We start from the raw sequence: 228,654 nt of genomic DNA, 5'->3' as shown, positions 1-228,654 counted from the left end.
CTCATTTGTAACCTTTGGTCCCTCTGGGTAGTTAGGGTTGATTGGTTCACCCGGTGTACCAGGCTTATTTGGCTTGAAGGTAGTTGTACCGTGCTTCAAGACAACCGTGTAAGTTTGCGTAGTATTGTCATCATTGTCAAAGACTGCGCCGGCTGGGAAGCCGTTACTTACAAGAACGTAGCCTTGGTCTTCAAGCTGCTTAATCGTTGCCGCAGTACTGTAGTCGATTAGGCTGCCTGGTTTACCAGTTAAGTTACCAGAAGTTGCGATTTGCGCGTTGTTGTTATCTTGATCAACGTAGTTAACAACAGCGTTTTGGTCGTTAACAACTGGAGTGTAGTGAACCGGTGTATCCTTACCAGGATCAGTAGGAGTTACCGTTGGTACCTCTGGAACGAAGCCTGGAATTGATGGTACTGGTTCATCTGGCGTTACCTTAGCTGGGTTCTCTGGATCAGTTGGGTACTGTGGTGTTGGTACGTTTGGAATTGGCTTGCCCGTTGGGTCAACTGGCACGATCTTACCATTCTTAGCGTACTGAACAGTAACCGTGTAATTATCATTTTCGTGAGTAAGCGTTACGCTCTTAACATTGACGCCATCGCCGTCACGATCAACGTTAACTACGTGGTAGCCTTCAACAACTGGTGTCTTAACGCCAGCAACAGATTGACTGCCGCTCCAAGTCAATGGTGTTACCCATTGACCAGTTACCTTGTCAAGGACACCTTCAGCAGTGAAGTTAACAGTTTGTTCAACTGGATCACTGATCTTGTTGCCATTTTCATCAACGTATTGAACAGTCCGGGTAACATTCTTTGTTACTTGGTCGGAACCTTGTGGGTACTTAGGACCTTCCGGATCGTTAGGGTTGATTGGTTGACCTGGCTTACCTGGTTCATTAGGGTTAACTGGTTGTTGGCCATGCTTCATCGAAATGGTAAAGTGCTGGTCAGTAGCCCCATCATTATCAAATTCCATGCCGCTCTTAAAGTCAGAATTTACGTATACATATCCGAGATTTTCAAGTGCGGTTACAGCATCGTTAATACCATTAAAGGTAATTTGTTCTCCGCTGATACCATCTTTTGCGTTGAACTTCGTTGTTATACCATTAACAACAACCTGTTGGTTTCCATTGTCTTGATCAACAATTGTTAAGTCCGCTTTTTGAATTTGATTGTAAACAACTGGGGTATCCTTACCTGGATCAGTTGGTGTTACTGTTGGTTGGCTTGGAACCCATCCTGGAACATCAGGAACTGGCTCATTTGGTGTTACCTTCGTTGGGTCTGTTGGATCGTTAGGGTATTCCGGAGTTGGTACATTTGGAATTGGCTTTCCTGTTGGATCAACAGGGATAATCTTACCAACCTTCTTGTAAACAACTTCTGTTACAACGTTTGGATTATCAGTAGTTGCTGTTAATCCACCAGCAGTCTTAACTGTAGCAACGTAACCCTCAATTACTGGAACGTCAATTACGCCAAACTTGTGACTAGTTTCCTTCCATGATCCTTCAGTAATTGTCTTACCAGTGACAGCATCAACAACATCTGGAGTCCGAACAAATTCGCTCGTTTGAACATTGTTTTCACGAAGCGTGTTGCCACTTTCATCAACAAACTTAATTGTTTGTGATGCTGGAAGTTTTTGACCATTCTTTTCAACTGTACCGTTTTCTTCGTAGCTAACAGTAACAGTATAATTTTCATCTTCATGGCTCAATACCACACCTGCAACATTATCGCGGTCAGCATCACGACTGACAGATACAACATGCATTCCATCAACGACTGGTGATTGAACACCCTTCACGTCTTGAGCGGGAGTCCAAGTTAATTCCCCTGGACCAGTAATCTTACCGTTTTCAACAGTTACTAACTTGCCGGTTACTTTATCAACAGTTCCATTAGCTGTGAAACGAGCTGTTTGGTTAACTGGAACAGCAACCTGTTCACCGGTCTTGGCATTTACATAGTTAATCGTCCGCGTAACATCTTTTTGCAGATCGGTCTTATTGTAACCTGCACCTGGGTGGTCTGGGTTTACTGGAGCAGTCCCATGCTTCATAACGATCTTAAAGTGTTGGTCATTAGCGCCATCATTATCAAACGTCTGATTTACATCAAAATCAGAACTGACATATTCATAACCAAGCCCTTCAAGAGTGTTGATTGAATCGGCATAACCGTTAAAGGCAATCTTCGTATTTTCAATTCCATCAGCATTGAATTTAGTCGTAACACCCTTAACAACGATTTGCTTACCATCATTGTCCTGATCGACAATCGTTAAGTCCGCTTTTTGAATTTGGTTGTAAACAACTGGGGTATCCTTACCTGGATCAGTTGGCGTTACTGTTGGCTGGCTTGGAACCCATCCCGGAATATCAGGAACCGGTTCATTTGGCTTTACAGACGTAGGATCAGTCGGTTCCGTTGGGTATTGCGGAGTTGGTGCATTAGGAATTGGCTTACCTGTTGGGTCAACTGGCACAATCTTACCATTTGGAGCATAAGTAACTGTTGTTTCAATATCATCTTGCGTTACTGCCGTTGCTGGTACATTTGCCTTGTCAGCATGGAAACCTTCAATAACTGGTGTTGCTACTTGATCATACTCAGTCTTTTGACCAGGAACAATTGTCCAGTCAGTATCGTATTTACCATCTTTAACCAGTTCATGGGTTACGGCATCGAGTGTAACTGTCCGACTCCATTTTGAAGTTTGAACATTATCAGCAGGAGTCTTGGTATCGGCACCAACATAATGAACGGTTTCCTTAACGTCTTTAGCATAAACAGATGGGTCAACATTCTTATTTGGATGATCAGGGTTTACTGGTAATTGACCGTGATTAAAGTGAACTTCAAAGACATTTGAACCGTCTGCATACTTAGTGCCAGGCACAAAACCATCATGTACTAATGTATAGCCTTGACTTTCGTAATCGGTGATTGAATCTTTAGTAGAATAATCAATTTCATCACCAACGTAACCCTTCAAATCGTCAGCCTTTAATTGCTTACCTGTCACATCATCAATGTACTTAACTTGACCAGTAGCGTCCTTGGCATATTCAAAGGTTACAACATAATTGTATGGCGTAAATTGACCATGGTCGGCACCATAAGTCGTCCGTAAAGTGTAACCATCAAAGGTCTTCGGTGTAGCATGCCATTCACCAGCAGAATACCAGTTTTTAGCTTCGTTAATTCCATTATTAGTTTGATCTGGATTATTAACATTAAACGCAATTGTTTCGCTATCTGCTAACTGATTACCTTGTTCGTCCACAAACTTAACAGTGACCGGCTTGTTAGGAATCAGGTTAATTGCTGTTTGGGCTTCATTCCAGTTATAGTAATCAGTGTTTTTGTGGTAGTTAAAGGTACCCATGTAGGTATAACCCTGATTATTATACTTGGCGATAACGTGATTCATTTTGGCTTCAATGTCACCATTATCATGTTCATAAGTTAACCCTTGCACACCGGAAACAGTAAACATGTCGGCTGGATCAATCGTGCTCCATTCAGGTCCAAAGTATTCACCATATTGAGCACCTGAACCATTTTGACTGCCTTTCGGGTTAGGGTTGTCCATAATCTTCTTGTACTTAAAGGTATGAACTTGGTAATTATAGTTTCCTTTTGATTGGATATTATTAAAAGTATCGACAAAAGTTGCCTGATCGTCTAATTGATAACCAGGAATATCAATGGCCCGCAAAAGGAACTTTGAAGCTGAAATACTTGTCTTATCACCATGAAGATAAGCATAACTATCAGTTGATGAAGCATTTCCACCAACAGATGATGTTGAGAGTACTTCACCAGTATCTTCATCAACGTAACGAACAAGAATTGGTGAGATTGGTGCATATTCTAAGGTTAAGTTAACATCCTTATCCTTAATTTTAGCCATATTGCCAGCCATGGTGAAGTTTTCATCAAGGACCTCAGGATTTAGTAATTTATAACCCGTTGGCGCCATCCCAAATGAATAAAGGCTTGTCCCGGTTTTACCTTCATCAATAAATGTACCATTATGTCTAAAGTTGTAATTAAATACGGTTGAGTATGTTACCGGAGCCTTACCTGTCGTAACGTCCACTGCCTTTACATTAACCTTATAAACTTGGTTAACATTTTCATTTGTGGTTGCAGGTGCCTGTAGTTTAGAAGCCTCTAACCCTTGAACACTAATTGCATTTGAAGCGGCAGGCGTTGTAGTAGGGATAAATGTTTCTGTCTTAGGGGTTTGTGCAACATTTGAAGCAGCACTATTTTGCGATGCGCTTGGTGTAGCAGATGATGCAGCAGGTGTTTGCTGGCTAGTAGCTGCACCGGCATTAGAAGAAGCATCATTAATTGCAGCAGAGGCGGCACTTTTAACGGTTGCTTCATAGTCATTAGCGACTGGTGTTTTAACATTTCCAGCCGGGTTGACAACAGCAGCAGGGGCAGTTGATGCATTAGCCGCGGTTGCTTGTTTCATTGTAGCAGTGCTTGCAGAAGCAACCACTAAATTATGGTCTGTTTGTTCTGCTCCGGCACTACCAGAATTAGATGCTGAGTTTGCATCCGTGGTGTCGGCAGATGCAGTTCCAGCGAAAGTTACCCCTAATAAAACTGAGGCAACTCCTACACTTAGTTTCTTGATTGTGAACCGTTGCTTATTTGGTTCATTTTTCTTAATTTGTTCTTGTAAATTCCTGTGAGATAGCATTTTATTTATCCCCCTTAATCAATAGATAAGTATATATTACATTCCATTAAATAGCTCCCATAACTTATCATCATTATTAATGATAAAGGTTTTGCGTTAAATGTAAATAGCACTTTTAGCAAGTTTTGTTATCAGTTGATATTTAATCTCTATTAAAAGCTGATAAGTCAACGTTTGTAAAGGAATAATTTTTTGCTAATTTTCTCCAAAAAGCTAAGACGCATGAAAATATTTTCATTTATAGTTAGTTATATTTTTGTATTTCAGTTAACGGACTTTTTATTTTACCGTTCCCTCTTAAACCTATATAAAACGGCAATTAATAGCAATTAATATTTTTCAGTAAACGGAAATTCTCTTATTATCCCGCCCTTATTCTATTAATTTATAAAATAATCCATATTTTTATATTAAAGTACCAATAATCTATCTATTGAACTCAATCACTGAGAATTAAGCATTAAAATCATCATTTCTATAATATACAATTAAAAGTGTTCCAATATTATCAAACGATAAATATTGGAACAATCAAAAAAGCCCTACAGATTTCCTGTAGAGCTTTCTTGATTAATGCAACAAGCTGCTTGCAATGAATTTTCGTTAATCCACTTATATCCATGTTAAGTCATAGCAATTAACTCAACTTGTTGCATTGTTTAATTGTCCGAACATAAAATTATTAATCTTCTTTACGACGCTTCTTTCCTAAGCCGACAAGTCCGGTTAATCCAAGGGCAGCAAGACCAAGGACTGCTGCGCTATTATTTTCATCATTACCTGTTTGTGGCAATGTCTTAGCATCTGACTTAACAGCTGGCTTTTGGGCAGCAGCTTGCTTAGCAACAGGTGCTTGCGGTTCTGCAGAAGCTGCTGGAGTATTTTCAGCTGGCGTTGCAGGACTTTGTGGGGTCTGTGGAGTAACCTTCTTGCCTTCTTCATTACCATTATCACCAGGATTTGCTGGGGTATTTGGCGTTACCTTATTAGGTGTCTCGTTATCATCACCACCAGGGTTACCTGGAGTTTCTGGTTGTTCTGGAGTAACCGGCGTAGTTCCACGATCGTAAATAACTGGCGTATTCGTACCAGGATCAACTGGTGTTACTGTTTCTTGCTCTGGAGTGTAGCCAGGAACAGTTGGTACCGGTTCGTTTGGTGTTACCTTCGTTGGATCATTAGGGTCAGTTGGGTAAACAGGATGATCTGCACCTGGAATTGGCGTACCAGTTTGATCAACTGGAATAATATGACCATTTGGTGCGTAAGTAATCGTCTCAACACTATCCTTGTCTGGATCAGCTTGTGGAGCATTAGCCACAGCTTTATCAGCATGGTAGCCGTCAACAACCGGAGTATTAACATTGCTGTAGCTATCATCTGTAGTCCATGGAGTTGAGCTAATTACTTCACCAGTTACACCATCAACTGATACGTGACGGTGCCATTGAACTGTTTCAACGTGGTCTGCTGGGTTCTTTTCACCAGCGCCAACATAATGAACAGTAAAGGTCGTCTTCTTTTGGGTAGCATACTTACCACTTTCATCATCGCCACCATGAGGGTTTTGAGGAGTAAAGATTGTTTCAGCATGTTTCAAATGAACAACGAAACTATTTTCACCGTCAGTAAATGTTTCACTACCATCCTTAAAGTTGTTAGATACTAATTCGTATCCTTTGCCTTCAAGGTCACTGATCTTATCAGTAGTCGTGTAGGTAATCTTATCGCCGACTTTACCACTGAAGTTATCAGTCGTAATTGTCTTACCAGTAGTGTCATCAATGTAAGTTACCTTACCTTGAACCGTAGCTGGAGTTACTGGAGTGTAAACTACCGGTGTATCTTCGCCAGGGTTAGTAGGTGTTACAGACGGAACTTCTGGATTGTAACCAGGAATAGTTGGTACCGGTTCGTTTGGCGTTACCTTAGCAGGATCGCTAGGATCAGTTGGATATTGTGGAGTTGGTACGTCCGGAATTGGGTTACCGGTTGGATCAACTGGCACAATCTTACCATTTGGCGTGTAAGTTACAACAACCGTGTAATCACTGTCACCATGGTTTACTGTAACCTTAGCAACGTTATTGCCGTTACCGTCACGACTAACATTTGTTACATGGTAGCCGTCAACTACCGACGTGTTTTGACCATTCAAGTCACCGTTTCCAGTCCAGGTAATTGGTGTTACCCACTTACCAGTGACATTATCGATGACCCCGGTACCAGTAAAGTGAGCAGTTTGTTCAACTGGGTCGTGGAGCTTATTACCGTTGTTATCAACATAGGTAATTGTCCGCGTTACGTTCTTCGTTACCTGATCTGATCCATTTGGATATTGAGGACCAGTTGGATCATTAGGGTTAATTGGCTGACCCGGCTTACCAGGATTTTCAGGAGTAATCGGTGTTGTTGTGTGTTCAACGTAGATTACAATGTTCTGATCACCCTTCGTAATACCAGTTGGGATCGTTACATCTGGGTTAACAACCTTGTAGCCCTTATTAGTAAGTGAAGTAAACGTACCAGTCTTATCATAACTGAAACTGGTGCCGACATTTTGATTACCGCTTGTCTTACCATATTCAGGCAAGTCAGTGTTGTCAGTTACATCATGAACGGTAATCGTGATTGAACCCTTGTCTTGTGTTGGTGTTGGCTTAGTGTAAGGTACCTTGGTATCGCCAGTTGGTGTATCTGGAGTTACGTTTGGCACATTAGTTGTCCAGCCTGGAACGTCTGGCGTAGGTTCATTTGGCGTTACTTTCGTTGGATCAGTTGGGTCATTGTGGTATCCAGGTGTTGGTGCATTTGGAATTGGGTTACCAGTTGGATCGACTGGGATAATCTTACCGATCTTGTGGTAAACAATGGTAATCTCTTTATCAGCATCACCTGGAGTTGCAGTTTGACCTTCATAAGTCTTTTGTTCCGCAACGTAACCGTCAATTACTGGGGCATTAGCATTAGCATACTTATAACTATCAGCATTCCAAGTACCGGTCTTACCAGACTTCGTAAATACAAACATGTCATTAGTATTATCATCTAATAACTTAGCATTACTGTTGTCACCATCGACATAGTGAACAATTTGCTTACCAACAACTGTTTGGTCAGCTGGAGTTGGTGTTGGTGTTACTGGGTTCTTAGCGTAGTTAATGGTAATTGCAATATTGCCATTAGTATGGTTAATTGTCTTACCAGCAACCGTACCTGTGCTACTGTTAATGTCACTTAAGTCTTCATTTGAAGCAGCGATGTTAGTAATGTGGTAACCATCAGTCTGAGGCCCTGCTACTTCATCAAAGGAAGCTTCATCAGCATCCCCATCCTTAACTGTCCAAGTCATACCATTAGCATTGCCAGTAATCTTGCCGTCCTTATCAACAGTTACCCATTGACCAGTAACCTTATCAAGTACTCCATTAGCTACAAAAGTAAGACTCTTTTCAACTGATGGAATATTGAGGCCGTCACCAATATAATTAATCGTCCGTGTAATGGTCTTAGTTAATTGTTCTGGTTGTGTACCATCTGGATACTTAGGACCATCTGGGTTATCTGGATTAATTGGTGTATTAGGTGTCTTTGGACCTGGTTGATCTGGATTTACTGGAACAGTATCGTGAACAAGGTTAACTTCGTAAGTAACTGTACCATTCGTGTAAGTTACCGTACCTGTTGGATAACCATCATGTTCAAGTTTATAACCTTGGTTAGTGTATTTAGTGATCGTATCCTTCGTGCTGTAATCTACATTTGAACCTTCATTACCAGTTGAAGTTGCCGTTTCAAGGGTCTTGCCCGTTGTCTTATCAACATAGTTAACAATTACGGTACCCTTTTGAACTGGAGTAGGCGTTACTGGTTTCTTGGCTAACGTAATTACTACTGAACTGTTTTGACTAGTTGGCGTAATTGTTTCACCAGCTACAACCCCATTATTCATATCAACATTAGCAATGGTGTTGTTTTCACTCACTTTAACAATGTTGTATTGGGTTGTATCAATAGCTTTAGTTGCGTCAAAGTCATGGTTTTCAGCGTTCCAAGTAACATGACCTGCACCAGTAATCTTACCGTTTTCAACTGTTACTAATTGACCAGTTACAAGGTCGACCACACCATTACCAGTAAAGGTAAATGTTTGATGAACCGGTGTCTCTGCTTGACTACCATCTTCGTAAACGTATGTTACATCACGTGTTACGGTGTTAGTCAACGTTTGTGGAACAAAGTTAGCCGGAATCTTATGTGGATGTTCTGGATCATTTGAATTTGGAACTTCTTGGCCAGGCTGTCCTGGTTTTTCAGGAGTAATTGGCGTAGTTGCGTGAACAAAGTGAACTTCAAAGACGTTGCCATCCTTTGCGAAGGTTTCGTTACCATCATCAAAGTTGTTTGATACTAAGTTGTAACCTTGACTTACGTAATTAGCAATCTTATCAGCCGTAGTGTAGTTAATCTTTTGACCAACATTACCACCAAATGTTGCTGAGGCTAGAACGTTACCAGTTGTGTCATCGATGTAAGTAATTGAACCATTAGCGGGTACTGGAACGTCTGGGGTCTTAGTCAAAGTAATAACAATCGTACTATTCTGACTAGTTGGAGTTACTGTTTCACCAGCAACTGCCGTACCATCCACCTTAGCAGTAGTTCCATTTTCAGTGATGTTTGATACATAGTAACCATCATGATCAATTGCAGCTACATTAGCAAAGTCTTGTGAGTCATGGTTCCAAGTGATCTTACCACGTTGGTTAAGAATGTTACCATCCTTATCAACTGTGACAAGGTTACCAGTTACCAAGTCAATTGTTCCTTCACCAGTAAAGTTTACGGTTTGAACAACATCAGCATGCGCCTTTGTTCCGTCAGTGTATTGGTACTGAACAGTCCGTGTAATCGTCTTTTCAAGATCAGTCTTAGATAAGTTTGGATTACTTGGAGTTGGCGTTTGTGGATGTTGTGGATCAACAGGATCAGTTGGGTTAGCAGGATTTTCTGGAGTTACTGGACGAGTACCATGCTTAACATTAATCACTACCCGTTGATTGCCATCAGTGTATTCAGTTGGAATAGTTGGCAATTCACCGTCAAGGACATAACCATTGTCTTCAAGAGCTGGCAAGTCCTTAGCATTTGGATTGTAGCTAAAGGCTGTTCCTTGATCTTCCTTCGTTTGAGGTTGACCATAACCTGGAATATCAACATTATCTGTTGTGTCATGGTAGATAACTTCAATTGTACCCTGCTTTACAGGTGTTGGTGGTGTTACCTTTTTAGCCAACGTAATTACTACTGAGCTGTTTTGACTAGTTGGTGTAATTGTTTCGCTTGCTACCACACCATTAATACGGTCAACGTTAGCAGTAGTATTTGTCTTACTGATACCAACAATTTGGTAATTAGTAGTATCAATTGACTTAGTGGCATCAAAGTCATGATCATCAGTATCCCAGCTTGTCTTTTCAGCACCAGTTACACGGTCAGTTACTGTCTTACCGTTGAAAGTAAAGCTTTGGTTAACTGGCGTATCTGCTTGACTACCATCTTCGTAAACGTATGTTACATCACGCGTTACGGTCTTAGTAACATCCTTAGTAGTCGTATCGTGAGTTAAGTGAACTTCAAACTTGTTTTCACCATTCGTAAATGATTCATTACCATCTTTGAAGTTATTGGATACTAGCTTGTAACCTCGACCTTCGTAATTAGCAATTCGGTCAGCCGTAGTGTAATCAATCTTTTGACCAACACTACCACCGAAACTTGCACTTTCGAGCGTGTTACCAGTCGTATCATCGATGTAAACAATTGAACCATTAGCAGCTACTGGAACTTCTGGGGTCTTAGCGTAAACAACTTTAATCGTTGAGCTTGCAGTATTGCGATTTACAGTTTGTGCAGTAACCGCACCATTGGCATCGACAGTAAATCCTGAAATACCGTTGCCGCTCACAGAAATTACGTGGTAGCCATCAGCGGTCTTCGCAGCAATTGCATCAAAGTTGGCATCTGTATCTGGAGTCCAAGTCAATCCATCAGCAAGACCAGTAATCTTACCATTTTCAACAGTTACCCACTTACCAGTTACATTATCTAAGTAACCAGAACCTTGGAACTTAGCTTCTTGGTGTTCAGGAGTTAAGCCTGGCATTACATTACCTTGTTCGTCAACATAAGTTACATCACGTGTAATTGTACGATCAAGGTATTCCTTAGTGTAACCATCCTTGTCATCTGGATGATCTGGGTTTACCGGAGTTACACCATGGACTAAGTTGATTACCCACTTTTGACTGATGCCATTCTTATCATCAGTGTTGTCGTAGTTACCAAAATTAATTCCAGCATAGTTAGTAGCATCTAGGTTAGTACCGTTGTATGAAGCACCATCCCAAACGTAACCCTTGTTCAATAAGTTTTGAACAAATTCTTGAGCATTGCCAAAGCTGATTGCATCGCCTTCAAGACCAGGTTGAGTGTAACTACCTAAGTCTTGTTCTTGACCAGGAGTTGCATCGCGAATAGTCAATTGAGCATTTTGTTGCGTCTTAGCTGGAGTTACTGGAATATAGGTTACAGATACGTTTACGTTTGCACTGTTTTGATCAATTCCAGTGATTTCCTTAACGTTCTTGTTACCGTCATCATAACCATCTTGAACACTGGCAATATAACCATCAAGATATGGAGTTACAACAGTACTGAACTTATTACCATCTTGAGCAGTCCAAGTAATGTTTTGAGTTTGATCACTTAATTCCTTGCCATCCGCGTCAGTCCACTTCTTAGTTACTGAGTCGTAGTATGCTGTACCGTTAAAGTGAAGTGTTGCTGTTTTATCAGCTGGAGCTTGTGCATTTCCACCATTAACTACATAATGAACAGTTTCAGTTACAGTCTTTTGAAGATCATCTTGGTTCAAACCGTTACCTGGCTTATCTGGCGTTACAGGAACAATATTATGCTGTACATAAATTGTGTAACTGTGATCACCCTTAGTAACTTGAGTTGGAATTGTAACATCTGGGTTAAGTACCTTATACCCTTTACTTTCAAGATCGCTAATTGTAGTGGTCTTGTTAAACTCGAAGTTAGAACCAACATCTTGAGTACCAGTGTTCTTACCATATTCAGGTAAGTCTACATTATCAGTTACGTCATGAATAGTAACAATAATTGAACCTTGATCCTTAACTGGTTCAGCGTCCTTATCATAAGTTACAGTTACGTTTACGTTTGCACTATTTTGATCAATTCCTGGAATAGCCTTAACGTTGCCATTACCATCATTGTAGTTATCACTAACTTGAGTTACGTGGTAGCCAGGAACTACTGGTGAAATCACAGTATCAAATTGGTGACCATCTTGACCAGTCCAAGTAATGTTTTGGCTTTGATCCTTAAGTTCATTACCACTTGCGTCAGTCCACTTCTTAGTTACTGAATCGTAATATGCTGTACCGTTAAAGTGAAGTGTTGCTGTTTTATCAGCTGGAGCTTGCGCATTTCCACCGTTAACTACATAATGAACAGTTTCAGTTACAGTCTTTTGGAGATCATCTTGGTTCAAACCATTACCTGGCTTATCTGGCGTTACAGGAACTACAGTATGGTCAACGTAAATTACAAAACTTTGATCACCTTTAGAAATATGAGTTGGAATTGTAATATCTGGATTAAGCACCTTGTAACCTTCATTAGTTAACTTAGTAATGTTGCCTTGAGTGTCGTAAGTAAATGTAGTACCAACATTTTCAGTACCACTATTTGCTTCGTAGCCAGGAACATCTTGACCAGTCTTAACATCGTGAACAGTTACCTTAATTGAACCTTGTTCTGCAACTGGAGCTTGCTTAGTCAAGTAAATAGCAAATTGTTGATTACTATTATTTTCAGTAACAAAGTTACCAAAGTTCAATTCGCTGTATGACTTACCGCTCATTTCAACATTGTTAGTTACATCTTGGGCATGGTCAAATACATAACCATTGTTAATGTAAGCAGAAACAATATCAGAAGCACTACCGAAGTTAATTGCAGTACCCTTAGCACCAGTATCACTTGCTGTACCAACTTGCTTACCATCTGCGTAAATTGCCAATCCAGCTTTATGTGTTTCAACCGGGTTTGCCTTGTAGTAAACAGTAGCTTCTACATTACCATGGTCATAAGCAACATTTTGGATTTCTTGAATATCATTACCGTCAGCCAATTCACTTGGGGTAGTCTTAGCAGCATCAATTGTGTATCCTGCAATGGTTGGTGATACAACCTTAGCTAAGGTTGTTGGATTTGACCAAGCAAAGTCACTTAACTTAGCACTACTAATGTCAATTTGGTTAGCAATGTCATAATCATAAGTGATTACACCATTTTCAATGCTCTTAATCTTAAGCATCTTGCCAGTTACCTTGTCAACACGACCTTGGCCTTTGAAGGTAAGAGTATTGGTGTAGTCTGTGGCAACAGGCTTATTAGTATCTTCATCAACATAATGGACTGTTTCAGTAACAGTTTGTGTCAAATCAGTTCGACCATAAGCATTTTCTGGATTAATTGGAGCGTAATCATGTTCAAGATATACGTAGAATGATTGATCTACACCAGGCTTGTCATCAAATGTCCATTGACCTGCGGCATTCGCATAATCAGTACCGTATTTAGTTGGGTTATTTGGATCACTAGTTGCTTGAACAATGCTATTAACCTTGTAGCCAGCTTTAATTAAGCTATCGATAGTAACTTGAGCACCGTTGAAGTTAATTGCAGTGTTATCGTCACCGGACGTCTTGAAGTTAGCAAGTTCCTTTTGGTTATCACTAAGATCAATGATGTGTAAGTCGGCATTTTCGGCTTGTGGCTTTTCATCTGGAGCATAAGTTACCGTTACTGTGTAATCTGAACCAGTGTGATTAATAGGAGTTGAAGCTACATCATTGCCATTTGCATCCCGATCAACACTTACAACGTGGTAACCCGGAATCTTAGGAGTGGTTACCCCATTAAATGTTTGATCTGCTGACCAAGTTAATGGAGTAATCCATTCACCAGTTACCTTATCAAGGACACCCTTTGCCGTGAAGTGTACTGGTTGTTGAACATCATTTGGTGTGTATTCACCGGCACCTTCATAATGAACAATCCGCGTAATGTCCTTAGTAAGGTCAGTTTCGCTAGTACCATTTGGATACTTAGGTTGTTCATTTTGTGGACGTGGGTCATTAGGGTTGATTGGTTGATCTGGAGTACCTGGATTTTCTGGAGTTACTAGAACAGTATCGTGTACCAAGTGAACTTCAAAGGTGTTCTTAGAAGCATCCTTATTAAAGACTTCTTTACCGTCAGTGAAGTCTTTAGATACTAACTTGTAACCCATGTTGATGTAACTGTTGATCTTATCTTGAGTAGTGTAATCAATATTAGCATCAACATTACCGCTAAGCGAATCAGTCTTCAAAGTACTTCCTGTAGTATCGTCAATGTAAGTTACCTTACCAGTTGTGGTATCTGGTGTTGGTGCGGCATCCTTAGCATACTTAACTGTTACTGTGTAATCTGAACCAGTGTGGCTAATCTTAGCACTATCAACGTTTTGGTTGTCGTTTGTGTCCTTATCAACACTTACGACATGGTAACCCGGAATCTTAGGAGTGGTTACCCCATTGAATGTTTGATCTGCTGACCAAGTTAATGGAGCAGTCCATTCACCAGTTACCTTATCAAGGACACCCTTTGCCGTGAAGTGTACTGGTTGTTGAACATCATTTGGTGTGTATTGATCTGCACCTTCATAATGAACAGTCCGCGTAATGGTCTTATCAATTGAAGCTTTGTCCGTTCCCGATGGGTACTTAGGACCATCTGGATTATCAGGGTTGATTGGCTTATCTGGCGTACCCGGCTTATCTGGAGTTACAGGTTGAATACCATGCTTAAACGTTACGTAGAATGTTTGAGTATTGCCGTTAACATTGTCAAAGCTTGGTTTAGTACCATTTGCATCAAAGCCATTTGATACCAATACATAACCTTGCTTTTCGTATTCAGCAATCTTGTCGGCAGTACTGTAGTTAATTGCATCCCCTGCTAGACCAGTTAATTGATCACTTTGTCCTAAATCAACAGGATGAGCTGGGTCATTTACGTCTTGGTAAACAACTAACGCATTTTGTTGTTCAGGAGTTGGAGCATCCTTAGTGTAAACAACATTTACAACTTGGTTAACGCCACGTTCAGGAGTAGCAAATTTTACGGTCTTAGTACCTGGAGTGTAACCTGTTACTGCTGGTGAATCAACATCAGTAAAGGCACCCTTATCAGAAGACCAAGTACCTTCATTTACAACTGCACCCGTTACTTTGTCAACAGTGTTAGTCCGCGTCCAGTTAATAGTTTGCGTTGCACTATCATCTGGAGCCTTTGTACCATCTGCCATGATGTAGTGAACATGAGCAGTAGTTGTTGCAGTTTCAGTCTTGTCCCCAGTTGCGTGTTTCAAGTAAATCTTGAAGCTTTGGTTAGATTGAGAATCATTGTCAAAACTTGGGTAAGTGAAACCATTTTGGGCATCCCCACTCATACCTTGACCTTCAGATTTTTCAAATGTGTAACCATTGTTCAAGTAGTTTTGTAGTTGCGCGTTTGAACCGTCAAAACTAATTTGCTTACCTGATTCGCCACCAGCGGAGTAAGTTGCCAATACTCGTTGATTTTGTGGATCATTATCATCAATAATTTGTAAATCAGCAGCTTGAGCAGAACGGTTGTAAACAACAGTTACACGTTGGTTTACATTACGTTCTGGAGCGTTAAACTGAACTTTTTCAAGACTTGGGGTGTAACCATCCTTTGAAAGATCTGGGGATGTTACATCAGTAAATGCATTCTTGTCAGCTTGCCAAGTACCTTCCTTTACAGTAGCACCAGTTACTTTATCAATGGTATTGGTGCGGGTGTAAGTAACAGTTTGAAGATCACTATCTTTAGGAGCTTGTACCCCATTATCCGCAATAACATAGTGAACTTGAGCAGTTGCTGTAGCAGTTTCAGTCTTGTCTTCAGTATCGTGAACTAAGTAGATCTTGAAGTCTTGAGCATCGTTACCGTAAGTTGGGTAAGTGTAACCACTTTGAGCATCTCCACTAAGATTACCAGCAGTCTTTTGAACCTTGTAACCTTGACTCAAGTAACTTTGAAGGATCTCATTTGAGTTAGCAAAGTTAATTTGATCTTCACTCTTACCTTCGTTACTAAATGAAGCCAATTGCTTAGGTGAGTTAGCATCGTTGTTATCAATAATTTCAAGGGTTGCCTTTTGCGTAACTTCAGGTATCTTGTTCTTAGTGTAAGTTACAGTTACATCGTTAACCTTTTGACCTGGATAAACAGTTACGCCCCCAACAGTTGAAATGTCAACCTTGTCATAACCTACTTCACTAGGAGTCTTAGAAGCTACAGAATCCATGTTTTGGGTTGTTGGCGTCCAAGCACGATCCTTATCAGTAGTCGTTACATTAGTAGTGCCATCAGTACTGTAGCCTAAGATTTGACCAGTTACCTTATCAATCACGGCATTACGTTCAAAGGAAACCGTTTGAGTGTAAGTACTCTTACCATCTGGAGCCCCATTTACTGGAGTTGTGGTACCATCTTCATTTACACCAACATAGTTAATATGACGAGTTACTTCAGTAGTTAAAGCTTCCTTCGTCAAACCATCTGGGTAAACGGATGGAGTATTCCGTGGATCATTAGGGTTAATGTTGCCACCAGGATTATGTGGCTTCTTTGGTGTAATTACTTCAGTTTGGTGACCGTAGTAAACGTTAACCACTGCATCCTTGGTGTTGCTATTGACAGTTACATGATCAGCTTGGGCTAAGTCTGGAGCAGTGTAACCTGCGTTTGAAAGATCTGATGAAGTTACTTGAGCCCAGTCACCAGTGTTCCAACCATCATCAGTAGCAGCCTTAATAAAGGTCTTACTATCAGCACTAACAGTACCGTAACCCATATCTTGACCAGTTGATGATACAACGTGTGTCCGTGATAATGTCACGTTTTGGGTTGTTGGATTACCAGCAATCAAGTTAGTTGGAATCTTTTCACCAGTTACCCGGTCATAGTAGTTAATCGTCCGCGTTACAGTCTTAGTCTCAGTAGTACCAGTGTATGTCGGTGCTTCTGGAGTCTTAGGATTGTAAGTAACGACAGTTGTTGGGTTTTGGTTTGGATCTGGAGTTGGTGCTGGAACATTCGTCTTGTCTGGAGTGTATCCATCAAGGTTTGGTGTTGGTACATCAGTGTAGTTATCTGGAGTAGTCCAGTTACCAGTTGGGGTAGTTACCCCTGTGACCTTATCCTTAGTTCCTGGCCGAGTCCAAGTAATTGTTTGCGTGCTATCGGATGGTGGGTTAGTCTTGCCATCTGAAACAACATAGTGAACAGTTGAAGTAGTAGTCTTCTTGTCCGTTACGTTTTCAGTATCGTGAACTAAGTACAACTTAAAGTGTTGGTCACTAGCACTGTTGTTATCAAAGTTGCTGAAATTGATTTCACTGTATGAAGTTGGGTTAGAGGTTTGGTTTTGATCATTTACAAAACTATCGATCTTGTATCCCTTAGAGATTAAATCAGCAACGTAATTTGTGGAACCACTAAATGAAATTTGGGTACCAGTCTTACCACTATTATTGAAACTATTAAGTTCCTTGTTGTTATCGGTCTTATCGTAAATAACTAAGTCAGCTTTTTGTTCAACTTCTGGATTTGGATTATAAACAACAGTTACTACTTGATCACGATTTGGTTGTGGAGTAGTAAAGTTAGCGACAGCTTGATCTGGAGTGTAACCAGTTACAGTTGGTGAAGTTACACTAGTAAAGCTGCTCTTGTCTGGAGTCCAAGTTCCTTCAGTAGTTGCACCAGTAACCTTGTCAGTAGTGTTAGTACGAGTCCAATTGATTGTTTGAACCGGACTATCAGCTGGGGCAACTGGCTTGTTAGCTTCATTACCTGCCACAACATAATGAACGTGAGCATTAGTTGTTGCAGTTTCAGTCTTAGTATCAGTTCCATGAACCAAGTAAATGTTAAAGTTTTGAACATTACCGTCAATATTATCAAAGTTACCAAAGTTAATATTTGATGCAGTACCAATTGAGTTGCCATTGGCATCAGTTGCACTATCAAATACGTAACCTGAATTCAAGTAAGCTTGAAGGGTTTGTGGTTCACCATCAAAGCTAATTGCACTATCCTTTGTACCATTATTGTTCTCAAAAGCAGATAATTGCTTGTTGTTTTCAGTCTTATCGTAAATAGTAACCTTAGCTTTTTGTGGGGTATCTGGAGTCTTAGCATCTGGAGTGTAAACAATCGTGACATCAATATCACCAGATGTTGGAGTTACGTTAACTGCATTTGCACTACCATCAGCGTTAGCATTTACGTTACCAGTAATGTGGTATCCAGCTACTGGTTGACCAGCAACTTGAGTCAAAGTACCGTTAGCAGGAGTCCAAACAGTATCACCAGTCTTGCCAGTTACCAAGTCCTTGGTAGCAGTTCCGGTAAAGGTAACTTTTTGGTCTGCTTGTGGAGTCAAGTGACTTTCTGGCGTAGTGCCATCAGTAAAGATGTAGTGGAAACGACGCGTTACATCTTGGTTAGTTGTAACTTGTTGCGTTTGGTGACCATAGTAAACATTGTAAACAAGGTCTTGAGTAGTTGGTGTTACTTCATGAGCCGCCACAATATTTGCGCTAGTTCCATCTTGGAATTCTGGAGCGGTGTAGTTGTAAGCACTAAGATCAGTTGAACGCTTAGCATTAAATTGAGTGCTAGTTTCACCATCAGCAGTATGCCAATCTTGAGTTCTAAATGATTTACCATCACTGCCAACAGTACCGTAACCTACAACTTTACCATCTTGATCCAAGACCTGAGTACGAGTGAAAGTCACTTCATCAGTAACTGGATTTTGGCTAATTAAATCAGAAGGAATCTTTTCTCCAGTCACTTTGTCGTAGTAATTAATTGTACGATGAATTGTCTTAGATTCTTCAACACCTTGGTGGTAAGTAGTAGTTTGAACTGGGTTCTTAAAGTGAACAACGAATGCTTGAGTAGTGTTGTCATCGTTATCATAAACTGGGAAATCAACACTAGTAAAACTACCACTTGCTGAACCATTAGTTACACCATTACCAGTAGTACCGTTGTAAACATAACCTTGACCAATCAAGTTAGTAACAGTAGATGCAGCATTAGTGAAACTAATTTTGCTCCCTGCATCCCCACTAGCATCTTGTTGTGTACTCAAACTTGCACCAGTATCATCATTTACAAAAGTGATGTTAGCTTTTTGAGAATTGCTGATAGCTCTATAAAGAAATACTACATCTTGATTACCCGGCCGACGTCCATTAAAGAATGCCGATCTATCACCTTGTGCAGTAGCTGCTGCTGCATCTAATTTTGGATCTCCAGTGCCTGCTGTATACACTGAAGGCAAGCTTTGGGTAGTAATATTACCAGCTTGAACTAACGTAGCGGACATTGCGCCAGGTACAGCGTCATTAGGTTGAATGTCATAAGTATTTAATGTAACGGTTCCGCCATCATCAAGTTGCTGAGTTATGTACAATCTGCTTGGACCATAATCCGTAGTACTTATATTAATATTACCTTTACGTCCGCTTCCAATAGTTCCTTTAAGGGGAGTATTTAATACATCTCCTACGGTAATATCTACGCCAGAATTATTAGTTAAGACACTATTAAGAAGCGTCTTACTTAATTTCGAAGAATCGTAGCCATTTTCACCACGATCTACCTTAGTATATACCTTACCGTTATATGATACTTTTAAAGGTCCATCATCAGTAACATCATAAGTTTGACCGGAGATAAGTTTTTCGGAAGTCTTATGTGCCATTACTTCTCCAGTATCAGCATTTACATACCAGATAGTTTGCTGAACCTTTCCCGGAATCTCTCCACCAGCACCATTCCAATTTTGCTGAGCAATTGGAGAATCATTAACCGGATCTCCATTTCTATATACAACAGTTAAGTTAGCACTACCAAGAGTAAACGCACCTGTACTTGGGACTGCTACAGGGCTTTTACCATTTCTATCATATAAGTTAATCCGAGTATATCGATAACCTGTACCAGAAAGGTGGGCGTTGACTGCACGCGAATAAGTATAAGTACCACCCTTATATACATTACCATTGGTTTGAGTAATTGTTAGCGGTCCATTCCATGGTCTTGTATATGTATCTTTTCCAATAGTAGCTGCTAATTTATTACCTACATAAAAATAAATATTTTCTCCAGGATTATCCTTATCAGTAGCAGCAGTTAAAATGTTACCATTACTTTTATCACGCCATTGCGTAATACCAATCTGAGCAGCTGGAACGTAGCCACCAAAATAAGTATCATAATCACTGTTATTACTAATATTAAAATCTGGTGTAAACGTAGATAAATCTACTGGAGTATCATTGTTTGAATTAGTAGCAAGTAACGAAGTACCGAATAATTGAGCCAAGTTGGCGTTATTAAATGTTGATGTATCAAAACTTTGTGTATTGAAAGTTTGTGTACTAGCACTAGCAATTGTACTCTCTGGTGCTGCACCAGCATTGGCTTCAGCAGCTGATTGTGGAAGTGCCGACTGCTCGCTTACAGCACCTGCTTGGCTTGCCATAGTAGCGCTAATTGCAGCTTCATATTCATTTGCAACTGGAGTCTGTATGTCACCAGCTGGATTTTGTGCTGTCGCAGTAGATCCACTAGCTTGATTAGTAGCGGTAGCTTGTTGCAGTGTTTGATTACTTGCCGAATTTAAAACTAAATTATGATCCGTTTGTTCAGAATCAGCACTAGTATTATCATCAGCTGTGTCTACTGTATCAGCAGATACACCGTTAGCAAAAGAAATCCCCAAAAGAACAGAAGCTACACCAACAGATAATTTCTTGATGGTGTAACGTTGCTTTTTAGGTTCATACTTCTTAAATTGTTCCTGATGATTATTCCGTGATAACATCTAAATTCCCCCTTAGTATTTTTTATATCGCCAGCAATAAATATAATAAATAACTATAATACTTGTTTTAATTTAAAACACAACCATTCTTTTGCCGATTTTTAATGCAGAAAGTCGCAATCAAGGTTATCATTCGATAAAAGCTTGATATATTCGCACTTTCGCCTCCTTTAAAAAGCTAAAAAAGGTTTAAGTTTTTTTAAACAAATGATTTTTTTGTCATTTGTTAATCGTTAAGCATTTTACTTTCATTATATCATTTGATAAGGAACTAAAAATCTAACTCTGAGCTAAATTCATACTTTTTACATTAATAATTTATTTATTTTCCTTCTTAATTTCACCAAAATAAAAACAAAAGGCTGGGAGAAAAAGTTATTTTTCTCACCAGCCTTTTGTTAGTTCTTAACTATTATTATAAAGATAACATGCGAAATAACTACAGAGCTAGTGTCTAACTACGAACGCTAGCTGTGTCCGTTATCGTTCTAAGTTAGCCATAAGCCCTGTCGAGAAGGTTAATTCCTACTCACTTGTTTAGCTTGTTATCGCTCTTAGTTAAAATTAAAATACTATTTCTCACGCTTTTTCTTCTGCATCCCAGCTAAACCAAAGATACCTGCAAGGGTTGCAAAGGCAAAACCAAATAAAGAATTATTATTTTGATCATTACCAGTTTGGGGAAGAACATTAGCTTTTGATTTTCCTTTTATTGGAATCTGAACTAATCGACGTGAGGCAAAGTGTTGATTTGTAACATGTTGGATTACCTGTTCAACTGGTTTATTTTTCGGCTGATCATCAGTTACCTGCTTATCACCATTACTTGTTGGTGCTACTGATTTAGTAGGTACTGATGGTTCAGTCGATTGAATTGGAGTTAACGGTTGACTAGGATTAGTCGGTTGTTCAGGAGTAATTGGCATTACTGGTTTAATAGGTTCTGATGGTCGATTATCCTTGGCGTATTCAATTTCAATATTTTTGTTTTGATCACTAGGAACAACCATTTCAGTTGGCACAGTAGTCTGACTAGCTATATAACCATCAATTTCCGGCACAGAATATGTTGGCCATTCAGTACTACCATTAGCTTGCCAACCACTATAAGTTACCTTGCCAGTAACCGCATCAAATGTTGCAGTCCGTATAAATTTAACCGTTTGAGTAATTACCCGTCGTTGTCCATCAGGTAACTTAATAGTAATGATCCGTGTTACCTCTTTTGTTAGGGATTCCATCTTTTCATAAGTAGTTGATGGATTACCCGGAACTTTTCCTGTTGGCGCTTCTTCTCCTGGCTTAACAATGGTCACCTGATGCTCAATCAAAACGATAACATCGGGGATATCCTTATCATTTGCAATAACTGTTGTTGGGATTAATTGTCCCGGTACAAGTTGCCATCCTGCTGGCACAGCCAAATTCACCACAACCGTCTCACCAGTTTTACCCTGGAGAGCAGTTTGACTAATATCACTACCATTTTCATCCCGATAAATAATAAATCCAGTCTGTTCATCAGGCGTATAGGTAATATCAATTGTTTCATCTGTAGTTGTACCCGTGACGGTTTGAGCGGCAACAATACCTTGACTAGGGGTATAGCCAGCAACCGTTTCTGGTGTAAAGGCCACAAATTTACTATTTTCCCATTTAATGTCAATAACTTCTCCAGTAACGAGATTCTTTGTGCCAATTCCTGTTAAAACAACTTTCTGAACGGTTTGTTTATCACCACTCGGCAAATGCTCAATAATTATCCGCTTTACCACTTTACGCTCTTGAATCAGAGTAGTAGCTGGCTCAATAACAATAACAGTTGTCCCGCCAGTAATCTTCACTGACTGAGGAAGTTTTCCAACTACCTGCCAATTAGTCGGAACTTCTGGCTTGAAGGAAACATCACTGTTCTCTTCTCCAGTAATAGTCTGTGTATGAATTATTTGATCATTGGCATCTTGGTAACTAATAATCTCTTGTCCTTCCTGTGGGACCGGTACCTTATCATACGTGATGTTAACCGTTTCATTTGGCGTATCAGCATTTACCGTCATTGCTGAAACGATCTTTTGACTAGGTACATAGCCCGTAACAGTAACAGGTTGGTAATTAGCCCATTGTGAAGAACCTTGAGAACGCCATTCAGTGTACTTAATTTCACCTGTTACTTCATCAAAAATCGCTGTCCGAGTAAATGTAACTTTTTGTGGAATCGACTGTTCTTCGCCACTTGGATATTTAATATTGATTGTCCGTGTTGGTGTAACCGTTAGTTGTTCCATTGTTGGATAATTCTTGGATGGATTACCTGGAACTTTGCCTGTTGGAATATCAGTCGTAGGAGTTTCCGGAGTAACAATAGTTGTTCCATGCTTAACCTGGATTACTACAGTTGGAATACCCTTTGCTGTTGCTATGACAGTCTTTGGAACTTCTTGACTTGGAACTAGTTGCCAGCCTGCCGGAATTTCTGGTTTAACTGCTACTGCTTCTCCAGTCTTTCCGCTAAGCGGACTGGTACTTATTTCGTTGCCTTCTTTGTCTTGGTAAGAAATAATACCGCTTTGTTCATTCGCTGTGTAAGTAACCTCGATAATCTCATCTTTTTGACCATTCTTAACTTCAACTGCTGGAATTACTTCTTCACTTGCGGTGTAGCCCTTGACTTCTGCTGGAATAAATTCTTTCCAGCTTGCAGTTGACCATTCTCCATAAGCTACTTTGCCCGTTACATCATCGTAACTTGCGTCACGGTAGATCTTCGCAGTTTGAACTTCTGTACTCTTAGTTCCATCTGGGTTAATTACATTGATCGTCCGAGTAATTGCTTGGTTCAACTCATTTTCATGTGCTCCATCAATTTCTTTACCCGTTGGCGTCTTTTCCCCTGCTGGAACTGGATTATTATGGTCAACATTGGTTGTTCCATGCTTAATCATAATTAAAGTAGTCCCATTATCAACAATGATTTCAGTAGGTACATTACTTGGATCACTTGCTACCCAACCTACTAGAATTTCAGGAGTAAATGGAAGTTTTGTTCCCTTTATATGACCATCAATATTAACTGAACTAATTACATTATTATCAGCATCTACGTAGTTAATAGTTTGGCTACTATTTTCCAAAGTAAATATTGCTGTTGAACTAAAGTCAATATTGTAATTTGGATTTTCATGACGAATCTTATTGATTACATCTCCACTAAGCTCAACATCATAAGTCCCAGCTTCAGTTAATTGAGCTGGATGACCATCTTTACTGAATACAAAATCATTTACCGTTAATCCAGTAATATTTTGTTGTTGTCCATTTAACACCACAACAACTGAATAATTACGAGGATCAAGTTCTAAATCTTTAGTAGTTTGAGAACCACTTATTGTTGCATTCGTCTTAGCAGGAATAATTACTAATAATCCCTGACTGCCGTCATAGCTGTAGTTATAGTTACTATCAGCTGCTTTGATTGCATCAATTCCAGTTTGACTTAATTCAACTTGGTAAGTACCTACATTTACTGGATTTCCAACAACTTGAATATCTTTATCAGTTAAGTTATATGTTTGACCATTAGAAAGTTTAACTTCAAATTTATCAGGATCTAATGTCACTGCACTTCCTGTATAAGGAGTTTCTTGATTGCCATTAAAGCTAATTGTTGCATTCGCTTTACTAATTGTGACACTAGCTAAACCATTGAAACTCCAAATGTAATTATTGTTAGTAGCAATTTTACTTTGACTAGAGTCCTTAAGCTTTAAGTAATAAGTACCTACATTTATTGGTTTACCAATCACTTTACCAGTTTCATCAACCCACTCATAGTCATCGACAGATAAAGTAGGTGCCATAAGATTTACGCCATTGTTAGTTGCGATGTTATTAGTAATCTTATCAACATTAATTACAGGAGTTTGACCATTGTAAACCACTTCATATGAACCTGAAGTGGTTACATCAGCACTAGCTTTAGTAATGGTGTAAGTACCCGCAACAGGATTACTCCAATCATAATTTGGATAGTCTTGTTTAATCTTATCAAGAGCCTTTTGACTTAAAGTAACGTTATAACTGCCTGCATCTACTGGAGTTGAGTCAGCACTAAAGATTACATCACCAGCAGTAAGTGGAATATTAATAGTTTGATCATTATTAGTGGTGATTTCTAACTTGTAATTATCTACATTCAAGTTAGGTGATTCACCATTATAAGCCATACTATCTGAACCATTTGAAACAATCCGAATTCCAGCAGAAGCTTTTTTAATAATAAAGCTCCCATTACCTGTTGAAGTATAAGTGTAATTCTTTGTTCCAAAGTGCTTTTCAATATTCCGCAATCCTTGGTTAGAAAGGATAACCTCAAATGTGCCAATGCTAGTTGGAGTTCCATTTTCAAATTGGAAGTCACCGGCAGCAGGAGTATAGGATAAAGTCTTACCATCAGCTGTTTCAACACTAATCGTGTAATCATTTGGATTTAAAGTAGTAGCTTCACCGTAAATAATAGTCGGCACGGTAGTTTTATCACTTACAGTAATGGTTACAGGCATTTGAATTACATCAAACGGTGCTGTATTGGCATCATCTGAAAGTAACCAGTTGTAATCCAAACTATTTAATTTTCTAATGTTTTCCAGCGCTTGATTAGTTAACTTAACTTGATAATTACCAACTTCATTTGGCGTAGTTCCTACAAATTCAAGATCACCAGCTTGTAAAGTATAGCTATAGTTATCTTTATTTACTAATCCTGAAATTGAAACAGAGTACTTACTGTAATCAATTGGCTGATCCTCACCAGTGTAGCGAACACTTTCACTACCATTTAAAGAAATATAAGCATCAACTGGCGTAATTACATAGTTAGCCCCTTTTGTATGTTGCTTATCAACGTCTGTATTGTCGGAATCAGACGTAATATCTGAATTTTCGTTACTTATAGTGCCGTCAGTTGCAACAAATTCTTCTGATTTATTATCACCAAAATCATAATTTGGATAGTATTTTTTTAAAGCATCATAAAGTTTTTGAGTTGGCACTAACTCATAATTACCTACCTGCGTTGGTAAATTATTATCAGAATATTGGGTATCCTTAAATTGTAAATCACCTACTGATAATGGTGTTGGATAAAGAATATCTTTCCCATTCATAGTATCAGTTAAAGCAATTGTAAATTTAGTTGGATCAATTACCACTTGACGACCATATGGCGTGGTTTGAGTTCCACTTAAGGTAATGCGCCCTTTACGAGCATAAATAATGTATTGAGCCAAATCTTTAGTTGACTGAGTAATATCATAATTTGGATTCTCTTGGTTCAAACGGTTAATGGCTGCTGCACTCAACGTGATTGAATATTTACCAGTTTCAATCGCGTCAGCTCCACCATTAATTACTACATCTGACGGTTGAAGAGTAAATTTCACTCCGTCAGGCGCACTATCATAGCCACCCCAGCGAAGTTTTAGATTCTTTATTTGATCTTGATTAGTAATTTTAACTGGATTGCCATCGTATACACTTGAAGCAGTTCCCACAATTCCTACCGTTAATTCTGCAGGAGTAATGCTTAATAATGCTGGTGTATTAGTAAATGTCCAATCATAGTTACTATTAATAGCTTCTAAATTCTTTTTACCTTGGGCAGACAAGTATACATCATAATTAGTAGCATCAGTTGGAGTTGGAACAGTCGTCATTAAGTCACCAGCTTGTAAGCTGTAATTCAATGGTTGCCCATTGTTAGTAATAATTACAACTTGGAAATTACCAGTGCTTAAGTCCACTACCTTACCTGTATAAGTACTATTTTGAGTACCAATCACCCCAACTTCTGCTGTAGCTTTTTCAACTGTAAAGTCTACCGCATCATTATTGTAAGTATAGTTATAATGATTACTTTCAAGATTCCGAATTTGACCTAAAGCCGTATTAGTTAATTTTACCTTGTAACTGCCAGCATTAGTTGGCACCGCAACTTGATTACCTTGGCTATCTACAAATTCAAGATCCTCAGGCTTTAATGAGTAGGTTTGGCCATTTGATAATTTCACACTAATACCGTTAACAACTCCATTAGTATTTGAAATTACTACTGGATTGCCGGTATAAATTGTTGAGCCTGCACCTTCAAGAGTAATAGTTGCCGTTGCCTTTTCGATATGATAATTACCTTCACCTTGATAGTTCCAAGTGTAGTTGGTATTTCCAGTAATCGAATCTTGAACTTTTTGCCAGCCAGCTTGTGTTAAACGAACTTGGTAAGTTCCAATCTCACTTGGTGCAGAAATTACCTTCCCATCTTGTAAGAATTCGTAATCACTTGCAGTTAATTGCAAAGTACTTGGTAAAGTAATTGTCCCTTCATTTGGATTATTAGTGGTGATTTCTGGAATAAAGTCAGCTGGTTTAATGGTTGCTGGTTTACCTGTCCAAGTAATGGTTTGAGCACTAGTATTTGGTAAAGTAATTAAAGCATTCGCTGGTTTAATGGTATATGTACCACTACCAGTAACTTGAACATTTGACCAGTCTAAATTATTAGCATTTACTGCTTTAACTTTATTAATTCCAGTTTGTGTTAATTGAACTGTATAAGTACCTACGTCACTTGGCGCAGTGGTATAAGTTTTTCCATCCTTAACCCATTCAAAATCACCAGTGGTTAAAGTTAGTGAATTATTTCCAGGAGCTGTAATTGTAACTATTGGAGTATAACCATTTATTGGCGTTCCATCATAAATCTTTTCAGCCGTTCCTCTGAAGGATGCACTTGGAATAGCTTTAGTAATAGTTACTGTTCCAAAGCCAGCCTTACTAAAGTCATAGCCATAGTTATCAGCCTGAACTTTGGCAATATTTGCACGACCCTGGTCAGATAATTCAACCTCATAAGTGCCCACGTTGGTATTAGCACCTGCTGTAGTATTAACAAACTGTAAATCACCAGCTTGTAACTGATAAGTTAGACCGTTACCCAATTCAATCTTAAAGTTGACTGGATCAATCACAGCTGTAGAGCCAGTGTAAACAATATTTTCATTACCAGAAAGAGCTACTGAAACATTGGCATTTCTAGTAATTGACAAAGTACCAAAACCAGCCTTATTCCAATTATAATTGTCAGTTTGTGATTCAAATTTCTTCAAACCATTATCAGTTAAGGAAATCGTATAAGTGCCAATAGCAGTTGGTTGTGAAACTACTTCTCCTGCTGTATTAGTAATTACAATATCATCCGCACTTAAGTTTACATTTTCTGGAAGAGCGATAGTTACTCCATTATTAGTTGTAATAGATAATGGGAAATTCTTGTAGTCAATCGTGACAGGTTGACCATTATATTCATTACTTTGGCTACCAGAAATATTAAGAGTTGCCGTTACCTTATTAATTACATAAGTGAAGGCACCATTAATATCAGTAAAGTTATAATTTGGATTTTCTTTATTTAATTTATCAATATAATCCTTGTTCAAAATCAAGTAGTAAGTACCAACATTAACTGGTTGACCCTCAAATTTGACATATTGATCCCCACTCTTGGTGTACCAAGCATAATCATTAGCAGACAGATCATGATTTAAAGTGAAATCAACATCATTGGTTGTATCATGAGCAGTCCAGGTAATTTTTCCATAGACCGTTGTCCCCTGAATAACTTGACCATTATATGGGCGCTCGTAATTGCCACCAATTGTCGCAGTAGCTTGAGCCTTGTCAATATTGTAACTAGCACTCCCAGTAAAGGCATTATCCGCAAATACTACATTTGAAGTATTATTTTGACCATGGCCTGCTAAACTAAGAATGTACTTTTCAATATTAGAAATACCAGTAGGTGTCAACGTAATTGTGTAGGAGCCAACGTTACTTGGTGCCGAACCACTATTCCAAGTGTAGTCACCATCTTTAAGAATATAAGTCTCGTTAGCATCAGTAACACCTGGAAAGTTTACTGTTACTCTAATTTGACCATTACTATTTACTTCAGCAGTTGTAATAGTTTGACCGTTGTATAGACGTGAATTAGAGCCACCCAATACACCGCCTGCTTGAGCTTGAGTAATGGTATAAACAGCTAATCCCGTATTAGTTAAAGTGAAATTAGGATTATCTTTTTCTAAAGTAGCTAGTGCAGAATCTTTAAGTTTTACATAGTAAGTGCCGACATTTTCAGGATTACTGATCGGATTTCCGCTTGCATCTACCCACTCATAGCTATCACTAGTAAGTCCAGTCGTATTTAAAACAACTTCGCGATTGTCAAAGTAAGTAGTAAATTTGAATTTTGAAGCGTCAATACCAGTCGTAGGTTGACCATCATAAACCTTAGTGTAATTTCCCGTTGTCTGGTTGCTTAAAGTCGAGGTAGTTGGTGCGGGAGTAATAATATAAGTGGCAGTACCAGTAATAGTTGACTTACCGTTCTTTTCCCATTTAATACTGTTATTACCACATGTTTTTATAACGTTTTGTCTGCCTTGATCCGTCCAGCGTAACTCATAAGTACCAGCATTAGTTGGCATTTTAGTTGACCATGTTTTGCCATCGTCAGATGAAAATTCTACGTCGCCTGCTTGTAAGTTATAGACATTAGACACAGGTCCTGTAATAAGAACCAAAAGTGAATCATCACCATCTCCATTATTAAGGTCATTAACAGTAATTGGATTACCAGTATATATTGATTGGTTTGTGCCGGACAAAGTTGCCTTTGACGTTGCCGTAAAAGTTACGTTTATCACGGTCGGAAGAGTATCAATAGTAACTTTCTGGCTTGGAATAGGTCTAGGATAAATAATATTTAATGTAGTTTCAGTAGTCCTACCATCAGGATTAGTAACTATTTGTTTAATAATTCTCGTATAATCGTTTCCTAAGGATATAGTGTTATATCGTGGCCATTCACCTGTCGTCCAGCCGCTTCCAGAAAAGCCATCAAACACTACACCACTGTCATCAGCATTTACTTTCACAGGTCTAGTAATCTTAGCTGATTGTGTTGTGGTTTGAGTAATTGATGGGGTCCCTGGATTATTAGGCATCGTGATGTTAATTACACGATTGATGGTTTTTTCTACTAATAATTTAGGTACATAGTAAGTTGTTAATTTACTGCTGATATTAGCTGTCGTACCAAAGTTAGTAGTTAATTGCCCATCAGTTTGTGTATCAACTTTAACGTAACCAGCCGGAGCTTCCGGTGCATTCACAGTAACATCTGCATTACTATCTGTTGGCAAAATCCAAGATCCACTGGCCACTTGGAGACCATTAGTACCCTTACTTGTGTTTAATTTCCAATCGCCATAAGTGACTTTACCAATTACTAGATCTTTAGTAGCTTGGCGAATATAATAAACATCTAAAGTTGCTGAATCAAAAGGCGTATCTTCAGGAGTGCCATTTTCATTAATCTTAACGAAATCAGCTGTCACTGTTCGTGTTTCTTGTGCGTCTGGATCAGTATTTGTTATATCTTGAGTTCTATGAACTAAGTGAATTGTAATATTCGCATCAAATAATGAAGGAGCTGCCTCAGCATCCCACTTATAATTTGGCACAGCCCAATTACAACTTGGATCTGTAAACGGTACTTGATAACTACCATCAATAGTTACCCCAGCTGGCACCCCAGTTATACCAACAGATTGATATTTCCCTGTATCTACGCCTGCTGGAAACCTAAGATTATTACTATATCCACCATTGTCAGCATTTTGAATATCAAATTGTACAATTTCCTTATTGTCCGTATCATCCCAGTAAGTGATCGTAAACTGCATTTGTTGAGTAACAGTAACATTAGCAGTAGCGGGAGCAGTTACGGCAGTGTATTGCTGGCCATTCACAGAAACTGGATAAGTTGCAATAACTTTAACATTATATGTTCCTACTTGATTCCAATTTGGTTCACTATTATCAGCAAATTCAAATGTAGTATCTGCTGGAAAATCAGCAACATTAGCAACTAAATCTTTAGCTGTTAAAGTCGTACCTTTATAGACAGTTTTATCCTGAATCTGAATATCTTTCTTTTGATCTGCGGGAAGAGTAACAACTTGGTAGGTAGCAGTCGCATAGTTAACCAAGTGATTATTGTGACCTGTTACATCATCAACAGAGTCAGTTGAAACTCTCTTTAATACATAGTTATGTTCAGTAACATAATCTTCAAGCTTTTGATCAACCATATCTTTGTAACTATTAATGGCATCCGTCATGTTACTTGCGGCAGCTGCATCATAAATAACAGGGAACGAAATGGTTGTACTTTGCCCACTATCTGCATTATTAATAGTAATATTATGTGTATTATTGTTTTTATTGGATAAAAGAGTGTAGAGATTACCACTAGCTAAAATGATTGGCTGAGTAAAGCCACCATTGACAATACCCAAAGTGTTTAACTTATCAGCAGTAAGTGTGGAGTTATTACCGAGATAAACGACTGACTTAGTATTATTTATGACATTCGATGCACTCGTTACCTTACTAAAGTCCCAGTTAGAAAAATCAACATACTGAGCCGATGAACCAGCAAACAAAACCGACATATCGGTAACCTTGCTAGTGTCCCAGTTAGCAATCGCACTTGCATCAACCAATGATCCTTCATTGGCAAAAGTTGCTTCAAGATTAGTTACCTTACTGGTATTCCAGTTTTCCAAACCATGCAGGCTAGTTAGAGCCTGGTTAACATTAAATGCCCTATTCAGATCAGTCACACTGCTAGTATCCCAATTAGCTAAGGCACTAATGTCAATCAAATTAGCATCACTCATAAAAATGACGCCCATGTCAGTTACATGACTTACATCCCAATTTTCTAGACCTTGTAAGTTCGTAAAACTATTATTAGCAAATGCAGTGTTGAGGTTTTGTAAACTGCTAGTCTTCCAATTGCTTAAGGGAGAAAGATCTGTAACTTTGTTAACATTGTTGAAAATCCGATTCATATTCGTGACTTTTTAAACATCCCAGTTTTCCAAGCCAGTTAAGCTAGTCACGCCCGTCGCATTTTGGAATAAAAGGGACATATTAGTGACATTAGAAACATCCCAATCACTGACCCCACTCAAAGAGAATAGCTTAGAAGCATTATCAAAAGTTGATTGCATTGACGTAACGCTACTTGTGTCTAAACTATTGGCCTCAAAATTAGTCAAATTTGCGTCATTTTGGAATGTCTTATCTAAGTTAGTACTTGCAAGCTTAATCTTCTTATCTTTAGTCTTACTAAAAGCAATAGTAGCAGCATTTTGCCAGCTTTTAATTAAATCATTAGAAATAGATACTTGAAGACCATTAGTTGATGTACCAGCTGTCGTAAAATCTGCTTCGTTAGGCACAATAATATGGGCTGTATCACCCGTGTAGCCAGTTAATTGGTAATAATTACTTCCATTAAACGTTGTATTCTGTCCTGTCCACTTAGAAGTATCTAATGTCCCCCAAGTAGCAGAATCATATCCACCGTTAGTAGTAGTGGCAGCAGCTTGTGTTGTTGCAACCTGATTAGTATCTGCCGTAGTTTCTACATCGAGAGTAAGCAAAGCATTTTTATTTTCTTCATTATTAGTTTTACTTGTAGAAGAATTGGAATTTGAGCTTTCAGTATTCTGAGCAGTTGTAATCTTTTGTTCACTGGTTTTAGTAGTATCATCTACAACAGTTTTCTTCGTTTCATCCGCATTTTGGGCAGTCTCAGTCGCTGAACTTTGCGTTTGCGCCGGTTCAGCTGAAATTGAAGTGACAGAATTGCTACCTGCTTGAGTTGTTGTTGGGGTAGTCGTATCTGCTTGGACACTAGCATTTACTACTGCAGTTGCCCCAAAAGCCAACATAAATGTGGCACAAGCGGTAATCCACTGTTTCTTAGCCTTATATAACTTATAATTCTTATTTTTTGGAGTCATGCTCCGTAAAGGATTATTTTTACTCATAAGATCTCCCCCGTTTCTTAGTCATTTATCTTCTTATAATTATAGCCTAATCCCAATCCTTTTAAATTAGTTTTTTTATCATCCTATTAATTTAATAGGCAAACAAAATTTATACTTGACATTCTTAAGAGCAAAATTAATAAAAAAACGAATGGTCGCTTTACGCTTAATACCATCCGCTACCGCAATACATTAGTCATTGCTTTTCGTTGTTTCTTTCGGTTGCTTCTTTGCAAATAGGTGATACACAAGTCGGGCAACCAGTGCTTGTAAAACAACCGTGACTACGCTTTGTGCAAGTTTTCTTTCCCATTTCATAATTTTAGCTCCCTTATTCAAATCATGCCTTGTAGTTAAAACTAAGCTTCTATCATTATAATTATACTCGCTTTTTATTACTTTGTTTAATAGAATCTCCTATCTAAACATTGAATAAAATTATTAATTATCATAATAATCTTTAATTTGCCAATATAAGCACAAAAAAAGCCCCTTTTATTCGAAAGTTACGAATAAAAGGGGCTTTACATTACTAAAGCGTCCTCTTTTAGTTAATTATAAATTTATGATTAATTTTCTAGATAATTTAATGGCTTATCAACATTAACCTTTGTTCCTTGATACTTTTTAGCAATCCATTGTTGAATTTGCTTATTATGGTAAAGCTTGACTAACTTCTTATATTCTTTATTATCACGATTCTTCTTAGCAGTTGCTAAAACATTAATGTTATCCTTCGTGCTTTGATCAACTTTTTCGTGATAAATAGAATCTTTCAACACATTTAAATGACCAGTTAAAGCAATCGTATTACCGATTAATACTAAATCAGTTGACTTTAATACCCGTGGTCCGGTGGTATCATCAATTTCTTTAAATTGAAGGTTCTTTGGATTAGCCGCAATCTCATTGGTTCCACTGGTTGCCCCAAAGCCCGGCTTCAATTTTATCAAGCCTGCACTTTGTAAGAGCAATAGGCCACGCGCTGTATTTGCTGGGTTATTAGCGATCGCAACTGTGGCACCATCTGGAATATCTTTAACACTCTTATACTTATCTGAATATAAGCCCATTGGTTCTAAATAGGTAGTTCCAATCGCCGCTAATTGTGCTTTCTTATTTTCCTTATTATAAGCTTGCAGATATGACCATGATTGGAAAGCATTTACGTCAATTTCACCACTAGCAGTCGCCCGGTTTAAGGCTACGGGATCAGTAAAGCTCTTGACCTTAATCTTCAAGCCTTCACTTTTGGCCTGTTTACTATTTGCAATGTGTTGCCAAACTTGGACATCTGGGCCAATCGTTCCAACAGTAATCTCATCGTTGCGGGCAAACCCACCATTAGCGCCCACACTAAGTCCAGCCGCAACTAAAATCACTACTACAATACCAACAATCCACCAACCGGTATGCTTTTTCTTTCTCATCATAACTACCCCTTTACTTTTGTTTTCGCTATTCGTCATAACTAGTCGCAATAGCCAACGGGATTCGACATGTCGTTATTCTCGAGAAATCCTTAGTCAGCGTTTACCAAAATTATTATTATTCAACCACGTGCCGTTCAAATGGCTGATCTGAAATCCCTTCATCAAGAATCTTCTTTGACCATTCCTTAGCAGAGAACAATGAATGATCACGGTAGTTACCACAAGATTCAATCGTTGTTCCCTGAACATCTTCCCACTTAGTCTTGTAGGCAATTTCTTCAAGTGAAGACTTCAAGGCCTTGGCAACTTCAGTAGTTGAGTGTTCGCCCCACGTAATTAAGTGGAAACCAGTCCGGCAGCCAAATGGGGAACAATCAATTACACCATCCAAACGGTCACGAAGTAAGCCAGCAAGCAAGTGTTCAATTGTATGCAAACCAGCAGTTGGAATTGCATTTTCATTTGGTTGGACTAACCGTAAATCATAGTTACTAATCTTATCTCCCTTTGCCCCTTCTTCAACGGTAATTAAACGAACGTAAGGTGCCTTAACCTTTGTGTGATCTAATGTAAAACTTTCAACTTTGGCCATAATAAATCTCTCCTTTTCTGCCTGATGAGGATGAATCTTGGAACTAAAAAATCCCTAGGAACGGTAATTCAACCAATTCCTAGGGACGTTTAATTTTCATTAACGTGATACCACCCTAATTTAGTCTTATCTCACAATAAGGCCCGCAAGAAGTACATAAAAATACTCCAGCACGGTAACGGGTGCTAAGCGCGTGCTGCTAACGTTAACCGCTCACAGCATCAGTCTGCTCCAAGACCATCTTCATCATTATCCGCAATGCCGGTTCTCATCAATACCAGCTCTCTGTAAAAGCATTAAATGATTACTCATCTTTTCTAAGCATTTTCTAATTTAATTGTCATTATAATATCGTTATCCTTACAAAATGTCAACACCCATTTGTAATTTTTTTATTCAGCATAAAGCATTCGTAAGGTTTTAGCATCATTCTTAGTAATCCCCGTTTTAATATTTCGCGGAATCATGACGCTATGTTCATATTCTGGAGCATGAGCCAGTCCCAAAGCGTGTCCCAACTCATGCTGAGCAACTTCACTGCGAAACTCCGCGTTCGTATAGTCTAACTGGTTCGGATCGAGGGTCGAGGTAGCTTTATGAAGGGTATTAGTTGTTGGATCATACTCAGTCCGTGTTGACCCAAGCTCAGAAGTCGTATAGCCAACACCATTATTACCCGTCGTATTACGTGCTAAATCGCCATCGGCCGCAACGATATTAGCTTTCTCTTCGTCTTTTATCCAGCGAATATGAACAGCCTTAGTCTTATTCCATTTTTTGACTGCATCCCTAAAAGCCCATTTTAATTTTGGATCATCCGTCTCCATGTAAATAGTTACATTCTTTTTCTTCCACCGAATGCCCTCTAATGGTGTCGGCGTATTTTCAGGGATTGGCAACCGCTGCGCATTAGGCCGCTGCGATGGGTTAGAAAATTGAAAATCATTGCTATCGTTTGAATCCTGATTAAAAAATGAGGACTGAAACGGTTGTGAATTTACATCTGCATCAGCTATAACCTGGTGACCGCTCAAACCAACCATTCCCGCAACCAGCAATGCTAATAAGAAACGACGCATTTAATCACCCCCGTAATTAATCTTAGAAATGACAACGTGGTTCTAACCGTTCCTGCCAGAAACTCACTACCCGTCCTTGACCGATAAAGCCAATCAACGTCCCAAGGTTAAACGCATAAACTGTCCGATTCTTTATCGTGCATAACAAAATAATGATAACTGGCAAGATGATATTAAAATACTTTGTAAACTTCACATTAGCCCGCCGTTTTAAAAAGACTGTCAGCTTATCGTGCGGATGATAACAGCAATCGCACTGTTGATACAAAGCATAGCCAGCAAAGGCAATCACTAGCCCTAATAGGTCAAATGCAAACCGGATAAGTATATGCATGGTATCAATCCCGCAGCACCGCCATAAATCAGCAAATAGTTGCATAAAAACACTATAAGGGATTAAAAAAGTCAGCTCCCAAGCAAACTCTTTAGGAACAAATTCGCCAACTAATAAGATATTAAGGCCAATCACAAAAAGTCCTTCCGTAAAAATAGTTTCGGTCATGGTCCAATTCATCATGTGCATAATATTAACAATCGAGGCAGGCCAGGGCATGCTCCCCATATTAGTTACGATTGTCATTGAGTGCCCGATTGAATTTAAGATAATCGCCAGTGCCAAGAAGCTATACCGACGCATTTTTATCATCCCGCTTGTTCTATACTCTATCTTGGTATTTTATCACGCTTCAACTTTTTATGCCCTAATGTTACCCTGATTTTTTGTAAGTACAATAAAGACTCAGAGTACCATTCAATTAATACCCTGAGTCAAAAATTAAATTTATACTTAACTATTCACGTTCAAATCCGTTCATAATGATGTAGGACTTAATTGCTTCCCGCTTATCCATTGCTTCGTATGCTTCTTGAATTTGGTCAAGACTAAAGCTCTTTGTAAAGACTTTTCCTGGATTGATCTCGCCATCAAGAACCGCCTTTAACAATTCTGCCTTATCATAAGTCGTTACAGAAGCCGGGCCACCAGCAACAATCGTATTTTTGTAGAACGGCGCTGCCATATCCTGCTTTGGCGTGTGCGGTAAGCCGACCCGTCCAACAATTGCACCTGGGCGGCCGGCCTTCATTGCAGTATCAGTAGATTGTTCTGTCCCAACACATTCAAGCACTGCATCGGCACCTGCACCGTTAGTTAATTCCATAATCTTTTGAACTGCTTCATCACCACGTTCAGCGACATTGTCAGTTGCGCCAAATTCTTTAGCAAGGGCTTGACGATCAGCATGACGGCTAGTAGAAATAATCTTCTTGGCACCACGCATCTTAGCAGCAATAATTGCACAAAGGCCAACCGCACCGTCACCCATAACAACGACTGTGTCACCATCACTAACATTAGCAACACGGGCAGCATGGTAACCTGTTGCCATTACGTCAGCAAGCGTCAAGAGAGACTTAAGCATCCCTTCGCTGTAGTCGCTTGGCTTACCAGGTACTTTAACTAACGCCCATTGACCATGTTGGAAGCGGATGTATTGAGCCTGAACACCAGAGCTAAAGTTATCACTATGACTTTGGCAAGAACCATCAAAGCCTGCTCGGCAAGCGGCACAATGACCACAGCCATGAGTAAATGGTGCAATTACAAAATCACCTGGCTGTACAGTAGTGATATCATCACCAACTTCTTCAACAATTCCAATTGCTTCATGACCAGAATTTTCTGAATCTTTTTCAACCGGGTTAATTCCGCGGAAGTTCCATAAATCAGATCCACAAACACAAGTCCGGACAACCTTAATAATTACATCATCAGGCTGCTCAATTGTTGGACGGTCTACATCAACAATCTTCATTTGACCTGCTTTTTCAAAAATTGCTTTCTTCATTGAAACTGCCTCCTTATTTTAACTACTTCTATTCTAATGCTTAAACTTACTAAAAGTAAAATACTTGAAAGTTATTACTGACCATTCAAATTCTGAATAGGACCATTGTCAGCGCAACTGTAAAGCTACTAAAAAAGCGGCTCCTGCTTAAACGTTAGCCTAAACAAAAGCTGCTTCTTAGCATTAATCTTCTACTTTTTTAGCTTCTTCCATTGCCTTCATAATTGAAGGATTCTTGGAATGACAATCCTTAATCATTTGAATGTCTTCTGCGCTCAATTCAACTGTGTACTTAGCCATGATTTTTCCTCGCTTTACTAAAAAATTTACACTTTTACTATACCACATCATCACATTAGCGTCCGCTAGAATTAATATCGCATCCTATTTAGTAATTCCAATCATTACTCCACCAGCAACAACCAGAATTACTCCCGTGATGATAAACCGTACTTCTTTTGGGGTCTTTGCTTCATGCAGGATCCATAACCCGCCAAGCGTTGAAATAACGACATTTAATTGCGAGATTGTGTACCCGACAGCAACCCCGTTAATCTCATTTGAGAAAATAATACCGAGGTTAGCAATCGCAAAGCAGACCCCTGTTGCCATATTTTGCCACGTTTTTGCAGCAAACAGCTGACTGTCATGCTCAAATGAACATAAGATTAGCATCGTAATAAAAATCGCAACCGACTGTGGGAAAACCATGTCCCAGCCACCAAGATGAAAAGCCGTGGGGAACGAAGCATAGGCTACAAAACCTAGTGAGGAAATTAAAAGATAGATCATTCCTTTTTTGAAATTACTTCCCTGATCACTATCTTCTTGGTAGGCAGTTAACGCAATCCCAACAACAATTAGGATTAGCGCCCCAACTCCTAGAAGCCACTGGTTGACATTTGTCCATTCACGAAAACAAATCGCTCCTACCAATGCAGTCCCGACCAGCTGCTCACCAACAGAAATCGGCATTGTCATCGATACACCGACTAGTGAGAAACTTTTTACCTGCAAAATAATTCCGATACAAAAACCAATTCCGCTTAATGCAGCTCCCATCCAGAGTGCAGGTGTTAAGACCGGCTGTTTTATAAAATATACGCCAATCCCAACTAACAGGGTCACAATTGCCATCCCCATTACCTTATTGGTATACTTTCCACCAATCAATTGCATACAAATAACTTGAAAACCGAGACCTAGCGCAGGCACTAAGGCAATTAAAATATCAGTAACCGACATCACAAACCCCTCCCATAAAAATAACCAGCACTAATCTACTCTCAGAAAAGCGCTGGATAATAGTTCAATAGTTAACTAGGCTTAAACTCCTTGCTCTTCTCATAATCTCCTTATGTTAACTATATCACAATTTCAAGTTTTGTAAGCGTTTTAAATGGCTACAAATTAAGTTCAAACCCCATGTGCTTATTATCTATTTTATCCTCAATATAGATTGTTCCCCGTTTAACAAAGCCCAATTCTGCCCCAATCTTTTGGACGGGAATATTTTTATAGTGCGTATCATAACGGAAATTACGGATCCCCTGCAAGTAACCAACCGTGAGTAAGTTAGAGAATATAAAACGACCAAGGCTTTGTCCCCGCTTGGCAGGAAGCACGGCTACCCGGTGAATAATAGCGTACGGCTCATTGGGATACTTCCACTGACCATCTTCAATTTCATCATAATTTTGTTCCGGAGTTAATTGTAAAACAGCAGTACCAACGACTTCTTGGCCATCAATTAGGACCCAGCTGTGTTCACGGATAATGTCATTCTTAATTGTCGTTATAAAGGGGTGCCCATCCTGCCATTGCGGGTTGCCGTTCTTTTTTAACTGGACCCGTGCCTGTTCAATAATCATCATTACCTTATTAAAGTCATTTAAGACTGCTTGCCGTAAGTAAATTGCCATGATATTCCCTCCTTTTGCAAAAAAGCAGCTTGCTTCGTCTAATCATGAAACAAGCTGCTAGTGTGAACTACGTATCGTTATTTTAACATGGATTATGCTATAAAATGTCTGCGTTAAGATAAGCTTTAACTTTTTTACCTTCTCTTGTATTTTCTGACAAATAATCTTCGTGGCTTATTGAAATAATATTTTTATCAATCAATAGCGTTTACAACTCACGAGGTAATAACAATATGATCAATAAATACATCCTTACTCCTACCGGGGCAAAAAGCCATCAAGGTGTACTAACCAACGCGGAATTAGTCACCCTGGTTAAACCGAGCGAACATGAAATTAAACAGGTGTGTCAAAGCTTTGATTTAAGTCCATTTACATTTCAATACCGCTCATCTCCAGAAGAAGTATCAAGATTTCATCGAACAACCAGCGACGTCTTAACCAATCCGGCAATCCTAGTAATTTATGACTTCATCCCCGCATTCAAGAAGATTGAAAACCAATTATCACCATCACTAATTGTTTTTGACAACCATCACTTAATTATTTGTACTGACAGTCAAGATACGATTCAACAAGCACTGGCAAAACTTCCTACCACCCTCGCAGAGCTTCTAATTGATTACCTCATAGCCTGTCAGCATGTTTTAATGACGACTCTAAAAAGCTACAAAAAAGAAATTGATGAGTTAGATCAAAAAGCCCGAGTAGGTTTTAGCAATGATTCATTACGGGCATTAACAACTTTAACACGAAGACTTGTCTTTTTTGAGCATACGATGAACGATCAAGCAACAACAATAACTGCTTTTTTAGAAGATAAGCACTGCCAGCGTTTCCCAATTGAAAAACGGTTAGAGCTTGAAGTTCAACAGCGGCGGCTAACCAAAACTATTCATATTTTTCGTGACCTTCTCGCGTCGATTAGTGATCTTTTTACTGCCATGATGGATAACCACCTAAATAATCTAATGCAGTTTCTTGACTCAGCCGGTCTGATTATTGCAATCGCAGCTTTAGTTACCGGTTTTATGGGGATGAACGTCGGTGGAATGCCATGGAAAAATGATCTTCACGGTTTTTGGCTAATACTAGGGATTGCCCTAATCTTCGCACTTACCGCTGCTATTTTTCTTCGTCGCAAAAAATACACTAAATAACTTATTTAGCCCGAACAAGATAAAATGACCCCACGACTGCAATAAGGGCATAAATTGCGCCGACATAACCGATCTGGTTAATTTGAACAAAATTGATACTAATCGATGCGGTAAGGGCCCCAATTGAAACACCCACATTAGTACAAATCGGGTTCAATGATGACGCAAGGTTCATCGCTTCAGGATATTCCTGGTCGGCAACATTAAGGAACATTACTTGGAGGATTGAACCCGGCATTCCCAGAACAAAACAGACAACACACAGTAAAATAATTCCCAACCATGAAAGGTGGAACATGGCATTCATTAATAGTAAGCAAACAAGGACAGCGCCACTGATAACGGTAAGCTTGGTAATGCCAAACCGGTTTGCGATCACCCCTGCACACATATTACCAAGGATAAATGTAATCCCAACAAGGCCTAATAACCAAGTTAAATCAGTCGTACTAAAGCCAAGAACATTAGTAATAATCGGGCGGATATAAGTATAGAAAGTATATTCAGCGGACATCAAAGTAATCATTACTACCACGCCGAGAACGATTCGCCGGTCCTTAAAAAGCTGGATCTGGTTACCTAATGAAGCATTAGCTTGACGGCTGTTCCGCGGAGTCAACCAATATAAAAAGCCGCAAATAATCACTGTTAGAACTGATATCAAGGCAAAACTATCCCGCCAGGAAAATGCATTACTAATTGCTGTTCCAACCGGGACGCCGACAATTGTTGCAATACTAAATCCAGCAAAAGTGGAAGCGACTAGCATCGCCCGTTTTTCAATCGGTGCAATCATGGTAACAAACACGAGAATCAGTGAAATAATTGTTCCGGCAACCGCAGCAGTTATAATTCGTGAAACAAATAGCCAAAACAAATTAGGTGCGACCGCTGTCAACGTATTTCCTAATAAGAAGATCAGCATCAGTGCCATTAGAACCTTAAAGCGATCGAACTTACCCGTAAATGTAGTAATTAAGGGTGTACAAATAGCATAAATAATTGCAAAACTGGTAACTAGGAACCCAACTGTTGATAATGAAGCCTGATAGCTTTTGGCAATATCAGAAATAACCCCGACAACCATAAATTCATTACAACCCATTAAAAATGCAGTCAAAACAAAAACAATAGATTGCAGGCGAAATTTAGACATATACTTAACTCCTTTCTTATTTAACAAAAAAAGCTGGATAAAACACCGATCACATCGGTATTTTATCCAGCACCCTCACCTTTAAACGTACCTTCTGACAAACAGAAAGCATATTTAACATTGTTAGTATATCAAAAAGGCTGGCGGGTTGCAATCGCTTTTATAAGGCCAATAAACTTGATCACCTTATTGTGTCGATAAGGATTGCGCTAATTCTTCTGCTGATGGAATCTTCCCATGACGGAAGCCTTCATACACATTTTTTGCTAGTGCTGATCGCTGTTGAAATAATCGTGCCTGCTTTATCGCAAATGCCGTCAACGAATTATTCTGAATTTCATTTACTAAGCGGGCATTAGTCGTCAATGAAGGCTGGCAGGTAATGGTTTCAAATCGATCAAGCATATCATAGACACTCTGACTAGCCTGAATTATTGCTGCAAACTGTTTTAATTCCTTTAAGAAAGCAAGAATCACGTCTTGGTATCGACAATGCTCACTAGGAGATTCTAGTGCAACCTGCTCATTCATCTGGTTAAACTCTTGTAAATCATAGGCAGCTGATGGACTAGCTAAAAAGTAAGCAGCCATCAAACGTAACAAATTAACCGCATCACTACTAATGCCAATACTGGCCCAAGGATTAAGGTCCAGCATCCGCAATTCTAAATAAGCTGGTCCCGTTGTTGAAAGGTCCTTTATGCTACCGCTCTTGCGCAAGCGAACAGGCGAATGAAAATCATGCTCTGCCAAAAGTTTATTATCGCGAATACCTGCTAAAATTTGCTGCTGATAGTGTTCAATATCCGAAAAATCACCATCATATTTTGTACCAAAGCCATACGTACTTTGCCGAATGCTGCGGACTAGCTTTTGCGGCCCCTGATTATTTAAGAAGTAATTACGCTCAGCAAGCGGACTTGCCCCAAAGAAATAAGTTAGCATAAAGCGGTAACGTAAAAAGCCCTGTGCAAGTACAATGTATAGCTGATTCTTTTCTGCCACTGTTAATTCTTTAGTAAGCTGCGGATTCAAGCCCAAGTTAACGTGAATCCCACAAGGCGTTGCTTCTTGTAGTTCATGTGATTTTAACCATGTAAAAAAATAATTACGTTTTTCATCATTGGCATGAGCAACATCGACTCGGCTCCGGTCTAGAGGTAATTCTGGAGGCATCGATAATGGCCATAGGTACTCATTATCATGGAGATTTCTTCTTAAGACGTTACTTATTTTTTCAAGATATGATAATGAATCTTCGGGAGTTGCAGCTACAGGAGTTACTACCTCAGTCATCGTTTCCATAAAGTCATTAGTAATCCATGGATTGGTCTGCTGGTTACCAATGTTTTGAGGATAAGGAAATGAACTTATATGACCATGAGAATCGATCCGTTGGCGTTCAACTTCCAGACCGATTAAAAAGTTAACTAATACATTTTCGCGATTTTGATTAATAATCTTCTGTCCGAATTCACTCAACATATCCGCCTTACCTCCTATCTCATCTTACTAAATAATTTTTATCATTATACACTAATCGTTAGTTAATAATGATAAAAATTATAATCTTCAAACAAATATTAAATTTATAGTCAATAAAACGCCTTATTCAATATCATAAAAATAAATAGAATCAGGATCTTGAGTTGATTGAATGAATTCCTTGAAGAAAGGCAAAATATACTTAACATGGCCATACGAACCTGGCTGAATAAGATGGCGGGCAATTGCACGGCGACGATACTGGGATGCATACGAAGGGGTAACGTGTAGCTGTTGCGCAACCTCTTTTAATCTCTTATTGCCAAGAACAGCAATTAAATATTTTTGATCCATTTCAGATAAATCTGAAAAGATTTTATTATATGCATTATCAAATAAGTTCATTTTATAAATATCTATAACTTTTGATAGTTTTTCTGTTGAAAATTCACTTTTTGTTTCTGCCATTTCTTCAAATGCTAAATATCCTAACAGTTGAAAACCATATGAGTAACCTTTAACCATTTGCGTCATTTTCTGTGCTAGAGCAATATCACAATTAAATACTTTTTGATAAGCCAACGTCATATTACTATTTTGAAGCGGTGTCATTACTTCCTTTTCTGAACGTAATAAGAAAGTTAATTTTTTCTCGTTTTGAACATCCATAATTAAGTCGGGTAAGCCTGTCATAAGAACATAGATAGGAAAGCCATGGCGTTTTAATTCATTAAAGATTTGCGCGAAACTACGAATCGGCTGACTATTATCAACTTCATCAATTACTACTAAAACATACTGATTATTTTTTTGTATATTTTTCATCATCTTTTTTGCGACTTCAGCCGTCTTATTGCCATCTTGAATTTTCTGATTAAAGTTGAAACTCAAATCCTTAAAATTAATAGATTTTATACCTAACTCTTCTATTATATGTTGAATTTTAGTTTTGCTAGCTTTTCCTAATTGATCAATAAAACTACTTAATAAGCTTTCGTCATTAACTAAATCTATACAATGGCAATTTTTATCTTTGCTTAACTCATTTTCTACTTGAGTCATAAATGACGTTTTCCCTGATCCACGAACACCAGTTATAAAGAAAGAGCGTGCAAAGTCACTCTCCTTGATTGTAGTAACTAATTTAGCAGCACGTTCATTAGTATCTAAATAAATTTTAGGGACATCTCCAAAGGTAGGATTAAAAGGATTCTTAGACATATGCAATGCACTCCTTTGTTTTAGAACTTTTTAGAACTTTATTTTTATTTTAGAACTTTTTAGAACTTTTGCCAATAAACAAGACTAAAAAAGACACCCATTGGCGGGCATCTTTGATTTTGATCAGTCGCTTGTCAGATAATTATTTAACTTTCTATTTTAGATCAAACAATCTAAAAAACTAGTCCCGTATTTACCACTGGTTAAACTAAAGTTATCTAGCACTGTCGCACCCAAATCAGCAAAAGTTGGTCGTGTTCCTAGAGAACCGCTTGCTTGCATTGCGGGTGAATAGGCTAGTAGTGGTACGTTTTCACGAGTATGGTCGGTTCCCTGAAAGCCAGGGTCATTACCATGGTCAGCAGTAATAATTAATAAATCATCAGTTCGCAGGTTATCTAAAACCAGTCCTAAACAGCGGTCAAAATCCATTAATGCTTGACCAAACCCCTTCGGATCGCGCCGATGACCATACATCGTGTCGAAATCAACCAAATTAGTAAAACAAAAACCAGTAAAATCTTGGTTCATCACTTCATCAACATGGTTCATTCCGTCCATATTGCTTTCATTATGATAAGTCCGGGTAAAACCTCGTCCAGAAAAGATATCATTTGTTTTTCCGACAGCAATTGTTGTTAATCCAGCTTGGTGCATCCGATCAATAGCCGTTAAACTTGTTGGTTCTAAGCTAAAGTCACGGCGATTTGCAATCCGTGTAAAGTGGTCTTTATCCGGTCCAATGTACGGTCGCGCAATTACTCGTCCAACCGTATATTTAGGCCCGTTTAACAGAGTCCGCGCAAACTGACAAATCCTATAAAGTTCCCCTACAGAAATCACATCTTCATGGGCAGCAATCTGCATTACCGAGTCGCCAGACGTATAGATAATCAGTTCTCCTGTATCTAATTGGCGCTCGCCGTAATCATGAATCACCTTTGTACCAGAATATGGCTTGTTAACAATAACATCACGTCCTGCGAATTCCGCAATTTTATTAATGATCGATTGTGGAAAACCTGTTGGAAAAGTAGATAGCGGCTGTTGCACCGGTAGCCCCATCATTTCCCAGTGACCATCCATACTATCCTTACCAGCTGAAATTTCTGCCATTTTACCATAATACGCTAATGGCCGCTCAGCTTTTGGAACACCGAGGATCGCTTTTTCACGTAAATTGCTAATTCCTAAGCGCCCTAAGTTAGGCAATGACAACTTTCCCTGATAGGCAGCACCAACATGTCCAAGCGTATCTGCACCAACATCGCCATAATTAACCGCGTCTGCTGCGGCACCAGTACCGACCGAATCTAAAACGATTCCAAATATACGTTGATATTTTTTATAATCCGCCATTAATCTGCTGTTCCTCCCTCATTGTCAGCTTCACCGCTTGCCCAAACCTTAGTTGCATAAATAGAATTAAATAAGAGCGCAGCCTGCAAGGCAATTTGTGATAAATCACCGCCGAACGTCCCAATGTGGATTCCCATTTGAAAACGGACTGCTAGGATAATCCAATAAATAATATTTGCCGTATTTACCCAAATCCATAGTGACCAATTTTCTTGGTATTTAAGAATATAAAGTAATTGGGCAATAAAACTAACAACTAAGTTAAAGGAATCAAAATATGGAAGCTGACCATGAAAAAGACTGATAAAGTACCAACCAATAAAGTAGGCAACTACGACACCGGCGAATACCCACCGCCGAACTTGCGGACTGAATCGCTTAGTCGCATCATCATGACCCCACATAAACCAGCCGATTGGTTGCGAGATCACGTAGAAGATATCCATCACAAAAGTTCTCCAGGTATGACTTTGCCAAGCAACATAAGTCATCGCTACACACTGAATAAACCCAAAGATAAATGTTACTTTCCGTCCTTTCATCCCATAAACAAGGGCAAGCGTACCAAAGACCCCCGACATCATTCCAATCCAGCTATCAGGTGCAATCAGGTAAACACCAACTTGGAGTAAAAGCAAAATTGTAACATAAATTACTTCAAATTTTTTCCATTTACTGAAAAGCTGGGTAAAGAGCCAGCCATGATTATTAGTTGTATTTGTCATCTTAATTTTCCTCCAAACTATGATCACTTAGAATGTCCAATGCGAGTTTAAGCGAGGCAGTCTCAACTTTATCTACGAGGTCGTCCCCATTTACCAGATCATTAACTCCTGAAGAAAGGTCTCCCTCATAGAGAACGACATTATTCAAGATTGATAATGTTTCCATCCCTCGTTGGCGGCCAATAGTCATCAAAGCACCAGATTCCATGTCGGCACCAACGATTCCTAATTTTGACCAGAAAGCCTCAACTTCGGAATTATTATCCATATAAAAGCCGTCGTGGGAACGAATAATTCCATAAACCGCTTCAGGAGCATATTTGCGTGCTAACATCATCAACTTAAAGGATGGCACTGCAGGATAGATTTCTGGAACATATTTCTTCGTTAAGCCATCGTCGCGAACAGCACCTTCGCCAATGATCAGCTGTCCTAAGCTAATCCCAGCTTGCATCGCCCCTGCTGAGCCAACCCGAATCACATTTTTTACGTTAACTCGATTAAGCTCTTCAACCCCAATGCCAGCTGATGGTGCCCCGATCCCTGTCGACATAACTAAAATCTGTTTGCCTTGATAAGTACCAAGGACAGACTTATATTCGCGGTTAAAGGCCCACTTTCGGACATTGTCTAATAATTTGGCAGCTTTATCTACCCGTGCAGGATCACCGACAATTACTGCGCTATCAGTGTCGATCGCGGTAGTTAGCTGCGTGTGTGGTTGTGGTTCTTCTGTCATAATGATTAATCCTCCGTTTCCATAATCTTTTGTAAGGTCTGATAATCGGTGATTTTGATCGTTGAACGATTAATTTTAATTACATTGAGATCAGCTAATCGTTTCAACACGCGGTTAATATTACGATAAGAAGTATCAACTTCATAAGTGATTAGTTCGCGGGTAATCGGCACCTGTTCATCATCACATTGAAGCAAAAATAAGCCAATTTGCTGTAGTGCGGAATGCATACTATAACGCTCCATCCGATTTGTTAGATGGTAAATCTGCTCCGAAAGATTTTTAATTAGACGGTTTGCAAAACGATGATCCTTTTGTGACCACTCGACAAAATCACGATTACGAATGACTAGAACCGTTATCGGCGTAATATTAATAATCGATGCACTATAGGGCCGGTTAATAATCGCTTCTTGTTCGCCAAGAAACATTCCAGAATCATAAACGTCTAAAACAACTTGCTTACCACTTGGCGAATTTAAGAAAACTTTTACCCGCCCTTCAACCAAAATGTAAGTGTCCTGATAACTATTTCCTTGATAAAGGACAAATTGTTTCGTATCAAAATGCTTAACCTGCATTTGCTCAATAATATTTAGGGGCGCCGTTTTTACTAATTGTCGAACCTGCTCATTTGAATTAATTGCCTTATACACTCCATTAATATTCAAGAGTATCACCCTCACTCTTTATCATCATTATATCGGTTAGCGCTTACAATTTTCTATGTCACTTGTCCTTTAATATACATTAAAATTAACATTTTGCTATATCTTGGTGCAATTCTGGGGACATTTGTCTTTGCTTTGGATTTTTTGCCAAGAAGTACAAGAAAAAAAGACACCTATTACTAGGCATCTTTAAATTAAGTCGTGATGGAACAAGTTTATTATTTAGTTTTCTGGTTACCTAATTCCCAAAAAGCGAGTGCCGAGGCGGCTGCCACATTTAAAGAATCAACTCCCGCAGCCATCGGAATCTTAATCGTGAAATCACTCTCCGCAATTGTCTTTACTTTTAATCCAGGACCTTCCGAACCAAGAATGATGGCCAATTTATCTACTTTATCCAACTGCGGATCATTAATGCTAACAGTGTTGTGCCGTAATGCCATCGTTGCCGTTTGATAGCCTAGCTGGTGAAGAAGACTAATTCCCTCTGACTGCCAAACCTTCGCATCAACATAAGTCCACGGTACCTGAAAAACCGTGCCCATTGCTACCCGCGAGGCGCGGCGATAAAACGGATCAGCAGAGTCAGTCGTTACAACTACTCCATCTATTCCTAGTGCCGCTGCTGAACGAAAGATTGCTCCAACATTGGTAGGATTAACAACACTTTCCAATACTGCAATTCGGGGATGATCCTTCGGCATTGTTGTTAAAAAGTGGGATAGGTCTAAACGCCGGATTCGATACATTGCTGCGAGTGCTCCCCGTAAAAGATTATAACCGGACAGTTGGCTAAGTAATTCACTACTAACAACATAAATTGGTATTTGACCCAATCCTCCTGCAGGACCAATTGCCATTTCATGATCTAAGTCAGCTAGATCACGGTCCAATGCCTTTTCCTCCATCAAAATAGAGGCTGGCAGGTATCCCGCTTGTAAGGCACGCGCAATTACCTTAGGACTTTCTGCAATAAATAAGCCAGGATTTGGTTCCATGGAATGAAAAAGCTGGACTTCATTATATCGAACATAAGGATCCAACTCAGGATCTGTTAGGTCTTTAGGGAAAATTAAATTATGCATTTTGAATTTACCTTTTCTATTTCATTTAGATTCAAGTATTTTGGCGCTTGATACATTAATCATACCTGAATATATTTAATTTCGCCATGGTGGCTGGTAGAAATGGGTATTTACCTAATTAAATTGTTACTAGGACTTCATTCCAACTCCCCGATTAACCGCTGAATCATAAGTTAGTTTTACATAGGCAGCCATAATAATCGGTAGTACTGTTAATAAGATTATTAATCCAATAATAACGGCAATCGCTACCTGAATCAGAGTCATCACGCCAGATGGGATTAGTGCCGCAAAGGTTCCGCTTAAAATAACTATTGCCGACATCACAACTGCGCCAATTACTGTCGCCGCTTGCAAAATATGTTTAACCTGGTTCCCCGGAGCAACCAATTCTTCATCGCGATAACGCATCATTAAGAAAATACTATAGTCAACACCAAGTGCAATTAGCATGATAAAAGTGAAAAATGGTGTATTCCAAGTCAACATGCTTTCATGAAGCAATTGTCGCATAATTACTGCCGTCAAACCGATTGCTGTATAGTAAGTTCCAATCAAGGTTGTAATGATCACTATTGGTTGAAGAACCGAGCGGGTAAATATCAATAGAGCAATGCCGATTCCAACAATCATAATCATCGCGGTTCGCGAAAAGTCACTTTGCGATAGTTTTTCTAGATCGGCAATTTGCGATGTTTGTCCACCAACGGCAACCTGGGCCTTACTTAACGATGTGACCTTAACTTGAGCCTTGACATCTTGAGTTAACTGCTTGACTGCTTGTGTTGCTGCATGACTGCTTGGATCATCTTTCAAGGTAACTGATATTTGGGTGATATGCCGATTCTTAGACATATAGACGTTATAGGAATCGACTAATTGATGGTTTCCTAATTCATTCCGAGGAATATTTAATTGGTTCCCTGCTGGTGAGTTTTTCAGTTCTCCCAAATAAGCTTGAACTTGATTAATCCCTGCTTGAACTTTTGCGAGGCCATTAACTGCTTGGTTTAGGCCAGTTTCCAACTGACTGACCTGCCCAGCCATTCCCTGTAATTGTTGATTAAGTTGCTGAACACCACCATTCACCTGGCTAATGCCGCTCCCCAATTGCTGACTACTGCTTGCTAATGTACTGCCACCAGCATAAAGTTGTGAACCTGCCTGATCGAGTTGACTTCCTCCAGCAGCTAATTGATCGATCCCATTTTCTAACACTGGAACTTGCTGATTAATTGCCGTTAACGCACTTGTCAAGCGGCCTGTTCCTTGGCTTAATTGCATTGACATCGTTGCGTAGGAGCCACTTGTTTGGTTATTAATCAGCTGGTTTAATCGTTGGATTTGACTATTAACCGTAGCGACTTGTTGATTCAATTGCTGGCTTGCCGCCGTAACTTGCCCGATTCCAGTTGCAAACGGATTAACCCCAACTCTTAACTGACCAATCCCACTAGTAAGCTGGCTAGTTCCCTGAATATAGCGATTAGTTCCTGTAATGTATTGATTTAAACCGCCATTAAATTGACTATTAGCATTAGCTAACCGTTGACTACCATTGGCTAATTCTTGAACTTGCTTGACACTTTCCCGGATATTAGCTCGACCAATTTGATCACTGGCATCTTGTAGGCCACTGCGAATAGTAGTTAATCCACTCTGCGATTCATCTAATCCTCGCAAAACAGTTTTAAGTTGATCTTTAACATAAAGCTGCTTGATTGGCTTTCCTGTCGGCTGAGTAACCGAATTCACTGCTTTAACATTCGGATTTTTCTTAATTGTATTTGTAATTTGATCAATTGCCGCTAAGTCTTTTTGATTATCTAAAGGATGGTCTAGCTTAATATCAATAGTTGTCGGCGAAACTTTCCCCTTTGAAAAGTCACGTTGGGCAATTAGGTATCCCTGCTTGATTGAATTACTGTTTGGTACTTCATCAGCAGAATTATAATTTAATAAGTGTGGCGTGTTAATCATCGCTGTTACTGCAATTCCCGCTAAGATAACCATATAAAGCAACGGATGGTGTAGTCCTCTTTGCGCAAGAAAGTGCCATACCTTACTGGATTGCTGAATCTGGAAATTCTTTGCTGGCCAAAACATTTTTCGACCGAGAACTGCCATAAAGAAGTAATTCAAAGTTAGCAATACTGCCAATAGGACCAAAACGCCGACCGAACAGCTAACTGCCGATTGATAAAATGAGAACTTAGCAAAACTCAGCGCTGCAAAACCAATAAAGACAGATAATCCACTATAAATAATTGTCCGACCTGCTGATTGTTTAACGACATTAATTGCTTGATACTGGTTACCCTTGCCCAGTTCTTCCTTAAACTTATCGTAAAGCAAAATATTATAATCGGTACCAACCCCAAATAAAATAATTACCAGAAAGACTTGGGTAAAATCAGAAATTGGGAAATTAGCATATTTAGCAAGATTCATTACTAAACTAAGAGAAACGATCATTGCAATGCCAACGGTCAGTAACGAAACCAACGGGATAATGACCGAACGAAAAACTAATACTAAAACTACAAAGATAAAGATAATTGCGATGATTTCAGTTTTTTGAATTCCTTTTTCCGTTGTATTAGAGAATTCATCTGATAATAAGTCATCACTTGTCACATAGGTCTGCAAGCCTTTAACCTTTAATTGACGCTTTACCCGCTGTGCTTGGTGATCAAATTCCGCAGTATCCTTAATGTTAACAGTTACTAGTTCTGTTTGACGATTTTTTGAAATAAGCTGATTAGCAACTTCTTGACCATCTCGAGCACTAGTAATTCTTGTCACATTATACCGGTTACGATGCTCATCAAGAACCTTAACTTTGCGGTTAATTTGCTGCTGATCATCAGCATTTAATTTACCATCCTTATGGTAGACAACCACTATTGAATTCGTGTTTTTCTCCGTACTCATCTCCCGCGCTAGTCTATTAGCACGGGTACTTTCACTACTTGCAGGTAAGATAACATGTCCCTGTTGCCTAACTAATGTCGAAATATTAGGAAGGGTAACCACCGCGACAACTGCTAGTACTAGCCAAACAATAATTGCGGCAATGTGATTCTTCTTAAGCCAGCCCATGTTTAAACTCTCCTTTTTCGAACACCTGTTGATTATCTAACAACTGTATAGTATATTATTGGGCAATGAGCTGAACAATAATTAATCTTTGCAACAGTGTCAATTTTTGAACACATCATAATAATTTGTTGGAGGAAAGCTAAATGAGTGATCGTCGCGTAAATCGAACTAAACGTCAAATAAAAGAATCATTTATTAAACTGCTGAGTGAAAAAGAAATTTCTCGAATTACCGTTTCGGAAATAACCGAGCAAGCTGATATTGGTCGTGGTACCTTTTATACTCATTACCAAGACATTTATGACCTGTATCAGTCATTAATTAATGAACTAGCTCAAGAGTTATTAAAGATTTTTGATAAATACTACTCACCAGCCATAAAAGGAAATAATTTCATTCCACTGTTTCGGGCCTTGTCCGACTACGTTTCATCACAACAGCAGCTATTCTCTATCCTCATTAATAAGCGGAATAACAGGTTAACCATTAGCTACTTACAAGATCAGTTCAAACAAGAACTAATTAACTATAATGATTCGGAAGATCTTGAGTATATTATTGGGAATGTCTATGGTGTCTCAGGAATATTTGGTATCTTTATCGACTGGCTTCAGGGGAAAATAAAAGCCTCACCAGAACAACTTGGTGAAGCAATTGGTAAATTTGCGAATAAATATTGGTTTCCGAGATAATGTCAAATAGTTAATAATGAAATAACCCTTTATTTAGTGTTAAAAGCATCATGATGCGTTGCTTAACATCTTGTGAAATATGATTAGTCACACTGGCTAGTTTAGTAATTATCTCTGGACAGTCTTTTGAAGGCTTACAGATGTACTTTTGCTTTTTAATCGCCCAAATCGTTGGTTTATAGTGTAGGGAAGGGACTAAAATATAAACTTTCTTAAAACAATTTTTACTCATTGGCTTGCCACAATGCGGGCAAGTCATAGTGTAGGTTTGTATTAAGTGGACGATAATGCGGTCACCCTGGTCTTCAATTGTCTCGGCAAAACTATTGTCTAATTCGATGTGTGAGTCCTTGATTCCCAATGCAGTTCTGGTAGAATTATCCATGAAAGATGGTCCTTTCTTAAACGAAGACGGGAGTGCAGCCATCTTTCGTTTTTTATTTTAAATTTTAAACTAAAATAAGTACTGATGTTAAGTTCCATCAGTACTTAATATTGTAGAGCCTAAATAAATCGGAAACCGATATTGGTAAGGAATTAGGGGTTTCTGACTGGACAGTTAGACGCGTTATCACTAACTTAGATCAATCATTTAAGCCTAATTACCATTGGTTACCCCGCCATATTGCCTTTGATGACTTCAAGTCTGGGCGCTTTGCGCCCAGCGGAATGAGCATGATCCTAATGAACATTGAAAACAAACGAACTCTTGATATTATTTATTCGCGACGCAACAGTTATTTGCGAAACTATTTTCTGCGCTATGACCATTCAGCGCGCCTAGCTGTTCAGACGGTGAACGTCGACTTGTATACTCCATACCGCCATTTAATTCGTGACCTTTTCCCCCATGCCATCATTATTGCCGATCATTTTCATGTCGTCACGCAAGCATACCGCACATTAAATAAAATTCGAATTCAGGTAATGAATCGAGCTGGAAAAGGAACGCGGTAGTGGCGGGCGCTAAACCATTTCTGGAAACTAATCCTAACACCAGCTGGCAATCTTAAATACAATAATTATTGGTCACGACGTAACTTTGGCTATGCCCAATTAACTGACGTTGAAGTCGTCCACCGACTGTTAGATTTCGATGAAGACTTAAAGCAAGCCTATATCACTACTATCAAGACCTAGTTCTTGCCATCAGACAACGAGAGAGGCATTAGATCAACTTTTAGCTGTTAAATGGACGCAACTTCCACAACCACTTCAAAAAGTTCAACGCACACTACGTACTCATAAGCAAGAGATTTACAATAGTTTCAAATATGATACCTATACTAACGGACCTGTTGAAGGAACTAATAATAAAATTAAGGTAATTAAGTGTACAGCTTATGGCTTTCGTAACTTTTTCAATTTTCGTGTTCGAATTCTTATATCATTAGCTAATTCATATATCGCTATTAACTGGAAAAATCAAAAAAGGTGATGAGCAGAAATTGTTCATCACCTTTTTCAGTTTAAAAATACAACACCCCTTAATAAAGGGGTGAAGCGGCTCTCGCCATATTTTCTATCTACAATTATACCTTACCATGGTAAATAGTCAATGAATTAATCACTGTATATGGTTATACTATTGCAAATACTATTAAATAGATCACTAAAAATCTTACCTTGGTACAAGTCAGAGTTCCTCTGCATCCTAGTACACCATTCTTTTAAATCATCTATTTTATGTTGATGTGACTTTTGACTACACATAGTTTTATGAATACGTAATGCAAGTGAAATTTGTAATAATAATGGAGTGTGAATTTCACTACTTGTTAAATCATCATTTCTTAATACAGAATATATGTTGTGTGGAACTGGTTCTTCCTCATTAACTAATGCATCTTTATTGAAAAGTACTCTATTATGAGCACAACTGTTCCTAAGTCTATTAATATATTTAAAAGATTCTCTTAGTTGTTGCAGCGTTTTATTATTGGGGCGTTTACGACTCAAATACTCAACAAATGATCGTAATTTTCCTAGGCTAGAAATCTCTATAATTATCCAAATTGGAGGGTTATCGTAAAATTGTTGATATTCTTCATTTACAATGAAATGACCGTTGTTATCATAATGAGAAACACTCGAAAATAATTTTCTTTTGAAGCCTTCAGGATTTTCATCTCTATTAATTACTTCCTGAACAATATGGTATCCATCTTCATCAGGATCGTTTGTTATGATTCGCAATAGATACGTTTTAATAGCATGTTCTATATCCAAACAAACCTTCAGTAAACAGTATCTCAATTCCATATCCAATGTTGATATGTCAACTAACATATTGAAATTGTTAATACATTGTTCACCATTCTCCGTACTGTTAAACACCTTAACAAAAGAAATCATCTTATAAAAATAAGACTTATACTTCAAATATTTCTGGGCTTCAGGTTCGTCTTCTATACCGACACCATGATTCTTTAGCCATTCTATTTGATCTGCAAAACTTAACTTAGAGTTATCCATAATTAATACTTTCTCCAGTAAATTGATTAGTTCTTATTATATCAGATGGAATCGTCAGAAGTTATAACATAGCTTCGTTTTTATTACATCTCAAAAAGGCGATGGACAAATTTGTCCATCGCCTTTTAACTTATCGAAAATTGGATAACATATTACGTCTTAATCTTAGTTGTACTTCCGCTTAGTAGCACCAGCCAAGGTAGTAAAGGTAGTGGCTGCCAGAATACCTAATCCAGCAATTGCCATTGTGTTTTCTTCCTTACTGTTGGCGTTAGTTTGTGGCAACTTAGCTTGTTGAGCCTTGTATTCTTCACGAGTCATTGGTTCACTCATCTTAGTACCAAAACTTACGCTAGTAGTTTCCATGCTTGCAGGTGCTTGAATACCAGCTTGTGAAGCTACACTGTCCTTAGATACAACGTTGATGTATTGACCTTGAGTGCCTGCTGAGGAACCCTTACCATCGTCTGGCAATACAATCGTTGGATTGTCGTCACTGCCCTTAGTAGTATCGCTAGAATCGTTGTCCTTAGATGGTTGGTGACCAGCTTGACCTGGAATTGAAGCGTGACCATCGTCTGGCTTAGTAGATGTGGTTGGGTTAGTTGGCGTTTCGCCACCCTTGTTATCATCGCCCTTAGAAGGTTGAGATGGGTCGGTTGGTGTGTCACCATGATCCTTGTTGCCATCATCTGGCTTAGTAGGCGTGGTTGGGTTAGTTGGAACTGCTAATAATGTCAGTGCTAAGACGCTACTATCAATAGCGGAGGTACTTAAGACGAGTATGGATAATTTGGCAAACGGTTCAACTGATGAGGCTGAAATGGGCTACTACCAGAAGAAACTTTGGCAGGCCCTTAATAAGATGGATGACGAAAAGGCCGAACAAGTTTCAAAGAATGTTCTGGGCTTGATTAATCTTAATAAAGAATAACAATTCTACTTAATAAAGCAGGTACTACGATTTTCGCAATTTCGTAGTACCTGTTTTTTCTTGTCTAATTTAAGTACAACTATAATGTTATTTAATATTTAGAGAAGTTATTTATGAAAAAAAGACTTGTTATTGCCAGTACAGTAATGATTGCACTATCATTAACTGCTTGTGGCAATCAATCATCAAGTACCAATGACACTTCTAGTAGTGTTAAAACAGCTAAGAAGGTTTCAAGTAGTTCATCAACCAGTGCTACAAAACAAACTGATAAGTTCAATAATAATGAGTATGGTGTGATGGGGTATTTAATGCTTAGTCAGACCAGTGCTTCTAAATTGGCTAATACTACCAGAAGCACTGGTGATAATGAAGGTATGAAGATTACCAAGAATGGTAATACTTACACTTTTGGAGTATTTCCAATGGGACACTCAGCTAATGTTATTGTTAATAACGACAATGTAACCGTTAGATACGATGAAAATGCTGATGGCACTGGTATGGGTGATAAGAATGGTAGTAAAACCTACTCTAAAGACGAATTAGCCAATAAGTATGCTAGCCAAAAAGATGATATTGATAAAGTCATTGCCAAGTTCGATTTAAACAAAGATACTAACACCACTAATAATCAACAACCAGTCCCAACTGATCTTGATGAAAAGACTGAAGCTGTCTTAATTTACGCTAAAGCAAATGGCTTTGATACCTTAGACGTTTCAGATGATAACAAAGCAAAAATGGAATTATCTACCGCTGATAATGACAGAAAGACCGTTGGTTATGGTTCTGATGGTGATGTTCAATACCAAATTGATGGTAATAACGTTACCTATTGGACATTGGATCACAGTAATGATACGCCAGCTTATAAGCAAAAGATGGTTGAACACACTACTACTCTTTCAGAATTAAAACAAGAATTTTATACAGCAGGTAATCAACGCCAGACTGTTGATATTATTAGCGACAACATGGAAGAAGATTAAAAAAAGGTACCACACAGGACATTTCTCACCCACTTAATGTGTAGTACCTTTTAATTACAGCTTAAGGTTTCTATCAAGACAAAACAGCATACTATAAACCCAAGGCTCAATAATAAGCGACATCATTTCAATAAGGCCCAAATAAGAAACAAATAGCTTTACAGCATGAAGAGGTAGATAAACTATTAGCGGTCCTTGAGAGATTAGTTCCATTAGCCACTCAAACATGATTACCATTAAGATGCCAAAAACACCTAATAAGCTAAATATTAACTTTTTAAATAAGGTGTCGAAGTTTTGCTTTACAATAGTTGTTTTTTTATCATCTCTATAAACGTTCATGATTAAAGGAATCGTTACAGTAATCGTAGCCATAAAAATTCCCTTGACATCATTAGCATTTGTTTCAGTAAAGGCAAATACTGTTAGTACCATACTATTAAGAAATGCTAACATTGATGACTGAATTGCAGTTGCTTTATCATTCTTATTAAAGTTAACCATTGCTTATCCTCCGTGATTAAAAATAAATTAACGTTAAAACTAAGTAGCTACTTTTCCTTTAACAATTCTTAGTTTATCATTTACCGTTAGTAGTAGGTAAGTTGTAAAATGTACTTTTTTTACAATCAATTTCTACTACTATAAAATTAGGAGAATATAATTTAATGAATGAAATAGATCAAATAGTAGAGTTAATTTTTAACAACATTAGTACACAAGTTAACGATAGAAAAAACAGTTAAAAAAGACTAGGTTGGATATCACTAATGAAAGTAATATTCAATTATTATCAAGTATTATGAGCAATAAACGTATTCCAAGCAGGAATCCGTATCTACTCAACGCAAGTATTACTGATGATATTGTCTCCACTTTACATTTCCATTCAGCTTATGAATTAATTTGGGGAAAGGATAATGATCTTGATACTTTGTTGGAACGAATTTTCTTTGCAGGAATTTCTTTAGTAGAGCAAAATAATTTAATTGAAGAATGCCGTTTGGAATATCTTCCATATGCCAAAGCTAGCGCAAAATTTAACTTTGCAATGGAATTGGAGAAACCTGATCCTGAAACCTTAACTGAAAAACAATATTATGCGTCCGAATATGTATTTTTTACATAAATAAAAACCTAAAGGAGGAACATAAAAAGTTCTTCAACAAATGTGGTACTAAGAAAATTAATAAGCAACTCTTTAAATTTATTAGTACAATATTTCCAAAACTTCTCTCAAACTTTCTAAATGAAACTGGCCACCAGGGAAAGCAAGTTTATGACTTAATATCTTCTATTGTTAAGTATGAACAAGAAGATATATTTGAATCAATGGCACATGGTCCTGAATGGTTTCAGCATGAGCCGTTAACTAACTCGGAAAAACCATTATCAGATGTACGAAAAAGTGTTATTAATGCTGGAGAAAAATATATAGATACTATATTAAATGAGCAAGTTGAAACAGATTATTTTTTCAGTCCTGATTCAAAAAGCTTAGAATAGTAAAGTCAAAATATATTTGTAACTTAGTTATGTTCTTAAGTCCTATTTTTACAAAATGCACACAGAAGATCAGCCGTAAAGCCTAATATATCAACAGTTTACCTAATTCTTCGATACAGCTTCATGCACACGATTATTTTATGTGCACAGCTGTGTGCATAATATTCTTAAATAAACAAAATAATCCTTGATATACCTTTGCAAAGCATTGATATATCAAGGATTAATAAACTCTGTAAATTTTAATTATGCTGACTAGAAGCTGGTAGGTTCTAGTCAACTCGTTCCTTATATATCAACAAACTAGACGGCAACTCTAGGTAATCGTGTGCATTTCTGTGTGCATCCTATGCCATCCAGTTATCCATCATTTTGCGGTTAATATCGCGATCCGCTTTAACATAAACCCGCATAAAGATGGCCAAACTATTACCTATTCGTTCGGCTGCCCACGGATAAGACATGCCCGGCTTATTAGCCAGCTTAGTACATAATGTGTGCCGAAACGAATACATAGATAACTGTGCTCCGTTACCGCTAATGCCCAATTTATTGCAGAGCTTCTTTAACATCTCATTCATACTCCGCTGGGTAATCGGGATATTGTTTGCACAAGTCTTATAGTCATGTAGATTCAGGAAGATCAAACCTTCAGGATTCGTCAAATTGTGACGTTCCAGAAAGTTTTTCTGTTCTTCTTGAAACATATCTATAAAATCTGCCAGTGGTTGCGAAATTGGTAAGCAATAACGGGCATACCCTTTGGGCCGTGCTTTAAGCGCCCCATTGAACTTTTTAACGTAATCGGACCAACTATCGCTAATCTTAAAGGTTGGATAGTCATTTTCTACTACCAAGTTCTTAAATCTGAGAGCTTGAACTTCACCAGGACGCATCCCATTTTCAAGATCAATCCAAAGTGCTAACCGAGTACCCCAATTCGCAATAGTAGTATTATTTAGTTCTGACTGAATCTGTTCCTTAATAGATTCCAGCTCATCATTAGTAAACAAGTATCGCTACTTCCCAACGCTAAAATCGCTCTTACGAAAAAACTTATCAAGATACTGTTCAGGCACCGGATTCTCTTTAACAACCTTTCCGACTAACTCATTAAAGAAACTCCGCATATGTGTAAGACGGTGATCAATCACGGTTGCCCGTCCAACAGTTGCCTTGTGTTTTCGCACAAAATCATGAGCAAATTGCTCTACCAGTCGTTCAGTAACATCCTTGATTTTTGTATTCTTAAAATACTTCTTAAATTCAGCCGCCGAATTATTCCAATCACGATAAGTAACAGGGGAAATTGCATTCTTTCGCTGATTAACATATTTCTGAAATTCGTCAGCAAAGATAGCATTACCATCGCATAACTGCATTCCATCCTCGTAATCAGCCCACATTTTTCGCTCTAATGCAGTTGCTGCCCAACGAGTTTTAGCATACTCAACTGGCCAACTCTCCCGCTTACCAGTTACCTTATTAATTGGTTGGATCCGTACTTGGAATTGTCCCGCGTGCTTGCCAGTTTTCATCTTTTTAATCATTGTCAACCTTCTCCTTCGTATAAAGAAAAAGGTTGTAGTACACTGATTACCAGTATTCTACAACCCTTCTAATTACTTTGCCCACACTGTCTTTTGCTGATAACCGGCATTGAGTAACCAATGTTTAATCGCTTCCAGGTTGTAATATTTTCGGCTCCCAGGTGAAAGTTGATGGTAAGGCATTCCACTTCGAATCAAACGGTATAGTAGTGTGGTACTAATGCCTAGGGCAGCACATAATTGCTTCCCATTTAGAATATCTTTGCCGAACAATTTACATCTACTCCTTTGTGGTAGATAATGAACGGGATAACAATTTGTTATTAGAAAGTGACTTTCCAAAGTGTGGTAGCTGGGTTAGTCGCTTTTTTTGTTTATAATTCCAGTTCATCATCATGATCCTTTGACTTATGTTTCTTAGGCTGTTCAGACTTCTTATTTGATTGGACAGGCTTTGAAATAATCTTAGCCTGCTCAGCAAGATTCACATTTACTAGTCGACGACGCGTCAAACGCTGATTAACTAAGTAGTTGGAATGTTGGCGCATCGCCTGGACCAATCCTTTTAATCGTCCAAACCGAGAAGTCGTCTGTTTAAAGCCATCATGGTCAATGAAAAGTTGATCATCCTTTTCACTAATCTCATTGCACAGTTATTGAACATTGGCTTGCTGGTCAAATAGTACTCGCTCACTATCCTTTGACTTGTTCAGTAATTTAGTAATTGTTAGTAATTGGAATGACTTTTTATCACACAAAAGGAGTTCACGTACACGACGCCGTAGTTCATCAAACGGGTCAGCACCATGATCTAACGCCCACAACTTCACCTGCTCGCAAAACGTGGCGTAGTCATCAACTGACCAACAGTCGGCAAATTTAGAAACAAAATGTGGTACCTGGTCGCCTTCACTTAACCATAGATTCTCAATGGAATCCGCTAAGTGGGTAAAAGGCCCTTTCAGAAAATTAATGCTTGTCCCTAACTTAAACCATGCCATTGCGATAACATCTTGATATTCTTGCGTATTTTCAACTTTTAACGGTGAAGCATCCTGAACTTCGCCACCGAATCCAGCGCACCGACGCTTATTAATCTTTACCATAAATAAGACCTCCAATAATTGAACCAATACCAACAACGACCTTAACTGGCCACCATGGCATTACACTCGCTAAAACTACTCCAGCCAAGACAATCAATGCACCATTTGCAAACTTAGTTAAGGTATGTTCCATCACTTGATGAGACTGAGTAACTTGCTGTTTATCTTGCGCAATAGATTCTTTGACTTGATTGATATAGGTAACAACTTCCTTGCTCAAAAGTTGATTAGTCGTAGAATTAGCTTCTTCACGCATGACACGCAGTAAATCATGACCATCAATATCAATTGGTTTCTGAACCGCACTAATTAGCTGTCGTAATAGATTACTATTATGATTAATTACTACTACCAACTTATTAACTACCTGATTCAGTTGTTCAACCTTAGAATGATCAGCACTTGCCATTACTTCAGCCTGTGCCCTTGAAACATTCATCCGGTCAATTCGTGATTGCTGACCCTTGAACTTCTGCTCCAAATCGCCATAGGACTTAGTATGCCCATCTTGCCAAGCATCTTTAATGGCTTGATGAGCAATATCACTAACTTCCTGGTTCAAATTCATCTTCTGATTGTTCAGAGATTTGGTGACGTCGCCGGTCCAGTTTTGCAAATCCTGCTTGGTCGCCAGGTTCTTCATCATTTTCTGTACTTCGTTGTCGCGCGACGTAGGTGTTAAATCGTCGTTGCTGCCGTTCGGATTCAGCAAGTCGTTCAGATCGTCCATGGCACTGTTGAGATTTTTCTTCATCAACTGAAGCCTCCTTAGTTTCACTTTGCTGTTTTTGACTAAAATGTCTTTCTAATTCCTCTGATTATTCAAACTACTATGACCTCGGCTGACTTCTGGCTTACTCAACACTGCATCACTGCACCGCTTGTTTCTGTGGAAATTAAACTTATTCCTCTTGTCGGAAACGTGTAGGCCAGATCTCCCCGGGTAAGAATATTAGCTTTCGTACCATGTCATCGTTAGCTTTACTGAGACCAACTTCGAGTAGTATTGGACTTCAACTTGTCTAGCAGCCTTATCCAGTTAATTTCAGCCTTATAGCTACTTCTTGTTCATCGATGCAGTACTTTGCCTTAGACTTCCTTCAGATTCCACCTCACGGTGGACACCCTTGTCCTCAGCTCATGGTTCCGACTACTACGGCCCATAGTGGACTTTCACCACCTAGCTAATACCCATGCCGGGCGCACTAATAAAAAAATCCCCGACCAAAACCGGTCGAGGATTTTGTAGTTTAACTACTTTTATTTCAGTGTTGAACACTATTAAACGTAACAATCATCTTAATCATCTTGCTTAGAACACATGATAAGTTGCTTCATGTAGGTCTGTGGGTCATCAATAATCTGCAACATCACCTTAGCCACGTCTGCTCGGTTAGTACGCGGTGCTCCTGGCATTTTGTAGCCAGATGCTACATCCCTAACCAGCGGATTTTCACTTCTTTCTCCGTTAAATAGTGGACCGGGATGAATAGTCGTCCAATCGAGATCAGAAGGCGGTAACTGCTTTTCACCAGCCTCATGATCAGCAAAATTTCCCTTTAAAAATCCTTTAGCCCCCATCCGATATGGATAACGGGTATTTTCATAAGTAGCACCAACACCTAATGCTGACAGGCTGATTAGGCGTTTAACTCCTGCTTTATCCATTGCTTCAATAATGTTTGGAATAGCAAGAGCAAACAATTTTCCACTGCTATTAGAAACCGGATTACCAAGCGCCACTAAAACCGCATCACAACCTTTCATAGCCGACGCCATTTTATCAATATCGTTTAATTCACCAGTTACTACCGTTATTTGATCACGATGAGTTAACTTATCTGGGTGACGAACATAGGCAATAACTGAATATTTCTTTTCTAAAGACTGGAGAACCAGTTCTTCTCCGGTCCGTCCGGTTGCACCAAAAATGCAAAGTTTCATTTAACAAGCCCCCTATAGGTTATCTTCGATCCAGTTAAAAATCATTTCACTCGCCGGAGCATAACCGCCCATCTGTGTATGCTGTTGGGCTGTTGAATTCTCATCAAAAAACAAGTAATCCTTCGGACAGGTTAGCTGATTATAGAATTCCTTAGCAGCCTCTGGATTAATCTCAGCGGCCCCATTCAGCACCAATACTTTGGATTGAATTTGATCAATGATATCGCTGTTGTCATATTTAGCTAACTCCGGCAATAATTCTTTTTCAGAGCAACCATGCTTCCAGGTATAATCTTTAAGCATGTATTCCAACATTGCTGGTCGTAATCTTTTTGGCAAGGCTAGAATTTTGTTTAAACGCTGTCCAATCATTTTGCCCCAAGCGATATTACCAGGATCAGCAATGCATACCTTGATTCGCTTATCAAAAGCTGCTGCCCGAGGAACCTGGAAGCCGCCAAAGCTCATTCCCATCACACCAATTCGTGATGGATCGACGTCAGACAGTCCCTCAGCAAAATCTAAGACAGGTTTCATGACGTTTTCAAAATCAGGTCGGAATGATAACCCCTGAAGTCGAAGGGTCATTCCCTGACCTGGGCCATCAAAGGTCAAAGCATTAATGCCACGCTTAATTGCAGCGTCTGTTACCCAACGTGTATCATCGGCCTAAGTATCACGACCAGGAACGACAATCAGCAGTGGCGACTTTCCGTTAGCGTGTGGTGACTGAAAATAGTGCCCTGGCAGAGTCGTATTTTCATAAGGAATTTCAATTGCTTTACCGGGATACCCGGAAAGTTTCATTGACTTATCATAACAACTCTGGCTAAGTCTACAATACTGTCTGATTCGCGGATCCGCAACATCTCCGAAGTACATCAAAGCAACTCGCCAATAGGTTGAAGCACGAAGGTATGCGCTACCTGCACTGACCAGCTTGTTAGCTTGTTCATATTGTACCGCCCGCTCCTGCAAACGATTTGCCATCGTAGCCCAGGCGCTGATCCAGGTCTGTTCGTCACCATTCTTCAAATTAGCGTTTACATCTAAGACTTCACCGACATCGGCCATCCGGTAATTAACTAACCCTAAAACATGTTTGACGAGGGCGTCTTGTAACATATTCTTACTGAATTTCTGTGACGACCAAGGATTGTTGAATTTTATAAATTCTTCAGTCATATTAATTTATCCTTTCTATTTTTCACGTTTTTGTTGTTCGATCTTGCTTGTCCGCATCCCTGGGAAGATCCAGTTCCACTTACCACAAAGCTTGATCATTGCTGGTACAAAGATCAATCGGACAATAAAGGCATCAAAGAAGACCCCAAAGGCTAATGCTAATCCGATTGACTTGCTAGTTGGGTTAGTAGTAACGGCAAAACTACCGAATACGGAAATCATAATTAACCCAGCGGTAATGATAACCTTAGCGTTTTCGCGCATACCGATGCGAACTGCCTCAGTAGTATCCCCAGTTAACAGGTAAATCTCCCGAATCCGTGATACTAGGAAAACTTCATAGTCCATTGCCAGACCAAATAAGATTCCAATTGCAATCACTGGTAAGAAAGCAATAATCGGTGCTCCCTTACTAATACCGAAAACAGTGTGCATAACGGCATCTTGCATAACAGCAGTCAAGGCACCAAATGATGCCAAGAGTGACATTCCAAAGCCAGCCATAGCAACTAGCGGGACAATGAAGGAACGGAAAACTAACATCATTAAGACAAAGGCCAGTGCCATAACAATTCCAGCAAATATTGGAATGGCTTGGTTTAGCTTTTGAACGATATCGATATTGATAGCGTTGGATCCTGTGAGAATGAGTTTGGTATTCATCTTATCTTCAGTTGTCTTGGAATATTTCTTTATATTGTGAGCTAACTTATCAGTCTTAACTGATTCAGGTCCATGAGTAGGAATCACCATGAAGACAGCATAGTTTCCGTCGGGTAGCTTACCACCTGACTGCTGAAGCATCATCTGTTGCTGAGCAGCACTTGCTTGCTGACCGGGCTGTCCTTGACCAGCCATTTGCTTCTGTTTAGCGGATTGTTGAGCAGCACTTGTGGTACTACCAGGTTGCTGAGAATTATTCATTTGACCAGGTTGAGGCTGCCGTCCTTGTTGCATTCCGGATTGACCAGAGCCAACTTTACCTCCGCCACTGATCATCCCCGGTGTCGCCATCTTGACGTACTTCATATTGGACAGATGATCGGTGATCTTCATGACTGTCTGTTGTTTTTCCTGCGGACTGGCATTCTTATCTAACTTGGCAACAATAATTAATTGACCATTGATTCCCTCACCAAACTTATCGGACAGAATATCATAAGCCTTTCGTTCAGTCTGGTTGGTTGGTAATGCGCCATTATAAGGCATTCCCAATCTCATATGACCAGACGGAATGGCAAATGCTATAAGAACCAGCACACTGGCAATCGCAGTGACAAACGGTTGCTTGATAATCGTATGTTCAACTATCCCACTTTTGTTCTTGCGGTGATGTAGTTCTTCTTTTGCTGGTTTAATGTGCCGATGAGCTAACGAAATCAGTGCTGGTAACAGAGTCATTGCTGATAAGACCGCAAAAGCTACCCCAACAGCAGCAGCTAGTCCCATTTGCGTCAAGAAGTCAATACCAACCAGACTTAAGCCCGATACTGCAATAATGACTGTGATTCCTGCAAATAGTACTGAACTATCTGCAGTTCCCATGGCATCACCAAGAGCTGTAAGGTAATCATTTTGTGTCGCACGATTAGTCCGATAACGGTTGATGATGAAGAGGGCGTAATCAATCCCACAGGCTAAGCTGAGGATCATTGCCAAACTCTGGGCAACTGATGCGGTCTCAAAGTAGTTAGAACCAATTCCGATAACTATAAGACCCAGTGCCAAACCAGTAACCGCACTAATAATTGGTAGGCCTGCCGTGATAAAGGAACGAAAGAGAACCATCATGAAGACGAAAGCGATTGCGACACCAATCAGCTCAGCAATTTCATTAACCCCCATCGGGTGAATTGAAACGGTTCCGGTGTATTCTACCTCGACACCTTTCTGGTCATCTAGTGTTTTAAAGGCTTGTTGTGTCTTATGGATTGTCGCTGGAGTAACCGAATTTGTCTTCTGGTCGTAGGTTACCGTGGCGTAGGTAGTCGTCAGATCTTTGCTAAACTTTTGTTCCTGATAAGGGTTAGTAACAGACGATACATGTGGTTTTTCCTTTGCCTTAGTTACAGCACTATTAATTGCCTGTTCTGTTTTTGGTTGCAATAATCCTTTCTTATCTTTGGTTTTTATTACAACCTGAAGGGTTCCATGATCAGTGTCCTGGTGAAATTCCTTCTTTAAGGTTGATTGAATCTCAGTTGATGGAATTCCTGAGATGGATAGTGACTCATTGTAGTCGGAGCCTAACTTAGCTACGATAGTTCCGAAGCCGAGTAGCGCTACTAACCATATAATGATCGCGGTCCACTTGTGTTTGGCCATACACTGACCAATTTTCTTTAGTAGTTTTCCCATACTCTCTCCTCTTTCTTTATTGACTTTCTAAATTATAGTCAGCATAATTTTAATAAACTATAGATAATAAAATAGGACTGCCAATTAAAGCGACAGTGTTTAGAAAGCGGTGATAAAGTGGCGGATTTAAGAAAATTACGCACCCAGCGAGAAATTCAACAAGCACTGGCTGACCTCCTATTAAAGAAGACATTCAGTAAAATTACGGTAACCGACATTGTCAACAAGGCGCTGATTAATCGCAACACCTTTTACCTGCATTATCGGGATAAGTACGACTTGGTTGAACAGATAATGATGACAATGGTTGACCAGTCAAGTTTCTCCATCAACGAATTCAATACAACACCATTCTATTTTCTACGATCAATCTCAAACGAGACTTCTGACTTGGGTCATCAGGTTATCAACCGCCAGCGAGCAGACAGCGAATTTCAGGAAGTAGTTTTAAAAACTATTCTCAAATTAGTAATGACAGATGCCGACAGCTCCAACAGTCAGATTTGGTTTACTTTCGGTAAGATTTCTGCAATCATGGCCTGGAATAATCAACACGGCTATTACTATGACATCATTCAAGACGCTGACCAACTTCAACAAATATTTGACACTGAAGAATTTCCTAATTTAACTGAATGAATAAACAAGTTGTGAGGATAATGTAACATCTGAACTTTTTATTAATCGCTTTTACAAATTGAAATCACTAGAATGCACACAAAAAAATGGGCATAAAGCCCATCAAGTCAGTGTATACAGCCTTTTCCCGATGTAAGCTCATGCACACAGTTTTTCTGTGTGCACAGCCGTATGCATAACATTCTTAAATAAACAAAAATAATCCTTGATATACCTTCGTAAAATGTTGATATATCAAGGATTAATAAACTTTGTAAATTTTAATTATGCTGACTAGAAGATTCGACTTCATCCTTATACCATTGCAAGGAGTACTCCAAATTAGTTATGAATTTAACGCGTTAAATTCTTGTATTGATCATTTAACTGACTTACGTCATCATTCTTTGATTCTTACCAGTACATAGCTCATCATATCCAATAACCTTACATCACTATTGAAAAATGTCAAAGTTATATAAAAATATCTTCCATTCCTATAGTAAAAGCACCCAGTTTTGACACTGGATGCTTTCTTTATATGGCAAACACTTTGGCAAACAAACATGTTATTTTTAATGAGTTGGCCAAGCTTTAACACTGCCAAAATGCCGTTATATCGCTATTCCAATACTAAGTTACATTATAATTCTATTCATACTCAATCGTCGACGGCGGCTTACTCGTGACATCGTAAAGGATCCGGTTAACGTGATCGACTTCGTTTACAATCCGTACCGAAATCTTTTGGAGGACATCCCATGGAATCTTGGCAAAGTCAGCCGTCATTCCATCAATTGAGGTTACGGCCCGAATAGCAACGGCGTAATCGTACGTCCGACCATCACCCATGACCCCAACTGAACGAATACCTGGTAAGACAGTGAAGTATTGCCAGATTTCTTCGTCCAAGCCAGCCTTCTTAATTTCTTCCCGAAGAATGGCATCACTTTCACGAACAATTTCCAGCTTTTCTGGAGTGATTTCACCAATAACCCGGATACCAAGACCTGGACCTGGGAATGGTTGCCGCCATACTAATTCATGCGGAATACCAAGTTTTTCACCAAGTTCACGGGTTTCATCCTTAAAGAGCTTCCGTAATGGTTCAATTAACTTGAAACCAAGCTTCTTTGGCAGACCACCAACGTTATGGTGTGACTTAATTGTCTGGGCAGTATCAGTTCCAGATTCAATCACATCGGTGTAAAGCGTTCCTTGTGCAAGGAAGTCAGCATCAGGAATCTTCTTGGCTTCTTCGTTAAAGACTTCGATAAATTCTTTACCGATAATCTTCCGCTTTTGCTCTGGATCAGTAACGCCTTCCAGCTTACCTAAGAAGCGATCCGCAGCGTCAACCTTAATAATGTTAACACCAAGGTCACGGCTCAACGCATCCATTACTTGGTCAGCTTCGTTCTTCCGTAACAATCCGTGGTCTACAAAGATACAAGTTAACTGGTCACCAATTGCCTTATGGATCAATACAGCAGTAACACTAGAATCAACACCACCAGAAAGACCCAGGATAACTTTCTTATCACCGACTTCTTGGCGGATCTCATCAATCTGCATATCGATAAAGTCATCCATTGTCCAGTTTGCTTGAGCACCGCAAACATCAAAGGCAAATCGCCGTAAGATGTCTAACCCATATTCGGAGTTACGAACTTCAGGGTGGAATTGAACACCATAGAATTTACGGTCATTGTCAGCAATAGAGGCAATTGGACAGTTCTTGCTAGTCGCAGTAACTTCAAAGCCAGCTGGCGCCTGCGTTACTAAATCACCATGACTCATCCATACATATTGCTTCTTTGGCAAACCTTTGAATAATACGGCATCGTCATTAAGAACCTCAATATCTGCACGACCATATTCAGAGTTATCAGCTTTTTCAACCTTACCTCCAAGGTCATATGACATTAACTGCATCCCATAACAAATACCCAAAATTGGAATACCGAGCTTAAAAATTTCTGGATCCACTTTGAATGCATTAGGATCATAAACACTGTTTGGCCCACCAGAGAAAATAATACCCTTAGGATTAATCTCTTTAATCTCGTCCGCGGTCAGCTTATGGGACAATAATTCTGAGTAAATCCCAAAATCACGCAAACGCCGAGTAATTAATTGATTATACTGGCTACCAAAATCTAACACGATGATCTTATCAAACGCATCTAAATTGATGTTTGCCACAATGACACTTCCTTTGTTCAAATTTTTATTCTTAAAGGCTAGTTTACAGGCCGAAAAGGGTTCGGTCAATGATTAATTCCTGTCTTAAACAAAAAGACTAGGTTATATCGCCTAGCCCTGTTTTTAGATGGAATTTTATTGAGAGTGTTTATTGGTTTAATTTTCAAGATCAAGATTTAATAAACGTAATTCTTCATCGACTGCCTGTGTTTCAAGCACTTGAGCTTCGTTATCCTTTTTGCTCATGATGATGACCTCCTCGTATCATTTAATCTATATCTTTCTTAAGCGGTGTCGTAACCATTGTCAACCATTATAATCAATAAAATTATGCGCAACCGTTCCCAGTGTTGATAAATCAAGGCTAAAAAGTTTATTTTTTTACTTTTAGCTTTACTTTTTACCATAATTCACAATGTTAAATTTGTAATACGTTCCAAATCTAGATGTTTGAATGCGTTTTCACGTTTTGGTAAAATTTAGTTGATTATATTTTTTTACTTGAGGTGTAATATGTTTATTCGGACAAAATACCTTAATCCGTTATTAGATAATATGGATCAGCCATCAATAAAGATTCTGGTGGGTGTTCGGCGGTGCGGAAAGACCACTATTCTTGAACAATTCCGTGCAACGCTTCGTCGGCAGGAGATTTCACCAAGTCAGATCCAAGTTATTAATTTCGAATACTTACTTGACAATGAGCTATGCAATCCTGAATACCTTTTACAATTTATCGTTGGTCGGCTCTGCAAACACCAAATGAATTACCTATTCTTAGATGAAATCGAAGTCGTTCCGCAATTTGCGCAGGTAGTTAATGCACTTAATTCCTTAACTAACACTGATATTTATATCGCAAGCTCTAATAATATTATTCTTGAGGAACAAAATCTTAAACAACTAACACCCCACGTTGTTATCCCCGTTTTTCCATGCAGCTATCGTGAATACCTAAAAAGGAACCAACAAGAAGCTGATTCCCAAACCCTATATCAATATTTAAATACTGGCGGCTTTCCCTATACCCACGAAATCCATGGCCCGATCAACCTAATCAATTACGTTAACGGTATTATCAACACAATCATTATTACCGATTTTACTCAACAAGCCACCCTCTGTAATCCAGGGTTAACTAAACAGCTTGCTCACCACCTCGCCCACCATGCTGGAACAACTCAAAATATTTCGCAAATTGTGGATAGTCTCAAACAGCATAGTATTACAACATCGAATAAAACCGTTGACTTTTACCTCCAGTTTTTACAAAATTCATTCATCTTTTATCCCTGCAACGAATATGATTTTTCAAGGCATCACGTAAAAAGTACCAATGTCCGTTATTATCCGGTTGACCCAAGTATTCGGCAAGCATTAACTCTCAAGAAAAACGTCCTTTCACAACGGATCCTTGAAAATATTGTTTTTATCGATCTCCTTAGCCAGGGGTATCAAGTATATAGCGGGCGGGTTAAGGATAATGAAATCACGTTTGTCGCGGTTAAGAATAGTATTTTCACCTGCATTCAGATTGCATATTCTCTTGCGGATGATGCCGCATATCGGCACGCGGTTTGCGGTCTCAAACAATTATCAGCTAAATATAAAAAAGTACTGGTTACGGTCAAACCAGCACTTAACTATGCCCACCTTAATCCTGACATTCAGGTAATTGATCTTTACAGCTGGCTTACCGCATAATTAGCCCCGCCGTAAATATAGCTTATCAACCACATGCCCAGTAGTTTTATGAAGTATTACATCAGCACGGCTCTTTGTTGGAAGGATAAATTCGCGTAAGTTAGGCAAATCTACTCGTTGCCAAACATCCTTAGCCATCTCAAACGCTTCTTGCCGATCTCCCTGTGAATAAGGGTAGTAATAATTAGACGGATCGGTAAAGGCAGTCTCAAGTAGCATTCCAAATCGTTGCAGGTACCAATGCTCAATTAAATCTGAATCAGCGTCAACATACAGGGACCAGTCAAAATAATCACTTACGTATAACTGTTGGTTGCTTGGTAACTGTAACGTGTTGATTCCTTCGACAATTAAAATATCTGGGCGATCAATAACAAGCGGTTTATCCAGTTGAACATCATAAACCTGGTGCGAATATGTCGGCGCCTTGACAACCGGCTCACCAGCCTTGACGTCATTAAGGAACTTAAGAAGCTTTTCCATATCATACGATTCAGGGAAACCTTTCCGATCCATAATTCCCCGTCGTTCAAGTTCAACATTGGGATATAAAAAACCATCTGTCGTCATCAGTTCAACTCGCTTATCTGGGAGCATCTTATTTAAAAGAATACTAATTAACCGCGCAATTGTACTCTTTCCGACTGCGACCGAGCCAGCTATGCCAATAATATAAGGTACACGAACTGTTGAACGTTGTAAGAAATTCGCCTTTTGCATCTGCCATTCCAAAAAATTCTGATAGCGAAGTTGGATTAACTTTATCAAGGGCAAATATACATCTTGGACATCCTCAATCGAAATTCGGTCATTCAGTGACTTAATCTCGTCCAAATTACCTTGTGTTAACCGAACTGAATCAGTTGGAAAAAAGCTATGCCAAGTTTGGCGGTCAAATTGTTCGTAATTCATCCATTCATCCATTACGCAAAATCCTTTATTTTATCCCGTTCTGAAAACGGTTACTCATGTTTTATAGTAACATATTATAAGCGCAATTAAAGTCTAATCTTGCTTGTGAACACCTAAACATTTTATCAAATAATTTACACAACGCAACTATTTTACTTTACATAACAAAAGAGGTTGGGAATAACCCAGCCTCTTTGCTATTTTACTATGGTTTAGGGAAGTTTAATTTCGGATAATCTTTTAACTCTGGTGCATCGGTTGTGTAATCATCGAGTGTACTTTGGTTATTATTTTCCGTCTTCAAACTTGTCTTTTGTTTCTTCTGTTGCTTTTGGAGGTTCTTCAAACTCTTCTTAAGGTTATAAGTATATTGCTTCTTATCAACTTTCTTAAAACCTGGCAGCTTATAGAACCGTAGCAAGTCACCGTTTACCACCTTGTCTGACAATCCAAGGTCCGTTGTGACATACTTTTGAATCTCACCAATTTCTTTCCGCTGAGCAGCAGTTTGATGGGTGATCTGTTTACCATTCTTAGTGTAATAGTAGTCACCATTATACTTAGTGTACTTTGGCGTTACCCAATCACCATTTCTAAATGGAACAATCTGCTTGTTTTCAGGTGAAAGTAAATCCTGACCAAATTGGATATAATTCTTAGAGCTAATCCCTAGCAAGTCTTCAAGCGTTGGCAATACATCGATTTCTCCACCATAAGTATGGTTAATACCACCCTTTAATCCAGGCATATTAATCATAAACGGTACTTTTTGGAACATTGCTAAATCGTAATTAGTAACCTTCTTCTTGCCTAAAATCTGAGCAATCGCTGGTTGGTGATTATTAGAGATTCCATAATGATCCCCATAAAGAACTAACACACTGTTTTGCCGCAAACCGCTTTTATCAAGATAGTCAAGGAATTCGCCAAGTGATTCATCTAAGTAACGGGCAGTTTGGACATACGGGTCAACTGTATCATCGCCCGTCTTCCATGCTTCAATATCCTTATTCTTTTTATCAAGAATGTATGGGTAGTGATTAGTAACCGTAATAATTTTGGCATAGAATGGCTGCGGAAGTTGTTCAATGTAGTGAGCTGACTCTTTCATGAAGATCTTATCCTTCATTCCATATCCAGCATCATAATCCTTAGTCTTTGGATAGTATTCTTTACTAAAGAAGTACTGGTAGCCAAATGACTTGTAGGCATTGTCACGGTTCCAGAAACTAGGTACGTCACCGTGGAATGACGCTGTAGTATATCCCAGCTTTTGATGGAGAAGTGCAGGTGCTGATTGGAAAGTATTGGTTGTTCCATCAGTAACCATTGCTGATCCTTCTGGTAATCCAAATAATGAGTTTTCAAGCATTGTTTCAGCATCAGCAGTCTTACCTTGACCCACTTGATGGAAGAAGTTATCAAATGCTAATGTATCGTTTGCATGATACAGCTTGTTAAGGTTTGGCATTACTTCCTGCCCATCCTGCTTATAGTCAATCATGAACTGCTGTAAACTCTCTAAGTGAATTATGAAGATATTCTTGCCCTTAGCCTTGCCATAATACTCAACATTTGGCGCAGCGTAATTACTATGAATAAAATGCAAAACCGGCTTTAATTCATTTCGGTTAGCGCGAGCCTTTACCACACTATTATTGGTCGTCTTAACACCGTCATAGATTGTATAGGCTTCAAGACCAAGGTACTTAACAATGTAGTTATTATCAAAAGTCCGCGTAAGGAGTTGTGAACGGTCGCTTTCCGCCATTCCCAAGTTAACCCCAAAAAGGACAAAACCTAGAGCAGTAATCGTCATCGCGTATCTAATCTTAAACCGCCGCATATCAACACGGACAAAGTGGAAGATTAAAATGATCGCTAAGATTACAACGTCCAAGTAAACTAAAAAGTCTTCGGGACGCAAAATCCCCATTAAACTCTTACCAAGGTTATTTGAAGCTGCTCCAGACCCCTTAATCACGTTAAACGTAATGAAATCTGAAAATTCTCGATAGTACAAAATATTCGCAAAGAGCCATGTCGATAGGGCGGCATTAATAATCAGCATCATCCAATAAGATAAGCGACCCCGGAAATATAATGCAATCCCTAAAAATACAAGGGCACTTGGAATCGTATTAAATGCTAAAAGGAAATGCTGCATACTTCCTTTTACACCTAAGTTAAATTCGTTTTGATAAGCCCAATAACTCTTTAAACAAAATAAGAGTACAACAAGCAGAAAAAAACCGAGCTTCGTATTCAAAACACGGCGGAGCTTCTGCAACGCTGTTTTCATAGTCGTTCCTCCATAAAAAAATATCATTATTAACAATAATACACTAATGAGAGGACCGCAACCGTACAATTTTATTTTTCCAAAAAGTTAAAAATTATATCATGCTTTTATCTTATTGATCACTTTTCGCGAGTAACTGTGCGTGTTAATATTAAATATCACTAAATAATCGAAGGGACTGAGAATAATTTCAAAGAAAAAAGCTAATTTCATGCTACTGCTTGTCGCTATTTTATGGGGAAGCAGTTATGTTTTTGCCAAATTAACAATTCAAGCCGGAATGCACTCTGGAGTTATTAACGCTTGTCGAGGAACAATGTGCGTAATTGCCGGTTACATTATTTTCCATCGCCAGATCAACCGAATGACTTGGGTAGATTTCAAGCTAGGACTGATGATGGGAACAATTAATTTCCTGGGTTATTTTTTACAGACCGATGCATTACGCTATACCACACCAGCTAAGAATGCTTTTCTGACTACCCTTTACGTTGCGATTGCTCCTCTGCTCCTATGGTTATTCTGGCATGAGCGCCCACAACGAAAAACTTATTTTGCGGTTGCACTTGCACTTATCGGAATGGCTATAATCACCAATGTCATTAACACGGGACTACAGTTAAATTTCGGTGATTTTCTTACAGTTGTTTCAGCAATCTTTTGGGCATTACAGTTAATCTTCTTCGGGAAGTATGCGCCAAAAGTTTCAAGTCCCTGGGTCGTTATCTTTATGATTGGCTTATGTCAGGGAACATATGGCTGGATTACAACCTTTTTATTTGAGCGGGCTAGTTTAGCACAGGTTCATTGGGTACAAGCCCTCGTTCCTTTAGCAATCTTAGCAATTGTCGTTACTTTTTTAGCTCAAGGAATGCAAATTACTGCCCAACGCTATACAAATGCAACTTCTGCGGGTTTATTACTGATGCTTGAATCATTTTTTGCCAGCACGATGTCTGTTTTAATGGGGTATGACCCTCTCACGCCTTCACTAATTTGGGGTGGTTTAATCCTCTTACTCGCTAACGCAATCATGCAAATTAATTTCCAAGATGTACCATTTTTACGAAAACAACAATGAATACTCAAAAAGCTGTAGCCGAGAATTTCTCAGTTACAGCTTTTTCTTATTTCTTCTTATCTTCTTTTTCAACAGCCGCTTGCGCTAGTAAGTTAACATAATTAAACGGACGGTCAAAGTTTGGTTGGAACAAGGTATCAACATAAGCAAGGAAATCAATTGAATTACGATTTTGAATACATACCGATACCAGGTTAGCTGATTGCGAAACATCATGCTTACTCATAAATTGCGCACCCAGAATCCGTCGCGTCCCCTTTTCCCATACCAATGTCATAAAGACGGGGGTCGTTGTCGGCATAAACTCTGGACGGTAGTTATCTTCAATCGTTACAGAATCCGCATCAATACCGAATTCTTTAGCCTTTCGCAATGTTAACCCGGTACATACCATTGTATTACCAAATAAGTGCAATCCTGTTGTTGATTGGGTTCCCATGTACTTCATCTTATTACCAAAGACATTTACACCAGCGATTGTTCCTTGACGAACAGCATTAGTAGCCAAAGGAACATAGCGATCGGTATTAGTTGGGTTAAAGTGAACTGATGTTACATCCCCACCAGCATAAATATCAGGATCAGAAGTTTGCATGTAAGCATTAGTTTTAATCGTGCCATCAGGGTGCAATTCTAGTTTGCCCTGAACCAAATCACTATTAGGACGGAAACCAACACAAAGAACAGCCATGTCAGCATCATAGATCTTACCGTTATTGGTTAATACACTCACACCACCATTGCCATTATCCTTAAAACCGGTTACCCGTTGGCGAAGTGCAAGGTGGGCATTGTGATCCTTAAAGACTCGACCAATACGATCTGAGTACTGCTTGTCAAAATACTTAAGCAGCATCTGATCCGAACTATTGATTAAAGTGACCTCTCGACCTTGACGGAGGTATGCTTCAACTAACTCAACTCCGATGTATCCACCACCAACGACAACAATCCGCTTTGATTCTTTGGCAACATTGAAGAGCTTTTTAGCATGGTAGTAAGTCTTACATAAGTATAAATTATTATTTTCAAGCCCTGAAACAGGAGGAATTACCGGCCATGAACCAGTTGTAATAATTAATTTATCATAGTAATCAGCTGTTAGTTTACCAGTTTCCTGATCCTCGATTTCAAGTGTTTTTGTAGTAGGATCAACACTCAATACATTATGTTTTACCTTAACAGTCGCACCCATTTTTTCCAGCTGCTGGGGGCTGGAGTAAAACATTGCATCGGGATCGCCAACCTCACCGCTTAAGTAAACCGCGATACCACATGAAAGGAATGAAACACTATCATTTCGTTCATAAATTACAACTTCCGTATCTGGATGCGCATTTAAAATCTGGGTTGCTGCTATCGTGCCCGCGTGCGTACAGCCAACAATAACTACTTTCATATCTACACCTCATTTTATATTCCTACTTTGATTAAAGTAAGCCTTTTTACTCCCATAATCAACAAATTAAATCTTCTTCTACTATTTTAACAGATTATTCGCTTCCTGCTTTAGCCATTGCTGCTTGGCCTAATATGTTGACGTAATTAAATGGCCGGTCAAAATTAGGTTGGAACATTGTATCGTACAGTCCTAAGAACTCAATCGTATTCTTATTTTGAATACACAATGAAATTAAGCTCATCGTTTCAGAGATATCATGCTTACTCATCATCTGTGCCCCTAAAATCCGCTGCGAATCTTTATCCCAAATTAATGACATTAATACCGGGGTCGTTGACGGCATAAACTCTGGACGATAATTATCTTCAATCGTGACTACATCTGCATCAAAACCTGCTGCCTGCGCTTGCTCAAAAGTCAAGCCGACTGCTGCCATTGTCGTCCCGTGAAGGTTAAGACTCATACTAAGCTGGGTCCCTGAATCATGCACTTGTTTTCCAATTACATTTTCCGCCACAATTGCTGCTTGGCGAACCGCTTCTGCTTGCTGTGGCTTATAAATATCTTTTCCTGTTGGATTATAGTGGACGGTAGTTGAGCCACCAATTGCATATACATCTGGGGCAGATGTCTGGATAAACTCGTTAACGGTAATGACACCTTTTTCATCCATATCTAACACACCGTTATAAATAGAAGTATCTGGTTTTTGACCTGCCTCTACCACAGCGCGGCTAACACTATAGGATCCCCCGTCTGTTACAACAGTAATCCCAATACCATTATCATTTAATTCAGTCACATGCTCATTAGTAATAACCTTAATGTTATCAGCCTTTAGGATATCTTCAGCACGCTTTGAGTATTCTGCTTCAAAGTTTTGGTGTAAGACCGGTTCGCCATTAGTGATGAGAACAATCTCTTTTCCTTGCTGCCGAAACGCATCGACTAGTCCTAAACTAAGCGGAGTATTTCCGATAATAGCTATCTGTTGGTCAACTGTTGATAGAAGCAAAGCCGCCTTAGCATCTTGCTGATCTTTTACTAAGGTTACGTTAGTACTATCAATTCCTTTTAAGGCTGGGGCATCGCTTGTTGAATCATTAGCGATAATCAATTTATCGTAGTGTTCTTCAGATGTGGTGTCATCTAACATTCCCATCACTTTAACCGTTTTTTGTTGTGGATCAATGCTCATCACTAGATAGCCCATCTTCACATCTGCGCCTCTGATTGTTAATTGATCAGGACTCAGCTCTGTCCGTAATCGAGGCATCTGCACATCTTGGTCATCATAGTCATTAATCTCGTAAGAAACTGAGGGGACCACTGCACTACGATCATAAATTGTGACCTCTGTATCTGGATGACTCCTTAAAATTTGTGACGCGGCTGTCATCCCCGCAAAGGTACAACCGATAATAATAACCCTCATAAACACTACTCCTCGTCGAAATTAATTCTTCACTTTTTATACATATTTAAATTATAAAGCTAATATAAGAAAGTGCAATATTCCTCTTGATTTTATTTATCATCATTAACTTTTTCATATTCATTATTTGGTACTTGGTCAAGCAAACTTGTTACGTTTCCAATTGAAATTAAGCTTAATTCATGCATTGCTCGAGAACAAATCGTGTACAGCAGTTGCCGCTCATCGTCCCCATGATATTGCTGGTCGTTGGCATCCCACACAATTACCGCGTCAAATTCCAATCCCTTGGCTAAATATGACGGTACGATAATCGGTCCCTTTACCAAACGCTGGTTCTCCGTCCGAATTAAAGTTGTTTTAACATTTTTAGCAAGCAATTTCTGATATAGGGCTTCACTATCGGCTAAAGTCTTACCAATAATTGCAACGGCATCATGATCCGCTTGATATTTGTCAAGGATATCAATAACATCTTCCACTGCTCTTTCTTCATCGCTAACCTGGTATACCTGTGGCTTGGCACCATCTCGTTCAAATGCTTCGATAGCTTCACCGTCAATCAGAATATGTTTGGTAAAGTCGGTAATCTGCTTTGTTGAACGGTATGATTTCGTTAATTGCACAACTTTCGTCTTTTCCGGATCAAACATTGTTCCTAATTGTTGCAACAGTGACCGGCTATTTTCATGGGTAAAAATCGCTTGGTTAAGGTCACCAAGCAAAGTAAATTTAGCACGCGGAAAACGATATTTAAGGTAAGCTAACTGATAAGCATCATAGTCTTGCACTTCATCAACAAAAACATAACGAATATCACGCTGTCCCCGCTTACCAGTAATTAAATCATACAGGTACAAGTAAATCGTAATCCCATTAGCGCTAACATTCCTCTTTTTCAGCCCTTCCTTTATCTCATCTACGTATTCTTTCCATTGCGATTCATTAATCCCATAATCTGCAAGATCAATCAGCTTCGGCGTTACCCTTAATAAATGAAGGAACTGTCCATTAATATTCAACCACTGATTATGATCAATTGCCCGTTTAATCGGCGCAAAGGCACGCATTACGATCTGTCGCGCAAGAAATTTGTATTCTTTATCTTCATCGTCAAACTCACGCGATTGGTTATTAAAAAGATTATCAATCTCTTCCTTGCTCAAGCTTTGAATTTCATCTTCAACCCACTTATTCCGCATCTCGCTGCTAACACGGTAGTTAAGATATTTGATTAATTCCTCTTTGGTTCCGTCTAACCTATTTCCCAGGTTATAGTTGTTGTTAAAGGAGTAATAAATCTCTTTAATCTTATCTTTGCTTAAAAATACTTTCCCGTTAAACATCAGATTACGGAAGCGCATATTAGCATGACCAAGGTGCTTTGCATAACGTTCTGTTGCATTAAAATACCGCAGGCTAGTCAAAAGCCGCTGTGCATTTTGGGATATTTTATCATTATGACTTTCAAAGCGTTGTTCTAAGTTCTGAACATGTAATTTTGGTACCCGTCGATTGGCAAACTGGAAGTAGGTCATTTGAACCATATTGTGTTCACCCAGCTCTGGCAAAACCTGGTCAATATAATCATTAAAAAGCTGGTTAGGTGAGAATAATACAACCTGTGATGATGTTAAATTACCGCGATAACGGTATAGCAACCAGGCAACCCGTTGTAAAACTGCTGCAGTTTTTCCAGATCCGGCAGCCCCTTGAACAAATAAGAGGTCATCTTTAGTATCACGAATAATTTCGTTTTGTTTCCGTTGAATAGTTGTTACAATGCTCTTCATTTTTGCACTAGAGTGATTACCAAGCGCATCTAAAAGCATCTGGTCGCCAACTTGTTCATCGGTATCAAAAATCGTTACAATTACGCCATCTTTAATTTGAAATTGCCGTTTAAGGGTTAGGTCAACTTCTTGCTCGCCAATTGGGGTCTGGTATTTCACCTTGCCTAGTTTTCCCTCATAGTAAACGGAAGAGATCGGAGCACGCCAATCATATACGAGGAAATGATCGGGCTTATCAGTAAATGATGCCAGTCCAATATAAACACTTTCTGTCTCAGTGGCACCTTCTTCCCGAAAATCAATCCGGGCAAAGTATGGTTTCTTTTCAAGCCGCTGTAAAGTTGCTAAACGATCAGCAGCGTGTTGCCAACTATTTTGCCGTTCATCTAACATCTGTTGCTGAGCACGAAAAGACATCGCCGTATCCATCATTCCTGAGTAGGTAGTGGTATTTAAGTGAATATCATCAATCTGCTTGTTAATTCCCTTAATATCATGTCGCGCAGTTTTTATTTTTTCTTCAGCATTTTGCTCTGCCTGTTTTACTTTATCAATTACATTATCAAGATATTTTTGTTCTAGTTCTTTTTCTGTACTTGCGGACATTACATACTCCCTGCCTTTCAACTTCTTATCAGTTTATTTTACAATTCGGGTATCTTTTCCTTAAAATTATCCAACTATTATATCATTTTCCCCAATTGGTCTGCTAACTTTAGGTCCGCTATTTTCTTAATTATTAAATGTCGCTTAATTTTAGCGCTAAAAATGGGCAGATAGCTAAAATAAAGCTACAATATATTGAAATCCTATGACAGGAGGGGAGAAAATACTATGGGCCATCTTTTTTATATCCTAACGCATATTGCGGAAACTATTATCCCAATGTTTGAATGGATGGGCGCTTGGAGCTATGTCCTCCTTTTTATTTTGATTTTCATGGAAACTGGATTAGTAATTTTCCCTTGGCTTCCCGGTGAATCACTCGTCTTTTTAACTTGCTCTTTTATTGCCTTTAACCCTGTCTTAAAAATAGAAATCGTTATTCCCGTATTTTTCTTGGCCGCGCTAATCGGCGATACTGTCAATTACTTCATTGGCCGTTCCCTGTCACGGTGGCAATGGCTGCAAAAAAGATTGACTGGACCGCGTTTTGAGAAAGCACAAGAATTTTTAACCCGTCACGGCATCAAGGCAGTTGCCCTAGGACGATTTGTACCATTGATCCGCACATTCGTCCCCTTAATCGCTGGTACAATGCGTTTTCCGTTTCACCGCTTTACAGTCGGCAACATCATTGGTGTTATGTTATGGGTGGCAATCGGTGCCGGATGCGGATATTACTTTGGGACAATCACATTTGTTCGGCAGCACTTTTCACTTATTATCTTAGCATTTGTACTGTGCTCACTGCTAGGAGTTGGGCTGCTTGCACTTATTAAAATGCTTCGTCAGCGGATTATTAAGCGGAACCGAATGCTATAATTACTTTTTCTTCGGCAAAATCATGTTAAAATATAATAAGTATTTTTATTTCGCATAAAGGAGTGCTGTAACTATGGCAATCAACGTTTATTTTGTACGTCATGGACAAACCTATCTCAATCTCTACAATCGGATGCAGGGTTGGGCTGACGGTCCGCTAACGCCAAAGGGACAAGAAGACGCCAAACGAGTAGGACGGGCGCTTGCTCCAATTCAATTTGATTATGTATTTTGCAGCGACCTCGCACGAACAGTATCAACGACACGGTTCTTACTCGCTGAGCATCCTGGCAATAATCCAGAACCAATTACAGAACCAGCATTTAGGGAAGAGTTCTTTGGCTACTTTGAAGGTGAAGACGGTCAACACTTTGCTGACTTTCTTGGCGGTCCAGAAGGCTATCATAGTTTTGCTGAAATGGTTGCCGGCTGGGGACCGGATAAACTAAAGGATAAGATTGCAGCCGCAGATAATTACGGTACTGCTGAAGACCACGTTGCTTTTTGGAAGCGAGTAGACAAGGGGTTCGACCGTTTGCGTGCATTGCCAGATGGATCAGAAGTACTCGTTGTTTCTCACGGGGCTACTATTCGGTCAATTGTTCAACGTTATTCAGATGCCTATGATCCAGGTGATTCACCTCGTAATGGGAGTATCACCAAACTAACTTTAGATAAAAATAATACTACCGTTGATTTTTACAACAAACTTGAATTACCAGAATAATATCCATAAAGGGGGAACACTATTCTTCAATGGACACTAACATACAAACCGCAGAACCAGTAATTATTACTGGGCTAAATACCGGTCAAGAAGACTATGACTATTCAATGATTGAACTTGCTGAATTAGCACAGGCCAACCATATGGAAGTCATTGACCGAATTGATCAAGTAATCGACCGTCCCAACCCTGCGACCTACTTTGGAAAAGGTAAAGTCGAAGAGATTCGGGAGGTTGCAGATGCTAACCATGTTCCAACAATCATTACTAATGATGAGCTATCACCTAGTCAGTTGCGTAATCTTGAAGAGGGTACCGGCTGTCGGATTCTCGACCGTACCGCCCTTATTTTAGAGATTTTCGCTAACCGTGCGCAAACAAAGGAAGCCAAACTCCAAGTACAGATTGCCGAGCTTCAATACCGTCTGCCACGGCTTCAGACTAGTGCAAGCGAACGCCTAGACCAACAAACTGGTGGCGGAAGCGGCTTTACAAACCGGGGTGCGGGGGAAACTAAGCTTGAAATGGATCGGCGGACAATCCAGCACCACATTTCACACCTTCGTCAAGAGCTTGCCGCAATTGACAAATCTGAGCAAACAAAACGAAAGCAACGGTCAAAGAGTGCCATCCCGACAGCTGCATTAGTCGGTTATACTAACTCCGGTAAATCAACAATTATGAATGGGTTAGTACGGAAATACGGCGCCGCAGAAGAAAAAACCGTCTTTGAAAAAAATATGCTATTTGCAACGCTCGATACAAGCGTCCGGCAATTAACACTTCCCGACCAAAAGCGGTTCTTATTAAGTGATACAGTTGGATTTGTCAGTAAGCTGCCAACCCACCTTGTTGAATCATTTAAATCAACACTTGCTGAGGCAGCAAACGCCGATTTACTAATTCAAGTAATTGATTACTCAGATCCCCACTACAAACAAATGATGGAAACTACCGCTAAAACATTAAATCAAATTGGTATTACAGATATTCCAATGATTAATGTCTTCAATAAGGCAGATAAAACTGAGATTGAGTTTCCAGTCTTAGAAGGCGATGATCAGGTTGTCATCTCGGCTAAACAAGATGCTTCGTTAGATTTACTTATCGATGTTATTAAAAAACACCTCTTTAAGGATTACGTCACCGCAACCTTATTGATTCCATTTACCGATGGGCATATCGTTTCTTACCTTAATGAGCACACTAATATTTTAGATACAAAATACGAAAGTAACGGAACGTTGTTAAAAGTTGAAATGTCTGTTCAAGACTATCAACGCTATAACAAGTATGAAAAAGTTTAGTACCCTTCTAACAAACATTTAAAGAACGACCAGGATTGGCTAAAAAAGCTAATTGTGGTCGTCCTTTTTTTACTTATTCTAAATAACTACACTTACATAAAAATTTGTGCGAAAGGAATCACAACTAAATCGACAACAATCCCAATTATAACAACGCAAACAGAAGCCATTGCTCCTTCTAATTCGCCAAACTCTAGTGCTTTCGCTGAACCCACTGTTCCACCGGTTCCTAGACCTAGGCCAAGACCAATTTTAGATCCTTGGAGTCTAAATAATTTGATAAACGCATCTGCTAAAGCATACAAGATTACTGCCTTTAAAATACAGGCCATTGCCGTAATCGCTGCATTTCCCCCGATTGCATCTGCTACTGGCATCGCAATTGCTGTTGTCGCCGCTTGCGGAAGCATTGCAGCAGCCGATTGATGAGATAGCCCCACCAGTTTAGATGCCCCGAGGATAATAAACAGGGCAATAACACTACTGATTACCAAGGAAATTAAAATATCAAACCAATACTTTTTCAAGACGGCATTCCGTTTAAACAACGGGATTGCAAAGGCAATGGTGGCAGGATTAAGGAACCAGAAAATAATATCTCCGCCTGGCTTATAATAATGACGATAAACATAAGATGTCGGCATTCCACCAATCTTTCCCCAAATAACTAAAAGAATAATTCCAGCAACCATCCCAAAAAATAATGGCTGAAACAGGAAAAAGCCCTTGGTAATCTTAAATAGCCACTGCCCAAGAAGGAAAACAGCTAGTGATATAAAAATTCCGGTAAACGGTAAAGCAAGATTATTATTCAAAGCTGCCATCTTTATCCCCTCCTTGTGCTATTTGTTCGCGTTTTTTATCAATGCGGCGGTGAATTGCAATAACAAAACGGGTAACATACGCAGTTACAACTAGTAAAGCAATAGTTGCAACAATAATTACAAAGACTATTTGAAGTCCTTCTTCACGCAAGATTCCAAGGTCATTCGCTATCTGAATTCCTGACGGGACAAAAAGGAAACCAATTAGGCTAATCATAAACATCCCAAATTCTTCTACCCACTCAACCTTTATAATTCTTAAGGTAAGCAATAAATATAATAAAACGAGGCCAATTACAGGCGTAGGAACAATAAAACTGCTTGGCAAAATACCTGAAATAACACTTGAAACCCATAAGACTCCAGCAAAGATTCCCATTTGGACAAGAATCGGCGCTTTCTTTTCTTTTTTATTTTTCTGCGTCATATTGATAGTCCTCCGTATTCTATGTGCTTTCAATATTAATTATACGGGAGTCGGCACAGTTATGAAAGCGCTTTGCTTGTTGCTTTTTTCACTAAATTTGCTTCTGTTGAACCTTATAAATAACAATTGCAATCCATGTCGAAATTAGTGCAGGAAACAAAGCCATAATTAGGTAGTCCGGATTAATAATTTTACTTTCTGCCACTATCCTTATCATATATTTAGATGATTTGGAAAGGTCACTAAAAATTACCTGATAGATTGTCGTATAGATCAATGACCACTGAATATAGTATTCCATAATGGTTAAACTAGTTTGACGGTAGTGAAAATGTTGTTGAAACCACCGTAAAAAGTTTGACATTAAGATTCCAATAAAGACTGCGATGAGCAAAATCAAACTAAAAATCGAATCAACGTGAAAAAGTTTAAAATCAAAAATTAACGTCATTACACAATACAATAAAGTAATAAAACTAATCATACTCATCGTGACCATAATCGTAATCAATATTAATGAATGAACGTATATTAAGCTATGTGTCCGCTGCACGCTAAAAGTAGTTGACCCTACTATGAGAAACGCTAACAAAACCCAATAAATGATTTTTTTCATCCCCTTAAAACTCGTTATTTCTAGTTTAAGCTAATTATCGTGAAAAGCGAAAAAGAAAGTCAAAAAGACGACCAAAATTAACTAAAAAGCTGATTCTGGTCGTCGCTATTCAAATCTCAGTTAGAATTATATGCAATTATCTATTTATCTTAGCCTAATGATCAGTTCGAATACCAAAGATGAGGGACACAATCATAACAAGGATAACTGCTCCGATCACGGATGGTATAATCGCCATCCCCGCTACTTGCGGTCCCCACGCTCCGAGAATCGCCTCACCGACTACTGAACCTACTAATCCAGCAATGATGTTGCTAATCACGCCCATCGAGCCACCACGCCGGGTCAATGCACCTGCAGCTAGTCCAATTAGGCCACCAACAATTATAACCCATATCCAATGCATAATTTATCCCTCCTTTTTATCTTCTTCCTTGCCTTTTAAATCATCGCGAAGGTCTGCTGCCTTATCCTTAATTTTACCCTTAAGCTTTTGCAGTTTTCCTTCACCTTCACGGGATTTATCGTTTGTTAGTTTTCCTTCAACTTCCTTAAATTTCCCCGCAACTTTATCTTTCATTCCGTGTTTATCGCTAGCCATTATTATCAGTCCTTTCCTCTGTATCTGGCTATCAAGTGGCTGACAACATTCCGTTAAATATGACTCCTTTCTTGGTTGACTAGTGGTAATTGATGGTTTTAAGTCTAACACCCCTTTATCAAGAAAGCGATATCTTAGTTGTGTCCTTATAGTTTACTTAAAAATATTTTTTATATCTTAAGCAAATAAAAAAGGTTGGAAAATTATCCAGCCTCGTTTCTAGTTTTATTTATATATCTTACATTCTGATCTCATTTCTTGAATGCTTTCCTTCAACAACTGTTACAACATCATTTAAGCTTATTTCAACCATATTACGGATTGAAGTCTGGGTTAAAAACGCGATATGCGGCGTTATAAGGACATTTGGCATTGCTGCTAGCTTCTTATAATCAGCAGGTATCTTGTCAGGTGAAACCTGCTTTGAGAAGAATGTTGTTTCATCCGCAAGCGTATCCAGACCAGCACCAGCAATTTCGTGATTTTCCAATGCAGCAATAAGGTCTGACGTATTTACTAAACCGCCTCGTGCCATGTTGATTAGGTAGGCATTGTTTTTCATCATCTTAAATTGAGGAGCTGCAATCATATTCTCCGTACTTGGCAGAAGCGGGGTATGAAGAGTTAAAATATCAGCACTCTTAACAACCGTTTCAAAGTCGGTATATTCAACATATGGTTCATATTCGACGTTGTAGAATGGATCATAAGCTAATACCCGTGCGCCTAAAGCCTTATAAATTTGCGCGGTGGCACCGCCAATATTGCCTAATCCAATTACCCCCACGGTTAAATTATAGATTTCGTTACTGATCAGATCATCGCTCCACCGAAAGTCACCATGAGCCATTCTTTCCCGAAAGTCCGCAATGCGACGTAAGAGGTACATTGCCTGGGTAACCCCCATTTCCGCGATTGCCCGTGGTGAATATACCGGAACATTTGTCACAACAATATCGTTAGCCTTGCAATCGTCAAGATTAATCATATCAACACCAACTGTCCGCGTTGATAATTGTTTGATCCCCATCGCCGCTAATTCTTCATATACTTTTGCATCACCAAGTTTTGCCGTTTGTTGGATAGAAACACCATCATACCCTTGGGCAAGCTTCACAGTCTTGGCATTTAGTGGTTTATCCACCATTTCTACTTCATGACCGGTTTTCTTTGCCCACGCGTTAATATACGGTTTTTCTGCTTCACGAACACTATAGATAATTAATTTCATCAGTTTACTCATTCCTTTCGATGAAACTGTTTACATAACTAGCTTATCACTCTTTTTCCTCATCGGCAGTAGATTAACCTCAGATATAATGAACATTTAATTATTAGGTGAATAAAAAAGCCTGCGATAGCATTACCACTATCACAAGCTTATTTACTTATTGTTCACCATTGCTTCCTTGATTAGGACGTTTCTGTTGAAGGTGCATTCCATCGTAATCGCCTTCTGGTCCAAGTAGTTCTTGGTTATTATCTAACTCTGACCGACCAGCGTAATGATGGTGTTGTAGCCAAATCATTCCGAATAAGAGAAGGATAAAGAATACAACAGCGATTACTAGAAGGACAGTATTACAGAATGCTACGTAATGCGAACCAAGTCCTCCTGAAATTGAATCCCGTAGTCCTAAAATCGAGTACGTCATTGGTAAGTACCAGTGAATTACGTTATAGAACTTCATTGTAATTTCCATTGGGAAGGTACCACCTGATCCACCTAATTGAAGCATTAGGAGAACCATGGCGAAGAATCGTCCCGGATTATCAAAGAGCATTGAAAGGAACATAACAATTGCCATCGAAGCTAACCCGAAGCAAATCGTAGTCACAAAGAATGAAACCGGATGGAGAACCGTAAGTCCACAGGCCATCATAATTGCGTCTTCTGCGATTGCCATTGCAGTTACAACGATTGATCCAACTGTAACCTTACTTGCCCACCAAGCGATTGGGGCCTTACCAAATTCAGCAACCCGCCGAATTGGATAAACAAAGTTAAATACAAGTGCCCCAACATAGATTGCTAATGAGAGAACGTATGGTGCTAAGGCATGACCATAGTTTGGCACGTAGCTGTAATCAGTGTGCTTAAGTGCTGTTGGTTCAGCAAACATCTTAGCAGTCCGTGATGAAGTCTTAATACCATTAACTTGCTTTGCGCCGCCTTCGAGAGACGTTGCAAGTTGAGAAGCACCAGCGTTCAACCGAGAAATTCCCGAAATAAGGGCTGGAGAATTATCTTGAAGCTGTTGTGTTCCGGCAGCTAATTGGTTTACTCCCGCAACAAGAGCAGGAACTTGACCATTCAATTGACCAAGCGCACTAGCTAATTGACCAGCTCCCGAATTCAATGCTCCGCTGTTAGCATTAAGTTGGCTAATTCCGTTGCCTAGTTGACCAACGCCGGCTGTATATTGACCGATTCCGTTAGCGAGTTGGTTAGCACCGGCTCCGGCTTGAGCAACACCAGCTGTGTATTGACTAACACCATTAGCAAGCTGACCTGCACCAGCTCCGGCTTGGGCAACACCAGCCGTATAACGTCCAATCCCTGAATTAAGGGTACCAGCTCCTGCAGCCGCACTATCAACACCATTAGTATATTGGTTTACACCATTATTAAGTGTACTTGCACCAGATGAAATCTGACTAGTAGCGTTTTTAAGCTGGTTAACAGCATCCGGCATTGCGGCTAAAGCGCCTTTGTAGCCGTTCAATGTTGCTAATAGTGTATTAGCTTGCTTAATTGTACCGTCAGCATTATTTAGTACTGTTGACATTTGTGAAAGCTGACTAAGCTGTTGTTGCATACCGCTCAAACTACCTTGAAGACTGCTTAATTGGCCTAGCGTGCCGCTTAAGCCTTGAATTGTTGAAACATTACTACCCGCTTTACCAGCAATTTGTTGAGCAGCTGCTTTGGTGGAATCACTGGCTTTATCATCTTTAAGGATTTGTTGTGCTAATCCAGCAATCTCTGCATCATTAGTAGCAACACCTTTAAGCTGATCACCAGCACCAGCAACGTTTGATAGTGAACCAGAAGCTTGTTGCAATTTTCCAGCACTATCTTGGACACCAGCAAGGGCATTCTTGGCAGTAGCAAGACCGGTTTGTAATTGACCTAAACCTTGTTGAAGGCTTTGCGCTTGATCCATTGCCCCCATAATACCGTTAAAATTAATATTACCGAGTTGGCTATTAACCGTCGAATTTAACTGGTTTGCACCAGATGCTAATTGGCCTGAACCATTTTGCAAATCAGATGACTTATCACGTAATGTATTTAAGCCATTACTTAAATCATTAGCTCCTGAATTTAATTTTCCAGAATTACCCATCAATTCATTCAAACCACTATTCAACTGACTTGCACCAGAATTCAAAGCACCTGAATTAGCCATCAGGGTACTTAATCCGCTGCTTAACTGACCCGCTCCCGAGTTCAATGCACCAGAGTTAGCCATTAACTGACCAACACCGTTACCTAATAGGCTTACGCCACCAGTGTACTGCATAATACCATTAGCTAAGGTCTGACTTCCAGTGGCGAGTTGTTGTGCTCCGCTAGCTAATGGCGCAACACTAACTCGTAAGGTCTGTACACCATTATTTACTTGGGAAACACCGGCAACATAACGATTTACTCCATCGCTTAAGGTTACCATTCCCGTATCGATCTGCTTAGCACCATCGGCGGCCTTAGTCATCCCTTTGCCAAGTACGTGCAATTGCTTAAACATCGCTGTTGCATAAGCATTAGTAACCGACGCACGAATCTTTTCATTTAACCGTGTCATTCCAGTTTGAACGATTACTTGACCGATGTAATTCAAGGAACCATTAGTCTGGTAATGTAATTTCATTGTTCTGGGATGCTTTTGCAAAACAGTCGCAGCATTTTCAGAAAAGTCTTTAGGAATTGTAACTACCGCATAATACTTCCGATGGCTCATCCCATACTTAGCTTTTTTAGCTGATACAAATTCCCATTTCAATTGATGATTTTTCTTTAATTCATCAACCGTCTGCTGTCCAACATCCATTTTCCGGCCTTGGTATTCAACAGGAATATCCTTATTAACAACTGCTACCGGTAAGTTCCGTGTACTTCCATACGGGTCCCATACTGATTTCAAGAAGAAAATACTATATAGGAAAGGTATGAAGCAAATAACCGTTACTGATAGGAGCAATAAACGGTTATGTAAAATATGACGAAATTCGCCTTTTATCATGCTCCACATTTTTAATACTTCACCTCAAGCTTTATCCTTTCATAATTTTACTTAGTTAATGATCGTGTTGCTGATCGTGCAAATTTAACAACATCTTCTGTTGGCACGTCATAGTTATTGCCTTGCCACCAGTAGAATGTTCCAATGATTGCACCGCTTAAAACATAAGCTAACATTTCTGGGTTTTCAGCCTTCTTTAATGCGATAACAATCGGATCGTTAGTCTCAATATTCCGGCGCTCTAATAAAATCTGGCTTAAAATGTTAAGAATTTCTGTGTATAAAGAGCTTCGTGCACTATTAGGTGCTAGGTGACGAATAACTTCCTTGTTCTTTTCAATATATGACAACAATTGCTTAATAATATCATCTTCAGAATCAGTGTTTTCCGTCAACTTATTAATTTGAGCATTTAGCGTTTGCTCTAAAAGGTCATATTTGTCACTAAAATAACGATAAAAGCTACTTCGGTGTAACAAGGCCTCCTTACAGATCTGGTCAACCGTCAAACTCTCAAAAGAATTTTTTTCTAATAATGTTATCAATGCATTTTCGAAATCACGAATAGTTCTTGTAACACGCACAACGCTTCCCTCCCTAAATTATGATACAAATTTAACATAATTATTCTAGCTTGTTGCAATACAACACAACAGGGGTAATTAAAGATAATCATCTTCCTTTAAGACAATAATCAGTTTTTGTTCACAACCATTTTCAAATTTGTATCTTAATTAAACGAAATACTATATTATTCTCTTATCGCATTTCGGTCAAGCTTACGTAATACCCCGCTTATATTAACCCTCCCACTAAAAATACGGTATAATAGGGGTAACAAGTTAATATGATTGGAGGTTTCTTTATGGCAAAAACAAAAAAGCACTTAACTAAATCTAAAAACAAAGTATTTCTCGGTGTATTCGGTGGAATTGCAGATTACTTCGGTCTTGACGAGACACTGGTACGAATAATTGGTATCCTTGTTTTTGTATTTACTGGCTTTTTCCCACTAGGAGTCTTTTACCTATTAGCTGCTTTAATCATGCCTGAATATAACGGAAAAAATACAAATAATGATGACAATATTGTTGATGGTGAATTCAGAGAAAAGTAATATTTAATACTCAATAAAAAACTAGAAGCTGAGCATTTGAGAAACTCAACTTCTAGTTTTTTTAATCTTTATTTCGCTGCTTATATGCTACCTGAACTTGTAAACCGTAATCTTCTTCAGTTAAAATAGTTGATCCGCTTCGGCCTGCAATCTTATTAGGCCCACCGTTTACAACTACTGATGCGAGATACAGTCGATACTTGTCATGAGCAGTATGAACGTCTGTCAACCCAATCTTAGTAATATGACCAACTGCGTGCCGTTCCATTTGATTGATTCCAATATAAATCTCAAGGCGGTGACGCAATTCATCATGTACCAGTTCAAAGTATGGTGGCACAGACTGTGAATTTAAAGCTGTTACTGGCTTATCAGTGGCATGATACTGCTCAACAATCTCTTTTTCACTCAAGCCGTCATACCCATTGACGAAAATTCCTTCCATTAATAGTTGATCGACAACCTTATGCAAGTTTCGTTGCTCGTACTCATCAATGGCTACAGCAGCCGGGATAGTATCATCAGCTGTAAAAATACCATTAGAACGTTTTGCCAATTCAGCCGCTAATCGTTGTTGGGCATCAAGCGGTGTTTTTGATTTACCATCATCAAATTTCTGACCGGTAATCTTTGCAACCCGTGGTGAAATGACATCAAATTTGGAAGTCTTTTCTAAGAAATAAAAGACGAAATTCAAGTAAATAAAATATGTCAATCCAATTACTGCTAAACAATATAGAAATGCTCGCAACCAAACGTGGTTCATAAAGAGCCGGAAAGTAACATAGACTAAATAAATATCACCTAAAAAGGCAATCGCAATGTAGATCCGACTTTTTAACTTTACATCAAGGTTAAAATAACTCAATGACGAGTTAATCATATCAAGAAAACTAAACATTAATAACTCGCCTCCTTATTATTCAGTTGAGGTCGTTCCGGTTGTATTGCCGGTCGTACCCTGAGTGGTCGTTGTATTATTGTTAGTTGTTCCCGTCGATTGGGAAGTACTGTTACGGTTAGCACTAGTATTATCATTCGTGCTATTAGACCGATTTGTCGTTGTATTATTATCATTATTACCCGTTGAACGCGTTGTTTGATCCGTATCATTATCATTATCGCCAGTTGTCGTATTCGTACTGTTACTTGTTCGGGTTGCTGATGAACTGCTTGCACTCTCATCGTCATCATCACGATTACTTTGTGAATTACGACTAGATTGATTGCTCTCATCGTCTCCCGATTGTTGAAACTGGCGGCTAGTTGATACAGACGTTACCTTTGCACCTTCTGAAGTATGCGTTGCTTTGTTAACCACAACATTGGTGGCGCCTAACGCAAGCACTAATGATACGAGCGCAAACGGGGTTACTAATGGCGGTATCTTTGCTCCCATATTTCATTCTCCTTTTCCAGAGTATATAATACACGAAAATTGTGCTGATAAATATGAATTTATTGTAAAGATTTTGCCTGACATTCAGCACAAACTCCATGTAACTCAAATCGGTGACCAGTAATTTTAGCTCCTGGTAACTGCTTTTCAAAGAATTCTTTATCGATTGGCGGCATCTGAATTTCCTGAACTCGTCCGCAAACGTCACAAATAAAATGGTGATGATGAGTAGAATCACACGAATATTTAACTTGCATTTGGTCGTCTTGCTGGCGTAATTCAACAATCCCTAATTTTTCAAATTCCTTAAAATTACGATAAATGGTGTCATGGCTTAATCCCGGATATTGTTTACGGAGATATTGGTCAACCTCGGCAATATTAAAATATCGGTCAGGATAGCGTGCCACGGATTCAATCATTTTTTGGCGCTGTTTTGTCCAACGCAAGTGATTTTTTTTAACAACTGCCCGCGCTTGATCAACTAATTCCTGCATCATCTCACCCCCAAGATTAGAAGTGTTATTTTACCATACTTTAATTTTAAATTCATTTGGATAGGATTTGCTTAACAATTGCATCTACTTGTTCTTTTGTCTTCTTCCACTGGTCATTTACCACTACATGTGCTATCCCCTTTAAGGCATCAGGCAAAGCAAGGTCACGATGATATTCCTTACTGTGTAACCGTGACCTAATAGCGCTTATTTTATCACCACGAAGCGTCATGCGCTTAGCTAAGGCATCTATATGAGTAACGGTGAGAAAGATTATTACTGCTTTTGAACCAAGTTTTTGATGATAGGTAATTGCTCCTGCTGTATCGAGGACAATCACATCATTGTGACCATTCTTCCATCCCTCTTCAAGACTTTCAAAAGAAGACCCGTACTGAAACTGATCGTACTTTATTTCCTCCAGTAGATGTAGTTTTTTCATTGATGCCGATGTTTCAAAGTGATAATCGACACCGTCTTTTTCATCTGCTCGGGGCAACCGGGTAGTATGCGTAATCACTCGCTGCATATCATAATACTCCTGCAAGTAATTGGCGACAGTTGTTTTCCCTGATCCAGCGGCACCAGTAACTACAAAGACATAATTATTCCCTTTCATAATTACTTAGCTTAAATGATTATGAACTTGATCTAGTAGTTCTTTTAAATTGTCGTACGTTAATCTTGCTCGTGCCTCATCATAGTTAAACCAACCATAATTTTTAATTTCTTCTGCCTGCAAATGAATATCTTCCTTATTATCCAACTCTGCGGTATATAAAGTCATCTGCTTACGGTTGCCGTTTGGTAAATCATACTCGGTGTAAACCTTAAAACTCGTATCAATCGGTAATTCAAGTTGGGTCTCTTCTCTTATTTCACGAATGGCCGTTTCCTTTAATGACTCATGACCTTCTACATGCCCCTTGGGAAATCCCCAGAAATGACCTTTGTTTTGACTTTCCAATAATAAGTATTCAATTCCATTTTCGCCTTGACGATATACAACTGCTCCACTAGTAACTTCAATAGCCATTTTATCCCTCTTTTGTAATTAAAATTTTCTAATTGACTTTTAATATTGATTAAAGGTATCATTATTAATTATAAACGTGGCGAACCATTTCGGCACGTACAATATATTATAGCAAAGGTGGGTTAAAAGATGAGCTTAAACATTATGCGAAAAGAAAGTCTTGATCGATATCTTGGTGAGGACAAGCTTTTCGTTAAATCAATGAATGCTCGTGATCTCATGGCGATTGGGATTGGTACTGTTATTGGTACCGGGATTTTTATTCTCCCAGGAACAATTGCCGCAAAATCAGCTGGACCAGGAGTGTCATTGTCATTTCTGTTTTCAGCAATTGTCTGTGCACTGGCTGCAATGTGTTATGCCGAGTTTGCTTCTGCATTGCCGGTCGCTGGGAGCGCATACTCATACGGAAATGTAGTGTTTGGTGAATTTCTTGGTTGGCTGCTTGGTTGGGCATTAGTCCTTGAATATATGCTGGCGGTTGCATCTGTTTCAACTGGATGGGCAGCCTACTTTAATACCCTGCTTGAAGCTGTCGGGATTCACCTTCCTAAAGCGATCTCAGGTCCATTTGATCCAGCTCATGGTACCTACATAAATATCGTAGCGGTTGTGATTGTCCTTTTAATTACAGTGATGCTTGACCGAGGAATGCAGTCTTCAATTCGTATCAATAATATTGCAGTCTTTCTTAAAATTGCAATTATCCTGATTTTCATTATTGTCGGCTTCTTCTTCATCAAGCCAAGCAACTATCATCCTTTCTTGCCATATCACATGAAAGGCGTTATCCACGGAGCAACAATTGGTTTCTTTGCTTACCTTGGTTTTGACTGCGTCTCTAGCTCTGCTGCTGAAGTTAAAAATCCTAAGCGAAACATGCCATTGGGGATTATCGGGACGCTTGCCGTCGCAACAATCTTGTATACGGGAGTAGCAGTTGTGCTAACGGGAATGGTTAAATACACTAAACTTGATGTTGCTAACCCAGTAGCATTCGCCCTCCAAATGGTTCACCAAGACTGGCTAGCCGAATTACTATCAATCGGTGCCTTAATCGGAATGTTTACAATGATGGTTTCCATGATTTATTCTAGTTCACGTCTTATTTATGCAATTGGACGTGACGGCCTTCTTCCTTCATTCCTTGGCAAGCTTGATAAAAAGACCCACTCGCCACAAATCGCGTTATGGATAGTTGCAGTTATCATTGCAGCAATGGGTGGGCTTGTTTCCTTAGACCAACTAACTAGTTTGGTTAATATCGGGACATTATTTGCATTTATGCTTGTGTCATTTGGGATTATTCCTCTCCGCAAGCGAAAAGATATCGGTAACCGTGGTGGTTTTAAGGTTCCTCTTTACCCCGTCCTGCCAATCATTTCTGGCCTTGCCTGTCTCGCAATGATGACCCAGTTGCAAAAGGAAACTTACATTGGTGCCGCTATCTGGTTTGGTATCGGGATCATTATTTACTTCACCTATGGCTACTGGCATAGTAAATTAGCAAAAAATAATAATTAGAAATAGCTGAGGCTGTAATCTGAGAATGATGCAACCTCAGTTTTATTTTAGCGTTTTCACAAGGCAATTTGCATCAAACACTTATTTTTGTTAGGGTAATATTACTCACTATTTTATTTTTCACAAGGAGGAATCAAACAAATAGGCATAATTTAGATAAATAATACGCCTATTTTTTTATGGAATATACAAAGAAAAATTACAAAACAGCACCCTTATCGTCAATTCACTTACGCATATATCTTGCCCTTGTTTTTGGTCAAATTGCTTGCGGCTTTGCCCTTGGAATCAGCGGGACCGCACTTGCTCAGGCTAGTAACTATATCAATATTAATGACTTTTGGACTGGTCTGATCGGTGCCGGAAGCCTAATCGGGTTAGCAGGCAGCGCATTAATGGGTAAAATATCTGATCAATTTGGTCGACGAAAGATGTTGATGCTCGACATGTATCTTTTTTCTGTATTCTCTATACTACAATTAATAACCACAAATCTTATTATTCTTTTTATTTTACGGATCCTGATCGGTTTAATGATTGCAATTGACTATACTGTCGGAAATGCACTGCTGGTCGAATGGCTGCCAGCTAAAGAAAGCGGTCGGTTACAAAGCCAGTTAATTGTTTACTGGACAATCGGTTTTATTGCCTCATATATTACCGGAATTCTAATTACCGGGTTCGGGGCGCACAACTGGCAGGTTATCCTCGCGTCAAGTGCTATTCCTGGATTAATTGCTGCAGTCTACCGGTCATTTTTCCGCATTCCAGCATCGCCAAGCTGGTTAGCAAACCAAGGAAAGAACCATGCTGCCCAAAAAGTAATTCAAAAACATCTTGGTAAAAAATGGGGTCTTTCATTAAAGCAAATTCGTAGTAAAAAGCCCTCGGATATCTCACTTAAGACTCTGTTTAGCCCCCAATATCGCCGGCGGACAATTGTTGGTGGCCTATTTTATGCTTGCCAGGCATTTTCTTTCTTTGGCATCAGCATCTTTTTGCCAATCCTTTTAGAAGGGATGCATCTTGGTAACAGCAGCCTCTCTGGGATTATCTATAACAGTTGTATCTTTATCGGTGTAATTATCGGTAGCTGGATATTTAAGATTATCAGTCGCCGAATGTTTTTAGTTGGTACATTTTTTCTTTCAGCCATCGCGTTAATCTTACTAATCCTTGGAAACAATTTTTCTTCGGTCATGCAAATTAGTATTTTTGCTATTTTTGCCATAATCCTGTCTGCAGGACTTGTTTTAGACTACCCCTATCCCACAGAATTATTTGATATTAAGGTTCGCGCTAGTGGTGTTGGTACCTGTATCACTATCAGCCGGTTTGGTGCTGCAAGCGGAACCTTTTTACTGCCGATCTTAACGCACTTAGGCGGACCGGCCTTAGCTATGCTTGTCTGCACGATTGTTCTTTTAATCGGTGGGATAATTTGCCTACTATGGGCACCTGAGACTTCACCTAAATATATGAAATAATTAGCAGTAACCGCTTCTGCACTAACAGGGGTGGGACAGAATTAGACACATATGTTCCGCCCCGCTCTTTTATTTTTGACTATTGCTTGCAAATAAGTATTTTCGATCATGAAAAATCACAAAGATTCCTGTAATGATAAAGAGCAGAATCATGCTTACCCGTAGATAAAACATTTCACGACTATACTGTAACTCTTGCTGATGGTCGATATACGGAATTAGCAGCGCACTTTTGTTATCCAGTTTAAAGAATGAAATTACTTCTAGCATTCCAAAGAGCGCAACTTGATTACATAATGAGCCAAAAACCGATAACTTTTGATCGATGCTATTATCATCATCCGGCGCCTGAATTTTTACCCACTTACCTAATAGTAACGAGCTTAGAACAGTTACTGCCGTCCCAACCAGGTATGTTCGATCGGTGTAAGTTAAGAACAAGCCTAAAAATAATACTCCTAGGGTTGCCTTATAACGTATTCCTAAGTCTATCTTTTGAAGGCGATGATTCAAAAAGCCGGTTAGCATCCCACAAGCCATCAATTCAATAAAAACGATAAAAATCCAATAAACTTTATTCTGTTGAAATGCAAATAACAGAGTATAAATAATGACATAATTCTTTATTGCTCCTAGCCAGATCCGAAAAAGCTTAAACGGTTGGCCAAAAATATTACGTAATTCTAAGATAATTCCTAAAATCGCAAGGATAATCAATACCCAGCTAAAGTCAGATATTCGGCCAGTTTTTTTGAAAAAACTGATGATAAATACAACGACAAGAACCGCCAGTGCCGGAAATGCTGTTTTGAGGTTGAATGAAAATTTAAGATTAAGCGGTGCTTTTTCCCGCTTAACGACAATATAAGCATATAAGACTTCAAGTCCTAGAATAACGGTATAAAAAATAAAGCCGACGACTAAGGGAGTTTTCATTAATAAGAAACCTAGCGCCAGCAATCCGCCAATAACACTAAGCCCCGCAATTATATTCACTCGCTTAAAATTAATTCCTGCAACTTCCTTATTAGGATCGCCAAGCAATTTTAAGCCTGTAACACCAAAACCAATTAAAATTGCAGCAGTACTAGCCAGCCACTCAAAGCGGAAATAAATACCAACACAGGCAAATATTCCACCTACAAAGGCGACTAATGAACAAAACTTAGTAACGCCTGACCATGATGCTAGATTTAAATGTCCATCTAAAATAAACGGCATTACTTTTTCAACGGTATAGACAAAAATAAACGGCCACACAAAAGTTATTACATTCGCGTGCGCAATAATAGAAAATGCAAATAATAACGTTGGAAATAAAATATAGCTTCGGGCAACGAATTCATGGTTAATCGCTAAAAATTTCTTCATAAGCTGCCTCCTTTTTGCCGTTTACTCTTAGTAAAGCACATCCCCAGTTAAATTAAAAAGAATAGGACTTCTAACACCCTTTTTAGCGCTAGAAATCCTATTATATTGCTAATAATTATTTGGCAAACATCTTAAACTCTAAGAACAAATCGTTATATTCGCCTAAAACTTTTAATGGAAGATCACGATAAACCTGAAGATGCCTCATCGTTGTTTCGGGTGGATAAAAGGCTTTATCGTTTGTAATTTTCTTTGGCAGCTCCTTTTTAGCCGCTTCATTTGGCGTAGCATATCCGACATATTTCGCATTTTGAGCCGCATTCTGTGGGTCTAACATAAAGTTAATAAATTCATAAGCAGCTTTTTTATTCCGCGCAGCCTTAGGGATCACCATATTGTCAAACCATATATTACTCCCCTCACTCGGAACAACATAATGAAGGTGCGGATTGATATCCATCATTTCACGTGCATCACCCGAGTAAGTTACCCCGACGGCAGCTTCGTCCTGTTCCATGTACATTTTCATCTCATCAGCAATAATTGCTTTTACATTTGGCGTCAATTGCTTTAAATGGGCTTGCGCAAGCCGCAATTGGTGATAATTAGTTGTATTAACAGAATGGTGCTGTGTAATAAGAGCAACAGCAAAGACATCCCGAGCACTATCAATCAGCATCACATTATTTTTCAACTGCGGATTCCAGAGCTGTTCCCAGTGCTGGACATCTTCTGCACTTACTTTTTGATCATTATAAATAATTCCTAAAGTACCCCAAAAGTAGGGAACAGAATAACGATTATCAGGGTCAAAAGACTGGTTGAGGAATTGTGGATCAATATAATGAAGATTAGGCAGCTTATGATGATCAAGCGGGGCAATTAAATGTTCTTTTTTCATCCGCTGAACAGTATACTCACTCGGGATAACAACATCATAATTTGTCCCGCCCTGACGAATTTTTGTTAGCATCGATTCGTTACCATCAAATGTTTCATAATCAACGTGGTACCCAGTTTGATGTTCAAACTTGGTTATCAATGCCGGGTCGATATAGTCTCCCCAATTATAGATTGTTAGTGTTTGCTTACTACCACCCGTTTTTTGCTGGTTAAAGGCAACATCACCAAGCGCTAGCAAAACACAGATAGCAACAATCGCGAGGAAGGCAGTAAATAACTTTTTCATTGAACATCCCCCTCTTTAACAGCAACAATCCGGGTACGACGACCGCCCCGCTTACTAATAAGATAGTACCCAATTACTAAAAGAAGCGAAACAATAAACATCAATGTAGATAGGGCATTAATTTCCAAGTTAATTCCTTGACGGGCACGAGAATAGATTTCAACTGACAGCGTTGAGAACCCATTTCCCGTAACAAAGAAAGTCACTGCAAAATCATCTAACGAATAAGTAAAGGCCATAAAATAACCAGCAAAAATCCCTGGTGCAATCGATGGCAATATTACCCGGGAAAGTACCTGCCAGCGACTAGCCCCGAGATCATAAGCCGCATCTACTAGTGTTGGTGACATTTCATTCAATTTCGGCAATACCATTAAAACGACAATTGGAATACAAAAGGCAATATGACTCAGTAGAACCGAGATAAAACCTAACCGCACCCCAAGCATGGTAAAGAAAATCAAAAAACTGGCACCAATAATTACATCTGGTGAAACCATTAAAACATTATTTAGTGATAATAAGCTGTTTTTCCACGGTCGGCGTGCATCTTTAATTGCTAAGGCCCCTAGAGTACCAATAATAGTTGCTAATAGTGATGCCAGAAAAGCTACTAACAATGTATTAATAACAATTGCAATCATCCGTGAATCCGCAAGCAGGTCCGCATAGTGCTGCCAAGAAAATCCATGATATTTTTCCATCGTTTGCCCACTACTAAAAGAAAAAATAACCAAGTAAAGGATTGGCGCGTATAAAATCACAAACACGAGGGCGAGATATAGCGTCCCCCATGACCATCGATGCTTCTTCATTAACGGCGTCCTCCTTTCTGTTTATTATCTCCAGTAACAAACATAATAATAAACATTGCAATAATAAGGACAACTCCAATCGTTGAACCCATCCCCCAATTCTGCGTTGTAAGGAAATGCTCTTCAATTGCGGTCCCTAGAGTAATTACTCGATTTCCACCGATCAATCGGGTAATCATAAAGAGTGATAGCGATGGGATAAAAACAGCCTGGATTCCCGCTTTTACCCCCGGCATGGAAAGAGGCCAAATCACTCGCCGAAATGTTTGCCAGTGGGTAGCCCCTAAATCATAACTAGCATTTATTAACGATGGATTAATCTCAGCCAGATTATTAAAGATTGGCAAAACCATAAATGGTATCTCAATATAAGCAGCTACAAACATAAAACTAGCGTCGGTAAAGAGAAGCTGATGACTTCCAAGGCCCATAAATTGGAGGAATCCGTTGATTGTTCCCGTCCGGCTGAATAAACCGATAAACGCGTAAGTCTTCAATAGTAAATTGATCCATGTTGGCAAAATTACCAGTAGGAGCCAAAATTGCTTATTAGGCAGCTTATTGAGTATATATGCTGTCGGGTAGCTGATTACTAATGTGACAAGCGTAATCAGGAAGGCATACCAAACAGAATTAAGCGTCATCTTAAGGTAAACGCCTGATGTTAGATATTCAGCATAATTATTGAGGGTCAGCTGACCATTAATATTGAAAAATGATTGATACAGAATTAATACCAATGGAGCGATTACAAATAGAATAATCCACAATGTGTATGGCACTATAAACATTGCTTTTTGCCGCATTAGTCCCCCTCCTCGTAGCTGTCAAGACGCGCATCAAAGTCTTCTTCGCTTTCGTTATACCGCATAACATGAATATCTTCAGGGTCAAACGTAATTCCGACCTCCGCGCCAACCTTTGTTTTATGAATTGAATTAATTTTCCACTTATGGTTTCGCCGATCAATTACAGTGATTTGATAATCGACACCTCGAAAAAGCTGTGTTTCAACCGTGCCAATAAGTTTTCCTTTCTCAACCGTCGTAATATCAAGATCTTCAGGACGAATTACCACTTCGACTCTTTCATTTGGCTTCATCCCCGCATCCACACATTCAAAATCCTGACCGTTAATTGAAACTACATAATCTTTTTTCATAATTCCAGGTACAATATTACTTTCACCAATAAAATCAGCGACAAAATGATTAAGCGGTTCATCGTAAATATCGACCGGCGTGCCGCTTTGCTGGATTTTACCCTCATTAATAATCATAATCTGATCACTCATCGCCAATGCCTCTTCCTGGTCATGAGTAACAAAAATAAAAGTAATTCCAAGGCGTCGTTGTAATTGCCGTAATTCGGTCTGCATCTGAACCCGGAGTTTATGATCAAGGGCAGATAAAGCTTCATCTAATAATAATACTTTCGGTTTATTAACTATTGCCCGGGCAATAGCAACCCGCTGTCTCTGTCCACCCGACATTGCCGTAATTTCACGATCATCATATCCATCTAGCTGGACAAGATGTAATGCTTCCTTTACTCGTTGCTTAATTTCTGCTTTCTTGACACCCTTAATTTGTAAACCAAACGCAACATTTTCCGCAACATTCATATGAGGAAAAAGTGCATAATCCTGGAAGACCGTATTTACTTGCCGTTGGTTAGCCGGAACGTTATTAACCTGCTTTCCATCAAAATAAATCTCACCGCTGCTAGGATGATCAAACCCGGCAATCAAGCGTAAAATGGTCGTTTTTCCTGACCCTGATGGCCCTAATAAGGTATAAAATTTTCCAGTCTCAATTTCAAAACTTATATCACGCAATATAACGTTATCATCATACTGTTTACTTACATGCTGAAATTCCATTACGTTTCTTACCATCAGCGTTTCCCCAATCATCATTTTTTAAACTAAATCTTAGTATAAATTATACGCCCTAAATCGCAATACTGTTTATACTAAGCAATTTATTATAAAAGTGCGATAATTAATATATCAAACTTTATACGAGGTGTTCCAGATGAAAATCAATCAATTTAGTATTACTTCAACTACACCACAAGAACGGCGCCATGAATTAATGCAAATTCATTTGCTGCGAAAAAATGAAGAACAAACTTTAACTCCTAATGCAATGTTTGAAACCTTCTTAGCACGAATCCACATGGCAAGCGCCCAACCGATTGTAACTAAACAATGGTTTCATGACCTATTAGCTACCCCTGAATCAGCGCTTGATAACTGGTTTGCACAAAACACACCATTAACAGATGAAGTATTTTACTTAGTCGCACTCCAGCTGCTCGATTTTGAAGCAGCAGTTGATTTCAGTATTGCCGATCCTCTTACCACCATTAAGAAAATCAATTTACCTGCTGAATACCACCAACATTGGTCAACTGCTGACGTTATTGATGCTTTTTATCTTCTTCTGAATACACATAATAAAAACGGCCAATCACTTATTGACCATTTGACAGCAGAAGGCTTCCTGGCTTGGACTTATCATCTTCCTGCCGAACAAAAGCCAATATTCTTTAACGGCAAGCCGCTTGCTAGTTTTGATCCTGCTAAATTTATTCGCGAAGTCGTCTACATTGAGACCGACATGGATACCGATTTTGACGGTAAAGCAGATCTGATTAAGGCAGAAATCATGCGTCCCATCGATTCCGAACACGGCTTAAAGGTTCCTGCCGTTTTTACTGCCAGCCCTTATAATCAAGGTACGAATGACAAATGGGGCGACCAAGCAACTCATAATGTTAATATTCCGTTGCATCACAAAGAAACCAAATATCATGCTCCTGCTGAAGAAAAATTCCCCACTAAATTTTCCCATCAAAGTATGACTGGAGAAAGTAAACATGCAACCGAAACATTTAGCACAACGCCAGCGTATACTCTTAATAACTACCTCGCTGCTCGTGGCTACGCGGTCGTTTACGCAGCGGGAATCGGAACTAAAGATTCTGATGGTCTTCAAACATGTGGCTCACCAGAACAAACGGCTGCGATGAAAGCTGTTGTGGAATGGCTTCACGGCGATCGTCAGGCTTTTACTGATCGTCATAGCGGAACAGTAACTAAAGCATGGTGGTGCAACGGCAAAGTAGCAATGACAGGCCGTTCGTACCTTGGAACTCTAGCCACTGCGGTAGCAACAACCGGCGTGCCCGGCCTTGAAGCAATTATTAGCGAAGCAGCAATTTCTAGTTGGTATGATTATTATCGGGAAAATGGACTAGTACGTGCACCAGGCGGTTTTCAAGGAGAAGACGCAGATGTTTTAGCTGATGAAACACTTAGTCGTACTAAACGTCCCGCAGACTACCGTCGAATCGAGAAAATCAATGCCAAATATATCGATAAAATGCAGGCTGCAATGGACCGGGCAACTGGAAATTATAATAAATTCTGGGATAGTCGTAATTACCGTCACGACCTTAAAAATATTAAAGCCGCTGTAATGATGGTTCATGGCCTTAACGATACAAATGTGCGCCCTAGTAATGTAAAAGCCCTCTATGACGGAATTCAAGATTTGCCAATTCCAAGCAAACTTATCCTTCACCAAGGACAACACATTTATATCAACGCTTTTCGTTCGTTAGATTTTTCTGACATGGTTAACTTATGGCTTGCTAATAAGCTATGGGGACAAGAAAATCATGCAGATGATACTTTACCAAATGTTCTTATTCAAGATAATTGTACTCCTGAGACGTGGACCGCATTTGACCAATGGACTGAAGGCGAACAAAAGCAGTATCAGTTCAATGACCATCGCTTAACAAATTTGCCAGGTTTAGGGATACAAAGCTTTAATGATCAACAACCTGAGGAAAAGTATTTGCAATGGTGTAAGCAGCCACAAGCATGGGCTAAGGCACTCATCAACGATAACGGTCAATTTAGCCGCCATTTTGTAAGTAAAGCCTTCGACGCTGATGCGCTTCTTCGTGGTACGCCCACCGTTACTTTAAAAGTAGCTTCTTCTAAAAATTACGGAATGATTAGTGCCCGCCTCGTCGACCTTGGTAACAGCAGGCGTCTAACAATTTCCCCCGTTCTCTTTAACCGAAATGGTCTTGAACTAGGCTATCATTGGAAGACCGATGACCTTCGTGAGTTCAGATTAGAAAAGGAACCGACTAGTTATAAGGTAATTTCAAGCGGGCATATCAATTTACAAAATCGTACTAATCCTGCACAAATAGAAGAATTGGCTGCTAATCAATTTGTCACTGTTACATTTGAACTGCAACCGATCTTCCACCGCATCTTAGCTGGACACCAATTAGGAATAATCATCTATAGTACTGATTATGAATATACTCTTCGCGGTAATGAACAGATCGAATATCAATTAGAGCTAGCTGGTTGTCACCTTAATATTCCCGGTTTTACCATTTTGCCTTAAATGCTTACTAAAAAGACACGGCATCAAAACTAGTTTTAGCAGAATATAGCTAAATGAGTTAAAATAGTTAGTATTACAATAAAAAGGAGAGATTCGAGAATGAAACAAGGTACTAAAATTATTACCCTTGATAATGGCTATCATCTATGGACAAATACCCAAGGTGAAGGCAATATTCATTTACTAGCTTTGCATGGTGGTCCTGGTGGTAACCATGAATACTGGGAAGATGCTGCCGAACAATTAAAAAAGCAAGGTCTAGACATTCAGGTAACGATGTATGATCAATTAGGTTCACTTTACTCTGACCAACCAGATTATTCTAATCCTGAAATTGCTAAAAAGTATCTTACTTACGAATATTTCCTTGATGAAGTAGATGAAGTTCGGGAAAAACTCGGCTTAGATAATTTCTATCTTATTGGTCAAAGCTGGGGCGGCCTGTTAGTTCAAGAATATGCCGTTAAATACGGTCACCATCTTAAAGGAGCAATCATTTCTTCAATGGTCGATGAGATCGATGAATATGTCGACCACGTTAATGAATTACGGGAAAAAACTCTTTCACCCGATGCAGTTGCTTTTATGAAGGACTGCGAAGCCAAGAATGATTACAGCAATCCTAAATATCAAGAATATGTCCAAGTAATGAACGAACAATACGTTGATCGTAAACAACCATCTAAGCTTTACCACCTTAAAGACCTTGGCGGTACCGCTGTTTATAATGTTTTCCAAGGTGACAATGAGTTTGTTATTACTGGGAAGCTTAAAGATTGGCATTTCCGTGACCAATTGAAGAATATTAAGGTACCAACCTTAATTACATTTGGCGAGCATGAAACAATGCCGATTGAAACTGCTAAAACAATGAATAGCCTCATTCCAAATTCAAAGTTAGTTACTACTCCTAATGGTGGTCACCACCACATGGTAGATAACCCCGATGTTTATTATAAACACCTTGCTGACTTTATCCGTGGCGTCGAAAGCAATGAGGAGTAACCCTTACAGAGGTGGGACAATGAACTAGGCAAACTGGTTCCGTCCTCACCTTTTTTTATGCTCATTTATTAATAATTCATGAATCATGTTTTAAAAAAATCTTAACTAGAACTAAAATATTAAACGAATATGGTACGATATGTATACGATAAACATGAAGGAATGATTAAAGCAAAAACTTAATATGGCTTCACTGATGTTGTTTGCTTAAAATGTGGGAAATTTAAGCATAGTTACTTTACTTAATTTATATATTCAAGGGGAAAAATGAAAGAAAATTATCAATTAACAACCGATGAAATAAAGAAAAATTATCAACTAACTGATTTTACACAGGGCTTGTCTAAGCAGGCAGTTGATGAACGTCTTGCTAAAGATGGCCGGAACATTATTGAAGTAAAACCAACACCTAAATGGAAACTATTCTTACGTCAGTTTAACAATATTGTTATTTACATTTTACTTGCCGCTACTTTGCTGACAATTTTAATCGGTCATTATACTGATGCAATCGTCATTGGTGCAGTAGTTGTCCTTAACGCGCTTATTGGTTATTTCCAAGAATCAAGCGCCGCTAATGCATTAGCAAAAATTAAAGAAATGATGGCACAACATGCCACTGTCTACCGTGACGGTAAACGGCAAGATATTGATGCAGCTGACCTTGTCCGTGGTGATGTCGTTTTCCTTGAAGCTGGTGATAACGTACCTGCCGACCTGCGAATTGTCTCTGCTGATAATTTGCGGATTGAAGAATCTGCTCTAACCGGGGAAACTAATTCTGTTATTAAGACTGACGAAGCTATTACTGACAGTGATGTTCCCCTAGCCGACCGTGTCGATATGGCGTATGCTTCTACATCTGTAACTAGCGGAAGCGGACTAGGAGTTGTCGTTGCAACTGGTGAGCAAACTGAAATTGGTAAGATTTCACAAGAAGTTGCCCAGATCAAGCCAAAGAAGACTCCGCTAACAAAAGAAATTGACTACGTTGGAAAAGTCGTTTCTTACATTACTATTACTGCCTCAGTGATTGTTTTCATTGTCGGTTTCTTCCTAGAAATTTACTCTCTACCAGCACTTGCCTTAGCAGTCGTTGCAATGTTGGTTGGGGCGATTCCTGAAGGTTTGCCGGCAATTACCTCTGTTATCTTAGCTTTCGGTATCAGTAAGATGGCCCGCGAACATCAAACCATTATTAAATCAATGCCAGCTGTCGAAACATTAGGTTCAGTGGACGTTATCGCAACCGATAAAACTGGGACACTTACTAAAAATGAAATGACAGCAATTGAATTATGGGTTGGCGACAACCACTATACGATTACTGGAACTGGTTATGCTCCTAATGGTGAAATTTACTTAAATGACAAGCCAGCCCACCTCACAGACCAGCTCAAACTATTTTTGGAAGCTGGATATCAAGCAAACGATACAGTTTTAACTGATGAAAATGGGACTTGGCATATTAATGGAGAGCCAACTGACGGTGCTTTCCTAACCCTTTACCACAAAGCGTTCGGTGCTAAATACCAGTCACCATATCAAGCAGTCGACTTATTACCATTCGACTCTGATTATCGTTATATCGCCGAATTAACCCGTGATCCTGAAGACAAACAACAGGTTATCTTTGTTAAGGGTTCGCCAGATAAGCTTTTTGAAATGGCTGCTAAAGAAGATCCGCAATTTGATACCGCTAAATGGCAAAAACGAGTAGATGACTGGTCGAAAGCCGGTAAACGGGTTATTGCAGTCGGTTACCAGCCAGTTAATGGTGAAAACTTAATGGAGGTAGAACACGACCACCTCTATAAAGGAATTCATTTACTTGGTTTAGCCGCCCTTCAAGATGCGCCACGTGAAGAAGTTATCGTTGCATTAAAGCAAATGAATCGTGCTGGTGTCTCTGTCAAAATGATTACAGGAGATGATCCGCAAACTGCCCGCGCAATCGGGAAACAGCTAGGACTATCTACCGGCCCGATTAATGCAATTACTGGTGCAGAATGGGATAAACTATCCGCAGATCAACGAGAAGAAGCCGCCTTAGCTAACCAGGTCTTTGCACGAACTACCCCGCAAAACAAGCTTGAGATTATTGAGGCACTTCAAAACCGGCAAAAGATTACCGCAATGGTTGGGGACGGTGTGAATGATGCTCCTGCCCTAAAGAAGGCTGACATTGGAATTTCAATGGGAATAAAGGGAACTGATGTCGCTAAAGACGCGGCTGACATGATCCTCGGAAATGACAACTTTGCTGTAATGGCGGCTGTTATCAAAGAGGGACGCCGAATTTACGATAATATCAAAAAGAGTATCCTATTCCTGCTTCCGACATCCTTTGCGGAAGGGTTAGTAGTTGCCTTTTCCATTCTGACTGGGCAGCAGGTTCCATTACAACCAGCACAGTTATTATGGATTAACTTAATCGCTGCCATTACAATTCAGTTTGCATTTGTATTTGAAAAAGCAGAAGAAGGCATTATGGACCGTAATCCACGGCCGATAACGCAACGGCTTATGAACCGTCATGACCTAATCCAAATGGGTTATGTATCAGCTTTAATGGCTATATTTGCCCTTATCGGCTATGAATGGTTCATTAACTCTGGAGCAGACATTGTAAATGCAACAACAATGATGGTTAATACAATCGTTATCAGTAAAGCCTTCTACTTCTTCAGCATTCGGACTGAACGATACGGTTTGAAAGAAGTTGGCAATATTGGTAAAAAGGCTTGGGGGGTAATCGGATTAATGATTTTATTCCAATTAATCTTCACTTATGTCCCATTCATGCAAGCCGCTTTCCATGTTACAGGGATAAGCTTGATGGAATGGCTAGCGGTAGTCATCTTCTCTTGTTTAATCTTCTTATGCACTGAAACAGATAAGATGGTTCGTTTCCGCTTAAACCGCCGTTAATAAAATCAGCGACACTGGATTTTAGGGAAAAACTCCCTAACTTTTCAGTGTCGCTTTTTTAAATACTAAGCTTTTTTAATGATTATAGCAATTTGTTGTAAGCGCATTCTAAAACTGATATGCTAAATCTAACATATAGAAAAGGAGTAGTGTTATGAAGTACCAAGAAACCAAAGAAACACTTAACCAATTAGTTGCGGATCTTAGTCAAATGGCAATGATAATTCATCAAACTCACTGGTATATGCGCGGAACTAACTTTTTAAAACTTCACCCATTAATGGATCAATTTATGGATGAAATAAATGATCAACTTGATGTTATTTCTGAACGATTATTGACTCTTGATGGCCACCCATACTCTACCCTAAGTGAAATGGCAGCTCATGCTAAAATTAAAGATTGGCCCGGAAAATTTGATAAAACAACTCCCGAGCGTCTCACACACCTAGTTGCTGGCTATCGTTACCTTGAAGATCTTTATCAACACGGGATTGAAGTAAGCGATGTGGAAAAAGATTATTCTACCCAGGACATCTTCATTGGTTTTAAGACAGCGATTGAAAAGAAAATTTGGATGATTCAAGCAGAATTAGATCAAGCTCCTGAAATTGATCGTTAAATAAAGGGTTCCTAGCATTTTAAAATGTTAGGAGCCTTTTATTCACTTAGCCGATTTATTAGTAACCTGCCCTTCTTTTTCACCCTTAAGCCGTAAATCATCAAGCCACTTTAGATGTTTCTCTTCGTAACTACGATCACTTTTAATGAAGAAATATGCAGTCGCAGCGGCAATTGCAATGACTGCTCCAACCAGCAATGTTTTGGCTGTAAAATTGGTAACCATGTAACATGAAACCAATAAGGCAAAGATAGGGATCAAATATTTCCCGGGTAATTTGAACCCATGCGTAGGATACTCATTACTATGTTCAAACTTTACCACAGCAAGAATAGATGGCACATACTGAATAAATGAAGCTAAGACAGTACAACTAACTAAGAAAAGATAACTTTGAGTAGCAAATAAGGCGGAAAGGATAGAAGTTAGTATAATTCCAACCCATGGAGCATCATGCTTATTCTTCTTACCAATAAATTTTGGCAGCATTCCATGTTCGTTTGCCATAGAAGCAATTAGCGACGGCGTATTAAATGAAGCTGAAAATGCAACGCCAAAAATACTTACAAGCATTCCTAAAATAATAAAGGCATATCCCCACTTACCAATTGCGGTTCCTAACGAATTAGCCAATGGTGTAGAATAACCGCCTAATTTGGTACCAGAAAGGCCAACCGCGACTGTCATCATTAGGGCATCCAAAATTGTTACACTAACCATAACCGCAATTAATACCCGTGGAATATTTTTCTCAGGATTATTCATTTGCTTAGCGGCAATTGGTAAAAATGAGAAACCAGTAAAAAGATAAAAGATTGGTGTAAATGCCTCACCAAAATGATGGATAAATGGCATCGGACCCTGTAAGGCCGCCTGCGGAATTAACGGTAAGAAATTAGCCTTATGAATAAAAAATGCTCCCACAACGATAAAGATGATTAAAGTAAAAATCTTAGCGGCTGCTGATACATTATTAACAAATTTAACAAGACTCCGCCCAAAGAAATTGATAATTGCAAAAAGAATAATTAATCCTAGTGCGGCAACACCATAAACAATTGGACGATTAAAAATCGGTAAAAAGCTTTTTAAAGTAGTTAATAAGGCAACAATTTCTGCTGAAAGAGTACAGCAACCTAAAAACCACGTAAAAATTCCAAGCTCATAGCCCGTAAACCGTCCAAAAGCATGGTAAGAATAAAGCCATGCCGCTCCTGATCCTGTAAACCGACTAGCAAGATCTGCATAACATAGGGCAATCATTGAAACAGTTACTGCTGTACACAGTAAAACGGCAACCGCCGACAAGTTCATGTAACGATAAATAACGGATGGCAGTAAGAATGTTCCTGAGCCAATTACTCCATTAATCCCCAAAAAGTAAATTGACATAAAAGACAACTTTTTAGGTACTGATTTTTGATTACTGATATTAACCACCCCATCGAATTTATAATTTCCTTTATATTGTAGTCTTTTTTAAATAAAAAGGTAAATTATCCATTCCACCATCAATCTTTTTATTAAATTGTTATACAATTAAAGATGTACTTATTTTTAATAAAGGATGAATAGAATGGCACAAAAAATTAAAAATTTTATTTTTGATATCGATGGAACTTTAATCGATACTCTCGATATGTATATGCCGGCGATGATTGATACCTTAGCTAAACATGGTCATCCAGTTGCTCCTGAAAAGGTGGAACAGACTAAACATGATCTATTTGGCATTACCGGACGAGACGCTCTTCGCCTTGCTGGCATTAGCGAGGCTGAAATTCCTGAAATTCAACAAGATTGGTTTGATCTTGCTTATCAACGCGCTGATCGGGCAAAAGTTATTAAGGGCATCCCTGAAGTGCTTACTGCTCTTGCTGATCGCGAAGACGCAAAAATTGCAATTGCAACTTCAAAATTAGCAGATGAGTACCAAGATTACTTTGTTGATAAATATGATTTTGCCAAGTTATTTAAGATTGCGATCACTTCTGCAGATACCAAAAAGCATAAACCTGCTCCTGATCCTATTTTAGCGGCCATGGATAAAATGGGTGCAGATCCAGCAACGACCGTTTATGTCGGCGATACCATTAACGATATGAAAGCCGCTCATGCAGCAGGTGCTAAGTTTGCCGGTGCACTTTATTCATCCGCAAATCCAGATAGTATTAAAGATGCAGATTTCCCACTACTAAAGCCCGCTGATTTACTAGAAATTTAAACTAAATGAGGAGCCTCTGATGTAAAGACACGTTAGAGACTCCTTTTGTTATCATTTTTATTCTTCTTTAAATGATCTCCCGTTTTTTAATTAATAGGAACCTAGGTCATTTTTAATTCAGGTATTTTAATACATCATCATCAGTTAAATCGTACCGTAGCTTTAATTCTTTAGCAATAATTGCTGAATTAACGTTTAAGTGCCGAAGCGAATTAACTAAATTTTTAATTCCTTCTTCTTTTCCTTTAGCTTCCCCAAATTTTATACCTTCTTCACGTGCCCTATGTTTTGCATCCATCATCAACATTTCGTACTTCATAAAGCCCTGTCTCCTTTCTGGATCACGTTTGACCTTATCAATTTCGTTTTGAATCTGTGCAATAAATCTATCTTTATTGTCTACTTGATTACGCATTAAGGCAAGAAAATCTTTGATGGATTGATCGTCATCTCTAAACTTCTTAGCTAGGGCATTAAAAATCACTACTGTTCGTTTATCACCGAATTTTAAATCTCTATCACGAACACAGCTCATATCAAACTCATACCGTGCCCAGCCACGACCAAAGTAATCAAAGTTACAAAACATAATAACGTAAGTTGGATACTTCGTTAATTCACGATAGTCTTGTCCTGGTTGTAACAGGCCATGATCAATTTGTTCCTGATAGTAACGTAATCGTGCTGGCAAATTATTACAATTATTAACTTGCATCTCAATTACCACCGTATTATTTTGCTCATCTTGCACATAAACATCAAAACGAACACGATGAGCAACAGTTACATTAATATCTTTTTGAGTACCTAGATGCATAATCTTAGTTGCTTTTAACTTTGGCAATGCTCGGTTAATCAGTTCCAAGCATATCTCTTTATTCTCCATCACCATCCCAAACATCGGGTCACTAGTAATCGTCATCTTTTGCCATTTGTCCCACACTGCTGCAAATTGTGCGGTACGATCATTTTTCATTACGTATACCTGCTTTCATTATTTTTATTTGCTCTCCTAATTTATATATACGTAAAAAATTGATTTTGTACTTTTTAAAAATCATAATCACCCGCATAGCAAAAGTTTTTTCGTGCACTCATTTCGTTCAGACACTTGCCTAAGCCTAAAGACATTAATAAAGAGACCTCAGTACTTGAAAAAAACGAGTGCTGAGGTCCTTTACTTTATCCTGTTTTATTAAGTCTTATCCCAATTAGTAACAAGAAAGCACTAAAGCCAACAGTTAATAACCATACATAGATCTTTACTACTTTTCGTCGCATCATCTTTATTAACTGTGTTACAACTTTTCATATTACTTACTTATCCCCATTGAGGAACTATGCATTGCCATTCGTTTATCTGGGTAAAGTTTCTTAGCAAGTGCCGTCACTGCTGTAGGTGCTTCCCCAAAGCCAGCTGCAATCAAGGCAACTTTACCTGGATAGGTGACGCCATCCCCAATCGCATATACTCCTGACACACTAGTTTCCATCATTGAATCGACCTTAATGAGGTTTCGATCAGCTTCAAGATCCAGTGACCATTGATTCAAAGCAGCATTATTTGAGGTAAAACCATAGTTAACAACCAGCTTGTCGACATTTAACTGGGCATCGTCATCACTACGCATCTTCTTAAGATCCAATGTTACGGTTTGATCATCTTCAACTTTTAACGATCGTGGTAAATATGGCGTATCAAGTTGAACAGATGATTGCTTTAGCTGTGTTACCGTATGTTCTAAGCCACGGAATTGGTCACGCCGATGGACAAGGTGAACTTCTTTGGCAACAGGTTCCAGCATCAGGGCAATATCAATCGCTGAGTCACCACCCCCGAGAATGGCTACCCGCTTATCAGCATAGTCTGCCTTATGGTTAACAAAGTATGATAATTGTTCTCCTTCAATCTCTGCTGCTCCCTCTAAGGCAAGCTTCCGCGGGGTAAATGCACCATTACCAAGGGCAATAATTACCGCATGGGAGCGAGAAGTCCTGTTAGCCGACTTAATCGTAAAAGCACCGTCCTCTTCCTTGATTACATCTTCAACAGTCTCACCAAGGTATTGATCAATGGGCGCAATCGCCATTTGTTCTTCTAGCTTGGCAATCAGATCTCTACCCGTTACTCCTGGCATCCCTGCAACGTCCCAAACCTGCTTTTCAGGATAAAGCGCCCCCACTTGTCCTCCTAATTGTGGCAAGCTTTCAATCAATTGAGCATCTAATTCATGAAGTCCGCAATAAAATGAAGCAAACATTCCTGCTGGACCCCCGCCAATAATCGTCACGTCATAGATTTTCTCTGCCATTTTTCTTCGATTCCTTTCGCCTTTTATTTGTGATAACTATTATAGCATTTTCAAAATTGCAAAGTTTTTTCAAAAATTCGTAAGCGGTACCAAATTTTATTTGTAATTATTTGTAAATTAAATTAACATATTAAGTAAAGGTAGTAAATTTTACTTAAATTGGAGGAACTACAATGGCAAAACGTAAAATGATTCTTGATTTAGATACTGGTGTTGATGACGCTTTAGCTATTGCTTATGCGCTTGCTGATCCAGAGGTTGATTTAATCGGAATCGTTAGCTCATATGGTAACAACTTATTAGATGTTTGTGCGGAAAACAGTCTTAAGTTACTCGAATTATTAGGGCACACTGATATTCCTGTATTTAAGGGCCTTCCACATTCATGCACTACAGACCACTTCGATGTAATGCAAGTTTCAAAAGACATCCATGGTGACAATGGTATCGGTGATGTTGAACTCCCTGCACCAAGTCGGTCAATTGAAGAACAATCTGGTGTTGACTTCTACATTGAAGCCGCTCATAAGTATGGTAAGGATTTAATCATCATCCCTACTGGTCCAATGACAAACTTAGCTGCTGCCCTTAAGAAGGACCCAGAAATCGCTGACCTCATTGGTAATGTCACATTCATGGGTGGCGCATTGACTGTTGAAGGTAACGTTACCCCTGTCGCAGAAGCAAACATCAACCAAGATCCAAAGGCAGCCGATGAAGTAATGAAGTCAAACCTACCTCTTACTATGGTTGGTCTCGACGTTACTTTACGGACACTGCTTACCAAGGAAGATACTAAGCAATGGCGTGAATTGGGTACTAAGGCTGGTAAGGCTTACGCTGACATTACTGACTTCTACATCGACGCTTACTACAACCTTGACATTGATAAGCGTGGCTGTGCTCTTCACGACCCATTAGCTGTTGGTGTTGGTATTGACCCATCATTTGTTTCAACTATTAGTTTATTCATGAAGGTTGTTTATGAAGAAGGGCCTTACTATGGTCGGACAATCGGTGATAATGCTAAGTTAAACGACGAAAATCCTAATGTTAAGGTTGCCGTTAATGTTGATAAGGAACGCTACCTCAAAGCATTCATGGACCGCTTAACTAATCTTTTCAAAGAACACTAATTTAGTGATTGAACGAGTGAGACTGGGAAATTTTTTCCCGCCTCGCTCTTTTTATTTTATGAGGCGTTATCTTAACCTTCTCTAATAACAATTGTTATAATTAAATTTGTAATAGTTGCTTGGATTTTATTAAGGAAGTGTCTGATATTGGCTCGCTTAGATAATAAAGTTGCAATTGTAACTGGTGCATCAAAAGGGATTGGTGCTGCCATCGCAAAGAAGTTTGTTGAAGAGGGCGCTAAAGTCGTCTTAACCGCACGAAAAATGGATGAAGGACAAAAAGTTGCTGACCAATTAGGCGACAATGCTGTATTTATCCAACAAGATGTTGCCCGTAAAGGTGATTGGGATCGTGTTATTAGTCAAACTATCCAAGTTTTTGGAAAACTTAACATTGTTGTTAATAATGCTGGAATTGCCGACTATGCTGACATTGAAAAAACAGATGCTGAAATCTGGGATAAAACAATCTCTGTTAACCTTACAGGAACCATGTGGGGAACTAAACTTGGCATTGAAGCGATGAAAAATAATGGTGAAAAGAATTCAATCATCAACATGTCCTCAATCGAAGGGCTAATTGGTGATCCAAATCTCTTTGCCTGCAATGCTTCAAAGGGAGGCGTTCGGTTGCTCACCAAGTCTGCTGCCCTTGACTGTGCTCAGAAGGGATACGACATCAGAGTTAACACAATTCATCCGGGCTACGTTTCTACACCATTAGTAGACAACCTCGTAAAAGATGATCCAAAGGCTAATGATCATCTCGTCAGCCTTCACCCGATGGGACGCTTAGGCAAGCCTGAAGAAATTGCTAATCTTGCATTATACTTAGCTTCCGATGAGTCTAGTTTCAGTACCGGGTCTGAATTTGTTGCTGACGGTGGATATACTGCTCAATAAGCTAATTCAATGTTCCCCAGAGTTCATAATGGATTCTGGGGTTTTATTTTTTAAAAGTGCAAATGTTAATTCTTTTCGTATATATATTTTAGAGGGTATCTCAAGAATAAATTATGGGAGATTTAACATATGTGCACAAACTTAGAGAAGAATATCGCAACGGCATTAGCAATTTGGGAAAAGATGACGATTACCAGTGATCCAATGTTTGGGATGGTAATGGAGAATAAGGAGATTTGCTTAGAACTGATTAATCGAGCATTACCACACTTAAAGGCGCAGAAAGTCGTTCAGCTGGTAACTCAAAAGGATATTAACGTCGTTGCCGCCCGCCGTGTCCGATACGATGTTTATGTTCAAGACGAACAAGGAAATATTATTGTCATTGAAATGCAGGTAGCTGATAAACAAAATTTACCCGACCGTTTGCGATATTATCAAGAGCAGGTTGATCATAGCTTATTATTACCCGGGAAAAACTATCAGGATCTAAGAAAACACCCGACCTACATTATTATGTTTTGCGATTTCGACTATTATGGGCGAGGCTGGGCACGATATACTTTTGAAAACACTTGTCTTCGTGACCACAATCTAAAACTCAATGATCAACGAACAGTAGTGGTTTTTAATGCCTTAGCAAAAGAGTTTAAAAAAGACGAAGAGCCAATTAAAAACTTCCTTGCTTTAATGCGCAATCAAGTAGACAATAAAAGTAAGTTTATTACAAGAATTCAAGATGAAATTGCCAGAGTAAAGCAAGATCCAGAGAGGAGACGGGGCTTTATGAAATTTGAGCTGGAACTAATGGATGCACGTAATGCTGGACTTAAAGAAGGTGAAACTAAGGGAATCTATGCCCTTATCCATACCCTTCGCGACCTCGATGTTGATGAAACCATTATTAAGCAAAAAGTGATGAGCAATTTTAACCTGTCTGATACAGAAGCGATTAAATATTTAAAGAATTAAATAAGTAAAAATGTGTCATCAGCATTCAAATCATATCGAATGCTAGTGACACATTTACTTTCTACATTAAATTTCTTATTACAAGCGATACCGCTAAAATCAGCGAACCAATTCCTACTAATACTTGCATTAATCGGCCTGGTAAATGGCGAACAATAATTGGTCCTAGGTACCCGCCAATTACGTTTCCAATCATCAATGGAATAACATAATTCCAATAAATCGTAGTTTCGATTGCAAAGACAATCCAAGAAGTTGTATTCGTAACCGTCATTGCAACGTTTTTTAAGGCATTATTAACAGCAAAACTTTTTTGCCGATTAATCACGGTAAGCAGTGTCAGCATTAATACTCCAGCCCCCGCATTGAAAAAGCCAGAGTAAATTCCAACAATAAAAATGCCGATAATCGAAAAGAACTGACTAATTCGCGATTTACCAAATAATTTACTATTACCAACCATTGTACCCGTACTTTGCTTAGGCCGATGAGGAAATAGCAGAATAATCCCTGCAAGCGCAATACATAATGGAACCAAATTAGCGAACCATTTACTTGGCACTGCAAATAGCATAAAAGCACCGATAACCGACCCTGCAAATACTAACGGCAAAATAATCCAGAGCTGTTGACGATTATGCTGCAGTTCCTTAAACGATGCAAAAACGGAGCTATAGTTACCCGTAATTGTTGAAAAGGCACTCGTAACATTAGCCATCACAGGCGGTAATCCTAACGCAAGCAACGAAGGATATGATACTAGTGATGCTAATCCTGCGGCAGCACTAATAATTCCTGAGAGGACTCCAACCCCTAGTAATAATAAGATAAAAGCTATTCCATTCATTAATTAAGACCATTCCTTTAAATACTAGTGTTTATTGTAATAATAAATCAGTGTTAAGGAAAGGCTATTATTTATATTTCCGTTTGTCCATTCTTAATTAATACACGTTTCTCCGCAAAAGTATAGAAAGACCATGCTAATAATCCAAAGAAAACCGGCCCAAACGCAGTCCAGAAAGCTGTTGAATAATCGTGTTCCAAAATAGGCTCAATACATGTAAAAATAATTCCAATTGCAACCACGAGCCAAACAATGATACTAACTACCCATGTTACCTTCATATTTTTATAAAAGACAAATGGACGATCCAGCCCCTGCTTTTGCTTAAAGAATGGAAATGCACCAATTAAAAATAAATAAGGTGCCGACGATGAAACATTCATCATATCTGTTAAAACAGTATAAAATTTGGCTGCATTATCGCCACCAAATGAAATAAATAGGATAATTACACTAACTAAGATTGCCTGCATCCACATCGCAAAAGCCGGCATATTAACATTATTTAACTTTGTCAGCCGCTTAGGCAATAACCGTGGATCACACCCTTCAATGAATGATTTAATTGGAGAATACGTCATTACAAACGCTGCTCCCAATCCGCCAAATACATCAGTCAATGCAGTGAATTGAGCAAATAGCCGGCCAATTGTCAGTGCGGTTGAATGACTAACACCTAGCTTAGTTCCCATTACATATCCCATATTATTAATTAAAACATATTCAACATTGGCCAAATTAACATTACTTTTGCCTAATAGCTGATGCCAGTTAGCAGTTACTCCGCATAAAAAGATCGTTAATATATACAAAACCGTCATAATAATAGTTGCTAAAATGATTGCCCGTGGAAAAGTTCTTTCTGGTTTGTGAACCGCGTCAATCACCCCTGCCATTGTTTCCATGCCACCATACGCAAATAATGCATAAACGATAAATGAAACCACAGCAATCGGCGACAGGAACTGCGGATTAGGTGATTTTACCATTGCCGTTGGCGTAACTGCCTCTGCAAGAGTTCCATGATTAAGTACCCATACTAATAAGCTAATCAAAATAAATAATACTGAGATACCAAGAGTAAAGATCCCACAAATTGATGCTATTTTAGCAATTTTATCTATTCCACGCGATGCAATTAACGTCACAGCAAATAAGAAAATAATTTCAAGAATTCCTAACGTCTCATTAGCTCCTAAACCAAATAGGTGCCAACTCTGTGTTTCATCTGTCCCAGAAATCATTGTTGATACTGAAACGAGAAAAAATTGAGTCGATGAAACCAACCACACAACCCAAGCAGCTAACCAAATAAAACTACCAATAAAAGCAGGCTTTTCACCAATCGATCCTCGCAACCATGAAAAAATCCCACCACGAGCTGCTTTAAAAGTTGCCCCATATTCAGCAAACATAATTGAAGACGGAACAAAAAACAGCAGTGCCGCAATTACATACCAAATAATACTTGCATATCCCATTTGAAAATACGCATTTAAAGAATTACTAAATCCATAAATTGACGAAAAAATCATAAGGACTAAACTAGTTAATCCAATTCCCTTCATTGTATCTTTATTCATATAACCACTTCTTTTTTAATAAATATTCATAAAATATAAATAGTATACAACTACTTTCACTATTTGTTAAATATAATGGTCTCTATAAAAAATTAATTTGCATTCATATTATTTTTTAGCTATGATAATGGAGAATAAATCTGGGGTGCCAAACGGCTGAGATAATACCCATTGAACCTGCTCTGGTTAATACCAGCGAAGGGAGATTCAGTGATATTAACTTAATTATTAACTCCATGATTTTTTGTCATGGAGTTTTTTTGCCCTTATTAATAATTAAGGAGTTTTAATTATGACTAAACGTTCATTACATTTGCGCGATATTATTTTACTTGCACTAATTGGAATAATCTTTGGTGTTATTTACTTTGCAGCTGGCTTTGTTTATAACGGATTAACGATTCTCTTAACACCAATCGGTTATGGTCCAATGGCTAATGATCTTACAATGGGAATTTGGTGTATGGCTGGTCCGCTTGCCGGATTCTTACTTAAAACACCAGGGGCTGCTTTCCTTGGTGAATTCCTAGGAGCAGCTATTGAAATGTTTCTCGGTGATCAATGGGGCGCTGCCAATCTAATTTCAGGGGCCGTTCAAGGAATAGGTGCTGAGTTAGGGTTCACTTTTACTCTCTATCGAATGTACAATTGGCTAACGCTTTTGATTTCATCTCTCACTCTTACCTTTATTACTTTCGGCTGGGATTGGTTTAGAAATGGGTACAATCATTTCAGTGGGCAAATGTTAACAATTATGCTGATTGCCCGTTTTGTTTCAATGTTTGTTTTCTCTGGTATTCTTGTTAAACTAATTGCTAACCTTTTGCAACGTGCACACCTAATTAAACAATAAAGCTATGACAAATATTAACTTTAAAAATCTTTCATTTAACTTTGACGACCAATCAATACTAAAAAATATTAATACTGAATTTAAAGAGGGAAAGATTCACCTGCTTACCGGAATTTCGGGAAGCGGTAAATCTACAATTCTTAAGTTAATAGCCGGGCTTCTTCCTAAGTATGGCGGGAAAATAGTTACAGGTACTGTCGATATTCCAACGGGTGCACAGGTCGGAATAGTTTTCCAAGACCCGCTGATGCAGTTCGCCCTTGATACCCCGCGTCATGAATTAGAATTTACTCTAGAAAATTGTCAGGTACCAACTCAGCAAATTCCAGCAAGGATTAACCGCGCTTTAAACTTTGGCAATGTCCAACCACTAGCTAATCGCTTAATATCTACTCTTTCTGGTGGTCAACAGCAACGAGTTGCTTTAGCTGTCACAATGGCAATGCAACCCGATATTCTATTATTAGATGAACCATTTGCTAACGTTGATGAAGAAAACCGGCAATTTATTCTAAAACAATTAAGACAGATCAATAATGATTACCATACAACAATCATCATGACTGATCACGATCTACATGGCTACCAACAACTTCAGCCGCTTGTTTGGCATTTAACTAATGGCTGCCTTTCTCAACTTTCCGTAAAAGATAGTGCTCACCTTTTGCAAAAAGGCATTAATCAAAAACTAACTACTAGTCTGCCGACATCAGATCTACCGGCAATTATTAATTTTGACCACCTATCAATAAAGCGGGGTAATCAAAATCTGCTTTTACCGACTGATCTAGCATTTATTAAGAATAAAACGACCCTAGTAACGGGGCCAAATGGGATTGGTAAATCGACCCTTTTCAAGGCTATCGCTCGGCTTTTAAAATATAAGGGAACTATTACATATGAAAGAGCAAATATTCAGAAATTATCACCTGGGAAATATTACCGTCATCTTGGCTTAGTATTTCAACATGCTAATGATCAATTCTTAAACGTAACAGTTGGCGAAGAACTGGCTTTAGCTCTTAAAACCAGTCAAAATCCTTATTTTAATCATCAGCAAGTACAAAGCGCGTTGAAACTGCTTGGATTAACTGGTCGAGAGGAGCAAATTGTTTATTCATTAAGCGGGGGGCAAAAGAAAAAGCTTCAAATCCTGCTTATGTTAATGCGGGGACAGGATATCCTATTATTAGATGAGCCATTTACCGGCTTAGATCCAGGCTCCCTAAAAAACGTTCTCCAGCTAATCAAGGATGCCCAGACAAAAAAGCCACAAACCCTGCTTATCATCAGCCATCAATTAAATGGTCTCGATGGTTTTATTGATTTCCATCTTAAAATGAATCAGCAGCATCTTAAATATGTTGGAGGCAGCTATGAATCCTAGTTTAAAATTATTTCTTGTTATTTTTCTTTCGCTCGAATTAACTTTTATAACTAAACTATGGGTCAATTTAATTGTCATCATAATATGTTTAATAATCCTCATGCACTACCGATTTCACTGGCGGCAGTTTTGCTGGTTAGTTTTTGTTCCGCTTTTTCCAGCTCTTGCTATTTTTATTACTATTGTCCTCTTTAGTCCCGGCCACAGTCTATTTGATGGTACTGTTCTATTTAGCCGGCTATATGTCTACGTTTGTCTTGGTACCGTCTTTACTTTCACGACAAATACTTTAACCCTTGCTCGTTCATTAGAACAAAATTGCCATCTCCCCAGCAAATATGCTTATGGCGTACTAGCTGCACTCAACCTCATTCCGAAAATGAAGCAAGCTGTTACAACTATTTATACTGCTGGCCATATGCGGGGTGTTAATTTACATTGGTGGTCGCCTACCCTTTACTTTAAGGCGATTCTAGTTGCTATCCAGTGGTCTGATCAATTAGCTCAGGCAATGGAGTCACACGGCTTTGTAGAAGGACAAGCACGAACGATAACTGTTAAAATTCCTATTACTACTCGCGATTGGGTTTATTTTTCTAGTATTCTTATCCTTATTCAGATAATTGTAATTGCACTCCCTTAAGTTTTCATGCGATAATATGCTAAAAGAAAGGACTGATATAGTGAAGGATAATAACTTAACTGATCGGATTGTCAATGCCCTATCATATTTAAGCATCATTTTCTTACCAGTTATATTTCCCTTAATTGTTTGGATTATCGCTAAGAATAGTGATCGACCTACGATTGTCAAGAATGCGCGGTATGCTTTTTGGAGTCAGATATTCCCATTATTATATGTAATTGCAGCTATTCTAGTCTTTAGCGTCTTTTCGTTAAATCCAGCTGATTTTCATGGAGGCGCATTATTTGGTATCCTGCTAACATTTGCTCTTTTATTAGCCCTTTTATTGTTCATTTACAATATTGCAATGGCCGTTAAGATGCTCATTGGACGTGAGTAATTTTAAGATTATCGGTAAAAGAGTTAAGGCTGGGAGAAAACAAAAAAGTTTCCTTCCAGCCTCTCTATTTTTACGAGCATTTAGTAGATAGTTTAACACCAGCCCTTATCTACCTTAAATCATAAGTGAGGTGATTATCTGATGGAAATGATTTTAGGAATTATTCTTCTATTAACCGCAGTTGTTGCAGCTAATGTTGTACACCTCGTCTACCCTAAGATTCCTTTATCCATCTATCAAATTATTGCGGGAATTCTTTTAGCATCCCTGCCTACTGAAGCAACAAACTTCACAATGCATCCAGAGTTATTCATGATGGTAGTAATCGCTCCGTTAATGTTTAATGATGGTCAAAACCAATCTTTCCGTTATCTTTCGAGCAATATTAAGTCGATTTTGTCAATGACAGTAGGATTAGCATTAGTAACCGTCTTAATTACCGGCGGCTTTTTACACGCGATACTGCCGGAAACTTTCCCTTTAGCACTTGCTTTTATGTTAGCCGCGATTGTTACTCCTACTGACGCCGTTGCGGTAAAGTCGATTACTACCAATATGAAGGTACCGGAAAATGTTAACGGTGCACTTGAGTATGAATCACTCTTTAACGACGCATCAGGAATCGTTCTTTTAGATTTAGCACTTGAAACATATAAGTCTGGGCAGTTTTCGCTTAGCCATGGGATCTGGATTTTTGTTTATGTTTTCTTTGGCGGAATCATTTTTGGAGCAGTGCTAGGCAGTCTATTAATTAGTCTCCGAACTAGTTTAATGCGGAAACACGTTGACATTGGCTCAATTGTTATTCCAATTAATGTAATGACTCCAATTGTTATTTATTGGTTAGCCGAAGAACTCCACCTTTCCGGAATCCTTGCGGTAGTTGCTGCCGGGGTCGTTCATAGTATTCTTTATGATCGAATGCGTTTAACTTCAACTAAAATGCAAATGGCAACTACTACCATCTGGACGATTATTAGTGATGCATTGAATGGTTTAGTATTCGTCCTTTTGGGGGTCATGCTTCCCCAGGTCCTTGGTCGAACTTCTTTGAAAAACCTAGGAGAAATTGTTATCTTAGCCTTTGCTATTTACATTATCGCCACTCTCTTAAGATTCCTCTGGGTCCGTTTCAAACTAGTAAACATCCATGCAACCAACATTAATCGCGATAGTCTCTTAATGGCCCTAGGTGGTATTCACGGGACTATTACTCTCGCGTTAGCTTTCTCGTTACCAGTATTAGTTAATAATCATCAATTTACTTTTCGTAATTCAATGATCTTGATTGCGGCAATTGTTATTTTAATTAGTATTGCTGTAGGTGCAATTGGCTACCCTATTATTTTGCCGCCTAAGTCTAAGAGCTATTCAAAGAGCGAGTTCCAAAAAGAGCTTATTAAGACAGTCCAATATGCAATTAACGAATTACGTTCTTCTGAAAAATATTCCCCAGAAAAAGCAATCGTTATTGACCAGCTAAGCAGTCAGATGACCCAGTACCATGAATTCAATCACAATGTTTACAATCAACTAATGGGAAAAACGCATCAAATTGAATTAGCTACTTTAGACCGCCTCAATAAGGAAGGACGCATTTCCGATAAAGAAGCTAAAATCCTAGTTATCTTTGTTACACGGTCTATTTTCCGAATGCACAAACATAGCTTCCTTGAATTATGGGTGATTTTATGGCACCGATTAAAATGGCGTTTTATTCGTCATCGACATCTCAAAAAGGAGCCGCAAAATAACATCGGTCCAAAGCAATTAACTGAGGAACAACGCGCTGAAACAGCTGACATCTTAGAAATAATTAACCGTGAAATTGATAAATACCTTCACTCTATCGAAACCCCGCAAAATGCCAATGAAGTTGCGATGGTACGCCGGACATATTTCCAGCGTAAACGATTCTTCATGCGCGATATTTCGATGGATAGTGATCTTATTACTTCGCTATCTATTGAGGCATTTCAACTTGAGCATAGCTATGTTCAGATGCGACTAGCAGATGATCAATTTTCACAAGAATTAGCGAACGCTTTAAACGAACAAATTTCAACTGACGAGTTAGTTTATACTCAATCACTAGATTAAAAAAAGGAAATTGCTCCACAACCCTTGCAGAGCAATTTCCTTTTTATAGTTTAAATAAATGTGAGTAAAAATGCGATTAACGCTGGTAAAAATTGAATGAGAATAATCTTTTTAGTAGCGGTAAACGCACCGAATAACGCAACAACCATCACAAACACCAACAGCATTTGCCATACCAACACTAGGGTTGCGCCGCTAAATAACCAATAACTAGCAATAATAGCCGCTCCTAAAGCCCCATTATAAATTCCTTGATTAGCAAATGAGACCCGTGCTTCATGCTGTTGCGTAAACTTAAGTGGTAAATCAAAAGCCTTTGCCTGTTGGGCTGGATTCCCCCAAATTTCTAAGGCCATAATTCCTAAATGTTCAATTGCAACAAACATCGTAACAATAATCGCAAGCATTTTTCTCCTCCAATTATTTAATATACTGGTTTAAAAATTTTATCAGATGGCGACGATATTCGCTAGGATGTGTAGCATACGACTTTGCGTGCCCCGCTCCTGGAACAACCCATAGTTCTTTACTTCCTCTAGTTGCCTGATAGTTACGATAAACCATTTCGGTAGGAACAAAATTATCCTTTGCACCATGAATAAATAACATTGGACGATGATTATTGTGCAACATATTAAGTGAGCTGGCATCCCGAATAAGGAAACCGTTCTTTATCCTATTAATTAAACTCATCGTCCCTATTAATGGTACTCGTAAAAACTTAGGAATCCCATAAAGGTTACCGGCTTCGTAATTCAGCTCATCATTAAGGCTAGTATATCCACAGTCTTCCACGAATGCCTTTACTTGGGGAGGGAGGTTAATTCCACTGGTCATCATTGTCGTTGCACCACCCATGCTGACACCAAACAAGACTACCTGACTATCATCCCCGTTATGACGAATAAGTTTATTAATCCATTTTCGGATATCATAACGTTCTGGCCAACCATAACCAATATACTTTCCTTGGCTTTGACCATGAGCTCGTGCATCTGGCATTAAAACATTATACCCCATTTGATGAAAAAGTGCGGCATACTCGCCCATTTTTTCCTTATCCCCCATAAAGCCATGGGCGATTACTACATTTTTAGTTGTAGGTTTAGAAGCCGGGATATAGTCGGCCACTAGTTTATAATTACCACTTGCTGACTTCATCGTCCATTTTTGCTTATCAGTGTGCTTAAACCACATTTTTTGCTCATACAATGGATCATTACGTGATATCTTAGTTGAGTTATTTATAAAATCTTTATGTCCTGGAACCATTGCAACGGAGAAAAAGTAACAACTAGCAGCAAAAATTATAACCGTTATTACTGCTACAATGCTAATAACCCAGCGCCACGGATGCCATTTTTTCTTTTTTATTTCTTTTTTCAAAATAATTAACCCCATGTTGTATTTTTGGTCAATGCTGATAGTTTAGCACACTTTCCGTTACTTTGCATATTCTTTTTATCCAAAATCCCTGTGCTAATGTTAAAATAGATAATGATACACTAAGGGAGTGAAATAATGTTTCCAGAACGCCTACGAGCACTACGGAAGGGTCAAAAGATTACCCTCAAAGAGCTTGCTACCCATCTCAATGAAAATCTTGGTCCAAACGAAAAGCCTAATACTGCTTCACAGATTGGTAACTGGGAACGCGGTATTCGGACACCATCATATGTTGAAGCAAGAAAATTAGCCGAATTTTTCGATGTTAGTCTTGACTATCTTACTGGAAAAACCGATCGTGATGATTTTGACTTGGCAAAACTATTCTTTTCAAGCAAAAATCTTTCATTCAATCAGACAATTCTTTCGAGTGATGACCGCTATGAGATTTTTCAATTAATTGACGGCTACCTAAAAGGACGGCACAATCGTCGCGATACAGATACCTTCTATGGTAAACAGGAGCAATTAGACTTAAAGCTTAAATAAGGAGTAGCTAATGAATCCTAAAAAATTAAAACAATTAAAGAAAAGAGTAAAAAAGGCCCACCAAGTTGTTAACGAACCGGCATACATCCAAGAACTAACAACTTACCGTGACCTTTTTGACAACTTTCCGCCCATTAAATACCTAATTAACAATGTATTAGAAAGTGACCGCTTATTAAAAAACGGCCTTCTTCCTCAGCCATTACCACAATTGCTATTACCGGATAATATTCAAGATACGATCTTCCAACAGGTTAATAGTCAGTTTCCACAAGGAGATCCACGTGGGGATAAACTCTGGAATAAGTACAGTGAAGCATTACCAAAATTAGATAAAGCATTACGTAATTACCGTGATTACCTTGAAGAAACATACGGAATGTGGTCATATGTTAATGCCCCATTTGCAAAAGCTCTTTCTGATTACTTAGCAGGTGCGCCCACACTCGAAATTATGGCTGGTAATGGTTATATTTCGAAAGGATTACGTAATAATGATGCAAGTCAAAAGATATATACCACAGATAATCAAGCATGGATTAAAGAAAATGAGACTGGCAAACACCCCGTTACCACAATTGAAAAATTAGATGCGTTAGCTGCAATCAAAAAGTACGGTAATGGTATTGAGTATGTCATTATGTCATGGGCCCCTGATAAAGGCAAGACTGACTGGGACGTTTTACAATTGCTCCGCTCAGAGTACCCCGAAGTTAAATTGCTCGTTATTGGTGAAAAAAATGGCGCAACTAATTCCAAGAAATTCTGGCAAGAAGCACACCTTAGCCAAGATGATGCACTTAGTAAGGTCAATGCTAATTTACATTCATTTGATTTGATTGATGAACAGATTTACCTAGCTAAATAAATTTTTCTATAATAAAAAAGGATTCTTAAAAAGAATCCTTTTTTATTATGCTGGCTTTATAACGTTTTTATTAGTACCCGTACGTAAAGTATCATTACAACTAAGCATTCTTTGCAGCCATCTTATTAAGGTACCGCCAAATTTGCGGACGATACTTGCGTAACCCAAATAATAGAACAAGATAAATAATAATTGCTAACGTAATCCACAGCGGGTTTTCTGAAATAAAGGCGGCAAATACTAAAACGTTTAGCGGTCGTGCAACTAAGTTAAAACTAGTTACCATCACGACTCCTGTTGGAATAGCAACACCATAATGGGCAACCGCTCCAGTATAAATTGGTCCCAGCCAACTAGCAGCATATAGTCCAAGACTAAACCAAACAACCCCTGTAGCAACAACTTTAAGAATATTTCCCCGTGTGATAGCAACAATGGACTCAACCATGTAAGGGATCGCAATCAAATCAACGACAGGTAATGTTTTGTTTCCTGGGAGAATAAATGCCATTAAAACCATAATTGGAATAAGAATAATCCCAGAAATTAATGTTGCAGACTCACCATAGCCAACCCCATCGTCAACTGCCAAGAACCATCGTTTTTTATCATAACGGTTATTCTGCTTATCATGCTTCTTCTTCTTTTGCTGTTCATCAATTGCCGCAGATAAAGGAGTAAACGCCTGTGCAAAGACTTTAGTAATTAAAGGGAAAATTGTCATAACAGCTGCAAGTTGAACTGCGACACTTGTAATTTGTCCCCATGCTTTCATTGTTGTAAGTGATGATAAATTGCCGAGGATTCCCAAAATCAGACCTAAGATTATTCCCATTGTAATTGGCTCGCCAAAAACACCGAGTTTCTTCTTAAAATCTTTTGGCGTCATCTTGATTTTATTAAATCCAAGTAAATTCCAGAGCGGGTCAAGCAAGATGGCAGGAACAACCTGCTCAATATTATGAAGGGCATCAACAGTCGTATTCTCAATTCCATAGTAATCAGACCATCGATCAGCTTGAATTTCAGCTAATACCAAAGAATATAGCAGCATGAAAAACTCAAGTCCTAATGATAGCCAATAATTATGAGTAGCGTAAAAAGCTAACGTTCCCCAAATCATATAGCCAAAATTATTCCAAATGTTAGAAGGAAGAAATACTTTTGTCACTCCAACAGCAAATAAGATTAACTCTACTAGTAAGCCAAAAACAAAAAACGATAAACCGACTGTCGATCCAAAAGCTGCTAATGACCCAGCTTCCCAACCAATATCAACAACTGGCAACTTAATCCCAGTATTATTTACCATTTGTCGAACAACTTTAGTAATAACTGGCGTAAACTCGGTGATCACCCAGGTAAATCCGGTTAGTCCAACTCCGGCATAGAAAGCACTCATCATTGCCGTTTTCGGTTTTACTCGTAGTAATAATGCAATGATAAATATTATTAACGGAACTACTACACTCGCACCAAATGTTTGAAAAATAGTATGAACTTCCTGAAGCATCCTTCACACCCCTTAATAAAATAACCTGCTACCTACATTCTCGCTAAAGCTGCCATTTTTAGCAAGTTAAAAGGTTTATGCTCTAGAAATAAGCAGAGAAATTTGCTACAGTATGGTGAGTTTGAGATTTATTAGGGAGGGTTACATTTTATGAAATATCGCTTACAAGCTATTATTTTTGTATTTGTTGCATTTATGCTTGGATGTAATGAGTATATGATTGTTGGTGTTTTGCCTGACATTGCCCATGAATACCATGATTCTCTTGGTAAGTTAGGGCTGCTTGTCACCGTATTTGCCTTAGTCTATGCCATTTTCACCCCGATTATTACTTCAATGGCGAATCGTTGGCGACGACACCACGTTTTGTTAGTCCTCATGGTTATCTTTTTTATTGGCAACACGTGGACAGCAATGGCCCCCCAATTTTATTTCCATGCTGCTTTCACGAATTCTAACTGCTAGTGTTGCCGGAGCAATTATTTCAATGGTTCTCGTAATGGCTAGTTATGTTGCCCCACGTGATAAAAGAGCAAGTTTAGTCTCCTGGGTTTTCGCCGGTTTTAGCATTGCCTCGGTTATTGGAATTCCTATCGGGACTGTTATCAGCACCACCCTTACTTGGCACGATAGTTTTTGGATGATTTCAGGGATCACGATTATTGTCTTTATTGCTTTAATCTGGTTAGTTCCCCGTGATACGCCGCAATTTAAGAGTACACTTAGTAAGCAATTCGTCCTCTTTAAGGATTCGCGGATTATTCTTGGTGTCTGCTTTATTGTTGCTGTTTGCGCAGCCGATTATACTGTCTACACTTATATTCGGCCATTGATCACTAACGAGATGGGATTCGATAATACTTGGTTAAACTGGCTCTTATTTGGAATGGGTATTTTCTTCATCATCGGTAACAAATTTGGCGGCTACCTTGCTGATCGCGGAGGTATTCACCGTCTAAGCGGGATATATGCAGCTATGACTATTTTATTTCTCATCTTTGGCCCAGCCCCCCAGCCCTACCATTCAAGTGGGGTGCAATTATCATTGTCGCCATTCTTTGTGTTGCTTTTTCCTGTTATGGTTCTTCTACCCAGTTAATGTTCCTTGACATCGCTGAAAAACAATACCCGCAATCACTTGATCTTGCTTCTTCGCTAAACTCAATTTTTGCTAATATTGGTATTTCCCTAGGCTCATTTACGGCTTCTCAGGCTGTTACATTTACGGCTATGAGTAATTTAGGATATGTTGGTGCTCTTTACGGGCTTCTTGCCACGGTTCTTGTCGTGATCCTTAGTCGCCGCTATACAGGGATGCGTAATTATTAGAATAGTTAAACGAGTCCAAAACGTTATTATTTCGCTTTGGACTTTTTTATTTCCCAGGAAATATTCCTGCAACTAATAGTAGCAAGTTATGCATCCGCTATTTGCTAGGCATTCTATTGACCTTTTTAGGATCAGCAATTAAATTCTAAATATAGATTTTTACAAAGGAGTTTCACGATGCAAGATATATTTCCTCAGCAATTACTCAAGCTACGTACTGAGAAACAATTATCACAAACAGAACTAGCTAGACGGCTCTATGTATCCCGGCAAGCAGTTTCAAAATGGGAAAACGGTGATGCCGATCCTAGTATCGATAAGCTTATTTTATTAGCTAAGATTTTCAAAGTATCTTTAGACCACCTAATTTTAGGAATTCCAGATCACAATAACCTCATTTTACAACTTAATCACATTGCGATGACCTTTAATACTCCTGTTCTAAAAGATATCAATCTTAGCATTTTTAATAATGAACGAATTGCACTACTTGGAAGCAATGGTGCTGGTAAAACAACTTTAGTCAAAATTATTGAAGGTGCACTTATGCCAACTAATAGTACTGTTGAGTGGCAAATCAACAAGAAAGATTCCCTCAATATTATGCCGCAAAACGATTTACTGATTCCTGCATTAAAGGTTAAAGAACAAATTACTTTAGCCGCCCAGATTAGTAAGGTCAATAATTCAGAAAAAATTAACCGTCTCCTCGAACAGTTCAATTTAAAATCCCAGCAGAATACCCTTGTTGCTAAACTCTCAGGCGGGCAAAAGCGACGTCTTTCTCTTATCGTTAGTACCCTTCGCCAATCAAAACTATTAATTTTAGATGAACCGACTGTCGGGATGGACTTAGAATCAATTGATTACTTTTGGCAGTTTATTGATCAAGTTACGGGAAGCATTATGGTTATCACCCACGATTTCAACCAAATTGATAAATTCTTTTCCCGAGTGCTATTACTTAAAGACGGACAAATAAGCTACGATGTATCTGTTAAAGAGATTCATCAGCATAATCAAAGCATTGAACAATGGTATCGGCAAGCTAACCAATAGGAGCTTTCATATGAGTATTACAACAATTCAATTAAAACAGGTTTTACGTAACCGTCGTTTCATACTATTTACTATTTTACTACCAGGGATTTGGTACCTCTTTATGATTAAAGTCATTGCTCCAACGGTCCCACATAATGGGAAGTATCAAATCGGTTTATTATTGCTCGCTCTTCTAATGGGGATTATTGGGAATTCTATCGTTACCTTTAGTAAACGAATTAGCGGTGGTAAACAATTCTATCTTTTACAGTCTCATATTAGCCACTATTCAATCTGGCGATACATGCTCACCCAGCTAGTCAGCCAACTAATTGTTAATTTTCTAATTACCGCAATTATTATTTTGCTTGCAGCCGGCCTCCGCTCTGTTACGTTTACAGCTATTAACCTGCTCAGTATTCTTCTTATTAATGTCCTTGGAATTTATTTAAGCGTAATTGGTTTCACCATTGGGATAATCTTTGATGCCCCTACTGTTGACGCAGGCGGAACACCGATCATGTTTATTCTTATGTTTTTCATAATACCCTGGAACTCTTTTTATATAACCAACGGCTTTGCAAAAATATTTACCGTAATTCAAAAACTTTTTCCCTGCTACTATATCTATGCAAATATCGATCACTTTACAGTTAATAATTTAGTCATGTTCAGTGTAACCTTTATTGTCACTATTCTCCCATTCATCATCTTAATCTATTACAAATTAAAAAAATAAAAGAGCGTCATGACTTAAATGTCATAACGCTCTTTTGGTGTATTGATACTATCTCAGGCTAATTACGATGTCCACTTCGTAAAATAACCGAACGCCTCACAATCCGGTGAGTTAATGCGTCCCACTGTCAAAATGTCAATGGTAGCTCTTAGGGTCGCTACCAGACCTCTCGACTCATCGCAAACTATAATCTAACATACTACACCAAACGATGCAAGTTTTACGCTCTCGCTTCCATTACATCTGCGAGGTGTTCGGCTACCCATTCCTGAGTCTTTGTAACTAAATCAGCTACTTTACCGCCCTGGTCAGTTTCATTTGCTAATTCATCAATCCGTAATCCTGACTTATTAACGTCTTCGCTTTCCATTACTAAGTAGAGATTAACCGGATATTCAATTTCTTTATCTAGTAACTTAACGTCTAAGCGCTCTGCCTCATCCATTGGTACATTAATGAGGTTTGTTTCTAAACGAAAACTTACTGGATCACCCTTTTTCATTTTAATCGTCATTTGATATTGACCAAGGTGTCCAGTATCAAGCTGCTCAATCATAAATTTTACGGCAGTTGTTAATACTGTCTTCTGCTGTGATTGAGCAGCTGTTTTTTCAACATGTTCTGTCACAACCTGATCGCTCGTCAATTGTGACAAATAATCAGTTACTGACATCTTCATTTTTTCATTTGCTCCTTCATCTTTTCAAATTTGGCTTTTGTGTAGTCTGTCCGCTGTTTTGCACCATAATAAATGCCTGCAGCTCCCACTAAGATTCCCACAATACTAAGCGCTTGAATAAATAAGCCATAAGCACTCTCACGCGGACTTACCATTTGAAAAGCCGCTAAACTGGCAATTGCAAAATAAAGATTTACTAAAATTGTCGCATATCCACAAAATCGCATTTTTAAAAACGACAATCCATTAACCACAACCGCCAAAATAATAAAGAGCAGCAAACGTGGCCATACAGATGACGAGGTCAACGAATGACCATGTTGAACAAACATAAAAGCATCTAAAACTAATGCAATTACTGCTGCTACTGATGTTACAATAACAACTTTTTCATTATTTTTCACTATCTTTGCCAACTTTCTTTTTAAGATTAGAAATTTTGCCTTTCCAACCTCTTTTTCCGAACATCTTGCATCTTTTACCCATGAAAAAAGGAATGCAATTTAATTACACTCCTCATTTTACTAAATTCAGTTAAAAAGCTCAATTATGCAAGCAAATCTGCTACTTCAGCAGTTGGAATTCCCGTAATATATTGTTGAGTTCCTTCTTCTTCAAGTACCTTTGCAATTGCATCATGATCATACTTAACTCCTTGAAGTTTTTCTGCTAGTTTATTAATATCTTGTGGACCGAAAAAGTCTCCATAAAATTTAACATTCTTAATTACACCATTTTCAATATCAAATCTGGCGTCAATCGTTCCCATGTCAAAGTGTTTACGTCTCTTAATAGTGAATTCTGGTGATTTTCCGTAGACCCAATCCCAATTATTGTAGTATTGCTCATAAATCTTATCGATCTCTTTTTGATCTTCTGGAGTAACTATATACTGCTTATCCTTTATTTCATCGAGGTTGTCAACATGGAAAAGCCCTTTTAATAATTCATCCCTAAATGTTGGAACATCAATATTTTGGTATTTTTCATCTAAATATGGTCGTAAATTGGTAACCCGTGAACGAACCGACTTTATTCCTTTAGAAGCAATCTTATCTTTTGCAACATGAAGTGCATCAGCAACCACGCTAAGATCCACGTCAAGCATTAAAGTCCCGTGCGAGAACGTCTTACCATTACGAGAGTACATCGCATTGCCAGAAAACTTTTTACCGTCAACCAAAATATCGTTACGGCCACTAACTTCTGCACTCGTGGCTCCCATTTGATGGAGAACATCGACAATCGGTTGCGTAAATGATTTGAAATCACCAAATTCTTCACTGTCGCTTGGTACCACAAAACTAAAACAAAGGTTACCCAAATCTTGGTAAACGGCCCCACCACCGGATAACCGGCGAGTTACACGGATATTATGTTCTTTAACATAGTCATGGTTTATCTCTTCAAGGGTATTTTGATTTCGGCCGACAATGATACATGGCTCTTCATAATAGAATAGCACTAACGGTTCTTTCCCAAAATCCTTATTGTTCATCAAATACTGTTCAGTAGCCAAGTTCATCCCAATATTATGGGAAGTCATCGAAACATAACGCATAATAAGCACTCCTCTTGTGAAAACATCAACAATAATAGACTAAAAATATAATTTTGTCATTTAGTCATCCAAATGTAGTTTACGTCTTTTGGTAAGCGTTTGCAATGTTTTGTTAACAAAGTAAAAAATCCTTTCCTTTTTTCAGCTTTTTATTATAAAAACCATTTATAATAAAGGTATAAACTTTCGGAGGTGTCTATTTATGACAGACAATTACCAATACAAGCATATTCTTGTCGCTGTTGATGGCTCAAAAGTCACAAGCAACGTTTTAGAAAGTGCCATCGATTCAGCTTTACGTAACCAGGCAAGCCTTGATATTTTACGAATTGTTCAGGTTACTCAATTAACCGATGGATACAGTAACGCTGCCCTTAGTAATGAAGAGACATATAATATCGTTAAAATGACAAAAGAACGCTTGGATGACTTAAAAAAGCAAGCGGTTGATGCTGGTGTTAAAGATGTTAATGTCCACATTCGTTTTGGCAATCCTAAGCGTGTCATTGCCCACGAATTCCCTGCTGACCATAATACCGATTTAATCGTCCTTGGTGCAACTGGTGTTTCTGGGATCGAACGCTTTGTCCTTGGTTCAGTAACCCACTATGTCAGTCGAATGGCTAAGTGTGACGTCCTCGTCGTGCGCAAAAATGATCACGCTGCTAACTAGGTGACCACTGTGAAGAAAATTGTAACCGGGATTGTCGCTCACGTTGACGCTGGTAAAACCACTCTTACTGAAGCGCTTATGTATGAAACCGGAGCAATTAGAAAACTAGGACGAGTAGATAACGGTGATGCTTTCCTCGATCCCGATGCATTAGAGAAGCAACGCGGTATCACCTTGTTCACCCACCAAGCAGAACTAAAGTATCAAAATATTAATTTAACATTGCTAGATACTCCCGGACACGTCGACTTTGCCAGCCAAACAGAACAAGTTTTGCCGGTTCTTGATTACGCCATTCTAGTGGTTTCTGCCAGCGACGGTATTCAAGGATATACACTTACTCTCTGGCAGCTTTTAGAGCGTTACCAGGTGCCTGTCTTTATCTTTATTAATAAAAGCGATACTGTTGGCGCAAACCCAACAAAAGTTATTGCACAGCTACAAGCAGCGTTTTCTTCAGGCTGCCTTGATTTTACTGATAATTTAACTGCTGATGTGGTAGAAAATATTGCCATGCAAGATGATGCCGTCTTAGAAAACTATCTCAATACCGGCACAGTCGACGAGCGGACAATTCGCCAATTAATTCAGCAACGAAAAATCTTTCCTTGCTATACCGGTTCAGCACTTAAGTTAGACGGTATTATTAATTTCCTAAACGGTTTGGAAAAATGGACTATTCCACCGACCTTTTCACAAGAGTTTGGGGCGCGAATATTCAAGATATCCCATGATGAAAAGGGTAATCGCCTTAGTTGGGTCCGTGTTCTCGGTGGAAAACTACCTGCCAAAAAAGTTTTACTTAACGAAGAAAAGGCTAATCAAATCCGCGTATATAACGGTGCCAAATTTATTACTAGTCAGGTCTTAGAAGCGGGAGATGTTGGAGCGATTACCGGGCTTACTTCCACTTATCCAGGGATGGGCGTAGGAAACGTCCCCCAGCTTCCTACGCCTGCAATAAAGCCAGTACTAAGCTATGCGGTTAAGGTTGATAATACTCACCTACACGCTTGTCTTAATGCGCTAAAAGAATTAGAAGATGAAGATCCGCAGCTGCAAGTTACCTGGCGCCCTCACCTACAGGAGATTCAGATCCAGATTATGGGCGAGGTTCAGTTGCAAATTCTTCAGCAAATATTGTTAAATCGCTATCACCTGGCTGTAGAATTCGATGAAGGAAATGTCCTCTATCAAGAAACAATCACAGCTACGGTTGAAGGGGTGGGACACTTTGAACCATTGCGCCACTATGCAGAAGCCCACTTATTTCTTGAACCGGGTAAACGCGGCTCTGGAATTACAGTTAATAGTGATTGTAGTCTTGATGTCCTTGACCGTAATTGGCAGCATCAGATTCTAACTAGTCTTAAAGCAAAGGAACATCGTGGCGTTCTTATCGGCGCGCCACTTACCGATGTAAAAATTACACTTATTGGTGGTCGCGGACACATTAAACACACAGTTGGTGGTGACTTTCGACAAGCTACTTGGCGGGCAGTTCGGCAAGGGCTTATGGAATTAAAGTCGCAAAACGCATGTCAATTACTTGAACCATGGTATACATTTCATCTACAAGTTCCGGCAGATCAGGTCGGGCGCGCAATAAATGATATCCAGCAAATGCATGGAACTTTTACGCTTGATGAAGCTGATAATTCTCAGTTGACAATAATTACCGGAAAAGCTCCGGTTGCAGCAATGCGTGACTATCCTAAAAAGGTGCGTGCCTACACTCATGGACAAGGTCAAATTGATTTAATTGTCGATGGGTATCAGCCATGTCATAATTCAGCTGAATTAATTGCAAGTAGTAATTATGATCCTGTGGCAGACTTAGAAAATTCGCCAGACTCTGTTTTTTGCGCTCATGGTGCCGGCTTCCCAGTTTCATGGGATAAAGTACCATCAATGGCTCATTTCCCATATCGTAAATAGATAATTTAAAACGACCTCCATGGCTAGGCGTACCCTACCCTTGGAGGTCATTTATATACTATTTAATTGTTAATAATAATCCGTATAATGCTCCTAACAAATTAGCTTCATTACCAAACTTTGCAGCCATAATCTCCGGCATCGTCACATCATCCCGAAGACGGTAATCACTTTGTTGCAGAAGTCTAAACTGTTTTTTTATTTCATCAATTAAAATATGCTGAGCACTGATTCCCCCACCAATAAGCACCCGGTCCAAATCCATAACTGTTTGAAGGTTTAAGATTAGAATGGCAACCCGTCGGCAGAAACTTTCAAATAATGACCAAGCAACCTGATTGTGAGGGTTAATCTCCTTAAATACTCGCCGTCCATCTTCTTTATCAGCTATTCCACAGACATCAGCTATTGTTTCAATCATTTTTACCGCAGAAGTTGTAGCGCCAACAGTCGAATAGTGGGGATCTGCTACATCATGATTTATAATCATCGCACTAAGCTCTCCAGCTTGATAATGCGGGCCGTGCAATAATTGATCATTAATCACGATTCCACCGCCAACAGAAGTTCCAAGCGTGATTACAGCACCGTTATGAACCTCGTTAAGGTTACCTAACCACATTTCGGCTAGAGTTGCACAGTTAGCGTCATTCCCAACATACACAGGGCAATGCGTCCGTGCTTCAATATAGGAAGCAAAATTAAACGTTCCCATAAACCCTAATGCACCAGTGAATTTTACTTTACCAGCAGCCGAATTAACAACTCCAGGAACGCTGACACAAATTGCCGTTATCTTTTCTAAAACAGGAGTAATTATCTCAAATATTTTTGTGAAAAATTCCTCTTTTTGGCGAGGAGTTAATGTGTGATTCTTCTCAAAGATATTTCCTGAGTGGTCAATTAACGCACTCTTTATCTCCGTTCCTCCAATATCAATACTTAAATATTGTCGTTGCATCGTACTCCCCTCCTCATTACTCCTATATTATACACGACTCCTCTGTTGAGGGTACCAAATACAAACACTAATGACAATTCCAATAAAAGTAAAAATCAACCAACTAAATCCTAAATGATATAGCGGCAAATATTGTTCTGCAAAATGAATTAGCGACATGCTAAATGACGTATCCCGCAAAGCAGGCGGAAATGCATTTACCATATCAAAGAAGGCCGGAATCATTGTAATTCCCGTTGTAATTCGATAGATTAAACTAGCACCTTTAAAAAGAGGTGAAAAAATCCCAAGGAGGATCAGCACAATTGCTAATGGATAAAGAAACATCAAAATCGGTTTTGACCATGAAACAATTCGATCTAGGCCCATGTTAGCTACTAAAAATGATAATAAGCAGTTGCCACGTAAGAAAGCTTTATATGAAATCTGGGGGAAACGGTAATGAAAATCTTGCGCAAAGGCAACTACTAACCCCATTGCCGTCGTCATACAAGTAATCGTTGCAAGAGTAAGCAATAAAATATTTCCAAAATCTCCCATATAATAATGAGCAATCTGGTTAAGGGTTGTTCCCCCATTTTCAGCAATCGCAAATTGATGGCGGCTAGTAGTCCCTAAGTATATTAATCCAATATACAAGACCCCTATTCCAAGAATTCCAATTAGGCCTCCTTTAGTTGTCGCTAGAGAAACTGATTGTTGACTCTTAAAGCCTAATTGCCGCACCGCCGTAATGATCGTAACCCCAAAGACTAATGCAGCTAACGCATCAACCGTGTTATAACCCTGAACAAAACCATTGCTAAACGCGTGGTTAACATAGCCTGCTGTTGGTTGAGCCGTAGCTGTGCTTCCCATAGGATGGAGAAATGCTAATAAGAAAATCAAAAATAGCATTATCAAGAAGAGCGGGTTCAAAATTTTCCCAATTATTTCGGTGATTTTTCCTTCACGAATTGCAAAAAAATACACAATTAAGAAAAAAGCACCAGTATATGCAAGCAGCCCCCAGCCTTGCATTCCCTTACTTAAATATGGTGCAATCCCGATAGTATAAGGCACTGTTGCTGTTCGTGGCGTTGCACATAACGGGCCAATAATTATTTGAACCAAAATAAGAAAGATTAATGCAAATTTCTTCCCGTTTGGCAGGGCTAATTCATACAATCCATTCGCATGCGTAATACTAATGGCAAGTAATGCGAATAACGGTAAAAATACCCCTGAAAGCAAGAATCCTCCTGTCGCTGAGATCCATTGACTACCTGCTAGTTGTCCTAAATGTACTGGAAAAATTAAATTTCCGGCCCCAAATAACATTCCAAAAATCAGCGACCCAATTACCAAGTAGGTTTTACACGCTGCTTTGATTGAGTTCATCGTTAATCACTCATTCCTTTATTTCTTTTTCTGATACAATCTGACGTTAAATTATACCATGAAATAGGAGAACGACAGAAGCCTTTGAAAAAGGAAAAAGCCCTTACCGTTAGAGCATATTACCGATAAAGACTTTTTGCATCTTATTAGTTATTTTATTGTTTTAAGAAACTAGCGACCAACTCGAGGATTTCCTGTCGTTTAGCGCCATTAAACATATGACCCTCATCAGGAATTAAATGCAGCTTGCTATTAGGCATGATTACATTATACTTTTGCGAAGCTGCTGGTGAAACAACCTTATCAGCTTCTCCGTGGATTAATAGTGTCGGACCGCCATAATGTTGAGCTGTTTCATAAATTGGCATTAGCTGGGCAGTCCGAAAATAGCCACCACCAACTGAATAGCCACTAACATTAACCGTTTCTGGAATGTGGTTAGAATCATAATGACTGCCTTGACAAATACCCTTTAACGCATCGTCTTTCAAGCTGGCTGCTGGTGCTAATAACACAAGCTTAGTAATAATATCACGATAATAGCCAGCCAACATAGAAGCAACAACCCCGCCTTGTGAATGACCGATTAGATAAATTTTCTTCGCTTGCATCGTTGTATGAGCATAGTCAATAATCTTCATCCCATCAAGGATTTCGCTAAATACTGTCATATCCGCAAAATCACCATCGCTATTACCGGCACCATCAAAATCAAAGCGTAATGTCGGTATTCCCTGCTGGTTCAAATAATGGGAAAGAGCATAGAGGATTGCAGAATCATCATACCCTAAGTTGCCTTTAAATCCATGCATCAGGATTGCCACAGTATCATTTTTGATTGTCGTTGTTCCTTCAAGAAGTCCATATAACTTCAAGCCATCTCTTTTTATCGTTAATTCCATTAAATCACCTCTTATTCGTCATGTTTTTTAAATTTTAACGTTTTATTCTTAGTTTAGCTAATTTTTCTTGGTGGCGTGCTTCGTGTTCTTCATCACGTTTAATAAAGAAATAAGATACTGCTGCTACTACCGCAACAACAACACCAACCGTTATTGTTTTAATTGTAAAATTAGTTACCATGTAGCAGGAAATTAACAAGGCCAGTACTGGGATAATATATTTTCCAGGCAGCTTAAATCCATGATTGGGGAATTCATTAGTATGCTTAAACTTAATCACTGCTAAAATCGATGGTACATACTGAACGAATGATGCCAACACAATGCAGGAAACAAGGAATAAGTAAGATTGAGTAACCAATATAAGGGATACAACAGCTGTAAGGATAATCGCAACCCACGGGGCATCGTGCTTATTTCGTTTACCTATCCACTTTGGCAACATAGCGTGCTCACTTGCTAACGATGCAATTAATGATGGGGTATTAAAGGATGCCGTGAAAGCAACGCCAAATATACTAATTAACATTCCAGCAATTACCAAGATGTAGCCCCATCGACCGACACCAGTCTCAAAGGCATTAGCAATCGGTGTACTATAATTAGCCATGCTAGTTCCTAAAATCCCAATGGCAACTACCATCATTAGCGAATACATAATCGTTACACTTACCATTACCGCAATTAATACCCGTGGAATATTCTTTTCCGGATTTGTCATTTGCTTAGCCGCAATTGGAATAAAGGAAAAACCAGTAAACATATAGAAAACAACACTAAATGCTGCTCCAAAATGTTTTGCAAATGGCATTGCTCCAGTCATTGCAGCGTGTGGGATAACTGGCGAGAAATTAGCAAAGTGAATGCAAAATGCACCAACAATAATAAATATAATAATCGTAATCATCTTAGCAGCCGAAGAAAGATTATCGACCATTTTTACTAATGTACGACCAAAGAAATTAATCAGCGAGAATAATAATATCAATCCAAATACAGAAACATAGTACACTAGGTGATTATCGAAAATCGGTAAAAAGCTCCGCAATGTTGTTAGCAGTGCAACAACTTCTGCCGACAGCGTACAACAGCCAAGAAACCACGTAAAGATCCCTAATTCATATCCTGTAAAGCGACCAAATGCATTATACGAATAAAGCCACGCTGCTCCTGAACCAGTAAACCTGCTAGAAAGATCAGCATAGCATAAAGCGACCATACTAACAGTAATTGCCGCACAAAGCAAAACCAGGACACTGGCTAAATTCATATCTTTATAAATAGCTTGTGGTAACAGGAAAGCTCCAGAACCAATAACACTGTTAATACCTAAAAAATAAATTGAAATAAAGGATAATTTCTTAGAACTTACATTTTTACTACTAATGATCTCCACCTTCATTCTCTTAAGAACAAACCAATACTCTACATTTAAATTCTATTCTTATTTAATAGCGTTTACAAATAAAACAATAAAAAAAGAAGAGGCGGGAGAAAGCTTTTGCTTTTTCCTGCCTCTTGTATTTATTAAGTGTTTAATTAGCAATCAGTATTATTGATTACTTAAGACCCTTCCAAGTCCAGTTAGTAACTTCTGGTAAGTCCTTACCTTCTGAACGGATGTAGTGGTTGTGCTTGTTAATCATGTTGTCCATCTTGGCAACAAATGCAGCACTCTTTTGTTCGTAACCAGGAACACTTTGGATAGCGTCCTTAGCTAAGTGGAACCGGTCAAGTTCGTTCAATACACGCATGTCGAATGGAGTGGTGATGTCACCATTTTCTTCGTATGAGTGAATGTGAACGTTACGGTTTGCACGATCGAAGAACAATGCTTGGATCATGTCACGGAATCCGTGCCATGCAAAGATAACTGGCTTGTCAGTAGTGAAGTAACGGTTGAATTCTGCGTCAGACAAACCTTCTGGGTTCTTGTCTTGCTTCATCAACTTCATGATTTCAATGATGTTGATGTAACGAATCTTCAATTCAGGGAAGTTGTCATGAAGAATGTCAATAGCTGCAAGAGCTTCTTCAGTAGGTTCAGTACCAGCTGAAGCAAATACAACATCTGGTTCGCTACCTTGGTCAGTAGATGCCCAGTTGATGTAGCCAAGACCATTGTCAACTAATTCAGTAGCTTCATCAATGGAGAACCATTGTGCACGTGGGTGCTTTGAAGTTACAAAGAGGTTGATACATTCTTGGTTACGGAATGCCTTGTTTGATACAGCCATAAGTGAGTTAGTATCAGCAGGTAAGTATTCCTTAACAAGGTCTGGACGTTCCTTTTCAAATAAGTGAGTCAATAGACCTGGATCTTGGTGAGTGTAACCGTTGTGGTCTTGTTGGAATACAGTTGAAGTATCAACAAAGTTCAATGCTGGGTATTGACGACGCCAGTAAAGATCCTTAGCCTTACGTAACCACTTCATGTGTTGAGTAAGCATTGAATCAACAACACGACCGAATGCTTCATAAGTCGCGAAGAATCCGTGACGACCAGTTAATGTGTAACCTTCAAGGAATCCTTCAGCTTGGTGTTCTGAAAGTTGTGAATCAATCATCCGACCTTGTGGAGCAACGTTTTCATCGTTTGGTTCGTGAATGCCTTCCATCCATTGACGCTTTTGGTTGTCAAGGAATGCGTAAAGACGGTTTGACTTAGATTCGTCAGGACCAAATCCACGGAAGTTAGTTGGGTTCAATTCAGCCATCTTGCTGAGGTACTTACCCCATTCAAGCATATCTTGCTTTACAACAGAACCTGGAGTTTGAACGTCAACAGCAAAGTCACGGTAGTTTGGTAATACAAGTGGCTTAGGATCGATACCACCATTAGTGATAGGGTTCATAGCCATACGACGGTTACCTTCTGGTGTGTTCTCTTCAACAAGAGCAACTGGGTGACCGTTTTCGTCAAACAATTCTTCTGGCTTGTATGACTTCATCCAGTCAATAAGCATGTCCTTATGTTCCATGTCATCTTGTGATACTGGAATAGGAATTTGGTGAGCACGGAATGAGTTTTCGATTGGGTTACCATCAAGATCCTTAGTAGGACCAGTCCAACCCTTAGGTGCACGGAAGATGATTAATGGCCATTGTGGTAATGAATCATCGTTGTTTTCACGAGCGTTCTTTTGGATAGCCTTGATTTCTTCAACAGCCTTATCCATAGTCTTAGCCATTTGTTCGTGAACTTCCATGTGTGGCTTGTAACCATCGAATTCGCCATCACGGTCAGCTTCTTTGTAAGCAGATACGAAGTATGGCTTCCAGCCCATACCTTCGAAGTACTTAGTAAGTTCTTCGTCACTCATCCGTGAAAGAATAGTAGGGTTAGAAATCTTGAATCCGTTAACTTGGATGATTGGTAATACCGCACCATCCTTGATTGGGTTGATGAACTTGTCTGAGAACCATGATGCCATTAATGGACCAGTTTCAGCTTCACCATCACCAATTTCAACAGCAGCGATAACATCAGGGTTATCTAAGATAGCACCTACACCGTGTGAAAGTGAGTAACCAAGTTCCCCACCTTCGTGGATTGAACCTGGAGTTTCAGGTGCGGCGTGAGATGCAGTACCGCCTGGGAATGAGAAGTGCTTGAATAACTTAGCCATTCCCTTAGTGTCTTGTGTGTATTCAGGATAAATTTCAGTGTATGAACCATCCAAGTATGAGTTGTTAACCATAACTTGGCCACCGTGACCTGAACCTTCAATGTAGAACATATCAAGGTCATACTTCTTAATTACACGGTTTAAGTGTGCGTAAATGAAGTTTTGAGGAACAATAGTACCCCAGTGACCAATTGGCTTTGGCTTAACGTCTTCAGCCTTTAATGGTTGGCGTAATAATGGATCACCCATTAAGAACAATGTACCAACTGAAAGGTAGTTAGCTGCACGCCAGTAAGCATCAACACTTTCCAAATACTTCTTGGAATCGTAATCTACTGCCATTCTAATAAACACTCCTTCTATATAAATCAATACGTCCTGTGCTCTATAACAACATAACGTAAATCATTAAATTTACAATGTTAATGATAAACTGTTTTTTCAAAAAGTCAACCTTTTTACAAATTGATACGGTCCAATTATAAAAAATTAATCTTTTTAAGGTGTTCTTTAACATTTTCCTATTTATCTTAATCCGCAGAAATGCTAATTTACCTTTGTTTAACCCCGTTCAATACCAACAGTGTACAATTAAAATTTCTTTTGAAAAAAATAAATTTTACATCTATTTTAATGCTTTAAAGTCTGCTATCATATTCACTAGTTTTCTTGGTCTAAGCTAACAAAAGTACTATATTTCATGTATTTATAGTGAATTCGCATATTAGAAACTTCAAACGGCGTCCCATCATCCAAAAAGAAAATCCCTTCAATAGTTCCAACCGGCTCTGTTTCACTTAACTTCAATAAGTCTTGATCTTCATTCGTTGACGGCGAAACACCAATCGTCATAAATGACTTCGTAACCCGTTTTCCCATCATATCTTCTAAATAATTAAAAATTGACCCATTAACAACTTCAGGAGAAAGAGTGGGCGTAATTCTAATTGGAATAAAACCTGTTTCAATCATAAACGGCTGGTCATCAATTAACCGCAGCCGTTTAATCTGATAAACAAAGTCGTTATCATTAAGAAACAGTTCTTCTTGAACATCTTTACTTGCAGGAACAACTTGATAATCAAGTAATTTTATTCCTTGCTTTTTACCATCTACTTGGAAACTGTCCGTTACACCCAAATTACTACCTTCATAGTGGAATAATGACTGGTTTTTTAGGTATAGCGGATTAATAAATGTACCGGATCCGCGTTTTTTAAAAATAATTCCTTGCTGAGCGAGTACTCCCAATGCCCGTTTTATGGAACTGCGGCTTACCTGATAGATTTCACTTAAGCTTCGTTCATCAGGTAAACGCATCCCTTGATATTTATTGTCTAGTATTTTTTGTTTTATATCACGCATCACTGAGCGATATACTAAGTCTGCCATCTAATTAACTCCTCGGATTTAATTAATTCGCAATTTAAGCTACACTTTTAGTATAGCAGACCTATTTTAAATTGGGATCCTTTTGTAAAATATTGGTGCGTCCCAGATAAACTTAGGAGGAAATTTTTATGAGTAAAAAGAATAAAAAAAGCAAAATGAAAAAAACACAGGTAGAACAAATCCTTGATAAAAATAACATTGCTTACGAGCAAGCTGAATTTCCAACTCATCAAGACGGCGATGTACGTTCAATGAGTGTTGATCATACCGGGGTTGACGAACACATTATTTATAAGACCCTAGTATTAACCGGTAACGTAACCGGACCGCTAGTTGGCGTCATCCCAGTCGATACACACTTAGATGAGAAAAAGCTTGCTAAGGTTTCGGGCAATAAAAAGGTTAATATGGTGCCGCTAAAAAATCTTCTCAAAACTACCGGATATGTGCATGGTGCTAACACCCCTGTAGGAATTTACGAGAAGTTTGAATACCCCATTTTTATTGATAACGAGGCCAGAGAACAAGGCGATATTTTCGTTTCGTCAGGTAAAGTGGGCCGTTCTGTTAAATTAAATGCCGAAGATCTTGCCACCCTAGTTCATGCTACTTTCGCTGATTTAGAACAAAAGTAGTTTCTTGACGATTGACCCGGTTAATGTTGAAGATTAAACTGATTATTGTAGTTTGTTTGATAGAAAGGTCCTGAAAAGATGAAAAAGAATTTATCTGCTTGTACCACTGTCCTTGTGGGTCGCAACGCAACGATCGATGGTTCGACAATGGCAGCGCGGAATGATGATACATTTGGTCCGCTTACGCCCCAACGCTTCGTTACTTATCCCGCATATCATAATCACCCTAACCAAGTAAAGGCATACTTAAATAAATGTGTAATTGATCGCCCTGCTGATGGTTATCGTTACCAAGGTACTCCTAATGTTGATTATCGAACTGAGGGGGTATTCGACGAGAGCGGCTTTAACGAAAAAAACGTTGGAATGAGTGCAACCGAAAGTGTTTATGCAAATGAACGCGTCCTTGCCTGCGATCCGCTTAATACCGAAACCGGAATCAATGAAGATCTTGTGGTTGCTGCCACCCTTCCCTTTATCGATAGCGCTCGTGATGGGGTTGCATACCTTGGTAAACTAGTCGCCAAATACGGTTCTGCTGAAGGAAACGGTATTATATTCAGCGACAAAAAAGATGTATGGTATATGGAAATCGTCACTGGTCACCACTGGGTTGCTCAACGGATCCCCGATGACTCTTATGCCGTAACTGGAAATCGAGTAGCAATCCAGCAAGTTGACTTCAATGACCCTGATAACTTTATGTGGTCTAATGGCATCCAAGAATTCGTTGAGAAAAACCACCTCAACCCTGATAAATATGGTTGGGACTTCCGCCATATCTTTGGGACTGCTGACGTATTCGACCAGCATTACAACACACCACGTCAATGGTATGGTCATAAGGTATTAAACCCCAGCGTAGAATTCGACCCCTTGGATTTTGATATTCCATTTATCATGCAAACCAATCACCGTGTTACCCTCGAAGACGTGCAAAAAATCCTCAGCAGTCACTACCAAGGAACTCCTTACGATCCCCTCGGTCATGAAGGAACTGAACAGCAAAAACAGCTTTTCCGGCCAATTTCCCTAAATCGAACACAGAATTCCCATATTCTGCAGGTTCGGAATGATTTGCCAGAAGTTGCTTCGACCATTATGTGGATGAGCTTTGGCGTACCAACATTTACTCCTTATATTCCATTTTTCGGAAACGCCGAAGATATTGACGTCAGCTACCGTGAAACACCAGAAAAACTCAACATGGATCTTAAGAGTGCTTACTGGATGTACCGTACCCTTTCAATGCTTGTTGAATCACACCACGCTGAGTTCTCTAAGGAAGACTTAGATTACCTCAAAGATTCACGCGAATATTTGTACCACTGGGTTAATGAAATTGCTCCACAAGTTAAGGGGATGGCACCTAGTGAAGTTAGCGACTTTTTGAGTTCCAAGACTCATGAGATGGTTGCTGAAATGGCTAAGCGAACTAAGAACCTAATGGCTGAATTGGTTATGCACGGGTTAGAGCTCTCTAAACTTACCTTTAAAATCGACAAGAACCTATAACTAAATTTTTATAATTTGATTGAACCGCAATGATCGTCTAATTCATTGCGGTTTTTAAAAATCACTATATGTTGTATATCGTGCTGAATTAGATTACCATATATTGTGTTATCTAATTTAAAGGGAGCACTAATTACCATGCAAAAAATCACACTTAAAGAATCATTTATTGATCAAGCTACTAAAAAAATCACACCACATTGGGGCCCGCTCGGCTGGGTTACATATAAACGGACATACGCTCGGTGGCAAGCAGATAAGAATCGCACCGAGGAATGGAAAGAAACTGTTAAACGTGTTATTGAAGGGAACATTAACCTTGATCCCCGCCTTAACGATAACCCATCACAAGCTGTTATTGATGAGTTAACAGCTGAAGCAGAACAGTTATTCAAATTAATCTACGGTCTCGGCGCAACACCATCCGGCCGAAATTTATGGATTTCAGGTACTGATTACCAGAAACGGACCGGTGACTCACTAAACAATTGCTGGTTCATTGCTATTCGTCCCCAAAAATATGGCGATAGTCACATTCAGCCAAGCTACTTAAACAATGAGCAAGTAGCGGTATCAATGCCCTTTGCGTTTCTCTTTGACGAATTAATGAAGGGTGGCGGTGTTGGCTTTTCCGTAACAGACGATAACATTAATCAAATCCCAAGCGTAGATCACAAAATTAACCTATCCATCGTAATTGATAAAAGCAGTGCTTCTTATGATGAATCAATTAGTGCTGGCGCTTACGATCGAAATGATATCAAAAAGCCGCTCCAGGAAAATGAAATTTACTATCAGCTTCCTGATACCCGTGAAGGTTGGGTACTTGCTGTTGCTCAATTAATTGACCTTCACTTTAAAAATACCAACCAAAATAATGTAAATAAGCTTATTTTGGATATGACAAATATCCGTCCGCGTGGTGCTAAAATCCACGGCTTTGGCGGTACTGCTTCTGGCCCTACACCCCTAATTGAAATGCTTCAAGATGTTAACGAGGTGCTTAACGCCAAGGATGGTACTAACCTAAGCGCCGTTGACTGTACCGATATCTGTAATCTAATCGGCAAAGCTGTCATCGCTGGTAACGTTCGTCGTTCAGCTGAACTAGCTCTTGGTTCAGGAAATAACCACCAATTTATTACAATGAAGCAAGACCAAGAAAAACTCCAGCATCACCGGTGGGCATCAAATAACAGTATTAGTATTGATAAGGATTTTGACCACTTCCAAGAGGTCGCTGATTCTATTCAAGAAAATGGTGAACCGGGAATCGTCAATACTAGCCTATCCAAGAATTATGGCCGAATAGCTGATGGCTACCAGGAAAATATCGATGGCGACGTTGAAGGAACTAACCCGTGTGGTGAAATTTCCCTTGCTAACGGTGAGCCTTGTAACCTGTTTGAAGTCTTCCCACTCGTTGCTGAAAAACAAGGTTGGGATCTTAAGGATGCTTTTCGACTTGGTGTTCGGTTTGCAAAGCGAGTTACATTTAGTCACTATGATTGGGAAGTTTCCCGTAAAATGATCCAGAAAAACCGACGCATTGGGATTTCAATGTCAGGGATACAAGATTGGATTTTAAACGACTTTGGCAACCGAGTAGTAACCGGCTTTGTAAAAAATAATGATGGAGTAATGGAACCTGTCTACGACCAACGAGTAATTGACAAGTTCAACACCCTATATCAAGCAGTAATTAACGCCGATAAGGAATACTCCGCTGAATTGAATTGTAATCTGTCAATCAAACATACTACTGTTAAGCCCTCTGGAACAGTAGCAAAATTAGCTGGTGTTTCTGAAGGAATGCACTTCCACTATGCTGGCTACCTTATTCAACGGATTCGTTTTCAGGATACTGATCCGCTGCTTGATGCATTAAAAGAATGCGGCTATCGGATGGAACCTGATATTTATACTGACCATACTATCTGTGTTGAATTCCCAGTTAAGGCAACTAATGCTGAAAACAAAAACTTTGCTTCTGCTGGAAATGTATCAATTGCAGAACAATTCGCTACTCAGGCGTTCTTACAGAAATACTGGTCTGATAATGCCGTTAGCTGTACTATTACCTTCCAAAATAAAGAAGCTACCCAAATTCCGGTACTATTAAAGCAGTACCTTAACGGAATCAAATCTACTTCACTCTTACCTTATTATGGCGGTTCACTAAAACAAGCGCCTAAAGAACCAATCACTAAGGAATTTTTCGTTAAACGACAAGCCGAAATTACTGGTAATGTAATTGATGTATTTAACGCGCAACAACAGGATAAAGCACTTGACCTTGTTGATCAGTCCGACTGTGCTGGTGGTGCATGTCCAATTCGTTAATAATTTTTATCTGAAAAAGCGACTAGAATCAGTCTCCTGATCTAGTCGCTTTTACTAGTCTTAACTTAATTTCCTGCAAATTGGCTGTTATAAAGTGCCGCATAGAATCCTTTTTTATTCATTAACGACTCATGATTACCAGTTTCGATAATTTTTCCATGATTAACAACTACAATTTGATCAGCTTTGCGAATTGTTGATAAGCGGTGTGCAACAACAAAACTAGTTCGTTCCTGTTGCAATGCATTCATTGCTTCTTGAATTAATACCTCTGTCCGTGTATCAACAGAACTCGTAGCTTCATCTAATATCAAGATTTCTGGATCAGCTAGAAATGCCCGGGCAATCGTTAGTAGTTGACGCTGCCCTTGCGAAATATTAGATGCCGATTCATCCAGCACTGTTTGATAACCATCAGGCAATTCACGAATAAACGCGTCAGCCCGTGCCATTTTTGCCGCATGATAAACTTCCTCATCTGATGCATTTTCGTTCCCATACTTAATATTTTCAAAAATTGTCCCCGTAAAGAGCCACGTATCCTGAAGAACAATTGCGATATGTTTCCGCAAATCATCGCGGGTCATAGAGCTAGTATCTTGTCCATCAAGATAAATGTGCCCGCCTTGAGGATCGTAAAAGCGCTCTAAAAGGTTAATGATGGTTGTCTTTCCGGCACCGGTTGGACCAACAATCGCAACCATCTTATCCCGTGGCGCCTTAAGGTTAAAGTCTTGAATAAGCGGTTCATCGGTATAGCTAAATTGAATATCCTTAAATTCAACCTTTGGCAAGTTTGTGCCTGCCAATACCGGCGTCTCTTTAATCTTATCGTCCATTTCCGGCTCATCAAGCACTTCAAAAATCCGTTCAGCAGAAGCAATTGTCTGCTGGATGGTATTACTAAGATTGGCAATTTGCGCAATTGGTTGTGAAAACTGGTTGGTATATTGCAGAAACGCTTGAACATTACCAAGTGTAATTTGGCCGTGGATAACCTGAATTGCACCAACAACTGCAACAACTAAATAGCCGACATTTCGAATAAAGATCATCATCGGCATCATTAGACTAGAAAAGAATTGCGCTTTCCACGCCGATTGATAATATTGATGGTTACGCCGATTAAATTCTTTTTCTTCGTCCTCTTCTTTATTAAACGTCCGGACAATTGTATGAGCAGCATAGGTTTCTTCGACCTGGTCATTGATTTTTCCTAAGGCTGCTTGCTGGCGGCCAAATAATCGTTGTGAAGTAGGTGCAACAAACGCAACAACTAAAATGCTTAGCGGAATCGTCACAAGCGCAATAATGGTTAACTTCCAACTAATGGTTAGCATTAAGATAAAGACCCCAATAACCGTTAATACACTGGTAATAATCTGAATTAGGCTTTGCTGGAGTGTTCCGGCAATATTATCCATATCGTTAACCATTCGACTCATAATATCCCCGTTATTATGGGTATCATAATATTTGATAGGTACCCGTCGCATCTTTTCTTCAAAGTCTTGTCGCAGATTATACACAACACGCTGTGATACCCGGGTCATGATTTGTAATTGCAAGAAACTGAACAAACCGGAAAAAAGGTATAGCAAGATAACATTAATTCCAATCTGCCAAATGCGGTTGAAATTAATGGGAAGCGTGCTTAGGTGTTCTCCTGCTTTTATTTCCGCATATCCTTTTAACATTCCATCATAAATAATAGTAGTGGCTTCACCTAAAATTTTAGGTGCCAAGATTGAGAGGATAACTGAAATAATTGCCAGAAAGATCGATACAATAACACCCACACGCCAAGGCCGTAAGTAAGCAATCAAACGCTTAGTAGTTGGCCAAAAATGCTGTGCTTGTTCAGGTACACGTGGTCCTCTACGCACGATCGACATCCCCTTTCTCAACCTGTGACTGGATTATTTGCTGGTAAGTCTTATTATGGGTCTTTAATTCTTGGTGAGTCCCTTGACCAACTACCCGGCCTTCTTCAAGAACAATAATCTGGTCAGCATCGACAACCGTTGAAATCCGTTGGGCAACAATTACCGTAACCGCCTGCTGAATTTGCGGGTCTTTAGCCAAAGCAACCCGCAATTTAGCATCAGTTTCAAAGTCCAGCGCGGAGAATGAATCATCAAAAATATAAATTGAAGCCGGCTTAATAATCGTCCGCGCAATCGCCAGTCGTTGACGCTGTCCGCCAGAGAAGTTGCTTCCATTTTGCTCTACGACAGCATCTAGTCCGCCCTCTTCACGAACAAAATCTGCTGCTTGTGCAATTTCCAGTGCACGCCATATCTGCTCGTCACTTGCATCTTCATAACCAAATTGAAGATTAGAACGAATTGTCCCGCTAAAGAGAACCGCTTGCTGTTGCGTAATTGAAATAACTTTATGAAGGTCATGCTGACTGAGCTTTTTAATTGGTACTCCGTTAACTTTAATTTCACCACTCTCGACATCAAAAAGACGCGGAATTAAGTTAACTAAAGCTGATTTACCAGAGCCGGTTCCACCGATGATTGCTAAAGTCTGTCCCGCAGTAATTTTAAAGTTCAAATCCTGTAATGCAAGTCTTTCCGCACCGTTAAAGCGGAAGTCAACGTCCTTAAATTCTAGGGATGCTGGTTGATCGATTGAAATCTTCTCCTGGCCTTTTTTAGCTACATCATGGATACTAATTGACTGGTCTAAAACAGCGTTAACCCGCGCAGCAGATGCCGAAGCCCGTGGAACAAAAACAAAAATCATTGAAAGCATCATAAAACTAATCATAATCTGAGTAGCATAGGTCATAAAAGCAATTAAATCACCGACCTGCATATTCATACTTGCCACAAGGTGACCACCAAGTAAGATGATAGCAACATTAGTCATCCCTAAAATCAGCGTTACAACCGGAAATAATGTCGAAACAATCGTAAAAGCCTTGATCCCGGTTTGCGTGTAATCTTCATTAGCAGTTTTAAAACGTTTTTGTTCGCGTTCATCTTGGTGGAAGGCCCGAATAACACGCACTCCTGTGAGCCCTTCACGGAAGATCAGATTAATGCGATCCGTCTTTTTCTGAATACTCTTAAATAATGGCACCGCAAAGTACATCACCATCATTACAATAATCGCTAAGATAGGCAAACTGATAAAGAACACTTTTGTCAGCCGCGGTTCTCGAATATAAGCCAAAACACACGCAGCAACCAGCATAACCGGCGCTTGAAGCATCATCCGCAGCATTTGAACCATTACGTTTTGAATCTGTACAATGTCATTAGTCGAACGCGTAATTAATGAAGAGTCCCCGAATTCATCCATCTCACGATTAGAAAAACGCAAAACTTTATGATAAATTTGACCCCTTAATTTTTCACCAACCCTCATTGATTGGGTGGCCGCAAAGTAAACGTTAAGCCCCGCAGCGAGAAGACCGATTGCTGCGACAATCAGCATCCTAATTCCCTTACTCCAAATCACGTCCATATCTTTTTGGACAATTCCACGATTAACAAGATCTGCAGTAACCGTTGGCAAATATAAATCACAGGAAACTTGAATCAGTAAAAAGAGAACTGCTCCTAAGGTTGCCCATAAAGCTAAATTTTTTCGTGCTATCCGTATCAATTATTTTTCATCTCCTTTTGATGCTGATCAATATATGTATTAAATTGTTTTCGTAATATCGTTAAAGTCGCGACAAACTGATCTATCTCTGCCGGTGTTAACGGAGCAGTCATAAATTCTTGAAAATCACGATGATACTTTTCGTTTTTTTGAAATTGCTCTTTTCCCTTATTGCTTAGGCGAACATAAATCAAACGTTTATCGTTATGGTCACGTTTACGGATAATTAGTTGCTCATGTTCCATTTTTTCAAGAATCTGAGTTAACGATCCCGGTTTTATTTTGGCAAGATTAGCAAGTTGATTCTGATAAACATAATCATTATTTGCCAATAACCACAAAATTTTACCGCGGCCAATAAACGCGCTATGTGCCCGGTGGCTTTGAATAATCCGCTGATGAATCTCATTAGAAAAAGAGAATAATTCCTTTGTTAACTCTTCACTAGTAGCCATTAAATTCTTCCTTTCGTCAACTCGTTTGGTACCTAACTTTCTACATATTACTCTTTTATAAGAATAATGCAAATTAAAATGTAAGTTCATATACTGCTATCCATAATATTACTCACTATTTGACAGCGTTTAACTAGTTATTTATTATGAGCTATAATATAGTTTGTTTAATTTGCATATGGGATTAAGTTCCTTATAAAGAAACGAGGTTATATATTATGGCTAACGTTGATGTAAACCCAGAACTAGTTAAAAAGATTGTCAAACAAGTACTAAATCAATCTATGCAAAATTCTTCCAGCACTAACAAAAAAATTTTTGCGTTCAGCATCCGTAAAGATGAAGAACCTTATGTCAAAGAATGGGCCGAGAACCATCCAGAAGTTGAAGTAGAATATACCAGCGAACTGTTGACTCCTGAAACTGCTAAAAAGGCAAAGGGTGCTGATGGCGTTGTCGTTTATCAACAACTTGATTACACCGCTGATACCCTTCAAGCACTTGCAGATCAAGGCATTACAAAGATGTCATTGCGTAACGTTGGTGTCGATAATATTGATATGAACAAGGTAAAAGAACTAGGATTTGAAATCACTAACGTTCCTGTTTATTCCCCTAACGCAATCGCAGAACACGCTGCTATTCAAACTGCTCGGGTTCTTCGTCAAACTAAAGTATTAGACGAAAAGATTGCTAATGGTGACTTACGCTGGGCACCAACAATTGGTCGTGAAGTCCGTGATCAAACTGTTGGTGTTATCGGTACCGGTCACATTGGACAAGTTTACATGCAAATCATGGAAGGCTTTGGAGCTAAAGTAATCGCTTATGACCCATTTGAAAATCCAGAATTAAAGAAGCAGGGTTACTACGTGGACAGTCTTGATGACCTCTACGCTCAAGCTGATGTAATCTCACTTCACGTTCCAGCAACTAAGGAAAACTTCCACATGATTAACCGGGAATCAATTGCTAAAATGAAAGACAACGTTGTAATTGTTAACTGTTCCCGTGGTGCATTGGTCGATACCGATGCAGTTATTGAAGGCTTAGACAGTGGAAAGATTTTTGGCTTCGTAATGGATACTTATGAAGATGAAGTCGGTATCTTTAATGAGGATTGGCGTGGTAAAGAATTCCCTGACAAGCGCTTGAAGGACTTAATTGATCGCTCAAATGTATTAGTCACCCCTCACACCGCTTTCTACACCACTCACGCTGTCCGTAACATGGTTCTTAAAGCTTTCGATAATAATTTCAAACTAATTAATGGTGAAAAAGCTGACACACCAGTTAAGGTCGGCTAGTATAAATTCTCTAACTATAACTATTAAAAGCCAAAGTAACATTTATTTTGCTACTTTGGCTTTTTGAGTCCCAATTTAGTTAATTATTTAAATATTTGTCTGCTTCACTATCGGTTAGATTATATCGTACCTTAATTTTTGACGAATTTTTATTTTATATAGTTAAAGCAATGGGTCATAGCGAACAGAATTGATATCCTGAGTATCATCAAGATATTCTTTAAATAACGGTAATTTAAATCGCACTTGACCATTACCAGCCGGTGCAATTAAATCTTGTTGAATCATCCGGCGGCGATATTGATTAACATAATTTTGTTGTTGCTTAGCTGTTCGATCGTAATTCATTAGCAAAGCAATTTGTGTAGTTGTCATATTATTAGCTGTCCCTATGAGATATTTTCGATCGTTTTCTGAAAGATTATCAAAAATAATATCATAACTCTGGGTAAATAAATCTTGAATGTAAAGTTGCCTAATTACTTCAAAAGTCTGTTGATTTGGTAATTGTTGACTAAGATTTAGTGCATTCCAAAGTTTGTAACCAAGTAATTGAAAGCCAAACGAATATCCACCTGTAAGTTGTGCCATCTGATGGTTAAGTATTGGTGGAAAGCTAAGGTACCTTTGATACTCTTCTTCAATTAAATTGACATTTAATAAAGTAGTTTGAATATGACGTGCCCGTTTAAGAAAGGTTAATGTTTGATCATGTTCAATTTCATAAATCATTTGCGGTAAACCATCTGCAACTAAATAAAAATTCAAATTATGGCGTTTAAGATTCTGAAGCAATTGAATAAACTCACGAGTATTTTCCTTATGATTAAATTCATCAATAAAAATGACTACTTTTTTATCAAGTTTCGTCAATATTGCCATAAAATTTTCAATATCCTGTGTAGTATAATCTTCACTATTTTTAGCAAGGCTTAGGCCAAAGCCCATAATTGAAATTGATGAGAGTCGGTCAAGCAATGAATAAACCTTAAAAATATTTTTAAGGCCTTGACCAAATGATTGAACCATATGTTGATTATTATCAATTTCTAAAATATAAGTATTATTAAGCTTTTTAATTTCTTGTTCAATTTTAGTTAATAAAGCTGTTTTTCCTGATCCACGCAAACCTGTAATAAAAATTACTCGATTAGGGTCACCGTAATCAATTGCTTGTGCAACTGCCTTTGGACTCTCAAAACCACTCTGATAGTTTGGTAGCATAATATTAGGTGGTGTTCCAAAACTAGGATCAAATGGATTTCTTTGTAAATTATTCATAGCATTTCACCCTCTTTTTACATTCTTTTACATTTTGATTATATTTTACATTTTTTTACACTTTCTATCAAACTACTGATATATCTAATGCCAGATAGAATTAAAGACCAAAGAAATAGAAAATACCTACTACTTTGGTCTTTATCAAAATCATTTATCCTTCTTGCAAATAGTGCTTAAACGCTACCGTTAACGGCTTATATAAAATAAAGTAACAGCCTAAATTTCCTAATGCATGATATAGGTCAAATAGCAATCCACTAAGCCAATAAGCTAAGAAAGCAGCCCAACCACCATAAATTGACATTCCTAAACTAACAAAAAATCCATATTCAAATCCTAGAAAAGTTGCCAATATAAGCTGTAATGTAAAATGCCTTTTTAAGGGTGTTACTTTGACAAGACCAGCCACTGTAAGAACACAAACGACATATGCTAGGATCTGTGGTACGGTCCAAATACCAAAACCTAATAGCAAATTTGACAAGATCATTATCATCATTGCTAATGAAATTCCAAAGCCAACGCCAAGAACTAATGTTGCAATCATTATCAAATCTGTAACAGGTTGAACGTTAGGGATTGGAATTATCTTAAAGACCCGTAAAACAGTCCCTAGTGCTGCCAGCATCGCAATTAGCGTCATTCGTTTGACCTGCATATGCTTACTTACTGGATGAACACGTACTTTCATTTACATCATTCCGCCTTGTCTAACGTAAATTGAACCTTATCTTTATTCTTTAGCGTTTGTTGATTAGCCAGTTTATTAACCTTTTTTCCGTTAACAGTGTACGTCCAATAAATTCCTTTCTTTTGGTTTTCCTTCATTCCATCAATCGACGTAATGAATCCCTTAACTTCTTTAACTTTCCAATTTTTCTTTAAGCCGGTGACAACCTTATCATTCTTTTTTAAGGTTGTTTTTTTAGTCGCAACAATTTTCTTCCCCTGTTTAAGGGTATAGGTAACATTAATTGTACTATTACCCTTTTGATCATTGTTTGTATAGCCTGTTAAAACAACAAATAATAAAAGCATAACTAATAAGCTACTAATTAACTTGATTTTTTTCATCAAATTATCTCCTCATAGAATCACTATTTTCTTATAGTGCAATAAACTACAACTCATATTTCACCAAGCATCAAAGCAAAAGCTAAAATAAATTGTGTACTAATATCTTCTCGTAAATTCAGTAATAATACAGTTTACGGAATAAAATTAAAATCCATTTCCTGCAAAGTATTCATATTATCTAGCACAGATTTTATTCCATCCAACCATGGCAGAATCATCATTGCACCGCTACCTTCACCTACACACATATCAATATCAATGTATGGATTCAGCTTAAGTGCCTCTAATACAATTTGTGATCCATGCTCCTTTGATTTATGAGTTGGAATCATATAATCAGTTATCCCAGGCACAATTAAATTAGCAAGTAACGCTGCGGAATACGAAAGAAAGCCGTCCAACAAAACAGGTTTATGCATCACACCGGCAGCCAAAATTGCACCAGCCATTGCACCAAGTTCATAAGCACCTACTTCACTGAGAATTTCAAGAGCATCGTTAATTTTTCGGTTTGTAAAACCTGCACGAGCTAAACTCCTGTTAATCACATCAATCTTATGCTTCAATCGTTCATCTGAAATATTCGATCCTCTTCCAGCTACTTCTTCACCGGTCTTTCCTAATGCTGCCGCAACTATTGCTGAGGCAGCAGTTGTATTACCCATCCCCAGCTCACCAACTGCAATTACCTGGTTTCCTTCTTCAAACGCCTTAATTCCCATCTCAAAGCCAAATTGAAAAGCCTCCATTGCTTCTTGACGAGTCATTGCCGGTTCAACAAGCATGTCCTTAGTTGAATAACTAATTTTATGTTCTTCCACTAATGGAGATCTTAAATCAGCATTTATTCCTAAATCATAAACCTGAACGGCGCAATCAAATGCTTTAGCCAGAGCTGCGACTGCGGTATGCCCTTTCATCATATTCACTGCCTGTATTGCCGTAATTTTTTGCGGACTCGCTGAAACTCCCTCTTCTACCACACCATTATCTGCCGCAAAGACTAAGCATTTGCGTGGCTTTACGTTAAAGTCAACTGTCCCATAGATTCCAGCTAAGTGATCAGCAAGTTCCTCAAGTCGGCCTAGGCCCTTAACTGGTTTGGCAAGGTTATCCAGTTTAACCTGCATTTGTTTCATTGCGCCTTGTACTAGTGGTCTGTATTTTGTCTCATTATATTTCATTTTATTTATCCTTTTCAGCTTTGTAGATGTCACTCAATGCCTGCTCTAAGACTCCTGTTTTTGTCTCCGGAACCGTTACATCTAGCCCCTTGCGTCTTAAATATTCACCTGTACTTCTACCAAGAGTAAAATAGCTAATCCTTTTATATTCATTGCTATCTACTTTTGTCATCACTTCATACATTCGATCAAAATTAGAAGCACTTGTTACTAACGCCATCGTGATCTTCTGTTTTAAGAAGATTTTTAATCCTTTGCTTTCATGCAATTTATCCCATGTATTACGATAAATTACCACTTTCTCACCAGCAAAATCACCGTAATACTTTAAAGCTTTATCACCAATTAGCCAGCATGTATCCTTAACTGCATCCGCTTTCAAAACAGTAGCCAATGAAGCACGATTTTCTACCGGCGAAATAGTAATCGGATTAGCTACTTTGTTTTCTAAAAGTTTTGCAATTTTCTCACTGAGAACATAGATTGGTGCTGATGTATTTAATGATTTTAATTCGTTAATAAACGTTTTAGCTCCAAACAAGCTAGTGATAACAAGCGCTTTACTAGTCCTTACCCTATTTTGATCTTCTTTCCTTAACTTCACCGGTTCTAATACCCGAAAAGGAAAATAAATAACATCTGTCATCTGTTCTAAACGCATTCGCCAGTAAACAGGAATCTTACGTTTAGGATATGTAATTAAAATTGCCATTGTCGTCACCCCTACAAGTTAAGCTGCCACCTTGATACCTCTCCATTTTTTAGTTCTAAAACACTATAGCAAGACGCCTTAAAATCAAGCGAATAAAAATCTGCTGTCGGGTCAACCAATTCTTGGTATATCAGACGAAGAGAACCAAGGTGGGCTACGATAAAAACTACATCACTTTCCGTAACATGCTCCAATAACCACCGCAAGCCTTGCTGTACTCGAGTCTGAAAGTGATCAAATGGCTCGACTGTTGCTGGTGTATACGTTAACGGTGCCGCCAGCCATTTTTTCCAATCTTCTGGATACCGAGCTTCAATTTCGTCTGCATCTAACCCTTCCCAGTTGCCAAAACCTTTTTCAGCTAAATCAGGAATTATCATTGTCGGAGTTGTCGGAAAGAATGCTTCTGTTGCACTAATTGTTTGCTTTGTTCGCTGAAGATTAGTCTTAACGAATAATGTCGGATGCAGTTTTCTTACCTTTCCTGCTAATTCCCGTGCTTGCCTTTTGCCTTTCTCATCAAGGCTAACATCAGCCGACCCGTAAAATTTTCGCAGGTGGTTATAATTAGTCTCGCCGTGTCGTGCTAAAATCAGTTTCATAATCCAAACCTCAATAAAATAGTAAATGTTATCAAAAAGATCAACGGGGAAAGACTGGCAAATGCTCCTAGTGTATCTCCCGGCGTTCCTCCCAATACTTTTGTCACCTTTCGATGATAGAAAATGGCTACTAATGGGATCATCAAGTAGCTAACTAATCCCTCCCATGAAAAACAAAGGGTAACAATAAAAATTGCAAAAACCTGTGCAACCACTATCCGCCAAGGTTTAATTCCTAACCAGATATTTGAAAGCCCTTTTTTGTTACCGGGATAAACCATTTTATAAAAGAGGAGCGACAAACCTGCCTTAGTTAGCATTGTTAGACAAATTGTCAATAGGATCATATGAATAAGGTTTAAATAATGGCTAATAACAATTCCTAATCCAGTAACTAATGCATAATAATAGAGCAGTGCCAAACTCCCCATTGTCCCTAGCCGACTGTCCTTCATAATTGCAAAAATCTTATCAGACGTTCGGGAAGAGAAAAAGCCATCGGCCGTATCGGCGAGTGCGTCAAGGTGAAAGCCCCCGGTTAATAAGCCATCAGTAATCCAGTATAAAATCCACGCAAACCATAATGGAAAAAGGTAGGTAAAGCCCCAAAAGATTAGCCCTTCAATACATCCTAATAAAAAGCTAAAAAGGGTAATATATTGGATACTCGTTTTGAATTTATTAGTTGCATCATCAACAGGGATGGGAATGTTCAGCTTAGTAAAAAACTGTCCAAATAAAATCAATGCATCTTTCATTTCATCACCTACTTAATTTTCTGGGCTAATCCACTAACAACGAAATAGACGTTATCTGCTTTCTTGGCAATTAGCTGGTTAACCTCACCATATAAATCGCGTAAAATCCGTGTTTGTTTGGTTGCTGGTACTACTCCTAAGCCAACTTCATCGCTAACAATTACCATTGACTGACTATTCTGTTTTTGCGCCATTAAAATTTTTGCCCACTCATCAAGAATCATTTGGCGAATTTTTGCTATTTCAGTCGAAGAAGCTTGCTCTAAATAAGCATCTATTCTTTCTGGCGTTGTTTTAGTTAGCACAAAATCATAAAACAAGTTTGTGACTAGCATTATCGCATCATCAAGTAAGTAGCCATCTAAAGGATTATCTTCAATCGCTTCTGCAATATCTCTATATTGTTCTCGCGTTGTCCAATTAGCTGATCGGCGCTCTTGATGGCGTTTTATTCGTAATTGCATTTCACCGTCCGGATTTTTTACTACACCGGTTGCAATATAGCAAACCTTTTCTTGGCGCGAATATAAACTTTCAGCAAATTCTGACTTACCGCTCTTGGCACCACCTAAGACAAAGGTTAAGTTTTGCTTTCCCATTTTTTCACTTCTTTCAAAAAAGGCCGTGACAATTCCTTGCCACAGCCTTTTAATCTTTTATTTACTTGGTTGCCGCATTAAATGCTGCATCAAATGCTGCAATTGTCTTTTCAATGTCCTCGTCAGTGTGCTTGGTAGAAATAAAGTTAGTTTCAAATTGTGAAGGTGCAACATAAACACCGTGCGCTAATAATTCCCAGAAGCACTTTTCAAAGAGTTTCTGATCACATGCCTTTACATCATCAAAATTATTAATTGAATCACCATTATAGAAGTAGCTCCACATTGTTCCAACATGATGAACAGTCATTGGTACACCATACTTATCTGCAGCTTTCTTAATTCCATCAGTTAATGCTGTAACTTTTTTATCCATTTCAACATAATCCTCAGGCGTTAATTGCTTAAGCGTACTGATTCCACCTGTCATTGCTAATGGATTCCCAGAAAGAGTCCCAGCGTGATAAATATTACCAGCAGGAGTGATTTGCTCCATTATTTCACGACGACCACCAAATGCACCCACTGGAAGTCCTCCACCAATAACTTTGCCTAGTGTTGTTAAATCAGGGGTAATGTTAACTAAACTTTGCACACCATGATATGCTGCTCGGAAGCCAGACATTACTTCATCAAAAATAAGAAGAGCACCATGTTCCTTGGTAACATCACGAAGAGTTTGTAAAAAGTCTTGGGTACCAGGAATAACACCCATATTCCCCGCTACCGGTTCAACAATCGCACAAGCAATTTCATCCCCATGATCTGCAAATAATTTTTTAACACCGTCCACATCATTATAGGCAACTGTTAAGGTATCGTAGGCAAGGTCATCAGGCACACCAGGTGAAGTATTAATGCCAAACGTTGCTAAACCTGACCCTGCGTCTACTAATAGTGAATCACTGTGTCCATGATAATTACCCACAAACTTTACAATTTTTTCTCGGTGAGTGTAACCCCGGGCTAACCGAATAGCACTCATTGTTGCTTCCGTTCCTGAAGATACCATCCGAATCATTTCTATTGATGGCATAATCTTATTAACAATTTTTGCTAATTCAGTTTCTTGTAACGTAGGCGCACCATAGCTTGTTCCCTTGGCAACTGCCTTATCAAGCTCAGCTACTACTTGATCGTCTGCATGGCCCAAAATTAGCGGACCCCATGATAGAACGTAATCAATATATTTATTTCCATCAATATCGTAAATATATTCGTCTTTACCATGGTCAATAAAAAGTGGGTCACCACCAACATTCTTAAATGCCCGAACCGGACTATTAACCCCACCTGGCATATATTGTTGCGCTTCTTTAAACGCAGCCTGAGATTTTGTTGTATCTAACTTAGTCAAAATAATAACCACCTTATATTAGAGCTTTTTAGCAACATCTTTAGCAAAGTAAGTAATAATCAGGTCAGCACCTGCACGCTTCATCCCTACTAGGCTTTCATAAACAATTTGGTCTTCATTAATCCAGCCATTAGCTGCTGCTGCCTTGACCATTGCATATTCACCAGAGACATTGTATGCAACTAACGGTAAAAGGGTATGATTGCGAACTTCACGCATTACATCAAGGAAGGCCATCGCTGGCTTTACCATTACAAAATCAGCACCTTCTTTTTCATCACTTGCTACTTCCCGTAAGGCTTCTAAACGATTTGCTGGGTCCATTTGATAAGTTTTACGATCTTTTGGCCCTTCCTTTGGCGAACCATCTGCTGCGTCACGGAATGGACCGTAGAATGAAGAAGCAAACTTAACCGCATAGGACATAATTGGTGTGTTCTTGAATCCTGCTTCATCTAATCCTTGACGAATAGCAGCGACATAACCGTCCATTGCATTTGATGGCGCAATAATATCCGCACCGGCTGCCACTTGGCTAACTGCTGTTTTAGTAAGATATTCTAAGGATTCATCGTTTAAGACTATTCCGTCTTTAAGAATTCCGCAGTGACCGGTGCTGGTGTATTCACATAAGCAGGTATCTGCAATTACGATTAATTCAGGATAGTTTTTCTTGATTAACCGAATCGCTTGTTGGACAATACCATTCTCTTCCCAAGCGCCGGTTCCAACCTCGTCTTTTTTCTCTGGAACACCAAAAATAATAATTGATTTAATACCAAGGTCCACGATTTCCTTGATTTCATCCAAAATGGTATCAAGACTATACCGGTAAATTCCCGGCATTGACGGAATTTCTTCTTTGCCGTTGATTGTTGCGTCCACGAAAACCGGCATAATTAAATCATCTTTATTTAAATGAGTTTCTCTTACCAAATCTCGCATTGCAGCGCTAGTACGTAAACGACGATGACGATCAAATTGCAACATTATTACTAATCTCCTTCAATAATTCCAAAATTATCCTTAGCCAATAACTGATCAGCAACCATCTTGCCGACTCCAGGCTTATTGGCAGGAACTGCTACTTCTTTAATTAAGTGTTCACCATTAGGGGATGCTATTAACCCGTCAAAAACAATCTGCTGGTCCTGTAAGTAAGCATGCCCACCAATTGGGAAATTACAGCTTCCCCCTAACTCACGCATGAATTCTCGTTCGATATGAATACACTGTGTTGATTCTGAGTCATTAATCTGACTAAGCATTTTAAGAACTTTTTCATCAGCTTTTCTGCATTCAATAGCGAGGCAGCCCTGGCCAACAGCTGGAATAATACTATCTTTTAGTGACAGCTTATGGTAGTCACTTAGATCAATGTTCAAGCGCTCTAATCCTGCCTCAGCTAAAATAACCCCAGTAAGGTTTTCCGTGTCGATTTTCTTTAACCTAGTATCTATATTACCCCTAATTGGGATAATTTTTAAATCTGGACGGAGATTCAATAATTGTCCCTGCCGGCGTAGGCTATTAGTCCCAATTCGTGCTCCATGTGGCAGACTGTTAAGACTTGTAATTTTCTGCCGACTCACCAAGCAATCAAATGGCGATACTCGTTTAGGGAAGGCGCCAAGTGTTAATTCATCAGGCAGTACAGGCATTACATCCTTAAGACTATGAACAGCAAAATCAATGGTACAGTTTTTCAGCTCTTCTTCAATCTCTTTTACAAAAACACCCTTCCCACCAATTTTAGCTAAGCTTGCTTGCTGATTACGATCACCTTCAGTAATAACATTCTTAATTTCAAATTGTGTTGTCGGAAAAAGTTCCTTAAGCGATGCAATCACTAGCTTGGTTTGCGCCATTGCCAGCTTACTTTTCCGACTACCAACAATTACTTTATCTGTCATTTTCTTGATTCTCCACCTTTAAATTGTCCATCCCAAAGATTTTACAGAAAAAGTCAATATCCGCTGTCGCTCCTGGCGTTACTGATAACTCTTTGATCTCTTTGATTGGTCCCTTAATCATCTGGTTAATGATACTCTTCATATGCTTACTAATCACTTTACGTTCATGGGCATTTAATTCTGGTAATTTACGTAGAAGACTATCATATGCTTCTCCTTCAATTTTTAATGAATGCTCACGAAGCCCTCTAATTACAGGAACAATATGCAATTGCTTTTCCCAAACATAAAAGTTGTTAACTTCAAGGGGAATTTCTTTAGCAATTTGATTTAACATTTGATTTTTCTTGGTGTCATTCGTTTCTAATATTGAGTGCAAATTATCAATATCATAGTAATTGGCGGATTCACTATCATAGGCGACATTTCGTGGAACACCCAAATCAACAATCACTTGCTGACGATCATCGGTTACCCGATATAGTGGCTCTTTTACTGAAGCAGCAAAAACAGCAGCATCAACCTCTGCCATCACTGAATCTAACTGGCTAAATGGTCGTGCCTCCACTACTCCTTGCAACTCGTTAGCAATCTGTTCAGCTTTCTGGTCCGTGCGGTTCAATAGTAAAACTTTGCTAAAACCCATGTTACTAGCATTATAAGCAGTATGTTTACCAATATGTCCTAACCCAATTACCGCCAAACTCTTACCTTCTAATGAACCAAAATCGCTTTTAATTTGATGTAATCCTGCTTGACCAGAAGACTGAGCCAGTTCACTTACCCGATACTCTGTATGCATTCTTTTAGAGAATGTAATTGCCTGCCGAAACAGATGATTCAATATTACTCCGGTTGTTCCTTGATCTGTTGCAACTTGAAATGCATTTTTCATCTGTCCCAAGATCTGTGGCTCACCTTTAATTAAAGAATCTAGCCCCACAATTACTCGGAAAAGATGACTTGCAGCATCATCCTTGGTGGTAATTGAAACATACTGATTAAATTCTTCTACCGTATAATGGAACCACTCCGCTAAAAAACGTTTAATGTAATAACGACCCGTATGAACCTGGTCTACTACCGCATAGATTTCAGTCCGATTACAGGTTGAAATCAACAAGTTTTCTAAAATACTCTTTTCCGCATTAAGCAACCTATTGGCTTTGAGAATCTCGTCAGCCGAAAAAGAAAATTTCTCTCGTAATTCAATTGGTAATTGATGATAATTCAAACTCACACACATCAAATACATTCTTATTCAAACTCCTTATGAAATCTCTTACTAACCCATTCTTTAATCTCATTTTTCATTTTTTTAGCAACACTGGGTGATTTTCCCATTGTCGAAATACTGATAAACATATCATCTGAGCTAAGTGTTGCTAAATTATAAAAATCAGAATTAGTTTTATCACTAGTATTATTTACTAATTGAAAATGTGTTGCCTCCGCTTTGACACGGTCGTTAACCTGCGCGTCATTTGTACATGCAATAATAATATCCATCTCTTCAACATATTTCCGCCGATAAATATCCTGAATCCAGTTAATCTTAGCTTGATCAATATTCGCAACTAACTCAGGACTAATAACTGTCGGTACTACACCAGCCAAGAGCAATTTTTTAATTTTACGATAGGCAACTTTTCCGCCACCAATTACTGCTACGTTTTTTTTCGCCAAATTTAAAATAATCGGATATGGTGCTTCCATCATCTTAATCACCCTTTACTTTTTGTTGAATCATGCAAAATCTGTTCAAACTTTTCCATATCAACATTTTGTTCAAATAATTGAGCAAGTTTCTCATATTGCTGATCTTTATAATCGCTAATCGAAACATTAGTGTTAACAAGTGGCGCTAAACCCTTGCTTGTCCTAATTTTGTTCAAAAAATGCCGCGTCCAATAAGGATTATCAAAAATTCCATGAAGATAAGTCCCCATTACGGTTCCATCGCTACTAACCGCCCCGTCTTCCCGCGACTCTGATTGACCGTTAGTCGTATAAATAACAGAGAAAGGCGTTGCATTTAGGCCTAATTTAGTAGTCCCCATATGAATTTCGTAACCCTTTAATGTATAATTCTTTCTTTTGGCAACGGCCTGTGTTGTTGTCTTTTGCTCGTTAAAGGTTGTTTCCGTGTCAAGCAGCCCCAAACCTGCTTGTTCCTTAATTGGTGATTCAATTGCTTCGGGATCATAAAGTTTTCGACCAAGGATTTGATAACCGCCACAAATACCAACCACCTTACTACCATCTTGGTGTGCTCGTAAAATTTCTTCATATAGCCCATTCTTTTTAAGAGCAGCAAGGTCCTCATTTGTATTCTTGCTTCCAGGGAGAATTAGAAGGTCTGGCGTACCTAATTCGTCTGCTTTTACAACGTAACGAACAGATACGTCCGGTTGGATTTCAAGACTATGAACATCGGTAAAATTAGAAATTTTATCAAGATCAATCACAGCAACGTCCAATGCTTTCCCCGCTTCTTTTTGACGCGACTTCCGAGTTAATGAAACACTATCTTCCTCATCAATATCGATGTCACTCATCGGTAAGACACCAATAACAGGTACTCCCGTTAATTTTTCAATCATCTTGTTCCCCGGTTCAAGTAAACTTTTATCGCCCCGGAACTTATTAATAATAATCCCTTTAATCCGTCGCTGATCTTCTGGCGGCATTAATTTAATGGTTCCGTAAATAGAAGCAAATACGCCGCCTTTGTCAATGTCGGCAACAAGAATTACAGGGGCATCAACCATTCGGGCCATCCCCATATTAACGATATCATTATCGTTTAAATTAATTTCAGCAGGACTGCCGGCTCCTTCTAAAATTACCGCATCATTTTCACTTGCAAGTCCTTCATATGCTTCCATTATTTTGGGAATTAATTGCGGCTTAAACTTGTAGTAGCTTGCAGCATCCATGTCAGCAAGTACTTTGCCCATTACAATTACTTGCGAATCTTTATCAGTTGATGGCTTAAGCAGTATTGGGTTCATCCGCACATCTGGTTTTACCCGTGCTGCTTCCGCTTGATAGACTTGTGCCCGTCCCATTTCATCACCAATATCAGTAATAAATGAATTCAACGCCATGTTCTGTGATTTAAATGGAACAACTTTTTTCCCTTGATTAGATAATATTCGGCAAACAGCTGCAGCTAACCAACTTTTTCCGGCATCTGATGCTGTTCCCTGAAACATTATGGACTGTGCTGACATGATCATTCCTCCATAAGCTTAATAAAATTATGTACCGATGGAGTAAACTGTATCTGCTCCATCAACTTGTGTATTAATATTTGGTTTCGCCAAAATCAGTTATGTTTTCCTTCAATCGCAAATAATTCTTGCTCACTATCGTATAATGGCAAGCCCAGTTTCTGGTGAATTTTTACTAGCCACGGCTGGTCAAGCTTATTTTCCCGCAATAATTGTTCATCATCAAAGACGGTTTGCTTATCTCCCTGCTTTAAAATCTTCCCTTTTCCTAATAAATAGAAGTAGTCACAGGTCTCATACATGAAGTCCATGTCATGGCTTGATAAGATTATTCGCTGTCCGTTATTTACTAATTTTTGAATCAGTTTTTGCATTCTAATTCGACCATCCGGATCAAGGCCGGACGTTGGCTCATCAAGCAGGATCCATTCTGAACCAATTACCATCATTCCAGCAATCGCAACTCTTTTTTTCTGACCGCCGCTTAAATACTGAATTGGTCGTTCCTTTAATGGTAGAATATCAAGTTCACTTAATACTTTTTCTACTCGTTTATTTATTTCTTCGCTAGGAACTTTAAGATTATGCAGTGCAAAAGCAACATCGTCTTTAACAATTGAATAAAAAATTTGCTGATCTGAATTTTGAAAAACAATTCCTATTTTCCGCCGCAGTTTACGTAGTCCTTTTTTGGAATATTCTACAGGTTCTCCATCAATTAATATTTCTCCGCTAGTCGGCTTTAGTTCACCAACTAAATTAAGAAAAAGGGTTGATTTACCCGCACCATTGTGACCCATAAAGCCAATTACTTTATGATTATCTGCACCAATCTTTAATGAAATATCATCGAGAATTTTTACCCTATCGTCATAACTGTAGCTAAGGTGTTTTAATTCAATCATTGCATCCTCCTAGATATAAAATTCTCCATCATATAATTTAGCATCTAATGCTTTTGTCATCATTTCATAGTTAATAATAACTTGTTCAAAAAGCATCTTCGCTAAAATACCAGATGAATGAATCATTAGTCCAAAGGAATCATATCCGAATCGTAGTTTTTGTGCTCGATGAATTTGATCGAATGCATCAACAAAGATAAAGATAAAGCGATACATTAGCATCGTAACCTCAATCATAACACGAGGAAACCTCGCTGCTTTGAGTACCTGCAAAATCTGAATAAACGGTGTTGTTAATGCAAACCAATAAGTGCAAACAATTGCCGTCATACACTGCAACGCCATTTGCCCAGCTTTTGGCATCATAACCTTTGCCATCCCAATATAGACGCTTCCAAATTTTATTGGCCAAATTAGCGCGCTTCGTTGCGGAGAAACCGTCACTACAATTCCAATAATACTTAAAAGGACAAAGGGAATAATTGCATAAAACCAGCTAAGATAGCGCCTAAAAGATACCTTTGTCACATAAATCGTAATTGCTGCAACTACTACCAAAACTGCTAATTTCAGCCATTGAATTGGTTGAAAAGCAAGAATAATTCCGCCAAGCCATAATAAAGCCTTAAGTTTTGGTGACCAGTTAACAATTCGATTTTCATAAGCATATTTATCAATACTCAGCATGAAATAGTCACCGCCTTCTTCTTAATTACTTACCTGTGACTTGTTGCTTCCCATTATTCTTAGAATTTTCTCTCGCTTTTTTCTTGCCATGCGCTACACCAATAAAGTAACAAATAACTCCTGTCCCTAAAGAACCTTGAACGGTAAAAAGGAGGCTTTCAATCTCGCCCGATGGTGGTGTCCAAACGGGTTGTGCCCACACCTTATAATGGGGATCAAACTTCTTTATTTGTTCAGTCCCTTGGTCATCACTACCTCCGTACTCACCCTTAACAAAAATAAATGGAATCAGAACCAGCAATATAACACAGATCAATAAGATGATGTTAGTCTTTGTTCGCTTCTTCATTGTAAAGCCGACTCCTTCCAAAGATCATTACTGATTACTAAGTTGTAAACAATAACCGTTAATAAGCCTTCAGCAATCGCTAATGGAATTTGCGTTACGGCATAAATTCCGAGGAACTTGACAAGTGCTGCTCCAACACCACCGTTTGGATCTGGAAAAACAATTGCTAATTGAAAGGCAGTTGTTACATATGTTGACCAATCCGCAAACATTGCACAAAGGAATAATGATATAGACCGTCTAACCTTCATTGCTCGACAAAGTTTCCAAACAGCATACCCAACTATTGGTCCAACAATGGTCATCGAAAATTCATTAGCTCCAAGAGTAGTTAATCCACCATGAGCTAACAATAAAGCCTGGAATAATAGCACAATAACACCCAAAACAGACATAACACCTGGGCCAAACATTACTGTTCCTAACCCAACACCTGTCGGGTGAGAACATGAACCAGTAACTGACGGCAGTTTTAATGACGAGAGAACAAAAACAAAAGCTCCACAAAGCGCTAACATAACCTTAGCATTAGGAATATCTGAATTGACGATCTTGTGCATTCGATATAATCCATAAATGAAGAATGGTGCGGATACAACAAACCAGAAAATACACCACTTAGGCGGCAGCATTCCTTCCATGATATGCATTGCGTGAGCTGTCATCGGATAAGCAAGGGTATAAATAAAACCAATTGCTAAAAATAACATAAATTTTCGATATTTTTTCAATGCTCCCATAATTACGCCTCTTTTTTCTTTAATAACGCGGTTGAAAAATACGGTAGCTGGTCGTTTGCTGAATATTCTGTTAACCGTTGCACCCTTTGATTAGCCATTGATGCATTTTCGACAATAACGGTTTTATCTAATAACTTTCTTTCTTTGAGGATTTGATAAACTTTCTTAAAATTAGTGGCAATTTTCATAATGACAACATTATCATTTAGGTCAATTACCTTTGCTAACTTTTCCTTATCGGCCGTTGCAGGGACCACTTCTAGAGATTCCTCATCCAGCATTAATGGAATTGATAAGCTAGCTGCAATTTGGCTAAATGATGAAATTCCAGCGATTGTTTGAACATCAATGACTGGTATCAATATGTCGGCAAGGTAACTAAAAGTACTGTAAACGGATGGATCCCCTAGTGTAAGGAAACCAACATTGTTTCCTTGTTGCACATCATCTTTAATTTCATCCGCAATCTTACGCCAACTCTCCATCTTAGTATCCCAATCTTTTACCATTGGAAAATGGCGCTTCTTTATTGCTAATGTTGCTGGCAGATATGGGGTTGCAATTCTTTCTGCAACACTTTTACTTCCCTTATGCGCTTGCGGTACATACAAAACATCTAAATTCTTGATCGTATTGATTGCTTTAACAGTCAATAATTCACTATCTCCAGGACCAACACCAATTCCATAAAAACTTGCCACCTAATTCATCCCCTCTCAATTGTCGTTCGTAATTTAGCAATAAACATTTCTTGAATTTCTTCATACTCACCCAATCCCTTTAATACAGGATGACCAACAATGTCATTTTCTTTTAGGATCGTCTTCCAAGAGTTCGGCTGATCTGATGCCATATCATTATGGGCGTGATTTCCTGCCACCATCATCAATGGCTGCATATATACTTTCTCAACCTTTGCGTGTTTTAGCCGCTTAATTTCATCATGAACATCAGGATAGCTTTCGACAGCCCCAACATAGCTTTTTGTTCCTGCAAGCATGTGGTCTAAGCAAGCATAAGTTGTAAAGGCACTATGAGCTGTTCCATGTCCCATCCATAAAATAGCTTTTCCAGATGGTAAATACGCACTTTGCTTCTTCAAAAAATTAACCAGCTGTTCATAGTCCGCAAATTTGTCAAGCAATGGCGGAGTAGCAACAAGTTTCTTAAATTGTGGTGAATAACCATCGATAGCATTTTGGACTAATTGGTATTCAATTCCCGGAATAATATGCAAAGATTGCAAGTAAACTTCTTCATAACCCTGCGCTCTTAATTTATCTAACGCTTCTTGGATACTATCAACTTTGATTCCTTCATTTTTATAGATACGTTTCCGAACAATCGTTGATGTAAACGCGCGGAATACATCATAATCAGGAAACTCTTTACTAATTTTCTTTTCCGTAGCTCCAATTGTTTTTTCACGGGTTTCCGGATATGTTGTCCCGAAGCTTACTGCTAATATTGCTTTTTTATTCACTTGCTAACTCCTCCTTTACCTGCTCAATTGTTGCTTTGATATTTGGCTGACAATTGATTACTTTTTTAAAACCATTCTGCGTTGCAAGATCATAAATGGATTGTCCCATCACAAAGGCTGTTAGGTCCTTTAATTGCTTAAACTGCTCTTCATTTAACGTACTCTTAAAATCCCGTAGACTAGCAGTGCTAGGGAAAATCACTGCATTAAATTCTTCAAGGTCAAACGGCAACTCATGTGTTTGTTCTTTTCGTTGGTAGAGACTAAGAAATTCTTTATGTGAATAAGACGAATTTTGACCGCCAACTTCAAGTACATCATCAGAAAGTTTGGTCGTTGTAACAACTTCATCTACCAACAACCCCTGTGTTGCAAGATGTTTGGCAACACTTTGATTACCTGCAAGAATCTTTTTACCTACCAATGCGCGAATATCTTTTTTGCTTGCTGTAAGTAATTTAATAAATTCTTTATAAGCAAGATAATCATCAAATAGGATTGACGAATATGAATCAAGAACAGGTAACTTAGCTGGGACGGATTCCACTATTGATCGCTGATAAAAGTCCGCAGTTGCGCCTAAATCTTCCAAGCAGTTAAATAATCGCTGTCCCTTACTATATGGTACTAATACATGGACTCCTGCAAGCGGCTTAGCAACATTCAACTGCTTACTAAGCTTAACAACATTCCCTACTACTATTAGTGCTGGTGATGATAACCCGTTTTTATTCACCAATTCCACAATGTTCGAAAGGTTACCACTGACCATTTTTTGTCGCCATTGTGTTGCCCACTGAATAATTGCAACAGGGGTTTCCATCGCTTTTCCATGTGCTATCAAGTGATGACATATATTAGGCAGTTGCGCCATCCCCATCAAGAAAACAAGCGTTCCTTCTTGGTTAGCGATGTTTTCCCAGTCGAGTTGCTGCCCATCCTTTTTATGATGTCCCGTAATCACGTGGAAGCTCGACGCAAAATCACGATGGGTAATCGGAATCCCAGCAGCCGCTAACCCAGCAATAGCACTAGTAATTCCAGGAATAATTTCAAAATTAATTCCCTGCTGTTGTAGTATCTGAGCCTCTTCGCCACCACGACCAAAGACATATGGGTCGCCAGCTTTTAACCGAACCACTTTTTTCCCTGAGTTTGCATAATCAACTAACATCTCATTGATTTGGGACTGCTTCACTTTATGGCGCAGAGGCATTTTCCCAACATCAACTAGGGCCGCATCATCATTTGTAAATGATAATAATGATGGATCAATTAACCGATCATATAATACTACGTCAGCCTCTCCCAGCCGCCGTTTACCTATTAATGTTAATAGTTCAGGATTCCCAGGACCTGCACCGAGGAGCGTTACTCTACCACTCATAATTTTCCTCCAAATACTCTTTTAGCTCGCTCAAATCAGCAACTACCGCAGGATAATTTAATTGCGGTCGACGAATAATAACACACGGAATTTGTAATTGTTCACATGCGGCAATTTTTTCCTGAATTCCGCCTTGGCGCCCGCTTTCTTTTGTAACAACCACAACTGAATTGGCACGCTTAAATAATTCATAATTTAATGCTACTGTAAAGGGGCCTTGAATCGCGTCAATTTGAGATGCAATAAACCCCGCTGCAGTTAAATTCTCCATTACGCGGGTTGTTGGTAAGACCCTGACGTGTAATCGGTCAACGCCCAATTTTTCCGCATATTCCGGTGCCGTTTTACTTCCAGTTGATAAGTAAACGTTCCCCTTTACCGTCCTTAAATACTCACAAGCTTCTTCTAATGAGTCCACCATTTTTAATTTGGCGTTTTTGCTGTAAATATTCTGGCGTTCATAACGCAAATAAGGTATTTGGAGTTCATTTGCCTTGTCCATTGCTAGTTGTGAAATGACTCGGGCAAAAGGATGAGTAGCGTCAAGAATGAAGCTGATTTGGTTATCGTGGCAAAAACTTAACAGACTTTCATCAGTAAATGTTGTTTCAACAATGTTTTTAGCATGACGGCGGGCCAGTTCCGCACCATAATCACTAATAACCGATAAGACAAACGGAACCTTATGTTTAGTCAATTCATCCGCAACGGCTAAGCTTTCTGTAGTTCCACCCAATAAAAGAATCATAAGGTATAACCTCGTGGAGTAATCATTCTGCCATCTTCAACATATGTATTTTTATTACCAACGATGACAATCGAAGTCATATTAATTTCAGTTTCATCAAGATCTTTAATCGTTGTAACCTTATCAATCTCTTTTGGCCGAGCAACATCTTTACCAATTCCAACGACAGTATCAGGCGACTTATACTTGAGAATAATATCTAAAGCCTTACGAAGATGGTGTGGTCGACCTTTACTACGTGGATTATAAAGACAAATTACAAAATCAGCCTTAGCTGCTGCATCGACTCGTTCTGTAATTACATCCCACGGTGTCATTAGGTCACTCAAACTAATGTGACAAAAATCATTCATCAATGGTGCGCCAAGATGCGCTGCTGCTGCAATACTTGCAGTTACACCAGGAATCACTTTGACATCGATATGGGTATCCATCTTGCCTGCTAATTCAAGAACTAGTCCTGCCATCCCATAAATACCGGCATCACCACTTGAAATAATCGCAACATCCTTTCCTGTTGCTGCAATTTCAAGCGCTTTTTTACACCGTTCAATCTCGCCACGCATTCCAGTAACAACTAACTCCTTGCCTTCAATCATGTCCTCAATCAAACGAACATAAGTAGCATAACCGACAATCGTATGAGTATTTTCAATTACCTGGCGTGCTTCTTCTGTCATCAACTCTTTTGATCCTGGTCCTAATCCAACTACATATAACATCTTATTTCCTCCTATATCTCGTGTAACCGACTAAGTGCTATTGTTACTTCGTGGTTAGCGTATCTTTCTGTAGCGTTTCGCTCACCGCTCGCATAATCAGCAGCTGCACAAGCAACATTTCCAACTCCAACCGTCTTCAAGACAAAAGCCGACTCAGGATAATTAATGCTTGCGTGCTGCAGTTCGTGAGCCGAGTAGAACTCCGCTTGAATATTAAATACCTGAGCTAAATATTGAATTGCTGGTTCATTCTTTTTAATATCAATTGAGGCTATCTTTACAATTGATTCCCATAATAACTGATGCTTTGCGCAAAATTCAGCAAATGTTTGTTGCATCATCTCATTAGTGATATTCCTCCGACACCCAATCCCAAGGACATTAACCCGCGGAATAACGTGGATAGCATCTTTATTTTTAGCGAATCTAGAATGATCTGAAACGATAACTAACGGCACCCCATCTTGATGCTCATTTATCTTTGTTAATACTTCAAAGCCATCGAACTGCTTTACATAGTGTCGTAAGTAGGGTTCAATATATAGTTCAACCTTGTTACCTTCAGCTAATAATCGGTTTATTTTTTTCGTGTTTTCTTTAAAATTTGGGTACCAACCATTAACTCGTTTTGCCAAAACATCAAGTGATTGAACCTTTTCCGTATCTGTTGCGGTGGTAATAACAGGGGTTGCTCCTGTTAACCTAGCAATTAATTTTGTCCATTGATTTGCTCCGCCAACGTGTCCTGAAAGAAGACTAATTACGCTGTTAGCCTGCTCGTCCATTACGATAACTGCAGGATCTACCGTCTTATCAACAATTACTGCTGCCAATGAACGGACTACAATCCCTGTTGCCATTATGCAAATAACACAATCATACTGTTTAAATAGTCGATGCATCGTCGCTGTAAATTCGCCCTTAGGATAATAATTTTCTTTCCCTTGAGCTAACCGTTGTGGTAAGACGACTTCCGTATGATATGACTGTTCTTGTAAGTGTTCTTGCAATTGACGGGCAGTTTTCGCACCACCTGCTGTTAACGCTATGATCACAAACCGTTTCATTTTTACTTACTCTTTTTACGGAACATTGTACTAAAGCCTGCATCATAAAGGTGTGAGTAATTGTATTCATCCCCAAGGAACTTTCCAACCATAATCAATGCAGTTCGGCGAATATCGGCATCATGGACCTTTTCAGCTATATCTGCTAGTGTTCCACGGACAACTTTCTCATCAGGCCAAGTTGCCTTATAAATAACTGCAGCTGGCGTATCTGTCGGGTATCCGCCGTCCTCAAGTTGTTTAACTACTTTTTTAATTCCCTGAACGGAAAGGAAAATTACCATTGAAGTTTGGTGCTGAGCTAATGACTTAAGTGATTCGCCTTCTGGTACTGGTGTGCGTCCCGCCATTCTTGTAATAATGACACTCTGTGCAACTTCTGGGACTGTATACTCAACACCCATACTTGAAGCTGCACCAAGAAATGAACTAACACCAGGAACGCATTGATATTTTATCCCGCGTTTTTTCATTTCTTCAATTTGTTCACGAATCGACCCATAAATTGAAAAATCACCAGTCTGTAGCCGTACGACTGATTTATCGTTTTTCACCGATTCTTCCATTCGGTCAACAATATCATCTAAGGTCATCTTCGCACTATCATACTTTTCAGCACCATCTTTGCAATAATTTAGTAAGTCCGTGTTAATTAATGAACCGGCATAAATTACTACATCAGCTTCTGATAATAATTTATATCCCTTTAACGTAATTAAGTCCGTTTCACCGGGACCTGCACCTACAAAACTTACAATTGCCATTTTAATCATCCTTTCTACTTTTGCGCACTTACAATAATTGTTGGATTGTTCGGCTTAAAGAAATGTCCTTTGCCTAACTTATGCCAACGCAAAACACCTACTTCAATTAATTCAATCTCCTTAAATCCATTATCCTGTAATAATTTTTCAACCTGCATTGCATTCTCAAACAGAATGAAGTTTAAGCCAATTACACCGCCTTCAGTTAAATGAGTGCTTGCAAAGCGAATAATTTCATTAAGATGCGCACCGCTACCGCCAACAAAGATCGCATCATATTTTTGGCCTGGTATATCTGCTGGGGCGGTACCCTGAATTAATTTAATATTATTCAAGCCAAATTTATTTATATTTTGCTGAATAATATCAATACCATCCGGATTCATTTCAACTGCCGTTACAGCTAGTTGTTTAAATTCACGGGCAGCTTGAATACTAATACTTCCAGTTCCTGCACCGACATCTAACATCGATTTCTTATTGCTTAAGTCTAGTTTATCAATACTAATTGCCCGTACCTCTGATTTAGTCATCGGCACCTTATTTCTTAAGAACTCTTCATCACGCATCGGTAATAATCACCACATTCATCTCATAATCACGATTCTCAATCGTTTGCTCGTCATACTTAGTTATTTGTTCATCAGGATAGCTAAGTTTCTCCCCCACGTAAATAATTCGATGGAGACCACGTTTTTTTATTGCCTGACCTATTTCGTAAGGGCCAATTACCTTATCCGTTACCATTCCTACTTTCGGGTGTTTTAACAAAAAATCAAAGTCTGGCACACGACCATGACTACTCGTTAGGTAACAGTCATTCATCGATATTTGTAATTGGTGAAACATATATTGAACTGAACTAATCCCCGGAACAATTTTGACTTTCTGGTCACGTAATTGGTTTCTTATCCAAGTTCCAATACCATATAAGAGCGGATCACCAGACGCAAGCAACACTATGTTCTTTTGCGGATTAGCTTGTAAGTAATCTTTTAATTCAGCTAACCGAGGTAGTTTCATATGTTTTTCCGCCATATCTGGAAAAATAGCCAATTGTCGTGATGAGCCAATCACCACATCCGCTTGGGCTAGACATTTGTGTGTTCCTTGCAGCATGTATTCTTGATCACCTGGACCGATTCCTAATACTGTAATCATTGCCACTCACCCTTGATCTCTTGAAGCGGTTTGCTTGCAGCTAAGAAGCCGCTCTCACGAGAAAATATTACTGCATCAATTTCAACGTGTGGTTCACGATGAGCAAGCAATTTTTCTGCACGCAACTTAATCTTATCGGCAATCATCTGGTATACCTCTTGATAACCGGCTTCATCAATCATTTTAATCATTGAAATTGTTGTTAAACACTGGTTAATCTTTCGTAAAAATGCTGTTGGCACGCCACCCATTAAAGCAAGGTTAGCAACCATTATTTCAGCGCGAGCATCCGCATCTTTACTATGAGTAGAAAAAATTCCGCCAGCAACTTTAATCATTTTCCCTAAGTCCCCAACAATTAGCACTTTAGTAAAACCAAGCCGCTGAGTTTCATGTAAAACATAACCAACAAAGTTACTCATCTGTACGAGCTTGGCATTCGGTATCCCAAGCTCATCCTTGGCGAAGTCCTCACCATAGTTTCCTGGAACTAATACAATTGTGTTATCGCCACGTTTTCTATGAATATTCATCTCAATTGAAATTGAGTGTTTCCAACTCGATTCAGACATCGGAGTAACAACACCACTTGTTCCTAAAATCGAAATGCCACCAACGATTCCTAACCGCGGATTATAGGTAAGCTTTGCTATTCTTTCGCCTTCTGGAACCGAAATAACGATATCTACGCCGCGCTTCTCACCTACTTCTTCACGTGCCGCCGCCTTGATAACTCGCCGTGGTGTTGGGTTTATGGCTGGCATTCCGGGCTTATTGGCAAGACCTTCTTTAGTTACCCTACCAACGCCTTTACCGCCATCAAGATGAATCTCATTATCGTCACGTAGCTTTACCGTTGCAAAGATCAACGCGCCATCAGTTGCATCCTGGTCATCGCCGCCATCCTTTTTTATCGCGCAGCTTGCTTGTTGTTCATCAAAATCTGTTTGCTCAACATCAAAAATTGCTGTTTTTCCATTAGCTGCATGTACCGTTACTGTCTCTTGCGGCTCCTGATTTAGCAACGTCCTAATTGCCGCTACTGTTGCTGCAGTCGCTGTTGTTCCTGTTGTAAATCCTTTCCGCAGTTTACGTCCGTTATAGTAAACGTAATTATCTTCTGAATTATTGTTTGGTGTGACGGCCATATTCATCACCTAACTTTTCAATATCCATGTTGTACATCACGGCATTAATCAGTGCTGCAGCCAGATTACTTCCACCCTTTCTACCGAGTGCTGCAATTGCCGGAATATTTGATTCATACAGTGCCTGCTTACTCTCAGCTGCTTCAACAAAACCAACCGGTACACCAATTACGGCTGCTGTTTCCAATTGATTTTCATTGACCATCTCAATGATTTTGCAAAGGGCAGTTGGTGCGTTCCCGATAATAAATATTTTTTGTCGTGAATCATTAGCTGCTACTTCAACAGCGGCCATCGAACGAGTAATCCCCTTCTCTTTAGCCATTTCGATAACTCGAGGATCACGAATCAAACAATGATAGCTCACACCAAGTTTATCCAATCGCCGCTTATTAATTCCTGACAATGCCATGGTAGTATCAGTATAGATAACTCCCCGATTCATCAAGACACCTTTTATTTTTTCCAATACATTATGGGTAAACTTCAAATTCCTTAAATAATCAAAATCAGCAGTTGTATGAATTGCCCGTTTGATTACTGCTTCTTGTAACGGATTCTCAAACCGATAATCAGGGTCTATCTTTTCAATCTCTTCTTGAATAATTTGAAAACTCTTATCGGTTATTTGATGGGGAATTGTAATATAACTTTCTTTTTCCATCCTTCTCACTTCCAAACAATTAATAATCTAATAAGTTCAAAACATCCTAAGCTAAGCAATGATGCCATATATAACATCGTAATCGTCCGCCTTAAATGCCAGTTAGCCGCAACTACTAGATGATTATTTCCAATATATGGCTTTTTTACTAACTCGCCAAAGTAATAGTGCGGGCCGCCCAGCTGAAGATGAAGTGCTCCTGCTACTACCGCCTCACTAAATGCGCTATTGGGACTTAAATGCTTCTCACAATCTCTTTTACCGACTGCAATCGCTTCGCTAGTATCATCACGAAGTATCCAACTGCTGATTATTAGGAAAAGCCACGTTAATCGGGCTGGGATGTAGTTTGCGATGTCATCCACCTTAGCGGAAAATTCACCAAAATCCCGATACTTTTCATTTCTATATCCAACCATCGAATCTAGCGTGTTAATTGCTTTATACATTAATCCGAGAACCGGCCCGCCGATAACTAAAAACAGCAGCGGGGCGACCACACCGTCACTCGTATTTTCGGCAACCGTCTCAATTGTCGCTTTAGTAACTTCTTCAGCACTTAAATTCTCGGTATCGCGACCAACAATCATGCCTACTTGGTAACGCGCTTTTTTGAGGTTTCCCTGCTTAAGACTTTTCATTATTTTTTCTGCTTCAATTGCTAATTGCCGAGCAGACAAACAAGTGTAACTTAAGTATGTCCCTACAATCATGTATAAATAGTAATTAAACATTGCTAATTGCATTACAACATAGGCTACAAGACCAGTGCCACCGACCGTAATCAGCCATGTTGCTACGCCTAAGTATTTACGCTTTTTCCTAGAATACTCCGGCTTATTAAACTTCTTTGTTAACACTGCGATTAATCGTCCAATTGCTTTTACTGGGTGTGGCCAAGGATGAGGATCACCAATCAAAAGATCGAGGACAAACGCGAGCAACACCATAATTACAATGTTCATTGCATCTCAGCTCCTAAATTGCGCAAAAATTGAATAAATAATTGCTGATTTTGATAGAAATGAACGTGGAGGTAGCTAGCAAATGTTCTTCTTACTTGATATCCGCCATCCCATGCATCCACTATCTTGTTATCCCGAATTTTCTGCATATTGAGAACTGAAGTTAGATGCTTATCTAGGGGTGTAAACGTAGAATGGTGGAATTCATGTCCAATAATTTTTTGTCCCTTGTTTCCTAGCAAGCAATCTTGTTTAGGATAGGCAACACAATAGCCAAATTTCTTTAAACGCGAGGTCATTTGACTCTCACCATTAAAAATTCCAACCATTGAGTAATTCTTATTCTCTTCTCGTAATGTTTTTCCCAAGTACATCAGGCCGCCACACTCAGCATAAATTGGCTTTTGGGCTTGAGAAAATGCCATTATTTCGTTTTTCATTGCTACATTTGCGGCCAGCTGGGCAGCAAACTCTTCTGGGTAGCCGCCTCCAAAATACAAAGCATCCACATTAGGAAGCTTCTTGTCTTTAAGAGGGCTAAACGGAACTAATTCAACACCCGCTTTTTTAAGCAAGCTTAAGTTATCCGCATAGTAGAAGTTAAACGCCTTATCCTTTGCGAGGCCCAACCGGAGTTTTACCATTATTTTGGAAAATGGATCGCGATAAACATTAGTAAGCGGTCGGGCAATTTCAACTAATTGCTCAAGATCAATATGTTTCTTAACTTCTTCTGCTATTAATGAAATTTTTTTATCAATGTTTGGCAACTCATCATCTGGGACTAATCCTAATTGGCGTGATGGCAAACTCAATGCTTCATTGTGCGGTAGGTAACCTAAAACCGGTAAGTTCAAGTATCGATGAATCGCTCCTGCAATCAGTTCATAATGATTTTTGCTCATTACATTATTAATAATGACTCCCTTTATCGGTACAGCAGGATCAAACTCAATAAATCCCTTTAAGATTGCTGCGGCTGAAGTAGAAGTAGCACGCGCATTAATTACTAAAATAACTGGAATATTTAATTGTTTGGCGATACTAGCAGTCGAATAAGCATCTTTATCTGTCCCAAGTCCGTCATATAATCCCATAACGCCTTCAACAATTCCTAAATCAATCCCTTTTGTATCAGCTGTGAATAAATAATTTAACGTTGCTGGTTCAGGTACGAGATAATTATCAAGATTACGTGCGGGACGTTTAGTTATTCTAGTATGAAATTTTGTATCAACATAATCAGGTCCTACTTTATATGATTGAATTTTATACTGGTCGTTCAATGCTTTTAATATTCCAAGAACTGCTGTCGTTTTGCCTGAACCACTTGTTACCCCTGCAATCAAAACTTTTTTCATCTTTCATCACGCCCTAAAACTTTCTTTAGCGTATTCACAAGCAATACATTATCCTGCGGACCTTTTACTGCCACTCGATAATATTCTGATCCAAGTCCTTCATAGTCGTCACATTGACGAATTAAAATCCGTTGCCTTATTAACTTCTCTCTTAAGTCCGGATCAGAGCACTTGAACAGAAAGAAATTAGTAACACTAGGAAAGACTTTTATTGCTTTAATCTTTCTAAGTTCTTCATATAACGCCGGTTGCTGTACATCCAGCCATTGATGAGTTAACTCTATGTATCTCTTAGCCCTAAACATATTTTGACCAAATACATCAGCGATTCCATTAACTGACCATGTATTTTCTTGGACTTTTATTAATGATTTCAACTTATCATTTTTTGCAATTCCATAACCCAGCCTTAATCCCGGTATTGCAAAGAACTTAGTTGCAGCACAAACAATGTATACTCGGTCTTGATCCGTCAATTCGGTAACAAAGCTTGGCTGGCTACCAACTGTCAAATCGATAAAAGATTCGTCTAAAATTAACAATCGATGATGCTTATTACAGAAATCGGTAAGCATCCTTAAATCTTTAGGGGAAATTATCTGACCGGTAGGATTATTAGGACTAGTTAAACAAATGACGGTTATTTCATGATGAGCCCTCAGCAAATCAATAAGTTTATCTATCTTAAGGACAAAATCATTCTTCTCTTGTAACTGATAATGGTGGACTTTTACTCCCGTCCGCTTAAATAAACGTTCATATTCGCCAAACGTTGGTGCTAATATTAATGCATCAGTCGCTTTTTCAGCCCTAATAGCTTCATCCAATATTTCGGTAGCGCCATTTCCAACAAACACATCATCTGCATCTACATCAAGCTGTCCTGCAATTGCTTTTTTCAGTTCAGGATACTTCGGGTTAGGGTATACTTCGATATTAGCAAATGACTGTACTAATACATTCCAAAGGTCAGAAGGAAAACCTAGTGGATTAATATTTGCGCTAAAGTCCCTTATCTCTTCAACAGGGACGTTTAATTTTTTCGCTACTTCCTCAATATTTCCGCCATGATGAATTTTACTCACAATACCACCGCCAGTTCTATAGTAAGCGTTTTCTTATACGCTTATTAGATTACGATGTTCGTTTAACAAGTTCAATAGTTAACAACACATATGACAAAGAAAGATTAATCATATTTGGATTAGTTAAGAAAAAATAATTATTAGTTTCTTGTAGTCCCCATTTTTGTCTTTTTTTGCAAATCTATTAGTATATTTTTGTAATTTCCGTTAACTACCCTTTTATTTCGATGTGATAGCATTATATTTTTGAGTTTTTTAACCGCTTTTAGTATTATTTAGTCGATTATTGTAAAATCAGCCGACTCATTATTGTTTAAGGAGTAAAATTAGAGCAAAATAATGAAAGGATTAAGTCAAATGAAAATCTACACCAAGAATGGCGACAAGGGTCAAACAAGGATCATCGGAAAGCAAATCCTCTTCAAAAGTGATCCACGTGTTGAGGCATATGGAGAAATTGATGAGCTTAATTCATGGGTCGGTTATACTAGATCACTTTTAACCCCGCAAACAGCAAAGTTATCTAATGAATTAGAAGAAATACAACAACTGTTATTTGATTGCGGGCACGATTTAGCGACTCCTGCTGAAGACGAACGACATTCATTTGAATTTCATCAAAAAGAGCCAACAGCTTGGCTTGAACAAAAAATTGACACTTACACAGAAACAGTTCCAGCAGTAAAAAAGTTTATCCTTCCGGGCGGCAGTCAGGTAGCTTCTGCACTTCATGTTGCGCGAACAACTACTCGTCGTGCAGAAAGACGCATTGTTCTATTGATGCAGGAAGAAGAAATAAACCAAGACGTGTTGAGCTTTATTAACCGCCTTTCTGATTACTTCTTTGCGGCAGCTCGATATGCCAACTATCTTGATCAAAAACAGGACGTACTCTACCGCAACAGCAAAGACGTGTTTCACTAGCCCCCACAAAAAAAGAGAAATTACACTTCAGAATTAATCTGAGTGTAGTTTCTCTTTTACTTTACAAAAATATTTTGAAATTGCGGATGTGTTTCTAAATAGCTTTTAGCAAATGGACAGTTAGCCTTTACTTGGCGGTCCGCTCCTTCAACAAGCCACATTAGCGTTGTCATTATCTTGTTTGCGAGCCCTTGACCGCGACATTCAGGAGCCACCGTAACTTCCTCAATCACTACCGTTTTTCTCTCTGAATTATCCAATGTGATTGTCGCAATCTTAGTTCCTGAACCATCTAATAATGCCAATTCATTTGGTGAATAGCAGAAATTATGCCCCATATCAATACATGCTTGATATGGCAAGCTACTCTCACCGATAAATTGGGCAAAATCTTTAATATCCTGAGCTAAACGGCTTGCAAGTTTTGTATCATGATTACGGCCATCCTTGAATACTGATTGAACATTACCAATCGCAATTGTACAATTCATTACCCTCATCCCCAAGTACCGTAATACCTGGTGAAGGTGTGCATTAGCAATAATACCTCCCTTTTCGCCTGCAGAATCAGTCATTGCTAATACTGGCTTTCCCATCAAATGCTGGTTAGGCGAAGGAACCGAAAGAACATCTAATGCGTTTTTCAATCCCCCTGGAATCGAATAATTATACTCCTGTGTCACAATCAGTAACGCGTCGACACTATCTGTTGCTTTTCTAAATGCTTGCCATTCGATTGGCGGCTTTTTCTCTAAATCCGGATTATAGAACGGTAATATTGAGTAATTCAACTCTACAAACTCAAGACTAGTAGGAAGAGCAGTAAAATAATCAGCTACCTTTCGACTGTATGAATCTTTACTTAAGCTACCAATTAATACCCCAACTCTTGCCATTATAACCATTCCTTTCAAACTACTTACTTAGTCGCAGTTTCAACCAATCCTTTTGCAAATGTATTTAAGCGTTCAATATCTTCTTCATAAGGCTCTAAATCGATCTTCACTTTTTCAGCCCCTGATGTTGCCCCTGCCTTTTTAAATGCTTCATCAAAGTGATCAACGGTTGTATTAAAATATTCACCATAAAATTTATCGCCTGAGCCTGCAACTCCATAGACCTTGCCCGTCAAATCCGTTTCCTGGAGGTCATCATAAAAATCTAGTCCCTCTTCGGGCATTGCGCCTTCGTCATATGTATATGCGCATACAACTAAAATGTCGGCCTTAGCAAACTCAGTAACATCCGTCTGAGAAATCTCTGACTCAATCACTTTTACGTTTAATTTCGTTAAACTATCACAAACAATATTTGCAACTTCCTCATTATTGCCAGTCATTGTGGCATAAACTACATGTGCCGTTAACATTTTGTATTCCTCACTTAATTATTTAATATTCCATGGCTATGTGTAACCGCTTTTATTATAATACAGTTAAATAGTATAATTTTATAGAATTTACTGGAGGCAGTAACATGAAAAGGACTATGTTTATTGGTGCAATCGCTTGTGGAAAAACAACACTTACCCAACGTTTAGAACATCAGCAAATTAGATATAACAAAACGCAAGCTGTTGAGTTCACTTCAAATATCATTGACACACCAGGTGAATACATGGAACATCACAATATGATGAGCACGCTCCGTGTAACTTCAATGGATGCGGATATCGTGGTTTTATTACAAAGTGCTGTTGATAAGCGATTGGTTTTCCCTGCTGGTTTCTGCTCAATGTTTAGTAAGCCAACAATCGGCGTTATTACTAAAATTGATTTGGTAAATGACCCAGCTGATATTGAATATTCAAAAAAACTATTGCTTAGTGCCGGAGTCAAAAAGGTTATCCCCATCTCCGCCGTCAAAAATATCAATATCGATAAATTGCTTGCAGAGCTTAATTAATTAATATCCACAAGTGATTTATTAAATGACTATTCCAAATTATATATAATCCTGCTAAAACGTATACGATCTTACTTCCATAATTACCATATTTTTCTAATAATCCTGCAATCGGACCGAATGAAATAATTGCTTTCCCTAATAAGATAAGGATAATTGAACAAATTGTAAAAATTATTCCAATCTGGAGTATTTCCAGCCACGATAAATTTACCGCCCAAGGAATATAAACGGCTAAGTTATCACCGCCAAGGCTTAAACAAAACAAGAACAATGATATAAAACCCGTATTAATATTCTCATTATCATCGTCATTTTGACCGAATACTGCTAGAAAAATTAAAACGATTCCCATAAAGCCCGTAATCCAGTCAGGAAAAAGCGCTGCTAAGCCTTTTCCTAACACTACCCCTAAAATCCATAACGTAATCGTTGCTGTAACAAAAGCAATAATTGGCAATCGATAGTTATAGTTTCGTAAAACGAATAACAGGGCAATGAAAGTATCAATGTTCAACCCGATAAAAATCATTAGGACTGCCAAAAGATTCATAATTTATCAATTCCTTTAAGTGGCCTGTTATAATAACATACCTTCTGCTTTCCAGTCACCGGATCAACTTGAATTTTACTAACACTCAAATTTCGCGGATTCTTAAAAGCAGTACCGTCTGTGTTATTCAAACACAAAGAGATAATATTTTTGATTACCCAGCCGTGTGTCACAACTAAGATTGTTTGACTAGGATATTCTCGTGAAATTTCAGTAACAAACGTCCAGACTCTCTTCCGTGCATGTGCGAAGCTTTCACCATTGTTGATTTCAATCGAGTGCGGATAAACATCGTTGGTTTCCGAATCAAAATATGTTGTGTACTGCCTTTTCAAGTCAGCAATCGCCGTTCCGTTCCACTGTCCATATGAGATTTCTGACAGTCGTGAATCAACCCGCACATTGATATTGGTGTGATTACAAATGATTTTACTGGTCGCTAATGCTCTTTTTAACGGACTAGTGTAAGCAAAATCAATTTGGTTATGCTTTAACACTTCTTGATAGGCTTTTGCATCTGCAATGCCCCGCTCTGTTAGTGTTGCAAGCCTATTATTTAGCGTTCCCTGAATATAATTTAGCCGATTCGCATAAGTTTCACCATGACGGATTAAAAGAAGAGTTGTCATTACTATCACCTAAAATAATTATGTATAAATAAAGCAGTTAATAATGTTACCGCTTTACTTATTTTAATCATATCGTAAGATGGGCAAAAGCTTAACCGTAAAATTAAGCTTTTGCCCATCTTTACTCAAGTATTCAAACAACTTAAATTACTTTTCTAGGTACAGATACTTTAACTGTTCAACCATTGAATTACTAATTTGCAAGACATCATGTAAATAATTTTGCATTCCGCCATATTTAGAATTGATTAGAGAGATTGCCTGATCATAATAACACTTGTTAGCTGTTGAAAGATCATAAATTGAGTGCAAGTAATTCTCACCCAGATCAGCCTCCACAGCAAAGCGCAACCGTTCCTTTATTCTTTTAACAGAAGTTTTATTAGTTAAAATATAATCCTCATAAATTGTGGATTCTGGAACACCTAGCAAACTTAGCAAGTAAATAGCTGCTAACCCTGTTCGATCTTTTCCTGCCGAACAATGAAACAAAATTCCGCCTTGCGTTGAATGCAGGCATAGTTTTTTTATAAATTGATGAAAAGCTTCCTGCGCTTGCTCATCAGTAACAAATTGGCGATACACAGATAGCATCCGATTAAATCCCGCTCGCGGATCTTTGGAAAATACTTTCCGCGCTTCAATAATGTCAACGTTGCTCTCAGTAATATCATTATCAAATACTGGTATTCGAATATACTTTATCAATGATGTTAATTGGTCCGGATACAATGCAACTTCTGATGTTGAGCGGAAATCAATCACTGCCCTTATGCCATACCTATAAAGTTCTCGTTGCTCAAATCGATCAAAATAGGAGAGATGCGCAGAACGAACGAGAGTGTTCCATTTTAAGACCTGACCGTTTAGCGTCTTATACCCGCCAAGATCACGAAAATTAAAACCATTATTAAACGTCAAGATCCGCTGGTGCGTCGTCATTTTGCATCCCCCTCCTTTCTAAAGAAGTGTATTCATTCATACAATTTACTGAATGAATACACTTCTAAACTATGTTCGTGTAATCTCAGGAACATCAAAACCTAGTAATGCATGTAGTTTATCAACAACATGACGCAAAGCCGATTCAACCTCGGAAACTTCACCGACGATAACAACTGACCCACTAAAACGATCAATAAAACCTAAGGTAACGTTACTGGATTTTGTTGCAATATCACCAGCAATAATTGATGCTTCACTAGGCGTAATTGTTAGAATCCCAAGTGCATTTTTAGGTGTCTGAATTCCCAATTTTTCGTAAATATCTGGCGTAGGATTGGCTACAATATGGGCTAATGTCACCTGCTTACCTGGAACATATTCTTGAATTGTTCGTTGAATATCCTGTCTAGCCATAACACCATCCCTATCCTACTGTTGCTGAGTTACATTCATTACATCACGAGCAATAATGATCTCTTCGTTTGTCGGAATAACTGCAACCTTAACTTTACTATCCGGTGCTTCAATACTAAGCGCATTCTGCTTATTTTTTTCTTCATCAATCTTAACCCCAAGATAATCAAGGTTTTTACAAATTTGACTACGAATATAAGCAGCATGTTCGCCAATTCCCGCAGTAAATACTAAGGTGTCTAATCCGTCAAGGTCAGTTGTATAAGCACCGATATATTGCTGAATCGAGTGAACAAATACATCTAATGCTAACTGAGCACGTTCATTACCATTTTTAGCCGCACTTTCAATTTCCCGTTCATCATTAGAAATTCCTGATAATCCCTTTAAACCGGAATCTTCATTCATAATTCGGCGCATTTCGTGAGAATCAATGTTAAGTTCTTCTTCTAAAAATGGAATTATTTCTGGATCAATATCCCCACAACGGGTTCCCATTACAACCCCTGCTAAAGGTGTAAAGCCCATTGATGAGTTAACTGACTTCCCGTCTAAAATTGCTGAAACGCTCGATCCATTACCCAAATGGCATGTAATCATGCGGCGCGTCTTTTCTTTTCCAAATAATTCCCGTGCCTTTTCAGAAACATATTGGTGGGAAGGAGCATGGAACCCATAACGACGAATTTGATATTTTTCATAAAACTCATATGGCAAAGCATACATATAAGCCTTCTTAGGAATCGTATGATGGAACGAATTATCGAAAGTAACAACTTCTTTGGCATCTGGAAGGAATTTCTCAAAAGCCTTTATTCCCGCTAAACCATTTGGATTATGGAGAGGAGATAATACCTTTAATTCATCAATTCGTTTTTCTACTTCTGGAGTGACCGCTACTGCATGCGTATAGTAGCTCCCACCATGAGAGATACGGTGACCGACACCGTAAATTTCAGACTTATCCTTGACAACCCCGCTTGACATCAGAACATCAATTATATGATCAATTGCTTCTGAATGATTCTTTAATGGTAGTTGTCTAGTTTCTCCAGTTTTTTCAGTTTTGTATGAAAGCTGACTTGTTGAAGAACCGAGATTTTCTGCAGAGCCGCTAATTAATAATTTTTCTTCTGGCATCAAATAAAGTTTAAATTTGATTGATGAACTACCAGAATTAATTGCAAGTATTTTTTTAGACATCTAATCACTCCAAATAAACTAAGTTAACGAATTATTGCTTCGTAAATCATCTTCAGATCATCATCTGAAGGAACAACCGGATTGCCTGGGAATGTTGCGTCCTTCTTCGCGTTAGCAACAACTGTATCGGCAGCTGCTTCTGCTTTTGCGTGATCAACTCCAAATGCTTGGAGGGTCATTGGACAATTCATTTGCCGTGCCATTTCACGAATCTTTGCAATCAGCCGCTTAACAGCCAAACGGTCACCAACCCCAGGTGCAGCAATTCCGGCTTTCTTAGCAGCAACTGCAAACTTGTGCAGAGCCTCCTCACAGTGTTCAGCATTATATGCAACAACATATGGTAATAACATTGTGTTTGCTAAACCATGAGGAACGTGGAAGTTAGCACCTAATTGGTGGGCAATTGAATGACAAATACCAAGTCCAGCAATATTAAAGGCTGTTCCCGCAATATTAGACGCTTCATGAACAATCTTACGTGCGTCAACATTGTCACCATGACGGTAACATTCAACAAGACATTTAGTTACCGCATCAATTGCTTCTTCTGATAATGCAACGGTAAATAAATTAGCGTCCTTAGCAACTAATGATTCAAGGGCATGAGTTAAAACATCCATTCCAGAATAAGCAGTAACACTCTTTGGTGCAGTCATAACCAATTTAGGATCAAGCAAAGCACAGTCTGGTGTTAAATAGTCTTCAAGAATTGGAATCTTACGATGTTCTTTAGTATCAGAAATAACAGCGGTATTTGTAACTTCTGAACCAGTTCCACTTGTTGTTGGAATTGCAATATACTCATTAATCTTGCACTTACCAAGTTTTTCACCAAAGAAGCGAATTCCTTTACCGGTGTCCATTGCAGAACCACCACCGATACCAATTACAATTGTTGGTTTCAGCTTTAAGAATTGTTGAACCCCTTCCATAATCTTATCCAGTGGTGGATCTGGGACAACATCAGAGAAAATCTCGCATTTATTACTATCATTAATATGACTTTCAATTTCCTTTAATGTGTCACTACCTGGCAAGAATGAATCACAAACTAATAAAATTCGTTCATTTTGAAGGGTTTCTAACTCCTTCAAACTATCTGTTCCCGAATAAATACGGGTTGGCATACTAAATTTTTCCATCGGCATTATGCCTCCCATTAGTACCAATTACGGACTGAGAACCCTTGTGGCGAATTCAAACGAACACGGCGAGTAAAGGTTCTTGCAGTACATGTTCCTTCACCAGTTGGCGTAGCAATTGTTAATGCTGAAGCACCTGAGTGAGCACCATTATCAGCAACACCTGTTCCAACATAGGATGGACCATTAACAACAAAGATTGAACATTGCATCCGGTGAGCAGCATTATTAATATGCTTCAAATTATTAGAATGAATAGTTGCAGTATGGTGGTTGCCTTGCTCTACTTCAACAGCGGTATTTAAGACGTCATCAAACGTTGGGCAAGAAACAACCGGTAAGATTGGCATTAACATTTCTGTCATTACTAATGGATGTTCCTTTGGTAATTCACAGATAATTTCTACCGGATGACCAGTGTATGGAATATTAGCTTGGTCTAAGATGTAGGTTGCATCCTTACCAACAAACTTCCGATCAGGAGCACCATTATCTTGAATGCACATATCAGCAAGTTTATCAGCCTGCTCACGGTTAACAACAAAAGCACCTTCATCTTGCATCTTCCGGATTAATTCATCCTTAATGCTGCTTTCTGCAACAACTTCCTTTTCAGCAGTACATAAAATATCATTATCAAATGAAGCTGAAGTAATAATATTATGCGCAGCTAGGTCGATATCAGCTGTAGCATCAACCATTGCTGGAGGATTACCTGGGCCAGCACCAACAGCCTTCTTACCACTAGTCATTGCTTGGTGAACAACAGCAGGTCCACCGGTTACGGCAAGCATAGCAATATCTGGATGCTGCATCATCTGTTGAACGGATTCAATTGTTGGTGTTTCGATACTTACAACTAAATTGTGAAGACCGGTTGCATCAGCAATGAAGTCGTTCATCTTTTCAATCGTCCAACGAGTTATGTTCTTAGCACCAGGGTGAGCACCAAAGTATAGCGTATTTCCACCAGCAAGCATCATAATTGCATTTGCAATAACTGTTTCAGAAGGATTTGTACTTGGACCAACAGCACCAATAACACCGTATGGTAACCGTTCATACATAACCATTCCGCCATCGCCGTTTTCAGTGACTGGTTCAAGGATTTCTGGGCCTGGAGTGTTGTATAAAGCATTATGCAATTTAGCAATCTTTGCTTCTACCGTTCCCATTCCAGTTTCTTCTTTGATGTCCTTTGCCATCTTTTCAATATATGGACGGAAACCTTCCTTGATAGCATCAATTACTTGTTGCCGAACCGCAATTGGCTTGTCACGGTATACTTCTTGAGCAGCTTTAGCAGCAGCAATTGCATCATTAACATTGGTAAAAATACCACGATGTCCATCATCGTTGGTAACTGCTGTACTGTTAGAACTAGCATTATCTAATTCTTCCGCTAGGATCTTGCGAACAGCACTTTCAATATCATTGATCTGCATATCTATTTACTCTCCTTCAAGAATTCTGCAACAGCAGCTTCACAAATTGATTGATCTTCTTCAACCAATCCACCGCTAACACCAATTGAACCAATAATTTCATCATTAATCTTCAATGGAATACCACCAGCAAATGATGCTAAGCGACCATCAAGCATTGTTTCCATTTGGTACAATCCGGCACCAGGTTGGATATCTTTACTGATATCTTTTGTTGGTTCCTTCATTGCAAGTGCAGACCATGCCTTTTTAGGAGCAAGCGTACAACTTACTAAGTTAGCATTTGGCATATGGTAACTCATTTGAAGTACTTGATCAGCCTTCATAATTGCAATTGTTACGCCTACGCCAAGCTCATTAGCACGGGCAACAGCTGCATCAATTACCTTTTCCATTTTATGACGATCAAATAAGTTCTTAGAATTATTGCTATTGATTACGCTTTCAACAATCTTACTAATTTGTTCTTCATTCATTCTTAACGCACGTCCTTTTCTTCCTGATAACGTTGATAGATTTTAATCACATTATCAGTAACTGTATTTAATAAATCCTCGTAGTCCTCATCACGAGCCACGATATACAGGAAATCAGATAATCGGTTTACGTATCGCTCTAACTCTGGACGAAACTTAACATCTTTTGATAATCTGACAAATAATCTTTCGGCTCGTCGACAAATCGTCCGACAAACATGGAGTTGTGCACCAGCAGTACTTGACCCCGGTAAGATAAAGCTATGAACTGGCGGCAACTTAGCTGTATATTCATCGATTATTTTTTCTAATCGACGAGTATCTTCATCGGTAATAATTTTACTTTTATCTGTAAAATATTGCCTTTTTTCGGTAGCTATCTCACCTTGAAGAAAAAACATCTTATATTCGACTTCTTGCAGAAGTTTTTTATTACGTTTACTCTCACAAAATTTATCTGCCAAACTGATATTGGCATTTAATTCATCAAAAGTTCCGTAAGTTTCAACTCGCAAAGAGTCTTTAGGCACCCTTGTACCATCAAATAAGCTTGTTTCTCCTTTGTCACCACCTTTTGTGTAAATAGCCATTTTAATTCCTCCAATGTGTACTACTTATCAAAACGGTCAATTATTCCTACAATAGTACAATCATTAACATCCCTAGGTTGGTCCTCATCACGTTCTCTATCAGCACGTCTTGCACCAGCGCCTCTTACGATTAATACATTGTCACCAATCCCAGCATTTACCGTATCGGCTGCGACCTGTTCAAATCTCACCGGTTGCTGGTCAGAATTAATCTGCTGGACAATCATTAGCTTTTTCCCAACTAGAGATGGATCCTTTTGGGTTGCAACAACACTACCTACTACTCTCGCCATATACAATTTTCTTCAGTCCTAATCTTAATTTTTATTTTTTTATAGTTACAAATATCAATCGCTTCATCAGTAATAAACTGCTTTTGATATCTGACAAGAATTGATTTATCTGGTTTAGCAGCTATTTCTCCTCTTGTAATAATTCGATTATGACTGGCAATCACTGGCGATTCATTATCAACAACAAAGAGGATTGGCCAGTCTAAAATCATCATTCGTGGAATAAAATTAACCATTTGTTCGTTAATCAAAAAATAAAATTTAACATCATAGCTAATTCCTTCTAACACCCAGTTAACCCAAGCATTAGTTTTTTCCATTGAATACAAATCCTTTACTAGACTAATTGATATATTTCTAAGAATAACTTTTCCGTTCCGCAAAAAAATTTGTTCACTAGGCGGGGCAACCTGCTGATTAAAAGAAACATCCGTACTAGTACGCTTTCGTTCTTCTAATCGGTGCATAACCTGTTGTAATAGGCTATCCATTTATTCACCCCCTCGTAATCCTTAAAGAGTTAATCTTTTTTCTTAATGATGACTTTTCCGTAAGAATTGTTACCTAGTCCAACATTTGCAGCATTGGCTTCGTCTGTATCAATATGCATTTCAAGAACGAAATCTTCACGTGGACGGGCAACAACGTCATCAAAAATTGTCTTACGTCCACCATCGCCATCAACTTCAACCTGCATAGAGTCGCCAAGCTTAACACCAAAACGTTTAGCATCTTCAAGGCTCATGTGGATGTGTCGTTTAGCAACAATTACACCTTGAATTTCAATCTCAGCATATGGTGATCGAACCTTAATTGACGGCGTACCATCAAGATCACCTGACATCCTAATTGGCGCATCTATTCCAAGCGTAAAGTTTTCAGAACGAGCAATTTCAACTTGTGAATGTGAACGATATGGTCCCATTAATCGAACATTCTTGATTGTTCCCTTTGGTCCGATTAAATCCACTGTCTGTTTTGCAGCAAAATCAGCATGTTGCCGCAACTTCTTAAGCATTTCTATTTTCTGCCCAGGGAAGAGTTTTTGAAAATCTTCTTCAGTTAAGTGAACATGGTGATTTGAAACACCAATCGGAACGAGATTAGGATTAAGGGTTTCCTTAATAATCGCCCGAATAAGCGTCCTTAAATGTTCTTCATCCATAAATAATCTTCCTTTATTTTAACTATTCAGCGTCACTGCCTGATACTGGTAAGATCTTTTCAACTTCTTCGTGAGGACGTGGAATTACGTAAGATGATACAACTTCACCAACGCCTTCAGCAGCTTGAACCCCAGCATCAACAGCGGCTTTTACAGCACCAACATCACCACGGATCATAACAGTTACTAATCCGCTACCAATTTTTTCTTGACCTGTTAATGTAACATTAGCTGCCTTTACCATTTGATCAGCTGCTTCAATTGATGCAACTAAACCTTTAGTTTCAATCATTCCTAAAGCGTTATTCATAATATATTCCTCCTATTTTTTCTTTAATTCGTTGTAATGAATGCACTTTTTATGTGGTTCACCTAATTTTCGTGGACACTTTGGATCACCGCACATGTTGCATGTGACCTTTTTATTAGAACTTACATCCTGCTCATTATCAGGACCGTCTACTGTTTTAGAATTATCTGATGACAGTGGTTCTTCATCTTTAATTGAAGATTCTTCGACCTGTTCATCTACTTTTTCATTAATGCTATCTTCAACTGGCTCCGGTTTAATCGTTATTGTTTTCTCCATCGGTTTTTGATTAGGCTCTTTCTTCTTGGGACCTTGATTTAATAAATCTGTCTTTCCTAAAGAACTTAATCCCGAAGCAGGACGACCAATAACCACTGACGTTACATACACATTCGGCAAATAATCCTTAACGGCTTCAACAGCAACCGTTACAGCAGATAGTTCACCGCTAACTTGTAATGTAACCCAGCCATTTCCCTTTGTATTTTGAATACTACTAAGGTCAACATCCGCAGTCTTTAGCATTCGATCAGCAGCAACAATAGCACCAGATAATCCATTACATTCTACATAGCCTAAAGACTTCATAACTAAATCACCTGTTTACCATTTCCTTAAAGGGAATTCCCTTTACTAATCGCGCTGCATTTGCTCCTAGAATTCGTAATTGCTTACCATCGCTAATTGTTTCATCGAATAGCGGTTTATCTTCTTTTAAATTTTTATAGTGAACGATAAAACGATCACCATCAAAAGCAATCCCAACCGATAATCGCGATGCAAGCGCCGATTGATATGCTCGGCTTACAACGTTATCAATATCGATTTCTCTGACCGCTACTGGTATTTGTTCTTCTTCAATCCCGTTAAATAGTGGTGTAGCACTCTTGGGAATAGCAGTTCCATTTTCAACACCCACGATGATTGAAGGACGCTCTGAATCATTGTTCATATTGCTTCCTTCTTTCTTCGCCATAACGGAGAATCAATCCTGTCGCAACGGCATTTCTTGGTCCTTCTATTCCACGAACATTTCCACGACCAGCAACTAAATTAAAATGCGCTAATTCATCTGTTACTAATTGTGGTATCTCGAAGTCTAAGGCAGAACCACCAACAATTACAACAAATGGAATATCACGAATGTTACCTGTTGGGCTAACGTACCTAAGAGCTCGCAATGCATTTGTTACAAACACACGCTTTTTTGCACTTTGGCGAACCAGCTTGATCTTCTCAATGCTTGGATTTCCGGTAACCGGTTCATACCCATCTGGTTTAATTACAACGACACGGGCAAACAATGACGACGGAAGCGGATCTTCAAAGAACTGTACTGATCCGTCCTCATGCCGAATTTGGAATATGTTTTCGACTTTAGCTAATGGATAGCGCTTAATATCCTCTGCCAAGTGAATGTCATTTAATCCCAATTCAGAGTTAATAATCATCGTAACCATGTCACCAGCACCAGCTAAGTGAATTGCTACAGTTTGGTCTTCTTTATTGATAATTGAAGCATCTGTTGATCCGGCACCTAAGTCAAGAATTGCAATCGGTTTATCTGTTCCTGGCGTTGTTAAAGCACCACGAATTGCAGATTCAACTTCAGCACCACCAATCTCAACTTTCGTATGGAATTCATCTTCAATTAACTTAGCAATTACTTCCATTTGAAGGTGATCAGATTTAACCATTGCAGCAATTCCAACTGCCGATTCATTAGAGAACTCACCAGCCAAACCGCCACGAACTTCTACAGGTACCTGTGTATCTACAGCCAGCAAATCTTGAATAGCAATTTCACTATTCTTCTTTCCAGTTAAGTCAGCCATTGTCTGGCGAACATTTTCAAGCATTCCACCAACATTAGTCCCAGATTCCCCGGTAATATCATTAATATGACGGAAACTAGAAACCTTCTTCATAATGGCATCAGCACCTTCTGAAACGCCGACTTCTTCTTTTCCCGTATCACCGTTAATGATAATATTTCCTGCTGGGATTACACGTGCCTTGACATCCCCTGCTGGTGTCTTAATAACAACAGCAGAGCGGTTACCAATAAGCGCACGTGAGACTGGAACAATGTTTTTAGTTTCTTCGGAATTTAATCCAAATAAGGTAGCAATACCATATGGATTCGAAAGCTGCGAGATAACCTGTCCCGGACCAGCAACCTCAACAGCTGCCAACATGTCTAACGGAACTTTATCAATCATGGCAACTTCATCAACAATCGGGATTGGCTTATTCAATCGATTATCAACTAACACACCATCATCATTTTTTAAAATTGCAGCTGTAATCTTATAACCTGAAGCAACATATGCATTAATCAACTTAGCAACGTCTTCAAAATCAATATCTTTAGGAACAACAACAATATAGTTTTTATTTTTATCAGTCTTTTTTACAAGATCTAATAGTTTAACCGTTATTCCTGCTCCTGTCCCAATACCGCCTGGAGTATCAGGATTGTGCCCGATCATGGTTGACTCAGTCACGACAGTTTCAGTAATTGTTTCCATCGCTACGTCACCAATAACCGGTGTTGCCTCATTAATCCTAATAAGATCAATATCATTAATTGTTAAATTAGCCTTATTAAGAACTTGATTGATGGAATCTCTAATTCCAACTAGGTTTTGCTTTGTACCCTTGATACCAGTAGTAGGGGCTATTCCAGAGCCAATAAAGTTAATTGTTCCATTATCGGCAACATCAGCTAACGCTACTTCAGTGGAAGAATTACCAATATCAACACCAATTACCTTTTCAGTTGCCATACAAAAAACTCCCTACTTTATCAAATACTAGTTATCACCCTTGAGCTTCTTTCGGCTTTCATAGTAATCTGCAGCTTCTTCAAACCAAGCCGCACATACTTCAGCATGATATTTATCACGAAGCTCTTTAGCAATATCTAATAATTCTTGCTTTGTCGAACGGAATGGACGTAATGCATCATACATTTGTAAGACACGATCATCTGGTACACGCGTTAATTCAGCAGCCCGTTGCAGGTTCTTTTGAATTGCTGGTCGACCAGCATTTGCGGCAATCTCACCTTGGAGTTTTAGAGCTTCTGGAGTAATACGTAATTCTTTTGGATCAACTTGGTTATTTACAACCTTTTGTAAGGTAATGTCATCAAGGTTTGATCCCTTTGGCGTCTTTACTAAATCACGGTGTTTTTGGTAAAGAGGATAGTCATCTGCTGTCATTTCCTTACCATTATTTACTGAAGTAGCACTTGCTGAACTGTCAGAAGATGAGCTATTTCCCATCTGTGCCATGATCTTTGCTACTAAATCATCAACTTCACTCATCTGTTATGCCTCCTTAATCGAACGTAACTTTGATTTCTTCTTCAGGCTTTCCAACAACAACTTGATGAGTTTCACGAATATGCATAATTGCTGAAATAGCTTGGTAGTGAATACGAGCAAGTTGATCGTTCTTAGCTGGAACTGGTTCTGGAGATTCGCCTTTAGCATACATCGCTGCATTTTTACCAATTGCCCGGAAGGTTTCTGGTGTAAGAACCGGAGCCTGTGGGAATAGTTCAAGATTACCTAATGGGTCTTGATCCTTTTGGTGAATAACAGTTGTTCCTTTAGATTGGATACCAATTGCAATTCCTGAACCAGATAAGTGATCACCTTGAACAGCACAGAAAGCAACATCTGAGGTCCGGTATACCTTGATTACTCGAGCCTTAAGTCCTTCTTCTTCAATACCGGCAATTACCTGCCGAAGAACTTCTTTATGTGGAATACCAGTTTCAGTTTTATCTAAAACTGTCGCAAATGCAGGTGCAACGGCAATTACAACTTCATCCTTTGAGTAACCTGGTTTTGCTTCACCAATTGGTTGGAACCAATCAAGTTTCTTTTCAGGAACCGCCTTACTGTTTGGTTGTTGAACTTCTTCGGTAGCAGTTGCAGTGCTGTTATTATCCTTGTCAAAATTGATTTTAGTATCAATTTGATTAGTCTCGTTTAAAACTTCTTTAACGATCTTACGAAGTAAATTTTCATCGATATCAGCCATAAGAGATTACCTCCTCTCTATAGTTCCAAGTGTTCTGGATCAAGTGCGAATGGAAGATCTTTAATCCGGTCCCATTCTTCCTTGTCTTCATATAGACGATATCCAGTACCTGGACCTTGGTAGTCATTTCCGTCATTTACAGCAGAAGTGATGTTCCAATTTTTATCAAAGATTGATGAAGTTTGAAGGTAATCACCAACAACCTTTTGCTTTTGAAGGTTCAATACGGCTTCAGCAACGTCCTTAAATCCATGGTTATAAAGAGCTTTAATAATATCAACAGCAGTAATACCACGGTCCATCATATCTTGAGCGGCTTTCATATCTGCAACCATGTCACGTTTTGGCATGTCATCGTGAGTGTTAGCATATGTAGCAGCTTCAACTTCTTCATCAGTAATCTTAGGTAGTCCAAGATCTTCAAATACAGCTTGTAATGCCTTGGCAGCCTTATTACGAGCCTTAATAATTGTTTCTTCTTGAACTGGATGAATACCATAGTATTGACCTAAGTCACGTTCCATAACATACATGTCGTCGTAGTCCATTGCATCAGTGTTTGAACCAGCGAATGTATTATCGTAGTTAGGAGTTGATGAGTAACCAGAGTTAATGTAATCAGTACCGGCAATAAATTGACCAATAAACCGTTCAGTCCGCCGCATATCTGAGTGTGAGTATGCTTGGTCACAACCAGAAGCACATTCAATATCACACATCATACATAATAGGTTTTCACCAAGAACTTCCCGGATACCGTTAGGAACAGCACCTGGAATTTCAATACAACTTACGGCACCGTTTTGAAGCCCTTGAACACCTGAAGCCTTGGTAAGTAAAATACAACGCGCTTCAAGATATAACATTGACTTACCTTCTGGGTAACCCATCAAAACTTCTGAACCGGCACCTGAAGTAAACCGCATCTTCAAACCACGTGATGCATAACATGATGCAAGGAATCCTTTAGACCATGGTGTATCATCACCATCAGTAAATACCCGGTCAGTACCATAAACTGAAATAGTTTCAGCATAAGCGGTAAAGCCACGCATTCCTAATTGCAATTCGGTTGCTTCTTCAACAGAACATTGTGTTAATACACCAGGACGACCGGTTTGAGCACCAATCAAGATTGAAATAGCATTAAATGGTGCGTAACGGGCAACGGCAGTAGTAGTTTCTTGTTCTGGGAAGCCACGAAGCGCAGCATCAGCAGCATCAGCAGCAATTTGAACAGGGTTATCAACCGTGTTAGTAACGTGACATTGGTTATCTGGTTTCCGACGCGGACGCATCTTCTTGATAGCCATAATCATTTCACCAAAGTCAAGCTTACTAATAATTTCTTCGGCTTTCGCTGGAGTTAGTGCAGAAGTAATTTCAATAATGGATTCACGTGATACATTTGGATCAACTAACATCCGTGCAATCTTAGTTGAGTCCATATTGATAACCTTTTCAACATTGTCAACGTTAATTCCATACTTAGCAATATAGAGGTCAATTAGGTCAAAGTCTTCCCGCTTCTTGCCATCCATTTCGACAATCTTACCGTTCTCAACTTTTACACTTGGCTTAGGGTCATTTGGACCCATCATTGCAACGAAACCTTCTTCAGGCCATTCCTTAACAAATGTATCTTGATGAATTGGCCGCTTTTCTAGTTCTTCAAAACGTTTTTGACGTTTCATAATAAAGTAGTCCTCCTTCCAGATCTACTTAATGTATGATGGGAAATCATTAACTGGTTCTTCACCAAACTGTGACAACAACTTTAATCCAACTTCTCGTCCAGCCATAACAGCTTGACGAACGGCACCTGAATCACCGGTAATGGTCAAGCATCCTTCGTTTGAGAAACTTGTTCCGTGACTAGGAGAAGTAAAGTTTAGTGGTTCTACACCAGCAGTCTTCAACGCTTTATCTCCCATAACAACACCAATACCTGAAGGACAACCACAGATTAATCCAAAAGCTTTTCCTTCAACTGCGCCTAAGCCAAGATGAGCAGCACCGGCAGCACGAGCTGTAAATTGTAGTTCAAGGTGCCCGGCTTTCGCATTATAAACATCCCCAAATGTTCGATGAAGATTATCAAGAGCAACACGAATTGCTTGACGTGCATCAGCTGGATCGTCACCACCAATGATGATTAAACATCCGTGACCACCGCCGCCTTTGGTATCACGTGGCCATTCAACATCAATACATTCCATATTAGTAGCCTTGATACCTTCATCCATTGCCATGATTTGCGGACCAGCACCAGTACGATCGCTCAAAATTCCTAGTGTCTTATATTGTTTTGTAACATCCAATTTATCTAGTAATTGTTGGTCAACACGTGGAATCACCATTCCGATAGTGTCACCAATTTCACTAGCACCGACAAATTCGGGAACTGTGCTAGTAGAATTTAGAAAGTCATTCATTTTTTTGCCTCCTGCTTATAAAAGCTCCTAATAATAAAGCTCTTATTACAGATATTTGTATCTTGCAGTCTGTATAAGGGCTTTAACCTTTAAAAACTTATTCTTTATTTGGTAAGAGCTTTTCGACTTCAGATTGAGGACGTGGAATTACGTAGTTAGAAACAACTTCCCCAATATTTTCAGCAGCCTGAACACCAGCGTCAACTGATGCTTTAACAGCACCAACATCACCACGAACCATAACAGTTACTAATCCGTGACCAATTTTTTCTTGACCGATCAATTTAACATTAGCTGCCTTAACCATTGCATCGGCAGCTTCAATTGATGCTACAAGTCCTTTAGTTTCAATTAAACCAAGTGCTTCTTGTCCCATAAAAATTGCCTCCTAAAGTATAAACACAATCAGCGATGAAAGAAATCGCTTACAATTTGGTACATGTTCATTCTATAACATGGCGTTTATAATATATTATCTTAAAAATCTGTATATTAGATAGAAAGACAAAAAAGCATAATTATATGTTACTAAATTGACAAAATAGCGCTTACTTTGCATAAATATATGCTAGTATGGTAGGGGTATAGTTGATAATAACCTCTAAATAAGATAAGTTAGGTGGATTTTTTATGTACGAATATTCATCAAAGTTTCTTAACGACATCCAAAGAGTTACTAAAACTTTTCAAGATCTCACTAAGAATAATATTGTTTTCACAAGTGTGACTGGCACTGTTGTAGATTGTAATACGCTTCTTTTTGATTCAAATGTATCCCTAGATTATTTAAGGAAACTAGGATTCAAAAACTACTTTCTTTTTCCACTGGCTGTTAATTGTTCTTTGAGCGGATTTTTTATTCTTGATGCCTCACATATTGATGTTGACTTTATTAAATTGTGTGGAAAATATATCGAAACATCACTCAAAGAAATCATTAGTGATAAATCCAATCAAATTATTATCTTAGATCCAATTGAGGCTTCTAAGGCTTCCTCATTAGCTCAATCCCTTAACAGCATTTTAAGTATCTCTGAGGCTCCAACTGGTGCTGGCGTCTATCCGCTTCCAACGAATTTCACAGTCAATGGCAATAATGCAGGAGATTCGTCACCATCTGATATTGAAAAAAATATCATGATGGCATTAAAATATATCAACTCCAATCTCGAAAAATCATTAACCCTCGAAAACGTTTCTCAAAAAATATATTTATCTCCTTCGTACTTAAGTCGAATCTTTAAGAACTACTTTAATGACAACTTCATCAATTACATCAATTTGCAAAAGATTGCTCTTGCACAAGAAAAGCTTATTTTTACAAATACGCCAATAAATAAATTAGCTCATTCGGTTGGGTTCTCACAAACAAGTTACTTTACTAAGATTTTTAAACAGAAAGTTGGGATGACACCTTCAAAATATCGTAAATATAATTCTGCAATTAAGAAAATTTATACCATCCCGCGAAATCTCCAATGGCGATCTAATAAATCTGTTTATGAAATTTCAAAAGACTTCTTTAATAAGAACGAAATCTCATTTAAAGCCCGCGATTTAAACGGGTATCCTTACATCTATTCAATCAACGATTTAAACGATGTCCGTAACAAAGCCGGTTGGGTTTATACAGTAGATTGCTCACAACCAATTATTCCTGCAAGTGAAATAAACGTTTTTGACCGTTCAGTAATACAATGGATTTATACTGAAAAAATTATTTAAAGATAGCAAAAGCTCTTTCATATCGGCCCAGAAGTCGATTTGAGAGAGCTTTTTACGTGTATTTCACTTTATTTATTGTTTTAATCGTCAAACATTGCAATACCCAATGGCGTTACGAATTGTGGATAAAGCGGCTTATAAACCTTACGCTTCAAAGACTTACTAAATGTGGTTGTAAATTCCGCAAAGTTAGTAGCACCGCCTACAACGATTACTGGGTCGATAACTTCCGCACCCATGTTTTGAACAATTGCTGCCATCTTTTCTACAACTGGTTTAATAACGGCATACACTTCAGGTTCCTTATCTTTATTACGCTTTAGTTGTTCTGCTTCGTCATTCTTAATCTTATAGCGTCCGCCCAGAACAAGCGTCATGTGGAAACCACCCGTTGCTTCATCAATAACATGAATGAGCTTATTATTCTTGAAAACACTAATTCCAGTGGTTCCTCCACCAATATCAACAACCGTACCATTAGCTAATCGCAGAAATTTAGCTGCCGCTGTTGGTTCATCTTCAATACCTGTACAAATCATACCTGTTTCTTCAATAACATTAGCAACCACTTTAGCACTTTTTTCACCAGTCTTCGGAGGAATTGCACCACAGGCTGTCTTAAGCTCACATCCTAGCACTTTCTCAGCCTTTTCCTTTAGGCGCCTTAAAATATTAACTGATTCCATAAAATTAACTACGATACCGTCTTGAACTGCATGGTCATATTCATATGCTCCATACACAATTCTATTTTTAGAATCAAGGACCGTTAAAACGATTGAAGAGGTTCCTAAATCTACCCCTGCCTTTAGTTTTTCTTCAGGCTTAACTTTGCGCATGGGCTTATCGCCGTTAACAATCATTGCGAATTTTTTTAATTGTTCATTACTATTCTTTAATATTTCTTTTTCCATTAGCTTTCTCCTACGGGCTACCGCATTTAAACTAAATAAAGAGGCTGCTTAGCCTCCCCTTTTATATCATCATTAAACAAGCGCTGTTTGTAAAGCACATGCAAGAAGGCCCCCAACAATTGGCCCACACATTGGAACCCAAGCATACCACCATTCTGCAGCTCCTTTATTTGGAACCGGCAAAATAGTATATGCCAAACGTGGTGACCAATCACGAGCCGGATTTAAGGCAAAACCTGTTGTCGTACCAAGACATGTACCAACAACAGCAATAACCAGCCCGACAATAAATGGTTTCATGCCTTGAGTAAAGTTACCAAGATTTAAAAGTACAAAAATAAATGCAAAGGTCGCAATCACTTCTGATAAAAAGTTAAAAATTGGACTATTCACTGCAGGACGGGTAGCAAAAATACCAACACTATTTCCTTCTTCTTCATTTGGAGTTGCTTTAAATTGTGGATAAAACTGAATAATTACTAATACTGCACCAACAAATGCACCGAGGAATTGACCAAGTAAATAAGGTACCACATTACTCCATGGGAACAGGCCAAAAATAGCAAACGGAATTGTTACAGCTGGATTTAAATGTCCCAATGAACCGAGAAAACCTGCAACATAGACCCCCATCGTAACTGCTAATCCCCATGAAATACAAATGAACCACCAGCCGCTTTGTTTACCATATGTCTTGTTTAAACTATTACCAGCACAACACCCGGCTCCCAATAGAATAAGAACCATTGTGCCAAAGAATTCGCCAATAAATCCATGCATACCACAACACCAACCTTTTTAAGTTATTCCCAAATTGTATGCGCTTTCTATACAAGTATAATGTTAGCACACCTATCATATATTTTATTGTCTTTATAAGATTATTTGTTTATTAACAGCAATATTTTACAATTTAGTCCGCAATAATTTAATGTTCTTACTAGAAATAATTTTCAATTAAGCTGCTAGATAAAATACAGCGATAATAAAAATAATCATTATCAGCATCCCACAATAAATATACCGTTGCGGTTTTCCTTTAACGTGTCCATAGCGATAATCATTATTATAACGTTGAAGAGCACTGATCAGCAGGCCGCTTATCCCATTAATAGGAAGACTAATTACAAAGCAATAGAGGCTAAAGATAAACCTCCGTTCAACCATACTAAAAACAAAAAATAGCACTCCGCTAATAATAGTAAGCATTGCAGACGCGAGATTTATTCCAACCAGCAATTCATACATTATGCTATTATTCACCGAACCTTTACTAAGTATCCCTGGTAAATTTTGCCAAGTTTCCCAAGTAAAATAAATTAGCAAACTACAACCACATCCCATAAGCGGCAGTTGCCAACTATCATGTACGTTAACGCAAGCAGGAATAATAAGGCCAGACAAACATAAAGTTACTGTCGGTAAATACATTGAAGCAAGCTTTCGTCTTGTAACGGGCCGCTCAAAAAGAGTAAAGAACTCACTAAGAAGTGCTTGCAAAAAATTCAAAATAATAAAAGCGGCCACAAAAAAGGTTAAACGATTCGGTACTAAAATTGCTTTGGGCTGCCCCCATGCCATGACAATGGAAACAATTAGGACAATTGCTAATAATAATGTTCGCGGACCATACGTTGGATAATCACGGTACCGTTCAATTCGCTGAGATATTAAGAGTAAGTTATAGATATTAGCCACCAGAATTACGGCTGATATAAGTAGGATTGACTCCTGTAGTTGAACTGAATAAGGCGGTTGAACTCCTAGAACGGTATAGGCAGATGCCATGCAAGCCCAGCCAGTCGTCCACATTAATGGAATAATTGGCGTTAGTATGAGCGGTTGACTTGGCAACCATTGTTTCATGTGAAACACCTCTTCCCTCAATATGGTATCTTACCACAGCGATTGGTTAAAAATCTGGTAAGATATAACAATAGATAGTTTAATCAGGAGGCTTTTTTATGTTTCAACCACAATTAGGATTAAAGGGAAGCAGTCAGCAATCACAAATTGATAATCGTCTAAAATATAAGCCCATGACTTACGAGTTCTTTACCGCCAGTGGTGATTTTACTACAGAAGGGTATCACCGCCTCTATGATGCAATCCAATATGTCAAGGATAGCGGAATTACGCATATCGTTCTCCACCATCCAATGAGTTTCCATGAGCATCATTCAGAAGTTGTTGCTCCAGAAAGACTATACCCTGGCCTATATCGCTTTATTGAGATGACGACAGAAAAGCTCCTCTATCTTGCAGATGATTTAGACGTTCAAGTTTTAATCCACGGCGGATATGCCGGCCCTGAATCACACTATTTTGTTTCACTTTATCCAAACGTCGAAACAGCACGAGAAGCAGTCTATCAGCGTTTAGATCGTTTTGCAGCAGCTGGCGGCGATCACATTATGTTTGAAAACTCAATTGCACCAGTCTTTGCTTACGGGGATCCTGACCAAGAAGACGAGATCCTTGCTCATAATTACAGGCTGGCTTTTGATACTTCTCATTGTTTCATTGAGCTTCACGGTGACAATCAAGGGCTCCAGCAATCTTTAGAGCATCTGAAGAATAATATTGTTCATTATCATTTGGTTGATTCAATGGGAAAAACTCATGACAGCCTTACGTTAGGAACTGGTAAGATTGATTGGGCAGCTGTATTGCCTCGTCTGAACACAGCTGCAACAAGTATTTATGAAATCAATCTAAAAGATCAAAATGATTGTCGTGAACAGCTTGAAAGTCACGAATATTTGCTAAATCTCTATAATAAACTTACCAACTAAGGAGCCTCGTTTTGAAACGCTATATTAATCATCACCATCTTTCTTTGGCCCTTGCCCTATTTGTTCTTTACCTAGCAATTACTTATTGGGGAAATATCGCTAAAATTATTCAAACCGTTTTTTCGGCCGCAGTGCCACTATTAATTGGCTGTTTAATTGCTTATATCGTTAACTTGCTATTGAATCAGTATGAGCGTTTATATACACATTTATTTTCAAAAAGTAAACAGCAAAAGTTCAAACGACCTTTTGGAATCATAATGTCGTATTTAACAATCATCTTATTAGTTGCGATTGTTTTTTCGCTTGTTATTCCGGAATTAGTCACCTGCGTTAAATTGCTAATTGCAAATCATAGTCATGTAATTAATAACTTCATTGATTATTTTGAACATAACAGTGATTTCAAGGGGCTTCTCAATAACTTTAACACGCGCAATATTCAATGGGAAAAGGTTGGTAAATACCTTACAACTGGTGTAGGCGGAACCTTTAGAACTGTTATTTCGACAGCCTCTTCTGTCTTCTCAGCTGCTACAACTGCCGTAATCGCCATCTTCTTCTCAATCTATCTCCTGATTTATAAAGAAATGCTTCACCATCAATTTTCAAAGCTGCTTACAACATATTGCAGTCGTTATCAGGCACAGATAATTAAAGTAATAAGGGTTTTCGATGAAAGTTATAGTAACTACATCATTGGTCAGTGCAAAGATGCTGCCATTCTAGGAATCTCATGTTTTATTGGAATGACGATCTTAAGGATGCCCTATGCCTCAATGATTGGTGTTGTAACTGCATTTGGCGCTTTGATCCCAATAATTGGTGCAATCCTTGGTGCAAGTATTGGTGTTATTATCATATTTGCCATCTCACCGCTTCAAGCTGGCATCTTTTTAATCTTTATTATTCTTTTACAGCAATTGGATAATCGGATTACCTATCCATTAGTCGTTGGTAAGTCAATCGGCTTGCCAAGCGTATGGGTGTTTGCAGCAGTTATTATTGGTGGTGGGATTTCTGGAATCCTTGGAATGATGTTTACCGTTCCTTTCTTTGCCGCAATTTACAAATTAATACGAACTGACGCGCAAAAACGAACACAAAACTAAGAAAAACGCTAAAGATCGACTAACAGTCAATTTTTAGCGTTTTTCTCTTATTATTATAAATTCTCTGGCACTTCAGCAACCGGATGTTCTTTAGTTAAATGATAAACCTTTGACGTCTCAACACCAAAATAATGGTTAATCAGTTCGCTTAATTTTTCCATTGCTTCATTGGCCCGCTCAATCTGTTCTGAATTGGTAGCTTCCATTACAGCAACAACATCTTGTGAATCCTGCGTTAGCATAGTCCGCTGAGCTTCACGCCAATTCAAGCAACGACAAACTGCACCCTCATCATCATAATAAATTACTTCCCCTTCAAGAGCTGGCTCATCGTCTTCTGCACCAACTGGACGGAATTCTTCGCCACCCTTAGCTACACCAAGATGAAGGTCGCCAGCAATTTTATTACGATCTTCAATTCCAACCGGAACGCCGTAGCTTAATGAAATACTGTTATATACATCAACCAGGGGTTCAATTGGCTCAAATTGCCGACCTTGACTAGCACGTTTTAACAATGCCTCAATAGAGGAACGAGCACCCTTTTTCTTCTTAAATTGTTGGAAAGTTTTACGCCATTGGTCAACAACAGGATTTAAACGAAAAGTTTCATTAGTTAAAAATTTATCAGCTTCATGAGTAGCATCCGCTAATAATTTTTTACGTTCAGGATACGTATCCTCATTATCATGGTTGTCAATCCCATTAGCAAATAGAATATTAATTTGTGCATCAGGAAAAAGTTCCCAAAAACTTGGATCAATCGTTACTTGCTTCATAAAATGATCTCCTCATTTAATTAATATTGACGTTTGCCACCATGCTTAACCGTGTCCCAATCGCCATCAATATTTTGACGGATCCGAACAAGGTAATCATGAACTTGTTGGGCCTCTTTTTCTGAAAAACCCTTTAAAGCTTCACTATTAGAATACTGATTTTCACGAATAATGAATGGATAAATGTCTTTCCCTTTTTGGGTTACATATAGCCGCTTAATCTTCTTATTCGTTTGATCGCTTTTTCTTTCAATAAAGCCGTTCTTTTCAAGTTTCTTTACAGCACGGGCAATCGTTGTACGGTCTACCTTTATCAAGTTCGATAATTGTTCTGAAATAATCCCTGGGTGTTCATAAATCCGGACAACATAGAGATATTGACCGCGCGCCAAATCAATTTGTTTAAATTCAATATTAGCAATTGAGTCTAACGCACGATCAATCATCCCGATTTCACGTAGAATATCAATCATTGATAAAAATTCTCCTTAGCATCATATTAAATCTATTTTGTTGTAATTGCAACAAAAAATATAAAATCATTTTTCATCTAATGGAGCAGGCTGGGCAATTTTTTGCATTGCATTCAATAGCTGAGCAGCGTGCATTCGTGATAATACAGACTTTAATGCTAAAGTCATTAACCGATCGCTTTGCGGGTTAATCACGTTATCACTTGGAATTTCTTTTCCAGCCAATAGCGCATTTAATATTTCAACAAAACGGTCATAAGCAGCTTGTGGGTATGAATTTATTGTCACTTGTGCGATCCCTGCACGAATGTCATCTAAGGAGAAGTTAGATTTTAAGAGTCCAATAAGTAATAAGTCCACTAATTGATTTACCGCATATTTCTTTTTTATCGGTGCTTGGATAACCTTCTTTTTAACATAATTATTTACCATCGATTTCGTAAGCGGTTCAATCCCTAAATGGCTTAGCTGCTCATTTACAATTGCTACTACCTGATCAACATACAAACCCAGCGTCGGAAGCTCTTTCCACCGTGGAAACCGCACTCGTGCCAAGTTGTTTTGCCATCTTTGATATTCCTCTAATTTATCCATATCCTTACCCACTTTCTTACGGCGCAATCCCAACCGACTGATTCTTAAAAACATCGGTAGTGACCGCTCGTTTAATCACTTGCGCTACCTGTGCTATTCCAATTCCTTCACCCTGTAACGATTTACCCTCGTCAACGATTTTCAATGTCGTTTCATCGCTAATGATTGGCAATGCTCTAACAATCGTATATGGTAATTCAAATTCATCAATCATTTTTATTGCATATTGATGCGCAAATACTATTTGGGTTGCTTGTCTTCCATACCACTTTTGCAATTGCTGATTCGTCGCATCGTCTGCTGTCCCGGCAATCGAAAGCATCACAATCTTAGCTGGCAGAAATAGCGAATGATCAAGCAAAGCAGCTAATTCCTGTACTTCATCATCTACAGCCTCATTAACAGTAGGCAGCCAGCACAAAACATCCCCATTTTGAATTTCAAATTTAAAATTAGTAAGTGCAACTGCTTCTGGGACCTTTTTCATAACTGTTGATACTAATTTATCATGACGGCGACTAACAATAACAATGCGACTCATCATAACCTCCTAAGTTAAATTAATATGCCATTAATTCATCTTCAATTGTTGCGTCCTCAATTCGGACATCAGTAATCGTGCTTTGTTCCAACAGTGGAAGCAGCGTTTGAATATTCCCCGTGAAAAGAAACCTTAATTCATCACTTGCTTCTTCCAACATATGAGCACCTAATTTTACAGCATTTTCAATTGGAAAACCGGTTCCCATTACAGTAACCGTACAGTCAACCCCATCATTCATCGATAAGTCACGAGCAGAAGTTAAGTGGCTACCGCTAAAGTAATATAAAATACCTGCAAAACGCATTAATGTTGAGATATTCTTGCTGGTAAATAAGACTAACGCGTTGACTTTCTGAGTGTAATCTTTAACAAGGCTGCCAAGAAGCCTTCAATGCCATCAAACGCATTGCTTAAAATAACGATTGAGCGTTGCCAAGCAAGCAGGATAATTAATCGCAATTCAAGCTGTTGAGATTTGCTCAACTCTCCTACTACTTGGTCAGGTTTTAAATTCAGCGCCTTAATCATCTCGAAAGTTTGCTCTGGCGTTAGGGCATTTTCTTTATGATGCAATGCATGTTTGATTGCTTTTTCAATTGTTTTCCCCTTTAGGACTACATCATCAATTCGGCCGATTTCATTTTTGCTTTGCCGCTTATACTTTTTGAATGGTACCCCGTTGATTGTGACATCCCCATTCAAAATTTTCCCACGAACTGCCAGCAAATCCTCTAAAGCTGTTGCAGCACCTGTATCATTACTGCAGATACCTACTATTTGCGGTGACTTCAACTCTAATGAAACGTTATCTAACTGATCTCCTGACTTGGCATCAAAAACCAAATCATTAATTGTAATACTACTCAACATGAAACCTCTTTTCTTAAGTTCTTTATCCCTACTAATCTTATCATTTTTTAGTTAATGAACGAAATAATCCAATATTTCTTTTTAGTTTTCTTTAACTGGTAACCTCTTCGGCGAATGGTAAAATAATACACAGGAATTATACTCATTTATCGAAACGAGGAATGTTATTTTGAATGACAGCCAGTTGTTAACTAATTTTATAATTATTATCATTACCTTTATTTTTGCTGCTTTTTTTGTTGCAGCTGAATTTGCCCTAGTTCAAGCGAGAGTTACCGCCTTAGAAGAAATGCAGGAAAAGCGTGATAAACCGTCACCAAAAATCAACCGAGCAATTAAGATGGTTACCAATTTGACCGAATACCTATCAACTACTCAGGTTGGGGTTTCAATTTGCGGAATTATTCTTGGTTGGGTCGGTGAAGATACAATCGAATTTCTTCTGGCAAATGCTTTATCTTTACCAAATTGGCCATTAAATAATAGTGCCATTCACGTTATCAGTGCGATTGTCGGTGTTTTACTTTTAACATACTTTGAAGTGGTATTGACTGAAATCGTACCAAAAAACATTAGTATCGACTTGCCGATTAAAACACTAATGTTTGTTACCACGCCGCTTCATTATTTCCACATTACTTTTTACCCATTTGTTTGGTTACTCAATTCTTCAGCCAATGGAATTGTTAGAATGCTCGGAATGAAACCTGCCGATGAAAGCCAAGATGTTTTATCGCAAAGTGAGATTATCAGCCTATCACGCAATGCCGTAAAAGGCGGCGAATTAGAACATAACGACTTGTTATACATGGAACGGGCATTTGACTTCAATGACAAAGTTGCTAAAGATATTATGATTGATCGTACCCAGCTAACGGTTATTGACATAAGCGAGACTGTTGATGATGCAATCAAGCTATACTTAAAAACAAAATATAGCCGATTGCCCGTTGTTGCCAACAATGATAAAGATAAGATTCTAGGCTATGTTTTTAACTATGATTTGATCCGGCAAAAGCAGATTAACGGCAACGTATCACTTGCCAAAGTTCTTCGGCATTTACCCACCACTCCTGAGACGACTCCTATTACCGAAGTTCTTAAATTAATGATTAGGACACGAGTACCAATGGTCGTTGTCGTCGATGAATACGGTGGTACTAGCGGCATTATTACTGATAAAGACATTTATGAAGAATTATTCGGAACTGTTCGTGATGAAATTGATAACGTATCAGACAATATGATTTCAAAAATTAGCGAAAATCAGTACCGTGTTGATGGCAAAACAACCGTTTATGACTTTGAAAGATTTTTTAACGTTGAACTTAAGATTCCCGAAGACAATGATGTCGTAACATTATCGGGCTATATTTTAGATAATTATCATAACGTTCATGAGGGAGAAACCATTAAATTGGCTAGTCTATCCTTAAAAATTAAGGACTACCACCATTCTTATATTGATAGCTTTATTGTTACCACCCCAGCTCAGTAAAATTTTACATTTTGACAACAATAAGGGAATTGTTCTTTTATTTAGCACCAGATTCCACTAAAATAGTCTTTGTAAATTTTACAATCAAATTAAATCTAATTTAGAAGGAAGAAAAAAATATGGCACCAATGAATATTATTTATATCTCACTTGAGGGAAATACCCGTTCCTTCTTAACGCGGATGCAAGGTTATGCTAAACAGCAGCACAGTATTAGCGCTGACCGACCATTACTCGAATTAAAGGAAGTTAGCGATCAGACCATTCCTGCTGACGAAACAGAACCATTTTTCGCTTTTGTTCCTACATACTTAAATGGGGGAAATGGGATTGATTCTGGCTTTACCGAAATCATGACAAACGCATTGGGAGAATATATTTCTTACAACGACAACGCTAAGCAATGCATCGGTGTCGTTGGTAGTGGTAATAAAAACTTCAACGAACAGTACTGTCTAACTGCCCGTAAGTATTCACGAGAATTTGACGCACCATTTCTCGCTGATTATGAATTACGGGGAACATCTCAAGATATTGAAAGAATTTACACTATTCTTTCTAAACGTTGGAGCGAAATTAATGCTTAAAAAAAGGGACTTGGAAAAATAAAATTTTTCTAAGTCTCTTTTTATCTTAATATAGCAGGAAATTGGGAACTAATTCATTCTCTTTTACACCTGTTATCCCTGTTTACTAGCACTTATCAGCCAGGTTATCCCGTACCTATCCACTATTTGACCCATCACATTACCTAATACCCAATCACCAAAAGGCACCGTAACTCGTTGATTTTCAGAGTTTGCCAAACGATTAAACAAATCTCGTGCTTTATCTTCCTCATTCTCAAAATCAAGTAAGATCGAAATCAAAGTAGATGTCTGGGGATTTCCCATCGTCGCATCTGCACAAATAATCTTTTGACCCGCAATTAAAAATTCACCGCGCAACGTTGTCCGATTTAACTGGTCAATCGGCAGTCCGAGGTTCTCTGCTTGTTCCTTAGTTAAGGGTTCGTGATATGTAATTTGAGCGCCAAATTCTTGCTCGTAATAAGACATGGCTTCCTTAGCATTTTCAAATGTCAGGTATGGGTATATCGCCGTCATAGTGTTCCTCCGAAAAAATATTCACTGTTGATTATATGTTTTGAATCGGTTTCAGTCAAACTGGTTCTTAAATTGGATTAGCCACTTCTAACCGTATATTAATCATAACTGAAAGAACATTATGATATAATTGTCTAGTCTATTATCAGGCCGATATAAAATGAAAGGATGAATTTTTTGGAAAAAGTCAAAAAGCATAGTCCGTTGTTAATCCTTGGCTTATTGCTCCTCGGTGTCTGCATGCGTATGCCGATTACAGCAATCCCTTCTGTTGTTAAAGACATTGCAGGCACATTTAATGTTGAAACAACCAGCCTCGGAATCTTAACAACAATTCCATTACTTTGTTTTGGATTATTATCTTCTCTTGTCTCTACCCTTGCTCAACGGATCGGTAATGAATTAACAATTGAATTAGCAATGATTTTAATGTTTGTTGGTTCATATCTCCGAATTTTAAATTTCTCATCGTTAATGATTGGGACAATTTTAGTAGGGGCAGCGATTACTTGTATTAATGTATTATTACCCGCAATTATTTCCGATAAGCTGCCTAACCGTATTGGTAGTGTTACGGGAATGTACAATGTTGCTATGACCCTGTTTGCAGCAATTGGTGCTTATGCTATTACACCAATTACTCACGCTACAAGCTGGGAAACCGCTGTGATTATCATTAGTATCATCGCCCTAATTGCAGCAGTCGTTTGGGCACCTAACCTACGATATAATCAACGAGCTGCTAGTGATGATACTGCTAACGAGCCTGAAACAAATATGTGGAAAAATGCTAATGCTTGGTGGTTGCTTTTGTTCTTCGGGGGACAATGTTTTGTATTCTACAGCATTGTTGCATGGCTGCCAACAATTGCAATGGATGCCGGCTTATCCAGCGACCAAGCAAGCCTAGTAGCTGGATTACTACAGCTATTCTCAATGCCGTTTGCATTCTTGGTACCTGTAATCGCTACTAAGATGAAAAACCGTCAGCCTATTATGCTATTCGCAGGTATCGTTTCACTTATTGGGACGGGGATGATGTTCTTCCCTGTTAATTCCTTTGTCTATTATGCATTTGTTGCGCTTTTCCTTGGAATGGGTACAACGACAACATTTGTCCTTGCCATGACCCTATTTGGACTTAAGACAAAGAGCGCTGCTGATACGCGGAATCTTTCGGGAATGGTTCAATCAATTGGTTACTTGATTGCAGCATTAGGACCAATTGTAGTTGGTAACCTATATTCTCAAACCCATAATTGGATTGCTAGTTTAATTGTAATTGCAATTGCTGCTATCTTCTTTACAGTTTGTGGAGTTATCGCAGAACGGAAACAATTTGTTTAACTTTTTGAAGAGCGTCTAATTAGCTCTTCTTTTTCTTTTTTATTAGGTTTTTAGCAATTAGCCCAATTAATCACAAATTTATTTTAAAAGTTTTTTGATCTAGACCACTTATTGATAATCGCTTGCCAACCACTGATTAATAAGCCATTTATCATCAATGGTCCATTTAGCTTTTCTAAGAATTCATCTCAGAAAACGTTTCCTTTACTAGTGCAGATTGTGCTTTAAGAGTATATAATTGTCACGGTATAAGAATTTTCTGAAATTTCAGAAGGAGTGAACATTTTGGCTACAGAAAATAAGGCTGTCATTACATTATTTGGTGCTACTGGTGACCTTGCAAAGCGTAAACTTTATACTGCTTTGTTCAAGTTATATCAAAAAGGCTACCTAGCTGACCACTTTGCATTATTAGGAACTTCACGTCGTCCATTAACTGACGAAGAATTCCAAAAGATTGTTCGTGAATCAATTAGTAACATTCCTGAAACTGAGAATGGTCAAGCAGATGCATTCTCAAAGCACTTTTTCTACAAATCTCACGATGTTACTAAGCCTGAACACTACGAAATTCTCAAGCAACGCCTCGCTGAATTAGATGAACAATTCGGTACTGAAGGCAACCGCCTCTTCTACATGTCAATGGCCCCACAATTCTTTGGTACTATTGCACTAAACTTGAAGAAGCAAGGATTATTAACTGACAATGGCTTCAACCGTCTTGTTATTGAAAAGCCATTTGGACGTGACTTTGAATCTGCTAAAAAGCTTAATGATGAATTGTCACAAACATTTAGCGAAAATCAAATCTTCCGGATTGACCACTACCTTGGTAAGGAAATGGTTCAAAACATTCAAGCATTACGTTTTGGTAACACAATGATTGAATCTCTCTGGAATAACCGTTACATCGACAACATCCAGGTAACATTAAGTGAAAAGCTTGGTGTTGAAGAACGGGCTGGTTACTATGACCAATCTGGTGCTTTACGTGATATGGTACAAAACCACATCATGCAAATCGTTGCCCAATTGGCAATGGAACAACCTGTCGCATTTACTGATGCTGATGTTCGGGTTGAAAAGATTAAGGCGCTTCGTAGTCTTCGTCTTTATACTCCATCCGAAGCAGCTGCTAACTTTGTTCGTGGACAATATGATGCTGGTGAAGGGACTAACGCTTACCGTCATGAAGATGGCGTTGACCCAGAATCTGGTACTGAAACATTTGTTGCTGCTAAGTTAATGTTTGATAACTATCGTTGGTCTGGTGTACCATTCTACGTTCGGACTGGTAAGAAGTTAGCTGACAAATTTACTCGTATTGACGTTGTCTTCAAGAAACCATTAATCGATATTTTTGCCAACCCTCGTTCTGAAAGTGATCAATCCCTTAACTCTAACGTATTGACTATCTTTGTTGAACCTAACTCAGGTTTTGCAATTCAATTAAACGCCAAGCGCGCTGGGCAAGGTTTCACTACTGAACCCGTTGACTTACAATTCTTACAAAGTGATTCTGACAAGAAGGAATCTCCAGAACCATACGAACGTCTCTTCCACGATGCACTTGAAGGAAACCACACTAACTTTGCTTCATGGGCAGAAATTGCTTACGCATGGAAGTTCGTTGATGTTATTCGGAAACTTTGGGACATTGAAAAGCCTCAATTCCCTAACTACACACCAGGTTCAATGGGACCAGCAGCTTCAGATGAACTGTTAGCCCGTGATGGTCGTAAGTGGGTTTACCGTTTAAATCATTAATCATTTCAAGCAATTTATAGTATTTTTACTGTAAATTGCTTTTTTATTTATAAAATTTGATGTTTAGCGTTTGCACTATCACCAAATTTTGTTATAATCGAGGTTGTGAAATATATTACATAAGTATTGAGGAGAGTGACTTTAATGTCTGATCAAAAAGCACAAATTGGTGTTGTTGGTTTAGCTGTTATGGGTAAGAACCTTGCACTTAACATCGAAAGCCGTGGCTTTACTGTAGGTGTATACAACCGTCACCGTAACCGGACTGACGATATGATGCGTGACCACAGTGACAAGAAGTTAGTACCTAGCTACACTATTAAGGAATTCGTTGACTCACTAGAAAAGCCTCGTCGGATTCTTATGATGGTTAAGGCTGGTAAGCCAACTGATGCTCTTATCGACGAATTATTACCATTGCTTGACAAGGGTGATGTTCTAATCGATGGTGGTAACACCAACTTCCACGATACCATGGCTCGTAACGCCAAGTTAGACAAGTCTGGTATTAACTTTATCGGAATGGGTGTTTCCGGTGGTGAATTAGGTGCCCTTCACGGTCCATCACTTATGCCTGGTGGTCAAAAGGAAGCTTACGACTTAGTTGCTCCAATCCTTACTAAGATTGCTGCTAAGGCTGAAGAAGACGGCAAGCCATGTGTTGCCTACATCGGACCAAACGGTGCTGGTCACTACGTTAAGATGGTTCACAACGGTATCGAATACGGTGATGAAGAATTAATCGACGAAAGTTACAACATCATGCGTAACGTATTAAAGATGCCTGTTGACGACATTGCTAAGACCTTTGCTGAATGGAACAAGGGTGAATTAAGCAGCTACCTTGTTGACATTACTGCTGATATCCTTACTCGTAAGGATGACCTTGGTGACGACAAGAGCAAGCCTATCGTTGATATGATCCTTGACCGTGGTGCTAACAAGGGTACTGGTAAGTGGAGTTCAATGACTGCCCTTGATGATGGTGCTCCTCAATCAGTTATTACTGAAGCTGTTTACGCACGTTACATCTCAATGATGAAGGACGAACGTGTTCAAGCAAGCAAGGAATTACCAGTTGACACTGAAGCTGTTTCAATCGACAACAAGGAAGAATTAATCGAAAAAGTACGTCAAGCACTTTACTTCGGTAAGCTTATGAGTTACGCACAAGGATTTGAACAAATGCGTATTGACTCAGAACGTTACGACTGGAACCTTAAGTATGGCGAATTAGCACAAATCTGGCGTGCAGGATGCATTATTCGTGCACAATTCTTACAAAACATCACTGATGCCTTCACTAAGAACCCAGACTTGAAGAACTTACTCCTTGATGACTACTTCAAGGACATTGCTAAGAAGTACCAAAAGGCTATTCGTGACGTTGTTGCCCTTGCTGTTAAGGCTGGTATTCCTGTTCCTTCACTTAGTGCTGCTATTAGTTACTACGACTCATACCGTTCAGAAGTGCTTCCTGCTAACTTGCTTCAAGCTCAACGTGACTACTTCGGTGCTCACACTTACGAACGTACAGACCGTCCTGGTAACTTCCACTACAGCTGGTACGAAGAACAATAATCAAATAATTTTTGATTTAACGACTGAGAGAAATCTCGGTCGTTTTTTAGTTTTAAATTTCTTAACAAGCAGCCTAAATAGTGTTTTGATTAAATGGGAGATGATTTTATGAATAAAGTATTTATGAACGGTTATTATCAAGGTGTTGTTGAAACGGCCCCTGCTACCCTTTCTGCCGCTAAAGTAGAACAATTAGCAGTCACAATGACAATCCTCCATCTACGTCTTGCTGGTGAAAGTGTTACTACTATTCATGACTTCTTAGCAAACGATATTCATGCTGATCCGCGAATCATAAATAAATATATTAATTTAAGCGCTAACAAGTTAAAATTTTCGCAGGCACAGGTAATGCAATTGGCCTTTAAAGAATAATTTTTTTCATATTAACCCTCTTTTTCGTAAAACTTTACTAAAATTACATTGACTTTTCCTGTGAAAACGCTTACTATTATGGCTGTAAGATATTTTATGTTGTTGTAGAAAAGGGGAGTTAACATGGATACGAAAATTGATACTGCAAAAAAAGATCCACACGTTGTCCGCTCTCGCCTTGCCTATTCTTTAGGTGCATTCGGACATGATGCTTTCTTTGCACTACTTTCTACCTACTTTATGATGTATGTTACCGGTCACTTATTTACCACTAATGATAAAGCCTTCGATAATCGAATGGTTGCTTATGTCGGTGGTATTATCATGACTTTACGGATCGTTGAATTATTAATTGATCCGTTAATCGGAAACGCAATTGATCGAACTAACACTAAATGGGGTAAATTTAAACCATGGGTTGTTGGCGGTGGTATTATTTCAGCCATTTTACTTGCAGCCTTATTCACACCACTAGGAGGATTGAACACAAGCAATCCTATTCTATACTTAGTTGTATTTGCTATTATTTATATCATTATGGATGTGTTCTACTCCTTTAATGATGTTGGTTTCTGGTCAATGGTCCCAGCGATGTCTTTTGATTCACATGAACGTGATAAAATAGCAACATTTGCCCGGGTTGGTTCAACAATTGGTGGGCAGATCATCGGATTTGTTATCATGCCAATGGTTCTATTCTTCTCGATAAACCAAAATGGTGGTACTGGTGATGACCGTGGTTGGTTCATCTTTGCCGCAATTGTTGCTGCAATTTCAGCAATTACTGCCATTGGTGTTGGGCTATTTACTCACGAACAGAAATCATTACTTCGTGAAAATAAAGAAGAAACTAAGCTTAAAGACATTCTCCATATTCTAATCAAGAATGACCAGCTTTTAGCTATAGCAATGTCCTACCTATTCTTCACAACTGGACAAACCTTGTTAAATAGTTTTGAACTTTATTACTTCACTTATATTTTAGGTGACGCCAAGGCCTTCTCAATCCTTGGTGGTCTAAACACAATCGTTGGTGTAATTTCTGTTTTTGCCTTCCCGCTCTTCTCTGGAAAGATTGGTCGTCACAAGTTATTCTATGGCGCTGCCTCCATTGAAGTCCTTGGTGCCTTAATTTTTGCCTTTGCTGGTAAGTCATTAGCATTAGTTTTGCTTGGGGCTGAATTATTCTTTATCCCACAACCAATTATTTTCTTAGTTGTGCTTATGACTATCACCGACTCAGTTGAATATGGTCAACTTAAATTAGGTCACCGTGACGAATCACTCACCTTATCAATTCGTCCATTACTTGATAAATTTGGTGGGGCTGTTGCTAACGGGGTTGTTGTTATGGCTACTGTTGCCGCTGGTATGACCGGTGGTGCTACCGCTGCCACTGTCACAGCACATGGTGTAAATGTATTTAAGATTTACATGTTCTTAATTCCAATCGCTTTAATTATTGTTGGTATCATTATCTTTGTTCTTAAAGTTAAATTGGATGAAAAATCACATGCTAAGATTGTTGCTGAACTAGAACAAACTTGGGGTAAGCAATTTAATAACACTGACAACACTGCTAGTGAATCCACCCCTACTCCACAACCAGGTGTTACTAACATCACTTCACCTGTAGCTGGTAGCCTTGTTGACTTAAAGGATGTCAATGATGAGACCTTTGCTTCTGGCAACATGGGTAAAGGGTTTGCTATCACACCATCTGATGGTAAGGTTATCGCACCATTTAGCGGAACCGTACGAGCAACCTTCTCTACTCGTCACGCAATCGGTATTGAATCTGATAATGGTATTATGCTACTTATCCACGTTGGTATCGATACTGTTAAGCTTCGTGGTACAGGATTTATTAGTTACTTTGATAAGGATCAACACTTTGACAAAGGCCAAGAACTAATGGAATTCTGGGACCCAGCAATTAAGAAAGCTGGCCTTGATGATACTGTCATGGTTACTGTCACTAACAGTAAAGACTTTGATATTAAGCTCTTGAAAGACGCTGGTGATAAAGTGACGACTACTGATGTGGTTATGGAAGTCACTAAAAAATAATTAAATATCTTTCTCTGTCAAACGGGAGGAACTGCTCTAATTCGAGTGGCTCCTCCCGTTTATTATTCTTCATACATTCTATTCTAAGGCACAATCGTAAACTACAATTATTGGGTTTTCATGGGTGCTCACTAATGTTGTCAGCCGCAACAAGATATAAGAAAAGAGCTAATAGTAATTAATACCATTAGCCCTAATCTTTTTATATAAACAATTACTTAACTTGATCTACATCAGTCCGTACAACCAGAACATCAACGGGTGCGTTACGCTTTACGTATGATGTAACTGACCCCATCACTGCCCGTTGCATCCGTGATAATCCACTAGCACCGATAATAATCATGTCGTTGTGGTGATCACGAGGGAAGTCAAACGAAATGATAGTCTTTGGATTACCAAGACGAATGTGGATGTCAAGGTTATCAAAATCATCCTTATTCTTAGCATCCTTTAATAATTCATCAAGGTATTGCTTTGATTTGTCAACCAATTGGTACGCAATACTTCCATCTGACATACCAGCAAAATTATAAGCCATTGCTCGTGTATCAATAACATTTAAGATATCTATATGAGCGCCGTTTCGCTTGGCAATAGCGATAGCTCGGTGTAATGCATATTCTGATTCCTTAGAACCATCAACTGGAACTAGGATGTTTTGATATTCTTGATCCATAAGTTTGAACCTCCATTCAAACAACAAGTATATATTTACTTAAATTATACCATTTTTTTGAGGAAGGAAGTAATAGAAACTGAAATAATCATGCTTCAAACAAATTTTAATTAATTTATTATTTTATAAAATTTATACTATACATTAATCTTTAATTAGAGTACCCTTAGTATATCAAATATATCTTTAATTTTTGAAAGTGAGGCCGTACTAAATGGACAAGATCGACCGAAAGATTATTAATCTTCTTCAAAAAAATGCCCGCGCTTCTTTGAAAGAGCTCTCCAAAGAATGTTTTATTTCATCCCCAGCAATTGCAGCGCGAATTAATAAATTAGAAAAAAGCGGAATTATCACTGGTTATCATACAAGTGTAAACATGGAAAAAATCGATTTTCATGTTAAAGCTTTCATTCAAGTTCAACTTGAACCACGACAAAAGCAGGAGTTTTATCCGTACATTCAACAAATTCCGAATGTAATTGAATGTAATTGTGTAACCGGTGATTATTCTGAAATAATGGAGGTTGTCTTTCCCTCAACTACTGATTTAGACGATTTTATCAATACTATTCAACAACGATTTGGTAAGACTAGTACACAAATTGTCTTTAGCACTAGTGTCGAACATCGTGGTGTTAGGTTAGCATCGTCGCAAAATAATCTACCAGAAGAACAAAATGAACAAAAGTAGCATAAAAAAGCGAGGTCGAAGAATTTTTCTTCACCTCGTTTTTGAGTTTTATTTAGTTTCGGTCTTTGTAGAGGTCTCTTTTCCGTAATTATCTAAGTACGCATTATACTTTTCACGGTCAAGCGCACCTTCTGATTCACCAATAACAAGTGTAGCAATTGAATTACCAACCACATTAACGGCAGTCCGTCCCATATCAACAAACCGATCGATTCCGGCGATAAAAGTTAATCCCGCCATTGGAACACCAATCGTTGATACACTAGCAAGAAGGACAACAAACGAGGCTCCTGGTACACCAGCCATTCCCTTACTTGTAATCATCAATACAATTAATAAGGTAATCTGATGAGCAAGACTAAGATGGAGACCATAAGCCTGTGCTAAGAAGATTGCAGCTAATGATTGATAAATAGCAGATCCATCAAGGTTAAAGGTATAACCGGTTGGGATAACAAAGGCGGTAATTCCCTTGCTTACGCCCATCTCATGAGTCTTTCTCATCAATCGTGGCAACGTAACCTCAGAACTAGCAGTTGTAAATGCTAATACAATCTCATCAAGAATAGCTCGCATCGTCTTCCAATAACGTAAATGGAATATATGGGCGGTAATTCCTAGAACAACAACAATAAAAATAAGCATCGTCACGTATGCAATCAGAATAAATAATCCCAATGGCAGTAATGCACTGATTCCCATTTCAGCAATTGTCATTCCAATCAATCCAAAGACCCCAATTGGTGCAAACTTCATTACCCAATTAGTAACCTTGAACATAACTTCTGAAACACCATTTAATACGTCAATCAGAATTTTAGCCTTTTCACCAACAGCTGCAATACCAAGTCCAAAAAGAACAGAGAATAAGATAACAGGCATCATATCCCCATCTGACATTGCTTTAAAAATATTCGTTGGAATAATCGACAAAATCAATGGCCAAAATCCACTATTGTGTTCAGCTGACTTTGCAGTTGACATGTATTGTGAAATATCAGTCGCATGAAGTTTATGAATATCAATGAATGATCCAGGATGCGTAACATTAGCCATTACTATCCCTAAGATTAACGCAATGGTCGTCAAAACCTCAAAATAAATTAGAGTCTTTCCACCAATCCGTCCTAACTTTCTAATATCACCAATATTAGCAATTCCAACAGTCAAGCAAGAAACAACGATTGGCATTACGATCATCTGAATCAGCCGGATAAAGATTGTTCCTAAGCTCTGCATAACAGTGATGGCACCCTTATTTTGATAGAAAATTAATCCACAAATAATACCAAGGACTAGCCCGATCATAATCTGCCAGCCCATACTAAGGCGCCCGAAACGATATCGCTTCACTTTACATCAATCTCCCTTATGTAGTCTTATTATACTTTAGCACATTTTTAGCAAGATTTTAGCAAATTTTAAGATTTTATTCAATTAAAACCGAACACTTTAGAACTATCCCTAATGTTTCATTCACTTCAAAGCTATAAAGGATCATTAATAATTCGTAATTTTAACTAAAGAAAGGATTAATCTTCCCTGAAAGTTTTGCTAATATGATATCGTTATTAAAGACTATTAATTGAACAGGAGTAATTTATGAATGCTTGGATAACGGACTTTATTAATCAATTTGGGTACATAGCAATTGCCTTATTAATTGCCCTCGAAAATGTTTTCCCTCCGCTACCATCCGAAATTATTCTCACAATGAGCGGATTTATGACTACTACGACGACCTTGTCGATTATTGGCGTGATTAGCGCTGCAACCATTGGCTCATTGATTGGTGCGCTAATTCTATATGCAGTCGGTCGCCAATTAACAGTTGCACGACTTACACGGCTTCTCGATCATCGGTTATTTAAGACGCTCGGCTTTCATCATGACGATGCGCAAAAAGCAGTTAATTGGTTTAATAATCACGGCACCAGTGGTATTTTTTACGGGCGATGCATCCCCGTTATCCGAAGCTTAATTTCGATTCCTGCTGGGATTGCCCAAACCTCATTAGGAAAATTTTGCGTCTTAACCGTTATTGGAAGTGCCCTCTGGAATACAATCCTTGTCGTCCTCGGGGCATGGGTCGGCCAATCCTGGAATAAAATCGTAATCATTTTCAACGAATATACTACGATTGCTATTGGTATAATGGCAGTTATTTGTCTTTACTTTGCATATCGGTGGTATCAAAAAAGAATTAAGAAATGAAAAAAGCAAGGCGACTGAGAAGAGATTCCCGGTTACCTTGCTTTTTTAGCAGATTTAGCGAGTTGTCTGGCGCAGAATTAAGTGCGTTCCAACAACTGTTTTACATGGGTCATTACTAGGGTTTTGCAATCGTTTAATCATCATATCCACTGCTGTGTGAGCCATTTCATCCGTAGCTACATGAACCGCAGACATGCTTGGATAAACATATTTAACAATTGCAGTGTCATTAAAACTAATTAGCGCAATCCGATTAGGAACATTAATTTTGGCTTCCTGAATTGCTTTCAACGCACCTACTGCCATCGGATCATTTGCTATAAAAATCCCATGCGGCATTCGATCACCAAGCGTTGCAATTGCCTTCTTCATCGCATTATATCCTGACATCGAGGTGTAGTTGCCAGCAAATATAAATTCTGGATGATAGAGGTTTTGTTGACGTAAGGTGCTCTCAAAATAAAAGCGTCGCAAATCAGGAACTATTTGTTGGTCAGTTGTCCTTTCAGTCCCCGCCAACATTCCAATATCGTCTATTCCTTCATTGACAAATTCTGTAATAACAGAACGAACTGCATTTTCAAAATCAGGTACCAAGCAATCATATCCAGCTGCTAGACTATCATAATCAACAAATACAATATTAGAAGTTACTAGCCGCAATGCTTGTACTTGCGAGTCACTAAACTTCCCAATCGCGATGATGCCCGTAACATCGCGCGGGATTTCTTCCATATTGTTTTGATAAACTGGAACTGTTTGTAATCCCTGCTGTTGAGCTGCCCGTTCAATCCCCATTCGAATCGCCATGTAATACAAATCGTCTAATTCTTGAGTGAGAGAATACCACTGAACAACTGCCACGCGTTGCACCTGGTTGTTTCGTGCCCGCTTATGTTTAGTATAGTTAAACTCTTCAGCAGTGGCTAGCACCCGTTGACGCGTCTTTTCGTTTACAGAAAGAGTCACATCATTGTTTAAAATTCGCGATACTGTCGCAATCGATACCCCTGCTTTGTCTGCGATATCGTGTAATGTTACTGCCATTCTGCCTCAGTGCCCCTTTCTCTTTTAGGTTAAAACTATTTTAAGACATCAACGAACCGTTGCCAACCTTCTTTTCCGCTTGCATCGTCTTTAAATACACCGGCATTCTCTAAAACATTAGCAAATATATTGGCAATTTCCTGTTCCATTACCTCATCAACATTGTCTTCGGTAATCTTTACCTTTGATTGAACTTCCTTAGCCCACGGAAGGTGACTATCAGCAATCTTATTTTCAGCACCGAGCCAGAACTTCTTAACTTCATTTAATTCATTCTTAAGCCGTGCCGGAAGAATTGCTCGACCCATCACTTCAATCAAACCAATATTTTCCTTCTTAATGTGCCATAGCTTTTCGTGTGGGTGGAAGATGCCTAGCGGATACTTATCACTAGTATTGTTGTCACGCAGCACTAAGTCAAGAATAAACTTATCATCTTCACGGTGCATGATTGGCGTAACTGTATGGTGGCGTGTTTGACCATCAAACGCTTTAATATCAAGACTTTCATCACTATAATGATCCCAAACATTGATAATATGCGTTCCAAGATCAATTAATTGCTCCGTATTTGTACTTGTTAGCCGAATATCACTCATTGGCCAATTTACGATTCCGGCTTCAACGGCTGGATAATCATCAAATGCTAGTTTCTCTTTGATTGAAGCCTTCATCATTGGAAAGACATGCTTACCACCTTGATAATGTTCATGAGCAAGCATTGACCCACCGACAATTGGTAAGTCAGCATTACTACCGACAAAGTAAGCAGGGAGCTGTTTCTCGATTTCAACCAAGTTAATTAAAGTTTGCCGATTAATTTTCATCGGTTCATGCTTACTATCAAGAAAAATACAGTGTTTATGGAAATAAGCATATGGTGAATATTGGAATCCCCATTGCTGACCGCCAATTGTCATCCGAATAATCCGGTGGTTGCTCCGTGCGGCTTGACCAAGTCGTCCTTTATAACCTTCATTTTCCATACAAAGAGCACATTGCGGATATTTTTTAGCTGTATCATGAGCAGCGGCGGCAATTGCTTTAGGATCTTTTTCTGGTTTTGAGAGGTTGATCGTAATTTCAAGATTTCCATATTTAGTTGGCTTGTCAAAAACAACATTTTTCTTGATTGCTGCCACCTTAACATAGTCGTTACTGGTACAAAGATTATAGAACCAGTCAGTCGCTGTTGCCGGTGACTGTTGATACTTTTCCCAGAATTTATGATTAACTGCTGATGGCGTTGGTGTCATCAAATCGTATAATTGATCATTTAAAATCTCTCTAGCAGTCTGACCATCATCAATCTTGCCACGCTTAACGGCTAAATCAACTAATTGGCTAACAACCGGTTCATCGTCTTTTGCTTCAACATCTTCATCACCCACGAATCCGCGAATCTTATTTAAAATATAAATTCGATCAAGCGGTTCATACGTTCCACTGGCGATTACCTGATCAGCAAACTTTTCCATTAACTTCATTTTCTCATTCCCCCACTAAAATACTATTAAAGCTTATGTGGTCCATCAACAACTTCAGCATCATAGAAACTAGCGTCATAACCAATCTTGTCACGGTAAATTTTACCAACATTTTTCTTAAATTCATCGGCAGCTGACTTTTTAACAATGGCGATTGCACTACCAGCAAATCCGCCACCGACCATTCGAGCACCAAGGCAGCCTGGCTGACCCCATGCATTTTCAGCTAGTGTATCTAATTCTTTTCCGGTAACTTCATAATCATATTTAAGCGAGACATGAGAAGCATTGATTAACCGGCCTAATTCTTCAAGGTCACCCTTTTCCATTGCGTCAATGGCCTTCTTTGTTCGTTCGTTTTCACTAACAGCATGACGGGCACGGCGAATTAACGTGTCATCATTAATTAAGTAAGTGTATTGATCGAACGTATCGGAATCTAATTCACCAAGTTTAGTAATATTAAGTTTCTTATTAAGCCGGTTAACAGCTTCTTCACATTCTTGAACCCGCTCATTATACTTTGAACCTGCTAATGAGTGGTTCTTATTGGTACTCATAATCACGATTT

200 protein-coding genes, 3 pseudogenes, 1 riboswitch and 1 other annotated feature (1 of these 205 only partly in view) are annotated in these 228,654 nt (G+C 38.8%); of the genes and pseudogenes, 54 read left to right on the top strand and 149 right to left on the bottom strand.

Going from position 1 to position 228,654, the window contains the following annotated elements; translation table 11 throughout:
* The 12 genes from IEU90_RS02650 to IEU90_RS02600 all read right to left on the bottom strand — a co-directional run.
* Positions 1–4,734: mucin-binding protein (locus IEU90_RS02650; RefSeq protein ID WP_188357675.1), on the bottom strand; the 4,734-nt coding region annotated here is incomplete at its 3' end.
* A gap of 682 nt (positions 4,735–5,416) precedes the next feature.
* Entirely contained in the window at positions 5,417–20,812 is a 15,396-nt protein-coding gene (locus tag IEU90_RS02645) for a mucin-binding protein (protein WP_188357674.1), read from the bottom strand.
* 572 nt (positions 20,813–21,384) lie between these two features.
* Positions 21,385–31,785 carry an MBG domain-containing protein gene (locus IEU90_RS02640; protein ID WP_229723550.1) on the bottom strand — a complete coding sequence of 3,467 codons (10,401 nt, stop codon included), beginning with the start codon at positions 31,783–31,785 and terminating at the stop codon, positions 21,385–21,387.
* A gap of 12 nt (positions 31,786–31,797) precedes the next feature.
* A complete protein-coding gene (locus IEU90_RS11270) occupies positions 31,798–32,772 on the bottom strand; it encodes a BspA family leucine-rich repeat surface protein (protein WP_229723549.1) in 975 nt (324 codons plus the stop codon).
* 192 nt (positions 32,773–32,964) lie between these two features.
* Complete coding sequence (locus tag IEU90_RS11405; protein ID WP_263863475.1) at positions 32,965–33,090, bottom strand: hypothetical protein; 126 nt, start codon at positions 33,088–33,090, stop codon at positions 32,965–32,967.
* Positions 33,091–33,341: 251 nt separating this feature from the next.
* A complete protein-coding gene (locus IEU90_RS02630) occupies positions 33,342–34,205 on the bottom strand; it encodes a MetQ/NlpA family ABC transporter substrate-binding protein (RefSeq protein WP_094511419.1) in 864 nt (287 codons plus the stop codon).
* 115 nt (positions 34,206–34,320) lie between these two features.
* Complete coding sequence (locus IEU90_RS02625; protein WP_153709051.1) at positions 34,321–34,797, bottom strand: S-ribosylhomocysteine lyase; 477 nt, start codon at positions 34,795–34,797, stop codon at positions 34,321–34,323.
* A 78-nt stretch (positions 34,798–34,875) separates the two neighbouring features.
* Positions 34,876–35,126 (bottom strand) — a binding site (T-box leader).
* A gap of 63 nt (positions 35,127–35,189) precedes the next feature.
* Complete coding sequence (locus IEU90_RS02620) at positions 35,190–35,876, bottom strand: matrixin family metalloprotease (protein ID WP_153709052.1); 687 nt, start codon at positions 35,874–35,876, stop codon at positions 35,190–35,192.
* 22 nt (positions 35,877–35,898) lie between these two features.
* Complete coding sequence (locus tag IEU90_RS02615) at positions 35,899–36,513, bottom strand: DUF6198 family protein (protein ID WP_153709053.1); 615 nt, start codon at positions 36,511–36,513, stop codon at positions 35,899–35,901.
* Between the two features lie 154 nt (positions 36,514–36,667).
* Positions 36,668–37,723: a zinc-dependent alcohol dehydrogenase family protein gene (locus IEU90_RS02610; RefSeq protein WP_153709054.1), complete on the bottom strand. Its 1,056-nt coding sequence runs from the start codon at positions 37,721–37,723 to the stop codon at positions 36,668–36,670.
* A 384-nt stretch (positions 37,724–38,107) separates the two neighbouring features.
* Positions 38,108–38,968 (bottom strand): GRP family sugar transporter, encoded by an 861-nt coding sequence (locus IEU90_RS02605; RefSeq protein ID WP_153709056.1) that lies wholly within the window; start codon positions 38,966–38,968, stop codon positions 38,108–38,110.
* Between the two features lie 158 nt (positions 38,969–39,126).
* Positions 39,127–39,645, bottom strand: a complete 519-nt coding sequence (locus IEU90_RS02600) for a GNAT family N-acetyltransferase (protein WP_153709057.1) — start codon at positions 39,643–39,645, stop codon at positions 39,127–39,129.
* 233 nt (positions 39,646–39,878) lie between these two features.
* Between IEU90_RS02600 and IEU90_RS02595 the strand changes: the two genes are divergently transcribed.
* Positions 39,879–40,805: a magnesium transporter CorA family protein gene (locus tag IEU90_RS02595; RefSeq protein ID WP_153709058.1), complete on the top strand. Its 927-nt coding sequence runs from the start codon at positions 39,879–39,881 to the stop codon at positions 40,803–40,805.
* Position 40,806: 1 nt separating this feature from the next.
* Here IEU90_RS02595 and IEU90_RS02590 read toward each other — a convergent pair whose 3' ends face one another.
* The 9 genes from IEU90_RS02590 to IEU90_RS02550 all read right to left on the bottom strand — a co-directional run bounded on the left by IEU90_RS02590 (position 40,807) and on the right by IEU90_RS02550 (position 52,348).
* Complete coding sequence (locus tag IEU90_RS02590; protein ID WP_153709059.1) at positions 40,807–41,961, bottom strand: MFS transporter; 1,155 nt, start codon at positions 41,959–41,961, stop codon at positions 40,807–40,809.
* Between the two features lie 186 nt (positions 41,962–42,147).
* Positions 42,148–43,446: a glutamate--cysteine ligase gene (locus IEU90_RS02585; RefSeq protein ID WP_153709060.1), complete on the bottom strand. Its 1,299-nt coding sequence runs from the start codon at positions 43,444–43,446 to the stop codon at positions 42,148–42,150.
* A 123-nt stretch (positions 43,447–43,569) separates the two neighbouring features.
* Positions 43,570–44,667, bottom strand: a complete 1,098-nt coding sequence (locus IEU90_RS02580; RefSeq protein ID WP_153709061.1) for a DUF8462 domain-containing protein — start codon at positions 44,665–44,667, stop codon at positions 43,570–43,572.
* Between the two features lie 159 nt (positions 44,668–44,826).
* Complete coding sequence (locus IEU90_RS02575; protein WP_153709062.1) at positions 44,827–46,026, bottom strand: phosphopentomutase; 1,200 nt, start codon at positions 46,024–46,026, stop codon at positions 44,827–44,829.
* The gene (pnuC, locus tag IEU90_RS02570) at positions 46,026–46,751 is read right to left on the bottom strand and encodes a nicotinamide riboside transporter PnuC (RefSeq protein ID WP_188357673.1); all 726 of its coding nucleotides are present in this window, start codon (positions 46,749–46,751) and stop codon (positions 46,026–46,028) included. The genes IEU90_RS02575 and pnuC overlap by 1 nt, the downstream gene beginning before the upstream one ends.
* Position 46,752: 1 nt before the next feature.
* Positions 46,753–47,490, bottom strand: coding sequence for a nucleoside phosphorylase (locus IEU90_RS02565; RefSeq protein WP_153709064.1), 738 nt, complete (start codon positions 47,488–47,490; stop codon positions 46,753–46,755).
* A gap of 5 nt (positions 47,491–47,495) precedes the next feature.
* On the bottom strand, positions 47,496–48,170 hold the full coding sequence (locus IEU90_RS02560) for a Crp/Fnr family transcriptional regulator (protein WP_229723547.1): 675 nt from the start codon (positions 48,168–48,170) through the stop codon (positions 47,496–47,498).
* Positions 48,171–48,379: 209 nt separating this feature from the next.
* Entirely contained in the window at positions 48,380–49,246 is an 867-nt protein-coding gene (locus IEU90_RS02555; protein WP_153709066.1) for a TrmH family RNA methyltransferase, read from the bottom strand.
* A gap of 129 nt (positions 49,247–49,375) precedes the next feature.
* Positions 49,376–52,348, bottom strand: coding sequence for an MMPL family transporter (locus IEU90_RS02550; protein WP_188357672.1), 2,973 nt, complete (start codon positions 52,346–52,348; stop codon positions 49,376–49,378).
* A 143-nt stretch (positions 52,349–52,491) separates the two neighbouring features.
* Here IEU90_RS02550 and IEU90_RS02545 point away from each other — a divergent pair, with 143 nt between their 5' ends.
* Entirely contained in the window at positions 52,492–53,040 is a 549-nt protein-coding gene (locus tag IEU90_RS02545; RefSeq protein ID WP_153709068.1) for a TetR/AcrR family transcriptional regulator, read from the top strand.
* A gap of 28 nt (positions 53,041–53,068) precedes the next feature.
* Here IEU90_RS02545 and IEU90_RS02540 read toward each other — a convergent pair.
* Positions 53,069–53,425 (bottom strand): annotated as a pseudogene (locus IEU90_RS02540) (transposase family protein); the annotation flags it as partial.
* 143 nt (positions 53,426–53,568) lie between these two features.
* Between IEU90_RS02540 and IEU90_RS11555 the strand changes: the two are divergent.
* Positions 53,569–54,478 (top strand): annotated as a pseudogene (locus IEU90_RS11555) (ISL3 family transposase); the annotation flags it as partial.
* A 125-nt stretch (positions 54,479–54,603) separates the two neighbouring features.
* Here the strand turns inward: IEU90_RS11555 and IEU90_RS02530 are convergent.
* The gene (locus tag IEU90_RS02530; protein WP_153709070.1) at positions 54,604–55,515 is read right to left on the bottom strand and encodes an Abi family protein; all 912 of its coding nucleotides are present in this window, start codon (positions 55,513–55,515) and stop codon (positions 54,604–54,606) included.
* Between the two features lie 165 nt (positions 55,516–55,680).
* Positions 55,681–55,989: a hypothetical protein gene (locus IEU90_RS02525; RefSeq protein WP_153709071.1), complete on the bottom strand. Its 309-nt coding sequence runs from the start codon at positions 55,987–55,989 to the stop codon at positions 55,681–55,683.
* Between the two features lie 310 nt (positions 55,990–56,299).
* Here IEU90_RS02525 and IEU90_RS02520 point away from each other — a divergent pair, with 310 nt between their 5' ends.
* Entirely contained in the window at positions 56,300–56,449 is a 150-nt protein-coding gene (locus IEU90_RS02520; RefSeq protein WP_229723543.1) for a hypothetical protein, read from the top strand.
* Between the two features lie 113 nt (positions 56,450–56,562).
* A complete protein-coding gene (locus tag IEU90_RS02515) occupies positions 56,563–57,441 on the top strand; it encodes an Lreu_0056 family protein (protein WP_153709072.1) in 879 nt (292 codons plus the stop codon).
* A gap of 54 nt (positions 57,442–57,495) precedes the next feature.
* Here the strand turns inward: IEU90_RS02515 and IEU90_RS02510 are convergent, their stop codons facing one another.
* Positions 57,496–57,945, bottom strand: a complete 450-nt coding sequence (locus tag IEU90_RS02510; RefSeq protein WP_153709073.1) for a hypothetical protein — start codon at positions 57,943–57,945, stop codon at positions 57,496–57,498.
* A gap of 253 nt (positions 57,946–58,198) precedes the next feature.
* Between IEU90_RS02510 and IEU90_RS02505 the strand changes: the two genes are divergently transcribed.
* Positions 58,199–58,570, top strand: coding sequence for a hypothetical protein (locus IEU90_RS02505; protein ID WP_188357670.1), 372 nt, complete (start codon positions 58,199–58,201; stop codon positions 58,568–58,570).
* 203 nt (positions 58,571–58,773) lie between these two features.
* Positions 58,774–58,947 carry a hypothetical protein gene (locus tag IEU90_RS02500; RefSeq protein WP_188357669.1) on the top strand — a complete coding sequence of 58 codons (174 nt, stop codon included), beginning with the start codon at positions 58,774–58,776 and terminating at the stop codon, positions 58,945–58,947.
* 347 nt (positions 58,948–59,294) lie between these two features.
* Here the strand turns inward: IEU90_RS02500 and IEU90_RS11465 are convergent, their stop codons facing one another.
* The 10 genes from IEU90_RS11465 to IEU90_RS02460 all read right to left on the bottom strand — a co-directional run bounded on the left by IEU90_RS11465 (position 59,295) and on the right by IEU90_RS02460 (position 67,090).
* Entirely contained in the window at positions 59,295–59,960 is a 666-nt protein-coding gene (locus tag IEU90_RS11465) for a tyrosine-type recombinase/integrase (protein ID WP_308738366.1), read from the bottom strand.
* A 6-nt stretch (positions 59,961–59,966) separates the two neighbouring features.
* On the bottom strand, positions 59,967–60,497 hold the full coding sequence (locus tag IEU90_RS11460) for a phage integrase SAM-like domain-containing protein (RefSeq protein ID WP_308738365.1): 531 nt from the start codon (positions 60,495–60,497) through the stop codon (positions 59,967–59,969).
* 72 nt (positions 60,498–60,569) lie between these two features.
* Positions 60,570–60,770, bottom strand: a complete 201-nt coding sequence (locus IEU90_RS02490; protein ID WP_188357668.1) for a helix-turn-helix transcriptional regulator — start codon at positions 60,768–60,770, stop codon at positions 60,570–60,572.
* Between the two features lie 101 nt (positions 60,771–60,871).
* Positions 60,872–61,045 carry a hypothetical protein gene (locus IEU90_RS02485; RefSeq protein WP_188357667.1) on the bottom strand — a complete coding sequence of 58 codons (174 nt, stop codon included), beginning with the start codon at positions 61,043–61,045 and terminating at the stop codon, positions 60,872–60,874.
* Between the two features lie 105 nt (positions 61,046–61,150).
* Positions 61,151–61,603 (bottom strand): hypothetical protein, encoded by a 453-nt coding sequence (locus IEU90_RS02480; RefSeq protein ID WP_188357666.1) that lies wholly within the window; start codon positions 61,601–61,603, stop codon positions 61,151–61,153.
* Positions 61,590–62,357 carry a hypothetical protein gene (locus IEU90_RS02475; RefSeq protein WP_153709077.1) on the bottom strand — a complete coding sequence of 256 codons (768 nt, stop codon included), beginning with the start codon at positions 62,355–62,357 and terminating at the stop codon, positions 61,590–61,592. Before IEU90_RS02475 ends, IEU90_RS02480 begins: the two co-directional genes overlap by 14 nt.
* A 545-nt stretch (positions 62,358–62,902) precedes the next feature.
* Positions 62,903–63,547: an NAD(P)-dependent oxidoreductase gene (locus IEU90_RS02470; protein WP_188357665.1), complete on the bottom strand. Its 645-nt coding sequence runs from the start codon at positions 63,545–63,547 to the stop codon at positions 62,903–62,905.
* A gap of 12 nt (positions 63,548–63,559) precedes the next feature.
* Entirely contained in the window at positions 63,560–64,162 is a 603-nt protein-coding gene (locus tag IEU90_RS11255) for an alpha/beta hydrolase family protein (protein WP_229723540.1), read from the bottom strand.
* Positions 64,163–64,216: 54 nt separating this feature from the next.
* Positions 64,217–64,672 carry an alpha/beta hydrolase gene (locus IEU90_RS11250; RefSeq protein WP_229723538.1) on the bottom strand — a complete coding sequence of 152 codons (456 nt, stop codon included), beginning with the start codon at positions 64,670–64,672 and terminating at the stop codon, positions 64,217–64,219.
* A 75-nt stretch (positions 64,673–64,747) separates the two neighbouring features.
* The gene (locus IEU90_RS02460) at positions 64,748–67,090 is read right to left on the bottom strand and encodes an MMPL family transporter (protein ID WP_153709080.1); all 2,343 of its coding nucleotides are present in this window, start codon (positions 67,088–67,090) and stop codon (positions 64,748–64,750) included.
* Positions 67,091–67,207: 117 nt separating this feature from the next.
* Here IEU90_RS02460 and IEU90_RS02455 point away from each other — a divergent pair, with 117 nt between their 5' ends.
* A complete protein-coding gene (locus IEU90_RS02455; RefSeq protein WP_153709081.1) occupies positions 67,208–67,729 on the top strand; it encodes a TetR/AcrR family transcriptional regulator in 522 nt (173 codons plus the stop codon).
* A gap of 630 nt (positions 67,730–68,359) precedes the next feature.
* Here IEU90_RS02455 and guaA read toward each other — a convergent pair.
* Positions 68,360–69,913, bottom strand: a complete 1,554-nt coding sequence (guaA, locus tag IEU90_RS02450; protein WP_163704564.1) for a glutamine-hydrolyzing GMP synthase — start codon at positions 69,911–69,913, stop codon at positions 68,360–68,362.
* Between the two features lie 513 nt (positions 69,914–70,426).
* On the opposite strand from guaA, the gene IEU90_RS02445 reads away from it, so the two are divergent.
* Positions 70,427–71,617, top strand: coding sequence for an ATP-binding protein (locus IEU90_RS02445; RefSeq protein WP_153709083.1), 1,191 nt, complete (start codon positions 70,427–70,429; stop codon positions 71,615–71,617).
* On the opposite strand, the gene coaA is transcribed toward IEU90_RS02445, so the two are convergent.
* Both coaA and IEU90_RS02435 read right to left on the bottom strand, forming a co-directional pair.
* Entirely contained in the window at positions 71,618–72,541 is a 924-nt protein-coding gene (gene coaA / locus IEU90_RS02440) for a type I pantothenate kinase (protein ID WP_153709084.1), read from the bottom strand.
* 193 nt (positions 72,542–72,734) lie between these two features.
* Entirely contained in the window at positions 72,735–74,831 is a 2,097-nt protein-coding gene (locus IEU90_RS02435) for an LTA synthase family protein (protein WP_153709085.1), read from the bottom strand.
* 211 nt (positions 74,832–75,042) lie between these two features.
* On the opposite strand from IEU90_RS02435, the gene IEU90_RS02430 reads away from it, so the two are divergent.
* Entirely contained in the window at positions 75,043–75,912 is an 870-nt protein-coding gene (locus IEU90_RS02430; protein WP_188357664.1) for a DMT family transporter, read from the top strand.
* A 46-nt stretch (positions 75,913–75,958) separates the two neighbouring features.
* Here the strand turns inward: IEU90_RS02430 and IEU90_RS02425 are convergent, their stop codons facing one another.
* The 3 genes from IEU90_RS02425 to helD all read right to left on the bottom strand — a co-directional run bounded on the left by IEU90_RS02425 (position 75,959) and on the right by helD (position 81,148).
* Entirely contained in the window at positions 75,959–77,311 is a 1,353-nt protein-coding gene (locus tag IEU90_RS02425; RefSeq protein WP_188357663.1) for an FAD-dependent oxidoreductase, read from the bottom strand.
* Between the two features lie 94 nt (positions 77,312–77,405).
* The gene (locus tag IEU90_RS02420) at positions 77,406–78,749 is read right to left on the bottom strand and encodes an FAD-dependent oxidoreductase (protein ID WP_188357662.1); all 1,344 of its coding nucleotides are present in this window, start codon (positions 78,747–78,749) and stop codon (positions 77,406–77,408) included.
* A gap of 92 nt (positions 78,750–78,841) precedes the next feature.
* Positions 78,842–81,148: an RNA polymerase recycling motor HelD gene (gene helD, locus IEU90_RS02415; protein WP_188357661.1), complete on the bottom strand. Its 2,307-nt coding sequence runs from the start codon at positions 81,146–81,148 to the stop codon at positions 78,842–78,844.
* 228 nt (positions 81,149–81,376) lie between these two features.
* Here helD and IEU90_RS02410 point away from each other — a divergent pair, with 228 nt between their 5' ends.
* From IEU90_RS02410 to hflX, 3 genes are all read left to right on the top strand, one after another.
* Positions 81,377–82,027, top strand: coding sequence for a DedA family protein (locus IEU90_RS02410; RefSeq protein ID WP_153709090.1), 651 nt, complete (start codon positions 81,377–81,379; stop codon positions 82,025–82,027).
* A gap of 73 nt (positions 82,028–82,100) precedes the next feature.
* Complete coding sequence (locus IEU90_RS02405) at positions 82,101–82,754, top strand: histidine phosphatase family protein (protein WP_153709091.1); 654 nt, start codon at positions 82,101–82,103, stop codon at positions 82,752–82,754.
* Between the two features lie 29 nt (positions 82,755–82,783).
* A complete protein-coding gene (gene hflX / locus IEU90_RS02400) occupies positions 82,784–84,061 on the top strand; it encodes a GTPase HflX (protein ID WP_153709092.1) in 1,278 nt (425 codons plus the stop codon).
* Positions 84,062–84,153: 92 nt separating this feature from the next.
* Here the strand turns inward: hflX and IEU90_RS02395 are convergent, their stop codons facing one another.
* The 8 genes from IEU90_RS02395 to IEU90_RS02360 all read right to left on the bottom strand — a co-directional run bounded on the left by IEU90_RS02395 (position 84,154) and on the right by IEU90_RS02360 (position 91,360).
* A complete protein-coding gene (locus IEU90_RS02395) occupies positions 84,154–84,885 on the bottom strand; it encodes an LrgB family protein (protein ID WP_153709093.1) in 732 nt (243 codons plus the stop codon).
* Positions 84,869–85,312, bottom strand: coding sequence for a CidA/LrgA family protein (locus IEU90_RS02390; RefSeq protein WP_153709094.1), 444 nt, complete (start codon positions 85,310–85,312; stop codon positions 84,869–84,871). The genes IEU90_RS02395 and IEU90_RS02390 overlap by 17 nt, the downstream gene beginning before the upstream one ends.
* 91 nt (positions 85,313–85,403) lie before the next feature.
* Positions 85,404–85,928, bottom strand: a complete 525-nt coding sequence (locus IEU90_RS02385; RefSeq protein ID WP_153709095.1) for an SA1002 family membrane protein — start codon at positions 85,926–85,928, stop codon at positions 85,404–85,406.
* Positions 85,929–86,082: 154 nt separating this feature from the next.
* Positions 86,083–86,334, bottom strand: coding sequence for a GlsB/YeaQ/YmgE family stress response membrane protein (locus IEU90_RS02380; RefSeq protein ID WP_153709096.1), 252 nt, complete (start codon positions 86,332–86,334; stop codon positions 86,083–86,085).
* Between the two features lie 3 nt (positions 86,335–86,337).
* Positions 86,338–86,529: a CsbD family protein gene (locus tag IEU90_RS02375; RefSeq protein WP_153709097.1), complete on the bottom strand. Its 192-nt coding sequence runs from the start codon at positions 86,527–86,529 to the stop codon at positions 86,338–86,340.
* Between the two features lie 238 nt (positions 86,530–86,767).
* Positions 86,768–87,760, bottom strand: a complete 993-nt coding sequence (locus tag IEU90_RS02370; RefSeq protein ID WP_153709098.1) for a D-2-hydroxyacid dehydrogenase — start codon at positions 87,758–87,760, stop codon at positions 86,768–86,770.
* Between the two features lie 157 nt (positions 87,761–87,917).
* Positions 87,918–90,785, bottom strand: coding sequence for a YhgE/Pip domain-containing protein (locus IEU90_RS02365; RefSeq protein ID WP_153709099.1), 2,868 nt, complete (start codon positions 90,783–90,785; stop codon positions 87,918–87,920).
* A 38-nt stretch (positions 90,786–90,823) separates the two neighbouring features.
* Positions 90,824–91,360 carry a TetR/AcrR family transcriptional regulator gene (locus tag IEU90_RS02360; RefSeq protein WP_163704547.1) on the bottom strand — a complete coding sequence of 179 codons (537 nt, stop codon included), beginning with the start codon at positions 91,358–91,360 and terminating at the stop codon, positions 90,824–90,826.
* Between the two features lie 281 nt (positions 91,361–91,641).
* On the opposite strand from IEU90_RS02360, the gene IEU90_RS02355 reads away from it, so the two are divergent.
* Positions 91,642–91,893, top strand: a complete 252-nt coding sequence (locus IEU90_RS02355) for a PspC domain-containing protein (protein ID WP_153709100.1) — start codon at positions 91,642–91,644, stop codon at positions 91,891–91,893.
* A 61-nt stretch (positions 91,894–91,954) separates the two neighbouring features.
* On the opposite strand, the gene IEU90_RS02350 is transcribed toward IEU90_RS02355, so the two are convergent.
* Genes IEU90_RS02350 through IEU90_RS02330 form a run of 5 tightly spaced genes read right to left on the bottom strand, consistent with a single transcriptional unit; the run spans position 91,955 to position 94,825 of the window.
* A complete protein-coding gene (locus IEU90_RS02350; RefSeq protein ID WP_153709101.1) occupies positions 91,955–92,794 on the bottom strand; it encodes a DUF6681 family protein in 840 nt (279 codons plus the stop codon).
* Between the two features lie 18 nt (positions 92,795–92,812).
* Complete coding sequence (locus tag IEU90_RS02345) at positions 92,813–93,292, bottom strand: hypothetical protein (RefSeq protein ID WP_188357660.1); 480 nt, start codon at positions 93,290–93,292, stop codon at positions 92,813–92,815.
* Positions 93,293–93,351: 59 nt separating this feature from the next.
* On the bottom strand, positions 93,352–93,789 hold the full coding sequence (locus IEU90_RS02340) for a Fur family transcriptional regulator (protein ID WP_153709103.1): 438 nt from the start codon (positions 93,787–93,789) through the stop codon (positions 93,352–93,354).
* A 52-nt stretch (positions 93,790–93,841) separates the two neighbouring features.
* Entirely contained in the window at positions 93,842–94,408 is a 567-nt protein-coding gene (locus tag IEU90_RS02335) for a guanylate kinase (protein WP_153709104.1), read from the bottom strand.
* A 6-nt stretch (positions 94,409–94,414) separates the two neighbouring features.
* Positions 94,415–94,825 carry a bis(5'-nucleosyl)-tetraphosphatase gene (locus IEU90_RS02330; RefSeq protein WP_153709105.1) on the bottom strand — a complete coding sequence of 137 codons (411 nt, stop codon included), beginning with the start codon at positions 94,823–94,825 and terminating at the stop codon, positions 94,415–94,417.
* A 129-nt stretch (positions 94,826–94,954) separates the two neighbouring features.
* Here IEU90_RS02330 and IEU90_RS02325 point away from each other — a divergent pair, with 129 nt between their 5' ends.
* Positions 94,955–96,349: an APC family permease gene (locus IEU90_RS02325; protein WP_153709106.1), complete on the top strand. Its 1,395-nt coding sequence runs from the start codon at positions 94,955–94,957 to the stop codon at positions 96,347–96,349.
* 179 nt (positions 96,350–96,528) lie between these two features.
* Positions 96,529–97,836, top strand: coding sequence for an MFS transporter (locus tag IEU90_RS02320; RefSeq protein ID WP_153709107.1), 1,308 nt, complete (start codon positions 96,529–96,531; stop codon positions 97,834–97,836).
* A 69-nt stretch (positions 97,837–97,905) separates the two neighbouring features.
* Here the strand turns inward: IEU90_RS02320 and IEU90_RS02315 are convergent, their stop codons facing one another.
* The 5 genes from IEU90_RS02315 to IEU90_RS02295 all read right to left on the bottom strand — a co-directional run bounded on the left by IEU90_RS02315 (position 97,906) and on the right by IEU90_RS02295 (position 103,108).
* Positions 97,906–99,207, bottom strand: coding sequence for a hypothetical protein (locus IEU90_RS02315; RefSeq protein ID WP_153709108.1), 1,302 nt, complete (start codon positions 99,205–99,207; stop codon positions 97,906–97,908).
* A 115-nt stretch (positions 99,208–99,322) separates the two neighbouring features.
* Complete coding sequence (locus tag IEU90_RS02310) at positions 99,323–100,396, bottom strand: ABC transporter substrate-binding protein (RefSeq protein ID WP_188357659.1); 1,074 nt, start codon at positions 100,394–100,396, stop codon at positions 99,323–99,325.
* On the bottom strand, positions 100,393–101,211 hold the full coding sequence (locus IEU90_RS02305; protein WP_153709110.1) for an ABC transporter permease: 819 nt from the start codon (positions 101,209–101,211) through the stop codon (positions 100,393–100,395). The genes IEU90_RS02310 and IEU90_RS02305 overlap by 4 nt, the downstream gene beginning before the upstream one ends.
* Positions 101,211–102,017, bottom strand: a complete 807-nt coding sequence (locus IEU90_RS02300) for an ABC transporter permease (RefSeq protein WP_153709111.1) — start codon at positions 102,015–102,017, stop codon at positions 101,211–101,213. Before IEU90_RS02300 ends, IEU90_RS02305 begins: the two co-directional genes overlap by 1 nt.
* Entirely contained in the window at positions 102,017–103,108 is a 1,092-nt protein-coding gene (locus IEU90_RS02295) for an ABC transporter ATP-binding protein (protein WP_188357658.1), read from the bottom strand. Before IEU90_RS02295 ends, IEU90_RS02300 begins: the two co-directional genes overlap by 1 nt.
* Positions 103,109–103,247: 139 nt before the next feature.
* On the opposite strand from IEU90_RS02295, the gene IEU90_RS02290 reads away from it, so the two are divergent.
* The 4 genes from IEU90_RS02290 to IEU90_RS02275 all read left to right on the top strand — a co-directional run bounded on the left by IEU90_RS02290 (position 103,248) and on the right by IEU90_RS02275 (position 110,208).
* On the top strand, positions 103,248–105,650 hold the full coding sequence (locus tag IEU90_RS02290; protein WP_153709113.1) for a Xaa-Pro dipeptidyl-peptidase: 2,403 nt from the start codon (positions 103,248–103,250) through the stop codon (positions 105,648–105,650).
* Between the two features lie 99 nt (positions 105,651–105,749).
* Entirely contained in the window at positions 105,750–106,655 is a 906-nt protein-coding gene (locus tag IEU90_RS02285) for a proline-specific peptidase family protein (RefSeq protein ID WP_153709114.1), read from the top strand.
* A 267-nt stretch (positions 106,656–106,922) separates the two neighbouring features.
* Positions 106,923–109,586 (top strand): HAD-IC family P-type ATPase, encoded by a 2,664-nt coding sequence (locus tag IEU90_RS02280; protein WP_153709115.1) that lies wholly within the window; start codon positions 106,923–106,925, stop codon positions 109,584–109,586.
* Positions 109,587–109,740: 154 nt separating this feature from the next.
* A complete protein-coding gene (locus IEU90_RS02275) occupies positions 109,741–110,208 on the top strand; it encodes a Dps family protein (protein WP_153709116.1) in 468 nt (155 codons plus the stop codon).
* A gap of 42 nt (positions 110,209–110,250) precedes the next feature.
* Here IEU90_RS02275 and IEU90_RS02270 read toward each other — a convergent pair whose 3' ends face one another.
* Positions 110,251–111,600: an APC family permease gene (locus tag IEU90_RS02270; protein WP_369932527.1), complete on the bottom strand. Its 1,350-nt coding sequence runs from the start codon at positions 111,598–111,600 to the stop codon at positions 110,251–110,253.
* Positions 111,601–111,775: 175 nt separating this feature from the next.
* On the opposite strand from IEU90_RS02270, the gene IEU90_RS02265 reads away from it, so the two are divergent.
* Positions 111,776–112,432: an HAD family hydrolase gene (locus IEU90_RS02265; RefSeq protein WP_153709118.1), complete on the top strand. Its 657-nt coding sequence runs from the start codon at positions 111,776–111,778 to the stop codon at positions 112,430–112,432.
* A gap of 112 nt (positions 112,433–112,544) precedes the next feature.
* On the opposite strand, the gene IEU90_RS02260 is transcribed toward IEU90_RS02265, so the two are convergent.
* Positions 112,545–113,408 (bottom strand): Rpn family recombination-promoting nuclease/putative transposase, encoded by an 864-nt coding sequence (locus tag IEU90_RS02260; RefSeq protein ID WP_229723528.1) that lies wholly within the window; start codon positions 113,406–113,408, stop codon positions 112,545–112,547.
* Between the two features lie 337 nt (positions 113,409–113,745).
* Complete coding sequence (locus IEU90_RS02255; protein ID WP_153709121.1) at positions 113,746–114,744, bottom strand: NAD(P)/FAD-dependent oxidoreductase; 999 nt, start codon at positions 114,742–114,744, stop codon at positions 113,746–113,748.
* A gap of 173 nt (positions 114,745–114,917) precedes the next feature.
* On the opposite strand from IEU90_RS02255, the gene IEU90_RS02250 reads away from it, so the two are divergent.
* The 3 genes from IEU90_RS02250 (at position 114,918) to IEU90_RS02240 (ending at position 117,755) form a co-directional block, all read left to right on the top strand.
* Positions 114,918–115,880 carry a nucleoside hydrolase gene (locus IEU90_RS02250; RefSeq protein WP_153709122.1) on the top strand — a complete coding sequence of 321 codons (963 nt, stop codon included), beginning with the start codon at positions 114,918–114,920 and terminating at the stop codon, positions 115,878–115,880.
* Between the two features lie 147 nt (positions 115,881–116,027).
* Positions 116,028–116,783 (top strand): glucose 1-dehydrogenase, encoded by a 756-nt coding sequence (locus tag IEU90_RS02245; protein WP_188357656.1) that lies wholly within the window; start codon positions 116,028–116,030, stop codon positions 116,781–116,783.
* Between the two features lie 129 nt (positions 116,784–116,912).
* Complete coding sequence (locus IEU90_RS02240) at positions 116,913–117,755, top strand: Rpn family recombination-promoting nuclease/putative transposase (RefSeq protein ID WP_188357655.1); 843 nt, start codon at positions 116,913–116,915, stop codon at positions 117,753–117,755.
* A 61-nt stretch (positions 117,756–117,816) separates the two neighbouring features.
* Here IEU90_RS02240 and IEU90_RS02235 read toward each other — a convergent pair whose 3' ends face one another.
* Both IEU90_RS02235 and yjeM read right to left on the bottom strand, forming a co-directional pair.
* Positions 117,817–118,602, bottom strand: a complete 786-nt coding sequence (locus IEU90_RS02235; RefSeq protein WP_153709124.1) for a sulfite exporter TauE/SafE family protein — start codon at positions 118,600–118,602, stop codon at positions 117,817–117,819.
* 71 nt (positions 118,603–118,673) lie between these two features.
* Complete coding sequence (gene yjeM / locus IEU90_RS02230) at positions 118,674–120,185, bottom strand: glutamate/gamma-aminobutyrate family transporter YjeM (protein ID WP_153709125.1); 1,512 nt, start codon at positions 120,183–120,185, stop codon at positions 118,674–118,676.
* A gap of 131 nt (positions 120,186–120,316) precedes the next feature.
* A riboswitch (TPP riboswitch) is annotated at positions 120,317–120,406 on the top strand.
* A 71-nt stretch (positions 120,407–120,477) separates the two neighbouring features.
* Between yjeM and IEU90_RS02225 the strand changes: the two genes are divergently transcribed.
* The 5 genes from IEU90_RS02225 to IEU90_RS02205 all read left to right on the top strand — a co-directional run bounded on the left by IEU90_RS02225 (position 120,478) and on the right by IEU90_RS02205 (position 125,550).
* Positions 120,478–121,038 carry an ECF transporter S component gene (locus IEU90_RS02225; protein WP_153709126.1) on the top strand — a complete coding sequence of 187 codons (561 nt, stop codon included), beginning with the start codon at positions 120,478–120,480 and terminating at the stop codon, positions 121,036–121,038.
* A 4-nt stretch (positions 121,039–121,042) separates the two neighbouring features.
* On the top strand, positions 121,043–122,425 hold the full coding sequence (locus IEU90_RS02220) for an ATP-binding cassette domain-containing protein (RefSeq protein WP_153709127.1): 1,383 nt from the start codon (positions 121,043–121,045) through the stop codon (positions 122,423–122,425).
* Positions 122,415–123,068 carry an energy-coupling factor transporter transmembrane component T family protein gene (locus tag IEU90_RS02215; protein ID WP_188357654.1) on the top strand — a complete coding sequence of 218 codons (654 nt, stop codon included), beginning with the start codon at positions 122,415–122,417 and terminating at the stop codon, positions 123,066–123,068. The genes IEU90_RS02220 and IEU90_RS02215 overlap by 11 nt, the downstream gene beginning before the upstream one ends.
* A 40-nt stretch (positions 123,069–123,108) precedes the next feature.
* Complete coding sequence (locus IEU90_RS02210; protein ID WP_163704518.1) at positions 123,109–123,450, top strand: magnetosome magnetite crystal formation protein family; 342 nt, start codon at positions 123,109–123,111, stop codon at positions 123,448–123,450.
* 141 nt (positions 123,451–123,591) lie between these two features.
* Positions 123,592–125,550, top strand: coding sequence for a cation:proton antiporter (locus IEU90_RS02205; protein ID WP_153709130.1), 1,959 nt, complete (start codon positions 123,592–123,594; stop codon positions 125,548–125,550).
* Between the two features lie 50 nt (positions 125,551–125,600).
* Here IEU90_RS02205 and IEU90_RS02200 read toward each other — a convergent pair whose 3' ends face one another.
* Positions 125,601–125,957, bottom strand: a complete 357-nt coding sequence (locus IEU90_RS02200; RefSeq protein WP_153709131.1) for a DUF1304 domain-containing protein — start codon at positions 125,955–125,957, stop codon at positions 125,601–125,603.
* Positions 125,958–125,970: 13 nt separating this feature from the next.
* Positions 125,971–126,951 carry an alpha/beta hydrolase gene (locus IEU90_RS02195; protein WP_188357653.1) on the bottom strand — a complete coding sequence of 327 codons (981 nt, stop codon included), beginning with the start codon at positions 126,949–126,951 and terminating at the stop codon, positions 125,971–125,973.
* A 120-nt stretch (positions 126,952–127,071) separates the two neighbouring features.
* Between IEU90_RS02195 and IEU90_RS02190 the strand changes: the two genes are divergently transcribed.
* Together IEU90_RS02190 and IEU90_RS02185 are read left to right on the top strand one after the other, a co-directional pair.
* Entirely contained in the window at positions 127,072–127,485 is a 414-nt protein-coding gene (locus IEU90_RS02190; protein WP_163704514.1) for a helix-turn-helix domain-containing protein, read from the top strand.
* 10 nt (positions 127,486–127,495) lie between these two features.
* Positions 127,496–128,353 carry an SAM-dependent methyltransferase gene (locus IEU90_RS02185; protein ID WP_153709134.1) on the top strand — a complete coding sequence of 286 codons (858 nt, stop codon included), beginning with the start codon at positions 127,496–127,498 and terminating at the stop codon, positions 128,351–128,353.
* A gap of 100 nt (positions 128,354–128,453) precedes the next feature.
* Here IEU90_RS02185 and IEU90_RS02180 read toward each other — a convergent pair whose 3' ends face one another.
* Complete coding sequence (locus IEU90_RS02180; protein WP_188357652.1) at positions 128,454–129,866, bottom strand: PTS galactitol transporter subunit IIC; 1,413 nt, start codon at positions 129,864–129,866, stop codon at positions 128,454–128,456.
* A 150-nt stretch (positions 129,867–130,016) separates the two neighbouring features.
* On the opposite strand from IEU90_RS02180, the pseudogene IEU90_RS02175 reads away from it, so the two are divergent.
* The 3 genes and pseudogenes from IEU90_RS02175 (at position 130,017) to IEU90_RS02165 (ending at position 132,975) form a co-directional block, all read left to right on the top strand.
* Positions 130,017–131,195, top strand: a pseudogene (locus tag IEU90_RS02175) (MFS transporter).
* A gap of 177 nt (positions 131,196–131,372) precedes the next feature.
* A complete protein-coding gene (locus tag IEU90_RS02170) occupies positions 131,373–132,254 on the top strand; it encodes an XRE family transcriptional regulator (protein ID WP_188357651.1) in 882 nt (293 codons plus the stop codon).
* Between the two features lie 10 nt (positions 132,255–132,264).
* Entirely contained in the window at positions 132,265–132,975 is a 711-nt protein-coding gene (locus tag IEU90_RS02165) for a lantibiotic ABC transporter permease (protein WP_153709138.1), read from the top strand.
* A 220-nt stretch (positions 132,976–133,195) separates the two neighbouring features.
* On the opposite strand, the gene IEU90_RS02160 is transcribed toward IEU90_RS02165, so the two are convergent.
* From IEU90_RS02160 to lplA, 3 genes are all read right to left on the bottom strand, one after another.
* A complete protein-coding gene (locus tag IEU90_RS02160; RefSeq protein WP_188357650.1) occupies positions 133,196–133,654 on the bottom strand; it encodes a hypothetical protein in 459 nt (152 codons plus the stop codon).
* A complete protein-coding gene (locus IEU90_RS02155) occupies positions 133,651–134,058 on the bottom strand; it encodes a hypothetical protein (RefSeq protein ID WP_182602375.1) in 408 nt (135 codons plus the stop codon). The genes IEU90_RS02160 and IEU90_RS02155 overlap by 4 nt, the downstream gene beginning before the upstream one ends.
* Positions 134,059–134,201: 143 nt before the next feature.
* Entirely contained in the window at positions 134,202–135,215 is a 1,014-nt protein-coding gene (gene lplA / locus IEU90_RS02150; RefSeq protein WP_153709141.1) for a lipoate--protein ligase, read from the bottom strand.
* A gap of 202 nt (positions 135,216–135,417) precedes the next feature.
* Here lplA and IEU90_RS02145 point away from each other — a divergent pair, with 202 nt between their 5' ends.
* Together IEU90_RS02145 and IEU90_RS02140 are read left to right on the top strand one after the other, a co-directional pair.
* On the top strand, positions 135,418–135,888 hold the full coding sequence (locus IEU90_RS02145; RefSeq protein WP_153709142.1) for a universal stress protein: 471 nt from the start codon (positions 135,418–135,420) through the stop codon (positions 135,886–135,888).
* A 9-nt stretch (positions 135,889–135,897) separates the two neighbouring features.
* Positions 135,898–137,826, top strand: coding sequence for a GTP-binding protein (locus IEU90_RS02140; protein WP_188357649.1), 1,929 nt, complete (start codon positions 135,898–135,900; stop codon positions 137,824–137,826).
* Between the two features lie 58 nt (positions 137,827–137,884).
* Here the strand turns inward: IEU90_RS02140 and IEU90_RS02135 are convergent, their stop codons facing one another.
* From IEU90_RS02135 to IEU90_RS02110, 6 genes are all read right to left on the bottom strand, one after another.
* Entirely contained in the window at positions 137,885–138,787 is a 903-nt protein-coding gene (locus tag IEU90_RS02135; RefSeq protein ID WP_153709143.1) for an ROK family protein, read from the bottom strand.
* Positions 138,788–138,814: 27 nt separating this feature from the next.
* The gene (gene brnQ, locus IEU90_RS02130; RefSeq protein WP_153709144.1) at positions 138,815–140,167 is read right to left on the bottom strand and encodes a branched-chain amino acid transport system II carrier protein; all 1,353 of its coding nucleotides are present in this window, start codon (positions 140,165–140,167) and stop codon (positions 138,815–138,817) included.
* Positions 140,168–140,322: 155 nt separating this feature from the next.
* The gene (locus IEU90_RS02125; protein ID WP_153709145.1) at positions 140,323–141,069 is read right to left on the bottom strand and encodes an alpha/beta hydrolase; all 747 of its coding nucleotides are present in this window, start codon (positions 141,067–141,069) and stop codon (positions 140,323–140,325) included.
* A gap of 34 nt (positions 141,070–141,103) precedes the next feature.
* Positions 141,104–142,471 (bottom strand): APC family permease, encoded by a 1,368-nt coding sequence (locus IEU90_RS02120; protein WP_153709146.1) that lies wholly within the window; start codon positions 142,469–142,471, stop codon positions 141,104–141,106.
* 157 nt (positions 142,472–142,628) lie between these two features.
* Positions 142,629–145,040, bottom strand: a complete 2,412-nt coding sequence (locus IEU90_RS02115; protein WP_085680761.1) for a phosphoketolase family protein — start codon at positions 145,038–145,040, stop codon at positions 142,629–142,631.
* Between the two features lie 318 nt (positions 145,041–145,358).
* Complete coding sequence (locus IEU90_RS02110) at positions 145,359–146,090, bottom strand: GntR family transcriptional regulator (RefSeq protein WP_153709148.1); 732 nt, start codon at positions 146,088–146,090, stop codon at positions 145,359–145,361.
* 128 nt (positions 146,091–146,218) lie between these two features.
* Between IEU90_RS02110 and ybaK the strand changes: the two genes are divergently transcribed.
* The 3 genes from ybaK to nrdJ all read left to right on the top strand — a co-directional run bounded on the left by ybaK (position 146,219) and on the right by nrdJ (position 150,583).
* Positions 146,219–146,725: a Cys-tRNA(Pro) deacylase gene (gene ybaK, locus IEU90_RS02105; protein WP_163704501.1), complete on the top strand. Its 507-nt coding sequence runs from the start codon at positions 146,219–146,221 to the stop codon at positions 146,723–146,725.
* A gap of 78 nt (positions 146,726–146,803) precedes the next feature.
* Entirely contained in the window at positions 146,804–148,240 is a 1,437-nt protein-coding gene (locus IEU90_RS02100) for a C69 family dipeptidase (RefSeq protein WP_153709150.1), read from the top strand.
* Between the two features lie 138 nt (positions 148,241–148,378).
* Positions 148,379–150,583, top strand: coding sequence for a ribonucleoside-triphosphate reductase, adenosylcobalamin-dependent (gene nrdJ / locus IEU90_RS02095; RefSeq protein ID WP_153709151.1), 2,205 nt, complete (start codon positions 148,379–148,381; stop codon positions 150,581–150,583).
* Positions 150,584–150,648: 65 nt separating this feature from the next.
* On the opposite strand, the gene IEU90_RS02090 is transcribed toward nrdJ, so the two are convergent.
* From IEU90_RS02090 to IEU90_RS02080, 3 genes are read right to left on the bottom strand one after another with little or no spacing between them, the layout of a single operon-like run.
* The gene (locus IEU90_RS02090; RefSeq protein WP_153709152.1) at positions 150,649–152,478 is read right to left on the bottom strand and encodes an ABC transporter ATP-binding protein; all 1,830 of its coding nucleotides are present in this window, start codon (positions 152,476–152,478) and stop codon (positions 150,649–150,651) included.
* Entirely contained in the window at positions 152,462–154,204 is a 1,743-nt protein-coding gene (locus tag IEU90_RS02085; RefSeq protein WP_153709153.1) for an ABC transporter ATP-binding protein, read from the bottom strand. Before IEU90_RS02085 ends, IEU90_RS02090 begins: the two co-directional genes overlap by 17 nt.
* Positions 154,201–154,659 (bottom strand): MarR family winged helix-turn-helix transcriptional regulator, encoded by a 459-nt coding sequence (locus IEU90_RS02080; protein ID WP_225431236.1) that lies wholly within the window; start codon positions 154,657–154,659, stop codon positions 154,201–154,203. The genes IEU90_RS02085 and IEU90_RS02080 overlap by 4 nt, the downstream gene beginning before the upstream one ends.
* 284 nt (positions 154,660–154,943) lie before the next feature.
* Here IEU90_RS02080 and IEU90_RS02075 point away from each other — a divergent pair, with 284 nt between their 5' ends.
* Positions 154,944–155,966 carry a D-2-hydroxyacid dehydrogenase gene (locus IEU90_RS02075; protein ID WP_153709517.1) on the top strand — a complete coding sequence of 341 codons (1,023 nt, stop codon included), beginning with the start codon at positions 154,944–154,946 and terminating at the stop codon, positions 155,964–155,966.
* A gap of 162 nt (positions 155,967–156,128) precedes the next feature.
* On the opposite strand, the gene IEU90_RS11245 is transcribed toward IEU90_RS02075, so the two are convergent.
* The 32 genes from IEU90_RS11245 to IEU90_RS01915 all read right to left on the bottom strand — a co-directional run bounded on the left by IEU90_RS11245 (position 156,129) and on the right by IEU90_RS01915 (position 183,924).
* On the bottom strand, positions 156,129–157,247 hold the full coding sequence (locus IEU90_RS11245) for an ATP-binding protein (protein ID WP_225431237.1): 1,119 nt from the start codon (positions 157,245–157,247) through the stop codon (positions 156,129–156,131).
* 154 nt (positions 157,248–157,401) lie between these two features.
* Complete coding sequence (locus IEU90_RS02065; protein WP_153709155.1) at positions 157,402–157,941, bottom strand: ECF transporter S component; 540 nt, start codon at positions 157,939–157,941, stop codon at positions 157,402–157,404.
* 5 nt (positions 157,942–157,946) lie between these two features.
* Positions 157,947–158,324, bottom strand: coding sequence for a DUF4430 domain-containing protein (locus IEU90_RS02060; protein WP_153709156.1), 378 nt, complete (start codon positions 158,322–158,324; stop codon positions 157,947–157,949).
* A 134-nt stretch (positions 158,325–158,458) separates the two neighbouring features.
* Entirely contained in the window at positions 158,459–159,511 is a 1,053-nt protein-coding gene (cobT, locus tag IEU90_RS02055) for a nicotinate-nucleotide--dimethylbenzimidazole phosphoribosyltransferase (RefSeq protein ID WP_153709157.1), read from the bottom strand.
* Between the two features lies 1 nt (position 159,512).
* Positions 159,513–160,223 (bottom strand): uroporphyrinogen-III synthase, encoded by a 711-nt coding sequence (locus IEU90_RS02050; RefSeq protein ID WP_153709158.1) that lies wholly within the window; start codon positions 160,221–160,223, stop codon positions 159,513–159,515.
* Between the two features lie 11 nt (positions 160,224–160,234).
* The gene (locus IEU90_RS02045; RefSeq protein WP_153709159.1) at positions 160,235–160,825 is read right to left on the bottom strand and encodes a histidine phosphatase family protein; all 591 of its coding nucleotides are present in this window, start codon (positions 160,823–160,825) and stop codon (positions 160,235–160,237) included.
* Positions 160,822–161,583, bottom strand: coding sequence for an adenosylcobinamide-GDP ribazoletransferase (locus IEU90_RS02040; protein ID WP_188357648.1), 762 nt, complete (start codon positions 161,581–161,583; stop codon positions 160,822–160,824). Before IEU90_RS02040 ends, IEU90_RS02045 begins: the two co-directional genes overlap by 4 nt.
* 8 nt (positions 161,584–161,591) lie before the next feature.
* Positions 161,592–162,182, bottom strand: coding sequence for a bifunctional adenosylcobinamide kinase/adenosylcobinamide-phosphate guanylyltransferase (locus tag IEU90_RS02035; protein WP_153709161.1), 591 nt, complete (start codon positions 162,180–162,182; stop codon positions 161,592–161,594).
* 61 nt (positions 162,183–162,243) lie between these two features.
* Positions 162,244–163,539: a glutamate-1-semialdehyde 2,1-aminomutase gene (hemL, locus tag IEU90_RS02030; RefSeq protein WP_153709162.1), complete on the bottom strand. Its 1,296-nt coding sequence runs from the start codon at positions 163,537–163,539 to the stop codon at positions 162,244–162,246.
* Positions 163,540–163,557: 18 nt separating this feature from the next.
* A complete protein-coding gene (hemB, locus tag IEU90_RS02025) occupies positions 163,558–164,529 on the bottom strand; it encodes a porphobilinogen synthase (protein WP_153709163.1) in 972 nt (323 codons plus the stop codon).
* A gap of 5 nt (positions 164,530–164,534) precedes the next feature.
* A complete protein-coding gene (gene hemC, locus IEU90_RS02020; RefSeq protein WP_153709164.1) occupies positions 164,535–165,452 on the bottom strand; it encodes a hydroxymethylbilane synthase in 918 nt (305 codons plus the stop codon).
* A complete protein-coding gene (gene hemA, locus IEU90_RS02015; protein ID WP_153709165.1) occupies positions 165,442–166,707 on the bottom strand; it encodes a glutamyl-tRNA reductase in 1,266 nt (421 codons plus the stop codon). The genes hemC and hemA overlap by 11 nt, the downstream gene beginning before the upstream one ends.
* 2 nt (positions 166,708–166,709) lie before the next feature.
* The gene (locus IEU90_RS02010; protein ID WP_225431238.1) at positions 166,710–167,171 is read right to left on the bottom strand and encodes a precorrin-2 dehydrogenase/sirohydrochlorin ferrochelatase family protein; all 462 of its coding nucleotides are present in this window, start codon (positions 167,169–167,171) and stop codon (positions 166,710–166,712) included.
* Between the two features lie 5 nt (positions 167,172–167,176).
* Positions 167,177–168,688 (bottom strand): cobyric acid synthase, encoded by a 1,512-nt coding sequence (locus IEU90_RS02005; RefSeq protein WP_153709166.1) that lies wholly within the window; start codon positions 168,686–168,688, stop codon positions 167,177–167,179.
* Positions 168,689–168,783: 95 nt separating this feature from the next.
* On the bottom strand, positions 168,784–169,593 hold the full coding sequence (locus tag IEU90_RS02000) for an energy-coupling factor ABC transporter ATP-binding protein (protein ID WP_003669945.1): 810 nt from the start codon (positions 169,591–169,593) through the stop codon (positions 168,784–168,786).
* Between the two features lie 9 nt (positions 169,594–169,602).
* The gene (gene cbiQ, locus IEU90_RS01995) at positions 169,603–170,280 is read right to left on the bottom strand and encodes a cobalt ECF transporter T component CbiQ (RefSeq protein ID WP_003669944.1); all 678 of its coding nucleotides are present in this window, start codon (positions 170,278–170,280) and stop codon (positions 169,603–169,605) included.
* Between the two features lie 25 nt (positions 170,281–170,305).
* Positions 170,306–170,629, bottom strand: coding sequence for an energy-coupling factor ABC transporter substrate-binding protein (locus IEU90_RS01990; protein WP_003669943.1), 324 nt, complete (start codon positions 170,627–170,629; stop codon positions 170,306–170,308).
* A complete protein-coding gene (locus IEU90_RS01985) occupies positions 170,626–171,369 on the bottom strand; it encodes an energy-coupling factor ABC transporter permease (protein ID WP_003669942.1) in 744 nt (247 codons plus the stop codon). Before IEU90_RS01985 ends, IEU90_RS01990 begins: the two co-directional genes overlap by 4 nt.
* A 2-nt stretch (positions 171,370–171,371) precedes the next feature.
* Entirely contained in the window at positions 171,372–172,070 is a 699-nt protein-coding gene (locus IEU90_RS01980) for a cobalt-factor II C(20)-methyltransferase (RefSeq protein WP_188357647.1), read from the bottom strand.
* Between the two features lie 5 nt (positions 172,071–172,075).
* Entirely contained in the window at positions 172,076–172,852 is a 777-nt protein-coding gene (locus IEU90_RS01975; RefSeq protein WP_188357646.1) for a sirohydrochlorin cobaltochelatase, read from the bottom strand.
* Positions 172,845–174,239 carry a uroporphyrinogen-III C-methyltransferase gene (gene cobA / locus IEU90_RS01970; protein WP_153709167.1) on the bottom strand — a complete coding sequence of 465 codons (1,395 nt, stop codon included), beginning with the start codon at positions 174,237–174,239 and terminating at the stop codon, positions 172,845–172,847. The genes IEU90_RS01975 and cobA overlap by 8 nt, the downstream gene beginning before the upstream one ends.
* Positions 174,229–174,987, bottom strand: coding sequence for a precorrin-6A reductase (cobK, locus tag IEU90_RS01965; RefSeq protein ID WP_153709168.1), 759 nt, complete (start codon positions 174,985–174,987; stop codon positions 174,229–174,231). Before cobK ends, cobA begins: the two co-directional genes overlap by 11 nt.
* On the bottom strand, positions 174,984–175,709 hold the full coding sequence (gene cobJ / locus IEU90_RS01960; RefSeq protein ID WP_003675137.1) for a precorrin-3B C(17)-methyltransferase: 726 nt from the start codon (positions 175,707–175,709) through the stop codon (positions 174,984–174,986). Before cobJ ends, cobK begins: the two co-directional genes overlap by 4 nt.
* A gap of 11 nt (positions 175,710–175,720) precedes the next feature.
* Positions 175,721–176,776 carry a cobalt-precorrin 5A hydrolase gene (locus IEU90_RS01955; protein WP_153709169.1) on the bottom strand — a complete coding sequence of 352 codons (1,056 nt, stop codon included), beginning with the start codon at positions 176,774–176,776 and terminating at the stop codon, positions 175,721–175,723.
* A 2-nt stretch (positions 176,777–176,778) separates the two neighbouring features.
* On the bottom strand, positions 176,779–177,540 hold the full coding sequence (locus IEU90_RS01950) for a cobalt-precorrin-4 methyltransferase (RefSeq protein ID WP_153709170.1): 762 nt from the start codon (positions 177,538–177,540) through the stop codon (positions 176,779–176,781).
* A gap of 14 nt (positions 177,541–177,554) precedes the next feature.
* On the bottom strand, positions 177,555–178,109 hold the full coding sequence (locus IEU90_RS01945; RefSeq protein ID WP_153709171.1) for a decarboxylating cobalt-precorrin-6B (C(15))-methyltransferase: 555 nt from the start codon (positions 178,107–178,109) through the stop codon (positions 177,555–177,557).
* Positions 178,102–178,701: a cobalt-precorrin-7 (C(5))-methyltransferase gene (locus IEU90_RS01940; protein ID WP_153709172.1), complete on the bottom strand. Its 600-nt coding sequence runs from the start codon at positions 178,699–178,701 to the stop codon at positions 178,102–178,104. Before IEU90_RS01940 ends, IEU90_RS01945 begins: the two co-directional genes overlap by 8 nt.
* Entirely contained in the window at positions 178,698–179,849 is a 1,152-nt protein-coding gene (cbiD, locus tag IEU90_RS01935) for a cobalt-precorrin-5B (C(1))-methyltransferase CbiD (protein WP_188357645.1), read from the bottom strand. The genes IEU90_RS01940 and cbiD overlap by 4 nt, the downstream gene beginning before the upstream one ends.
* Entirely contained in the window at positions 179,827–180,513 is a 687-nt protein-coding gene (locus IEU90_RS01930; protein WP_153709174.1) for a cobalt-precorrin-8 methylmutase, read from the bottom strand. Before IEU90_RS01930 ends, cbiD begins: the two co-directional genes overlap by 23 nt.
* A gap of 5 nt (positions 180,514–180,518) precedes the next feature.
* A complete protein-coding gene (gene cbiB / locus IEU90_RS01925; RefSeq protein ID WP_153709175.1) occupies positions 180,519–181,478 on the bottom strand; it encodes an adenosylcobinamide-phosphate synthase CbiB in 960 nt (319 codons plus the stop codon).
* Positions 181,475–182,839 carry a cobyrinic acid a,c-diamide synthase CobB gene (locus IEU90_RS01920; protein ID WP_153709176.1) on the bottom strand — a complete coding sequence of 455 codons (1,365 nt, stop codon included), beginning with the start codon at positions 182,837–182,839 and terminating at the stop codon, positions 181,475–181,477. Before IEU90_RS01920 ends, cbiB begins: the two co-directional genes overlap by 4 nt.
* Complete coding sequence (locus IEU90_RS01915; protein WP_188357644.1) at positions 182,836–183,924, bottom strand: threonine-phosphate decarboxylase; 1,089 nt, start codon at positions 183,922–183,924, stop codon at positions 182,836–182,838. The genes IEU90_RS01920 and IEU90_RS01915 overlap by 4 nt, the downstream gene beginning before the upstream one ends.
* Before the next feature lie 357 nt (positions 183,925–184,281).
* Between IEU90_RS01915 and IEU90_RS01910 the strand changes: the two genes are divergently transcribed.
* Positions 184,282–184,848: a cob(I)yrinic acid a,c-diamide adenosyltransferase gene (locus IEU90_RS01910; RefSeq protein WP_153709177.1), complete on the top strand. Its 567-nt coding sequence runs from the start codon at positions 184,282–184,284 to the stop codon at positions 184,846–184,848.
* 56 nt (positions 184,849–184,904) lie between these two features.
* On the opposite strand, the gene IEU90_RS01905 is transcribed toward IEU90_RS01910, so the two are convergent.
* Together IEU90_RS01905 and IEU90_RS01900 are read right to left on the bottom strand one after the other, a co-directional pair.
* On the bottom strand, positions 184,905–185,744 hold the full coding sequence (locus tag IEU90_RS01905) for a GNAT family N-acetyltransferase (RefSeq protein ID WP_188357643.1): 840 nt from the start codon (positions 185,742–185,744) through the stop codon (positions 184,905–184,907).
* A 23-nt stretch (positions 185,745–185,767) separates the two neighbouring features.
* Complete coding sequence (locus IEU90_RS01900) at positions 185,768–186,217, bottom strand: flavodoxin (protein WP_153709179.1); 450 nt, start codon at positions 186,215–186,217, stop codon at positions 185,768–185,770.
* Between the two features lie 107 nt (positions 186,218–186,324).
* On the opposite strand from IEU90_RS01900, the gene IEU90_RS01895 reads away from it, so the two are divergent.
* Positions 186,325–186,753, top strand: coding sequence for a EutP/PduV family microcompartment system protein (locus tag IEU90_RS01895; RefSeq protein WP_003669919.1), 429 nt, complete (start codon positions 186,325–186,327; stop codon positions 186,751–186,753).
* On the opposite strand, the gene IEU90_RS01890 is transcribed toward IEU90_RS01895, so the two are convergent.
* The 21 genes from IEU90_RS01890 to IEU90_RS01790 all read right to left on the bottom strand — a co-directional run bounded on the left by IEU90_RS01890 (position 186,746) and on the right by IEU90_RS01790 (position 202,788).
* On the bottom strand, positions 186,746–187,306 hold the full coding sequence (locus IEU90_RS01890) for a cadmium resistance transporter (protein ID WP_153709180.1): 561 nt from the start codon (positions 187,304–187,306) through the stop codon (positions 186,746–186,748). The genes IEU90_RS01895 and IEU90_RS01890 overlap by 8 nt on opposite strands.
* Entirely contained in the window at positions 187,303–187,935 is a 633-nt protein-coding gene (locus tag IEU90_RS01885) for a histidine phosphatase family protein (protein ID WP_153709181.1), read from the bottom strand. Before IEU90_RS01885 ends, IEU90_RS01890 begins: the two co-directional genes overlap by 4 nt.
* Before the next feature lie 147 nt (positions 187,936–188,082).
* Entirely contained in the window at positions 188,083–188,877 is a 795-nt protein-coding gene (locus tag IEU90_RS01880; protein ID WP_153709182.1) for a tyrosine-protein phosphatase, read from the bottom strand.
* Between the two features lie 69 nt (positions 188,878–188,946).
* A complete protein-coding gene (locus IEU90_RS01875; protein ID WP_003675166.1) occupies positions 188,947–189,294 on the bottom strand; it encodes a BMC domain-containing protein in 348 nt (115 codons plus the stop codon).
* 15 nt (positions 189,295–189,309) lie between these two features.
* Positions 189,310–190,497 (bottom strand): acetate/propionate family kinase, encoded by a 1,188-nt coding sequence (locus IEU90_RS01870; protein WP_153709183.1) that lies wholly within the window; start codon positions 190,495–190,497, stop codon positions 189,310–189,312.
* 23 nt (positions 190,498–190,520) lie between these two features.
* Positions 190,521–191,642: a 1-propanol dehydrogenase PduQ gene (locus IEU90_RS01865; protein ID WP_188357642.1), complete on the bottom strand. Its 1,122-nt coding sequence runs from the start codon at positions 191,640–191,642 to the stop codon at positions 190,521–190,523.
* Positions 191,643–191,659: 17 nt separating this feature from the next.
* The gene (gene pduP, locus IEU90_RS01860; RefSeq protein ID WP_153709184.1) at positions 191,660–193,087 is read right to left on the bottom strand and encodes a CoA-acylating propionaldehyde dehydrogenase PduP; all 1,428 of its coding nucleotides are present in this window, start codon (positions 193,085–193,087) and stop codon (positions 191,660–191,662) included.
* A 2-nt stretch (positions 193,088–193,089) separates the two neighbouring features.
* Complete coding sequence (locus tag IEU90_RS01855; protein WP_153709185.1) at positions 193,090–193,563, bottom strand: GlcG/HbpS family heme-binding protein; 474 nt, start codon at positions 193,561–193,563, stop codon at positions 193,090–193,092.
* A 2-nt stretch (positions 193,564–193,565) separates the two neighbouring features.
* Complete coding sequence (locus IEU90_RS01850; RefSeq protein ID WP_153709186.1) at positions 193,566–194,153, bottom strand: cob(I)yrinic acid a,c-diamide adenosyltransferase; 588 nt, start codon at positions 194,151–194,153, stop codon at positions 193,566–193,568.
* A gap of 20 nt (positions 194,154–194,173) precedes the next feature.
* Positions 194,174–194,452, bottom strand: coding sequence for a EutN/CcmL family microcompartment protein (locus IEU90_RS01845; protein ID WP_488168355.1), 279 nt, complete (start codon positions 194,450–194,452; stop codon positions 194,174–194,176).
* Positions 194,434–194,937 (bottom strand): PduM family microcompartment protein, encoded by a 504-nt coding sequence (gene pduM / locus IEU90_RS01840; RefSeq protein ID WP_153709188.1) that lies wholly within the window; start codon positions 194,935–194,937, stop codon positions 194,434–194,436. The genes IEU90_RS01845 and pduM overlap by 19 nt, the downstream gene beginning before the upstream one ends.
* 29 nt (positions 194,938–194,966) lie before the next feature.
* Positions 194,967–195,611, bottom strand: a complete 645-nt coding sequence (locus IEU90_RS01835; RefSeq protein WP_153709189.1) for a phosphate propanoyltransferase — start codon at positions 195,609–195,611, stop codon at positions 194,967–194,969.
* Positions 195,612–195,633: 22 nt separating this feature from the next.
* Positions 195,634–195,924 carry a BMC domain-containing protein gene (locus IEU90_RS01830; RefSeq protein WP_308738375.1) on the bottom strand — a complete coding sequence of 97 codons (291 nt, stop codon included), beginning with the start codon at positions 195,922–195,924 and terminating at the stop codon, positions 195,634–195,636.
* Positions 195,925–195,933: 9 nt separating this feature from the next.
* Entirely contained in the window at positions 195,934–196,509 is a 576-nt protein-coding gene (locus IEU90_RS01825; RefSeq protein ID WP_153709191.1) for a BMC domain-containing protein, read from the bottom strand.
* Positions 196,510–196,516: 7 nt separating this feature from the next.
* Complete coding sequence (locus tag IEU90_RS01820) at positions 196,517–196,897, bottom strand: glycerol dehydratase reactivase beta/small subunit family protein (RefSeq protein WP_153709192.1); 381 nt, start codon at positions 196,895–196,897, stop codon at positions 196,517–196,519.
* Positions 196,863–198,710, bottom strand: a complete 1,848-nt coding sequence (locus IEU90_RS01815) for a diol dehydratase reactivase subunit alpha (RefSeq protein WP_188357641.1) — start codon at positions 198,708–198,710, stop codon at positions 196,863–196,865. The genes IEU90_RS01820 and IEU90_RS01815 overlap by 35 nt, the downstream gene beginning before the upstream one ends.
* 27 nt (positions 198,711–198,737) lie before the next feature.
* Positions 198,738–199,253 carry a diol dehydratase small subunit gene (locus IEU90_RS01810; RefSeq protein WP_153709194.1) on the bottom strand — a complete coding sequence of 172 codons (516 nt, stop codon included), beginning with the start codon at positions 199,251–199,253 and terminating at the stop codon, positions 198,738–198,740.
* A 13-nt stretch (positions 199,254–199,266) separates the two neighbouring features.
* Positions 199,267–199,977 carry a propanediol/glycerol family dehydratase medium subunit gene (locus IEU90_RS01805; protein WP_153709195.1) on the bottom strand — a complete coding sequence of 237 codons (711 nt, stop codon included), beginning with the start codon at positions 199,975–199,977 and terminating at the stop codon, positions 199,267–199,269.
* A 17-nt stretch (positions 199,978–199,994) separates the two neighbouring features.
* Entirely contained in the window at positions 199,995–201,671 is a 1,677-nt protein-coding gene (locus tag IEU90_RS01800; RefSeq protein ID WP_153709196.1) for a propanediol/glycerol family dehydratase large subunit, read from the bottom strand.
* Positions 201,672–201,695: 24 nt separating this feature from the next.
* A complete protein-coding gene (gene pduB, locus IEU90_RS01795; protein ID WP_153709197.1) occupies positions 201,696–202,412 on the bottom strand; it encodes a propanediol utilization microcompartment protein PduB in 717 nt (238 codons plus the stop codon).
* A 97-nt stretch (positions 202,413–202,509) separates the two neighbouring features.
* The gene (locus tag IEU90_RS01790; protein ID WP_003669890.1) at positions 202,510–202,788 is read right to left on the bottom strand and encodes a BMC domain-containing protein; all 279 of its coding nucleotides are present in this window, start codon (positions 202,786–202,788) and stop codon (positions 202,510–202,512) included.
* Positions 202,789–203,042: 254 nt separating this feature from the next.
* Here IEU90_RS01790 and IEU90_RS01785 point away from each other — a divergent pair, with 254 nt between their 5' ends.
* On the top strand, positions 203,043–204,137 hold the full coding sequence (locus IEU90_RS01785) for a helix-turn-helix domain-containing protein (RefSeq protein ID WP_153709198.1): 1,095 nt from the start codon (positions 203,043–203,045) through the stop codon (positions 204,135–204,137).
* Positions 204,138–204,217: 80 nt separating this feature from the next.
* Here IEU90_RS01785 and eutJ read toward each other — a convergent pair whose 3' ends face one another.
* The 3 genes from eutJ to IEU90_RS01770 form a co-directional block, all read right to left on the bottom strand.
* Positions 204,218–205,051 (bottom strand): ethanolamine utilization protein EutJ, encoded by an 834-nt coding sequence (gene eutJ, locus IEU90_RS01780; RefSeq protein ID WP_153709199.1) that lies wholly within the window; start codon positions 205,049–205,051, stop codon positions 204,218–204,220.
* 72 nt (positions 205,052–205,123) lie between these two features.
* Positions 205,124–205,831, bottom strand: coding sequence for an MIP/aquaporin family protein (locus IEU90_RS01775; RefSeq protein WP_003675189.1), 708 nt, complete (start codon positions 205,829–205,831; stop codon positions 205,124–205,126).
* A 177-nt stretch (positions 205,832–206,008) separates the two neighbouring features.
* Positions 206,009–206,917: a hypothetical protein gene (locus tag IEU90_RS01770; protein WP_225431239.1), complete on the bottom strand. Its 909-nt coding sequence runs from the start codon at positions 206,915–206,917 to the stop codon at positions 206,009–206,011.
* A 98-nt stretch (positions 206,918–207,015) separates the two neighbouring features.
* Between IEU90_RS01770 and IEU90_RS01765 the strand changes: the two genes are divergently transcribed.
* Positions 207,016–207,846: a sugar phosphate isomerase/epimerase family protein gene (locus tag IEU90_RS01765; protein ID WP_188357640.1), complete on the top strand. Its 831-nt coding sequence runs from the start codon at positions 207,016–207,018 to the stop codon at positions 207,844–207,846.
* An 11-nt stretch (positions 207,847–207,857) separates the two neighbouring features.
* The gene (locus tag IEU90_RS01760) at positions 207,858–208,958 is read left to right on the top strand and encodes an AI-2E family transporter (protein WP_153709202.1); all 1,101 of its coding nucleotides are present in this window, start codon (positions 207,858–207,860) and stop codon (positions 208,956–208,958) included.
* Positions 208,959–209,011: 53 nt separating this feature from the next.
* On the opposite strand, the gene IEU90_RS01755 is transcribed toward IEU90_RS01760, so the two are convergent.
* From IEU90_RS01755 to IEU90_RS11235, 6 genes are all read right to left on the bottom strand, one after another.
* Positions 209,012–209,737, bottom strand: a complete 726-nt coding sequence (locus IEU90_RS01755; RefSeq protein WP_153709203.1) for a B3/B4 domain-containing protein — start codon at positions 209,735–209,737, stop codon at positions 209,012–209,014.
* Positions 209,738–209,757: 20 nt separating this feature from the next.
* Positions 209,758–210,210 (bottom strand): MarR family winged helix-turn-helix transcriptional regulator, encoded by a 453-nt coding sequence (locus IEU90_RS01750; RefSeq protein WP_153709204.1) that lies wholly within the window; start codon positions 210,208–210,210, stop codon positions 209,758–209,760.
* 66 nt (positions 210,211–210,276) lie between these two features.
* On the bottom strand, positions 210,277–210,858 hold the full coding sequence (locus IEU90_RS01745) for a DUF1836 domain-containing protein (RefSeq protein ID WP_188357639.1): 582 nt from the start codon (positions 210,856–210,858) through the stop codon (positions 210,277–210,279).
* Positions 210,821–211,345, bottom strand: coding sequence for an NAD(P)H-binding protein (locus IEU90_RS01740; RefSeq protein ID WP_153709206.1), 525 nt, complete (start codon positions 211,343–211,345; stop codon positions 210,821–210,823). The genes IEU90_RS01745 and IEU90_RS01740 overlap by 38 nt, the downstream gene beginning before the upstream one ends.
* A 19-nt stretch (positions 211,346–211,364) precedes the next feature.
* Positions 211,365–211,652 carry a hypothetical protein gene (locus IEU90_RS11240; protein WP_229723525.1) on the bottom strand — a complete coding sequence of 96 codons (288 nt, stop codon included), beginning with the start codon at positions 211,650–211,652 and terminating at the stop codon, positions 211,365–211,367.
* Between the two features lie 32 nt (positions 211,653–211,684).
* On the bottom strand, positions 211,685–212,215 hold the full coding sequence (locus IEU90_RS11235; RefSeq protein ID WP_229723523.1) for a P-loop NTPase family protein: 531 nt from the start codon (positions 212,213–212,215) through the stop codon (positions 211,685–211,687).
* A 172-nt stretch (positions 212,216–212,387) separates the two neighbouring features.
* Here IEU90_RS11235 and IEU90_RS01730 point away from each other — a divergent pair, with 172 nt between their 5' ends.
* Both IEU90_RS01730 and nrdI read left to right on the top strand, forming a co-directional pair.
* On the top strand, positions 212,388–213,716 hold the full coding sequence (locus IEU90_RS01730; protein ID WP_153709208.1) for a hemolysin family protein: 1,329 nt from the start codon (positions 212,388–212,390) through the stop codon (positions 213,714–213,716).
* Between the two features lie 119 nt (positions 213,717–213,835).
* Positions 213,836–214,303: a class Ib ribonucleoside-diphosphate reductase assembly flavoprotein NrdI gene (gene nrdI, locus IEU90_RS01725; RefSeq protein ID WP_153709209.1), complete on the top strand. Its 468-nt coding sequence runs from the start codon at positions 213,836–213,838 to the stop codon at positions 214,301–214,303.
* 93 nt (positions 214,304–214,396) lie between these two features.
* On the opposite strand, the gene IEU90_RS01720 is transcribed toward nrdI, so the two are convergent.
* Positions 214,397–214,822 (bottom strand): VOC family protein, encoded by a 426-nt coding sequence (locus tag IEU90_RS01720; RefSeq protein WP_153709210.1) that lies wholly within the window; start codon positions 214,820–214,822, stop codon positions 214,397–214,399.
* A gap of 168 nt (positions 214,823–214,990) precedes the next feature.
* Here IEU90_RS01720 and IEU90_RS01715 point away from each other — a divergent pair, with 168 nt between their 5' ends.
* The 5 genes from IEU90_RS01715 (at position 214,991) to IEU90_RS01695 (ending at position 221,962) form a co-directional block, all read left to right on the top strand.
* Positions 214,991–216,169, top strand: a complete 1,179-nt coding sequence (locus IEU90_RS01715; RefSeq protein ID WP_153709211.1) for a CynX/NimT family MFS transporter — start codon at positions 214,991–214,993, stop codon at positions 216,167–216,169.
* Positions 216,170–216,454: 285 nt separating this feature from the next.
* Positions 216,455–217,936, top strand: a complete 1,482-nt coding sequence (zwf, locus tag IEU90_RS01710) for a glucose-6-phosphate dehydrogenase (protein WP_153709212.1) — start codon at positions 216,455–216,457, stop codon at positions 217,934–217,936.
* A 144-nt stretch (positions 217,937–218,080) separates the two neighbouring features.
* A complete protein-coding gene (gene gnd / locus IEU90_RS01705) occupies positions 218,081–219,517 on the top strand; it encodes an NADP-dependent phosphogluconate dehydrogenase (RefSeq protein WP_188357638.1) in 1,437 nt (478 codons plus the stop codon).
* 108 nt (positions 219,518–219,625) lie between these two features.
* Positions 219,626–219,892, top strand: coding sequence for a hypothetical protein (locus IEU90_RS01700; RefSeq protein ID WP_163704797.1), 267 nt, complete (start codon positions 219,626–219,628; stop codon positions 219,890–219,892).
* 123 nt (positions 219,893–220,015) lie between these two features.
* Positions 220,016–221,962: a sugar MFS transporter gene (locus IEU90_RS01695; RefSeq protein WP_153709215.1), complete on the top strand. Its 1,947-nt coding sequence runs from the start codon at positions 220,016–220,018 to the stop codon at positions 221,960–221,962.
* Positions 221,963–222,176: 214 nt separating this feature from the next.
* Here IEU90_RS01695 and IEU90_RS01690 read toward each other — a convergent pair whose 3' ends face one another.
* Complete coding sequence (locus tag IEU90_RS01690; protein ID WP_153709216.1) at positions 222,177–222,641, bottom strand: universal stress protein; 465 nt, start codon at positions 222,639–222,641, stop codon at positions 222,177–222,179.
* A gap of 214 nt (positions 222,642–222,855) precedes the next feature.
* On the opposite strand from IEU90_RS01690, the gene IEU90_RS01685 reads away from it, so the two are divergent.
* The gene (locus IEU90_RS01685; protein WP_153709217.1) at positions 222,856–223,335 is read left to right on the top strand and encodes an Lrp/AsnC family transcriptional regulator; all 480 of its coding nucleotides are present in this window, start codon (positions 222,856–222,858) and stop codon (positions 223,333–223,335) included.
* Positions 223,336–223,383: 48 nt separating this feature from the next.
* On the opposite strand, the gene IEU90_RS01680 is transcribed toward IEU90_RS01685, so the two are convergent.
* Entirely contained in the window at positions 223,384–224,688 is a 1,305-nt protein-coding gene (locus IEU90_RS01680) for a dicarboxylate/amino acid:cation symporter (protein ID WP_163704794.1), read from the bottom strand.
* Between the two features lie 249 nt (positions 224,689–224,937).
* Between IEU90_RS01680 and IEU90_RS01675 the strand changes: the two genes are divergently transcribed.
* Entirely contained in the window at positions 224,938–225,549 is a 612-nt protein-coding gene (locus IEU90_RS01675; RefSeq protein WP_153709218.1) for a DedA family protein, read from the top strand.
* A gap of 54 nt (positions 225,550–225,603) precedes the next feature.
* Here the strand turns inward: IEU90_RS01675 and IEU90_RS01670 are convergent, their stop codons facing one another.
* The 3 genes in view from IEU90_RS01670 to IEU90_RS01660 are tightly spaced (at most 35 nt apart) and all read right to left on the bottom strand, a layout consistent with a single transcriptional unit that may run on beyond the window.
* Positions 225,604–226,596, bottom strand: coding sequence for a LacI family DNA-binding transcriptional regulator (locus IEU90_RS01670; protein WP_153709219.1), 993 nt, complete (start codon positions 226,594–226,596; stop codon positions 225,604–225,606).
* A 35-nt stretch (positions 226,597–226,631) separates the two neighbouring features.
* A complete protein-coding gene (locus IEU90_RS01665) occupies positions 226,632–228,083 on the bottom strand; it encodes a UDP-glucose--hexose-1-phosphate uridylyltransferase (RefSeq protein ID WP_188357637.1) in 1,452 nt (483 codons plus the stop codon).
* Between the two features lie 26 nt (positions 228,084–228,109).
* On the bottom strand, positions 228,110–228,654 hold the final stretch of the coding sequence (locus IEU90_RS01660; RefSeq protein ID WP_153709221.1) for a galactokinase. Its footprint extends 634 nt past the window's final position; the window shows 545 of its 1,179 coding nt (coding positions 635–1,179); its start codon lies beyond the right edge, outside the window; it ends in the stop codon at positions 228,110–228,112.

Origin of the sequence: Limosilactobacillus caviae, assembly GCF_014635905.1 — a bacterium.
In the GTDB taxonomy this organism is placed as follows: domain Bacteria; phylum Bacillota; class Bacilli; order Lactobacillales; family Lactobacillaceae; genus Limosilactobacillus; species Limosilactobacillus caviae.
The sequence above is the reverse complement of the archived record's forward strand: the minus strand, read 5'-3'. Positions and strand labels throughout refer to the sequence as shown.

Coding starts and splice junctions, on each gene's coding strand:
- IEU90_RS01930 (WP_153709174.1), bottom strand. CDS start 180,513: ATGGAAAAAGAAAGTTATATTACAATTCCCCATCAAATAACCGATAAG.
- IEU90_RS02225 (WP_153709126.1), top strand. CDS start 120,478: ATGACTAAACGTTCATTACATTTGCGCGATATTATTTTACTTGCACTA.
- IEU90_RS11460 (WP_308738365.1), bottom strand. CDS start 60,497: ATGATTAAAAAGATGAAAACTGGCAAGCACGCGGGACAATTCCAAGTA.
- IEU90_RS02345 (WP_188357660.1), bottom strand. CDS start 93,292: ATGGGAGCAAAGATACCGCCATTAGTAACCCCGTTTGCGCTCGTATCA.
- IEU90_RS01745 (WP_188357639.1), bottom strand. CDS start 210,858: ATGTTTTTAAGAATCAGTCGGTTGGGATTGCGCCGTAAGAAAGTGGGT.
- IEU90_RS02170 (WP_188357651.1), top strand. CDS start 131,373: ATGCAAGATATATTTCCTCAGCAATTACTCAAGCTACGTACTGAGAAA.
- IEU90_RS01910 (WP_153709177.1), top strand. CDS start 184,282: ATGAAAATCTACACCAAGAATGGCGACAAGGGTCAAACAAGGATCATC.
- IEU90_RS02510 (WP_153709073.1), bottom strand. CDS start 57,945: ATGGTTAACTTTAATAAGAATGATAAAGCAACTGCAATTCAGTCATCA.
- IEU90_RS02110 (WP_153709148.1), bottom strand. CDS start 146,090: ATGGCAGACTTAGTATATCGCTCAGTGATGCGTGATATAAAACAAAAA.
- IEU90_RS02375 (WP_153709097.1), bottom strand. CDS start 86,529: ATGGCTAGCGATAAACACGGAATGAAAGATAAAGTTGCGGGGAAATTT.
- lplA (WP_153709141.1), bottom strand. CDS start 135,215: ATGCGTTATGTTTCGATGACTTCCCATAATATTGGGATGAACTTGGCT.
- IEU90_RS02460 (WP_153709080.1), bottom strand. CDS start 67,090: ATGGGAAAACTACTAAAGAAAATTGGTCAGTGTATGGCCAAACACAAG.
- cobT (WP_153709157.1), bottom strand. CDS start 159,511: ATGAAATATAATGAGACAAAATACAGACCACTAGTACAAGGCGCAATG.
- hemB (WP_153709163.1), bottom strand. CDS start 164,529: ATGTTGCAATTTGATCGTCATCGTCGTTTACGTACTAGCGCTGCAATG.
- IEU90_RS02285 (WP_153709114.1), top strand. CDS start 105,750: ATGAAACAAGGTACTAAAATTATTACCCTTGATAATGGCTATCATCTA.
- brnQ (WP_153709144.1), bottom strand. CDS start 140,167: ATGAACTCAATCAAAGCAGCGTGTAAAACCTACTTGGTAATTGGGTCG.
- IEU90_RS01800 (WP_153709196.1), bottom strand. CDS start 201,671: ATGAAACGTCAAAAACGTTTTGAAGAACTAGAAAAGCGGCCAATTCAT.
- IEU90_RS01985 (WP_003669942.1), bottom strand. CDS start 171,369: ATGGGAGCATTGAAAAAATATCGAAAATTTATGTTATTTTTAGCAATT.
- IEU90_RS02275 (WP_153709116.1), top strand. CDS start 109,741: ATGAAGTACCAAGAAACCAAAGAAACACTTAACCAATTAGTTGCGGAT.
- IEU90_RS02325 (WP_153709106.1), top strand. CDS start 94,955: ATGAGCTTAAACATTATGCGAAAAGAAAGTCTTGATCGATATCTTGGT.
- IEU90_RS02390 (WP_153709094.1), bottom strand. CDS start 85,312: ATGACGCAGAAAAATAAAAAAGAAAAGAAAGCGCCGATTCTTGTCCAA.
- IEU90_RS02500 (WP_188357669.1), top strand. CDS start 58,774: ATGGCACATGGTCCTGAATGGTTTCAGCATGAGCCGTTAACTAACTCG.
- coaA (WP_153709084.1), bottom strand. CDS start 72,541: ATGGATGAATGGATGAATTACGAACAATTTGACCGCCAAACTTGGCAT.
- IEU90_RS02645 (WP_188357674.1), bottom strand. CDS start 20,812: ATGTTATCACGGAATAATCATCAGGAACAATTTAAGAAGTATGAACCT.
- IEU90_RS01810 (WP_153709194.1), bottom strand. CDS start 199,253: ATGAGTGAAGTTGATGATTTAGTAGCAAAGATCATGGCACAGATGGGA.
- IEU90_RS02575 (WP_153709062.1), bottom strand. CDS start 46,026: ATGGCGGATTATAAAAAATATCAACGTATATTTGGAATCGTTTTAGAT.
- cbiQ (WP_003669944.1), bottom strand. CDS start 170,280: ATGCTGAGTATTGATAAATATGCTTATGAAAATCGAATTGTTAACTGG.
- IEU90_RS02075 (WP_153709517.1), top strand. CDS start 154,944: ATGCAAAATTCTTCCAGCACTAACAAAAAAATTTTTGCGTTCAGCATC.
- IEU90_RS01755 (WP_153709203.1), bottom strand. CDS start 209,737: ATGAAGCAAGTAACGATTGATCCAAGTTTTTGGGAACTTTTTCCTGAT.
- hflX (WP_153709092.1), top strand. CDS start 82,784: ATGGACACTAACATACAAACCGCAGAACCAGTAATTATTACTGGGCTA.
- IEU90_RS02355 (WP_153709100.1), top strand. CDS start 91,642: ATGGCAAAAACAAAAAAGCACTTAACTAAATCTAAAAACAAAGTATTT.
- IEU90_RS02040 (WP_188357648.1), bottom strand. CDS start 161,583: ATGAAAGATGCATTGATTTTATTTGGACAGTTTTTTACTAAGCTGAAC.
- IEU90_RS01770 (WP_225431239.1), bottom strand. CDS start 206,917: ATGAAACAATGGTTGCCAAGTCAACCGCTCATACTAACGCCAATTATT.
- IEU90_RS11405 (WP_263863475.1), bottom strand. CDS start 33,090: ATGAAATGGGAAAGAAAACTTGCACAAAGCGTAGTCACGGTTGTTTTA.
- IEU90_RS01850 (WP_153709186.1), bottom strand. CDS start 194,153: ATGGCTATTTACACAAAAGGTGGTGACAAAGGAGAAACAAGCTTATTT.
- IEU90_RS02120 (WP_153709146.1), bottom strand. CDS start 142,471: ATGAAGGTGGAGATCATTAGTAGTAAAAATGTAAGTTCTAAGAAATTA.
- IEU90_RS02185 (WP_153709134.1), top strand. CDS start 127,496: ATGAATCCTAAAAAATTAAAACAATTAAAGAAAAGAGTAAAAAAGGCC.
- IEU90_RS01785 (WP_153709198.1), top strand. CDS start 203,043: ATGTACGAATATTCATCAAAGTTTCTTAACGACATCCAAAGAGTTACT.
- IEU90_RS02060 (WP_153709156.1), bottom strand. CDS start 158,324: ATGAAAAAAATCAAGTTAATTAGTAGCTTATTAGTTATGCTTTTATTA.
- IEU90_RS01685 (WP_153709217.1), top strand. CDS start 222,856: ATGGACAAGATCGACCGAAAGATTATTAATCTTCTTCAAAAAAATGCC.
- IEU90_RS02585 (WP_153709060.1), bottom strand. CDS start 43,446: ATGTTGAGTGAATTCGGACAGAAGATTATTAATCAAAATCGCGAAAAT.
- IEU90_RS01700 (WP_163704797.1), top strand. CDS start 219,626: ATGAATAAAGTATTTATGAACGGTTATTATCAAGGTGTTGTTGAAACG.
- IEU90_RS02100 (WP_153709150.1), top strand. CDS start 146,804: ATGAAAAAGAATTTATCTGCTTGTACCACTGTCCTTGTGGGTCGCAAC.
- hemC (WP_153709164.1), bottom strand. CDS start 165,452: ATGACAGATAAAGTAATTGTTGGTAGTCGGAAAAGTAAGCTGGCAATG.
- IEU90_RS01670 (WP_153709219.1), bottom strand. CDS start 226,596: ATGGCAGTAACATTACACGATATCGCAGACAAAGCAGGGGTATCGATT.
- IEU90_RS01815 (WP_188357641.1), bottom strand. CDS start 198,710: ATGGCAACTGAAAAGGTAATTGGTGTTGATATTGGTAATTCTTCCACT.
- IEU90_RS02425 (WP_188357663.1), bottom strand. CDS start 77,311: ATGAAAGTAGTTATTGTTGGCTGTACGCACGCGGGCACGATAGCAGCA.
- IEU90_RS02395 (WP_153709093.1), bottom strand. CDS start 84,885: ATGGCAGCTTTGAATAATAATCTTGCTTTACCGTTTACCGGAATTTTT.
- IEU90_RS02280 (WP_153709115.1), top strand. CDS start 106,923: ATGAAAGAAAATTATCAATTAACAACCGATGAAATAAAGAAAAATTAT.
- IEU90_RS02445 (WP_153709083.1), top strand. CDS start 70,427: ATGTTTATTCGGACAAAATACCTTAATCCGTTATTAGATAATATGGAT.
- IEU90_RS02380 (WP_153709096.1), bottom strand. CDS start 86,334: ATGCATTGGATATGGGTTATAATTGTTGGTGGCCTAATTGGACTAGCT.
- IEU90_RS01835 (WP_153709189.1), bottom strand. CDS start 195,611: ATGGATGAAGAACATTTAAGGACGCTTATTCGGGCGATTATTAAGGAA.
- IEU90_RS02195 (WP_188357653.1), bottom strand. CDS start 126,951: ATGGGGTTAATTATTTTGAAAAAAGAAATAAAAAAGAAAAAATGGCAT.
- pduP (WP_153709184.1), bottom strand. CDS start 193,087: ATGCAGATCAATGATATTGAAAGTGCTGTTCGCAAGATCCTAGCGGAA.
- IEU90_RS01765 (WP_188357640.1), top strand. CDS start 207,016: ATGTTTCAACCACAATTAGGATTAAAGGGAAGCAGTCAGCAATCACAA.
- IEU90_RS02340 (WP_153709103.1), bottom strand. CDS start 93,789: ATGCAGGAATTAGTTGATCAAGCGCGGGCAGTTGTTAAAAAAAATCAC.
- IEU90_RS01870 (WP_153709183.1), bottom strand. CDS start 190,497: ATGTCTAAAAAAATACTTGCAATTAATTCTGGTAGTTCATCAATCAAA.
- IEU90_RS02470 (WP_188357665.1), bottom strand. CDS start 63,547: ATGAAACTTTGCATTTTTGGTGCAACCGGACGGACCGGAGAAGAACTG.
- IEU90_RS01875 (WP_003675166.1), bottom strand. CDS start 189,294: ATGGCTAGACAGGATATTCAACGAACAATTCAAGAATATGTTCCAGGT.
- IEU90_RS02545 (WP_153709068.1), top strand. CDS start 52,492: ATGAGTGATCGTCGCGTAAATCGAACTAAACGTCAAATAAAAGAATCA.
- IEU90_RS02270 (WP_369932527.1), bottom strand. CDS start 111,600: ATGTCAATTTACTTTTTGGGGATTAATGGAGTAATTGGCTCAGGAACA.
- IEU90_RS02080 (WP_225431236.1), bottom strand. CDS start 154,659: ATGGCTACTAGTGAAGAGTTAACAAAGGAATTATTCTCTTTTTCTAAT.
- IEU90_RS01885 (WP_153709181.1), bottom strand. CDS start 187,935: ATGACAACTCTTCTTTTAATCCGTCATGGTGAAACTTATGCGAATCGG.
- IEU90_RS02590 (WP_153709059.1), bottom strand. CDS start 41,961: ATGTCTAAATTTCGCCTGCAATCTATTGTTTTTGTTTTGACTGCATTT.
- IEU90_RS02240 (WP_188357655.1), top strand. CDS start 116,913: ATGTGCACAAACTTAGAGAAGAATATCGCAACGGCATTAGCAATTTGG.
- yjeM (WP_153709125.1), bottom strand. CDS start 120,185: ATGAATAAAGATACAATGAAGGGAATTGGATTAACTAGTTTAGTCCTT.
- nrdI (WP_153709209.1), top strand. CDS start 213,836: ATGGCACCAATGAATATTATTTATATCTCACTTGAGGGAAATACCCGT.
- hemA (WP_153709165.1), bottom strand. CDS start 166,707: ATGTATTTGATGTGTGTGAGTTTGAATTATCATCAATTACCAATTGAA.
- IEU90_RS02295 (WP_188357658.1), bottom strand. CDS start 103,108: ATGGTAAGAAACGTAATGGAATTTCAGCATGTAAGTAAACAGTATGAT.
- IEU90_RS02235 (WP_153709124.1), bottom strand. CDS start 118,602: ATGAATGGAATAGCTTTTATCTTATTATTACTAGGGGTTGGAGTCCTC.
- IEU90_RS02430 (WP_188357664.1), top strand. CDS start 75,043: ATGCTACTGCTTGTCGCTATTTTATGGGGAAGCAGTTATGTTTTTGCC.
- IEU90_RS01740 (WP_153709206.1), bottom strand. CDS start 211,345: ATGAGTCGCATTGTTATTGTTAGTCGCCGTCATGATAAATTAGTATCA.
- IEU90_RS02370 (WP_153709098.1), bottom strand. CDS start 87,760: ATGAAATTAATTATCTATAGTGTTCGTGAAGCAGAAAAACCGTATATT.
- IEU90_RS02165 (WP_153709138.1), top strand. CDS start 132,265: ATGAGTATTACAACAATTCAATTAAAACAGGTTTTACGTAACCGTCGT.
- IEU90_RS02265 (WP_153709118.1), top strand. CDS start 111,776: ATGAATAGAATGGCACAAAAAATTAAAAATTTTATTTTTGATATCGAT.
- IEU90_RS02385 (WP_153709095.1), bottom strand. CDS start 85,928: ATGAAAAAAATCATTTATTGGGTTTTGTTAGCGTTTCTCATAGTAGGG.
- IEU90_RS02405 (WP_153709091.1), top strand. CDS start 82,101: ATGGCAATCAACGTTTATTTTGTACGTCATGGACAAACCTATCTCAAT.
- IEU90_RS02290 (WP_153709113.1), top strand. CDS start 103,248: ATGAAAATCAATCAATTTAGTATTACTTCAACTACACCACAAGAACGG.
- IEU90_RS11245 (WP_225431237.1), bottom strand. CDS start 157,247: ATGAATAATTTACAAAGAAATCCATTTGATCCTAGTTTTGGAACACCA.
- helD (WP_188357661.1), bottom strand. CDS start 81,148: ATGTCCGCAAGTACAGAAAAAGAACTAGAACAAAAATATCTTGATAAT.
- IEU90_RS02005 (WP_153709166.1), bottom strand. CDS start 168,688: ATGTCAGCACAGTCCATAATGTTTCAGGGAACAGCATCAGATGCCGGA.
- cbiB (WP_153709175.1), bottom strand. CDS start 181,478: ATGAACATTGTAATTATGGTGTTGCTCGCGTTTGTCCTCGATCTTTTG.
- cobA (WP_153709167.1), bottom strand. CDS start 174,239: ATGAGTGGTAGAGTAACGCTCCTCGGTGCAGGTCCTGGGAATCCTGAA.
- IEU90_RS01880 (WP_153709182.1), bottom strand. CDS start 188,877: ATGACGACGCACCAGCGGATCTTGACGTTTAATAATGGTTTTAATTTT.
- IEU90_RS02555 (WP_153709066.1), bottom strand. CDS start 49,246: ATGCATAATTTAATTTTCCCTAAAGACCTAACAGATCCTGAGTTGGAT.
- IEU90_RS02135 (WP_153709143.1), bottom strand. CDS start 138,787: ATGCAACGACAATATTTAAGTATTGATATTGGAGGAACGGAGATAAAG.
- IEU90_RS01820 (WP_153709192.1), bottom strand. CDS start 196,897: ATGGCGAAGAAAGAAGGAAGCAATATGAACAATGATTCAGAGCGTCCT.
- IEU90_RS02315 (WP_153709108.1), bottom strand. CDS start 99,207: ATGAAGAAATTTTTAGCGATTAACCATGAATTCGTTGCCCGAAGCTAT.
- IEU90_RS02145 (WP_153709142.1), top strand. CDS start 135,418: ATGACAGACAATTACCAATACAAGCATATTCTTGTCGCTGTTGATGGC.
- cobK (WP_153709168.1), bottom strand. CDS start 174,987: ATGATTCTTTTATTGGGTGGAACTACAGAAAGCTTAGCCGTTGCGGAT.
- IEU90_RS02335 (WP_153709104.1), bottom strand. CDS start 94,408: ATGAAAGGGAATAATTATGTCTTTGTAGTTACTGGTGCCGCTGGATCA.
- IEU90_RS01945 (WP_153709171.1), bottom strand. CDS start 178,109: ATGCGTGATGAAGAGTTCTTAAGAAATAAGGTGCCGATGACTAAATCA.
- IEU90_RS02620 (WP_153709052.1), bottom strand. CDS start 35,876: ATGCGTCGTTTCTTATTAGCATTGCTGGTTGCGGGAATGGTTGGTTTG.
- IEU90_RS02320 (WP_153709107.1), top strand. CDS start 96,529: ATGGAATATACAAAGAAAAATTACAAAACAGCACCCTTATCGTCAATT.
- IEU90_RS02475 (WP_153709077.1), bottom strand. CDS start 62,357: ATGAAGAAAAATCTCAACAGTGCCATGGACGATCTGAACGACTTGCTG.
- IEU90_RS02250 (WP_153709122.1), top strand. CDS start 114,918: ATGGCAAAACGTAAAATGATTCTTGATTTAGATACTGGTGTTGATGAC.
- IEU90_RS02610 (WP_153709054.1), bottom strand. CDS start 37,723: ATGAAGAAAGCAATTTTTGAAAAAGCAGGTCAAATGAAGATTGTTGAT.
- cbiD (WP_188357645.1), bottom strand. CDS start 179,849: ATGGCCGTCACACCAAACAATAATTCAGAAGATAATTACGTTTACTAT.
- IEU90_RS01715 (WP_153709211.1), top strand. CDS start 214,991: ATGAATTTTTTGGAAAAAGTCAAAAAGCATAGTCCGTTGTTAATCCTT.
- pnuC (WP_188357673.1), bottom strand. CDS start 46,751: ATGACAAATACAACTAATAATCATGGCTGGCTCTTTACCCAGCTTTTC.
- IEU90_RS01855 (WP_153709185.1), bottom strand. CDS start 193,563: ATGAATGAAGAACAAATTAGTAAGATTGTTGAAAGCGTAATCAATAGC.
- IEU90_RS02625 (WP_153709051.1), bottom strand. CDS start 34,797: ATGGCCAAAGTTGAAAGTTTTACATTAGATCACACAAAGGTTAAGGCA.
- IEU90_RS02595 (WP_153709058.1), top strand. CDS start 39,879: ATGATCAATAAATACATCCTTACTCCTACCGGGGCAAAAAGCCATCAA.
- IEU90_RS01665 (WP_188357637.1), bottom strand. CDS start 228,083: ATGAAGTTAATGGAAAAGTTTGCTGATCAGGTAATCGCCAGTGGAACG.
- IEU90_RS02420 (WP_188357662.1), bottom strand. CDS start 78,749: ATGAGGGTTATTATTATCGGTTGTACCTTTGCGGGGATGACAGCCGCG.
- IEU90_RS02640 (WP_229723550.1), bottom strand. CDS start 31,785: ATGAATCGGATTTTCAACAATGTTAACAAAGTTACAGATCTTTCTCCC.
- IEU90_RS01920 (WP_153709176.1), bottom strand. CDS start 182,839: ATGAAAAAAGTTTTGATTGCAGGGGTAACAAGTGGTTCAGGCAAAACG.
- IEU90_RS02010 (WP_225431238.1), bottom strand. CDS start 167,171: ATGATGGAAGCACCATATCCGATTATTTTAAATTTGGCGAAAAAAAAC.
- IEU90_RS02480 (WP_188357666.1), bottom strand. CDS start 61,603: ATGGTAAAGATTAATAAGCGTCGGTGCGCTGGATTCGGTGGCGAAGTT.
- IEU90_RS01790 (WP_003669890.1), bottom strand. CDS start 202,788: ATGGGACAAGAAGCACTTGGTTTAATTGAAACTAAAGGACTTGTAGCA.
- IEU90_RS02300 (WP_153709111.1), bottom strand. CDS start 102,017: ATGCGGCAAAAAGCAATGTTTATAGTGCCATACACATTGTGGATTATT.
- IEU90_RS02550 (WP_188357672.1), bottom strand. CDS start 52,348: ATGGGCTGGCTTAAGAAGAATCACATTGCCGCAATTATTGTTTGGCTA.
- IEU90_RS02580 (WP_153709061.1), bottom strand. CDS start 44,667: ATGTCTAAGAATCCTTTTAATCCTACCTTTGGAGATGTCCCTAAAATT.
- nrdJ (WP_153709151.1), top strand. CDS start 148,379: ATGCAAAAAATCACACTTAAAGAATCATTTATTGATCAAGCTACTAAA.
- IEU90_RS02000 (WP_003669945.1), bottom strand. CDS start 169,593: ATGATTGAATTAAAACACCTTAGCTACAGTTATGACGATAGGGTAAAA.
- IEU90_RS01900 (WP_153709179.1), bottom strand. CDS start 186,217: ATGTTAACGGCACATGTAGTTTATGCCACAATGACTGGCAATAATGAG.
- IEU90_RS02125 (WP_153709145.1), bottom strand. CDS start 141,069: ATGGAATTAACGATAAAAAGAGATGGCTTGAAGTTATATGGACTTCTT.
- IEU90_RS11270 (WP_229723549.1), bottom strand. CDS start 32,772: ATGAGTAAAAATAATCCTTTACGGAGCATGACTCCAAAAAATAAGAAT.
- IEU90_RS01750 (WP_153709204.1), bottom strand. CDS start 210,210: ATGATTGATATTCTACGTGAAATCGGGATGATTGATCGTGCGTTAGAC.
- IEU90_RS02410 (WP_153709090.1), top strand. CDS start 81,377: ATGGGCCATCTTTTTTATATCCTAACGCATATTGCGGAAACTATTATC.
- IEU90_RS02200 (WP_153709131.1), bottom strand. CDS start 125,957: ATGCTTGCGATTATTGTTACGATGTTTGTTGCAATTGAACATTTAGGA.
- IEU90_RS02160 (WP_188357650.1), bottom strand. CDS start 133,654: ATGAAGATGTCAGTAACTGATTATTTGTCACAATTGACGAGCGATCAG.
- IEU90_RS02530 (WP_153709070.1), bottom strand. CDS start 55,515: ATGGATAACTCTAAGTTAAGTTTTGCAGATCAAATAGAATGGCTAAAG.
- IEU90_RS02365 (WP_153709099.1), bottom strand. CDS start 90,785: ATGTGGAGCATGATAAAAGGCGAATTTCGTCATATTTTACATAACCGT.
- IEU90_RS02605 (WP_153709056.1), bottom strand. CDS start 38,968: ATGTCGGTTACTGATATTTTAATTGCCTTAGTGCCTGCGCTAGGTCTC.
- IEU90_RS02205 (WP_153709130.1), top strand. CDS start 123,592: ATGGAAATGATTTTAGGAATTATTCTTCTATTAACCGCAGTTGTTGCA.
- IEU90_RS01955 (WP_153709169.1), bottom strand. CDS start 176,776: ATGAAACGGTTTGTGATCATAGCGTTAACAGCAGGTGGTGCGAAAACT.
- IEU90_RS02180 (WP_188357652.1), bottom strand. CDS start 129,866: ATGCTTCAGGAAGTTCATACTATTTTTCAAACATTTGGTGCGAGTGTA.
- IEU90_RS02350 (WP_153709101.1), bottom strand. CDS start 92,794: ATGTTTAGTTTTCTTGATATGATTAACTCGTCATTGAGTTATTTTAAC.
- IEU90_RS02515 (WP_153709072.1), top strand. CDS start 56,563: ATGAAAAAAAGACTTGTTATTGCCAGTACAGTAATGATTGCACTATCA.
- IEU90_RS02090 (WP_153709152.1), bottom strand. CDS start 152,478: ATGTCGATCGTGCGTAGAGGACCACGTGTACCTGAACAAGCACAGCAT.
- IEU90_RS01890 (WP_153709180.1), bottom strand. CDS start 187,306: ATGAATCTTTTGGCAGTCCTAATGATTTTTATCGGGTTGAACATTGAT.
- gnd (WP_188357638.1), top strand. CDS start 218,081: ATGTCTGATCAAAAAGCACAAATTGGTGTTGTTGGTTTAGCTGTTATG.
- IEU90_RS01950 (WP_153709170.1), bottom strand. CDS start 177,540: ATGGCAATTGTAAGTTTTGTAGGTGCAGGTCCCGGTGAAACGGACTTA.
- IEU90_RS02565 (WP_153709064.1), bottom strand. CDS start 47,490: ATGACAGAAGAACCACAACCACACACGCAGCTAACTACCGCGATCGAC.
- IEU90_RS01940 (WP_153709172.1), bottom strand. CDS start 178,701: ATGATTACAGTATTAGGAATCGGTCCAGGTGATCAAGAATACATGCTG.
- IEU90_RS02065 (WP_153709155.1), bottom strand. CDS start 157,941: ATGAAAGTACGTGTTCATCCAGTAAGTAAGCATATGCAGGTCAAACGA.
- pduM (WP_153709188.1), bottom strand. CDS start 194,937: ATGGATAGCCTATTACAACAGGTTATGCACCGATTAGAAGAACGAAAG.
- IEU90_RS02035 (WP_153709161.1), bottom strand. CDS start 162,182: ATGGGAAAGCAAAACTTAACCTTTGTCTTAGGTGGTGCCAAGAGCGGT.
- IEU90_RS02435 (WP_153709085.1), bottom strand. CDS start 74,831: ATGAAAACAGCGTTGCAGAAGCTCCGCCGTGTTTTGAATACGAAGCTC.
- IEU90_RS02220 (WP_153709127.1), top strand. CDS start 121,043: ATGACAAATATTAACTTTAAAAATCTTTCATTTAACTTTGACGACCAA.
- IEU90_RS02190 (WP_163704514.1), top strand. CDS start 127,072: ATGTTTCCAGAACGCCTACGAGCACTACGGAAGGGTCAAAAGATTACC.
- IEU90_RS02115 (WP_085680761.1), bottom strand. CDS start 145,040: ATGGCAGTAGATTACGATTCCAAGAAGTATTTGGAAAGTGTTGATGCT.
- cobJ (WP_003675137.1), bottom strand. CDS start 175,709: ATGTTATATGTAGTTGGATTAGGACCAGGATCAAAAGAGTTGATGACA.
- IEU90_RS01865 (WP_188357642.1), bottom strand. CDS start 191,642: ATGGAAAAATTTAGTATGCCAACCCGTATTTATTCGGGAACAGATAGT.
- IEU90_RS02615 (WP_153709053.1), bottom strand. CDS start 36,513: ATGCGTCGGTATAGCTTCTTGGCACTGGCGATTATCTTAAATTCAATC.
- IEU90_RS02600 (WP_153709057.1), bottom strand. CDS start 39,645: ATGGCAATTTACTTACGGCAAGCAGTCTTAAATGACTTTAATAAGGTA.
- IEU90_RS02310 (WP_188357659.1), bottom strand. CDS start 100,396: ATGAAAAAGTTATTTACTGCCTTCCTCGCGATTGTTGCTATCTGTGTT.
- eutJ (WP_153709199.1), bottom strand. CDS start 205,051: ATGGAAAAAGAAATATTAAAGAATAGTAATGAACAATTAAAAAAATTC.
- IEU90_RS01825 (WP_153709191.1), bottom strand. CDS start 196,509: ATGAAGTCTTTAGGCTATGTAGAATGTAATGGATTATCTGGTGCTATT.
- IEU90_RS01690 (WP_153709216.1), bottom strand. CDS start 222,641: ATGGATCAAGAATATCAAAACATCCTAGTTCCAGTTGATGGTTCTAAG.
- pduB (WP_153709197.1), bottom strand. CDS start 202,412: ATGAATGACTTTCTAAATTCTACTAGCACAGTTCCCGAATTTGTCGGT.
- IEU90_RS01720 (WP_153709210.1), bottom strand. CDS start 214,822: ATGACGGCGATATACCCATACCTGACATTTGAAAATGCTAAGGAAGCC.
- IEU90_RS02260 (WP_229723528.1), bottom strand. CDS start 113,408: ATGAAAAATGATCGTACCGCACAATTTGCAGCAGTGTGGGACAAATGG.
- IEU90_RS01805 (WP_153709195.1), bottom strand. CDS start 199,977: ATGGCTGATATCGATGAAAATTTACTTCGTAAGATCGTTAAAGAAGTT.
- IEU90_RS02630 (WP_094511419.1), bottom strand. CDS start 34,205: ATGATGAGAAAGAAAAAGCATACCGGTTGGTGGATTGTTGGTATTGTA.
- IEU90_RS02050 (WP_153709158.1), bottom strand. CDS start 160,223: ATGGCAATTTTAATTACATATCCTAAACGTAAGATTCCTGTTTACTGG.
- IEU90_RS02330 (WP_153709105.1), bottom strand. CDS start 94,825: ATGGCTATTGAAGTTACTAGTGGAGCAGTTGTATATCGTCAAGGCGAA.
- IEU90_RS02485 (WP_188357667.1), bottom strand. CDS start 61,045: ATGCGCCAACATTCCAACTACTTAGTTAATCAGCGTTTGACGCGTCGT.
- IEU90_RS01695 (WP_153709215.1), top strand. CDS start 220,016: ATGGATACGAAAATTGATACTGCAAAAAAAGATCCACACGTTGTCCGC.
- IEU90_RS02520 (WP_229723543.1), top strand. CDS start 56,300: ATGGATAATTTGGCAAACGGTTCAACTGATGAGGCTGAAATGGGCTAC.
- IEU90_RS02045 (WP_153709159.1), bottom strand. CDS start 160,825: ATGAAACTGATTTTAGCACGACACGGCGAGACTAATTATAACCACCTG.
- IEU90_RS01905 (WP_188357643.1), bottom strand. CDS start 185,744: ATGGCAAGAGTTGGGGTATTAATTGGTAGCTTAAGTAAAGATTCATAC.
- ybaK (WP_163704501.1), top strand. CDS start 146,219: ATGAGTAAAAAGAATAAAAAAAGCAAAATGAAAAAAACACAGGTAGAA.
- IEU90_RS11240 (WP_229723525.1), bottom strand. CDS start 211,652: ATGCGTTTTGCAGGTATTTTATATTACTTTAGCGGTAGCCACTTAACT.
- IEU90_RS02215 (WP_188357654.1), top strand. CDS start 122,415: ATGAATCCTAGTTTAAAATTATTTCTTGTTATTTTTCTTTCGCTCGAA.
- IEU90_RS02305 (WP_153709110.1), bottom strand. CDS start 101,211: ATGAAGAAGCATCGATGGTCATGGGGGACGCTATATCTCGCCCTCGTG.
- IEU90_RS01990 (WP_003669943.1), bottom strand. CDS start 170,629: ATGAAGAAGCGAACAAAGACTAACATCATCTTATTGATCTGTGTTATA.
- IEU90_RS01775 (WP_003675189.1), bottom strand. CDS start 205,831: ATGCATGGATTTATTGGCGAATTCTTTGGCACAATGGTTCTTATTCTA.
- IEU90_RS01895 (WP_003669919.1), top strand. CDS start 186,325: ATGAAAAGGACTATGTTTATTGGTGCAATCGCTTGTGGAAAAACAACA.
- IEU90_RS02255 (WP_153709121.1), bottom strand. CDS start 114,744: ATGGCAGAGAAAATCTATGACGTGACGATTATTGGCGGGGGTCCAGCA.
- IEU90_RS01675 (WP_153709218.1), top strand. CDS start 224,938: ATGAATGCTTGGATAACGGACTTTATTAATCAATTTGGGTACATAGCA.
- IEU90_RS11250 (WP_229723538.1), bottom strand. CDS start 64,672: ATGTTACAAGACGCCCTCGTCAAACATGTTTTAGGGTTAGTTAATTAC.